Source organism: Ignavibacteriota bacterium, assembly GCA_016708125.1.
Classification (GTDB): domain Bacteria; phylum Bacteroidota; class Ignavibacteria; order Ignavibacteriales; family Melioribacteraceae.
Map to the genome: position 1 here is coordinate 3,636,587 of JADJGF010000001.1, position 230,686 is coordinate 3,867,272.

Sequence of the window (230,686 nt, forward strand, 5' to 3'; positions counted from 1 at the left end):
AACGAGCTGCTTCAATATTATAATTGTTTATAATTACTGCTCCGTCATGAAGCGGACTTCTTGGAAAAAATATTGAACGAAGCATATTTTTGCTAAGTTTAGCATTAAGAATTTCTCCGCTTTCAATTACGCTTCTAAGTCCCGTTGATTTTAGGTAAACGATTAAAGCGCCATGCTGATGTTGAGCTAATTCAAATGCAGCTTCGGTTATTATATCAGCGGCAGAATTGATTTCATCATTTTTTACAAAAACATTAAACAATGGATTTTTACCGAGAATAACTAATAGTCTTCTAATTTCAGGTTGGAATAAAACGATAAAAGCTATTACCCAAATATCCGTAATTAAATTTAACAACCAGCCTAAAGCCCGCAAATTTATTGCTTGAGCAACAAATGAAAGAAATAAAATTATTACTAATCCAATGAAAATTTGTGCTGCAATTGTTCCTCTAATTTTTGTATAAAGTTTATAAATTATAAAGGATACAAGAATGATATCTATAAAATCAAGTAAAGTGAAAGGCAAGAATCCTATTTTAAATAATTCAAACATTGGTTAATTGTTTTGGGTTTTCTAAATAGTTAAAAATAGTTTTAAGTTCTACAGCATTTTTTACATTATGAGTTCTAATAATTTTTGCACCTTTTATTACTGAAAATGTTTCTGAAATTATTGTTGAATTTTCTCTTGAATCAATATCAACATTTAAAGATTTTCCAAGAAACGATTTTTTTGAAATTCCAACTAAAATTGGTTTGTTTAAGTTTAAAAACTTATTTAAGTTTTTTAGAATATCAAAATTATCTTCAATTCTTTTTCCAAAACCAATACCGGGATCAATTATAATTTTTTTAATCCCTTTTGAATTTAATTCAATAATTTTTTCTTTTAGAAAATCATATACTTCTCCAACAACATTATTGTAAAAAGGTTCGTTCTGCATATTTTGCGGTTTCCCTTTCATATGCATAAGAACATAAGGAATTTCACTTTCCTTAACAACTTCAAAAATTCTTGGATCAAAACTTCCGGCACTAATATCATTAACTAAATTTACGCCGCAATTTATTGCTTCTTTTGCTACTTCCGATTTTGTTGTATCAATGGAAATAAAAATATTTTTATCAATTTTTCTTATTTCTTCAATTACTGGAATTGCCCTAATTAACTCTTCGTTTGTTGAAATTATTTTTGCTCCCGGTCGAGTTGATTCACCGCCAATATCAATAATATCTGCTCCCAATTCTATCAAATTTAAAGCATGATTTACAGCAGAATTTTTATCGAAATATTTTCCTCCATCTGAAAATGAATCTGGTGTAACATTTACAATTCCCATAACTAAAGGGATTTTCGAACTTAATAAATAATCGTAAAAATCAATCATTTGAAATCAATTTTCCGCGGTATATCTAATTTCGCCATTCATAATTGTCATTTCTACATTAAGATCTTTATCTAAAACAACAAAATCTGCTGGTTTACCGCTTGCAATAATTCCGCTGTCTAATTTTATTACTTTTGCGGGATTTACAGTCGCCATTCTTACGGCTTCCGTTAATTTTGCTCCTGTTGTTTCATGAATATTTTTAATAGCTTTATTTAACGTAAGCGTGCTCCCAGCAATTGTCCCGTCTTCCATAACTGCTTTATTTCCAGTAAGGGTCACATTTTGATCAGAAAATTGTGTTTTCTCTCCTTCATGCATTCCACCTACTCTAATAGAATCCGTAATAAGAATTATTCCTTTTGAAGTTTTAGATTTGAGTAAAAATTCCATAGTTGCGGGATGAACATGATATGTATCAGCAATAAGTTGTAATTTTAGTTCATCTCTTAAAAGTGCAGCAATTGCAACTCCAGGATTTCTGTGATTTATCGGTTTCATCGCATTAAACATGTGTGTTACATGAGCCGCACCGTGATCAATTGCCAAATCAACTTGTTCATAACTTGCAGTTGAATGACCGATTGAACAAACAACACCATTAAACGAAGCTTCTCTAATTACATCCAAAGCTCCATCAAGTTCTGGAGAAATTGTCATCATTTTAATTAATCCTTGTGAAGCTTCCCACATTTCTTTGAAAGATTCTATCGAAGGCTTCCAAAGATAATTTTCGTTCATTGCACCTTTTAATTCCGGATTCAAATATGGACCTTCCATATGAATTCCGACAATATTTGTTTTTGGATTGGTTTTAATAAAACGAGCAATTCTATCTAAATCATCCAGAACGGCTTGTTTCGGTTTTGCATGCAAACTTGCTAAAATTGAAGTTGAACCTTTTGTGATAAAATATTCACTTATTTTTTTTATACTTTCATCCGATTCATCTGAAAATCCATAGCCTCCAGCTCCGCCGTGAACTAATAAATCAATAAATCCCGGGAAAATATATTTATTACTTACATCATGAATTTCAACATTCTTTGGAAGATCGATTTTATTTTCCGGTCCAATATGATAAATTCTTCCTTCTTTTGTAGTTATTATACCTTTTTTTAAAATTCTAAACGGAGTTACAATATCTCCGCCAATAAATGCTAATTCCATTTTTTAATCCAATAATAAATTTTTTAATTCAACAGTTGCTACAGTAATATCTTCATTTTTAAAAATTGCAGTTCCCGTAACAATTATATTGCATCCGGCATCTTTAACTTTTTTGATATTTTCTTTAGTTATTCCGCCGTCAACTTCAATTAGGTAATTAAAGTTATTTTGTTTTTTAAGATTATCTAAAAATTTTATTTTTTCTAAAGTGTAATCAATAAAAGTTTGCCCTCCGAAACCGGGATTTACAGACATAATTAATACCAAATCTACATTATGAATAATTGGTAAAATTGTTTCTATAGCTGTTGCCGGATTTATTGAAATTCCAGCTTTAACATTATGTTCTTTGATCTGCTGAATTACACGATCTAAATGCAGATTATTTTCTTGATGTACCGTAATTATATTTGCTCCGGCTTCTGCAAATTTAGAAATCATATTCTCCGGATTATTTATCATTAAATGCACATCAAGAGGAAGTTTGGTGATTTTTTTAACTGCAGAAATAATTAGAGGTCCAAAAGTAATATTTGGCACAAATTGTCCATCCATAATATCGCAGTGAATAAAATCAGCATTTCCTAATTCAACTGCTCTAATTTGTTGTGGTAATTTTGTAAAATCTGCTGCAAGAATTGAGGGAGCTAAGTAAGCCATTTTTAATCTTGATTTTTAGTAATAAATAAGTCTATAGAATCCCCAACTTCAATCAAAGTATTTTTACTTGGATATTGAGAAATTATTGTATTCGGTAAAAGATTTCTGGAAGCTTCATATGTTAAAATTCCAATTTCCAAAGAATTTTCTTCCAAAGTTGAAGTTGCTTCTTTTAAAGACATTCCTAACAAATCCGGAACTCTAACCATTCCTTTATTTGGACCAATGCTAACCATCAATTTAATATTTGATCCTTTTGAAAGATTAATTCCAGCCGAAGGATATTGTTCGACTATTGTATTTGCCGGAAGTTCAGATTTCACTTCTTCAATTTCGGAAATTTCAAATCCCATTCTTTCAATAGTAATTTGTGCATCTCTAACGGATTTTTCAAATAAATCCGGCATTCTCTTTAACGGATTTCCGCCACTAACATGTAAAACAATTCTTCTATTCTTTTTAACAAAACTTCCGGCATAAGGTTTTTGAAAAATTACATGATCTCTTGGAATTTTTTCACTGTATCTTGTAGTTTCAAAAGATGCGACCAAATCATTATCATCCAAAATTTCAGAAGCTTCTTCTTTTGATAATCCGATAACTTCCGGAACTTGAATTTCCTCACTTTTAACATACAAAGGCATAATTATAACATCTAAAATAAATGCCAAAATTGCTAAAATAGCTGCCGCAATTGCGGTAAAGGTTAATATTTTATTAAATGTTGCTTTCATTTGTTCAAATATATTAAATGGCTTTTTTTATAACAACTTATAATTTTTTATTCTTGGTAAAATATTGTAATTTTACTTTAATACCGACTTAAAAAAAACATTTATTTTATTTTATAAAATTAGGGGTGTACATGTTTAAAAATCATCCGAAAGGACTTCCAATATTGTTTTTTACCGAAATGTGGGAAAGATTTGGCTTCTATACTATGATTGCAATATTTGTTTTTTATCTTCAAGAAAATTTTGGCTGGGATCAAGCAACTGTTACAAATATATATGGAATTTTTATGGCTGGAGTTTATTTTACTCCAATAATTGGCGGATGGGTTGCTGATAATGTTTTGGGTTATGGTAAAACTATTATAATTGGGGCTATTACAATGGGAATTGGTTATGCATTAATGTCAATTCCAACAAATAATCCTTATCTGGTTTTTGGCGGTTTAGCAGTAATTGCAATTGGTAACGGATTTTTTAAAGCAAATATTTCGGTAATGGTCGGAAATTTATATAAACATTCAGAATCATCTTTAAAAGATGCGGGATTTAATATCTTTTATATGGGAATAAATGTTGGTGCATTTTACGCTCCTTTTGCAGCTGCTGGAATAAAAAACTTTTTAATTGAAAATTTTGGAGCAACTTTGGCACAAGGATATAATGCCGGATTTGCAATTGCTTCAATCGGAATGATATTTTCACTTTTGATTTTCACAATATTTAGAAGTTATTACAAAGATGCGGATTACCAATCAAAAAATGTCTCAAATGCAAGTAAGGATTTAGTTCTTACAAAAAAACAAGAAAAAGATAGAATTATAGCACTTCTAACAATTTTTGGAATTGTTATTTTTTTCTGGATGGCGTTTCATCAAAATGGAGCTGCACTTTCTCTTTTTGCAAGAGATTACACACACCAAGTTGTAGGAAAGTTTACTTACTTATTATTTGATGTAATTAGTCTGCATGCAATTTTATTTGTGTTTTTTGGAATAAGTTCTTTGATGAAAAAAGATTCTACTTCAAAATCAAAAAGTATTGGTTTTGGCTTAACGGCGGTTGGTATTGCAACATTAATTTATAAAATTTCTACTGTTGAAGAAACCGGCACAATATCTCCAGAACAATTTCAAGCTTTCAATCCAATGTTTATTGTTTTGATTACGCCACTTATTGTAAAATACTTTTCCGATTTAAATAAAAAAGGTAAAGAACCGTCTTCTCCCGCAAAAATAGGAATTGGAATGTTAATTACCGCAATTGCTTATTTTGTAATGTTATTTGCAGCTTTAGGATTAGCTCCTGTTCATTCATTAAATGGAAGTACTTCGCCAATTACAGTAAGTCCATTTTATTTAATTTCAACATATTTTTTATTAACATTTGCGGAATTGCATTTAAGTCCAATGGGACTTTCATTTGTTTCTAAAGTTGCCCCTCCCAAAATGAAAGGATTGCTAATGGGCGGATGGTTTGGCGCAACTGCTGTTGGAAATTATCTTGCCGGATTTGTGGGAAGATTCTATCAAGAATGGGAATTATGGCAATTCTTCTTAATATTAATTGTCTGTGCTTTGTTAGCAGCGTTAATGATTGTCTTCACATTAAAAAAATTAAAACAAGCTACATCATAAATTTTAAGGAATAAATAAAATGTTAGTAATTATCAAAAATGATTATGAATTATTAAGCCAGGAAGCTGCAAAAGTAATTGCAGATAGATTGAAGAAGAAACCAAATTTAGTTCTTGGACTTGCGACTGGCAGCACACCATTAGGTCTGTACAAAGAATTAATAAGGATGCACAAATATGAAGGATTAGATTTTTCAAAAGTAGTTACTTTTAATTTGGATGAATATATTGGACTTCCGCCTTCTCACGATCAAAGTTATCATTATTTTATGCAAAAGAATTTTTTCTCAGAAATAAATTTGGATCCAAGATTTATTCATGTTCCGCAAGGAATGGCAAATGATGTAAAACAATTTTGCAATTGGTATGAAGAAAGAATTAAAAGCTTTGGCGGGATTGATATTCAAGTTTTAGGAATTGGTGCCAATGGGCATATTGCCTTCAATGAACCCGGTTCATCACTTGGATCAAGAACACGTATAAAAACACTAACTCCTACAACAAGAGATGACAATAAAAGATTTTTTGAAAAAGGTGAAGACGTTCCGAAATATGCAATAACTATGGGTGTTGGAACAATTATGGATGCAAAAGAATTATTATTAGTTGCATCAGGTCAATCAAAAGCTGAAGCAATTAGAGCTTCTGTAGAGGGACCAATTACCGCAATGTGTCCAGCTTCAATAATTCAAATGCATAAAGAAGCATTTGTAATTATTGATAAATCAGCAGCATCTCGTTTAAGCGGAACATATGTTGACACTTGGGAATCACTTATTCTTTAATAAACTCAAAGGTGAAATTTGAAAAGTATTTGCATTTTTGAAGACGAAGAATATAAACAACTTCAGCCGTTAACTTATTTTCGTCCGTCATATCATTTAAAATGCGGGATTCTATCTCTTCATAGAAAAATCAGAAGAAATTATCCAAACGTTCGGGTTGAGTTAAATACAAGAGGATATTTACGAAATGTTATTAAACAAAATCATCCTTCTGAAATTGTTAATCATGTGATGTCTGAAACGATGTTATTTCTAAATGGAAGAATTTTAGTTGATGATACTTTAGTAAATCAAATTCCGCTTGATGGAAAAGATGAAATCTTTTTCTCAAATAATAATTTTATTGGTGCGCGAGTTAGTGGAAAAAATTTAGAAAGTATAAGTAATTCACTAAAAGATGTTTTATCAAAAAATGATTTTCCAAATTTGCCAATAAAAGAAGTTGATGTAACAATTATAAATTATCCTTGGGATTTAATTACATATAATCATCAAGAATTAATTAAAGATTTTAAAAAAATAACCGGCGAAACAGAAAATAATTTAAAAGATTTTCCGGGAGTTATTTTTTTAAATCGTGAAGAAATTTTTTTAGGGAAAGATGTTAAGATTAAACCGGGAGTAGTTTTAGATGCAGAAGATGGTCCAATATTTATTGGCGATAATGTTCAAATTTTGCACAATGCTTCAATTCAAGGACCCGTTTTTATTGGCGAAGAAACAATAGTAAAAATGAGCGCTACAATTTATCATAATACAAGTGTTGGAAAAGTGAGTAAAATTGGCGGCGAAATTGAAAATACAATAATTCATAGTTATTCAAATAAACAGCATAATGGATTTTTAGGAAATTCATATTTGGGTTCTTGGGTAAATCTTGGCGCCGGAACTACAAACAGCGATTTAAAGAATAATTATGGAACAATCAAAGTAATAATCAATAATCAACAAATTGATAGTGGAAAACAGTTCGTCGGTTTAACAATGGGCGATCATTCAAAAGCTGCGATTAATACTTCGTTTAATACCGGTGCGGTTGTAGGAGTATCAAGTAATATTTTCGGAGGAACTTTCCCACCTCGTTATATTCCCTCTTTCAGCTGGGGCGGATCAGAAGCTTTAACGACTTATGATATTGATCGAAGTATTGAAGTTGCAGAAAGAGTTATGCAAAGAAGAAATGTTATTTTAACTGATATCGATAAAGAATTATTTAGAACAGTTTTTAAATTGACTGAAAAAGAACGCAGAGATAAAGGTTTCCCAAAATAGAATTGAAAATTATTTTTAATGTATAGAAATTATTTTTATTTACTTAGATCAATAAATGATTTAATTCCGTATTTAATAGACGCAACAATTACCGATATTTATTCGCAAGAAAAGGATAAACTTTTCCTAAAAATTCCAATTATTGATTTTCCGGAAAGACATTTAATAATTTCAACAAATCCAAACTCCACATATATTTTTGTTAAAAACTCACATTTTAAAGCGAAGAAAAATGTAATGCAGATTTTTAATTCAGCGCTTTGCGAAAAAATTAGAAATATTCAAATTGCAGAAAATGATAGAATTATTAAATTTGATTTAGATAACTCATCAATTTACTTTTTAGTAAGAGGAAATAAAACCAACATATTTTTGATGGATAAGAATGATGATTTTTTTTCTTTCAAAAAAACAAACGCTCTAAATATAAATTATGAACTTGAGCAAAATTATTTTAATGGATTTACAATTCCTCATTTAGAAAAAGATGAAAATATTATTCTAGATATTTCTGAATTAAAAAAAATATTCCCGATGATTTCAAATGAAATAAAGAATGAAATTGAGTTCAGAAAGTCAACTGAGAAAAAATCGATTTATTCCATTTTTCAAAATATTGTTCAAGAAATTCTAAATTCACCCATCAGAATTGGGTTTAATCAGCATCTTCAAAAAATTGTTTTTTTGCCAAGTTCTCTTAAATCAATAGAATTAGAAAATGATTTTAAAGATTTTAATAATTTCAATGATGCTTTACAATATTATATTTCGACGTATTTTAAATTGAACTCAAAAACGGATTTTACAAATGAACTTGAAAAATATTTTGACAATGAATTATCTAATTTTGCCTCAAAATTAAATAAACTAAAAATTAGAATTGAAAGTGGATCAAACGAAGAATTATATTACACCTATGGAAATATATTATTATCAAATTTGAATTTGCTAAAAAAAGGTTTGAGTGAAATAAAATTAAATTTTTTAGATAATCCAAAAGAATATAAAATTAAACTGGATCCAAAGTTAAATCCTAAAGAAAATATTGATAAATATTTTGAAAAAGCTAAAGACGAAAAAGTTAATTTTATCAAATCAGTCGAGATTTTTAATTTAACAAAAACCAAGTATGATAAGCTTCAAACTGAGTTTGATAATTTCAAATCAGCAAAAACGATAGAAGAAATAACTGAAATTTATAACAGAGCAATTCCTAAAAAAGAAAAAATTGTAAAAATGGATTCCGGAGAAAAATTCAAATACTGGCTTTACAAAATTGATGAAAAATATTCTGTGTTTATTGGTCGTGATAGTAAGAGTAATGATTATCTTTCAATCAAATTTGCGAACCAAAATGATTATTGGTTTCATGCAAGAGGTTTGCCGGGTTCTCATGTAGTTTTAAGAGTTGATAATTTAAAAGAAATAATGCCAAAAGAAATTATTAAGAAAGCAGCATCAATTGCGGCATTTTATAGTAAAGCCAAAACTGCCGGCTCAGCGCCGGTTTCATATACATTTGCAAAATTTGTTCACAAGAAAAAAGGCATGGAACCAGGAAAAGTTTTGCTTCAAAAAGAAAATACAATTTTAGTAAAACCGGAAATCCCCAAGAATTGTGAATTGATTAACGAATAATAGTTGTTTAACAAATAAAGATATTTTAATGAAACTAAAAACAAATTATAAAGCAATATTTTTAATTCTACTTTCCTCAATTTTATTGGGAATTATTTACAATACGTTTTCTTCAGATGGAATTGATTTTATTCGCAAAGAAATAAAAATTGATTTTGTGAAAATTGGAGAATCAAATAGTAAGGAAAATTTAAAAGGAATAAATATTTCTCAAGCTTTGGAATTGCATAATAAAAAATCTGCGATTTTTATTGATGCAAGAGATCAATGGGAATTTAGTGAATCTCACATTACCAGAGCTTTAAATATTCCGGAATTTAGTTTTAGCAATAACGATAAAACTTTATCTAATATTTCAAAAAAATCAACATTGGTAATTTATTGTGATGGCGACGATTGTGATACAAGCAAAAGATTAGCAAAACAAATTTCAGAATTGGGTTATGAAAATATTTATGTATTCCTTGGTGGAATGAAATTATGGATGGAAGCTGAACTTCCAACTTCAAAAGGTAATTAAATGAAAAAAGAAATTATTATAAAATATCTAATTGCGTTGACAAGAATTTATCTTGCTTTATTTTTTATACTAAGCGGATTAGCAAAAATCAATAACTTGGAAATATTTGCTAATTCAATTGAAAATTATAGATTATTCCCGACGCAAATAATAAATGTTTTGGCGATTACCATTCCATGGATTGAAGTAATTACCGGCGGACTTCTTTTGCTTGGATTTTTTATAAAAGAAAATGCTTTAATAATTGCTTCCTTACTTTTAGTTTTTACTTTAGCAGTAATTTCAGCAGTTGCAAGAAATCTTGATATTGATTGCGGATGTCAAGGAACTATTGATGGTCAAAAAGTTGGCATGTTAAAAATTGTTGAAAATATTTCATTGTTAATTGTTGGAATTCTCAGTATTAAAATTCCTAAACAAGTTCTAACATTTATAAAACAATTTTAATTTTTACATTAAAATAAATTGCATAAAATAAAAATATATTTAATTCATTTATTTATTCGTTTTTCGATAAAACTTTCTTCTAAAAAGAAATCTAATTCAAATATTTTGCTAAATAGTAATTCAAAAATTCTAATTATCATTTTAAAAAATAAGTCTGAATCACTTTTAATTACTCCGCTTATTAAATTGATTTATGAAAAAACCAATGCTGAGATTTCGTTAATTGTAAATATTGAAAACGAAATAATTTTTTCCAACAATCCTTATATAAACAAAATATTTATTGCTGAGAATGATGTATCAGCTAAAATTTTTCAAATAGGAAAATTGAATAAAATTAAATTTGATATAATTATAAATTCAAATGAAAATTATGAGGATAATGAAATATTTTATACATCATTAATTAAAGCAAATTTTAAAGTTGGATTTAAAAATATTTATGATAAAATTTTTACACATTTAGTTGATAAATTAAACCCAGCAACAAATCATTTTGTTGATAGAATTTTAAATATTTGTGAAGTGTTTGAATTTGAAATTGATAAATCAAAATTGAATTTATTATATCAGCCTTTAGATAATTCGTATGAAGAAGTTGATAGATTTTTGTTAACCGTTTTTAATTCAAGTAAAATGTTTGTTATTCTAAATGTTTCAGATGAAATACAAAATAATTTTTGGGGAATTGATAATTTCAAAAAGCTGATTAAGTATATTAAAAATTATGATACGAACATTATAATTACTTCGCTTCAAAAAGATATTGAAAACACTGATAAAATTTCCGAAGGAAAAGAAAAAATATTTTTCTCAGATGATTTTGATAAATATGCAGCTTTAATATCAAGATCGAATTTTATTTTTACATTGGATACTTTTACTTTACAATTGGCTTCTGCATTTAAGAAACCGGTTTTTTGTCTTTTCGGAAAATCAATTAATAATGAACTGATAAGAGTTCCATATATTTCAGATTTTGATTTTGTTAGAAGTGAAGAAAACGATTTGAGCGATTTACATTATGGAAAAGTTTTAAATAGTTTCATTCCATATTTTGATTATGTTTATGAAAATTTTCATCTTAATAAAAAAAATTTTTGAGTTAGATATTTTTTGAAAAAATTAGATAAAACATTTTGCGAATTTTCTAAATCTGAAATTGAAAAATATGAAATTGAAATTTGCAAATTAATTAAAAAACCAAAATTTTTTTGCAAAAAATGTCTGCGTGTTACAAACGATAAAATCTACATCTGCAAACCAGAAAAATTTAATAAAAGTTTAAAATAATTTATCAAATGAAAAATTTTACATACATAATATTAAGTATTAGTTTAGTTATAATTTCTTTAATACTTTTTATAAATTGTTCTGATAAAATTGTTGAACCAAAACAAGAACCGCTCAATGTTGATATAAGAATGGAAGTTCAAGTTTTAGATTCAACTTTTCAAATTTACAAACGACCGTTTACGCAAATATATTTTACGACTTACAAACTAACTTCCAACAAAGAAAAAGTTGAGATTCTTCAATCAGATACAACATCTTGCAGAAACGGCTGGGGCGTGAAATTATTAAATTATAAACTCACAAGTATTGATCAGAAAATCATTCTTGGTGCTTCTTGTGAAAATTATAATGGTCCAAATTACAGAGAAATTGAAATTGATTTTGCCGAAGCAGAAAGAAGAATTGACACTTTACGGCATTCAAATATTGTGAAAACTTTTGCAATTTATTATAAATAATTTATTAGCTAAGTTTCACTTAACAATTAGTCATCAATATGTTGAATCATCATTCACAAGTTAAAAAAATCTTATTTGATGGAACATGTACACTTTGCAATTTTGCTGTTTCAAATCTTCAAAGAAACTTAAAAGATAAAAACTATACATTTGTTCCGTCCGAATCGGAAGAAGGAATTTTATTAATTAAAAAATATAATCTTGGTGAAATTCCAGAAAATACAATTATATTATTTTCCAATGATAAAATTTATTTTAAGAGTGATGCTTTTATAGAATTATTAAATGATATGCCGGTAAATTACAAAATATTCAAAATCGTAAAATATTTACCAAAGAAAATTAGAGACTGGTTTTACGATATAATTTCAAAATACAGATATTTATTGTTTGGGAAAATGAAAATAATTTATGAAAAGTGAACGAATTAATATTTCATCAAATGCGGTTTGGGAAGATATTGTTGGATATTCTCGTGCTGTAAAAATTGGTCAGAATATTTATATCTCCGGGACAACTGCAACTGATGAAAATGGAAAAATTGTTGGAATTGATGATCCATATTTACAAACAATTAAATGTATTAAAAATATTGAAAATGCTTTGCTAAAAATTGGAGCAAATTTAACCAATATTGTAAGAACAAGAATATTTGTAACTAATATTGAAAATTGGGAGAAAATTGGTAAAGCGCATGGAGAATATTTTGATAAAATAAAACCGGCTACATCAATGATTGAAATTAAAAAATTGATACTTCCGGAAATGTTGGTGGAAATTGAAGCTGATGCAATTTTATTTGAATGATTTTTAATTTTACGGATATTTTATGATAAATCTAAAACTAATTTTACTAATTCTGCTTGTACTAATTTCTGTATTTTCTTGCAGAGAAAATGAAGACACAATTACCGGATCTTTAATAAATATTAATTTACCTGAATATGATAATATTCCAGTAATTGCAAACGTTGAAAATAGTTTTGTTTTTACCCTTAATGCAAAGAATTTCAATTACAATTATAATGATTACGTTGATTTCACAAATGATTCATTAGTTATTACTGTTACATCTAATAAGACCAGTTCTACAAATAGTCAATTTACGGTTTATGATAATTTAAATGAGGAAATATTTTCCACTGATTTAAATACTGATAAAGTTCTTGTTAAAGATAATTTGGGCGGCAAAATACCGTCTTATGTCAAAGTTAAGTTAGAAAATTATAACGGTATTTTAAATATTGTTGTTGCAGCAAAAAATTGAAAGAAAATATTCTATTCACAGATTTTGAGAAAACAATAATTTTAGATAAAGATTTTTTAAAAGCTAAAACTATTATTATTGATAAAATCCATATCCAGCTTGAAGAAACTCGAAAAAGAATTTCAGATATTATTAATCAAAGTAATTTCAAATTTGAAAAACTCATTGATAAAAAAATTGGAAAAATATTTAAAGGAGAAAATTATCTCTCACTTCCCTATGTAGTTTTGGATTATCCGAAATTATTTTCCAAAGAAAATACTTTTACGTTTAGAACTATGTTTTGGTGGGGAAATTATTTTAGTTCGACTTTACATCTTGAAGGATTTTATTTAGAAAAGTACAAAGAAATTATTTTTGATAGACAGCATTTATTAAAGAATAAAAATATTTATTTCTCTGTTGCCAAAACTCCATGGGAATACCATTTTAATAAATCAAATTATATTTTGATTGATAAAATAAATCTGGAAACTCAATCACAAAGGAAATTTATAAAACTTAGTAAAAGATTTGAATTTTCTGATTACGAAAATCTTCCGGAATTATCATCTCAATATTTTTCATTTTTGCTAAAAATACTTTCAAATGAATAAATTAGAGATAGCCACAGTTTTCAATCAATTGCAAAAACCGCTAATTCTCGATGGAGCAATGGGAAGTTTACTTCAACAAAGAGGTTTCAAATCGGATAAATATTTGTGGATGAGTTACCTAAATTTTAAATATCCAAATATTATAAAAGACATTCACAAAGAATATATAAATGCGGGATGTGATATAATTACGACAAATACTTTTAGGACAAATCCTTCGGTATTTAAAAAAACGATTACGGATTTTGATCAAAATAAAATTGTTGAATTAAGTCTAAATATTGCAAAAGATGCAGTTGGCGATTCGAATATTCTAATTGCCGGATCGAATCCACCGGCAGAAGATTCATATCAAAATGAAAGAAATATAACGTATAAAGATTTGATTGATAATCATCATCAACATATTGATTTATTATATAAATATGGAGCAGATTTTATATTAAATGAAACTCAAAGTCATTTTGATGAAATTGAAATTGTTTGTAAATATTGTTTTGAAAATAAAGTCCCATACATAATAAGTTTGCTGATTACGGATGAATTAAAAATCTTAAGCGGAGAAAATCTTTCAGATGTTTTAGATATGATAAATTTTTATTCTCCAATATTAATTTGTTTTAATTGCATATTTTCTGAAACATTTTTCAAATTGTTAAAATCAAGTTTTGTTATTGATAATTGGGGATTTTATTTAAACTGCGGAAGCAGCGATTACAATGATGGAAATATTAATTGCGGAATTTCTCCAATCCAGTATTTAGAAATTGTAAAATCTTCGTTACCTTTTAATCCAAAATTAATTGGAACTTGTTGCGGTTCAAATCCCCATCACACAAAAATTATTAGAGATTTTTTAGATGAAAAAACTAATTCTTAATTCTCCGGCAAAAATAAATTTTGGATTAAATATTATTAATAAACGAAATGACGGATTTCATAATTTGCAAACATTTTTTTATCCAATTTATGATTTATGTGATAAGATTACTTTTGAGCATTCAAATAATTTTATTTTTGATTCGAACAATATTGATTTAGTTAAAGATTCTTCAAATTTAATTCAGCGCGCAGTTTCTTCAATTGAAGAATTAATCAAAAGGAAACTTAACGTAAAAATATATTTGGAAAAAATAATCCCAATCGGTGCCGGCTTAGGCGGCGGAAGTTCAAACGCAGCTTCAACTTTAATGGGATTAAATGAAATGTTTGAATTAAAAATTAGTGATGAAAAACTTCATCAAATTGCGTTAGAGCTTGGTTCAGATGTACCTTTTTTCATTAATTCAAAACCGGCTGTTGGAAGTTCTCGCGGAGAAATTTTAGAGATTAGTCAAAATTATATTGACAAAGTAATTTTAATAATAAATCCCAAAATTCATATTTCTACAAAAGACGCTTTTTCCAACATCCAACCAAAGCCTTCAAATTTTGATTACAATTATTTTCTAAATAGTGAAGAAATTGATTTTAATTTTTTAAGAAATAATCTAATTAATGATTTTGAAAACTATGTTTTTAATAAATATTCAGAAATAAAAAATATTAAAAATGAAATGTATAATAACGGAGCCGTATTTTCATTAATGAGCGGAACTGGTTCAACGGTTTATGGAGTTTTTGAAAATATTGAGCAAGCAAAAATTGTATATAATTTATTTCCAAAAGAATATTTTAAATTTATTTCATCATTATAAAATTATCTTTTGAAATATTTATTATACTTATCTAACTTAAAATATAAGCTCCGATTAGAATTAGAATAATTCCAATTCCCTTTTTTAACAAATATTTTTCATTAAATAATTTTCCGCCGATAATTGATGCAAAGAAAACCGATGTTCTTTTTATAGTAAGAACTAACGCAACCGGCGCAATTTTTATTGCTTCAATTTGAGTATATCTATATCCGATTGTTAAAATAGAAATTAAAATAATCCAACCTAAATTATCTTTTGAAACTTTTCTTAGAATATTAATTGGATTTTTCAATTTAATTAAAATTATAATTGTAAAATTTATAGCTAAAAATATTTGTTGAAAGACAACAAAATTAAACGGTGATAAATTAAAATCCTTAATTATTAATTTATCAATAACGGATGAAACTGAAAGAAGTATTAAAGCATAAAAAATGTAACGATGATAATTTGTTTTTATCAATGTTTTTATTGGATCAATTAAATTATCCTTTTTGCGAAGTTCCAAAACATATGTACCAAATAATAAAATTATCATTCCCAAAAATTCAATACTTGAAATTGATTCGCCTAAAATGATGAAAGACAAAACCACAACTATTCCGGGAGTTAAAGTCATCAACGGCAAAGCATTGCTGATTTCCAAATTTTTAATTGCCAGCATAATATTTAAAAATGCTATTGCTCCAAGAATTGTTTTAAAATATAAAATTATTAATCCATCAAAAGATATTTTACTCATATCCATTTGAGGAAATAGCAAAAGTGCAACTATTAAATTAAATATGGAAAGGATAAACGAAAATTCCAACGCATCTAAATTGAATAAAACTTTCTTTTGAAAAATTGCAGCAAGTGCAGAAAATATTGCTGATGCGAGAGCAATAAAAAACCATTCGTTCATATTATTTTATTTCGATATTTATTTTGGCAAAAATATTTCTTCCCGGTTCTAATAAATTAATTCCTCTAAAAGTTGAAAGATGATTTCTATAAGCTTTATTAAAAATATTTTCTATTCCAGCAGATAATTTAATTAAAGATTTTAAAAATGATATTTGTTTAGTATGAATTGAAAAATCAAATGTAGTATAGCCGCCGGTTCTATTTTCGTCATTTGAAATTTTATCTTGATCTGTAAAAATATTTGCTGAAACATCACAATTAATTTCATTAATTATTTCAATTTTAGAACCTATAATAAAATTCATAGGTGGAATTTGCGGGAGATATTCATCTTTTGTTAAATCTTTTCCAATTACGTATGAAGCAATTCCGTAAAAAGAATTATTCGAATAAATATTATAATCAAAACTCATATCAAATCCATAAAGTCTAGCTTTTCCAACATTTTGTTTTTGAAATAAACTATCAACAAAGATTTCTTCATCAATAACTAAATTCGATAAACTATTTAAGAATGTATTGATTTTAAAATTTAAATTATTATTCCAAACTCTAAATCCAGCATCTAGTGAAATTCCTTTTTCCGGTTCAAGATTGGGGTTTCCAAAATATTTAATTCCGCCAAGATCAATATATTGATATCTTTCTTCAAGTGATGGCGATCTAAAAGTATAAGCTGAATTAAAAGTAAAATCTATTTCGTTATTTAATTTATATAAAATTCCAAAATTACCACTGAAGGATTTATTGTTTTCATCGTAAGCAGAATATGATGCATCATCGTTTCTAACATTTGTGTTAATAACACCATTGCTAATTATGTACAAAGGATTTTTTGTTTCATCATTTGTAATATTTATTAAGTCGTATCTTCCGCTAAATGTTAAAGAAATTTTATTTGAAATTAATTCAATTTCATCAGATGCAAAAATTCCTAAATTTCTAAATTTTGAATCCGGTACTGGTTTATCAACCGTAATAATATTTGTTTTATTATTTGTTGTTTTCCTTTCGCCTTCGTATTTTCTCTGCCAATAATCTATTCCCGCAATTAAAATATTGGAATTACTTAAAATCCAATCACTTTGAATTGTAAATCCATCCATTGTATGCTCTGCAAAAGGATTTGTTACGGCAATTGCATTTGGTCTTGTTTCAACACTTCTTTTTATTATTTGATGATAATACTTTATTTGCGTTTTTGTTAAATATTTTGAAATGTTATAAAAATAAATTTCACCATTTAACATTTCCCTTTTTGCAAAAATATATTTTGCTTTTGCTGTTTCGGGAAAAGGTTCGCCACCCGGCAAACCAACATCGTAGGCAGAATATTTATTGTATGAAAAATTTAATTCAACATTTTCAATTGGAGTAATTCTCAATTTTCCGTTTACACTTTCATCTTTAAAAGAACTATTCTCTAAAATTCCATTGGGAGTTTTTATATCATCTGCATTCCTATAGAATCCGCTAAATATCAAAGACCAAATTTTGCTTCCGGTTGATAAACTGAGATTATTACAAAAATTATTATTAACCGAATTATAGGAAGAAGTAAAACTCGGATGCAAGAAAAAGTTATTTACAAATTCTGGTTCTTTACTTTTAATATTAATAATTCCGCCGGTTGCGCCGCTGCCATAAAGTGAAGATATTCCACCCTTAACTAATTCAATATTTTCAATATCATTCAAATTTAACATTGATAAACCGGCTGAAAGATTTGTCGATGTTTCAATTCTATATCCATCAAGTAAATAAATAATGTTTTGTTTACTCAATCCTCTAATATTAATTGTTGTTCCCCATGGCGCATCTTTTATTAATGTGATCCCAGAATTATTACTTGCTAAATCTGAGAGTGTAATAAAGTTGGAATTATCAATTTTATCTTTAGTAATAAATTCAATTGGGATAACGGATTCTTTTAATATTTTATCATAACGCGAACTTTGAACTATTGCTTCTCCAAGCCCAATAATATTAGGTTCTAAAGAAATATTTAATTCATAATTTTCATTTGAGTTAACAAAAATATTTTTTGTTACGGAATTAAAACCAATATGAGAAAATACTAATGTATAATTACCGCTTGAGTTTAATTCAATTTTATAATTTCCGTTTTCATCGCTAAAATATTGGCTTCCCAACTCGTCAATTTTAATTTCAACATTTTTTAATAATGTTACATCGGATTTAATTTTACCTTCAACAAATGATTTTTGTGCAAACATAAAATTTGCAGAAATAATTATAATTAGGACAATATAAAATTTATGTTTCATAAAAATTGAGGTTTTGCATGAAAAATTATTGAATTATCGGAAACTTAATAATAACACTTGTACCGGGAAATTCACTGTTCCCAATTTTGGATGGACTTGTAATATTAATGCTGCCGTTTAATCTTTCAACAATTTCTTTTACAAGTGATAAACCCAAACCGCTTCCTTCAATATACTTACTTGGTAAATTAGTTGCTCTGTAAAATTGCTGAAATATTTTTTCGATTTCGTTCTTTGGAATTCCAATTCCGCTGTCTGAAGTTTCAATTGTAACAAACTTATAGTCTTCGTTTAAATCTATATGTACCGATTGATTTTCCTTTGTATACTTTACTGCGTTCCCAATTATATTTGATAAAACCAACTCCATCATTATTGGATCACAGTCTATTTCATTTTTTCTGCTTCTATAATCATTCACTTTTAGTTCAATATGTTTGTTTTTTATTATGTCACTTTTTTGAGATAAAACAATTTTCAAAGCTTTTAATAAATCAACTTTTGAGTAAGTAATATCATTCAATAATTTTAATTTCGAAATTCGCAAAATATTATTAATCAAACTAAGTGCTTCATCGGTTCTTGTTTTTGTTCGCTCAAGTTTTCTCTTCATTTGTTCATTAACTTCACCAACATAACCATTTTTAATTAATTCAATAATTGATTGAGCCGCCACAATAGGACTTTTAATTTCGTGCACAACAGCCATAATATATTTTTGTTTAGCTTCCTCTACGTTATTTAATTCTTCCAAAGTTTCTTTTAATTGCTGTTCGCGTTTATAAAGTCTTTTTGCAATTCTGCTTGTAATTCCAATTGTTGTATAAATTGTGAAAATGAAAATTCCGAGCGAGAAAATTATAAATTTTACATTGTGAACATTTTCGCTAAAGTAAATTTCATTTATATGATAGTGAGGAATATTTCCCAAATGCTCCAATGTTACAATACTTGAAAAAGTTGTAACTAATAAAGTTGCCATAATAAAAATAACATGTATAGGTAAAATTAAACTTCCTATTATCATATGAAAAATATAAAGCATGTAAAGCGGAGTTTCTATGCTGCCGGTAAAATAAACTAATAAAGTAAGTGCAATTAAATCCAAAACCATTTGTAGAAGTGAATAATGCAGAACATTAAATTTACCCGGGGTACATTTAATTTTATTACTGAAAGCAAAAAGAAAAGTGTTATAAATAGCAATACTTATCGAAATTAAAATAAACCAATTTTTCTGATATTCAGAAAATTTGATCCCAAATAATTGTTGAGCAATAAGAAACATAAATATCAGCATTACAACTGCACCAAACCTAAGTTGTATAAACCAAATATTTCTTGCTCTTATTGATTTCCAATATTCATCGTAATTATATGCCCATTTAGGAACGAGTTTAAACATATTTTTATAATATCAGACTCACAAAATAAATGTGAGTCTGAATAATTTTAGTTAAGAAATATATTTACCGCGCTTTACATAAGTTGTATGTAAAAGTTTATGCGATAAATGTCCGCAAGGTCCTTCTTTCAAAAAGTTTTCATAAATAAAATTGATATGGGGATTTTCATGAGACTTTCTAATTGGCAAACCTTCTTCTTCTTTATAAATTGCTTCCGCACGTTTTTTTCTTATTTCTTCGCTGGTGGGAATTGGCTGACCGCCGCCGCCCAAACATCCGCCGGGACATCCCATAAATTCAATGAAATGACATTCGCTAAATTTACCTCCGGCTTTTATATCTTCCATAACTTTTTTAGCATTTGCGGTTCCATGAGCAACAGCAACTTTTAGAGTTGCACCTTTTAACCAATTCCAATCATTAAAATATTTCTTATAAATTGCCGGTACTTCACCAACTTCAGTAATTGGAAATTCCACATATTTAATTCCTTCAAAACCTCTCATTGGTAAGATGTTTGCATTTTCAAAAATACTTTCTACTTTTTTACCGGTTACTAATTCGATAACTGTTCTTAAAGCAGCTTCCATAACTCCGCCGGTTGCCCCAAAGATTAATCCAGCACCGGAAGCATTTCCAAATGGATCATCAAAATCTGATTTTGGCATTTCTGGTAAAAATATTCCGGCTTCTTTAATCATTTGAGCAAGCTCACGCGTTGTCAATCCGTAATCAACATCTTTATATCCCGAATCAACCATTTCTGGTCTATTGCATTCAAATTTTTTAGCCGAGCATGGCATTAAAGCAACAGTTACAATATTTTTAGGATCGATTCCAGTAATATCTGAATAGAAAGTTTTAATTACTGAGCCAAACATTTGCTGAGGGGATTTTGCTGTACTTAAATTATCAATATAATCTGTATAAAAATGTTCTAAATATTTTACCCAGCCCGGTGAACAAGAAGTAAATTGAGGCAATACCGCATTTTCATCATTTTTAACCAATGCATTATAAAGTCTTAAAATTAATTCCGTACCTTCTTCCATAATTGTTAAATCTGCTGTAAAATCAGTATCAAATACTTTATCAAATCCAATTCTTCTTAAAGCGGTATTTAATTCACCAGTTAGAGAATGACCGGCTTCTAATCCAAATTCTTCGCCAATTGCAGCTCTTGGAGAAGGTGCAGTTTGAATAACAACATGTTTATTAGGATCATCAATTGCTGCCCAAATTTCATCTCTTGGATCATTTGCACGTAAAGCTCCGGTTGGACAACGATTTATACATTGTCCGCAATTAATGCAAATAACATCTGATAATTGTTTTTCAAAAAAAGTACCGATATGTGTTTCTGCGCCTCTATCAATTGCTTCCAAAACACCTACTTCTTGTAAATCGATACAAGTTCTAACACATCTTTTACACAGAACACATTTATCCATATCACGTACAACTGAATATGAAGAATTATCTATTTCAAATTTTGGTTCGGATTTATGTCCAAAATTATAATGATCTACGCCATATTCTTTTGCAAGTGCTTGAAGTTCACAATTATTATTTCTAAAACAAGAATAGCATTCGCCGTAATGTTCACTTAATAATAAATCAATAATATGCTTCCTTGCTTTGCGAACCATTGGTGTTGAAGTATGAATTTTGATTGGAGCAGTAATTGGAAAAGCGCATGATGCTTGTAAAGTTCTCATATTTTCTACTTCAACAACACATAGTCTACAAACGCCGGCGACACATAAATCCGGATGATGACAAAGTGTAGGTATATGAATATTATGTTGTCTGCAAGCTTCTAAAATTGTAGTTCCCATTGGCACAACAATTTGCTTTTCATTAATTTGAATTTTTACTGATCCGCCAATATATTCGGGATTTTTTGGTTTCTCAATAACATGTGATTTTTGACTTATCGGAGCTCTATCATGTTTATATTCTTCCATTATTGCCTCCGTTTGAATAATTCAAAACTTCATCTTTAAAGTTTTCTAAAATTGATATAAATGAATTTGGGCTTGATTGTCCTAATCCGCATTTTGAGGCAACTTGCATTGTTTTACCTAAATCTTTTAATTTATTCAGATATGTAAAAGTGTGTTCACCCTTTTCAATCATTTCAACTCCCTCAAGCAATTTAACATTTCCAATTCTACACGGCGTACATTGACCGCATGATTCTTCAACAAAAAATTCCATAAAATTTTTCAACACTTTTAACATGTTTCTTGATTCATTAAAAATAATTACGGAACCACCAGTTGAAACATCTTCATAAGAAAGCTTTCTATCAAACTGTGATTTTGGAATGCAGAAACCGGAAGCACCTCCAATCTGCACGGCTTTTGTGTTTTTTGCATCAACTAAATTTAATAATTCGTTTATTGTAGTTCCCCAAGGCAGTTCATAAACTCCGGGTTTTTCGCAATCACCGGAAACAGAAAACAATTTGGAACCGGCTGATTTATCAGTACCAACATTTAAGAACCAACTCGCACCTTTACAAATTATATGAGGAATTGCTGCTAAAGTTTCAACATTATTCACTGAAGTTGGTTTTCCGTTATAGCCCGTATTTACGGGATAAGGCGGTCTATTTCTTGCTTCACCTCTATTTCCTTCTAATGATTCTATCAAAGCGGTTTCTTCTCCGCAAACATAAGCCCCGGAGCCAAGAAATATTTCAATATCAAATTCAAATCCTTCTTTTCCTAGAATATCTTTACCTAATAAATTATCCTTTCTCATTTCTTGTAGATAATCTTGCAAAGATTTTAGAAGATATTCATACTCTCCGCGTAAATAAATAATTCCCTTTTTCGCGCCAATTGTATAACCGGCAATTACCATTCCATCCATTACTAATTCCGGATATTCTACTAAAAGTACTCGATCTTTAAAAGTCCCCGGTTCGCCTTCATCAGCATTACAAATAATATATTTTTCATCACTAATTGAAGCAGCAGTAAGCATCCATTTTGTTGAAGTTGGAAAACCGGCACCGCCTCTTCCTTTTAATTTTGATGTTTTTAATTCAAGTAAAATTTCTTCTCTCTTTAACGTCACAGTTTTTTTAATTCCGTCACCTCTTTTATATTGAGAGAAAATGACTTCACCTTTCCTATTTTTTTTTATTATTTCCATTTTCTCCTCACTTCACTTCGCTTAAAAGTTGAATTGCTTTTTCCGGAGTAAGCTTTGTATAAACTCGATCGTTTATAGACATTGCCGGCGATTCATCGCACAATCCTAAACAATTTGCATACTCAACTGTAAATTTATTATCCTTTGTTGTATCACCAATTTTAATCCCTAATTCTCGTTCGATAGCTCTTACAAGTACATCTTTCCCTTTCATATCACAAGAAATGGTTTGACAAATTCTTACAATATTTCTTCCTTTTGGTGTAGAATTTAAAAATGAATAGAAAGAAATTACGCTGTAAACTTCAACCGGATGAATGTTAAGATGTCTTGCAATTTCTTGTTGTGCGTAATCAGAAATGTAACGGTGTTTTTTTTGAATATCATGTAGTATGGTTAATAATGCTGATCGGTCGTTGCCATACTTGATAACTAAAAATTCGATTTCTTCGGCAAGCGAAGTTTTTTCTTCAATAAACATAATTTGCTCCCCAATTTTCTTAAAGTAAGTTTTGAACTTTCTTAATTAATTCTTCCGGTGATATTGGCTTTTCAACAAAGTCATCAACTGGAACTAAATCATTAGCTCCAAAATGCAAACCAATTGCTTTTGAAATGGAAGTGTACATTAAGATTGGGGTTTTAATTCCTTCTTTCCTAAATCTTTGAGCAAGAAAAAATCCATCATCAGCCTCGTCCATCATTACATCAAGAATTATTAAATCTGGTTTGTTATTTGAGACAATGTCAAAACCAGTTGTTGGATTTGATGCGGTAACAACCTTATAGCCATTCGCCTCTAGAATTAATGTACTCGCTTCAAGAATATCCGGATCATCATCAATCACAGCGATTAGTGCCATTTTGTTCTCCTAGTTAAGTGTTTATTTATTTAAATGGAAATTGTATTATAAAAGTACTGCCTTCATTATATACGCTTTCTACATTTACTTTTCCTTGGTTAGCATCAACTAATCTTTTAACAATTGATAAACCTAAACCTGTGCCACTTACTAATTTTGTATGTTTGTTTTTTGCTCTATAGAATTGTTGGAACAAATGCATTTTTTCATCTTCTTTTAAACCAATTCCGGTATCTGAAATTGAAACAACAATAAAATTTTTATTCAAGCTATAATTAATAATTACACTGCCATTTTCATAATTATATTTTATTGCATTGCTTAAAAGATTTGAAAATATTTTTATGATATCATTTTTATCAATTTTAATTTTTGGTAAGACTTCTGAAATATTATGCAAAATGTTAATATTTTTTTTCTTGATTTCAAGTTCTAAAATTTCAATACATGATTTGATAATTTCCGGAATTGAAACAATTTCAGTTTCTTTCACAATATGGTTAGTTTCAATTCTTGATATATCAAGCAAATCATTAACTAAATCCAGAGAACCTCTTAATCTCAAATGTGATCTTTGCATATATTGCTTTTGTTTTTCTTGAGGAACTACAATAGTACTATTTGTCAAAATATCAAGGTAACCTAAAACTGCGGCTAAAGGAGTTTTTAATTCGTGTGCAACCATAGAAACAAATTGTGATTTCAAAGTTTCAAGTTGTTTTAAGCGGGTAATATTTTTTAATACAACAACAACACCAGCGAAAGTTCCATCAGGATGAGGGACTCTTGAACAAGTTGCTTCAATGGTTAATTCATTATTTGGTAAAATTTCAACTTCTGTTGTGTAAGATTTTCCTCTTGGATTTTCCGATATAAGAATTTCATTAACAAGTTTCGCAATATTTGGAGGTAGCTTTTCAATAATTTCTTCTTCAAATATCAGTTCATCAAAATTTAATTTTTGCAGACACGCTTTATTATAATAAACAAGTTTTCTCTCTTTATTTATAAGCATAACTCCGCTGCTGATTGCTTCAATTATTGTATTTAGTCTGCTTTTTTCATGAGCAATTGTTGTAAGATTTTTTTCTCTTTCTTTTTTAAGTTCAAGAGATTCTATTAGTAATTTCCTATGCTTTAAACCTTTTTCAATTTGATGCAATAATTCGTGAGGAGTGAATGGTTTTAGAAAATAATTGTAAGCTCCTAATCTGGTTGCTTCAATTGCAGATTCGTAACTTCCATAAGCAGTTACAATAAAATAAACAGTATTTGGTTTTAAGGATATTAATTGCTTTAATACGGAAAGTCCGTTTATATCCGGCATATTAAGGTCGATTAAGACAACATCAAATTCAAACTGAGTTCCAAGCTGAATACCTTTTTCACCGTTTTCTGCGCAAACTACATCAAATCTTTTCTTCTTTAATAATTTTTCAGTTCCTAATCTTAATCCTTTTTCATCATCAATAAATAATATTTTTGGATATTCAATATCCATAAAAATCATTTTTCCAATTTCATTCGAAATATTTGTTAAGCTGAGTAATTAATTCATCAATAACAATTGGTTTATTTAAAATAGCATCACATTTAATCCATTTTTTTTCTTCAGGAGTGGCTGTACTAAATTTAAATCCGGTATCATAAGTTGCGGAAGTCAAAATAATTACGGGAATGTTTTTTCCAATATCATTTTTCTTTAATTTATGACAAAGTACAAATCCACTATCATGCTCTTCCATAATTAAATCTACAATTGCTGCATCTGGCTTTTCACTTAAATATTTTTGCAATCCTTCTTTTCCCGTTTCAGCCGTAATAACTTCTAAGCCTTTATTTTCAAGAATAAGTTTATTCTGTTCCAACAAATCTATATCATCATCAACAAGAAGGATTTTTTTTATTTTATTTGTAATTTCCATTTATAAATCTCCATCTCAAATTTCTTAATTTTTCAAAATATCTTTTCTATTTACATAAGTTGTATGTAAAATCTCATGTGCCTTATGACTATTAGGTTTTTCAAAATATTCATCATATAATTTTTTTACCGATTCATTCTCATGCGATCTTCGGTTTTGCATATTCTTATCAATTTGGTAAAGAGCTTTTACACGCTGAATTAATTTTTCTGTTTTTTGGTGAATTGGCTGACCTCCGCCATTTATACATCCGCCCGGGCAAGCCATTACTTCTATGAAATGATATTTTGAACTTCCATTTTCAATTTCATCCAATATTGGTTTTATATTTCCAATACCGTTTACTACTGCTACATTTATTACTAAATCATTTATCTTAATTGAACTTTCTTTAATTCCTTGCATTCCTCTAATATCTTGCAATTCAAGATTTTCCAATTCATTTCCGGTTAGATTGAAATACGCGGTTCTTAACGCAGCTTCCATAACACCGCCGGAAGTACCAAAAATTGCAGCGGCACCGGTTGATTCACCAAGCGGATTATCAAATTCAGATTCCGGTAATTCTTCAAATTCAATTCCGGCAATTTTGAAAAGTCGAACCAATTCTCTTGTTGTAAGAACTTCATCAACATCCATTAATTTATTTTCAGAAAGTTCCGGTCTCTCTGATTCAAACTTTTTAACCGTACATGGCATAATTGATACTACAAATAAATCTTCGGGTTTCAATCCGGCTTTATTTGCAAAATAGGTTTTTAAAACTGCACCTTCCATTTCGTGAGGTGATTTACAAGTTGAAACATGATTTAATAAATGAGGTCTATTTTGCTCAATATATTTTACCCAACCCGGACAACAGCTTGTAAACATAGGCATTGTTTTATTGTTTACAATTCTATTTTGAAGTTCTGCGGCTTCTTCGATGATTGTTAAATCTGCCGCGAAATTTGTGTCAAAAACATATTTAAATCCTAATCTTTTTAAAGCTGTAACTAATTGACCGGTAACATTTGTTCCTAACGGTAAATTATATTCTTCACCTAGCGAAGCTCTAACTGCGGGCGCAACTTGTACAATAGGAATTTTTGTTTTATTATTTAACGCATTTGTAACTTCTTTTAGTGAACTCTTTTCTCTGAGTGCTGCAGTGGGACAAACTAAAATACATTGACCGCAAAGAATACAATCACTAACATTCAATCCTCTATTGTATGGAGTTGTAACATTACTTTTAAATCCGCGATTTGTAAAATCTATGGCTCCAATTTTCTGAACCTCGTTACATGTTCTTACACATCTTCCACATAAAATACATTTTGCCGGATCTCTTTCCATTGATGCGCTTGAAATATCAATTGCATGACATTTGCTTTCGCCGGAAAATCTATGTTCTCTAATACTATATTGTTCGGAGAAATTTTGTAATTCACAATTTTTATTTCTTACACATACAAGACAATCTTGAGGGTGATTTTCAATAAGTAGTTCAACAATAGTTTTTCTTGCTTTTCTTACTCTCGGTGAATTTGTATCTACTATCATTCCGTTACTTACCGGATATGCACAACTTGGAATTAAGCCTCTTGTTCCGGTAACTTCAACAACACACATTCGGCAAGCACCAGTAGGCATCATATTACTTAAATGGCAAAGTGTAGGAATTTTTATACCCACCGATTTTGCCGCATCTAAAATTGTCATTCCTTCTTCGGCTTTAACATTTAGATTATTTATTTTTAATTCAACCATAATTTCTCCAAAACCATTTTAATTTGCTTCAATTGCTTCAAATCTGCAAGTCTCAATACACATACCGCATTTTATGCATTTTGATTCTACAATAGTATAGGGATGTTTTGCTTCACCAACAATTGCCTCTGTTGGACATTTTCTCGCACACAATCCGCAGCCATTACAAATATCAGTTATTACTTTATATGTTAATAATTCTTTGCAAACTCCGGCTTTACATTCTCTATCAAAAAGATGGCTTTCGTATTCCTCTTTAAAATATCTTAATCCGGATAAAACCGGGTTTGGCGCTGTTTGTCCTAATCCGCATAATGAAGTATCTTGAATAACTTCTGCTAATCTTTCAAGATGAATTATTCCTTTAAATCTTTGGAGCTGATCTAATTTATTTTTAGTATCTCTATAACTAACCGGAATTCTTTCAATAATTTCCAACATTCTTTTTGTTCCTTCACGACAAGGAACACATTTCCCGCAAGATTCATTTTGAATAAATGTTAAAAAGAATTTTGCAACATCAACCATACACGTTCCTTCATCCATAACAACAAATCCGCCGGAACCCATCATAGCGCCAACTTGTTTTAAAGATTCATAATCAACTTTTGTATCTAAAACACTTTCCGGCAAGCATCCACCGGATGGACCACCAATTTGAACTGCTTTAAACTTTTTACCATTTGGAATTCCACCGCCTATATCAAACACAACTTCACGCAAAGTTATACCCATAGGTACTTCAACCAAGCCGCTAAATTCTATCATTCCGCTAAGTGCAAAAACTTTTGTACCTTTGCTTGTTTCTGTACCAATGTTTGAGAACCATTCACTGCCGTTGTTTATTATTGAAGTAATATTTGCAAAAGTTTCAACATTGTTAATTACGGTTGGTTTTCCCCAAAGACCAGAAATTACTGGATAAGGTGGACGCGGCTTCGGCATTCCTCTTTTGCCTTCTATTGATGCAATTAATGCGGTTTCTTCACCGCAAACAAAAGCACCAGCTCCCTTTTTTATTTTTATTTTGAAACTAAAATTACTTCCTAAAATATTTTCGCCAAGCAATCCATATTCTTCACAAAGATTAATTGTATTTTCCAATCTTGCAATTGCAAGCGGATATTCCGCGCGGCAATATATGTATCCAAAGCAAGCTCCAATTGCGTATGCACCAATTATCATTCCTTCAACTAATTTAAATGGATCACTTTCTAAAACTGAACGATCCATAAATGCACCGGGATCTCCTTCATCTGCATTGCAAATTAAATATTTAATTTCCGAAATTTGATTATATGCAAACTCCCATTTTTTGCCGGTTGGAAATCCGCCGCCGCCTCTTCCTCTTAATCCACTTTTAATAATATCGTCAACAACATCTTTTCTGGAATATGATTTTAAAATTTTATTTAATGCGGTAAATCCACCGTTTGCAATATATTCATCAATAGATAAGGGAGAAATTATCCCACAATTTTCTAATACAATTTTTTTCTGTCTCCTAAAAAATGGTAAATCAGAAATATTTTTTATTCCTTCAATTCCATTACCAAAACTTCCTAAAACTTTTTCTCTAAAAATATCTTGTTCAACAATTGTTTTTCTAATGAATTTAGGAATATCATTTGGAGTTATTTCACCATAAGAAACTCTAAGATTTCCAGGTAATTTTACATCGACAATAACTTCTTTTGCACAATATCCAATGCATCCTGTTGGGATTATTTGAGCTTTAAGATTAAGTTTTTGTAATTCTTTTTCTATTGCAGTTTTAACTTTTTCTGCACCGGAAGCTAATCCGCAAGTTCCCATTCCAATAAATATTAGAGGATAACTATGAACTTCATATTTTAAACTTTTATTTAAATCAATTATTTCATTTTTAAGTTCATCTGAAATTGTATAATTTTTGGGATTTGTACATACGTTAATAAAATCTTCATTCTTAATTTCATTAGACTTAATTACATCTAAAAAGGAATTCATATTGAGCTCTCGACTAATTTTTCTTCGTCTAACTTTGAAATATTTTTATACTTTTTAATAATCTTAGGAATTTCTTTAATAGTAACTCTTCCAAAATATTCATCATTAACATTTATTACCGGAGCAATGCTGCAAGCGCCAATACATGCAACGGTTTCTAAAGTAAATTGTTTATCGCGAGTTGTTTGTCCGGCTTTTATGCAAAGTTCTGTTTCCAATGCAATTAAAATATTTGCAGAATTTTTTACATGACATGCTGTTCCTCTGCAAACTCTAATAACATTTTTACCTAACGGTTTTAATCGGAATTGATTATAAAAAGTAGCAACACCATATACACTTGCAAAAGGAATATTTATATGTTCGGCAACTTCCGATAAAATATTTTCCGGTAAATATCCATATTCGTGCTGAATATCTTGTAAGATTGGAATTAAATTACTTCTTTCATTTCGGGGATAATCTTCTAAAATTTTTTCCACAAAAAAATACTCCATAACTTTGAAATTAACGTACATTTACAATTTGTATGCCACGAAGTAAAATGTATAATAGTAAATTTTAACTGAAAATAAATTCAATTTATGATTATAAAATGAATCTGATTTCTTAAGCGTGGGAAATTAAAAAAGTCATTTTCTAATATTTGATATTTATAAATTATTTTTAAATTGATTCAAAAAATGAAAAATTAGGGTTTTTTACAATAAGTTTATAATTTTGGCTAAACTTTTTAAATAAATAATGGCAATCATAACTAATAACACAAAAATTAAAACCGCACAAATTTCGTTGTACGTCGGATTACTAATTTTTTTCATAAAGATTTCAGCGTTTATAATTACAAATTCAAGCGCAATATTTTCTGATGCTGCTGAATCTATTGTGCATATTCTTGCAACTGCAATGGTTTTATACAGCATTATTTTAAGTTCCAGACCACCCGATAAAACTCATTTATACGGACACGGAAATATTGAATATTTTTCTGCCGGAGTTGAAGGATTATTAATAATTGTTGCAGCACTTACAATTATTTACTTTGCAGTTAGTGATTTAATTTTAGGCGCCCGGCCAAATCAGCTTGATACGGGAACCATTTTAATTGGAATTGCCGGAATTACAAATACTTTTCTTGGTTATTGGATTGTAAGAAAAGGTAAGCAAACAAATTCGCTTGCACTTGTAGCTGATGGAAAACATATTTTAACAGATGCCTATACAAGTATTGGCGTTGTATTTGGTTTAATTTTAGTTTTGATTACTAATATTTTTATCATTGATCCTTTAATAGCAATTTTTGTCGCATTAAATATTATATTCACCGGTTATAAACTAATCAGAGAATCTGTTGGCGGATTGATGATGGAAACCGATAACGATTTGCTGAATCAAATTGGAAATTTACTTAATAGAATTAGAACAAATTATTTTATTGATGTTCACCAACTTAGATTTTGGAAATCTGCAAATAAAGTTTTTATCGACTTTCATTTAACACTTCCATATTTTTTTAACATAAAACAATCTCACGAAATTGAAGAAAACATTTTAGATAAATTTCAAAATACAATTCCAAATTCAGAGATAAGAATTCATCTTGATTTTTGTGTACCTAAACATTGTAAATATTGTAATTTTGATTCTTGTGAAGTTAGAGAAGAAAAATTTACTGAGCTAATTGAATGGAATAGTGGCAAACTGTTAGAACTGCCAATCATAAAAACATCTGAAAAAGATTAAGTATTATTTAAGTATTTAATTTCTCATTTTTCTTTAATGATTCCTCAGCCATTTTTTGTTTATATAAAATAAACTTCTGCTGTAAATTTTTGTCACTTGTAGCTAAAATTTGAACAGCTAAAAGTGCCGAATTTTTTGCTCCATCAATTGCAACAGTTGCAACGGGAATTCCCGGAGGCATTTGCACAATTGATAAAAGTGAATCAAGTCCATCTTGAAATTTAGATTTGATCGGAACTCCAATTACCGGTAAAATTGTATTTCCTGCAGTAACTCCCGGAAGATGCGCAGCCATTCCGGCGGCGGCAATAATAACTTTTAATCCTCTTTCAAACGCAGTTTTTGCATAATTTGCGTGTTCATCCGGAGTTCTATGAGCAGAAAGAATTTTAACTTCAAAAGGGATTTCAAATTCTTTACAAACTTCGAAAGCTTTTTCCATAATAGGAAGATCGGAATCGCTTCCCATAATAATTCCAATAAGTGGAGATTTATTCATAAAAATTCCAAAATGATATTTGTTTTCGGTTCGGAAATATAAAAATAAAAAGTGTTCTTTGGTATTTGAAAATTATTTTTAGGATTTTACTTTTATTTTCGATCTAATGATCCCACTCCGGAAATATCTGTTCTAACATCGTTTGCATCGCCGTAAAGTTCAATATTCCCCGCTCCGGAAATATCTGCATCAATTGAATTTGAAGCATAAACTTTAGCATTTGCGGCTCCGGAAACATCAATTTTAATATTTTCTGAAATAAAATCTTTTGCTATCAAATCGGCGGCACCCGAAAGATCGATATTTAAATAATTTGTTGCACCTTCAATTTCTACAGATCCAGCACCACTTAAATCAATTTCAAAATTATTTGATGTTACAGCTTTAGCTTGAACATTATTTGCTCCGGAACAATTAATTGCTCTAAGTTCCGGAATTGAAATGGAAATTAACATTTTTTTTGTAGGTCTTAAATTTTCTTTGGAATAAATATGAAGTGTATTATTCTTGACTTTTGTTTTAATAAAATCAATTAAGTTTGACTCAGAAAAAATTTCAATATTTTGATCTTTTCCTCCTTCTACCAAAACATCAAAGTTACCTGAAACATCAATCTTCTGAAATGAATCAACTTCGCGAATTTCAGTAATTTCTTCTCCATTTCCTTTAATTCCACCAATTTTGCAAGAAATAATAGTAATAGAAACAAATATTAAAAACATAATATTCTTTATCATTGTTATTCCATTTTTACAATTAAGACGTATATATATTAAATAGGTTCCCAAAAGAATTTTATTAAAGTGTGATAAAAACCAAACTACTTTTAAGCAAATTCATTATATTTTACACATTAAAAAATAAAATGGAATTAACATGTCATTTCCAACCCCCTTTTTTAAATGGCGCCCTCATCCATGGCACGGATTAGAACTTGGTAAAAATCCTCCTTTTGTTGTAAATGCTTATATTGAAATTACACCTTTCGATTTTGTAAAGTACGAAGTTGAAAAAATAACCGGTTATTTAAGAGTTGATAGACCGCATAGAACTTCTTCCCAGCCGCCGTCTTTGTATGGATTTATACCTAAAACTTATTGCGGAAACCGAGTTAGAGATCTTTCACCAAGTGCTAAAAAAGGTGACGGTGATCCTTTAGATATTTGTATAATTACAGAACGCCCTATTAATAAATCCGAAATTATTTTGGATGCAAAAGTTGTCGGTGGAATTCAAATGATTGACCACAAAGAAGCTGATGATAAAATTATTGCCGTGTTGCTTAATGATAACGTTTGGCAAAATGCCGAAAACATAAGTGATCTTCCAAAAGTTATGATAGATAGATTAAGACACTATTTTTTAACATACAAACTCATCCCCGGTGAAAAGCCGAATGTACAAATTGATAGCATTTATGATCGGGAGCATGCATTAAAAGTTGTTGAAGCCTCAATTCTTGATTATAAAGATGAGTACGACGGTTAATATTTGCAAGTCTAAAAAGGTAAAAATATAGAATGAATCATTATGAATCTGATGATGTTCATATTTTTGAACATCATAACAAAAACATTATTTTAATTGGAACCGCTCATATTTCAAAGAAATCTGCTGAAATAGTTAAAGAAGTAATTTTAACAGAAAAACCAGACACTGTTTGTATTGAACTTGACGAAAACCGATTAGATGCTTTATTAAATAAAAATAAATGGGATAATTTAGATCTTAAAACTATTATTAAGCAAAAGCAGTTAACTACTTTAATTATAAATATTTTACTTTCATCATATCAAAAAAAGCTTGGCAACAAAATTGGCGTTAATCCTGGGGTGGAATTATTAGAAGCATACAATATTGCTAAGGAAAATAATATAAATATTAATCTTTCTGACCGTGATGTAAAAATTACATTGAAAAGGGCTTGGCGTAAAATGAGTTTTTTTCAAAAAACAAAATTTATATCAATTACAATTGCAAGTATTTTTACGAATGAAGAAATATCTGAGAAACAACTAGAGAAATTAAAAAACAAAGATATTTTAACGGAGTTATTGACAGAACTTGGAAAAGAAATGCCGGCGTTAAAAAGTGTTTTAATTGATGAACGCGATTCATATTTAGCTGAAAAAATTAAAAATGCTCCCGGAAATAAAATTGTAGCTGTTGTTGGAGCTGGACATGTTCAAGGAATCATTAAAAAAATTCAGAATAATGAATTTGTTGATTTTAACAAAATTATTGAAATTCCTAAACCTTCCCCTTTTAATAAAATAGTTGGTTGGTCAATTCCAGTTTTAATAATTGGATCAATATTTTTTATTGGTTTTGAAAAAGGATTTGGTGAAGCCGGAAATACAGCTTTAATCTGGATTTTAGCCAGTGGAATTCCCGCTGCAATAGGGACAATTATCGCTTACGGCCATCCTTATTCTGTGATATCTGTTTTTTTTGCCGCACCAATTACAACATTATCACCTTTAATTGGAGCCGGTTATGTTGCCGCTTTTGTTCAAACTTATTTTAAACCTCCCAAAGTCTTTGAAATTCAAAATGTAAGTAATGATTTAAATAAAATCAGTAACTGGTGGAAAAATAAGCTTTTGCGAATTTTACTTGTATTTACTTTTTCAAGTTTAGGAAGTGCTTTAGGAGCTTATATTGGTGCTTATAAAATATTTACAAACCTATTCTAAATTTTAACTACTTGTTATAGATTCTTATATTATATCATTTCACTCATTAATTCTTTTCTTGGTTGAGCGATTACAACTTTATTAACAAGTAAACCTTTTTCGCTAATTAAATTTGCTCCGGCATCAACTGCAGCTTGAACTGCCGCTACTTCTCCAGTTAATGTACAAAATGCTTTTCCGCCTAAAGCCATTGCTAATCTAATTTCTATTATTCTAACGGATGCAGATTTAACAGCAGCATCTGCTCCTTCGATTAAAGATGATACAGAAAAAGATTCAATAATTCCTAATGCTTCCAAATTTTCTATACCAGAATGACCTGATAACGCCGGAAAAATATCTTTATGAACATTTGGAATTACAAAAGTATCAATTACTGCAAATTCAATTCGAGAAGCAGCTGTTTCAACTGCAGATTGAACTGCAGCAACATCTCCGCCAACTAAAACCATATATTTTCCGGAGCAAATTGTTCTAGATAATATTAGCTCTACTTCTGAAGTTTTTAACATAATATCGGCGGCTTGCATTCCGGCCGCAATGCTTGATAATTCTATTAATCCTATGGAGTTCATTTCCATTTTGTACTATCCTTTCAAATTTATTATTCAAATAATTTCAGAAATTATTTTTCTATTATTATAAAATCAGAAGTTACTTCTTTTACTTTACCACTAATTGAAGCATGAATAAGTGCTCCCAATTTTCCCTTTTCAATATTTGCAATTAATTCACCCGAATTAATTTTATCACCAATTTTTACAATTGAGATTGCCGGAAATCCAACATGTTGTTTTAGCATAATTTTTACTCTTTCAGGTTCTGGAAAATTACTTATATATGGAGTATGCTGATTATAATTTTCAATATTTAACCTTTTCATCAATTGCTTAATTGGAACGCGCCTTCCCTCTTTTATTGGATGAACCTTTAAAGGTTTTTGTTGGACAAATTTTATTGAATTTTCTTTTAAATAATTTTTCCCTTGATCGCAAGCCTCTCTTGGATATAAATCTTCAGGGCAAGCGTAAAGTGAACAAAGTCCGCAAGAACAGCATAAATCCGCATATTGATTCCAAACTTTTTCTCCAGATGTTGAAAATCCTAATGAGCGCATTACTTTGTGTGGTTGAACATCATATCCCAACAAATATCTCGGGCAAAATTCAGTACAATAACTACATTGATCGCATGCCGATTTTCCAATTCTATTCATACTTTCTTTTGGTCGGTTCATTCTATTTATCAAATAATGATCTTTAGGTAAAATTATTAATCCGGCAGTTGTTTTTGTAACAACTTCATCTAAATTAAATGATAGTTTTCCCATCATTATACCGGAAACGAAAATTCCAAATTCTCGAGTGGTAGCTCCTCCAACAAAATTAAGAATTTCTTTAAATGATGTTCCAATCGGAACAAAAAATGAAGATGGATTTTTTACAGCTCCAGTTACGCAAATAAATTTCTTTGTTACCGGAATATTGTTTGAAGCGTTGTAAATATTAAAATAAGTTTCAACATTATTAACAACGCAGCCAACGTCTAACGGCAAACCTTTCGGAGGAATTAACCTTTTTGTTGCATGATAAACCAATTCATATTCATCGCCGGAAGGATAAAAATCACCTAAAATACTCATTTCAATATTTGAATTTTTCAGAAGCGGTTCAATTTTAGAAATTGCGGCAGCATTTTTTGATTTTATACCAAAATAACCTTTTTTAGCATTTGTACTTTCGTACATTAATTTCATTCCGAAAACAATTTCCGGAGCATGATTTAACATAATTTCATAATCTTTATGTAGTAATGGTTCGCATTCTGCTCCGTTTGCTAAAATTATTTCAACATTGGATTTTGCTTTTAAGTGAGTTGGAAATCCGGCACCGCCAGCTCCAACAACTCCGGCATTAAATATTTTTTCTGATAAATCCAATTCTAATTCCTTTTTATTACAACAATAGTTTTATCATCTTGATATTTACTATCCGCAGTTGAAAATTTTTGTACATCTTCAATAATTAATGCGGCAATTTGTTTTGGTGTTTTTGATTTGTTCACAATAATCAAATTTGCTAATCGATTTTCTTCATAAAATTCAAATGCATTATTTGCAGCTTCGGTAATTCCATCAGAATAAATTACTAAAACATCACCCGAACTAAAATTTATACTATCTGTTTCATACTTTGAGTTTGGTGCCGGACCTAATAACGGTCCAGTTGGTTCAAGCATTAAAATTTTATTTGTTTTATTGTGATAAAACATTGGCGGATTGTGTCCGGCATTTGCATATAAAAATAAACCTTTTTTATCATCGGATAATTCACCGTAAAATAGTGAAGCAAATTTGTCATCGCTAAAAATTTTATTTACAAGTTTGTTCATTCTATTCATCATTGGCGAAATTTTCATCTGGAAATTTCCAGCCATTCTAATTGCGCCGGAAATGTACATTGCTTCTGCAGAAGCACTTAATCCTTTTGAGGCAGCATCACCAACAACAATTCCCAATCTTTCTTCATCATCACCGACTTTTATATAATCATAAAAATCTCCGCCAACAATTTCTGCCGGAATTGTAACTCCAAAAATATCATACCCATGAAATTTATATTCATGTTCGGGTAAAATACTTCTTTGTAATTGTTTAGCTTTATCAATATCAGCAATTAAATTTTTTCTTGAAAAAGATAATCTTCTTTCTCTTATTTTTGAAGTTAAAACTGTTGCAACAATATTTAGTATATAACGAAGTTCATCCTTAATTTCATTGCTGTTTACGGCTAATAAATATTCGTAATAGGAATTATCACCAATTTTTTTCTTTGATCCAATGCCGGATGCGGAATATTTAAATATTCCCTTTTTAAGTAAAACTTCATTTGTTTCATTTGCCAAAATTGTTCTGTATTTTGAAACAACATTTAGTATAGGATTTTCTTCAAGAGTAAGTTTAAAATCTTTTTTAATTCTTTGAACTTTCCCCATTTGGTGCATTAAGAAATATGATTTTTCTTCAACATTTAAAACCCAAATTCTACCGCCGGAAATATTAATATCTGAATTTTCAATTAGTTGTTTTAGAACATCATGCAGAAGTTCACTTTCAGATTCAAAATGTTTTGATGCAAGCGCATCAATTGTTTTATATAATCTTTTTTGTTCCATTAATACAAATGTATAATTTTAATTAATAAAATGTTTAATCACTTTTTCGATAGCTTTTTTACTAACAATGTTAAATTCATCAATATTAAAAGCTTTCATTATGCTGTTTGGTGTTGATCGATAAACTCCCTTTGCAACATAACCGCCGCCTTCATAAACTCCTAATTCCAAATCACTTTTACCATCAACACTTGTTGGAACTTGTGTTTTCCCGTTTAACAAATTTTTCCATTTAGATTCAAAATTAACAAGAGTTGTAATATTTGCTTCCCAAGGTTCAACATCAAGCGGATAAAAATCTTGATAAGAAACATCCGAAGTATAATATTCATCGGCTAATCCGGCTAATCCGTGACCAAATTCATGCACGAATATTTTTTTTGAAGCTTCATTATCAACTGCGGTTGTTGAATAATAATTATAAATTGCGCCGCCGCCATATTTATCAGTATTTACTAAAATATAAATTTGATCATAAGGAACATTTGATGCGAAATTTCTAACTGATTTATTATCCATCGTCATAATATATCTTTCACTATCAAAAGTATAAAAACTCGAATTTACCGATGTTGATTTCCATACTGTATCTCCTGGAATATCAATTCCGGAATCTTTAGAAATTGCTTTTACTACCCAAATATTAATTTCATTTTTATAATTTTTAAATGGTTCATATTCAAATAAATAATTTGCAAACCTTTCGGAATCTTTAACAAATTTTTCCATTTCATCTTTCGTATATCCATCTGGAATAAAAACTATATCTAATTTATCCGAATGATTTCCCGAATTAAGTATTTTAAAACTTTCGCATTCATTTAATTTTTCTTTTTTTACGAAATATGAATTTGGATCAACTATAAATTCATGTTTTTTTTGGAAATTATTTTTTTCGTCTCTGTCATGAATTTCAATTCTAACGGAATCTTTTGGAAATGGAAAAACCAAACTTTCTGAAAAAGTACGATCCATTTTTTTTGCTTCTTCAGTAGTTTGCCATTCTTGAAACAAAGTAGAATAACCGTGCGAATAAATTAATTTATTTGATTTTAGTTCGAAAACAAAAAACATGAAATTTCCAAAACCTATTGTATCAATCAATTTCCTTTTTGATCCGCTCCAGTAAGGTTCTTCAATCAATTCATCGAATGAATAATAGTCTTTTTCAGAATTTCCAGAATGGAAATAATCCAAACGTAATTGTTTGTCTAAAAAATATTCTTCAAAATTAACTTGAGAAAATATTGTTGTTGATAGAATTAATAAAAATAAAAAGATGTTTTTTTTCATAATTAAATTCTCTGATTCAAATTATAATTTTTGTATTTTATAAAAACTTTCGTTAATGTCGAATTTTATTTAATTTTTCTCGAACCTGGTTTTACAAGCGGAATATTTGTTTTGCAAATTGGACATTCTTCCGGTTGATAGGAAATAACTTCCAATTGTATTGTACTTTTTTGCGGAACACCAAAATTAACTTTTCCGTTGCTTCGGTCAACAATCATTCCCACGCCAACAACATTCGCTTTTGCATTTTTAACAATTTCAATAACTTCAAAAACGGAACCGCCGGTTGTTACAACATCTTCGCAAACTAAAATATTTTCGTTATCATTAATTTCAAAACCTCTGCGTAATGTTAAATTTTTATCTTCCCTTTCGGCAAAAATGAATTTCTTATTTAACTGACGAGCAACTTCTTGACCAACAACAATTCCGCCGATTGCCGGAGAAATTACCGTATCAATTTTAAAATCCTTAAAATAATCCGCAATAACTTTGCAAATCTTTTCTGTATAATTAGGATATTGTAAAACCTTTGCACATTGAAAATATCGATTGCTGTGTCTTCCGGAAGTTAATAAAAAATGCCCTTCTAAAAGGGCATTGCTATTATAAAACATTTGTAATAATTCTTGATTTGTCATAATTCAGTAATCCACTGTAATTTTTTTTGTTTTTTAAATTTACAAAACTAACTTGGATTATTCTCTTCCTTATGTTTATTTTCTTCTTTTTTTGGATTTGAAATTTCGGGGATAAAATAAAGTTCGTCTGAATTTTCTTTACGTTTAACTATTATTGTATCACCTTCTTTAAAAACTTCTCTTAAGATTTCTTCAGCTAACGGATCTTCAATATACTGTTGAATTGCCCTTCTTAAAGGTCGTGCTCCGTATTTTGGATCAAATCCTTTTTCAGATATGAAATCTTCGGCGGATTCATCCAATATAATTTTCATTTTGTTTTCTTTTAGATTATTAATCAAATCTTTCATTTCAACTGAAGCGATTTTCTTAATATCTTCTTTTTCCAAATTTCTAAAAACGATTGTTTCATCAATTCTATTTAGGAATTCTGGATTAAACAAATTTTTCATTGCATCTTGAACTGTACTTTTTAAATTAGAATAAGTATCTGAAGAGGATTCATTACCAAATCCATAACTTCCGGTAGCTTTAATATTTTTTGTACCTACATTTGATGTCATAATAATAATTGTATTTTTAAAATCAACTCGTCTTCCTAAACTATCGGTTAGTTGACCATCATCTAATACTTGAAGAAGAATGTTAAATACATCGGGATGCGCTTTTTCAATTTCATCAAATAGTACAACTGAATAAGGTTTACGTCTTACTCTTTCGGTAAGTTGACCGCCTTCTTCATAACCAACATATCCGGGAGGTGCTCCAACTAATCTTGATACAGCAAATTTTTCCATGTATTCGCTCATATCAATTCTGATTAATGAATCTTCAGAATCGAACAAATATTTTGCCAATTCTTTTGCCAATTGAGTTTTTCCAACACCGGTTGGACCTAAAAATATAAAACTACCAATTGGTTTGTTGGGATTTTTTAATCCAGCACGTGTTCTTCTTATTGCTTTTGAAAGTCGAGTAACAGCATCATCTTGACCAACAATTTTTCTTTTTATTACTTCTTCCATTCTCATAATTTTTTCAGATTCTGCCTGAACAACTCTTGTTACCGGAATTCCTGTCATCATTGAAACTACTGTTCCGATTACTTCTTCACTTACATCGTAAACTTCATTTTTAGTTTTTTCTTCCCAATCATTTTTTGCGGTTTCTAATTCAATTTGTAATTGTCTTTCTTGATCGCGTAATCTTGCAGCTTGTTCGTAATCCTGCTGTTTTACAACATCAATTTTTTCTTGTTTGATTTTTTCAACTTTTTGTTCAAGAATTAAAATATCTTCGGAAACTGTAAAATTTCCCATGTGAACTCGGGAACCAGCTTCGTCTAAAACATCAATTGCTTTATCAGGTAAATACCGATCAGTAATATATCTATCACTTAATTTTACAGCAGCTATTATTGCTTCATTAGAATATTTTACATGATGATGCTGTTCATATTTAAATTTGATGAAATCTAAAATTTTAATTGTTTCATCTACGGTTGGCGGTTCAACCATAACTTTCTGGAATCTTCGATCCAAAGCACCGTCTGTTTCAATATATTTTCTATATTCATCTAAAGTTGTTGCGCCAATACATTGAATATCTCCTCTTGCCAAAGCCGGTTTAAACATATTTGATGCATCAAGTGAACCAGATGCTCCGCCTGCTCCCACAATTGTATGAAGTTCATCAATAAAAAGAATTACATCATGAGCTTTTTCTAATTCATTCATCAATGCTTTCATTCTTTCTTCAAATTGACCGCGGTATTTTGTCCCCGCTACTAATCCAGCTAAATCAAGTGTAACAACTCTTTTATCCTGTAGAATTCTTGGAACCTTTCTTTGATCAATTCTTAAAGCTAACCCTTCTGCAATTGCTGTTTTTCCAACTCCAGGCTCACCAATTAAAACGGGATTATTCTTTTTTCTTCTGCTTAATACTTGCGCAACTCTTTCAATTTCCTTTTCTCGCCCAACAACCGGATCTAATTTATCTTCAGTAGCTAATTTTGTTAAATCTCTACCAAAATTATCCAAAACCGGAGTTTTTGTTTTCTCCGTTTTTTTACTTTGTGGAAAAGGCATTATCGGTTTATCTTGCGGAGAATAACTTTTTCCGCTTAGAATATTATTAAGTTCGGCTCTTGCAGTTTCGTAAGTTATATTAAACTGATTTAAGATTTGTGTGGCAACATTATCTTCATCTCTTAACAAAGATAAAAGAATATGCTCCGTACCAATTACATCTGATTTATAAATTTTTGATTCAATTTGAGTAATTTTTAAAACTTTTTCCGCTTGTTTAGTTAAAGGAATATTTCCGATTGTTAAAGTTCCGCCGGTAGATTTAACAGTTTCTTCAATTGTTTTTTTTAGATTTGCTAAATCCACGCCAAGATTTACCATAATTTTAACAGCAACTCCATGGCTTTCTCTTATTATTCCTAAAAGAAGATGCTCGGTACCGATATAATCATGACCAAGTCTTAATGCTTCTTCTCTACTTAATCTAATTACTTCTTGAACTCGTTCTGAGAAATTTCCTTCCATTTGGTATTCCAGTCTCTTTTAAATTTTATTAAAAATTATTAACTAATAATAAATATAAATATTGCAATCTGTGTAATCAAGGTAAACAAATTTATAAATAATTATCGCTCATTTTAAGAAAATGTTCATTTTAGTTTGATAATATCATTACAAAAGTATAATGATTTCATTTTTATCAGAAAATAAATTTTTTACTTTCATTTTTAGATAACGCCATATTTTGTTTACTAATTAGTTTGTATTTGCTAAATTATATATCAAATAAATAGATTAGATAATGAATATCAAGGAGTAAACATGGAAGCATTTACAGGTCTCTCAATTGTTGCAATAATTGGAATTATATTTCTGCTTATACTTTTCACGTATTTTGTTCCAATTGGACTTTTTATAACAGCATATTTTTCCGGTGTAAAATTAAAAATATTTAAAGATTTAGTTGGAATGCGATTGAGGAAAGTACCTCCATCCATCATTGTAAGAAATTTAATTTCTGCAACAAAGGCTGGAATTCATTTAGAAGCATCGGCATTAGAAGCTCATTACCTTGCTGGAGGAAATGTTACTAAAGTCGTAAATGCTTTAATTTCTGCAAACAAAGCGAATTTGGATTTATTATTTGAAAAAGCCGCTGCAATTGATCTTGCCGGAAGAGATGTTTTAGAAGCTGTTAAAATGTCTGTTGTACCAAAAGTTATTGAAACTCCGTTAGTTGCAGCAGTTGCAAAAGATGGAATTCAACTTAAGGCAATTGCAAGAGTTACAGTTCGTGCAAATATTGAAAGATTGGTCGGTGGTGCCGGTGAAGCAACAGTTCTTGCAAGAGTTGGAGAAGGAATTGTTTCAACTATTGGATCAAGTTTAACGCATAAAATGGTTTTAGAAAATCCAGATAACATATCAAAATCTGTTTTGGCAAAGGGCTTAGATGCGGGAACAGCTTTTGAAATTCTTTCAATTGATATTGCTGATGTAGATGTTGGTACAAACATTGGAGCAATTTTACAAACTGATCAGGCTGAAGCAGATTTAAAAGTTGCAAGAGCAAAAGCCGAAGAAAGACGTGCAGCTGCAGTTGCTCTTGAACAAGAAATGAGGGCTAAAGTTGTTGAAGCGGAAGCAGAAATTCCTTTAGCAATGGCGGAAGCTTTCAGAAACGGCAATATGGGAATTATGGATTATTATAATCTTAAGAATGTTCAATCAGATACAAGTATGCGAAATTCGATTGCCAAAGGCGATTCAGAAACTGAGAAAAAATAATGGAAGATTTTATACAAATAATTATTGTGATTATTTTTATTCTTAGCGCAATTTCTTCATCAAGAAAGAAAAGGGATAAAAGTAATATTCCTACTCTTGGAATTCCTAAATCTTCAAATAAGAATTCGGAAATTAAAAAAACCGGCACTCAAGTTTTAGAAGAAATTTTAGGTTTTAAATTGGAATTACCGGAATCTCAGAAAACTGAGATTCCGAATTATTCAGCTGATAATCTTCCTTCTTTGGAATCAAAAAATTTAGATTATGAAAATTATGATTCCGAAAAAAGTCTTGAAGAAATTAGTACCGGAAGTGAAGCAAATTTTTCAGAAAAATATTTTGCTCATAAATCTGAAATTACATCCTTAAAAGAAAAACATAGTTCATTTAAGGATAAAATAATTATTGGACAAGAGAAAAAGCAACCAAATCGGTTTGCAAAATTGTTAGAAGAAAAAAATAATCTGAAAAATTATATAATTATTCAAGAAATTTTAAGTAAGCCAAAAGCTCTCCGAAGATAATGCAGAAAAAATATCGTTTAATAAAAATCAATAAAATTGAAAATCAAATACCAAAATTTGATGAAAGCAATTTTGAGATTGATTATCAGAATGAATTAAATCCCGCACAATACGAAGCAGTATCATCTACCGATGGCGCTTATCTTGTAATTGCCGGAGCCGGTACTGGAAAAACCAGAACTTTAGTTTATCGCGTTGCGCGACTAATTGAAATGGGAATTGATCCAAAATCAATTTTACTTTTAACATTTACACGCAAATCTGCAAAAGAAATGATGAATCGCGCTGCAGTTTTATTAGATAACCGATGTTCAAAAATTAATGGCGGAACTTTTCATTCATTTGCAAATTTGACTTTAAGAAAATATTCAAAAATAATTGGATTAGATTCAGCATTTATAATTCTTGATCAAAGCGATAGCGAAGATGTAATTAATCTTATTCGCGCTCAACTTGATTTGGTGAAACTTAAAAAGAGATTTCCCAATAAACAAACAATTGCAAAAATTATAAGTTTAAGTGTTAACACCGGAAAAAAAATAGAAGAAATTCTTGTAGAAGAATATCCGCATTTTTCAGAAAATATAGAAAAGATAATTGAAATTTCTAATCTGTACAAAAATTATAAAAAGAAAAGTCTCCTTTTAGATTATGACGATTTATTGGTTTATCTACGAGATTTTTTAAATGATAAAATCAAATCGCAAATTCTGACAAACTCAATTAAATATGTAATGGTTGATGAATATCAAGACACAAATAAACTTCAAGCGGATATTGTTCTTGGTTTAGCTCAACACAATAATAACATTATGGTTGTTGGCGATGATTCACAATCTATATATTCTTTCCGCGGAGCTAATTTTAAAAATATTATGCAGTTTCCAAAATTATTTAAAGATGTAAAAGTTATTATGTTGGAAGAAAATTATAGAAGCACTCAAGAAATTTTAGATTTTGGAAATCATGTAATTGATGCAGCAATTGAAAAATATCCCAAACAACTTTTTACAAGAAAAACCGGCGGCGAACTTCCGGCAATAATTGCATCAACAACAGAAAATATGCAATCAAAATTTATTGTTGATAGAATTTTAGAATTGCGTGAAGAAAATATTCCGCTTAATGATATTGCTGTTTTATTCCGTTCTTCATTTAGTTCATTCGATTTGGAAATTGAATTAAACAAAGCAAACATTCCGTATTTAAAATTTGGCGGAATGAAATTTATTGAAACTGCACATGTAAAAGATGTTTTGGCATTTTTGCGAATTGCTGAAAATCCTAAAGATGTTGTAAGCTGGTACAGAGTTTTACTTTTACACGAAGGCGTTGGTCCAAAAAAAGCTCAAGAAATTATTGAAAAAATTTCTACGGGTGAATTAAATATTAAATCTCATCCGGAAAATATTTTGAGTAAAAATTACAAAGAAAATATTTTCAATTTATTTCTTGCACTTCATAGAATTCATACAAGCAGACAATTACCAACTGAATTAGCCGAAATTGTTTTAGATTATTACGAACCAATTTTCAAAACAAAATATGATGATTTTAACAAGCGGAAAAAAGATTTAGAAATTTTTATAAATATAACTGAAAATTATAAATCGCTAAATACACTTTTGGCTGATATGGCATTGGATCCGCCGACAGAAAGTGTTGCAGATATTAGCGAAGAGGATAAAGAAAAAGAAGTTCTAACGCTTTCAACAATTCATTCTGCAAAAGGTTTGGAATGGCATACGGTTTTTATTATTCATGCAGTCGAAGGATTTTTTCCATCAAGTATGAGTTACGATAAAATAGAAAGTTTGGAAGAAGAACGAAGGCTTATGTACGTTGCTTCAACGCGTGCAAAACAAAATTTATACATTTCATATCCCATGAATATTTTCGATAGACATAATGGAATGACACTTTCAAAACCTTCTCGATTTATTGCAGAAGTAAGTGAAGAACTTGCAGAGGAATGGCTTTTAGAAGAGGATTTCTAAATGATTTTCTTTTTAGTTTTTATATTCTTTCTGTATGTTGTAATCTTTTTTGAATTCAAATCTAACATAAACGAAAATACTATATCTGAATTAGACGAATTAAAATTCAGCATAATTGTTGCGGCAAAAAATGAAGAGAAAAATATTTCTGCTTTAATTAAACATTTAGCAAATCAAAATTTTCGAAAAGAAAATTATGAAGTTATAATTATTGATGATAACTCAATTGATTCAACATTTGAAAAAACAAAAATCGAAATAAATGATTTAATAAATTTTACAATTGTTAAGGCAGAAAATAAAAAATATGAAGGCAAGCGCGGTGCTTTGCAAATTGGTATTGAGAAAAGTAAATTCTCATATATTTTAATAACCGATGCAGATTGTGAACCATCTAAAAATTGGATAAAATCTTTTTCAAATAAATTTAATCAAGAATTTGATTTTGTAATTGGAAAAGCTCCGCTTATCCAAACGGAATCATTAATAAATAAAATTTCTTGTTTTGATAATTTGTGGACACACATTTTAACTTTTTCCTTTGCAAATATTGGATTTCCCTATTCTGCATCAGCGCGAAGTTTTGGTTTCAAAAAAGATTCATTCTTTAAAATTGAAGGATATAAAAATACAACTAAAACTTTAAGCGGCGATGATGATTTACTTTTGCAAGAAGCAATTAAATATAAAATGAAAATTGGAATTAATACAGAAAATGATTCCGAAGTATTTTCAAATACAAAAAAAACATCTTTAGATTTTATTAAACAAAAGTCACGGCATACTTCTTCATCAAATTATTATTCTGTAAAATTTAAAATCATTCTCGGAGTTTGGCATTTACTTAATTTATTATTTTTATTTTCACCTTTATTTTATTGGATAAATTCAAATTTCATTTATCTTTTCCTAATTAAAATTGTTACAGATATTTTTATAGTAAGTTCGTTCAAAAAAGATTTTTCTTATAAATTTAATGTTATTGAAATTTTATATCTTCAAATATTTTATGAAATATTTATCATACTTAATTTTATTGTAAGTTTTTTCAGAAAAGGTAAATGGTAATTGATAATTTTGATTTAAAATTGTTTAAAACTATTTTTAATAAATTATTTAATGTGAATTATGAACTACGCAGAACTTATTCAAATAGCAAATGATGCTAAATTAAAAGCTTACGCACCGTACTCAAAATTTAGAGTTGGTGCTGCACTACTATCAGAAAATGGAGAAATTTATACTGGAGTTAATGTTGAAAATTCTTCATATGGATTAACAAACTGTGCCGAAAGAACTGCTGTTTTTAAAGCAGTTTCAGAAGGCGAAACAAAATTTAGAACAATCGTTATTACAAGTGATGCCGAAGATTTTATTTCTCCTTGCGGCGCTTGCAGACAAGTAATGATGGAAATTTGCGGAAAAAATTTAGAAGTCGTTATGACAAATAGCGATAATGAAATTAGAATTTTAACTTTGGAAGAATTATTGCCAAACTCATTTAACAAGGAATCACTAAAAAAATGATGGAATTTATTCCCCACTCAACCCCAGTAAACACCGGCTGGATTGAAGTAATTGCCGGTTGTATGTTTAGCGGAAAAACTGAAGAATTAATAAGAAGACTTCGACGGGCTAAAATTGCAAAGCTAAATGTAATTGTTTTTAAACCTAAGATTGATATTCGATATTCAAAAGAAGAAATTGTATCTCATAGTGAGCAATCTCTTTCTTCACAAGTTGTTGAAACTCCGCAAGAAATATTAGAATTTTCTAAAAATGCACAAGTTGTTGGAATTGATGAAGCACAATTTTTCAGCGAGGATTTAGTAGAAGTTTGTAATAAACTTGCAGATTCAGGGAAAAGAGTTATAGTTGCCGGACTTGATCAAGATTATAGAGGAATTCCATTTGAACCAATTCCTCAACTTCTTGCGCAAGCTGAATATATTACAAAAACTTTGGCAATATGTGTAAAGTGTGGTAATCCGGCTGATAAAACACAAAGAACAATAAATACCAAAGAAAGAGTTGTTGTGGGTGCTTCGGATAGTTACGAAGCAAGATGCAGAAAATGTCATTATATCCCCAATGAGGAATAATTATGGATTTTATTTCCGTTTTGCGAGGAATATTTGGAATTGCTGTTATAATTTTAATTGCATTTCTTTTTTCAAATAATAAAAAGAAAATAAATTGGAAATTGGTTGCAACTGGTTTGATTATGCAAATTGTTTTCGCAATTTTCATTATTAAAGGAGATTATTTAGGAAATATATTTTCACCATTAGGATGGCCAAAATTATTCTTTAAATGGATTAGCAGTTTTTTTGTTTTGATTCTAAATTTTACTACGGACGGCGCAATTTTCATTTTTGGAGATTTAGCAAAATCCCCGGGAACTGAGGGTTCATTGGGCTTCTTTTTTGCATTCCAAGTTTTACCAACAATAATTTTTTTTGCTACACTCATGGGAGTTTTATATCACATAGGAGTTATGCAAAAAATTGTACAAGTTATGGCTTGGGTAATGGCAAAATTTTTAGGAACAAGCGGCGCCGAATCATTATCTGTTTCAGCAAATATTTTTGTCGGTCAAACTGAAGCTCCTTTGATGATAAAACCATATTTAAAAGGGCTTACTAAAAGTGAGTTATTAACAATTATGACCGGAGGAATGGCAACAATCGCTGGCGGAGTAATGGCGGCATATATACAAATGTTGAGTCAATCTTTTGGTGAATCAATGGGCTTATCAATTACTGAAGCTCAATTAATGTTTGCTTCACATTTACTTGGCGCAAGTATTATGGCAGCACCGGCATCATTATTACTTTCTAAAATAATTTTTCCAGAAACCGAAGAACCGGAAACAAAAGGTCAAGTTAAAGTTTCCGTAGAAAAAACAGCTTCAAATACAATTGAAGCAGCGGCAATGGGCGCTTCCGATGGACTTCAGCTTGCGTTAAATGTTGGTGGAATGTTATTAGCTTTCATTGCGTTAATTGCGTTAACAAATTATTTCCTCGAATTTATAGGCGGAATAACGGGATTAAATTCTATTCTAATGGAAAACTATAACAAACCTTTAAATCTTCAATTAATTTTTGGAATAATTCTGCAATATTTGGCTTTGGCTATTGGAGTTCCGAGTGAAAGTGCTTTGCAATTTGGAAGTTTAATTGGTTCAAAAGTAGTATTAAATGAGTTTGTTGCATATTTTGAATTGAGCAATTTAATTAAGATGAAAGAAATTGTTAATGAAAAAGCAATTATTATGGCAACTTATGCTTTATGCGGTTTTGCAAATTTCAGTTCAATTGCAATTCAAATTGGTGGAATTTCTCCAATTGCTCCAAACCAAAGAACAGCCTTAGCTAGCTTAGGGATGAAAGCAGTTCTTGCCGGTTCTCTTTCAACTTTAATGACTGCAACTTTAGCAGGAATTTTATTTTAGATGATTGATTTAGAATTTAAATACAAAAATCTTGTTGATTATTTAAAATCAGAAATTCCATTTACTCCGGAAATTTCTTTAATTCTTGGAAGCGGACTTGGAGATTTTGCGGAAAAAATTAATATTGAAAAATCGATATCTACAAAGGATATTCCCGATTATCCAATTTCAACAGTTGAAGGACATAAAGGATTTTTACATTTTGCAAAAATTTTCGATAAAAATGTTTTGATTTTTCAAGGTCGAATTCACTTTTACGAAGGTTATGAAATTGATAAATGTATAATTCCCTCTTTCATTTCTTCTCAATTAAATGTAAAGAAATTATTGGCAACTAATGCAGCGGGCGGAGTAAATCCCAATTTTTCTCCCGGTGATTTAATGCTTGTAACTGGATTTATTTCACAAAATATTTTAAAAGAAATATCAAATGTTTTAGCAATTCCAACAACTGAACAAAAAAATTTTATACATAATCTTCCTTCAAAAAAGTTTAATGAAATAATTAGGAATGCTTCACTTGAAGAAAAAGTTTTAATTAAAGAAGGAACGTATTGGTTTAACAAAGGTCCAACATATGAAACTCCCGCGGAAATAATTATGCAAAAGAAATTTGGAGCCGATGCAGTTGGAATGTCAACTGTTCACGAAGCAATTTTTGCTGCTTACCACGGAATTGAAGTTTCTGCAATTTCATTAATTACAAATTATGCTGCCGGACTTTCACCTCAAAAACTTTCACACAAAGAAGTTATGGAAACTGCAGATTTAGCTAAAGAAAAATTTGAAAGATTAGTTAAAAGAATTATTAAATTCATATAACCATAAAATTTTGCTTGGCAATTTTTTTGAAAAAATTTATTCCCATATTTCTAATCTTTATTTTATTCATACCTTTTTGGCTTTCATTTTCACTTTATCAAATTGAAAAACGAGCTATAAAAAAAAGTGTGAAGAAAATGTTGATTTCAAAAATTGACAAAAATGATTTGGCACATCTGAAATTTTCCAAAGATGAAATTAAAACAAAATTATACTGGGAACATTCCAAAGAATTTGAATATAATGGAATTATGTATGACGTTGTTGAATCGATTAATTTGCATGACTCAGTTGAATATATTTGCTGGCAAGATGATGAAGAAACTGAGTTAAATAAAAGATTTATAAATTTGCTTACATCTTCGTTAGAAAAAAATAATTCGGAAAGTAAAATTTTTCACAATCTTACTTCATTTAATTCCAATTACTATTTAATACAGATTTTTAATCCCAATATTTTGCAAACGCAAACTGATAACTATAAGTATTATCAATACAAACAAAATTATTTAAATATTTATAATTCGCCTAATTCCCCTCCGCCAAAAGTCTAAACTTATTTTCAAATTATTTTTTTTGAACTTAACTTTAGATAGGAAATGGCATGAAGTATTTTTTTCTAATTACTTTTACTACAATTTTATCATGCATAACAAATGCACAAATTGTAACTGTGAGAGATAGTGAAAGTAATTTAAAACTTGAATCAGTAATAATAAAAAGTGAAAAACCAAAAGCAATTACATCCACAAATTCTGTTGGAGAAGCAGATTTAGATTCTTTTAAAGAATCAAAGAAAATTATTTTCCAACATTTGGGTTATGAAACTTTGGAGAAATCATTTTCAGAACTTGAAAAAGAAAATTTTATTCTTTTTATGAAACCAACAAATATTTCACTTGATCAGATTGTTGTTTCTGCTACAAGATGGAATCAAGCAAAAAATGAAATAGCATCTAAAATTATAAATATTTCTCCAAAAGATATTGAATTACAAAATCCTCAAACAACTGCAGATTTATTAAACTCTACGGGACAAGTTTTTATTCAAAAAAGTCAACAAGGCGGCGGAAGTCCAATGATTAGAGGCTTTGCAACAAATCGCTTGTTAATTTCTGTTGATGGAATTAGAATGAACACTGCAATTTTTAGAAGTGGAAATCTGCAAAATGTAATTTCACTTGATAATTTTTCTTTGCAAAATGTTGAAGTAATGTTTGGCCCCGGCTCAGTAATTTACGGAAGCGATGCTATTGGCGGCGTAATGAGCTTTTATACTTTACAACCAAAATTCAGTTTAACAAATAATTTATTCTACAGCGGAAATTCAGCACTAAGATTTTCATCTGCAAATAATGAAAATACCGGACACATTGATTTTAATTTAGGATGGAATAAATTTGCGTCAATTACAAGTATTACATATTCCAAATTTGGTGATGTTAAAATGGGAGAATTCGGACCAAATAAATATTTAAGAAATGAATATGTGAAACGAATTAATTCTGTGGATATTGTTGTAACAAATTCAAATCCATTAATTCAAAAACCGGTTGATTATAATCAAATAAATATTTTGCAAAAATTAAGTTTCTTATTGAATGATGAAATTAAATTTGATTATGGATTTCATTATTCAACTACTTCAAACTATTCTCGTTATGATAGATTGTTAAGATACAGAAATGATTTGCCGCGAAGTGCCGAATGGTATTACGGTCCGCAAGTTTGGATGATGAATAATTTTAATATTTCTCTTAGCAAATCAAATATTTTCTATGATAATTTAATTTTTAGAACTGCACATCAAAAGTTTGAAGAAAGTCGTCATGATAGAGACTTAAATAATAATATTCGATTCGATAAATTTGAAGAAGTTGACGCTTATTCAATTAACTTAGATATGAACAAAAAACTTACGGAAAATTCAACTATTGTTTATGGAATTGAAGAAATTTATAATAATGTTAAATCATACGGAAAAGATACGGATATCAATAATAATCAATCTATAAAAGGTGCTTCGAGATATCCTCAAGCAGATTGGAATTCAATTTCAGCTTTCATAGATTATAAAAACTTCCTAACAAATAAAATAATTTTTGAAACCGGAATTCGTTATAGTTATTTTTCTTTGAATGCAGATTTTGATACAACTTTTTATCCTTTTCCTTTTACGTCAGCAAAATTGAACGAAGGATCATTTTCCGGAAGTTTCGGATTTGTTTACAATCCGAATAATTCTACAACAATGAATATTAATCTATCGACTGGTTTTCGATCTCCAAATGTTGATGATTTGGGAAAAGTATTTGATTCTGAACCGGGCGCAGTTATTGTTCCAAATCCAAATCTTATAGCTGAATATGCTTATAATATTGATTTGGGGATTGCAAAAGTTTTTAATGATTTTCTTAAACTTGATGCTACCGGATTTTATACATTTCTTGATAACGCAATGGTGAGAAGGGATTTTACAATTAACGGATTAGACAGCATAATTTATTCTGGTGAAATGAGTAAAGTACAAGCACTTCAAAATGCAGCAAATGCTTATGTGTGGGGAATCCAAGCCGGAATTGAGTTTAAACTTCCTAAGGGTTTTGGATTTTCGGCAAATGCAAATTATCAAAAAGGTGAAGAAGTTTTAGATGACGGAAGTAAAAGCCCATTACGTCATGCTGCGCCAATGTTTGGAAGTGCTCATCTAACTTATTCAATAAAAAAAATAAAAATGGATTTCTATGGAATTACAAACGGAGAAATTTCTTTTGAAAATTTGCCGGAAGAGGAAAAAGGAAAAGATTATATTTATGCAATCGATGAAAATGGAAATCCATATTCGCCAAGTTGGTACACTTTAAATCTAAAATTGGATTATAATATTTTAGATAATTTAAACATTACTGGCGGAATTGAGAATATTACTGATCAGAGATATCGTCCATACAGTTCGGGAATGGTTTCTGCCGGAAGAAATTTTATTTTTTCTATAAGATGTAAATTATAACAGATACTGATTCATTATTCTGAATTTATTTGGTAAACTTAATTTTAATTAGACTCTTTAAAAATCTATGTCATTACTTTTTGATATAATAACTTTATTATCGCTTGCAATTTTAATAATTCTTATTGCATCCAAATTTAATATTCCGGTTTTAATAGGATTTTTATTTACCGGAATTTTAATTGGACCTTCCGCTTTTAGTCTTGTAAGTAATATTTCAGATATTGAAATTTTAGCTGAAGTAGGAATTATTCTTTTAATGTTTACAATCGGTTTAGAATTTTCTCTTGAAAAAATAAATCAATTAAAAAAAGATTTTATACTTTTTGGCGGCTTGCAAGTTTTGTTAACTTGGATTGTGTTAGGAATAATTTGCTTTTCTTTTGGATTAAATATTTCCCAATCAATTTTTATTGGTTTCGCAATTTCACTTAGCAGCACTGCAATTTTATTAAAATATTTAAAAGATTCTGATAAATTAAATACTCCATCTGGAATTAAAATAATCGGAATTTTATTATTTCAAGATGCAGCTCTAATTCCCTTTTTAATATTATTGCCGGCACTTACAACTACTTCAGAATTTTCTACATCAATTATTTATAACATTTTAATTTCAATCGGAAGCATAACAATTTTATTGATTGCAAGTAAGTTTTTTATCCCAAAACTTTTTAATCTTATTTTAAATTTGAGATTAGCTGAACTTTTTATTGTTACAATTTTTGTAATAATTTTTGGAATTTCATTTGCAGCTTATAAACTTGGAGCTTCATTGGCAATGGGCGCTTTTATTGCCGGACTTTCAATTTCTGATACCGAACATGCACATCATGTTAATACTGAATTAATACCATCACGAAATTTATTCAATTCGATTTTTTTTATATCAATCGGAATGTTTGTTGACATTTCATTTTTCAAAAATAATTTTATTGAAATTATTGCATCAATGTCTGTTTTGATTTTAATTAAAGGAATAATTTTACTAGCAATTTTTTATTTCCTTAAAAACACAATCAGCAACGGAATTATCACAGCTTTAAGCTTGGCTCACATCGGTGAATTTTCTTTTATACTTTTAAGATTATCAAATCAGAATAATTTATTTTCGGATTATATTTATCAATTACTTATTTCTGCTTCAGTTTTAAGTATGTTTTTTATTCCTCTATTAATTAAAATTGGGGATAATTTATCTTCAAAAAGTAACTTAAAAACCAAGCTAAATGATTCGGATAAAACAGAAAATATTAAATTAAAAAATCATACAATTATTGCGGGATTTGGCGTAAACGGAAAAAATATTTCAAATGTTTTAAAATTAATTGGAATTCCATTTATTATAATTGAAGCAAATCCAAAAACAGTGCGCAAATATAGAAAATTAAATTACCCGATTTATTTTGGCGAGCTTGATAGAAAAGAAAATTTAGACTCAATGGGAATTATCAATGCAGCATTGCTTGTAATTGCAATCTCTGATATTGAAGCTACTCAACGCGCAATTAAAATTGCTAAATCTATTAATCCAAATATTAAATTAATTGTTCGCGCAAATTATGTAACACAAGTTGAAGAAATGTACAAACTTGGAGCCGATTTGGTAATTTCACAAGATTTGGAAACTTCGCTTGTTTTCTTAAATCATATTTTAGATTATTATAATTTGCCGAGAAATATTACACGACTTCAAACAAATCTTCTTAAGAAAGAACATTATAAATTTTTTACTTCGCACAATAAAAATTATGAATGGAATATTTTTGAATCCGATATTATCCAGAAAGACAATGAAATGTTTTTTATCAGCTCAAGTTCAAAATTAATTTCTAAAAATATTTTAGAATTTGAGCCGGTTAAAAATGATGTGATTAAAATTATTGGAATTGTTAGAGATAATAAAATTGTTGCCGATAATTTAGAATTTGAAAAAGTTCAAAAGTTTGATACACTAATTTTATCGGGAAATCACAGAAATCTTGAAACTGCTTTAAATTGGTTTGAAGCTAATAATTAGTAGCTTCTTGAAGCTTCGATTTTCTTCTATAAATTATTAGTTAGAATTGAAGCCGCAGAAATAATTGCAGTTTCAGATCGTAAACGATTTTTATTCATTTTTACAAAAATAGGATTTGGTATTTTATCAATATCAGCTTGGGTCAAACCGGCTTCGGGTCCAAAAAATAAATTAATTATTTTATTTCTATTTTCTTCATTTTTATAATTATTTAAATAACTCGTGAATTTATATTCTGCATTTTGATCAAAAATAATGTTAACTGAATTTTCTAAATCTTTAGAAATTATTTTTACAAATTCCATTTTAGGTAAATGAGATTGCAAGCTTTGCTTCATTGCAGAAATAAGAATTTTTTCCCATCTATCAATTTTAATTCCTCGTTTATGACTTTTAACAGATGAGAAAATTTTAAAATTTATAATTCCCAACTCAACACATTTTTCCAAAGCAAATTCAAATCTTTCTGTTGATTTTAGAATTGGAATATAAAACACAACGTTTTCATATTTTTTTTCGATATTAAAATTCGCAATTACGGAAAGCTTTATTTCACTTTTTTTTATTTCAATAATCTTTGATTTGTAAACATTTCCAGTTCCATTAGTTACAAAAATTTCATCATTAATTTTATGACGCATTACAGAAGAAATGTGTTTTGCTTCTTCATCAAAAATTGAAATTAAATTTTCTGTAATATTTTCCCGCTTAGTAAAATAAAATTCTGTGTTTGAAAAAATCATTTGAAATTATCCTTTCTTAAATCCAAAGATAAATCCAACCAATGCAGCAATGGCGAAAGGAACATTTCTAACAAATAATTCTTTTATCGAGTCGGTGGAAATATCTGCACCCTTAACCAAATCTGCCGCTTTGTTTCCCCAAGAGAGCCAATCGACTTCCAAATATCCGTTGTAAATTGCAACTTGAATTAGAATAAACGCAACAGCAATAAAAAAGACCAATATTTTTGAAACTTTTTTTGAAATAAATCCAACTGCAATTCCGGAGAGAAGACCAATTCCGCCGGATTTTAATGCAAAAATAATTTCTTCCATTTTTACCTCAAATAACTAAAATGAAAAACCAGATTCTAAAATAAATTCCCCTTTCCCAATTTCATCAAATGAATATTCAAATCTAAATGCATTGTACGGCAGAAATAAAAGTGTAAAACCAAAACCCCAACCGGAATCAAAAGAATTTAATTTTAAAGGTTCGCCATTATTGTAAGTTGTGCCGGTATCAAAAAAAATATTTGTATAAATTCCAATTCTTGCGGAAGTCAATCTCTTTGGTAAATACGGAAGTGATAATGAAAAATCCCAAGATTTTAGCAATGGATAATTCATTTCTAATGAGCTAAGTAAATAATTATTTCCTTCGCGTTTATCAAATTTATGTCCGCGTACAAATTCAAAATCTCCCAATACCGAAAGTTCATAGAAAGGAATTTTATCACCAAAAGTATGTCGATAATATCCGCGCCATTTTGCGGAAAGTTCACCTAAAATTTTTCTGTATTCTCTAAAATCAATTGAAAGAATATTGAAATTTATATCATTTATTCCGAATCCTTTTTTTGAAAAAATAGCTGTTGTAAAAAGTCCGTCATCAGAAAATTGTTTAAGATTTCTATTATCAAATTCGTATCGAAGAATTAAAGAATAAGTTCTATCAATATTTGTATTTGTTGCAGATAAATTTGAAACTTTGGTTGGGATTTCAATATATTCAAACGATGGAGAAAGTGATAAGTAATTGTACAAATTGAATCGATATCCTAAACTTAAATTTGAATAAATATATTTATATTCAAAATTTTCTCCATTAAGGTTTTGCGAAATTAAATTTCTGTTTAGAATATCCGTGTAACCTAATCCAATTCCGAAAGTTAAATTTTCTCCCGAAATTAAAACCGGATTAAAATAAGAAAGTGAATAACTAGGATTATAACCAAAGGTTGCCAATCCGGTTATAGTTTCATTTCTTCCGCGAAAATTTTTATAAAGTAAAATCAAACCATAAGATGCTCGCGAAATACGATTATCGCGTATGCTCAAGTACGGTAAGGGATAAATATACCAGCTTTCAAAAACTGTAATTTCTAAAATTTGAATGTCATTTTCCGGAACAATATTTAACTCAACTTTATTAAATAATCCTAAACTAAAAATTCTTTCTTCGTTAAATTTTAATTGTGTTTTTGAAATTATTTGTCCAACTGAAAAATCCAATTCGCGTAAAATAATTTCATCTTCTGTAATTTCATTTCCGGTAATTTTTATTGAATCAATTCGAAATAAGTTTTCTTCAGATTTTACATCTTCAAAACTTTGCGAAAAAATTAAAGAACTAACCAAAAAAAATAAAATGTATAAATCTGTTCTAACCAATATTCATCTCTTTCTAAATTAAAAACAAAAAGAATGTTCAACTTTTATACACGAATCTTGAACTACAATAATTCCCTTTTGCATTGAACTTTTTACTGCTTCGTCATTTCTAATTCCCAATTGAAGCCAAAGAACTTTTGGAGAAATTTCATTTACTTCATCAATGATTCCCGGAATATCTTCGGATTTTCTAAAAACATTTACGATATCAATTTTGTGCGGAATCTCTTTCAATGAATTATAAACTTTTATTCCGTCTGCATCAGTAAAATTTTTATTTGGATTTACGCCAACAACATTGTAACCATTTCGAATTAAATATTCAGCAATATTTCTGCTCGTTTTAAAACGACTGCTCGAAATACCAACAACCGCAATTGTTTTAGAAGTTTTAAGAATTTCGCAAGTATCCATTTTTATCTATTTATATTCTTCTATTGGAGCACAATTACAAACTAAATTCCTATCGCCGTAAGCGTTATCAATTCTGTTAACAGTTGGCCAAAATTTATTATGCGCAACCAAATTTGTTGGAGTAACTGCTTTTGATATTGTATAAGAATGATTCCATTCAGAAGTTATATCATTTAAAGTATGAGGTGCATTTTTCAAAACGTTATCTTCTTTTGAAAAAGTTCCTTTCTCAATTTCTAAAATTTCATCGTAAATCATTTCCATTGTATTACAGAATTTATCAAGTTCACGTTTTGATTCACTTTCAGTCGGCTCAACCATTAAAGTTCCGGCAACGGGAAAAGAAACAGTTGGAGCATGATAGCCATAATCCATAAGCCTTTTAGCAATATCTTCAACTTCAACATTTGCGCGAGTTTTAAATTCTCTTGTATCTAAAATCATTTCGTGAGCAACAAATCCGTTTCTGCCTTTATAAAGAGTTTTATAATGATTTTGCAATTTTGCCTTTATATAATTTGCATTTAGAATTGCAATTTCTGTAGCTCTTTTTAATCCTTCACTTCCCATCATTCTAATGTAAGCATAAGAAATAGTAAGAACACTTGCACTTCCAAATGGTGATGAAGAAACCGCATGAATTGATTTTCCATTTCCAATTTTTACAACGGAATGACCCGGCAAATATTTTTTTAATTTCTCGGAAACTGCGATTGGTCCAACTCCCGGACCGCCGCCGCCATGAGGAATTGCAAAAGTTTTATGTAGATTTAAATGACAAACATCTGCACCAATTTGTGCCGGATTAGTTAAACAAAGTTGAGCATTCAAATTTGCTCCATCCATGTAAACCAATCCCCCATTTTCATGAATTATTTTTGTAATATCAATAATATTTTCTTCAAAAACTCCATGAGTTGATGGATAAGTTACCATCAATCCGGCTAATTCATTTTTATTTTGTTCAGCTTTATTTTTCAAATCCTCAACATCAATATTTCCATTTTCATCACATTTTACAATTACAACTTTATTGCCGGCTAAAACAGCGCTTGCTGGATTTGTTCCATGCGCAGACGATGGAATTAGCATAACATTTCTGTATGAATTTCCTTTATCCAAATGATAAGCTCGGATTACTAAAAGTCCGGTATATTCTCCTTGCGCTCCGGAATTTGGTTGAAGTGAAACACCGGGCAATCCGGTTAATTCCGCAATTTGATTTTGTAATTTATCAATCATTTGAGAATAACCTTCAACTTGATCAAGCGGTGCAAACGGATGAATATTGCTAAAATTAGGATTTGATAAAGCGTATAATTCACTTGCTGCATTTAACTTCATTGTGCAAGATCCAAGTGGAATCATTGCTGAAGTCAGAGAAAGATCTTTTTTCTCCAAACTTTTAATATATCTCATCATTTCAGATTCAGAATGATAATCTTTAAATACCGAGTGAGTTAAAAATTCTGATGTTCTTTTTAATTCTTTTGGAAAACTATCAAAATTTTCTTCAGTTAAATTGATTTCATGATTTATAGATTTTGAAATTAGTTCAATCAAAATTTTAATATCATCAAAACTAATATCTTCACCGATTGAAATTCCAACTTGATTATTTTCAAGCCATCTCAAATTTATTTTGTTTTCTACAGTTATTGTTTTCAGATTTTTGTATTGATCAGAATTTAAAGAAAATGTAACCGTATCAAAAAATGATTCAGAAATAAATTCAATATTCATATTCTTTAAATTTGAATATAAATATTTTGTTAAGAAATTAATTCTTTCTGCAATTTTTATAATTCCATCTTTTCCATAATAAACTGAGTACATCCCCGACATAATTGCTAAAAGTACTTGAGCCGTACAAATATTGCTTGTTGCTCGTTCACGTTTAATGTGTTGTTCTCTTGTTTGAAGAGCCATTCTTAATGCTCTGTTACCTTTTGCATCAATTGAAACTCCAATTATTCTTCCGGGAATTGATCTTTTGAATTCCTCTTTTGTTGCAAAGAATGCAGCGTGTGGTCCACCAAAACCCATCGGAACTCCAAATCTTTGAGTTGAGCCAACTACAACATCGGCACCAAATTCACCCGGTGGTTTAAGTAAAGATAAACTTAATAAATCTGCAGCAACAATTTTATAAATTCCTTTTTCGTTTGCATCATTAAATAAATTTGAATAATCAACAATACTTCCATCTTCATTTGGATATTGAACAAATATTGCAAAAATATTTTCCTCTAATTTAAAATTCTCAATAGTTTCAATTTGAATTTTTATTCCCAAAGGAATTGCTCTAGTTTTTAAAACATCAATTGTTTGAATAAAAATTTTATCCGAAACTAAAATTGTATCGGCATTTTTCTTATTTCCCTTTCTTAAACTGAATAGCATATTCATCGCTTCGGCAGCGGATGTTCCTTCATCTAAAAGAGATGCATTCGCAATTGGCATTGAAGTTAAATCACAAACCATTGTTTGAAAATTTAAGAGAGCTTCCAATCTGCCTTGAGAAATTTCTGCTTGATATGGCGTATATTGTGTGTACCAACCCGGATTTTCCAAAATATTTCTTTTAATAACCGACGGAGTAATTGTATTATAGTAACCTTGTCCGATATAATTTTTAAATATTTTATTTTTTGATGCAAGGGATTGCATTTCATTTAAAAGTTCAAACTCAGTTAAGGGTTTATCAAGGTTTGGCAAATTATTTAATCTGATGGATTTTGGAATTGTTTTTTCAATTAATTCATCAACCGATGAAACTCCAATAGTTTGCAGCATTTCATTAATTTCAAAATCATTATGCGGAATATGTCTATTCACAAATTGATCATAATTTGAAGATAAATTCATAATTTTTCTCTTATTAAGTGGAAAAGATTTTAGTAAGGAAATTTAATTAATTGCGTGTTCAATTCGAATAAAATCTTAAAATTTATTTAAGATTATTCAATGTCATTCTTCTTTTTACTTTCATTGATTAATGAAAGAGCTAATTTTGCGGCTTCTTGCTCGGCAGTTTTTTTATTTGGACCAGTTCCAATTCCAAATATATTTTCATCAACTTCAACTTTGATTTTATAGATTTTATTATGCTGCGGTCCGGATTGATCTATAACTTTATAAACCGGTTGGTTTAATCTATTTGCGTGAGAATATTCTAATAATTGTCCCTTATAATTTTTATCGTCTTTTATATCACCATTTTTAATTTGTGGAATTACAATAAAATCTTCTACAAATTTTTTTGCAGCTTTTTCGCCAAACTCAAGATAGATTGCACCAATTAAAGCTTCAAGACAATCTGCAACAACATTTCCAATTTTCTTTTTTTCTGTTGTTAAATATTTAGTATTAAGGAAAATTAAATCTTGCAGATTAAGATTAAAGCCAATAATTTCAAGGGAATTTTTGTTTACGATTTGAGATCTCGTTTTTGTTAAGAATCCTTCGTCGGCATCCGGAAAATAATGGAAAAGATATTCTGCGGTAATTTTACCAAGTATTGAATCGCCTAAAAATTCCAATCTTTCGTTTGATTTAATGTTTTCGCGGGCTAATTCAAGAAATGAACGATGAGTAAATGCTTTTAAAAAATATTCCTCTTTTGATGGTTTTAAACCGGTGAAATCTTCAATTTTGGATATTATTTTTTCCTTTTTAATTTTATCAAAATCATCAGATTTGGAATGATTTATTTTCTTAAAAAGGTTGAAGAATTTTTTAAACATTACCCTTCATATTTTTTAAAAAGTAAAGAAGCATTATGTCCGCCAAATCCAAAAGTATTACTAATTGCATAATTTATATTTTTCTTAACAGCTACTTTTGGTGTATAATTTAAATCACATTCCGGACTTGGTTCATCATGATTTATAGTCGGAGGAATAATTCCTTCCTTTAATGCCAATAAAGTTGCAATACTTTCAATTGCTCCGGCGGCACCGAGTAAATGTCCGGTCATTGATTTTGTTGAACTTACTGAAAGTTTATAAGCATGTTCTCCGAATAAATTTTTAATTGCTTGGGTTTCATTTTTATCATTTAATTCGGTTGAAGTTCCATGTGCATTTATATAATCAATATCACTTAAAGTAATTTCTCCATCACGAACAGCTTCTCTCATTGATCTAAAAGCGCCTTCGCCTTCCGGCGGTGGAGCAGTTACATGATAAGCATCACCGGTTAATCCAACTCCAATAATTTCACCATAAATTTTAGCGCCTCTTTTCACTGCATGTTCATACTCCTCTAATACTAGAGAACCAGAACCTTCGCCCATTACAAATCCATTTCTATCTTTATCAAATGGTCTTGAAGCAACTTCCGGTTTATCATTCCATGTTGAAATTGCACGAGCTGAATTAAATCCGCCGATAGACATTGGAGTAATTGCAGCTTCAGATCCACCAGAAACCATTAAATCTGCAGAACCTCTTTGTATCAGCATAAATGCATCAGCAATTGCATGTGATGAAGTTGCACAAGCTGATGTTGTTGCATAATTTGGTCCTTTCAAACCATACTTAATTGAAATATGACCGGCAGCAATATCAGAAATCATCATCGGGATGAAAAACGGACTAATTTTTCTTGGACCACCTTCAATATAATTTGAATGCTGTGTTTCCCAAGTATCCATTCCGCCGATTCCGCTTCCGTAAATAACTCCAAATCTTTCTTTATTAACTTGATCTAAATTAAGACCGGAATCATTCATTGCCATTTCTGCGGTTACTAAAGCATAATGTGTAAAGGGATCCATTCTTTTTAAAGCTTTTATATCAATAAAATTAGAAGCATCAAAATTTTTAAGTTCACATGCAAATTTTGTTGCAAATTCAGTTGTATCAAATTTTGTAATTAAGGCTGCTCCGGATTTTCCGGTAAGCAATCCATTCCAAAATTCATTTAGATTATTACCAATTGGAGTTAATGCGCCCATTCCGGTAATTACAACTCTTCTTTTATTCATATAAAACCTTAAAATTATTTGAAATTATTATGAAGGACTACAAATAAATATATTCCGCAACAAATCAATTATAATGATTTGCGCGGAATTAATTTTATTTTTTGTAAAAATTATTTTGCAACTTTTTCCGATAAATATTTTGTAGCATCCCCAACAGTTGTAATTTTTTCAGCATCTTCATCAGGAATAGAAATATCAAATTCTGATTCGAATCCCATTACTAACTCAACAATATCCAAAGAATCAGCACCTAAATCATTTGTAAAAGAAGCTGCAGGTGTAATTTGTGATTCTTCAACACCTAACTTATCCATTATGATTTCTTTTACTTTTGCTTCAACATCCATATTATACTCCTTTAATTTATGAAATTGAATTTGTGGTTACATTACCATTCCGCCATCAACGGAAATTACTTGTCCAGTTATATAATCCGCTTTATCGCTGCACAGAAATTTTATAATATTTGCAACATCTTCTGCTTTTCCCATCCTTTTTAATGGAATATTCTGCAATAAAACTTCTCTCTGTTTTTCATTTAATTCAGCTGTCATTTCGGTTTCAATAAAACCCGGAGTAACAGCATTCACATTTATATTTCTTGATGCAAACTCTTTTGCAGTAGATTTTGTAAAACCAATAATTCCGGCTTTTGATGCTGCATAATTTGCTTGTCCCGCATTTCCAATTAAACCAACTACTGAACTAATATTTACAATTCTGCCAAATTTCTGTTTCATCATTGGTTTGAAAACTGCTTTTGTAAGATTAAATACACTTTTTAGATTTACATTAATTACATCATCAAAATCTTTTTCGCTCATACGCAGCAATAAATTATCTTTTGTTATTCCGGCATTATTTACAAGAAAATCTATTCTTCCAAATTTATTTAAAATTTCATCAACAACTTTTTGAGATTCTTCAAATGATGAAATATTAACTTTGTAACCAATTACACTTAAACCAGAATTTGAAAATTGATTTTCAATTTCTTTTGCAATTGTTTCACTGCTATTATAAATAAATGCAATATCAGTTTGAAATCCCAAATTAGAATTTTCCGCAAACGCATTTACAATTGCTTTCCCAATTCCTCGTGTTCCGCCCGTTACAACTGCTAATTTTCTATCTGACATAATTTCTGGTTAATTTTTAATCAATAATTTATAAATAAAAAATGATTTTATAAAATTTTATTTAAATCATCAAATTTATCAATTCCGGTTACTGTAAAACTTGAATTTATTCTTTTAACCAAACCTTGCAAAACTTTACCGGGACCAATTTCAATAAACTCTGTAATTCCGTCATTTATCATATTTGAAATTGATTCTTCCCATCTAACCGGAGATGTTAATTGATCAAGCAATTGTTTTCTAATAGTTTCACTTTCTGTAGATGGTTTTGCAGTTACATTTGAATAAACCGGAATTTGAGTTTGGGAAATTTCTATATTATTAAGACTTTCTTCCAATTCGTTTATTGCAGATTCCATTAACGGAGAATGAAATGCGCCGCTTACAACCAACTCTTTAACTATTTTTGCTCCGGCAATTTTTGATAATTCCATTGCTTTTTTCACACCGGTAATTGATCCGGAAATTACAATTTGTCCGGGTGAATTAAAATTTGCACATTGCACAATTCCTTCTACCGAAGCTACTGAACAAATTTCTACAAGTTTCTCGGAATTTAATCCTACAACGGCAGCCATTGTTCCGGGTGATTTAATTCCCGCCGATAACATTGCTTCGCCTCTTTTTCGCACAAGTTTGAATGCATCAATTGAATTCAAACTTTTATTTGCAACCAATGCAGAATATTCACCGAGAGAATGTCCGGCGACAGCATCAAAATTTAAATTTTTAATTTCATTCAATAATAAAATGCTATGAAGAAAAATTGCCGGCTGTGTAATATTTGTTAATTTTAATTCTTCTTCCGGTCCTTCAAACATTACTTTGGAAATATTGAAATTAATTGAATCTTCAGCTTCTTGAATAAAATTTTTGGCTTTCTCAGATTTTTCAAAAATATCTTTCGCCATACCAACGTATTGCGAACCCTGTCCGGGAAATATTAAAGCTCTTTTGCTCACTAATCCATTCCCCAAGTTAAATATATAGAACCCCAAGTAAAACCGGCACCAAAAGCAGCTAAAATTAAATTATCACCTTTTTTTAATTTTCCATCACGGTAATATTCTGTTAAACAAAGCGGAATTGTAGCCGCAGTTGTATTTCCATATTTGTGAATATTAACCATTGCTTTTTCTTTTGGAATTCCCATTCTATTAGCAGTTGCGTCAATAATTCTTAAATTTGCTTGATGTGGAACTAAGTATGAAATATCATCAGCGGTTAGATTATTTTTCTGCATAATTTCAACAGAAATATCCGCCATTCCTTTTACTGCTTCCTTAAACACAGTTTTACCGTCTTGATATAAAGTATGATATCCCAAATCTACAGTTTCATGAGTCGGAGGATTTAAACTTCCGCCGCCTTTCATATACAAGTATTCAGATCCGGCACCATCACAATGTAGAATTGAATCTTTAACTCCAATATTTAAATCTTCAGTCGGTTCCAATAATACTGCTGAAGCGGCATCTCCAAATAATAGACAAGTATTTCTATCTTTATAATTAATTATTGTGCTCATTTTATCGGCACCGATAACCAAAACTTTTTTGTATCTGCCACCTTCAACAAAACCAGCTCCAGTTTGAAGCGCAAATAAAAATCCGGAACATGCCGCGGATAAATCAAATCCCCACGCATTTTTTGCACCAATTTTATCTTGAACAAGACAAGCTGTCGCAGGGAAAAACATATCTGGAGTAACGGTTGCAACTATTATTACATCAATTTCTTCAGGCGATAGATTTTTAGATTTCAACAAATCCAGAGCAGCTTTTGCCGCCATATCGCTTGTTGCACCGTTTTCTTCTTTTCTTCTTTCCTTAATTCCGGTTCTTGACACAATCCACTCATCACTTGTTTCAACAATTTTTTCAAAGTAATGATTATCTAAAATCTTTTCCGGAAGATACATTCCTACTGCTGTAATTTGAGCATTTACAAATCTTTTTAATTTAGAGGTTTCCATAAAATTCCTTACCCTCCTTTAGTTTATTTAATAAATCTTTTTCAAACATTTCATTGGCTTTTAATATCATATTTTTAATTGCAATTGGGGAGCTTGATCCATGACCAATAATGCTAATTCCATCAATACCTAATAAGGGAACTCCGCCGTGAGTTTCATAATCCATATCTTTAAGTGAACTTTTAAAAACTTTTTTTGTAATCAGAGCTTTAATTTTGTTGAGGAATGATTCATCCGCATATGAACGAACACGACTTTTTAAGAAACTTATAAAACTTTCGCCAAATTTAAGAATTATATTCCCAATAAAACCATCAACTAAAACAATATCTACTTTCCCTTTTAAAATATCTCTTCCTTCAACATTTCCGATAAAATTAAGTTTTGATTTTTTGAGAAGTTCGAATGCTTCCAATGTTACAGAATTTCCTTTCGATTCTTCTTCGCCGACACTCAATAAACCAATAGTTGGATTTTTTATTCCATCAACTTCTTTAGCGAAAATAGTCCCCATAATTCCATATTCTAACAAATGATTTGGTTTGCAGTCAACACTTGCACCAACATCGTAAACCGTACAAATATTTTTATCGTTCGTTGGGAATTGAGCTCCAATTGTTGGTCTTCCAAAACCTTTTATTCTGCCAATAATTAGAGTTGATGCCGCCATCATTGCACCGGTATTTCCGGCACTTACAAAAGCATCTGCAAGTTTATCTCTAACTAATTCAGATCCTTTAACAATTGAAGAATCTTTTTTTTGCTTAAGTGAAATTGTCGGAGAATCACTCATTGTAATTACTTCACTTGAATGGATAATTTTGTATGAATCAAAATTTAAATTGTTTTCTTTCAAAACTTTTTCAATTTCTGATTTTATTCCAATCAAAGTAATATCAATATTTGAATTTTGCTGAATTGCTTGTATTGCACCAAGAATAGGATTGAGGGGAGCAAAATCTCCCCCCATTGCATCTACAATAATTTTACACTTTTTATTGATATTCGACATTTTAGATTATGATTCTGGAACAAACAAAGAACGTCCAGCATAATATCCACAACTTGGGCAAGCACGGTGACTTAATTTAATTTCACCACAATTTGAGCAGGTACTTAATGAAGAAGCAGCAGCTTTATAATGAGTTCTTCTTTTGTCTCTTCTACTCTTTGATATTTTTCTTTTCGGGTGCGGCATTTTCTTACTAACCTCTTAATTTAATTTATTTTTTAATTTTAGTAACGGTTCCCAAGTTGGGTCCGCAGTTTCACTCTTACAATTACATTTCTCTAAATTTAAATTTACTCCGCAAGAAAAACACAATCCTTTACAATCTTCATTACACAATTTTTTAAGAGGAATTGTAAGTTTTGCGTAATCAATAATATCATTAGTTATATCAATTTTATCTTCTTTAGATGAAATAAAAAAAACATTTGTATCATCAATATTTTCTTTATTATCAAAAATATAGACTAAAGAAAAATCTGAAATAAGTTTTGTTTTATATTCTGAATTACATCTATCGCAAATAAATTGCGCCGGAATTGTTAAATTGCAATTAAGAATTATTTGATGAATAGATTTATCCATCATGCAGATTAAATTCAATTTATCAATGAACGGTTCACCAAGTTGAAGTTCACTTATCGATTTTTCAAACTCTATTTTGTGAACACCAACCGGAAAATTGGTGATTTTAATTATCATACATATTCAAAAAAATATAGTTTTAAAATATATAAAGTGTATTTTTGATAAGCAAGATATGAAATTCTAACAGTTTATGAATATAATATGATAGTTTACTTCAATAAATTCAATTTTTATGCTCGAAATTAAAAATATTTCTAAATATTTTTCTACTAAAACTGTTGTTGATAATCTTTCTTTTGAAGTAAAAAGAAGTAGAATTTTTGGATTAATTGGTCCAAATGGAGCCGGTAAAACAACAACTTTAAGAATAATTCTGAATATTCTTTTACCTACTTCAGGCGAAATTATATTTGAAGGAATTAAACTTGATCAAAAATTTTTAAATCTTACTGGATATCTTCCCGAGGAAAGAGGTTTGTATCCAAAAAGTAGTGTTTTAAATACTCTTATTTATTTGGGTCAATTAAAAGGAAAAACACACACAGAATCTTCAAAACTTTGTAATTATTGGTTGGACAGATTAAAATTAGCGGAATTTAAAAATTACCATCTTGAAGAACTTTCTAAAGGGAATCAGCAAAAAGTTCAATTTATTGCCGCAATTCAACATAATCCGAAAGTTTTAATTTTAGATGAACCTTTTTCCGGATTTGATCCGCTCAATCAAACAATTTTTACTGAAATAATTAATGAAATAAAAAATGATAAATATATAATTCTCTCAACTCATTTAATGGATTTAGCCGAAAAATTGTGCGATGACTTTCTATTATTAAATAAAGGGAAAGAAGTTTTAAAAGGCGATTTAAATGAAATTTTAAATTCTTATCAAAAAAATATCTATGAAGTTGAAAGCAAAAATAACCTAAATACAGATTTTGTAAATAAATTTGGTGAAATAGATATTCTAATTCTGAATGAAAATAAGCTAGTTGTAGATTTAAAGAATAATAATCAAGATGAATTTTTGAAATATTTAATTTCCCAAAATTCAATTTCATCATTCAGAAAAGTTGTTCCTTCATTACACCAATTATTTGTTTCTCAAGTTGAAGGAAAACAAAATGACTAAATCATTAACAATTGCAAAATGGGAATTTATAGAAAAAATTAAACGAAAAAGTTTTATTATTTCCTTAATTCTAATGCCAATAATTGTTATGATTTTTAGCTTACTTCCCTCTTTTCTTGTAAATAAGGGAAATGATTTTCCTCTCCCAATTGGAGTTTTGGATTTTACAAATAAATATGGAAAGGATTTTTCAAATGAATTAATGCAAATTTCACTTCCAAATAATCAACCTGCATTTTTTGCATTTAGTTTGGCTCTTTTATCAAAAAATAAAAATGATTTGTTGAAATATGCCGATGAAAAAGTTCTTAACAATTTTATAATTGGTTATATAATTATTGAGGAAAATAATGGAATAAAATTAACATTCCGAACAAATGATTTATTTAATCAAGAGAAATTAAATTTGATTGAAAACTCATTTATTAAAACTATTATAGCCATTAATGGAAATGAACTTGGTATTAACAGAAGTAATATTGATTTTTTAATTTCGAAAATGCCGATTTTGGAAAAATCATATATTCATGCAAATTCCGAAGAAGAAATTTTCAAATCATTTATCAATTCTTATTTATTTATAATTCTTTTAGTAACAATGATTTTATTTTCCGGTGGAATGTTTGTAAGAAGTCTGGTTCTTGAAAAATCCAATAGAATAATTGAATTAATTTTATCAAGCTGCACAACAAGAGAATTATTATTCGGTAAGGTTTTAGGTTTAAGTTTTTTCGGAATTTTTCAATTTGCAGTTTGGCTACTTTTGGGATTAATACTTCATCAAACAAATACTTTAAATTTTAGCACAATAAATAATTTAGGTTTCCAATTTTTATTTTTTGTTTTAGGTTATGTCTTCTATTCATCAATTTTTATTGGAATTGGATCGGTAGTTTCGTTAGATCACGAAGCTCAACAATTAACCGGTTATTTAAGCATTTTTTTAATTTTCCCAATTTTACTTGCTGTTGAAATTATTAGAGCACCAAATTCAATTTTATCATTGTTATTATCATATTTTCCTTTAACTTCTGCACCGGTAATGCTTTTACGGTTGAATACAACAAATCCTTCATTTGAAGAAATTTTTTCGATTGTTCTTGTTTTAATCTTCAGCATTTATTTAGTCGTTTTTATTTCTTCAAAATTATTTAGAATCGGGATTTTAAATTCCGGTAAAAAACCTTCTCTAAAAGAAATAATCAGTTGGATTAAAATTAAATAATATGCCGATCACAACTTCCATATTGGCGGCTTTAATTCCAATGTTTCTTTACCTTATTTTACTCTGGCAATTAGATAAAAATGAACGCGAATCATTTAGTAAAATTTTTAAACATTTTTTATGGGGAGCTTTTGGAGCAATTTTTTTAGGAATTATTTTCTCACTTTCTATTGAATCAATAATAAAAATATTTGTTCGGAAAGAAAACCAAATGCAATTTATTGGAACAGTTTTAATTGCACCCTTTGTTGAAGAAATTACAAAAGGAATATTTCTTTTACGAAGTATTAATGGAAAACATTTTGATAATATTACAGACGGATTAGTTTACGGCGGCGCAATTGGTCTGGGTTTCGGAATGACTGAAAATATTATGTACTTTGTAAATTATGACGAAACTTTTATTCAGTGGGCATCTTTAGTTTTTACGAGAACTTTTTTTTCTGCCGTTATGCACGCAATAGCCACTGCAACTTTTGGAGCCTTTTTAGCAAAAACAAAATTTTCGATTTCTAATTTTAGATTTTTATTTCCGTTTATTGGAATTTCGCTTGCAATGTTTTTCCATTTTATGTGGAATTTTTCGCTAATGTTTGAATTTACTTTTGGGGTAGGAATTTTATTTATGTTTTTTTTGGTAATTAGTTTTTTAACAATTTTTAAACTCTCGATAAAATCCGAACAGAAAATTATCGAATATGAACTTTTAGAAGAATCAGATTTTTTAGGTTTACCGGAATTAAAGAAATTGAGTTTTTCTAAAAATGAAAATAAAATATTTCCTGAAAATAAAAAGAATAAATCCCTATTAAATTTTGCAACAAAACTCGCTTTTAGAAAATTCCAGATGAAAAATACTAACAAAAATTTGAAAGAAATTTATAATTTAGATATAGAATTATATCGTAAAAAAATACTAAATCTTTTTAATCAAGAAAACTCAGAAAAAATTTAGGATAAACTTTGGAAACAATTGGAATTTTTGGCGGAACTTTTGATCCGATACATTACGGACATCTAATAACAGCGCAAACTCTACTTGAAAAAAGAAATTTGTCAAAAATTATTTTTGTACCAAGTTACATTTCTCCACATAAATTAAATTTTAATTATTCTGATCCAATTCATCGATTGGAAATGACAAAATTGGCAACTGAAACCAATCCAAATTTTGAAGTTTCTGATTTTGAAATAAATCGAGACGAAATTTCATATTCATATAATACACTATTAGAATTTTCAGAAACCTATGAAAATATGGAATTGATAATTGGATTTGATAATTTGGTAACTTTTGATACTTGGCACAAACCGGATGAAATAATTAAGCTTGCAAAATTGGTAGTATTAAAAAGAATTTATGATAAGGAAATCAAATCTGCACATAAATATTTTGGAGAAGCTGAATATGAAAATACTCCCACAATAGAAATTTCATCAACGGAAATTAGGAATAGAATTTCAAAAAAATTAAATGTAGAATATCTTTTACCATGCTCAGTTTTTAATTATATAAAAAATAATAATTTGTATTCTCAAATATTATGAATCAATTCGATCAGCTCATTTCCGGAATTTTAAATCAGAATAAAAGATCAATTTCCAAGGGAATTTCTTTAATAGAAAATAATGAAACCGAATCCGAAAATTTTCTTAAAGAAATTTTTCATCATACAGGAAATGCTTACAAAATTGGAATTACAGGTCCTCCCGGCGCTGGAAAATCAACATTAACAAATGAGCTTACCAAATTGTTAACTAAAGAAAATTATTCAATTGGAATTATTGCTGTTGATCCTACAAGTCCATTTACCGGTGGAGCAGTTCTTGGTGATAGAATTAGAATGAATGAAATTGGACTTTTCAAAAATGTATTTATAAGAAGCATGGCAACCAGAGGAAGTTTAGGCGGATTAAGTAAAAAAGCAATTGATGCTTCCGATATTTTAGATTCCGCAAAATTTGATTTTATAATTTTTGAAACCGTTGGTGTTGGTCAATCCGAATTAGATATTGCAAAAACTGCCGATACGACAATTGTAGTTTTAGTTCCCGAATCCGGAGATTCAATTCAAGCAATGAAAGCCGGATTGATGGAAATTGCAGATTTTTTTGTAATGAATAAAAGTGATAGACCAGGATCAGAAAATGCAATTTTATCATTGCAAACAATTTTGGGATTGAAAGATCACAATGAATTTTCTTATCTACCGAAAATTATAAAATGTGTTGCAACGGAATCTTTTGGAATAAATGAAATTTTTGATGAAATAAAAAATCATAAAAGTCATATTCAAAAAATTGGAAAATTTCAAACAAACAGAGAACGTAATATTTATACAAGAATAAAAGAAATTACGGAATTAAACTTTTCTTCTAAAATTTGGAAGAATGAAAAAATTAATATTTTGATAGAATCACTAATAAAATCAAATGAATCGCCTTATTTAATTTCAGAAAAAATAATAACGGAATTTGAATCGGAATTTTGTAGGAATAAAATTATTAAAATTTAATTTGTAATTATTTGAATTAAAATATTATTTACATAAATACATATTTTTGAAAAAATATTCAAAAACTCAAAAAAGAAATATTATCTAATGGAGATTTTTTTTAGATTTTAATTGTCAATATTAAATTATGGAGTAAAAATTGTACGTACCTAAAGAAATTTTTTTTACCAAAGGAGTTGGTGTTCATAAAGAATATTTAGCTTCTTTTGAGCTTGCTTTACGCAGCGCACATATTGAAAAATATAATATTGTTACTGTTAGCAGTATTTATCCCGTTGGTGTTAAAAAAGTTACTATTGCAAATGGAATTAAAAAATTAAGTCCCGGACAAATAATTCACGCCGTTATGGCAAGAAACGCCACAAATGAACCAAATAGATTAATTGCTTCTTCTTTAGGAATTGCAATTCCTTCTGATCCATCAATGTATGGATATTTATCAGAACATCATCCTTTTGGTGAATCTGCAAAAAAGTCTGGTGATTATGCTGAAGACCTTGCTGCATCAATGCTTGCAACAACTTTGGGTATTGATTTCAATCCGGATACAGCTTGGAATGAAAGAGAACAAGTTTTTAAAATGTCGGGACAAATTGTTAACACAACAAATGTTACACAATCTGCCGAAGGAAATAAAGACGGTTTATGGACAACAGTAATTGCGTGTGCAATACTTATTCCGTAAATATTAAATTTTTATAAAACGCAGATTCTTTCTGCGTTTTTATTTTAGATTTGAATTTGTAAATAAACTTAATTTCTGATTTTTATAATTTTGTACTTTAAAAAACTATAAATTTGACACCACAAGAAGAAATAAGATATTTAATTCAATCCCACGGTATCAAGCAAAATTGGCTTGCAAAAAAACTTGCGTTAAAACCTCAAACATTATCTTACATTTTAAACGAAAGCTCAAAATTTGATAATCATCTTTATAAAACAATAAAAGATATTATTGAGAATAATGAAGATGAATTGGAAATGTTCAATGGTTTTGGCGAGACCAATTTTGATCTTTTTGCAGAAGAAAAATTAAGAATTGGAATTGGCGGAAGAATTAGACTTTTTGCAAAAAGAAAATACGGTACTTTAAAAAAATTAGCCGAAGCAATGGAAATTTCCCCTCAACAATTGCATCAATATATAAGCGGTAAAAGAGAACCCGGATCAAAAATTTTATTAAAACTTCTTAAACACGGCTGCGATATAAATTGGCTTTTAAGCGGCTCAGAATCTATGGAATCTTTCAAAATTGATAAATTAGAAAGAGAACTTACCAAGTTGCAAGAAAGCTTATTGCAAATTTCTTCAATAGTAAAATCGAAATACTAATTTCTTAAAAATTATCAAACAAATAAGAATTTACTTTTTTGATAAAAATTTCGATCAAAATTAATTTATCCCAAAAAACAACTTTTCAGATTTTTCAAAATAAATCTAAATTAAGATGAAAATCAGCATTAATATGCCAAATATTTTAACAAGTCAATTTGCTATTAAAAAAATAATGGCTCAAAAATTGATTAAATAGTATAAATAAAAATTTGATATAAATGATTGAAATAAATTCAAGGAGTTCAGAAATTGCTAAAAAATATTTTTTTAATCATAATTATAACTTTTTACTTTAGTGTAATAATGAAATCTCAAAACCAAAAATTATGTATTAACGATCTTGGATATTATGAATTGCCCAGCTTGAATATAATGGTGTTTCATGATTTTTATCCGGAAGGACATCAAGGCGGATTATCAATAATTCAGTTTGGAAATCGACTTGCTGCAAATGGCGATATTCGTCTTGAACCAACTCCAGGACAATGGGCCCCGGTTCCAAAATTATTAAATAGAACAGTCGAAAAAGAAAAAAATATTATAACAGCAAAACTTTCGTATCCCGATCAAACAAAGGATAGGAAAGGATTTAATCCAATTATTTATCCAGATTTGAAATTAAATTATTCAATAAAAACTGAAACAATAGATAATAAAATTAAATTAACAGTAAATTTTGAAAATCCAATTCCGGAAAATTGGAAAGATAAAATTGGATTTAATTTAGAATTTTTCCCTGGAGAATATTTTGGTGAATTTTATTTTATGGATGGAAAGTCCGGAAATTTTCCTCGCCAAGCAAATGGACCAATGTATTCGGATTCTGAGAATAATTTTCAAATAACTCCACTTGCAGTTGGAAACCAAATAATATTTTCACCAAATAAAAATCTGAAAAAAATAAAAATTTCAAGTGAAAAAAATGAATTACAGTTAATTGATGGTAGAGGTTTGCACAATAACGGTTGGTTTATTTTAAGATCAATTATTAATGATAATTCAGAAAACCAAATTGAGTGGATTATTGAACCAAGTTTTGATTACAATTGGATTTACAAACCTGTAATTCAAATTTCACAAGTTGGATATCATCCAAATCAGAATAAATTTGCTGTTATCGAATTAGATAAGTTAGAAAATAATTTTGCATCAGTTCAGATTATTAAGATAAATCAGAATTCTGAAAAAATAATTAAAAATTTTGAATCACCGGAAATTTGGGGAAATTTTTTGCGATATAAATATATCAAAATAGATTTTTCTGAAATTACTGAAGTAGGTTTGTACAAAATAAAATATGATGACGTAGAATCAAATTTATTTGAAATTAAAAAAAATATTTTTGAAAGACATGTTTGGCAACCGACTTTAGAATATTTTCTTCCAGTACAAATGTGTCACATGAGAATAAATGATAGATACAAAGTTTGGCATGGCTTATGTCATATGGATGATGCAGCAATGGCTCCGATAAATCATAATCACTTTGATGGCTATATTCAATTTGAATCAACTTTATCAAAATTCAAATCCGGTGAGCATGTTCCGGGATTGAATATTGGAGGTTGGCATGATGCCGGAGATTATGATTTACGCGTAGAATCTCAAGCAGGAACCGTTCAAAAATTAATTTTAAGTTATGAGTTTTTTAAAAATGATTATGACGAAACGACAATTAATCAAACTACACGAGTAGTTGAAATTCATAAACCGGATGGAATTTCCGATATTCTTCAACAAATTGAACATGGATTATTAAGTATTGTTGGATCTTACAATTCATTAGGAAGATTATATCGCGGAATTATTTGTCCAACTTTACAGCAATATGTTCATCTTGGGGATGCCGCCACGATGACAGATAATATTATTTTTGATGAAAATAGAAATGATCATATTTTAAATTTACCGCTTCCGAATGATGATAGATTAGTTTTTACGGAACAAAATCCTTACCGAGAACTTTATGTTGCTTCTGTTTTAGCGTCTGTTCCAAGAGTTTTAGATAAACATAATCCTTCCCTATCAAAAAATAGTTTAAAAGCTTCTAAAGAAATTTTGGATAATAACTCAAATGCTGATATTAAATTAAGATTAAACACAATTGCAGAATTATATTTAACAACTTCAGAAATTGAGTATAAAAATATTCTGTTAGAAAATGCAGATGTTTTTGCTTCAGATATTGAAAGATATTCTGAAATTATTGGAAGAATTACTGAAAAATTAAATGATAAAATTTTTAGAGAAAAAATTGAAACGGCCGTATCAAAATTTTATAATGAAATATCGGAACTACAAAAAGAAAATCCATTTGGAGTTCCTTATAAACCAAATATTTGGGGCGCCGGTTGGGATATTCAATCATTTGGAGTAAAACAGCTTTTCTTGCACCTAGGTTTTCCAAAAATATTTGGTTCCGAATATTTATTTAATGCACTTAATTTTGTTTTGGGTTGTCATCCCGGAGTAAATACATCTTCTTATGTTTCCGGAGTTGGAGTAAATTCTTTAACTGTTGCGTACGGTGTAAACCGAGATGAATGGTCGTATATTCCTGGAGGTTCCGGAAGTGGAACAGCATTAATTCAACCAGATTTTCCCGAATTAAAAATTTGGCCATATTTTTGGCAACAAACTGAATATATAATGGGCGGCGGAGCTACAAATTTTATGCTCTTGGGAATGGCGGCGGATTATTTATTTAACAAAAAATAAAAGAATTTTACCTTTTTATTTAGTTCGATTTGATTGATAAATCAATTAAAAATTGATGAAAAAAGTCGATAATCATAAAAGGATAAAAAATATCGATAAATTTTGAGGTAAAAATGTTTGAAACTTCCAACTGTAATTTAGTAACAAAAGTTGTAAAAGATCATGAGGGAATTGCCTACGAATTTAAATATTGCATTGAAATGAATTCTAATGAAAAGAAAAAATTAAAAGAATTCAGAGAAGAATATGCTAAAACAAGTCCAATACATTTTAATTTTGATGAGCAAAATTTCCTTTTCAGTCAAAAAAAATATTTCAAAAAAAGTCAATTTATTGTTGATCCTCCAAAACTCGAAGATATTGAATCAAAATTTCTAAATGATGTTAGACAAACATTATCTCAGTTTAATAATTTACTAAAATTTGAGAAAATTGAAAATTTAGAAAAAAACAAACAGTTTAATCTTTCGGAAATTCTTAAGGAAGTTAATTAGATAAAAAATAATTCTGAAGTAGATTGATATTAGTGGAGCTATGCGGGTTCGAACCGCAGACCTCTTGACTGCCAGTCAAGCGCTCTCCCAACTGAGCTATAGCCCCAAAAATTTTGTCTTGAAAATATTTATTGTACTGAAATTTGCTCACTAAATTCAAATTCTACTTGTCTTCCGCCAACTTTATTGCCATAAAATTTGAAAATCCAATCTCCTGTAATTTTCTCAGGATAAACCCAATCAATTTTACGTTCTTTAGGAATTAGCTGATTATTGTAATTTTGTGTTTGTAACGAACCATTCGGAAAAGTTATGTTAACTTTTTCCAATTTTATATCTTGGTTAAATACAAATGAAATTACTAACTGTTCATTTGCATTAATTAAATAATCTAAAATTACATCAACCGGCGGTACATTATCTCTTAAATAAACAGTTCCTAAATCAACTAAGTTATCTTTTACCAAATCAAACGTTATTGTTGTATCGGCAAAATCTTCCAATTTTAAAGTAACTATAATCTCTTGAACAAGTAATTTTTCAAAAGTTTGAGGGGTTAACAAACCCGAATTAATTCCGCCAATATAAATTTCCGCTCCAGCCGGATCAGAATTTATTTTAAAATCTCCAATTGCCGGAAGTGGTCTTAAATTAACAATCGGAATAGTTGAATTTAAGTCAGCATTTACATTAACTGAAAATGTTGAATCATAGTAACCCAATAATTTTAGAGTAATATCGTATTGTCCCGCTTCTAATTTTGTTAATTTATTGGGAGTTCTAAAACCTGTATTAACTCCATCCAAATAAATTGAAGCTCCGGACGGATTTGAAGTTAAAGAAATACTTCCTCTTGGTTCATAGACAGTTAAATTTACATTGGTAGTTTTTATTTGTCCTGAATTGACCAATACAGTAACAGATGTATCACGATATCCTGATAAAGATAAACCAACAATATGATTTCCGGATTGCAATGGTTTTATAGTATCAGGAGTAACTTTAAAAGTAATATTACCATCCAAAGAAACAGCAGCACCACTAGGTTGAGAAGTAATAATTAAAGTACTCGAAGTACTTGCAATATTCATAACCATACTTTTATTTACAGTTTGATCTTTAGCTAAAGAAATTTGGAAAACTGCATCGTCATACAAAGCTTTCTTTAAAGTTACTTCATAATTCCCTCTTGGTAAATTATCAAAATTATTTGGGGTAACTTTAGATGTAGTTATACCATTAAGATAAATTTGAGCACCTGATGGAGTTGATGTAATAGATATTTTGCCCTTGGGGTTTGACTCAGTTAAATAAACATCTTTATTTACAATTACACCGGAAGCTATATTTGTTGTTATTGTTGTGTCTCTAAAATCACTTAAAGTTAATTTTATATTATAAAATCCAGTTTGTAAAGGTTTAAGAGTATCGGGTGTTGTTTTACCAGTATTTTCTCCATTAAGTGAAATTGCAGCACCAGAAGGATCGGAAGTAACAATTAAAGTCCCAGAAGTTCCGGCAATCGCCATTTTTATATTTTTTGATACAGTTTCATCCTTCCCTAATGGAATAATAAGATTAAAATCGTCATACAAATCTAATTTTAAAGAAACACTGTAAGTTCCTCTTTGTAAGTTTATAAGAGTATCAGGTGTTGTATTTCCAGTATTTTTGCCATTAACAAATATTTGAGCTCCCGAAGGATTTGAATTTAATATTATTTTTCCTTTTGGATTTGATTCGAACAGATAAATATCTTCAGTAACATTTGAATTATCTGTAACATTTATATTAAATGTAGTATCCTTAAAATCGTTAAGTTTTAATGTAATTTTATATTCACCTTCAAGAAGATTATTCAATGAATCCGGAGTAACTTTACTTTGTTCTTCATCATCAATAAAAATTTTAGCCCCACTTGGATCAGATGTAATAAATACATTTCCCAATTTTGGCATAACATGATCTTCAACGCAAGAATTAATTGAAATAAAAATTATAAGTATGCTAATTAAAAATTTTATTAATGATAATTTCATATAACTAATTTGATAGCCTTTTAATAATAATTCGTTTGTTTTTCATTTTGCCATAAACAGTTGTATTGCTTGAAATTGGCGATGAATCTCCCATTCCAACAGATTGCAGATTTGCCGAAGAAACACCTTTTGAAACCAAGTAACTTAATATTGCACTTGCCTGCTGTTTTGTAATAGTTGATGCTTCAGTTATTGAATTTTGTTTATCAATATGAGCTTCAATCCGCCATCTTACAGTTGGATATTTTTTCATTTGTTCTGCAATATCATTTAATCTTCCAAAAGCTGATCCTTTAATCTGCGCTGAATTGGATGAGAAAGTTGTTTCACCCTGCAATGAAAATTGAGTTGGTGCCCCAGATATACTTGGAGTTTCTTTCTTTTCTTCTTTTGGTTTTTTAACTTTCTCTTTTACTACCGGTTCCGATTCTTTTTCAATAATTATTGGTTTTGGAGCTTCATCCGGGCATCCGTCTTCATCTAAATAACCGTTAAAAGTCTCCGAAACATTTGGACATCCGTCTGCTGCATCTAAAATTCCATCTTCATCATTATCTACTTCCGGGCAGCCGTCATCATCTTTAAATCCATCAAAATCTTCTTTATTATTTTGGCAAACATCATCAGCATCTTTTATTCCATCACCATCATTATCTTCATCCGGGCATCCGTCATCATCCTTAAATCCATCAAAATCTTCCTTAATATTCGTACATAAATCTTTATCATCCTTAATTCCATCTCCGTCATTATCTAAATCCGGACAACCATCTTCGTCAAAATATCCATCCAAATCTTCAGAAACTGTAGGACAAGGATCTTCGGAATCAATTATTCCGTCACCATCAGAATCAGGATCTTCGCTATACAAATTTATTACAAGTCCAATATTCCCAGAAACAAAAAAGTCTTCAAATTCACCAATTTTTATAGCATCAATATTATCATTTGCTACATAATGATAACCAACACCGGCAACTATTCCAATACCATTTGCAATATTAAATTTAACGCCTCCGTTAACATCATAAGCTAAAGAATTTTTTTCACCGCCGTTTGAATATTCAAAGAAATCACTTTGAACTCCTTCGGTTTCAAATTTATACCAATGATATGAAGCTCCGACCGAAATATATGGGCAGAAAACTTGACTAAACGAATGGGAATATATTAAACTAAGTCCTGCAGAATTAATATCTGAACTATATGTATTTGGTAAACCTAAAAAGTTTTCTTCGCCGGAAATATTTTGTTGAAAAACATTTAATTTTAATCCAAATGCATTTCTGGTATTAGTTGGTAAAAAATATTCAATTCCGCCAGAAAAGGATAAACCCAAATTTGATTTTTCATAGTCTGTCAAACCATAATTCGGGCCAACTTCTAATGTTAATAATAAATTATTAGAAAGTGGATGAACATCATTATTATTTTGCGCAAAAATTGAACTTGCAAAAAAGCTTAATACTAAAAATATTTTATAAGTTTTAATTCTTCTCATAAATCAAAAATATATAATTGAAAGCTAATTTAATAACACTAAATTATTATTTAAGTAAAATAAATTTACCGGTTTTTCTAAATTGTTTATCCGAAATATTTGAACTTACCGTTATAATATAGAAGTAAATTCCGCTTGCAAAATTACTTCCATTTATATGATTGACATAATTTCCGGCAGGTAAAAATATATCATCAATTACAGTTTGAACAATTCTTCCGGTAATATCTACAATAATTAAATTTACTGTTGATTGTTCCGGCAAACCAAATTTAAGATTTGTTTCAGGATTAAACGGATTTGGATATGCATTTGACAAATAATAATTCTCCGGAATATTCATTGACTCATCCATTTCAATACTGTTTATCAAGTCAAATTGAGCAACAATATTTCTACTTTTCTTTACAACAAATTCATATTCAATTTCAAAAGAAACAACAACTCCATTTTCAGTCCAATTTACAAATTCATATCCGTTATTAGGTTCAGCACTTATCATCATTGTTTGATTATATCTTGCAATTCCGCATCCGGAAGTAAACCCGGCTTCACTTGGTTCGCTTGAGCAGTTAATTAAATAATCGGCAAGTTTGAAATTAGCAAGAAGATTTTCTGAACTATTAACCGTAAAAATATAATTTGAATCTGTCGAAACTATTGTGCCATTTTTTGTCCAGTTTACAAAAGCCCAGCCGGGATTTGCAGCAGCAATTAAAGTGGCAATTTGTCCGTAATAAAAAGAACCGGTTCCTGAAATACTACCGCCTTCAATTGGTGAAGGAAATGCTGAAATTGAATATACATCTTTTGAAAAATTTGCTATTAGTGACCTATTATTATTTGCCACAAAACTGTAAGAAGAATTATTTGATACGTTAACATTATTTTCAGTCCAATTTACAAATAACCAACCGGAAGCAGGATTTGCTTGGACGGTAACAGTTTGACCATGCGTATAAGTATTTGTGCCTGTTACTGAACCGGAGTTAACCGGAAAAACCGTTAAACTAATGCTATAAGTTCTTAATCTAAAATTTGCAACTAAAGTTCTATTTTTATTAGCAATAAAAGTATAAGTCGAATTAGTTGAAACTTGCGTTCCGCTTTCAGTCCAGTTAACAAAATCATAACCACTATTTGTATTTGCGCTTGCTACAATTGTAACAGTGTCCCCGTGTGAATATGTAGAATCACCGTCAATATTTCCGCCAATTTCTGGCGATGCACTTAATACAATATCATATTTTTTCTTTTCATAATTTGCAATAAAATTTCGCGGCTTATCAATTACAAAAATATAAGTGCTATTTTCCGAAATTAATTGATCGTTTTCAGTCCAATTTTTAAATAACCAACCTTCATTTGCGATTGTAGAAATTGTAACAGTTGCACCATGCTGATAATTTCCCGCACCATTTAAAGTACCGCTTTCTTCTGGAATTATTGAAGTGGTAACAGAATATATTTTCTTCGTAAAATTTCCGGTGATTATTCTATCAAATTCAACACTAAAAGTATAAATTGAATCTGTTGACAAAATATTTCCATTTTCTGTCCAATTAACAAATCTCCATCCAGTTGAAGGTGTTGGGACTAACCTTGCGTTATCACCTTCATCATAATTTCCGCCTCCCGAAATAGTACCACTTAAAGTTGGGTTAACAATAGTTGTTACCGAATGAATTCTTCGTGAAAAATTTGCAGTTAATGTTCTGTTTGTATCAACAGTAAATTTATAAAGAGAATCAAATGAAACTGGAATATTATTTTGTGTCCAATTAGTAAAATTCCATCCCTTATTAGGTGTAGCAATTACAGATAATTCGGTGCCATAATTATAAGTCCCTTGTCCAATTACAGTTCCACCTTGTATTGGAGCTTTAGATAATGAAATAGAATAGGTTTTCAAAGTGAAATTAACATTAATATTTTTTACCGAAGTAACAAAAATATTTGTAGGATTAGTATTACCACTTAAATCACCGCTCCAAGAAGTAAAATTTGAGCCAATTGCTGCTGATGCTTCAATTGTGATTTGAGAATTATAATTAAATGTTTCATTATACGGTAAAGTTTGCGAAACACCATTTACTTTTATTTTTCCGTTACCGGTTCCACCTAACGAAAATTTAATTTCAAAATTATCAATTATTTCATTAAAATTTTGATTTACTTGATTTGCTGTTACATTTGAATAAGTTCTATTTGTCGGGACAAAAGTATAACCGGCTTTTGATGGTGTTACTGTTCCACTCCAATTATATGGAATTGTAATTGTATAACTTCCATCTGTATTTGATGTCATTGTTTTTGATGTTACATCAAACCAGCTTAATGTTACTTCCCCAACTCCGGTATTTCCGGTTATTGTGTAACTGTTTAATGTTCCTACATAATTTTGATTTACTTGATTTGATATTACGTTTGAATAAGTTCTATTTGTCGGGACAAAAGTATAACCGGCTTTTGATGGTGTTACTGTTCCACTCCAATTATATGGAATTGTAATTGTATAACTTCCATCTGTATTTGATGTCATTGTTTTTGATGTTACATCAAACCAGCTTAATGTTACTTCCCCAACTCCGGTATTTCCGGTTATTGTGTAACTGTTTAATGTTCCTACATAATTTTGATTTACTTGATTTGATATTACGTTTGAATAAGTTCTATTTGTCGGGACAAATGTATAACCGGCTTTTGATGGTGTTACTGTTCCACTCCAATTATATGGAATTGTAATTGTATAACTTCCATCTGTATTTGATGTCATTGTTTTTGATGTTACATCAAACCAGCTTAATGTTACTTCTCCAACTCCGGTATTTCCGGTTATTGTGTAACTGTTTAATGTTCCTACATAATTTTGATTTACTTGATTTGATATTACGTTTGAATAAGTTCTATTTGTCGGGACAAATGTATAACCGGCTTTTGATGGTGTTACTGTTCCACTCCAATTATATGGAATTGTAATTGTATAACTTCCATCTGTATTTGATGTCATTGTTTTTGATGTTACATCAAACCAGCTTAATGTTACTTCTCCAACTCCGGTATTTCCGGTTATTGTGTAACTGTTTAATGTTCCTACATAATTTTGATTTACTTGATTTGCTGTTACATTTGAATAAGTTCTATTTGTCGGGACAAATGTATAACCGGCTTTTGATGGTGTTACTGTTCCACTCCAATTATATGGAATTGTAATTGTGTAACTTCCATCTGTATTTGATGTCATTGTTTTTGATGTTACATCAAACCAGCTTAATGTTACTTCTCCAACTCCGGTATTTCCGGTTATTGTGTAACTGTTTAAAATTGCTGTATAATTTTGGAAAAATCTATTAGAAGTTACAGTGTTATAAGATCTAAAAATCGGATCAAAACTATAACCAATTTTTGTAGGCGTTACTAATCCACTCCAATTATACGGAACCGTAATGGAATAATTTCCATTTGAAGCTGAAGTTGTAGTCTGTTCAGTTCCATCGAACCAAGTCAGTGTTACATCACCAATATCTGTATTGCCATTTATGGTATAATTTATAGTAGAAAAATTTGCAACTAAATCTTTATCTGAATTTACGGTAAAATTATAAAGAGTATTATTTGATATTATTGAACTATTTTCTGTCCAATTATTAAATTCAAAACCGGAATTTGGACTTGCACTTACTATAGCTTCATCACCAAAATTATAAATTCCGTCGCCGGATAAATTTCCTCCCTCAACAGGATTTGAAGTTAAATTAATATTATATTGATTCAACTCAAAATTTACATATACAATTTTATCAGCATCCATTAAAATACTTTCATCGGAATTTGTAGAAACTAAATCTCCAGTCCATTCAATAAAATGACTTCCGATATTTGCACCTGCTGATAAATTAACGCTTGAATTTTCTGAGAATTGTGATGAATAATTTAGATTTTCTAAATTTCCATCAACAGTAATTGAACCAGATCCATTTCCTGCAGAAATAATTTGCAAAGTATATTGGCTTAAACTTTGTCCGTTAAGAACAAGTAAAAATAAAAACGCATTCAAAAAGTATTTTATCATTGTCTTTTTTAATTATTTAAGATTCAAGTTAGCAAAATATTTTACTTTAGGAAACTCTAAAAACTTTCCTAAAAAGAAATTTTCATTTAAAAAAAACATAATTATTATTATAATGATATATCCTAAATCACAAATTTATTTTACTTATGATAATTTATATAAAACATATCTTTTTTTTAACAATTTTTGGACTTTTATTAACTTCTTGTGATGGAACCGGTGAAGGTGATAATATTGATGATGTAATTATTCCTTCTCAAAATGTGAGCTATTCACAATATATTCAGCCGATTTTCAATTATAAATGTTCAAACAGCGGTTGTCATGATAGTGAATCAAGAGCAGCAAATTTAGATTTAACAACTTGGGCAGGCGCAACTTCCGATCCTTTGGTTGTTTCTCCCGGTTTCCCAAATAACAGCAAAATGATTTGGGCAGTTGAAGGAAATTCCGGAGTTTCAATTATGCCGCCGCCTTATGGTACAACACTTCCGCTCACAGAAAATCAAATTGAAGGTTTAAGAACATGGATTGAAGAAGGTGCAAAAGCAAATTAATAGAGGAATTTATGTTCTTGAAATCAAAATTTTGCGTAAATGTAATATTGAAGTAAGAAAATTCGGAAGGCTTAATTTTGAAAAAGGATTTTACTATTATGTTGGAAGTGCGCAGAAAAATTTAAAGCAAAGGATTTTACGACATATCAGCAAAACTAAAAAACTTCATTGGCACGTTGATTTTATTACTTCTAACGAAAATTCAATAATAAAAAATGTTTTTATTTTACCAAATAATTCAAAAAAAGAAGAATGTAATTTTGTAAATTTTTTAGAAACTGAATTTAAACTTTTACACAAAATAAAAAATTTCGGAAATTCTGATTGCAACAATTGTATTTCTCATTTATTGTTCAGCAAAAAAAAAATTGATCACAACCATTTATTTACTCTATACCAATCTACCGTACTTTTCATTCCTTCATCTAAAGAAATATTTTGAGTATAACCAAAATCTCTTTTTGCTTTGGAAATATCGCAAGTCCAGTTTTCTTGAACGAAATCTTTTGCTTTTTCCCAATTAAAAGTTGCCGGTTTTGAAACAAAAAAATTCACCAAATGAGAGATACCGCCAACAATAAAAATAATAAAATGAGGAATTCTAATTCTTAAAGCTTTTTTACCGATTGCTTTTTCCATTGCATCACTTACTTGATTCCAATCATAAATTTCATCCGAACTTATAAAATAAATTTCACTTTTTGCTTTATCAGAAATTGACGCTAAATAAATTCCATTTACAAAATCTCTTCCGTGAATTAAACTTAATTTTTTATTGTTAAATCCAACTAAAGTCATAATTCCCTTTTGAAATCCTTTGAACATTGCGTAAATATCTTCTTCTCGTTCACCATAAATTGCCGGAGCTCTGCAAATTGTAATCGGAAGTTTATCCATATAACTTTTTGCAAGTTCTTCTTCGGCTAATTTACTTTTTCCGTAAGTTGTAATTGGATGTGGATTTGTTTCTTCAGTGCACGGGTTTCCATTTTCCGCCGGACCACAAGCGGTTAAACTGCTAACAATTAATAATCTTTTTAAATTAGGATTTACTTCAATTAATGTATCTAAAATTGTGCGAGTAGTTTCTACATTTCCTTTAAAAAATCCTTCTTTATTTTTGGATCTTACAACTCCCGCAACATGATAAACATAATCTGCATCTTTAAATATTGGTTTTAATTTTTCTTTATCGTAAAGTCCGGTTTCAAAAATTTCAACATTTTTTCCTTTCAACCATCTTAAATTACTTGATTTTCTTACTATGCATCTTACACTAAAATTTTTATTAAGTAATAAATCAACAAGGTGACTTCCGACAAATCCAGTTCCGCCGGTTACAACAGCAATGTTATTTTTCATATTCGTTTTAATTTGATTTTAATTAGATATAATTATACTTTTTTGTGTTAGAATAAAAATTACTATATAAATATACAAAAACCGTAAATACAATTGGAGGTTTGATTTGGATCTTTTTAAAAAGTGTTATGACTTTACCAGAGCAGATGAAATTAAAGCTATGGGAGTTTATCCGTATTTTAGAGCAGTAGAAGAAAATGAAGGTCCTATTGTTTCTATTGAAGGAAGAAAAATTATTATGGCTGGCTCAAACAATTATTTGGGTTTAACCGGTCATCCAAAAGTTAGAGAAGCTGCAATTAACGCAATTCACAGATATGGAACTGGGTGCTCAGGATCAAGATATTTAACTGGAACGATAGATTTACATATTGAATTAGAAAACAGATTAGCAAAATTTTTAGGAAAAGAAGCGGTTTTATTATTCAGCACGGGATATCAAACTGCGCAAGGAATTATCCCAACTTTAGTTCAACGAGGTGATTATTTAATTTCTGATAAAGATAATCACGCATGTATAGTTGCCGGAAATTTAATTGCTCGCGGTGCAACTGTAGAACTTTTAAGATACAAACATAATGATATGAATGATCTTGAAAGAGTTTTAAGCAAATTACCAAAAGATGCAGCAAAATTAATTGTTAGTGATGGTGTTTTCAGCACTGGAGGAGAAATTGTTAATTTGCCAAGATTAGTTGAACTTGCAAAATCAAATAATGCAAAATTATTAATTGATGATGCTCACTCTGTTGGTGTTATTGGTGTTGGCGGAAGAGGAACTGCAAGTGAATTTAATTTAGTGAATGAAGTTGATATGACAATGGGAACTTTCAGTAAAACTTTTGCTTCTTTGGGCGGATTTGTGGCAAGTGAAGCTAAAGTAATTGATTATATAAAACATCATGCTCCTGCATTAATTTTTAGCGCATCTCCTACTCCGGCATCTGTTGCAGCAGCTTTGGAAGCATTAAATATTTTAGAAGCTGAACCTGAACGTGTCGGCAAATTAATTTACAATGCTCAATATATTAGAAAAGGGTTATTAGAATCCGGATTTAATGTAATTGAAGGTAGAACAGGTATAGTTCCAGTAATTGTTGGAAGCGATGAACTTGCTTTTACAATGTGGAGAATGTTATATGATGAAGGAATTTTTGTAAATGCTTTCATTTCTCCGGGAGTTCCTCCTGGAAGACAAATGATGAGAACAAGCTATATGGCAACTCACGAAGAAAGTCATTTAAATGAAATTATTGATAAATTTAAAATTATTGGCAAAAAATTAGGTTTAATTTAATTTTCTAATTTTCCATAAAAAGCATACTTCTAAAAAGTATGCTTTTTTTTTGAAGAGGGATTTATGGATGAAATAATTATCAAACAAATATCAGTAAATGAAATAAAAATATTTCTAAAACTTGCTTTCGATATTTATAAAGATGATCCCTATTGGGTTCCGCCTCTTTTTATGGATAAATTAAAAATTTTAAATAAACATAAAAATCCGTTTTTTATAAATACAAATAATGATATGGAATTATTTATAGCATACAAAAATGATGCTCCCGTTGGAAGAATTGCCGCAATAAAAAATGACACCCATAATAAAATTCACAATGAAAATGTTGGATTCTTCGGATTTTTTGAATCAATAAATGATCAAAATGTTGCAAATAAATTGTTAGATACGGCAAAAGATTGGCTTAAAAAACAAGGATTTTCCGCAATGCGCGGTCCCACAAATCCCACAAGTAATGATGAATACGGAGCTTTGCTTGAAGGATTTGATGATACTCCAAGATTGTTAATGTCATATAATCCCAAATACTATTTGAATTTATATGATAATTACGGAATGAAAAAAGCAAAAGATCTTTACGCATATGATATTCAAAATTCTGAAATGAAGAAAAATGAAAAAATCAAAAGAGTGAATGATTTGGTTATTCAAAGATATGGATTAAAAATTCGATCGGTTAATATGAAAAATTTTCATAAAGAATTAGATTTATTTAAAATGATCTGGAATAAAACTTGGGCACCAAATTGGGGCTTTATTCCAATGTCTGAAGCTGAAATTGATGCCGCTGCAAAAGACTTAAAACCGCTAATTAATCCAGATTTTGTATTTTTTGCTGAAATTAAAAATGAAGTAATCGGTATGGTTTTAGCAATGCCGGATTATAATCAAATATTTAAATCTATGAAAGGCCGTTTATTTCCTTTTCAATTTTTAAAATTATTTACACAAAAGAAAAAAATTACTTGGGCAAGAGTAATTGCATTAGGAGTTTTGCCTGAATATCAGAAAAAAGGTATTGACGGAGTTTTATATTACGAATGTTTGGTTAGAGCCGCAAAACACGGAATTACACAAGGCGAAGCAAGCTGGATTCTTGAAGATAATTTAATGATGAACCGCGGTGCAGAAACTATGAAAGGTCGCATTTATAAAAAATATAGGATTTACGAAAAAGAAATCTAATTTTCTAAACCTTGTTCATATGTAGAAACATGAGTCGGATCAATCTTTTTCAATAATTTCAAAATTGATTTATCTTGATAATCCTTTAAATTGCTGAAAATTTCTTTGTGCTTTGTATCAAAGAAAACTTTTAGCAATAAATTCATTCTACTAATTTGATCGTAAATTCCATCTAAATTACTTACTAATTTTGCAATATTTTTAACCGCTTCACCTTTATCATCTGTCATTAAATCCAATCCGTTGTAATGATAATCATAAAAATCAATTCTAAACTGCTGGAAATTTGATCTCAATAAATCATCAACTAATCCCCTTTTATTAAATGCCGAAGTTTCCAAAGCCCATCCTTTTGAAAATGAACTATTTGATCCAAGTATTGCAATATCAGAAGCTTTTGTAAAATATTCGTTCCCTGCAAGTGGCTGATAAGAATCCATATCCAAACCAATTATAACGAAAGCATAATAATCTAATAAACTTGTCAATGGATTAAATTCAGAAGGATTGAAATACATTGACTGACTTTTCTCATAAGTAAAACTTACATTATTATCCTGAACTTTAAGCATCAAAGATTTCGATTCCGAATTATAAATTGCTCGCTGACTTGTAATAACTGCTTGAGCACTATATGAATTGCCTTCAGAGGAAGTAAAAAATAATGAGAAATTGCAATCTATTTGTTCGCCTTGCCAATCTTCGCTTGTAAATTTATTATTGTTAAGATAATCTTCAACAATTTTATCAAAATTTTCTAAATTATCTCTTCCTAAAGTTTTAAGTTGTTCGGTATTAACTACAACTTTTGCATTAAGTTCTTGTGAATAAGAATATCCGCTTAAAATGAACAATAAAATCAAAGTCAACTTCTTCATTTTTTTCCCATTTTTTAAGAATCTTTCTATTGAAAATAAATATTTACTAATTCTATTTCAATATTATTATTCAAATTAAAATCTAAAAGTATTACCCAAAACAAGTAAAAAAGTTTCACAAAAGATTTTAATTTTTGAAATATTAATTATATCTTAAAATATAAAATTTAGAAGCTAATTATTTATTTATCTTTTACACTTTGATGAATAGAATTAAGATATTATTAATTATCGTAATAATTTTTCCATTCACTAAAATTATTTATGCACAATTACAACCGGGTGCAAAACAAATTTCTCTTTCTCATTCAGATGTGGCTAATGCAAACGATGTATTTTCACTGTTTTCAAATCCGGCTGGATTATCTCAAATCAACAAAACTCAAATTGGATTTTTCTATTCTCCTTCTCCATTTGGAATAAAAGAATTGGCAAACGGATTTTTATCGATTAATCAGCCAACAAATCTAGGTAGCTTTTCAATTGGCGCAATGAATTACGGTTTTGAACTTTTTAAAGAGAATAGAATTTATTTGGGATATTCAAACAATTTTGGAAATCAATTTCTATTTGGAATTAACGCATTTTACCAAATTTTGAAGATTCAGAACTATGGGAACACAAACTTTTTCAATTTTTCTCTTGGAAGTATTTTTTTAGTTGATGATAATTTTTCAATCGGATTTACACTTCATAATATTTTGAGAAATAAAAATTATTCTTCGCTTACAACAAATTTTAGAACCGGAATTACATACAAAATTTTAGATAATGCAAAAATTCATTTGTCCGCTTTCAAAGAAATAAATTTCCCAATTTCAGTAAGCTCTGGAATTGAGTACAACATTATTAAATATTTTTCAATTCGTTTAGGAATTCAAAATAATCCAAATAATTTTTCCGGCGGATTTGGAATAAATTATTCTTACTTCAATATTGATTACGCAATTAACAACCATCCGGATTTGGGTTTAACTCATCAAGTTGGAATAATTATAAATTATTCAGATGAAAATTAAATTTCGCATAACGATTTTTATACTTTTTAATCCAATAATTTTATTCTCACAAATTGATTCGTCCGAAATTTTAGATTTAAAAATATTTGAGTTATTTGAAGATTTTTCAAGCGAAGATGACGATTTTAATTATTATGATTTATTAGAAAATTTTATTGAAAATCCAATAGATATAAATTCTGCGGATAAAAATGAATTATTGAAAATTCCATTTTTAAAATTGAATGACGCTAAATCAATTTTGAAGACGAGAAAAATGCTCAATGAATTTACTTCAATTGAAGATTTGAATTTAGTAAAAGATATTCATCCGGATATTTTAATGCTTCTAAAATTATTAGTAATTGTGAAACCAAAAAATGATAAATCTGCTAAAACTTATTTTAATAATTTTTCTTTAAGATCAAGAATCAGCAATGATTTACAGGAACGTTCCGGATTTACCGAAAATAAATTTTCCGGAAATGGATTAAAAAATTATAATAGAATTAAATTTAATTATTCAGATTTTTCTTTAGGATTTTTAACTGAAAAAGATGTCGGCGAAAAATTATTTACTGATCACTATTCCGGGTTTTTATCATACAAAAATTTAGGAATTGTTAAAGAAATTTTAGTTGGTGATTTTAATATTGAGTTTGGACAAGGCTTAGCAATTTGGAGTCCTTATTCATTTTCAAAAAGCAGCGATGCGAATAATATTATTAAGCAAGAACGCAATTTAGTTCCGCATATTTCTTCCGAAGAAAATAAATTTTTACGTGGAATTGCAATTCATTCTAAACTAAATAATTTTGAAATAAAAACTTTTTTTTCCCAGAACTACAAAGATGCTTCTATTGATGATTTTGGAAATGTAACAAATTTTAATTTTACCGGATTTCATAGAACGGAAAATGAAATCAACAATTTTGAAAATTTAAAGGAAACAACTTTTGGAGGAATAATTAATTATTTCATAAACGAAAATTTGAGTTTAGGAATTTCTCACGTAAAAAATATTTTCAATCAAAATTTATTGTTTCAAAATAATTTTGGTTTACACGGAAATAAATTTTCATTTACTTCATTCAGCTACAATCTTAATTGGGAAAATTTAATCTTCACCGGAGAACTTTCTAATAATTCAAAAACAACTGCAATCATAAATAATTTATTTTTGGATTTATCAAAATCGTTTCAAGTTTCAGCTTCATATAGAAATTATCCAAAAGAATATTACAATATTTACAGTTTTGGATTTGGCGAAAGTTCAAATACACAAAATGAAAACGGATTTTATTTCGGTGTAAAATTTAATTCGGATTTTGGAAAAATAAATTTGTATTACGATATATTTAATTTTCCATATTCAAATTCGTTGAACGGTTTTTCAGCAAACGGAAATGATTTTTTATTTAATTATGAAAATAAAATTTTACCGAATATAAAAGTTGATTTAAAATTTAAAGATGAAGTTAAAGAAATATTTATCATAGAAAATTTAGAAGAAAAAATTGACGCACAAGAAAAATTGATTTTTAGATTTACGTTGGATTATAATTTATCAAAACTAATTTTTGGCAAATCCAGATTTGAATATGTTAAATTCATTGAAGTAAAAAATATCGAAGAAGGTTATTTACTTTTTCAAGATTTAAAATTAAAAATCAAAAATAATATTTCAGTTTCAACTCGATTTATTTTCTTCCAAACAAAATCTTATAATTCCAGAATTTACGAATTTGAAAATGATATTAAAGGAGTTTTAAATAATTTAGCTTTATTTGGCGAAGGAATGAGAATATATTTTTTGATTCAATATAACCCAATTGACAATTTAGAAATTTATTTTAAATATTCAGAAACTTATAAACCAAATGAAAAAACACTAAGCTCCGGTTATTCAGAAATCATTGGAAATATTGACAATAAAATTTCCGCACAAATTTATTTTAGATTCTAAAATAAATACTTCAATTTACTTTATCTTGCTTAATAATTTTTGTCTATCTAATTTTACCTAATAAACTTAACTATTTACAGAGGATATTGAATGAGAACAATTGTATCATTGCCTGGAGACGGCATAGGAAAAACAGTTTTACCGGAATCTATTAGATTATTGGATGCAGCGGGATTTAAAGCAAATTATGTTCATGGAGATATTGGCTGGGAATTTTGGCAGAAAGAAGGAAACGCACTTCCACAAAGAACTATAGATTTATTGCAAGAACATAAAATTGGTTTGTTTGGCGCAATTACAAGTAAAGCAAAAGATGCCGCCGATGCTGAACTTGATCCTTCTCTTAAAGGAAAAGGTTACGTTTATTTTAGTCCAATTGTAAGTTTACGCCAACATTTTGATTTGGATATTTGCATTCGTCCGTGTCATTCATTTAAAGGAAATCCCCTTAATTTTATTAGAAAAGATGGTAAAGGCGGATTTGAAGAACCCTTGGTAGATACAGTAATTTTCAGACAAAATACAGAAGGAATGTACGGCGGAATTGAATGGACAAATCCTCCAAAACAAGTAAGAGATGCTTTTGAAACTCATCCTAAAATGAAAACTTTTGCAAATATTCCAAGTGAAGAAATGGCAATTTCAACAAGAATTGTTTCAAAAAAATATACTGAAAGAATTATTCGCGCGGGATTTGAATATGCAAAAAAGTTTGGTTATAAAAATGTTACAATTTGCGAAAAGCCAAATGTGCTGCGGGAAACTTCCGGAATGTTTATGAAACTTGGAAAACAAATTGCCAAAGAATTTCCGGGAATTGATTTATGGGATACAAACATTGATGCACAAATGATGTGGTTAACAAAAAATCCGGAAAATTATGGAGTTATAGTTTCTGAAAATATGTTTGGTGATATTATTAGTGACGGTTTTGCCGGTTTAATTGGCGGATTAGGTTTTGCATGCTCAGCAAATATTGGTGAAGAAGTTGCTGTATTTGAACCAACTCATGGTTCAGCTCCAAAATATCAAGAATTAAATCCAAGTATTGTAAATCCAATTGCAATGTTTTTAAGCGCATGCATGATGCTTGATCATATTGGAGAAAAAGCATTGGCATTAAAAATTAAAAAAGCAATTGCAGATGTAATTGAAGAAGGTAAAGTTAAAACTTACGATATGATGAAATTACGCGGCGGCGCAGATGTATTTTCAAAAGGAGCTTGCACAACTCAAGAAATGACTGATGCGGTAATTAAAAAATTGTAAAACGTTAAAAAGTATAGACGTTTAGACAAGAAAAGTGAAAAGAAAAAATGTTGAATCTTAGCCATAAAAATCTTACCACTTGGGAAAAAAGTTTAGAACTAGTAAAAGAAATTTATCTTTTCTGTGATAAACTTCCCGATAAAGAAAAATATATAATTATTCCTCAATTGAAAAGAGCAGCAATTTCAGTTTCATCAAACATTGAAAATGATATTTTAGAATTGAGTGATTAGGTAAATCATAATTTTGCACTAATTTCAAATTTAATTAGTTCTACTAAATAAATTTCACGTTTCGACGTCTTTACGTCTTAACGTTTTCACGGAGAAAAATAATGCGACAAAAAATAGAACAAATCTGGCCAGAAATTGAATTAATAAAAGATGAAGATATTAAAGAGAAAACATATAAATGTTGGGAATATGCAATTGAAAATTCTCCTCTTCAACCGGAAGATTTAGAAAAAATTCCTTTTAGTTTGTTGATAGATAATTGTGATATTTCATTTATGAATCATAAAAGAACAGCGGTACATCTTTCGATAGATATTGCAAAAAGAATGGAAGAAAATTTCAAGATGAAAATTAATTGGGATTATTTAATTTCTGGCGCAATATTAATAGATGTTGGAAAATTATTAGAATATGAAATTAATGATGGAAAATTGGGAACGAGTCGTGATGGAAAATTATTGCGCCATCCATTCAGCGGAGTTTCAATTGCCAATCGATTCGATTTACCTTTCGATATTCAACACATTATTGCGTATCACTCGAAAGAAGGTGATTTGGGAAAGCGAACAATAGAATCAATAATTGTTCATCATGCTGATTTTGTTAGCTTTGAGCCGTTTCAAGAAGTGAAACGTTTAAATGTATAGAAGTTGAGAAGTTAAAACGTTTAGTGAAAAAAATGAAAATAAGCAATGTTAAATCTTAGTCATAAAAATCTTACAACTTGGGAGAGAAGTTTAGAACTTGTAAAAGAGATTTATCAATTTTGCGATAGACTTCCGGATAAAGAAAAGTATATTATTATCCCTCAATTAAAACGTGCAGCAATTTCAGTTTCATCAAACATTGCAAAAGGTTATGCAAGAAAATCAAAAATTGAAACAAAGAGATTTTCAGATATTGCAAGATCATCAATAGTTGAAATTGATACTCAAATTACAATTTGTTTAAAATTAAATTATGTTATAGAATCTGATATTACTGCACTATGCGATTTTATAAATCATAACTTTGCTCTAATTTCAAAATTAATTAGTTCCATTAAATAAATTTTACGTTTCAACGCCTCAACGTTTTAACGTCTAAACGGAGTAATCATGTCACAAAATCTTGTTGAAAAAATCGTACAAAAATTTGCAGTTGGATTAGAAGAAAATCAAATAGTTCAAAGTGGAGATATTCTATCCATAAAACCTGCTTATGTAATGACGCACGATAACACCGGCGCTGTTATTCCAAAATTTAAATCTATTGGTGCAACAAAATTAGCAAATCCCCGACAAGTTGTTCACACACTTGATCATAATATTCAAGATAAATCTGAATCAAATTTGGAGAAATATAAAAAGATTGAAGATTTTTCTAAATCTGTCGGTGCAGATTTTTATCCCGCTGGAAGAGGAATTGGTCACCAAATTATGTGTGAAGAAGGTTACGCTTGGCCCGGAAATGTTGTTGTTGCTTCGGATAGTCATTCAAATATGTATGGCGGACTTGGTGTTTTGGGAACTCCGGTTGTTCGTACAGATGCAGCCGGAATTTGGGCAACCGGTAAAACTTGGTGGGAAATTCCCCCAATTGCAAAAGTTGAATTGATTGGAAAACTTAGCAAAGGTGTTGTTGGAAAAGATTTAATTATTGCACTTTGCGGTTATTTCAATAACGATGAAGTTTTAAATTTTATCATAGAATTTTCCGGTGATGGAATTAAAGAATTAAATATTGATCAACGTTTAACAATTGCAAATATGACAACCGAATGGGGTGCACTTGGCGGAGTTTTCCCTATTGATGAAATTACAATTAAATGGCTTGAAGAAAGAACTGAATTTATTAAAAATCGTGGATTAGCCGGAGTGCCTTCTGATATTGATGGAAATGGTATTCATCCAAGATTGAATAAAAAAAGAATTGATGAATTGAAAAATGAATTACCAAATAAGCATCCCGATCAAGATGCTTATTATGCAAAAGAATTAACAATTGATTTAAGCACAATTCAGCCAATGGTTTCCGGACCAAATTCTGTAAAAGTAATGAACTCAACTTCAGAGTTGAGCAAAAAGGAAATCAAAATTCATAAAGCATATTTGGTTTCTTGCGTTAACAGCAGATTGGATGATATTTCCGAAGCAGCAGAAATTTTACGCAATAAAAAAATTGCAGAAAGTGTAAAATTCTATATCGCAGCTGCATCAAGCGAAGTTCAAGCGGAAAGTGAAAAACGCGGAGATTGGCAAGCTTTAATTGAAGCCGGAGCTATTCCACTTCCACCCGGATGCGGACCTTGCATTGGACTTGGAACCGGTCTGCTTGAAGATGGCGAAGTTGGAATTTCTGCGACAAATAGAAATTTTAAAGGAAGAATGGGTTCGCCCAATGCCCAAGCCTATTTGGCTTCATCGGCGGTTGTAGCTTATTCCGCTTTAAAAGGTAAAATTGATTTTGATTGGAATGAACAAAAAGAAATCAAAGCTGAAATTAAAACAAACAAACCAAAAATTCGCGAAGCAGTAAAAGTAAAAATTATTGATGGATTTACGGAAAAAATTAATGGCAATATAATTTTCTGTCATCAAGATAATTTGAATACAGATGGAATTTATCCCGGCAAATATACTTATGTAGATGATTTCAAACCGGAAGATCAAGCTAAAGTTGCAATGGAAAATTATGATCCCGACTTTCAACAAATTGCAAAAGTTGGTGATATACTTGTCGGCGGCTATAATTTTGGGACCGGAAGTTCGCGCGAACAAGCTGCAACAGCATTGAAATATAGAGGTATTAAATTAGTAATCGTCGGTTCTGCAAGTCAAACTTATAAACGAAATGCTCTCAATAATGGTTATTTGGTTATTGAAATTCCGGAATTAGTTGATGATCTCAAAAATAAATTTAGTAACAAAAACTTAACAGTAAATACTAATTCTATTGCATATCTTGATTTTGTAAATTCAGAATTAATTTTTGAAAATAAAAAATATAATTTTGCACCAATTGGAACTGCAGCCCAAGAATTAGTTGTAACCGGTGGATTGGAAAATTGGATTAAGAAAAATTTATAAAATTTTAATAGGAATTTGTTATGAAAAATATTTTAAGAAATTTTAAATCCTCATTAATCTTTTTGCAAATATTTGTTTTATCAATTTATGTAAATGCTCAAAATGAAGAATTTACTTTTGTTTTTGCAACAGATATTCACATTCAAAAAGAAAGAAATGCCGATAAAGGTTTTACAAAGGCAATTGAAGAAATAAATAAACTAAATCCAGATTTTGTAATAACCGGCGGCGACTTGGTTATGGATGCTCTTGGAGCAAATTTTAATCGAGCCGATAGCCAATATAATCTATACAACGAAACAATAAAATTATTAAATGCTCCTCTTTTCAACACAATTGGAAATCACGAAATTTTTGGTTGGTACAAAAAAAGTAATGTTGATAGATCTCATCCTGAATTCGGCAAAAAAATGTATCAAAACAGAATTGGTAAACTTTATTATTCTTTCATTCACAAAGGTGTAAAATTTATAATACTTGATTCAATTGAAGAAGTTGCTGAGGAAAATGGATATTATGGTTTTATAAATTCCGAACAAATTGAATGGCTAAAAAAAGAACTTTCAGAAACAGAAAAAACAATGCCGATTATCATTTCTACACATATTCCACTCTACACAATGTTTGCCCAAATGGCAAATGGATCAATGGCTGCATGTGATCGCGGACTTGTAATTGAAAACTCGAAAGAAGTTTTGGAATTATTAAAAGAACATAATTTGAAATTAATTTTACAAGGTCATTTACATGTTTTTGAAGATTTAAATATAATGAACAGATTTAGAATTATTACCGGCGGAGCAGTTAGTGCAAGATGGTGGCAAGGACCAAATCAAGGAATGGAAGAAGGATTTTTAATCGTAAAAGTTAAAAAAGACAAAATTGAATCCGAATATTTTGATTACGGCTGGCAAGTAGAATAATTATAATTCTTTAAAAGTCCACTCTTGAGAGGAGATTTAGGGCTGTGTAAAAATATAGAATTAACCTCTTATAACGTGAGTGTTAGGAAATATAAAACTGACGAAAATTTATTTGTTTTATTCGATAATTATTATGTAATTTTTCATCATATTTAACGCAAATTATTGATGTTAATTAAAATCGCAAAAAGCATATTTATTTATTTACCATATCTCAACATCCCAAAGTTGTACCAAACTTACTGGCGCAATAGTTAATTTTAAAATATAATAATAAGGAATTCTTGTTATGGGAAAATCCATTTCTCGTATATTATCCGAATTTTCTATCGGATTGAAATATGAAGATTTACCGGAAAATGTTATACATGAAGTCAAAAGATATTTATATGATTCTATTGGATGTGCATATGGCGCAAAGGAAACTAAAGATGTAAATATAATTCGTGATATATATAAAAATATTGCTGGAAAAGAAGAAGCAACCGTAATTGGTTTTGGCGATAAAATGCCAGCAGTTAATGCAACTTTAATAAATTCGTTAATGATAAGAGCTTTGGACTTCAATGACATTTATTGGAAAGATGATCCTTCGCATCCTTCTGATATAATTCCCGCAGCACTTGCTGTTGGAGAACTTGTAAATGCTTCAATGAAAGATGTAGTTGTAGCAATTGTTTTAGCTTACGAATTTGAACAAAGACTATGCTTATTTGCAAAGCCCGGTGTGCGTGAAAGGAAATGGCATCATGCAACTTTAACACAATTTGTTTCTCCTATTGTAGCCGGAAAATTATTAGGATTAACAGTTGATGAAATGGTAAATGCAATTGGAATTAATGGTTCACATAATCATACTATCGGCTGCCCCACTGCCGGGAAATTAACAATGATGAAAAATACAGTTGATCCAATGGCTGTTCAATCCGGAGTTTTTGCAGCTTTAATGGCACAAAAAGGTTTCAGCGGAACTGAAAAAGTTTTCGAAGGAAAAGAAGGATTTATGGATGCATTTATAGGTTGGAATGCAAAAGATGAAAATCTAAATCCAACCGAAATGAAAGGACGCGATGGAATTTCTAAATGGAGTTGGGATGTTGATGCTTTAATTGGAAATTTGGGAAAAGATTTTAAAATTTTAGATTGCGGAATGAAGGCATTTCCAACCGAAGCTTTAACGCACACTCATATATCTTGCGCTATAAAAGTTATGACAGAAAATAATTTGAGCTATTCAGATATTGATGAAGTTAGAGTTACGGCATTTGCTCAAGCTTATGATATACTTTTTGATCCGGCAAAATATAGACCAGAATCTCGAGAAACCGCAGATCATTCACTTCCCTATTGTTTAGCTGCTGCAATTGTTGATAAAAAAATCACGACAAATTCTTTCAGTGAAGAAAAATTAAAAGACCCTAGAATTTTTGAAGTAATTGATAAAATTAAAGGTGAACCTTCAATTGAATTTGAAAAAATGTTCCCTGCAAAACAGCCATCAAAAGTGGTGATAAAAACAAAAGACGGAAAAGAATATTCTGAATATTTGGAATATCCGAAAGGGAATCCAAAAGAACCAATGACGATGGAAGATTTAGAAAATAAATTTAGTGGATTAGCTTCACCTTGGTTAAATGAAGAAAAACAAAAAGAAATAAAAAGTGTAATTTTTAATTGCGAAAATTTATCTACAAGAGAATTTATGGAGAAATTAATTGTGTAATTGTTAAATTGATGCATTGCTAAATTGCTTAATTGTTAAATGGCTAAATGGTTGTTTTAAATTTTCTTCCCATAAAATTTAATCTTTCAACAATTTAGTTATATAACAATTCAATAATAATTTAGAGAATTATAATGGAAAATGAACAAAAAAAATTCTTAAAATTAAATGATATCGAAGCATATAAAATTGCTTTCAATTTAAGTAACTATATTTGGGATATTGTAATTACTTGGGATATTTTTGCAAAGAAAACAATTGAAGAACAATATGTCGATGCAGTTGATTCTATCTCTGCAAATATTGCTGAAGGTTTTGGAAGATATTCAAAAAAGGATAAAATCAGATTTTATCGAATAAGTTTTGGTTCGGTCTTTGAATCATTGGACTGGAATCAAAAATCAATAGTGAAGAATTTATTAACTAAGGATCACAACAATTATATTTTCAATGAACTCCAAAAATTACCCAAATCAATAAATTCTTTAATTAGTTTTACGAATAATAAATTACAAATTTGATTCAAATTGCTTTTAACAATTAAGCAATTTATCAGTTTAACAATTCAAGAGAGTTTTATGCAAAAATCATTCGCCGGTCAAAAAGGACCAAAAGTTAGATCTGATTGTTACATCGAAATTGAAGAAACAAATTCCGGTGGAATTAAAATTGATCTGAAAAGTAAAGTTGATGTAATGTACGGAAGCTCAATAAAATCAATGCTTTTGGAAATGTGCAAGTATTTCAAAATTAAAAATGCAAATATTTTGTGCGAAGATTCCGGAGCTTTGCCATTTACAATTTCTGCTCGATTTGAATCTGCAATTAAAAGATTACATCCGGAAATTACCGATGAATTTTTGTTGCCGATGAATAAAAATAATTTGTATTCAACTGTAAAAGATAAATTGCGAAGAAGCCGTTTGTATCTTCCCGGAAATGAACCAAAATTTTATCCAAATGCCGGACTTCATTCCCCGGATGGAATTATTCTTGATTTAGAAGATAGCGTTTCTCCAACCGAAAAAGATTCAGCACAATTTTTGGTTCGTAATGCATTAAGAAGTATAAATTTTTATGGCGCGGAACGAATGGTAAGAATCAACCAATTGCCAAAAGGTTTGGATGATTTAAAATTTGTAATTCCACATAATGTTAATCTTATTTTAATTCCAAAATGTGAATCAACAAATGAAGTTTTAGAAACCGTGGAAATTGTAAATGAATTAAAAAGTAAAAATAAAATTTCCAACGAAATAATTTTTATGCCGATTATAGAAAGTGCGCTTGGAGTTGAAAAAGCTTTCGAAATTGCTACTGCTTCTGAAAATATTTGTGCTTTGGCTGTTGGACTTGAAGATTACACCGCCGATATTGGTACTCAACGTACAGCAGAAGGAACTGAAAGTTTTTATGCAAGAAGTCAAATTATTAATGCTGCAAAAGCTGCAAAAATTCAAGCAATTGATACAGTTTTCTCAGATATAAATGATATGGAAGGTTTACGTAAAAGTGTTCTGGAGGCTAAACAATTGGGTTTTGAAGGAAAAGGTTGCATTCATCCTAGACAAATAAAAGTTATAAATGAAGCATTTCTTCCCGAAAAAAATGAAATTGACAAAGCAAAAAAAATTGTTATAGCTTTTGATGATGCTAAATCAAAAGGGTTAGGAGTTGTATCGTTAGGAAGTAAAATGATTGATGCGCCCATTGTAAAACGTGCAGAAAAAACAATCAAACTTGCAGTTGAAAATAGTTTGTTAGATAAAAATTGGAAATCAAATGAAATTAGTTAAAAATGCTGCTGGAAGATTTGTTCCAACTAGAATAAATAAACGTGATGAAATTCCATATAAAGGAATTGGCAAATTTAGACCAAAAGGAAACAAAGCAAAACCGCCAATTAGAACTTGTATTGATTATCCAACAGATGGAAATAAATTAGTTTCAAGTTTAGAAGAAGCATTAAAAAAAGCCGGATTGAAAGACGGAATGACAATTTCCACACATCATCATTTAAGAAATGGCGATGTTCTTACAAATCAACTTTTTGATACAATTAAAAAAATGGGAATCAAAAATATTCGATGGTTTCCAAGCGCATCATTTCCATGTCATCAACATTTAATTCAATATTTGGAAGATGGCACAATTCATCACATTGAAGGAAGCATGAACGGACCTTTAGGAAAATTTACAACTGATGGAAAAATGAAAGGAATTGGAGTTCTACGATCGCATGGCGGAAGATATCAATCAATTCAAGATGGTGAAGTTCATATTGATATTGCAGTAATTGCTGCTCCAACTGCTGATCCGTTTGGGAATGCAACTGGGGATCAAGGAAAATCTGCTTGCGGACTTTTAGGTTTCGCACTCGGCGATTCGGAATATGCAGATCGTGTTATTGTGGTAACAGATAATCTTGTTCCCTTCCCTTGCATTCCTTGGCAGATTCAAGGTAACAATGTTGATTTTGTTGTGCAGACAGATTCGCTTGGAGATTCATCAAAAATTGTTTCCGGAACTACTGAAGTTACAAAAAGTCCGGATAGATTATTAATTGCTGAATATGTTGCTCAATTTTTTGAAGATGCCGGAATATTAAAAGATGGATTTTCATTTCAAGCTGGTGCCGGAGGAACAAATTTAGCATTCGCACTTTTCCTCAAAGAAAAAATGAAAGCAAAAAATATTAAGGCAAGATTTATACGCGGCGGAAGCACAAAATATTTAGTAGAAATGTTGGAAGAAGGATTAACTGATTATATTTTAGACGGACAAACTTTTGATTTGGAAGGTGTACGATCCATGCACGAAAATGCAAATCACGTAAATACGTCTCCGTTCACAAGTTATAATTATCACGGTAAAGGAAATTTTGCATCAATTTTGGATGTAGTAGTTTTAGGGGCAACTGAAGTTGATCTTAATTTTAACGCAAATGTTGTTACTCATTCCGATGGATATTTGCTTCACGGAATTGGCGGATGGCAGAATTGCCTTTTTTCAAAATGTACAATTTTAGCAATTCCTTCTTTCAGAGATCGCATTCCCGTAATTGTTGATGAAGTTACAACTTTATGCGGACCTGGAGAATTAGTTGATGTAATTGTAACCGAGCGCGGAATTGCGATAAATCCCAAAAGAAAAGATTTGATTGAAGCTGTAAAGAATACTAAATTACCTATCAAAACTATAAAAGAAATTTACAACGAAGTAAATGAAATTTGCGGCGGTATTCCGTCAAAACCAAAAGTTAACAAGAATAAAGTCGTTGCTGTTGTTAAATGGGTTGATGGAACAATATTGGATTCTGTATTTCAAAAAGTTTAGGTAAGGAAATTATGTATGGAAATTTTAATTAGAAAAACTCGTAATCGCTCAATTACTGTTTTAATTATTGCTTTTCTTGCGCTCACTTGGCAGTTTATAAATTATATGGTTGTAAAAAATTTAATTGCAGAATCGATCACAATTGATGAATTTGAAAAAGCAATGATATACGCAAGTTATATAATTTTCATACTTTTAATCTTCGCTGTAATTTTACTTGTTTATTCTGTTTTTCGAGTAAGTATAAAATATTCCTCAATTCAAAAAAAGGAAGCAGCTAAAATTTCGCAAACCGATTCTGTTCAAATCCCTAAAAATTAATTTTTGAAAATGAAGAAAATTGGAATTGCGTTTGGTTCCGGCGGAGCAAGAGGTTTAGCTCATATCTTAATGATTCAAGCATTTGAGGAATTAGGAATAAAACCTTCCATAATTTCCGGATCAAGCATTGGAGCAATTGTTGGAGCAGCTTATTCTTCGGGATTAACTTCTCACGAAATGAACGAAATAGTTTTTGATATTCTTCGCCACAAAAACAGCAGATTTTGGGAAATCCATAAAAAATCTGATATTACCAAAATGTTTAACTTGATTGATCCCGGCATTGCAATTGGCGGAATGTTAAAAGGCGATAAATTTGTTAACATAATTTCTAAAGCAATAAAAATTAATAATTTCAAAGATTTAAAAATTCCATTAAAAATTGTTGCGACAGATTACTGGGAAAAGAAACAAGTTATTTTGAGAAGAGGTGAATTAATTCACGCTGTGCGTGCAAGTTATTCATTGCCCGGTTTATTTGCTCCGGTAAATTTTGGTGAAAAATTATTAATTGATGGCGGAATGGTAAATCCGTTGCCATATGATTTAATAAAAGATAAGTGCGATATTACAATCGCGATTGACGTTTCGGCAAATAAAATTAAAACCGGCAATTATTCCCCGCCCGCTTGGGAAATTCTTTTTTCAGCTTTTCAGATTATGCAGAATTCAATTGTTACAGAAAAGTTAAAACAATCACAGCCGGATATTTTAATTAAAATAGATATACAAAATGTACGTGTTCACGAATTTTATAAAGCCGAAAATATATTTCAACAAGCAATTCCTTATAAAGATGAGTTGAAATTCAAAATTGAAAATTTGCTAAATCAACCTAAAAATATTTAGCATAATAAAAACATTTCAATTATATTTTCAATCAAAAGTCGAAAATCCTTCACAAATATAAAATATCTAAGAAAGGAATTCATTCTTTGGCAAAATTCTAATATTCACCGAGAAAAATTTATCATTTACCGAATTCATCTGAAATAATTTAAGAGTACACAATATTTTTACAATAACTTAATTTGAACCTTTGAAAAAAGTTTAAGAAGTTTCATAAACAATAATCTAGAAAATTTTTTGAGAAAATGATGGAAACACAAAAAGCTGATTTATCTTCATTAAGAATTGACAGAACAAAGAAAAATGTTAATCCGGAATTGAAAGGAAGAAACGTAAGATTTATAATTTACTCTATTTTAATAATTGCAATTTTAACCGGACTTTATATTGGCTGGAAAAATTTAACTTCTCCGGAAGTTGAAGTAAAAGTCACAACCGCAGTTTTACAGTCAAATGCTCAAAGCAGTGCCGTGCTTACCGCAAGCGGTTATGTAGTTGCTCAACGTAAAGCTGCAATTGCATCGAAAGGAACCGGAAGATTAGTTTATCTTGGAGTTGTTGAAGGAGATCAAGTAAAGACAAATCAAATTATTGCAAGATTAGAGGATAATGATATTAGAGCTCAATATGAACAAGCAAAAGCAAATTTAAAACTTAACGAAGCATCATTAAAGGAAGCTGAAAATAATTTTAATCGTGAAAAAAAATTAAACGAATCAAAATTATCAAGTGAAATGGCTTTAGATTTAGCCGAATCTAATTATTATAAAGTCTTGGCATCTATTGATGTTGCAAAAGCTACATTGCTTGCAGCAGAAGTTGCAATGGAAAATACAATAATCCGCGCTCCATTTGATGGAACTGTTTTAAGTAAAAATGCAGATGTCGGAGAAATAGTTGCTCCTTTTGCTGCAAGTGTAAATTCAAAATCTGCTGTTGTAACAATTGCTGATATGACTTCACTTCAAGTAGAAGCAGATGTTAGTGAATCTAATATTGAAAAAATTGAACCAAACCAAGAATGTCAAATTACAATTGATGCCTATCCAAATTTTAATTATGCGGGATACGTTGCTAAAATTGTACCCACTGCAGATAGAGGAAAAGCAACTGTTATGGTTAAAGTTGGATTCAAAAATTATGATAGAAAAGTTCTACCGGAAATGAGTGCAAAAGTTTTATTCTTGCGTGAAGCAATGCAAAATGAAATTGTTGAAGAAAAACCAAGTTTGGTAATTCTTAAATCAGCAATGAGAAATGAGAATGATCAAAATGTAGTTTTTAAAATAAAAGATAATAAAGCATACAAGGTAAACGTTAATACTGGTAAGGATTTTAACGAATTTATAGAAATTTTAAGCGGTGTAGAAGTTGGTGAAGAAATCATTGATAATCTCAATGAAAATATTAAGGAAGGAATAAAAGTAAAAATTAATAAATAAGTTTGAGAGGAAATTATGTCAGATATCATTGAAGTAAAAAAATTATCTAAATCTTATTGGAGAAACAGTTTAGAAATTCCCGTGTTAAATGAACTTTCCTTAAATGTTAAAGAAGGAGAATTTTTAGCACTTATGGGTCCTTCCGGCTCCGGTAAAACTACTTTGTTAAATATAATTGCCGGAATTGATAGACCAACAAACGGAAGTGTAACTGTTGCGAATACTGATATTGCAAAACTAAGTGAATCGGCTTTGGCAAAATGGCGATCTTCAAATGTTGGATTTATTTTTCAATTCTATAATTTAATTCCTGTTTTAACAGCTTTTGAAAATGTTGAACTTCCATTGCTTCTAACAAAACTTTCCAAAGCGGAAAGAAAGAAACATGTGGAAACTGCTCTTACAATTGTGGGACTTGGCGATAGAATTCATCATTATCCAAAACAACTTTCCGGCGGTCAAGAACAGCGTGTTGCTATTGCACGTGCAATAGTTACGGATCCTTCACTTCTTGTTGCAGATGAACCAACTGGTGATCTTGATAAAAATTCCGCAAATGAAATTTTAATTTTGATGGATCGATTAAACAAAGAATTCAATAAAACAATTGTGATGGTAACACATGACCCGCATGCTGCAGAAAAAGCAAAAAGATTATTGCATCTTGAAAAAGGTGAATTATCCTCAAACGAAAAAAATTAGTGAGGGATTATGAAAGTATTAAAATTAATTTTCAAAAATGCATTAAGACATAAATTGCGATCAATTCTTACAATTTCCGGAATTGCAATAGCAATTATTGCTTTTGGATTATTGCGAACCGTTGTTACTATTTGGGATTCAAGCGTTGATGCAGCAAGCGCAAACAGATTAATTACACGGCAAGCAATTTCTTTTATCTATCCTTTACCCAATGCACATAAGGATAAAATCTTATCTGTTCCGGGAGTTACAAAAATTACCGGAGCAAATTGGTTTGGCGGAGTTTATAAGAATAAAGACAATTTCTTTGCACGAATGGCGGTTGATGATAATTATTTTGAACTCTTCCCGGAATTTATTATTTCCAAGAACGAACTGGATGATTACAAAAAAAATAGAAATTCATGTATTATCGGTTCTCAAATTGCAAATCAATATAAAATAAAAGTCGGCGATCAAATGGTTTTAGAGGGTGATATTTATCCCGGAAGATGGGAATTTGAAGTTAAGGGAATTTATAAACCACGAGATAAAAATACAGATGCAACGCAAATGTTATTTCACTCAACTTATTTAAATGAAAGAATGCTTGTTGAGAGTCCAACCAGAGCTAACGAAACCGGTTGGTATATTATTCAAGTTGATGATCCAAAAAATTCTGCAAATATTTCTGCAAAAATTGACGCACAATTTAAAAATTCAATTGCCGAAACTAAAACGGAAACCGAAAAAGCATTCACACAAGGATTTGTTTCAGCATCCGGAGCAATTATAAGTGCGATGAATATTATGTCATTTGCAATCATTGGAATCATAATGTTGGTTCTTGCAAACACAATGATAATGGCAGCAAGAGAAAGAACTCGAGAATATGCTGTTCTAAAAACTCTTGGATTTTCTGCAAAACATTTAGTTGGATTAATTCTTGGCGAATCTTTGCTCATTTCATTTATTGGCGGTGGCATTGGATTATTTCTAACATTTCCACTTGTTGCCGGATTTGAACAAGCAATGCCAAAGGGTTTTTTCCCGTTTTTCTATATCGAACCAATTACAATAATATTTGCAGTTATCGCAACATTATTAGTGGGAATTGTTTCAGCAATCTTCCCTATTCAAAAATCTTTAAGCACAAAAATTGTAGATGGATTTAGATATGTTGGATAAATTTTATTTAACTCGAAAATTGAATTTTCACAAAATTCTGAAAAATTTTTAGGAGTAAAAATGGCTGTTCCATTTAAATATATGATAAAAAATTTCAAGACTAGAAAACTTACAACAATTATAACTATTACCGGTATTGCGCTTGTGGTATTTGTATTTGCCGCAGTTTTGATGATGGCATTTGGTGTTGAAAAAACTTTAGTTGCAACCGGTGAAAAAGATAATGTTAAAGTTCAAAGAAAATCTTCACAAGGAGAAATTTCAAGTTTAATTGATGGTGATACGCAAAATATAATTAAATCACTTCCTCACGTTGCTAAAAACTCCGAAGGTAAATTGTTAATTTCTGAAGAACCGGTTTTAATAATAAATTTAGAAATTAAAGATGGCGGAATGAGCAATATTACTTTGCGAGGAGTTTCGCAAGTTGTTAAAGATTTGCGTCCTCAAGTAAAAATAATTGAAGGAAAAATGTTCAATCCAAATTTACGGGAATTAATTGTTGGGATATCTATTTCCAATAAATTTGACGGAGCACAAATTGGCAGTGAATTAAAAATTGCCGGAGCAATGTGGAAAATTGTGGGAACTTTTGAAGCAAACGGAAGCGGATTTGAATCAGAACTTTGGGGTGATGCATCACAACTTTTAAATGCTTTTAATAGAGGGAATACAGTTTCTACAATTACTTTAAAATTAGATAATGAAAATAATTTTGAAAAATTCAAACATTCATTTTTTACAGATAAAAGATTGCTACAATTTGAAGTTATGTCTGAGCAAAGATTTTTCGAAATGCAATCAGAAATTTTAGCAACATTTATTAGAATTCTCGGAACATTCATTACAATAATTTTCAGCTTTGGAGCAATTATTGGAGCAGCTATTACAATGTATGCAGCAGTTTCAAATCGTACAATAGAGATTGGAACAATGCGCTCATTAGGATTTAGCAGAAGAAGTATTTTAACAGTTTTCGTTACTGAATCATTATTGATTGCAATTATTAGCGCAACAATTGGATTATTCTTTGCATCATTTTTGCAATTTTTAACAATTTCAACTTTAAACTGGAATTCTTTTGCAGATTTATCATTCTCTTTTGCGTTAAATCCGCAAATAATTATTTCATGTTTTATTTTTGCAATTTCAATGGGATTTGTTGGCGGAATTTTCCCAGCGTTTAGAGCCGCAAAATTAAATATTGTAAGTGCTTTGAGAGGAAATTAGTTGAATAATTTTTATAATCCAGTTGCCTCAAAATAAAAGGTAACTATGGTAAAGAAAAAATGTTGAAAAAAGAGTTCATAAAAATTCCAAATAGATAATAAAAAGTAATAATAATTGTTTCTTTCTTTTTTTGCTACTTTTTTTCTTTCTTTGTTAATATGTTGATAACGTCAAATCAACTTCAAGATTTCATTTATTTTACGAGAGATTGAGTTTTGTAGCAAAAAGGGATTTAATTTTGTGTGTTTATTTGTCAAGAGGATTTTAGTTTTCTTAGAGACAACCGTAGAGTCTAAAATTCTTTGAAAAGGGGTTTTAGGCTGATCGTGTTTTTTGATAACTTGAGAGCCATCGCGAACTTTGGAAATAATTTTAGAAGAAGGAATAAAGAAGTTAAAAAACAAAGACCATTCATTAGTAAAAATATCATTCATCAGCTCAACAATTTTAATATTATCGAAGCGATGATAACCAAAATATTGCCTGATGTGAGTCCAATTTTTACCTTCAATATGTACATTATCGTTTTTCATATAAGCTCGTGAACGAGTATAGTCAACCGGTTGTTTACGTTTCGTGAAGTAAGCCAATAGATGCCAGTTAAGAAATTCACCACCGTTATCAGAATCAAAACCAAGAACTTTGAAAGGGAGAGAATTCTCAATAGATTCAATAGCCTTAAAAGTTCCTTGTTGTCCTTTGCCCCATATAGCACGTGCTTCAGTCCATCCGGAGGCAATATCAACAGTGTTAACTGTATAGACAAAACTACCAGTAATCGAGTCTCCACAATGAGCTACGGTATCTGCTTCAATAAATCCCGGGAACTCTCATCCCACTGGTTTGTTTTTATTGGAATTTGTTTTTTGATTAAAGAACCCGGTTTGGTTGTTGATAATCCTTTTTCTTAAATTTATTCCTAATCGGTTTTAAGAGTCGGTCTATTGTTGCTGGTGAAATTCTGAGAAGAAGTTTTCTATTTTCTTCTGTTAGTTCTCCCTCATAAAATGGAAGCCATAGTGGTATTGCATATTTTAATCTTTTTGAGCAAATAAGATTAGTTGATTTCCAAATATTCTTTAATGCTGCTATTATCTCATTGTGAGCAAATTTTTTCTTTCTGCCGGCTTTTTTCTTTGGGGTTCCTTTTATTTCTTCGTTTATTCAATACCCTTATTATATATTTTCTATTATATCCACAAGTAGTGCATATTTCATAAAGAAGTTTCTGTTTTTCTGCCTTATTTGAACTTAAATATCTTGCTCGTATAGCTGCAATATACTCTTGTTTCGACTTTTTGCTCATAATATTTCCGCTTTTTTCGGTTACTTATATTATGAGGCAACGTATTGTTTTCCTAATTAACTTCGGTTACTTTAATTGTGAGTCAATTCGTCATAAATATTAGATTTTTGTAATTCCGATATTATTTCATATATTTTCACTTTAAAATTTGAAATTCAGCTAATTGGAGAGGTGGGTGAGTGGCTGAAACCAACGGTTTGCTAAACCGTCGTAGGGGTTAAACTCTACCGCGGGTTCGAATCCCGCCCTCTCCGCCATTTATCAATAAAAGCAATAACTTACAGACACGCCACACAAATTAAGCACAAATATTTTTAATTTATCTAAAAAAATAGTTGTCTTAATATAATTTAAATAATAGTTTAAAACTTAAATTATGAATACTTATGTTATAGAAAAAACATGAGACAAATAACTGATTCAGATTTTAGCATACCAATAATATTTCCAGAAGTTATTCATAAGGAATTCCAATATTCACAAAACAAACCTATTTTAATCGAAGGTAGAAATTTAAAAGATGGTGTTAACAGAAGTTATGTTTTAAAACCTACCGGAGCTTCAAGAATGTATGGTGATGCAATAACAAAAGAATTAGTTGCCTCTCTTATAGCGATTGAATTATGCTATTTTACTCCTACTCCAGTACTTATAAGCATTGATAGTTCATCGTTATTACTATTCAAAGGTCTTATTTCTTATGAAACAATGACAAAAAGTATTGGACTTAATTTTGGAAACTTGTACTTTGAAGGTATGCCCGTTTGGAATCATGACGATTTTAATAAGAAAAGTTTGTTTAATCAAATTCAGTCAATTTTGTTTTTTGATTTATTTATTGAAAATCCGGATAGAACAATAAATAAACCAAATATGCTTACTAATGGTCTTGATATTTTAATTTTAGATCACGAACTTGCATTTAGTTTCACAGATTTAATTGGTTATAAAAATCCGACACCTTGGAAATTAACTCAACAAGATTTATTTTTGCTTGAAAATCATATTTTTTTCTCTTTTTTAAAAAAGAAAAAATTTTCATCTGAAATTTATGTTGAAAAGTTTAACAAAATAAATGATAATTTTTGGTATAAAGTTGAAAAATTAATTCCCGATGATTATTTACATGGTAAGTATATTGACCTAAAAAATTATGTACAGAATAGAGTTTCTAATTTAGAAATTTATTGTAAGGAAATTGAAAAGGTATTATCATGAAAACATACGAGTTTTCAATATTACGGTATTTACATGACCAAGTTACTGGTGAATTTATAAATGTTGGTGTAATTTTATATTCAAAAGAAGAAAAGTCATTACAAGCAAAGTTTATTGAAAATGCAAAACGACTTTCAGACTTTTTTCATGGTATAGATGGCCGCAGGATAAAAAATCTAATACAAGGTTTAAACACGACAATAATAAAAATTGATAAAAAATTAAAAAGTGAATTAAATTTAGATGGATTAGATAGTCTTGAAAAAATTTGTAATTATATTTTGCCAAAAGATGACTCAGCTCTTTATTTCAGTGAAACTAAATTTGGTAGATCGATAGAATTACAAAATGCATTGGAGAATTTATCTAATAAAATAATTCGAAAATATGAATTTAACAATGATAAAAAATCATTTTCAGATGAAGAAGTTTGGCAGCAAGTTTATAAAAAGTATTTTGATGAAAATCTCATTACAGAAAAATTAAATGAAGAATTTATCTCTACTGAAAATGATTCCTTTCATTTTAACCTTTGTTGGACCAATGGTAAATTAAATATTTACAAACCAATATCATTCGATTATGTTGAACAAGATAGATTAAAAAATAAAATTTATCGATGGGATGGAATTTTAAGAGAGCTTATTACTTCGGAAAAAATAATATCATTAAATTTTTTAACTAAATATCCATCAAATAAACTAGAGTATAATATTTCCAAACTGATAAAAGAAAAATTATTAATTGATGCTGATAAAATTCAAACAAAAATTATTTATGAAAGTGATATAAAAAATTTTATTTCAGATTTAAAAGAAGAAATTATCTCACATAAATAATTTTCCAGACTGTCATTTTTCTTTACCTTTCTCACTTCAGATCTCATATTTAAATCCTAACATTTTTAGGATGTTGACTAATCAAAAATAAAATACTTTTAAGACGCTCATTCTCTTGAATATTATTGAATTAACAATTACTTACAGAATTGTTGTACAAATTCAACACAAAACAATTTCATTGTACTTGCAACCGAGAATAGTGTTAGTTTTAATTCCTCGGTTCCTGAAATCTTTGAAATTCCTGCTTAATTAGTATATCAAAATATGTTTCAGACTGCCGCTCCTCTTTGACTTCAACCTCAGCTAATAATTCATCCATGAAATTAATTTCTGTTTCCACTATTACCTCCTTGAATATTATTGTTATTTACTTTGTTATTTAAATATTGCTCAACTGCTTCATTTATTAAAACAGTCATTGGTCTTTTCTCAACCTGCTTAAGTTGATATAGTTTTCTGATTAGCTCCTCTGTTAGAGCCGGTGTGTACATACGGATGCCTCCTTTAGTTTAGTGATTGTTAAATTGGATTGGTTTAAAAAGAAAAGCCCTTCTTTGTGGGAAGGGCTAATCTGGATTGAAAATATTTACAAAAGATTATTTTATTAGAAGCATCTTCTTTGTCGCAATAAATTCTCCGCCATGAATTTTATAAAAATATACTCAGCAAGTAAGATAATTGTATAGTAATTTCATTTTAAAGGTTCAAGCCGTTTGACTATAGTGATCTGAAAAATTAGGTCACTTCACTAAATTTAGTTGGAAATATAAGATACAAACTAATAAGTAGTTTTTTGTCAATATACTTTGATACTATACTTTAATAATTTTTTTGGTAAATGATCGTCAAGATTCGAAATGTCACTATCATTGAGTTCAATTAAATTAAAATCATATTTCTTGTAGATTTCTATTTTTGCTTTTTTCCTTTCAGCATATTTGGGATCTTCTTCCAATCCCCAGAACTCAATAAAAACTTTACCATTTGGTAAATAAAAGTCAGGGTATAATTCTTCTTCAATTGGTAATTTTCGCTCATATGCATGGGCTAAATTATAATCATACAAAGCGTTATCAATAATAACTTCAGCTCTTGAACGGACAAAATGACCGTCTTTAGTTCTAAATTTAGCTGGGAACTTCTCTCTAAAATTATCGTTATTTGATTCTGATAGTACTTTATTTGTTTGCACTGTCGTATGTTCAGGCAATGTAACTTCTTTAAAAACATTATTTAGATTTTTGTTGGATAAAATATTATCAGGCCATAATACATATGATCCACCCGATGATTCATGTTCACATTGTTTACCCCCTAAATCTTTACCAAGTCTTGTTATTCTCCATCCAGCAATATTTTTTTCTATCCAACCTAATTCTGATAATATCAGATTCAATCGTTGAGATGAAATGTCGAAGTGTTTGCCAATTGTTGTTGCATTCAAAAGTTTTGGTTTTTCAAATTCTTGTCCATTGTTGATGGATAAATTCTCAGGCCAAACTATGTATTCTCCAAACTTTGGATTATTTCGCATTTGACCGCCTTTTTGTCTCCCAAATTCAGTTAAAACCCACTTTTCGTCTTTTCTTTCCATAAAACCAAGACTTTTAAGTTTATCAAACAATTCACTTGATTTAATATCAAGTTCATTTGCAAGTGCAGTAGTTGAAAGATATTCCATATTATAATATCCTATTTTAATAATTTATTTTATAAATCATATTTAATATTCAAGCATTCAAACAAATTAAATGAATATTTTATCAGATGTCTATTGAAAATTGAATTAATAATTATAGGTTTTTTATAGTCAGTTTGAAATTATTAATATTTTTAAAACTATCGAAGTTTTATTTACATAATTTAATTATAAGACTATTTAAATTGTTTTTTTGGGAGAGTTGGATTTTAACACTTTCACAGATTTTACTTGAGGCTAAACCAGTTGATTTTATTTATTAAACTAGAAGTAAGTATTTACAGCAAATTTGAATTGGTTAATAAAGATTTCTTTATTACTCGAAATATTATTTTGTTCATAAAATAAAAGCATAGCCTTTTTATATTCAACAGAATCAACTGTTCTAAAAGAAATGGGACAATATTTATAATTCATCAAAACTGAATTACTAACAATTCTGGCAGTCCTTTTATTTCCATCAACAAATGGTTGGATGTAAGATATTAAAACTAAAACCAGCAAAGCTTTTTCAAAAACATTTTCTTTATTATTCACTAGTTCGCACATACTTAATAGAGCTTCAGAAATCTGGAATTCATTGTCTAACGGTCTATAATTTGTCCCGGAAATTCCAACACGTCTTTTTCGAATATTTTTATCAACACCAAGTTCTTTTATTAATATACTGTGAATATCTTCAATTTTAGAGACTGATATTGGAATTAAGTAATCAGGATTTTCAATAATAAAATCAATTGCATCTTTATGGTTTAGAAGCATTACTGCTTCTTCCTTAGATTTACCCGAAGCTGTTTCTTTTTCCTTGAGAAGTCTTTCTGTTTCTAAAAGTGAGTAAGTATTACCCTCTATTTGAGATGATTTCCAGCTTAAGTCAATTGCAAGCCTTTCAAGTTCTTTTTTATATTCTATTTTTGAAAGTTGAGCTATGTTTTGTTCGAACTTGTTTTGCAGCAATTCTAATTGTTTAAATTCATCAGTTGTTAATATGCAAGTATCTTTTAGAGTTTCCGGTATAAGACGTAAATTAAAACTTTCCTTTATATTCCTTTCATCAATATCTTTTTCATAATATTTCTCAATGTCTATTGGAAATAAAAGTTCATAGGTCGGTGATATTAAATATTTGGTAGATTTGCCTTTTCCCTCTTTTATTAAAAATTTTTCATCAATTAGTTTAGCAAGTATTCTTTTAACTGTTGCATAACTTATTTTTGTCTGAATTCCTTCAAAAATATCTTTAGAAGAAATTTCGATTCCATTTTTAATGTATTCAAGTATTTCTAATTCTTTTTTATCAGTCATTGAGTTTTATTTTATAGCTCATAATTGTATAGATTATAGCTAAAATAAGTACGAATATGAGCTTTATTTATATTCCGAATGAGCTACATTATTTTATTTACCTCAATAATACTAAAAAACTAAATATTTATAAATATATTAATTTGAAATTCATTCTCAACGAATTGACTCACAATTAAAGTAACCGAAGTTAATTAGGAAAACAATACGTTGCCTCATAATATAAGTAACCGAAAAAAGCGGAAATATTATGAGCAAAAAGTCGAAACAAGAGTATATTGCAGCTATACGAGCAAGATATTTAAGTTCAAATAAGGCAGAAAAACAGAAACTTCTTTATGAAATATGCACTACTTGTGGATATAATAGAAAATATATAATAAGGGTATTGAATAAAAAAGAAATAAAAGGAACCCCAAAGAAAAAAGCCGGCAGAAAGAAAAAATTTGCTCACAATGAGATAATAGCAGCATTAAAGAATATTTGGAAATCAACTAATCTTATTTGCTCAAAAAGATTAAAATATGCAATACCACTATGGCTTCCATTTTATGAGGGAGAACTAACAGAAGAAAATAGAAAACTTCTTCTCAGAATTTCACCAGCAACAATAGACCGACTCTTAAAACCGATTAGGAATAAATTTAAGAAAAAGGATTATCAACAACCAAACCGGGTTCTTTAATCAAAAACAAATTCCAATAAAAACAAACCAGTGGGATGAGAGTTCCCCGGGATTTATTGAAGCAGATACCGTAGCTCATTGTGGAGACTCGATTACTGGTAGTTTTGTCTATACAGTTAACACTGTTGATATTGCCTCCGGATGGACTGAAGCACGTGCTATATGGGGCAAAGGACAACAAGGAACTTTTAAGGCTATTGAATCTATTGAGAATTCTCTCCCTTTCAAAGTTCTTGGTTTTGATTCTGATAACGGTGGTGAATTTCTTAACTGGCATCTATTGGCTTACTTCACGAAACGTAAACAACCGGTTGACTATACTCGTTCACGAGCTTATATGAAAAACGATAATGTACATATTGAAGGTAAAAATTGGACTCACATCAGGCAATATTTTGGTTATCATCGCTTCGATAATATTAAAATTGTTGAGCTGATGAATGATATTTTTACTAATGAATGGTCTTTGTTTTTTAACTTCTTTATTCCTTCTTCTAAAATTATTTCCAAAGTTCGCGATGGCTCTCAAGTTATCAAAAAACACGATCAGCCTAAAACCCCTTTTCAAAGAATTTTAGACTCTACGGTTGTCTCTAAGAAAACTAAAATCCTCTTGACAAATAAACACACAAAATTAAATCCCTTTTTGCTACAAAACTCAATCTCTCGTAAAATAAATGAAATCTTGAAGTTGATTTGACGTTATCAACATATTAACAAAGAAAGAAAAAAAGTAGCAAAAAAAGAAAGAAACAATTATTATTACTTTTTATTATCTATTTGGAATTTTTATGAACTCTTTTTTCAACATTTTTTCTTTACCATAGTTACCTTTTATTTTGAGGCAACTGGGCATTTAATTAAACCTCTTTATTAACCATTTACACAAAACTTTTTACACTACCAATTAATTTCGGAGTTTTTTGTGTCAATTCTTGCTACTTTAAAAATATTAACTTTTTAGTATCTCTAAATTCACCTGCAGTTATTCTATAGAAATAAATTCCACTTGATAAATTTATTCCAGAATATTCGATAGTATAACCTCCAGCATTTTGATTCTTGTTAATTATTGTTTCTATTTCCTTACCAAGTTGATTATAAATTACAATTCTAACATTTGTTGATTTTGGCAAATCATATTTAATTGAAGTACTTGGATTAAATGGGTTCGGATAATTTTGATATAAATAAAAAGTCTTAGGTACAATTTTAGCCTCATTTGCTATCTGTTTTGCTAGTCCATTAATTAGATCGTTAAGTAAGTCAATGCTTTGTATTATTAAAGTATAAATTTGATTTTGACTCTCGCAGTCAGTAATCCAGTCATTTTTATCTGGAGTGCCGGAATTAGCACATCCATCAGTTTTTTTCAGTAGATCATTTGTAAGTTGATTTTCAGCATCAACATAATTGCCCTGATCAACTTTCAGCAGAATTGTATTTAATTTATTTGTTAGAGTATTTGCCATATTCGAATTCTTTAGACTTTCAAGTGGCAATTGATTAATGGTTTGTATTCCTTCCTGTAAAGTTTCACTTACTACTGTTAACCTTGATAAAACGGATACAGTAATACTAGAAGGATCACTTTCCAACTCACCATCGTTAACAATTAATGTAATTACATATTCTCCAACCATATCTGGTACAAAAGTTGGGTTAATAATATTTTGTGCATCGATTAAGCTTTCACTTCCCTCCGGTTTTGACGCAATAGACCAAATATAATTAAGGATATCATTATTCTCATCGGAGCTTGAACTCCCATCTAAATACACAATTTCAGTTGTTAAGTATGATTGGTTATTACCAGCATCGGCTAGTGGTTTCACATTATTAAAGCTTATTACAATTTGATCAGAATTACTGGAAGTCCATGAATCATTGACGATAAGTTCTATCTTATATTCGCCATACACATCAACAATAAATTCAGGAGTAGATATATTTTGATTATTAAGAACGGCATTGCTCCCAGCTGGTTTTTCTATAATATTCCAGTAATATGTTATTGGATCTCCATCATCATCCCAACTTTGAGTCCCATCTAACTGTATAATAGAACCAATGATCAGAACAGCTTGATCTGGGCCAGCATCAGAAACAGGTGGTGAATTAATAGTACTAATTTGTACTTGAGCAGGTTCACTACTCAAACCAAGATTATCTGCCACAACAAGTTCAATGATATAATTACCAGGTTGATCCACAGTAAAGGTAGGGCTAACTGTTGTAGGATCAGATAATATCGCTAAACTGGTTTGTGGTTTTGATACTATTTCCCATAAATAGGTTAACGGATAATTCCCGTCTGAATCTAAACTGTAACTTCCATCAAGATTTACAATACTTCCTGCATGTACTGTTTGAGCATCTCCTGCATTTGCTATTGGTGGATGATTTATAGGATTTTCAGTTATCCAAGGATCAAAATAAACTTCACCCATACTTCCTTCCTCATTATCATATATATGAGCATCAATTTCTAATGCTGTTTGATAATCCCAAATATTATTATATGCATTTACGGTGTATCCTGTATTATTATAAACTTGAAAATTGCCATTATCATTATTACGAATTGTGTTATTGCCTTGATCGGAGATATCATTTCTACCAAGATCTACCAAATTTCCATATTTTATATAAATTCCGTAACTTTTATTATTTTCAATTATGTTACCACGTAATTTAGTATTAATCGTCTGTGTTCCTCCTGTTTGAATTCCATTTTGATTTGCAGAACAAATATTATTTAAAACTTGATTATTTTTTGATCCACCCCAAAGTTGATATAGTTCTTTGTGTATTTTGAGAGTATTTTAATTTACATTCAAAACGCTGTAAGTTATTGATATTACTTATTTTAGAGTAGTTTTAGCATTGAAAGAGGTTTGGTTGCATTTTTACAAAAACTACTAAAAAATTACACTGTATTGCACCTCTTTTAACGGCAATTAAACACTCTTAAAATTGCGTTTTTATTTCATAATCTAAACATTTCTGTACGAAATAGTACAAAAAAGAAAATTTTTTAATTTTGTTTAAGTAGCCAAAAAAGTAGCTAATTTTTAAAAGTTGGCTACTTTTTATAACTTATTGAAATAAAACAATATACAGCGTTTTTAATTTGTGCATATATAAAAAAGTTGGCTACTTAGAAAACTATAATTTTAGCTACTTTTTGATGCAATTTGAACAATAAAATTTTCTATTTTTGAGATCATTTAACCAATTATGAAAATTATTCTTGAAAATTATGAGGATATTTCTTTTAACTTATTTTTTAAGATCTCAGCTAGTCTTTTTTCATTAAACTCTTCTATTATTTTTTCCCTTTGTGGATCTGTATCGTAACCTAATAAATATTCTATTTTGACATTAGCAATCTTACTTAAGATTACTAAATCTTCAGGTGTTAAATTATTTGTTAAAGACCAAGTATTTAATAAATGTAAAATTGTACTTTTTAACCAATAGTCCCCTATTTTTTCTTCATCTGCAAATTCATAGTAAAAATTTAATTTTTTAAGTTTTTCAATCTCATTATTTACTCTTTGGTAAATTTTACCAGTTTTTTGAAAAAATCGGTTTTCTTTTCCTGATATTAACCATTCAATATCGCATCCCCAAAAATATAATTTTGAAAGAAATTCAGTACCTGGTAAGGAACGTCCATTTATATAATTGCTACTTATATTTTTTCCTGTTGTTCCAAGTGCATCTGCCCCGGATTCAATAGTACCAAATCTAGTTTTTAAGAATAGTTTTAGCCTTTTTCCAAATTCTTTTTTGTTAATATCAAGCATATTCAAAATTATTATTGTGATTTTAAAGTAAAATAAATATTTTACTTGCTAAATACTGTGAATTCACATATATTGTGGACAATTGTATTATTTACTTTTATAAAATTATGTCATCTTTTATTAAATACAAAAAATTGCTAAACCAAGCTGAAATAGCTAGACAAATAGGCATTTCAAAATCTTATCTAAACCAAATCATACTTGGTACAAAAAAAAGTGAAAAGTATGAAAAAGAAATTGAAAAAATTATTAAAGAACTAGCAATGAAACAAAGTACGAAATAGTACACAAACAAATATAGTATTGAAATTATTTATTTGAAATAGAAAGAAAAAATGAATACAAAAAAGAATGAAAAATATTCAATTGATAACAAAACAAAAGAAGTTATCATTTTATCAATTGCTGAAAATTCAAAAGAAATAAATTCTATAAAAGAATTTAATGCTAAGAAAATATTCGTTGAAAAGCTATTAAACGACTGTTTATATAAGTTAAATAAAGTTGAAGAAACTGAAATATTAACTTACGAAAATGTTTTAAAGAAAAAATATTTACCTGATATTGAAACAATATTTTTATCCGCTAATAACCTTGAGACAGTAGATAAATTATGCAAATATGGAGTTTATAATTTTAGGTACAATTCGCATAATGAAAGGATTATTAAAACAACTTCCGTTTTAGAAAATTTAGATGAAAATCAAAAATTAAAATTAAGAAAAGAATTGTCACCAAGTGAATATAATGAAGAAAATATTTTTACAGATAAAAATATTATTGAAGTTTTAGATTCATTTCCAAATGCAACTGAAAAGCAAAAGATAAAATTCATCAATAGAATACAATGTCTAAAGGCATCAATTAAAATACGTGATACTGATTTATATGCATTTGCACCTAAATGGAATAAAACAAAACCTGATAAAAAAATGGCAGCTCAAACTATTATAAAATATAGAAATCTGTTAAAAAAAGTGAATAATCTCAAAGTCCTTATAGGGAAATATCCAACTATAAAAAATAGGAGTTAAAAATGCCAGGATTTGATTTAAATACAAAGATAGATTGGAAAAAAAAAATAAATAGTGCTTTAAAAAGAAGAGGATTAAAATCTTGGTCAGATGATTGGGAAGTGCATGGGAATTGTCATATTGGATATAATGAATTTGTTGGTATGGCACAATATATAGAACAAGATAATCAAGTTGAACAATCCCCAATTGAAGTTATGATAACAGCACACGCTGTTTATGAACGTCTTTTATCCGGTGGATTGGAAAAAATAGAAACAACTTAAAATAGAATTTTTGGAGTAAAATTTAGGTTTACGGCTTTTAGGGAGAATGAACTTGAAAAAGTTCTAATTGGCTTTGTTAGGAGTTCAATTTACATATTGTTTTAATAAAGAGTAAAACTTAAATGCAAAGTTTGAGAAAAACCGTACCTGAATTTTTTACTGAGGAACACTCAGCAAATTTACCAAATGAAAATCATTTTAATTCCAGTTTAATTAATAAAAACTGGGGTACAGTTAAAGAGTGTTCCAAATTTTTTGGCATACCTGAATCAACACTAAAATCAAGATGTATTGGTAATTCCAAAATAAAATATCTTACCAGAAAATCTACGGGAATTGGCGGCACAAAATATGAAATCAACATTAACTCAATTATTGAAAACTTAAAACCAAAAGAGAAAGAAATCTGGTTAAGAAAAATTGAGAAAGAAGCAATTAGTAAAGTTAAAACTGATAGTGAAATTGAGAATGATTTTATTCATGAATGTTATGCAGTAGCTCATAATTGTAACAAAATAAAATTTGATAAAAATAATTTTATATACACGTTTTTTGAGGGAATGAGAGACAAGGATGTAAGGAAAAAAATAACTGCTTTTAATTTACAATTTCCAGAATATAAAACTGCTATTCAAACAGTTAGGGAAATAAGAAAAATTGTGAAAGAAAGTGGTAAAATTGGTTTAATAGGTAAATATGGTAAGAATGCAGGTAAAACAACTGTTAAAGATGAATGGTTTGAAATTTATAAAGAACTTAGATTAACTCAAGGTCAAAAATCTGCAAAAAGTTGTTGGATAAAAGTAATTGGAAAAATTAAAGAACTCAATTCACAAATTGATATTTCTGAAATTCCTTCAGTTGATGCATTTGAAAGAAGGTTAAAAAATGAGATACCAGAATCCGCAAGGCATTTAGCTACAAAAGGTTTTAAATCCTACAATAAAAAATTCAATAACTATTTAAATAGAACATATGATAATTTAATTTCAGGTCAAGTTTGGGTAAGTGATCATAGGCAGTTAGATTTTGGAGTAATTGATAGTTTACCATATAGAGTTAAAGAAGAATTAAATGAATGGTTTGAAGAAAATCCAAATGCATTTTTAGAGAATGGTAAAAATAGTAAAGTACAATTTCCATGGATAACTGTTTGGATTGATTTTAAGAGTGGTAAATGGCTTGGATGGTTTTTACATGTTGAAGATCCAAATACAGATCATATTTTATATTCATTCGTATTAGCAGCACAAAAACATGGCATTCCGGAAGAAATTTATATTGATAATGGAAAAGATTATAGAGCCTTAGATTTTGCAGGCGGCAAAACGAATAAAAGAAAAACCATTGATACATTCAAAGTTACTTCCCTTTGTGCAACATTAAGAATCAAAGTCAATTTTTCACTCCCATATAATGCACAGGCAAAAACAATTGAAAGAAACTTCAAAACATTTAAAGAACATCTTGATAAAATTTATCCAACATATAGAGGCGGAAATATTGTTGAAAGGCCTGAAAGATTAAATACAGAAATTAAAAAAGGAAATATTCCTTTCCTAAGTGAAGTTTCTAAACAACTTGATTTTTTTATTGAAAATATCATGAATACGCAAATTGGTTATGGCAAAGTATTGAAAGGTAGAAGTAGAAATCAAGTTTGGAATGAAGATATGAAATTTATTGAAGAGAATGGATTAAAATCTCCATTGAGAAAAGTTGCGGATGATGATTTGAAAATGTTTATGATGCGAACTGCCAGACCACAAAAAATAGGAAGAAATGGAGTTTGCTTAAGTCAGAAACATGACTTGTATTATTGGAATGATGCAATGCATGGAATGAAGGGTACATTAGTTTATCTAAGAAGAAACAATAAAACATATCAAAAGGCATATGTATTCTTAGCAAAAAACGATTCGTTTATTTGTGAAGCTCAACTTAATGTTTGGGATGTTCCCGCAATTGCAAAAACCGATTTGGATAAAAAGCAGCTTACAGAATTACTAAGAAAGAAAAATGAGGAAGTAAAAATTGATAAACGTTTGGGTGAAACAACATCTTCAATTTCAGTTAATGAAGAATTAAGATTGCATGCACTTGGAATTAAAGATTTAGAAAATAGTACTGAAGAAATTGAAGATATACCTTCACCAAGAAATTCACAAATAATAATTAAGTCAAAACTTAGTGAAGCAAATAGAAAAATAAAGGCATTAAAAACCGGCACTGATGATTTTGAATTCACTGAAATAGAAATTGAAGAAAAACAAAATTGGGTTGATTTTTTTGATGAATAAAAAAAAGGAGTTAATTAAATGAGTTCATTTGTTATTGAAAATAATTCTACAGCTGAACTAAGTGATTTGAAAATTCTTTATTCAAAGGCTGTTAATGAAAACCTTTGGTTTTATACTAGAATAAACTCAATTGATATTTGGATGTCACCAAAAGAATTTGGAGAAAAGTATTTAAGAAATTCATTCTGGAATAAACAAGGATGGATATTAAGAAACCCAAAAGAAAGAATTCATGAAATAAAATTTACAATTAAAACTTTAAGTGATGAAGTAGAAAGTATTGAAAGAGAATTAAGAACTAATTAACTAAATAAAAAACCTCATTTTGGAGGAAGTCCTAATGAGGTTTTTAAAATATAACTAAAAGAAGTGAGGTGAGAAAATAATATGGAATTACTGAAAAGTCAAATGAACGTTTCAAAAACTGATTTAGTAGATCAGTTGGAAGATTATCAAGAAAGAAAAAATCTTTCTTGGAATGAAGTATCAAGAAAAATAGGAATCAGTCCATCAATTATTTCATCATGGAGAAAAAATTCCTATACAGGCAATAATGATGATGTTAATATTGCTGTAGATAGGTTTTTAAGAATTGAAAACAGCAAGTTAAAAGGTATTAAAAAGGATCTTGAATTTGTTGAAATAAACAATACAAAAAAGTTTTTGAGTGTATTAAAAACTTGCCATAGAGATGGAATTATTGCTGCTATAGTTGGCGATACCGGAACTAGTAAAACAACTTCCATTGAACTTTATGAAAGTGAAAATGATGTTGTTAAAATTTCAGCAAATAGAAGTTTCAAATTCCCGATTGAGTACATAAAAAGAATTCATACTCAAATTGGTAAAAATGGAATTGGAACAATGAATAAACTTTTTCAGGATGTTGTTAATGAACTGAAGGGAAAAAATATTCTTATAATTATTGATCAATGTGATTATTTGAACTTATCCGCAATAGATATTTTCAGATCATTAAATGATGAAAGCGGAGTTGGAATTGTGTTTGTTGGTTTACCTTCTTTCTTAGCAACATTAAGAGGAAATGAACCGGAAGTAAAGCAAGTAAAAGATCGTATTAGAATGAAATTGGAATTGAAAAAATTTTCACAAAATGATTGTGATGAAATACTTGATAAAAATTGGCCTGAATTAAACGGACTTAAAACTGAATTTTATAAACATTCAAACGGAAGTATTAGAATACTTTCAGCATTGATTTATCATTGCAGATTGATTTTAAGTCTACCAAAAAATAAAGATGTAAAAATTAGTGCAGAAACTATAAGCAAAGCCTCAATGTTTTTAGAAAGAGCAAATTTAGGTTAAAATTAAAAAGGAGTTAATAAAAATGGAAACAAATAATAATAGTAATGTCTACAGAATTATCAACGGAAAGAAAGTTCAATTTACTGAAAGAGTTAAAGTTAAGCATACAATTAAATTAAAAGAATTAGGATTTGATTTTAGCAATAATGAATTACTAAATAGAAGTAGATTATTAATGATTCAAGATCCAAAGGTTTTGAAAGATGTTTACAATTGCATTTTTGATCAAGATGCAAAAGACGAAGAAATATTAGAATGTGAAGGAACATTAATAAGAGATGCATTAGACGATTTTCTTAAAGTAAAATGTGGTATTGAATTTAAAGAAGTATAAATAATAAAACGGCTATAAAGGATAAAACAAATTCATTTAATATTAAAAGGAGTTCAAAATGATACAAGTAAATTTAGAATTTAGCGATACTTCAAATTTATTAGTGAATATTATGAGTTTAACCAGAAACGCAATTAAAGTTTCTGAAGATATTACTGAAGATCGTGATAACGATATTACTTATGAAGATCGTTATAGTTTGGGAATTCAACTTGACTTAATAAACAAATTAGAAAATAAACTATTTGAAGAATTAGAAAAAAAATAAAGAGTAACAATGAATAAAGATAAACCAGAATATTTATTTAGTGAAATAAATGAATTTTCAGAAAGCCATGTAAACAATTTTTATAATAATGAATTGGAATTAGTTAAAGATGGAATAAGATACAAACCGATTGGTAAGAAATTAACAAAAGGTGAAATATTAAAAATAAATGAAAGAAAATATTTTGCCGGAAAACCAATGATTGAACATAATGGTTTTGGATATATACCAGTTGGATATGCTAGTAAAAATAATAATCAGTTAAAAACAAATAAACCAGAAAATTTATTAAGTGAGGGAAAAATGAAAGATAATGAAAGATATACTGAGAAAGAAAAAAATTAGTTATTGCAGCTTTTCGGTCATTAATTAGGGCGAATAAAGCCGATGTGAAAATGATGTCAGGTTTTGCACAAATTGATAATGCTAGAGAATTAGCTGAAAAAAATCAAGATTTGAGTAAGGCAATAGAAGAATTATTAATTCAAAATAACTTACTTGCTTATGATATTTTCCACAAAGTAATTGATAAAATTAATGCGTATATCAAATACTATGCTACAAACAAATATGATCAATTTACTGATTATCCTTTAACTATTAATGCTCTATATGCATTGAAAAATGTGATTTCTGAAAAAACGAAAATGACAGATGAACAAATTGATGATATTCTTAAAGGAGACAGAATGGCAGAATCGATTCAACTTAGTGAAAGTGATAAAATATTAAATCTTACTCTTGAAATTGAAAATCATGAAGTTGCTCAAGGTGAAAGAATGGCAGCTTCATTGAATTTAAGATAAATCAATTAGAAGAGTTTTAAGGCATTGATTTACTTTTTTTAATAAAAGGATACTACAAAACGGTATTGATAAAAATTAAACAGTGATTAAACGTTAGTAAACGGTTGTTTTCAAGATAGTTGAAAGAACAGATAAAGAAAAATTAAAAAATATATCAAAATTCAGCATGATTTTAATTGAACATATAATTAGAGTATCAAGATTTGAGGAAATTCTTTCAATAATTGAGGTTACGGCGGTAAAATTATTGGAATTTGATTTAAGAGTAAATCCTCATAAAGAATTATCTGTATTTAGTTTTTTTCTAATTTCATTTTTCGGTTTAATAGGCAATGAAATTTATGATTATTTCTATAAAGAAATGGATGAAACTTATGTTCCAAATTATAGAGCAATCAATGAACACATTGCCTTTTTTTTATTGCATTTAATACTAATTAAAAAACGATTTAATCTTTCCGGAGAGATAGATTTTCTAATAACAAGTATTACATATTTAGGTTTGTTGATATTAGAAGAGGGATTATGAAAATTGCAAAAAATCAGTTAGCAAAAATTCATATTGCAAAAAAGGAATTAAAATTAAATGATGATAATTATAGAATTCTACTTTCAAATTTTAATGTAATATCTAGTAAAGATTTAAGTTTTAATGATGCTGAACAATTATTAAAAATATTTATTCAATTAGGATGGAAACCAAAAGAGAAAGAATTAAAGAAAGAAAAGGATTTAGAAAACAAAACTAAATATGATGAATTGAATCCAAGACCTTTTGGTTTTGCATCTCCCGGACAGTTAAGAAAAATTGAAGCTATGTATCATGATTTATCCAAGTCTAATTCTAATGAAGGATTGAATAAACTGATAAAAAGAATAGTAAAAATTGATCATATAACTTGGTTAAAGAAAAAAGATGTACCAAAAATTCTAAAGTGTTTAGATGAAATTAAATTGTCACAAAAAACAAAAAGAGAAAAAAGGAAGTTAGTTAATGAAAACTGATTGGATGAAAAATATTGATATTGAACCATTTCTGGACAGTCAGTTAAAACGAGTTTTAGAAATTGTAGGAAAAGAAAAGTTTCTAATTCTCTTTTCTGAATTTGGTAAAAGTTCAGTTTATTTTTCTACTAAATCATTATTAGAGTGCAAAAAAAAATATATCAAAATGAATAGAGATATTACTGTTAAGCAACTTGCAAATGATTTAGAAGTAAGTGAAAGATTTGTTTACAGTTTTCTAAAAGGTCAAAATAATGGATTGTTATATGAAGAATTCTAAATATGATTTTTTAAATAGTATAAAGTTTGTTGATGATTTACCAAATGGTCTAAAACAAATTTATGAAATTGTTGGATTGGAAAAATTTATTGAACTCTATAATAATTTTGAAAAAACCTATGTTCATTTTAGTACAAAACCATTTATCAATGGCATAAAAAAATTTATTCTTATTAATAAAGATCAATCTGCAAAGGAATTGGCTAAATCATTAAATGTGAGTGAATCATATATCTACAAAACAATTCAAGAACAAAATAAGAGTTATGAAGAATTAAATAATCTAAAAATCTAAAGGAGAGATCCATGAATACCGAAGTAACAAAATTAACATTTTCAAAACTTAATGAATATCCTGAAGTAAATGAAATTACTCAGAAAGTAAATAATCTTAAAAAAGAAATTAGCAGTTTAAAGAATGAACTTTCTGAAGGTCAAAATAATTCACCCGGAAAATTAAAAAAAGCTGAAGATGAATTAACAAATGTTTTAGTAAAATTCAATTTGGGTGAAGCAACACAAAAGGATGTTGATAAATGTGAACAAAAAATTAAAGATATTAAAACTGAAATTGAGAATGCTAGACTAAACTTAAATGCTAAAGAAAAAGCCCTTGAAATATTGAGTTCAAGAAAAGAAGATATTGAACGAGAAACTAAATTAAAAAGAGCTGAAGAAATAAATTCTCAATTGGAAAATATTAAAGTTGAAAACAATGAATTAATAAATAACTTTTTAGAATTATTTGAAACAATAACGGAACTTGAAAAACTAAAGTTAAATGATGAAGATTTTAATTTTGGAAATAATTCTAAAAGAATGTTTTCTGAAAAAGTTTTAACTGAAGTTGCAAATTTAGTTAAGAATTTGACTATTGATAAATTTGATTACAATGAACATTATGAAAAATTCATATTCAATATTTATCGTAACAATGATGTATTTAACAAATTTAGTCACAAAAGTTTATAAAGATAAAGGTTAAATAAAATGAGTACTGGCAATAATGATAGAGAATTACAAATTGTTTTAACTTTAGATGGAAAGCAATTTAATGCTGCAATACGAACGAGTGCAACAAGTGCAGAATACTTAATTGCTAAATCACAAAAACTTGCTGTAAGTAATGTAAAACTAAATGAATCATTTAGAAAAACTTCAACGGGCGGAAATGAAGCTTCGTATGCACTAATGAATTTAAATAGAGTTGTTAGTGATGCTCCATTTGGTTTTATTGCCATTTCAAATAATATTGAACCTGCAATTTATTCACTTCAATCATTAATAAAATCTTCCGGTGGAGTTAAAGCTGGACTATTAACTTTGGCTAGTTCATTTGCAGGGCCGATGGGAATTATGACTGCCGTTTCATTAGCAACTTCAGCTTTAACTTTTTTTTCATTACAATCAAGAACAACAAAAACAGATACAAAAGAATTAAAAGATGAAGTTGAAAACTTAAAAAATGAATATGAAAAATTAACTCGTTCTGGTTTACAAAACGAATTAACAAAAGAAAAACAAAATTTACTTGATTTCACAAGTGCATTACAAAAAGTTTATGGAGATAGAATTGCTTTTCTTAATGCAGCTCCTATGGGTATCGGTAAAATATTTAATAAACTTTGGGATGAGGGTACATTATCTAAAGAAGATGAAAAACAATACAATGCAATAAAAAATAAAATAAATGCATTGCAAGAACTTGCTGTAAATATGGGTTATATAATGGAGTTGGAAAAAGATCTTGCAAGTATTGAGGAAAAGAAAAGACATCTTCCAAAAGGTTTAGAACATATTTACGATACTGAGATTTCAAGATTAAAAAATTTAATGGAAGCAACTGAAATTGTAAAAAAGAAAAATGAATCCGGTAATAAACAAAAAAAAGATAGTTTAATTTTAACCGATGATCAAATTAGTAAAGAAATAACACTTCTAAAATTAGCATCTGAAAAAACTGATTCTATTAGAGAACAATATTTGTATTATAAAAAGATTAAGGCTCTCCAAAACGAACTTGATTCAGTTGCAATTAAAGCAAATGAAGTAAAACCAAAAGAAACTAAAACAGAAAATACAATTGGTGAAAATGGAGTTCCCAAAACATTAAGTTTAAGAACGCAAGCAAAAAAAAATCCGGGTATGGCATATGTAGAAAATAGTTTAAGTGAAATTGCTGAAGTTTCAAAACTTGCAACACAGGCAACTGATACTTTGATAACTACTATGGTAAACGGCTTTTTAGAAGCTAGGTTAAGTCTTAAGGGAGTTGTAACAGAATTAGGAACTACAATTGCCAAAATGGTTTTATTAGGAACTTTGCGATATGCAGTTGATTCATTTGTTCTTGGCCCTTTAGGTTTATTAGTTGGTCAACATCATACAGGCGGAATAGCAGGCAAACCAAGTAAATTAGTTTTAGCCGATCAACGATCTTTTGTTGGAGCTCCCAAATTCCATTCCGGCGGAGTTGTTGGCATACCTTCAATTTTACAAGCTGGTGAAATGGTTTTAACAGAAGCCATGCAAAAGAATATGTTAAGAATTTTATCAAGTAATCAATTACCAAACTTAAGTGGTTATAACAACAATAATCAAACAATAACTGTTGAAGTTAAAGGGAGAACACGAATGAGTGGACGTGAATTTGTTACTCAGTTTGAAAAGTCGCAAAGTAGTGTTCATAGAATGATTGGTGCTTTTAGTGCGCAAGGCAGAAAATGAAATTTTAAGATTTTATTTTTTTAATAGCATACAATTCAAAAAATTATATTTTATTTTTTTCTAATTATTGCTACTTTTCTTATTACAATATCCAACAAAAAATACAGCTTAGATTTTTTCACCGGGGGGTAAATTTCTTTGATTAAGGAATTACCATGAAAAAATTATTTGTTTTAGTATTCTCAATCCTTTCATTATTTAATTGCACATCTCAAAAAAAAGAAACTAAAATAATTGTAGGCATGACTTATGTAGAAGTTGAAAATATTCTAGGTAAACCACAATCAATAAATAGAGGCGCAACTGAATTAGATATTAACACTGATAATATTCCTTATGAAATTCTTCTTAACTATAACAGTGATACTATTTATCCAAATATAAAATATGAAAGATGGTATGTACCAAAAGAAATTAAAACAGTTGGTAATTTAATTTATGTAGCATGGATTTATAATGAGAATAAAATTGATACTGCATATGTTGTAATTAACAAATACAAAGATCAAAGGGATACAACTTATTCAACTAAAAGAATTTATTATTTAGATGATAAACCTGTAACAAAAGAAATGTATGATAGAAATGATGGATATTTATATCTCGGCCCCGATGGTGATATAATTAGTAAATCTCAATATCAATCTTACAAACTAGTAAAAACATCAGGTTTATTACCTCCTCGACGAACGATAAAAACTTATAAAGATGGAACAATTCCTAATATTTCCGGGAAAAAAGTTTTTGATAAAACAGAAAAAATCTTTTATGAAATAACAAACATTAAAACAATTTTATTTGATGCATCAAGTGGAAGAGTAACTAATGAAGGATATTTTCCGGTTTATGTGAGAAAGATTTATAGAAATAATAATGAAAAATTATAAGATTATTTTATAAGAATTGAATCCAAAATAATTTAATCTTAATTTTTATACAATGTTATTTTATAATCTGATTAATCCATCGATCTATATAACTAAAATCATGAATTTCAGCTAATTCATTTGCAATATCTAGACTTTTCTTTAGATTTGTAATAATTTTTTCCTTTGTAGAAAACTTGCAGTACTTATATTCATTTTGTTTAATATTTAGATAATGCCTTCTACTTTTATCCATTGCATTTGATGTAGGATAAGCTTTATTATTTTTGGTACTAATCTTTGTTTCACCAAAAACCTGGAAAGCTTCATATACATTAGAATTTTTATTATTTAATTCTTGACATGTTTCACAATTACAAACATTTTTGAAATAGACTTCTTTATTTAAAATCCAATTTTTCCTAATTAGGATACTTGTTGCATCTGGATAATAATTTATTCTTTTGTGAAATCTAGGAAAATAAAATTTAGCTAATGGAACTCCTCCCCCTACAGGTATTAAAGGCCTTTCCTCACCATATTCAACTCCATGCCCCACACCTGCCAATAAACTTATTTCGGGACTTGATAGACAGATTGAAAAGAAACTTCCATGTAAATTGATAATTGGTATCCCACTTTTTCCTAATTCACTTACAAAATATTTAAACTTACTAAGCAGATGAGAACTTGCATCAAACTCATTTAGACTATCAATCCAGATTACAAAACCACTAATTTTTAATGTATGATAAACTGAAATTATTTTATCAATTGCATCAGTATCAAATAAAACTTCTTTTTGAAACACAATTTCTGCAAATATTTCTTTTGATGATATTTCTTTTTTCTCAATTAAATCATTAGCAGCAATAATAAATTTTTTATTTATTTCTAATTCATTATCTAGATCATCTAAATCTAATAAAAGATATGGCGAAATTAAAAATTCCGGATGAAAATCAGTTGGATCCAAGAATTCAGAGGTATCTTGTTCTTTACTAACTTTTTCAAGAAATTCACACTGAAATTTTAACACTTTTTTTGTAATATCAAGCAGTTGAATATCATTAAAATCAGAAGCTGTTAGAGCTTTTTTGCCAGCATTATTATTAATAAAATCGCCATATTGTAATGCCAATTTCTCAATTGAAGTTTTTAATGTTGTTATACCATTCTTTTTATTTAAAACTGTTTCAATGGACTGCTGAAAAGCATAAAATTGTGGATCAATAAAATAACTTTTGTTTTTTAATCTTGCTAAAAAGGCTGCTATTCCGTCAGGTGCAAAGGCAACAAAATTTGCATTAAAACCAATTAAGTTATAACTATCTTGAAAAGAAGGATCAAGGAAATATTTACTTTCACTAAAAGTCCCAAATAATAATATTTCCAGACATTGTCCATTTTTAATTTCCAAAGTAATTTCCATTATTATTTAACAAATTCCGTATGTATTCTAAGTTTGGATACCATTTTTCACATGTTGAAGATGCTAAAATTTTATACTCTAGAAATTCTTTTTTATCATCATATAACATTAACCCAATGCCTGCTTCTTTAACTTTTTCGTAGAAATTATACTTAAAATTCTTTTGCGGAAGGCATATATAAAAATAATCAAAGGAGGATTTATTTTTCTTTGCTTGTTCTAATACTTTTTTACAGTTATTTAATTTAAATTCAATACCAAAAACATTGTCGTTTTTATCAATAGCTACAAAATCAATAACTCTATTAAATAAAGGAAATTGTCTTAAAAAAGTATTAGTATGATTTTGTAAAACAGCAATAACTTTATCTTCAAGCTCGTATTCATATTTGAATGCCATGTTCAACTCCAACATCAGCAATTAGTTTGTTTAGTAAGATTTTTTCGTATAGAAAAATAATCAATGCACTCAGATAAAAACTAAAAATTACCTCTAGCGTTTCATTTGAAATGTAAATTGTTTTAATAAACATTTGTGGAATTGGAATTATGCTTACTATAAGAAAAACAAAAAATATCATTCTATAAAAAAATATTCTTTGTCGAAAACCCTCTAATTTAATTTTTTGTTCAGTTGCTTTTATTAATTTATCAACGACTATATATTCAATTTTATTAGTTAGTTCTTTGATTTCAAAATCTTTAATACTTAAAGAATTTTTGTCAGTAACTGTAAGATTTCTAATAAATTCATTGAAAGTCAAATTAAGTAAATAAGTTATCTTTTCAGCAAATCTATTATTTTCGTTTTGTAAATATGAATAAATCGCCTTATTACAATTAACAATCGATCTAGCAATATTTCCATCTAGTGTATCAGATTTAACAACTGAAATTCCAACACCAATTAAAGAAATTATAGCTGGTAAAATTACCAAAAAATTAAAATCCAATAATTTTCTCTTTAATTTTTGATTGATCTGTATAATTTGGAAATTTTAAATATGTATATCTTAAAATTGCATCTAACGAAGCTTCATTGAGTCTTTTCTTAAATAGCTTTAAGATTTCAATTTGATTTTGTGATAATAAATGCCAAATATTTTTTTCTATCCAATCCTTACCTTTTTGACTCAATTGAAAAATTTCTTGATTGTATTTTTCTGATAAATTTACTACTTCATTTGACATATATTGATCTTCTAACCATCTTTCATATTCAAATAATTCAATTTCTTCTTTTTCTAAACTATTATTTCTAACAATAATTAAATTGTTATTAATAAAGAATTCGATGTCATTATAAATATCCTTTGAGAATGGCCCATAATCCCATGAATAAAATGTTATCGGTTCCATTTCAATATTGGCATCTTTTATAAAGTCTTTTTTAATTTCTTCATTAAAAAGAAATATCATTTTGACAATTCTTGTTCTTCCTTTAATTTCTTCACAAATTTCACTAGTTTTTCCTGAAGAATATAAAAGTAACAATAACAGTTTCTTACTATTTAATTTTATTTTGTTCATGATAGTATATAATATTTTATTTATTTAGAATGAAAAATAAATAGCTATTTGGGGATAGTTTTAATTATAATTTAACAAGATTTTATCATTTTTAAAAGCATATTTTCAATCCAAATAAGGTATTTAATATTTTATTTAAATTATTAAAAAAGTTTATTCTGAAATTTGCCACATAATCACAAACAAATCGCAAAAATTGCTGAAGGAAGATTCTAAATTAAAAAGGTCTTTTAATAGAATTTAAATTGCATTTTATTACCGCTTTAACAATTGTTTAATTACATCTTTTTCACTCCATTTTAACACTAAAAACTAAAAATAGTAGTTGAAAAATTATTTGTGACATTTAACCTTTTTTAGTATTAAATTTACTCTCAAACTAAACGCAAAAAATACTCAAACTAAACGCCGAATTATAGTTGAATACCTATTTCATCATTATAATTGCAAATATTATTTGATATAATATTATTAGAGGATGTGTATAAGTAAATGCCTTTCCAATTCTTATGATTAGGATCATACCCACTTCTATTATTTGATATTATACAATGATGTGTATTGTTACCTAGAAAGATTCCTGCTCCATCCCATACCTTGTTTGAGCCATAACATGTAAAACCGCTGATTGTCACATAATTAGCAGTTATTTCAAAAACTCGATCATTAGTATCTGATGCAATTACAATTGTCGAATTATAACCATTTTCAGATAGAATTATAATTTCTTTATTAACATCGACATTTTCAATATAAGTTCCATTCATTACGATTATTGTATCTCCATTAATAACAACTACATTATCAATTGCACCCTGAATTGTATGCCATGGATTTCCTTCACTTCCATCACCAGTTATATCATTCCCAGTTGGTGAAACATAATACTTGACAGCAAAAAGATTTTGTGCAGTAATAAGCAATATTAATAACACAAGACTAAATAAAACATTTGTTTTTAATTTCGTAAATTTCATAGTATTCTCCTCATTTAATAACTGATAAAAATTGTTAGCCATATTAAGTTAATTTATGCATTTGTATATATATCCATATTACGCAGAATTTGCATCTCATCTTGTAAGGAGCTAAACAAGAAATAACTTCTGTTTATAATTCACCAATATCAACTAAGCGTTTAGGCAGCTTATTAGATTAAACAAATTGTAAAATTATTTTTAGTATTTTAGTTAATCACCAATTGTTTCAAAGAAAAAACATAGTTTTTAATAATAATAATTTCGTGTTCATGCTGCTTTCTGTTTAATAAATTGGTTAAGATTTTCTTTAATTCTTCTTTCTTTTACTTTTTTTAATTCTATCGCTTATCGTAACACATGTGAAAGTTTAAGGAAATTGATATCGTTTTAACCTTCGTATATAGTAATTCAACAAAACTTGATTTTGATAAAATGATTCACATTATAAGTTATTATAAATTTTTATCTCCACCATATACAGAATTTTAGGCAGATATTGGCTTGCATATTAAACCCGTTCACTTTTATCAACATGCCAGTCTGTCGTCCAGTCACCTTCCCAATTTTCAGTCCAGAGTGTATCAGTATTTTGTGAATAAACTTGTGATACAATTAAGATTGAATAGATAAGAATAAGTTTAAGAATTGAATTTAAATTTTCGAACGGAAAAACAAAAAAATTAAACATTTTTAATCCCTCACATTATATATAAATTGAAAAATTACTTTCTTTCAATTCAGAGAAACAATTGACTACATTTAAATTTTATTACAACCTGAGTTGTATCTATATTAAAAAGTCAAACTATTATTTTATAAGTAAGGTTTAAAAAATGATTATGTTTTAATGAATTTATTGGAAATAAAAATATATAGTGGAATAATCAGATGGAACTATCCTTTAGGACAGTTTTTTGCAAAAGAATCAAAAGTTTGATTCGGAAAATGTTTTAATTTTTATTCTTTAGTTATTGGTTTTATAAAAGATTGTAATTTTCTGTCTACACCAATTTGATAAGGTGTTGTTATAAGTAAACAATTTACATCTTTTAAACTTTTTCTGAAATGTTTTAATCTTGTAGTTTTTGGTCTTGATTCTTGATACAAAATACTTGATTCTGCTCTTAAATAATTCCCTCATCTTTTGCTTTTGATATAGCATTAACCTTATTTTTCACATGAAGTTTTTGGTATATATTTCTTAGATGATATTTTACTGTCGTTTTACTTATAAACAGATCATCAGCAATTGCTTGATAATTTTTACCTTTGGAGAGCAGTTTAAGAATTGTAATCTGCTGTTTTGTAAGTTCAGTTTTTGCATTTGGTTTTTTAAAAGATTCAATTACTTTTCGCGCAATAGACATGCTCATAGGAGCACCGCCGTTTAATACTTCGTTTATCGCACAAATAATGTTTTCCGGATTATCATCTTTTAGAATGTAACCGCTTGCTCCATTTTCCAGAGCACTAAAAATTAGGTTACAATCATCAAAAATGGTAAGAATAATTATTGCTGTTTCCGGCGATAAGGAATTAATTATTTTTGTTGCTTCTATGCCTGATATTCCAGGTAATTTTATATCTACCAAAACAATATCTGGTTTGTCTTGTAAAATTCTTTTTTGTGCAGATTCAAAACATTCAAAAATTCCTTCGCAATTAAAATTCTCATGATTGTTAATGAGTTGGGCAATGGAATCTCTATAACTTGCCTGGTCTTCAATTAGGAATATTTTTACCATAATAAAAATTATGCTAATGAGATTTGTTAATCAACTGACCTTTAGGGTAGTTTTGCATTAAAGGAGATAGTTGTTCCAATTCCTTTCTTCGAGAATATATCCAGCTTTGAATTTAATTTTGATGCTCTGAAATTCATATTCTTCAAACCGTTACCATCATAATTAATGGATTTATCAAAACCATTTCCGTCATCACTTAATTGAATTGTGATTCTTTTACTTTTTGCTTCAACTTTTAGAATAACATTTTTACAATCAGAAGCATGTTTTATTATGTTATTTATACCTTCTTTAAATATTGCCAACAGATTCATTTTCCACTCCGATGGTAATATTATTTTATCATAATTATCTTCTAGTCCTTCAATCTGAAAAATTATTCCTCTGTTTTCAAAAAGTGAATCACTAAAATTTTTTATATAAATAACCAAATTTGTTAGTGAAGATTTATCAGGATCAATTTCAAATAACATATCCTTAATTGTTCTGGATAATTGAGTTGTCTGTTTGTTGATTTGCTGGAGCATAATTTGTTTATTCTGATTTTCAGATTTAAGCAAATTGTAACTATTTATTTTTAGACTGGCAATTATTCCTCCAGTATCATCATGAAAATTTCTTGCTAAATTGCTTTTAAGTTCTTCTCTAATTTTTATAGTTCTATATAAAATTGCCTTATGAATCATAAATAAAATTATCATTATTGCTAAAATATTAAGGAAATAAAACCACCAGGTTTTCCAGAAAGGCGAATTGATATTTACTTCCATGCTTAAAATTTTATTTGTCCAAATTCCATCGCTATTAGAGGCTTTTACTTTAAATTTATAATTGCCTGGTTCCATGTTCATAAATACTGCTTCTCTTTTGTCTCCTATGTTTATCCAATAATTATGAAATCCCTCCATTATATAAGCATATTGATTTTTAGTAGGGTTTTTAAACGAAAGTGCTGCAAATTCGAATGAGAAAAAATCATCGTTATGAGAAAGTTGAATTATTCCATTGTTTTTAAGGAATTGCTTATTTGCAGATTTTCCAAATATTTTAAATTCAGTTAATACAACATTTGGTGCTGCTATTTTACAATTTTCAACTGGTTTGAAATAATATATACCATCGCTTCCACCAAAGAATAAAATTCCATCATCTGACAAGGTTGCTCCAAGATTAAAGGCTTCCTTTGGTAAGCCCTCACTAGATGTATAATTGGTAAAAGATTCGGTTGCCATATTAAATTTTGAAATCCCGAAGTTTGTTGAAATCCATATATTACCAGTTTTATCTTTCAAAATTCCATAAACCATTTCATTATTTAATCCAAAATTAGTATCATATCTTTTATACTCTACAGAAGGCACACTTTCTTTAACTTCTGTTAAAATACATTTAATTAATCCACCACCATAAGTTCCCAGCCATATTACATTATTTTCATCTTCATATAAAGCAGTAATACAATTTTCATTAATGCTTTCCGAGTATTTTGAATTATTATGATAAAATTTAAAGGTTTTCTTTTGGGTATTAAATAGAATCAAACCGAAATTCCACTCGCCAATCCATAAACTATTTTGAATTAATTTTGATTTTTTTATTGTAGTAATAAAATGCTGTTCACTTTTTGTATTTGGCAAAGGATATTCTTTGAATTTATTAGAAATTAAATCTAAAGAAGTTAGTGATCCGTTATTTAGACCTAACCATAAAAATTTGTCATCATGTTCAATACAATAAATATTATTACTTGGTGGAAAGTAAGGATCATCTCTTTTAGCACTTAAAATTGTATATTCACCTGATTGAGGATTTAGTTTTATCATCCCCAAACCAATTGTTGCAAGCAACAGAGTATTGTCTTCATCTTCATAAATATCGCGTATTTGAAGATTGTTAAGATTTGCATTATTTGTTTTATTAAAAATAAATTCTGAAGTATTTATTAACCTATCTCCTTTTTTCTCAACTAATAATAATCCTTCATCAATACCTACCCAATACAAATTTTCTTTTCGACTTTTCTTAATTGACCAGGCATTAAATTTAACCCTATTAATAAATTTTCTATTATCAAATCTTGACTCAAAATATTTAAAACTTGGCGTGTCTTTAATAATTTTCACTATTCCATTATCCTTTGTTCCAGCCCAAAGAATCCCTTCTTTATCAAAAAACAAACAAGTTATTCTATTACTGCCTAACCTATTTTGTTTTGTAGGATCATCTTTGATGTAATTAATTTTGTTCGTCTCAGTGTCAATTTTCATTATACCGTTGCAATCAGTACTTACCCAAATAATACCCTCATCATCCTCAATAATTGAGTTTGAAATAAGGTTACATTCAACTTTATTTTTTAATTCTGCATCTGTATGGTAATAATCAAATTCCTTTACATTTAATTTACCAGCTGGTATTTTAATTAAACCAGCTCCATAACTACCAATCCAGATATTACTTTTTGAGTCTTCTAAAAATTTAAAAATACTGTAATAGGCAAAATCTTTGTCGGTATATTTTAGAATATCTGGAAAACTTTTAATTATTTTTTTTTCAGAAAGCGGATTTGTTATGCATGTTAATTTGTAATTTGCGGAAGTTAACCATATTCTCCCAAATTTATCTTCTAAAACGCTATACAGAAAATCTGTTCTAAAATAGGAAGAGTCATTTTCTTCAAGTAAAAATGTAGAAAAAGTTTTTCTTTTTTTATTAAATATTTTTAAACCATTTTTTGATGGTATCCAAATAATGCTATCCGGAAATATCTTAGATTGCTTAATAGACCAAATTGTTGGTTGGTTAAAATTTTCAAATTTCCCTAAAAATTTATTTTCTTTTGCAAGTAAGGAAAGTGTATTTCCAGTACTGATCCATAAATTACCAACATTATCTTCCTCTATATCTCTAATATTAAATCCGCCAATAGAATTTGAATCATTTGGATTATGGATAAATTGTGTGAAATTATAACCATCATATCTATTCAAACCATATTCCGTTCCAACCCATAAAAATCCTTGTCTATCTTGAAAAATACAATTAACGGAATTATTACTTAAACCATCTTTTACTTCTAATTTTTCAAATAAATAATTATTTTGCTGGCTTATTATTGTATTAAAAAGTAGTAATAAAAAAAATGTAATTCGGAATATTGCAGTTTGCATCTTTATGATTATTTGCAATTAAAATAAAGTTTTTTAAATATATAAATAATTATATAAAAAGATTACAATAACTGATTATTGCTTTATTAATTCTTATACAAATTTTAATTAAATCACTTTAAAAAAAATATTTTAGATTTTATTTTAGTTTGAAGTTGGAAATTCTGAATTGGAATAGAATTGTAGTAAGTCATAAATTAAAAAACTCCGAATTAATTTCGGAGTTTTTAGTTTTAAATAATAATTTAACTTATTATAGAGAAGTTCCTACTTTCAATCTCAAGTTTACAAAAATTGAAGTTACCCCAAATTTCCCATTATCTGTTTTTGAAAAAATTGCCGATGGTCCTAAAGCAAATGAGCTAAATCCCCAAGATTCCATAATTCTTTGAACTAAAATATCAATTAAATATTGCGGATTTCTAACTTCACTTTTGGGCATTGCATCTAATCTTAAATCAAATGTGCTTCCGGCAAGTGATAATTCCCTCCCGACAAATCCGAAATGCCATTCATCCAAAAACTTTGCCGCATAAAATTTACTTCTTGTTGATCCCATAAATCTTACAGGATATCGCAATTCATAGTTTAAATATGAACCTTTCATTATCAACGGTTTGTAATCAAATTTTGCGACAGAATCTTGCATCCTTAAATTATATGCTTCATCGCTTAATTCGTTGCTAACATTGTGATAACTTATTTCAAAAAAGTTACCAAACGGAACTACATAACCAACTTGAAATCCTTGAGTGCCATAAATATTATTATGATTATTTACATCTTTCAATTTCGAAAACGCTTCAATAATTCCAAACATTCCAAATCTGAAACCCAAAATATGAAAGTTTGCTTCAACCAAATCTGTTTCCATAGGACCGGAATATGGCGTTCCTAATCCCATCGAAATTCCGATATCTTTTTTAATCGGCACACCAAATCTTTCGCCGCCAAATAATTGCAAATATGGATTTACATAAGCCAGATCGGCACTTATTTGATATTTTGTTGGTGTATCAAAAATTTTATTGAATTTCATTTTGCTGAAAACATCAGTAAAAACTGTTGTATATGTAATGTTTTCTTGTAAATTAATTTTAAATGGATAAGTAATAATCCTTGCACGCAATTCTTCATTTAATGCCGCAAGCGGATAAATTCTACTTTTAATTTCTATCGTGTTATTTTTTGAATCGCGTAAATCAACAATTATTTCTGCTTTCGGATCCGGTGGATCAATAAATAAATTTTCTTGAATTTTAACAAATAAACTATCATCCAACGGTTCCATTTGGTAATACATTATTTGTTCTTCTTCATCTTGAGCAAAATTATAATTTACATTTACAAATGTTAAAATTAAAAGCAAAATTAGAGTAATTTTTTTCATGTCTATAATCTTAATTATTTAGAAAATTCAGTAAAGTAAAAAGCTTCGCCTACTTCTGTTTTTTGTTTTGATTTTGTATCAAAAGCTGTGAAAAAGAAATTAGTTTTATAACGACCTTCAGAATCGATAAGCTGTTCGTTTCTGTCTGTCCAACTATTAAATTTATCTTCAGTTGATGCAAGGTTTAGTGAAATATTATAAATCAAATTTCCCTTTTTATCTTTTTGCGGACCAGAAACAGTAATTGGTCCCGAATAAGTAACTTTTATTTGATCAATTTTTTCATCTTTAATTTCTACAGTATAACAAGTTGTTCTTTGCAATTCTTTTACGAAAATATCTCCCTTATCCATTTTGTTTGTAACTTTTTTAATATCAACTTCCGGCGGAAGATTATTTTTAACTTTTATTCTATCAGATTGATTCGCGAATTTTACAACAATTTCATTTTGATTAGTTAACTCAAATTCTTTTTTAGATTTTGGTTCAACTTTTACTAATTCCGAATTATTTTTCGGATCAATTAATGTAACTGTATAATCGCCTTTATTTTCTGCAATGTTAGTTGAATATTGTAGAAATTCCATGCTTTTTGAAAATGGCGATGGGACTGTTTCTTCTTTTTTATTTTCGATTGGTACAGTTGGTTCAGGCAAAGGAGTTTCTTTTACTTTTTGAGAAAGTGATGCAACTTGATTATTTAGATTATTCAATTTTTCTTTAAGTACTTTATTTTCAGAAACAACGTCTTCATCAATTTCAATGTTTAATTTCAAGCCAAGTTTGCTTAATGAATCAACTACATTTATCAATGAATCACGGACACTTTTTGAAACAACATTTTCTTTTTTTACAACTTCGCCCAAATTTATTTCTGCGCCTTTTAAAGCCAAAACCGTAATTACAAAAATGTAAAGTACTTGGTAGATTACAAATTTTGCATCTCTGCTTCTTCTTACCATTTTGTTTACCTTTTATTTACAATTAGTTCGAGACTATTTAATGATTGCAAAACTTTATCACTATTTAAATTTGATGCCATAGAATCGATGGTTTGGCTCATTTGATTAATTGCCGTTAAATGTTTTCCGTTATTTTCCAAACTTGAATTGAGTTGCGTTGTAAGTTTGTTTAGAATATTAAAATTCTGATATGATTCAAAACTTAATGTTTTAATTTTTTCTAATTCTTCACGAAGATTTTTTAGGTTTTCAATTGATAAATTATTTTCCGCAACTTTTGGTGAATTATTCTCTGATAATAATTTTATCAATTTATCAGTTTGCTTAACTTGTAGTTTTTGATAGAATTGTTCTTGAAAATCCGAAGCAACGTTAATTACTTTTTGAAATTTTACACCAATATAATCCAAAACCGGTTCAAAAAGTTTTGCAATTGCTAATACAATTAATGATTTTATTTCAAAAGGGACTGATAATCCTAAAAATATTTCCGGACCTAATTTTATACTTACTAATAAAAATGCAGCTCCAATTAATGGAAGCGCAGTTGCGTAACCGTCAATCAAACTAATTGATGAAGAAATTATTCTATCTATATTTTCCCGCGGAGTTGTTGATCTAACGTGACTGAACAATCCTCTATATTCTTTTACTGCAATTGTAATAAAAAATAAATAACTAACCAACGGAAGCCACCAAAATTGTATTGGCTCAATTGTTTTTTCTGCTTGCTGCCAATCGGGATATAGAGATTTGGCAATATCTATAGTAATATTTCCTAAAATCGGCACAGAAGAAAGATCAATAAACATCGAAACCAATAAAACTACAAAAGAAAAAACCGCTGGTTTTATTAAAATAATTGGCGAAATATTTTTTAGATGATTTTCTTTTATTTGATGTATTTTTTCAGCTAAATATTGATCATCAAGAATATTTACTTTTCCACTATTTACTTGTTGTTGAGTTTCTGTCATTTTATTTCCTATTTAAAAACTTAAACTTGTGATAATAAACACATATTGTGCCACAAAGAATATTTTTTAAGATTGAAAAACCAAGTGTTGGTAAATATTTATTAAACAATGTCTTTTGATTTAATTTATTGGATATTTTCACTTAAAAGGTAAAATGTAATTTGCTTAATTTTGATTTACATCACATTGTGGTTTTTTTTGAGACATGGTTTTATCCCAATTTTATAAATTATTCTTACTTTGTTACAAATGAATTTTCCAAAATAAAATTAATTTTTACTGTAAGAAGTAAAACTTACCTGTAAACATTTCTTTTAAATAATGTAGAAAACAGATTTTCATTTTGTAATTTTCACAATAATATTTTATAAAATATTTTAGAAATAAGGGAAATTATGAAACCAAATATTTTAATAATTATAATATTTTTTGTTTTAAATTCTTTATTGGCTCAGAAGAAAAATTTAACAATTGAAAATGTAGTTTTCGATTCATATTCAAAATTAGCTCCAAAAACTTTAAAACAATTGGAGTGGATTCCAAATACCAATAATGTAAGTTATATCGATGGAGATTCGGTTTTAGTTGAATTTAATACAAAAACAAATATTAAAAATAATTTGATTTATTTAAGTAAAATTAAAAAAATATTTAACAATTCTAAATTGGGTAATCAATTTTCAAAATTCCCAAATATTAAATGGATTGATTCAAAAACTTTTACATTTTGGAATAAAAATTATTTGGTTTCATTTAATTTGAAAAATAATTCGTTTAATATTTTGAATAAAATACCCGCTGAATCTGAAAATAGTGAAACAGCTCCAAATAATATTCTCACTGCTTTTACAATCGGAAATAATTTATTTGCTTCATTAGATTCTTCAAATTCAATTCAAATTACAAATGAAGAAAACAAAGAAATTGTAAGTGGACAAACTGTAAGCCGTTCCGAATTTGGAATTAACGATGGAATATTTTGGTCGCCAAAAAGTAATTATTTAGCTTTCTATCAAAAAGATGAATCGAATGTTTCGAATTATCCTTTGGTTGAAATTGGCGAAACTCCGGCAAAATTAAAAAATATTAAATATCCAATGGCTGGACAAAATACAGAAATTGTAAAAGTTGGCGTTTATAATTTTAATACACAAAATACAATATGGCTTAATACCGGCGAACCTTTTGATCAATATTTAACAAACATTTCTTGGGATCCAACAGAAAAATATATTTTTATTTCACATTTAAATAGAGATCAAAATCATTTAAGATTAATAAAGTATGATGCTTTAACTGGAAAACAATTATTAACATTATTTGAAGAAAAAGACAATGAATATGTTGAACCCGAAAATGAATTAACATTTTTACCAAATGATCCGACAAAATTTTTGTGGTTTTCCGAAAGAGATAATTGGCAGCATATTTATTTGTATGATATTAATGGAAAATTAATTAAACAAATCACTTCTGGAAATTGGGTTGTAAAAGAAATTTTAGGTTTTGATAAAAATTCCAATTCAGTATTTATTATTGCTACAAAAGATTCACCAATTGAAGATAACGCTTATAAAGTAAATTTAAAGAGTGGAAAAATTTCGCGAATCACAAAAGAAAATGCAAATCATAAAGTGAAATACAATTCATTCAATAATAATTTTATTGACACATTTACAAATCTTGAAATTCCATCAATTTCTAATATAATAAATGAAGATGGAGAAATTATTTCTCAATTAAATAAAAGTGAAAATCCGATTTCTGATTTTGAAATAAGTAAGCCAAAAATATTTGCTCTAAAAGATAAAAATAACATTGATCTTTATTGCAGAATAATTCTTCCAACTAATTTTGACGAAACAAAAAAATATCCCGTAATTGTTTACGTTTATGGCGGACCTCATGCACAATTGGTTACAAATAATTGGTATTATGGCCGTTATGACTTTTGGTTTCAATATATGGCGCAAAAAGGCTACATAGTTTTCACGCTTGATAATAAAGGCTCTGCGAACAGAGGTTTGGAATTTGAACAAGCGATATTTAGAAATTTAGGAACTGTTGAAATTGAAGATCAATTAGTTGGTATAAATTATTTGAAAAATCTAAATTATATTGATCAAGAAAGAATTGGAGTTTTTGGATGGAGTTACGGCGGATTTATGACAACCTCTTTAATTCTGAGAACAAATAATACGTTTAAAGTTGGAGTTGGCGGAGGCGCTGTAATTGATTGGAAATTTTATGAAATTATGTACGGTGAAAGATATATGGATACTCCGGAAGCAAATCCCGAAGGTTACAAAAATTCTAGTTTGTTAAATTATGTGGAAAATTTAAATGGTAAACTTTTATTGGTTCACGGAACTTCCGATCCGACTGTAGTTTTGGAAAATACTTTGGAATTTGCTAAGAAAGCTGCAAACCTAAATAAACCTTTGGATTTTTATCCATACGTTGGGCACGGACACGGAGTTGGCGGAAAAGATGCACTTCACCTTTATACAAAAATTTCAAACTACTTTTTTGATAATCTCTAAAGTTAGAAATTGGCTCCGCCCTAAAGCGGAGCTAATTCCCCCATTACCCTTTGTTAAAATTTATTTAGTATCAAAAATAATTTTAGAAAGTTTTTCATTTTCTATTTACACAAATTATTTTTAATTATAATTTTCATAAGGCAAATTTAACTTTCACGTTTTATGCCAAAACTTTTAAATAAAATTTATAAAATTAAATGTTGTTAAAATTTACGTTGAATATAATTTGTTATAATTTTTGTAAACTTTTTTTGCAACTAATTTTATTTACAAATGTTAAAAATATTCTCAAAAGGATATTTTTAAATTGATAGTTTCCAATTTTGAAACAATTTCAAAAACAAGCTTATTCAAATTATCGGACATTTTAACGAATATGAATTATAATTATAAAATTATTGCATTCACATGAATTCACCTTTAACTTTGTGTTAATAATTGATTGGAAAGCTGTAAATGATAAATGATACAAAATTAGTTTTATTTGAAAATTTAAATGTTCTCCAAAAATTTGCAAAACAAGGCAGCAAATCTTTTCCGGATGATTTATGTTTGTTTTTAAGTGATGAATTAAATCTCAAATCCGTTTATTTATTCGAAGAAAATTCGGAAAATAACTTTGTACAAATTGGAAAAACTACAACTTTTGATGAACAAATAATTCCAAATTTTGTTAGTGTTAAAGAATATTCAAATTTTAAAAATGAATTAAACTTCACCGGAAATATTTTTAAAGAATGTTTAATTACAGTAAATGTTCAAAATGAAAATCTTCAATCGATAATTTTTAATTTGAATGAAAATAAATTTGGTATTCTAATTTTAGTTCATAAAATTCAGCCGGCTTTAGAAGATAGAAAGAAATTTTTTAATGTTGCTCAATTTGTGCAAAATTGTTTTTCAACTTGGAAAAATTCCGAAAATATGAAATCTAACATTTTAAATTCAAATGATGATTTAATTCCAAAAACTATAAAAGGATTTCAGAAAGAACTAAAAACCATAAACGGTTTATTGACTTTAGCTAAAGAAGAAAATTCAACAAACAGCATAAATAAATATTTGGATCAAATAAAAAACTCACATCAATTTATTTCTTCTTCGCTTGAAGACTTAAACAATATTCTAAATTTATTAAACTCAAATGCTGATCAGTTAAAATCTAAATTCAACATTTCAAATTTCTTAGAAGATTTAATAAAATCTAAAAATGCAGAATTACCGGATTCAAGATTTATACTAAATAATGTTGATCAAAAAGAAATTCATTTTGATGAAAAAGTTTTAAAATCAATTTTAAATTCTGCTCTTAATTTTTCATTGGATTTATCACAAACAAATGAAGTTATATTAAATTCAGATTTCATTTCTGATAATAAAATTTATTTTAAAATAATTGGTAAAAATGCAAAACTTGAAAAAAGTGAATTAATTCAACTTCAAACACCGTTTGGAAAACGTGAAGTGTTAAAAAAAACAAGCGGGTTATCGTTAAACTTGTTAGCTCAAACTATTGATTTTGTTGATGGATCTCTCAAATTAAATATTGAAGAAAATAATTTTATAATAAATATAACATTGCCGTTCCAAGCAGAAATTCAAAAATCAATTCATGAAATCTTAATGGAAAATAATAAATCGAACAAAGATAAAATTCTTGTTATAGAAAGCGATCAAGCTTCATCAGCACTTTTAAATAATTATTTATCAAAATGGAATTATCAAACTGAAATTGTAAACTCCGGAGATTTTGCAATAAAACTTCTTCAGCAAAATAAATATGTTGCGGTAATTTTAAACATAGAGCAAGGAAATGAAAACAGTTTAGAAATTCTTCAAAAAATTAAGAACAATAAATTTACACGTAATACTCCGGTAATTGTTTTTTCAATGGAAGCAGAAAAAGAAAAAGTTTATTTAATGGGTGCAGTTGAATATTTAGTTAAACCAATAAATTATAATAATCTTGTAGAAATTTTAACGAGTTATAAATTGAGAAGAAACTCAACCGTACTTTGTGTTGATGATGATCAGCCGACTTTGAAATTGGTTCAGCAAGCTGTGCAAACCGCCGGATTTAATGTTATTGCAGAATATAGACCGGAATTAGTTCTCGATTTAATTATAGATAAAGATTTAGATTTAGCAATTGTTGATTTGGATATGCCGAAGTTAAACGGTTTTGATTTGATTAAACAAATTAAATCACACGGAAAATTTGATAAACTCCCAATAATTATTTATACCGGAAAAGAAGATTATCAGCAAGATTTACAAAAAATTGACGGAATGTTTGTCGATTTACTCGATAAAAAAAGTACAAGTTTGAATGAACTTGAAAATGCAATTTCTGCAATGATAAATAATATTGAAGAAACTAAATCAATTGAAGAAGTAAAAGAGAAAAGCGATTCACCAACAATTTTAATGGCTGAAGATTATAAACATTCTCAAATAATTGTAACCAGACTTTTGAAAAAAAGCGGATTTGAAAATGTAATTGTTGTTGAAAATGGCGAAGAAGCTTTAAATATTTGTAAAAAAGAAAAAATAGATTTAATCCTTATGGATATGCAAATGCCGGTAATGAATGGCTTTGAAGCAACTCAAAAAATTAGAGAAATTGAAGAATATGTAGATACTCCAATTATTGCATTAACGGCTTTTGCAATGAAAGGCGATCGCGAAAAATGTTTGGAAGCCGGCGCTACAGATTATATTCCAAAACCAATTGACAGCAAAGAATTTATTGAAAAAGTAAAGTATTATACTCAAATAAAAATTGAGAATTAATAAATTTTTAATTCGATAATTTTTAAAAACTTCTGGAAAATTAAAGGTACTTCTCATTCTCACGAAAGTGGGAATCCAGAGAATTCAATAGATTCCCGTTTTCACGGGAATGACATTTTGAATATTTCAGAAGACTCTTTTATAAACAATCCTTAATTTTTGCTGAAATTCAATTCAAAGAAATCCACAAAAAATTCTTATATTTCAATCCAAAATTTTATTAATTAAACAAATGAATAAAGAAATAAGAGTTAGATTTGCACCAAGTCCAACAGGATATTTACACGTTGGAGGATTAAGAACTGCACTTTACAATTATCTTTTTGCAAAAAAAAATAATGGAAAGTTTATTTTAAGAATTGAAGATACGGATCAATCTCGTTACGTTGAAGGAGCAGTTGAAAAATTAATAAATTCACTAAATTGGGTTGGATTAAATTATGATGAAGGTCCGGAAGTTGGCGGAAATTTTGGCCCATATTTTCAATCGCAGAGATTAGAAATTTATTCAGCGCAAGTTCAAAAATTGATTGATGAAAAAAAATCATATTATTGTTTTTGCACTCCGGAAAGACTTTCAGCATTAAAAGAAGAGCAGCAAAAGTTAAAACTTCCTCAAGCAAAATATGATCAACATTGTCTGCATTTATCTAAAGAAGAAATTAAACAAAAATTGGAAAGCGGAATTCCTAAAGTTATACGATTAAATGTTGAACCAAATCAATCCGTAAAATTTTCGGATATTGTTAGAGGAATTGTTGAGTTTAATTCTGATACAATTGATGATCAAATTTTAATAAAGAGTGACGGATTTCCAACATATCATTTGGCAAATGTTGTTGATGATCATTTGATGGAAATTTCTCATGTAATTCGCGGTGAGGAATGGCTTTCATCAACACCAAAACATGTTTTACTTTATCAACATTTTGGGTGGGAACTTCCGCAATTTGCTCATCTTCCCCTTTTGTTGAATCCGGATAAAAGTAAATTAAGTAAACGTCAAGGTGATGTTGCAGTTGAAGATTACAGAGATAAAGGTTACTTGAAAGAAGCATTAATTAATTTTGTTGCTTTGCTTGGCTGGAATTTTGGTGACGATAAAGAATTTTATTTAATCGATGAAATGATTGAAAAATTTTCTTTAGATCGAGTAAATAAATCCGGCGCAGTTTTTAATATTGAAAAACTAAATTGGCTTAACGGTCAACATTTGAGAAATAAAAGTAATGATGAATTGTTAGGTTTGTTTAAGATTGAATTGCAGAACTCAAATTTTGCAAATATTCAAATTTCCGATTTCAAACTTTTTGCAATTATTGACGCGATGAAAGAACGCGTAGAATTTGTTAAAGATTTTATAAACAGTTGCACTTATTTTTATGAATCGCCAAAAACTTATGATGAAGCAATAGTTAAAAAAAGATGGAAAGAAGATTCAGAAAAATTGTTGAAAGAATTTTCTGAAGAATTAGTAAAAATTGAAAATCCTAATAAACAAGATTATGAGAATATTTTACATAAAATTGCTGAACAAAATAATGTTGGTGCCGGGAAATTAATTCATCCAATTAGATTAGCGGTTTCCGGAGTTGGAATTGGTCCCGGAGTTTTTGATTTATTGTATATTATCGGCAAAGAAGAAGTTATAACCAGAATTGATAAAGGAATTTTAGAAATTCCTAAATATTTATAAATAATTTAATTTGTGATAATTATGGAAGATGAGAAAAAAGTACCGAGAAATTTTATTCAAGAAATAATTGATAATGATTTGAAGGAAAACAAAAATGGCGGAAAAGTTTTTACACGTTTTCCTCCGGAGCCAAATGGATATTTACATATTGGTCACGCAAAATCCATCTGTTTAAATTTTGGTTTGGGAAAAGAGTATAACGGAAAAACAAATTTACGTTTTGATGATACAAATCCGACTAAAGAAGATGTTGAATATGTTGAATCGATAAAAGAAGATATAAAATGGCTGGGTTTTCAATGGGAAGGAACTGAACTTTACGCATCAGATTATTTTGAGCAGCTTTACGAATTTGCGGTAAAATTGATTATAGATGGATTAGCTTATGTTGATTCTTCAACTTTGGAAGAAATAAAAGATGAACGCGGAACTCCAACTGAACCGGGAAAATTAAGCAAATTTAGAAATCGTCCAGTTGAAGAAAATTTGGATTTGTTTGAACGAATGAGAGTCGGAGAATTTAAAGATGGCGAACATATTTTGCGTGCAAAAATTGATATGAGTTCACCAAATATGAATATGCGGGATCCAATTATGTACAGAATTCGACACGCATATCATCACAGAACAGAAAATAAGTGGTGCATTTATCCAATGTACGATTGGGCTCACGGTCAATCTGATTCAATTGAAGGAATTACACATTCAATCTGTACTTTGGAATTTGAAAATCACCGACCATTATACGATTGGTTTATTGAGAAATTAGGAATTCATCATCCTCAACAAATTGAGTTTGCAAGATTAAATCTTAATTATACTGTAATGAGTAAACGAAAATTACTAAGATTAGTTCAAGAAAATTTAGTAAACGGTTGGGATGATCCAAGAATGCCAACTATTTCCGGTTTTAGAAGACGCGGTTTTACACCAAAATCCATAAGAAATTTTGCCGAAAGAGTTGGCATTGCAAAAAGAGACGGAGTAATTGATATTTCTTTGCTTGAATACAGTTTGCGTGAAGATTTAAACGAAACCGCACCAAGAGTTATGGCAGTTTTAAATCCTTTAAAAATTGTAATTACAAATTATAATGAAAATTTAGTTGAAGAATTAGATGCAGTTAATAATCCTCAAGATGAAAAAATGGGAACAAGAAAAGTTCCTTTTTCAAGAGAACTTTATATTGAGCAAGAAGATTTTCAAGAATTTCCGCATAAAAAGTTTCACAGACTTTCTCCCGGACAAGAAGTAAGGTTACGATATGCTTATATAATTAAATGTGAAAAAGTGATAAAAGATGAAAATGGTAATATTTTAGAAATTCATTGTACTTTTGATGAAGATACAAAAAGCGGAAGCGGAAAAAGTGAAAAAAAAGTGAAAGGTACAATTCATTGGGTTTCTGTTAAACATGCGATTGATGCAGAAGTACGACTTTATGACAGACTTTTTAGCGTTGAATTTCCCGAAGAAGATAAGGAAAAAGATTTTGTAGAATTTTTGAATCCAAATTCATTAACAATTTTGAAAAATTGTAAAATTGAACCAAGTTTAATTTCTGCCAAAGTTGGTGAAAATTATCAATTTGAAAGAAATGGTTATTTTTGTGTAGATAAATATTCCAAAAATGAAAATTTAGTTTTTAATAGAACAGTAACTTTAAAGGATACTTGGTCTAAAATAATTTCTAAATAAAAAGTATACTACTGCATTATAGCATTGCAACACAGTAGTTTCATTAACTTATTTATTTACAATCAGTTAGAAATTCTATCAAAAAATACAGTTTTTTTATACTAATTTTTAAAACGACATAGCCCCTACTGAAAATCCTTCAACGTCTGGTTTATCAATCATAAAATCATTAAACTTATCAATTTGAGCTTGATAATAACCGGATTTTTGATTTGCGAGAGCATGTTCAATATTATCCCAAATAGTTATTGCGACAAATTTCCCCGCATTGCTATTTGTTAGGAAAAATGCTCTTAAAAAGCCTGGTTGATTTTTTGCAGCCGGAATAATACTTTCTTGATATACTTTGGTTGCATGTTCCATAGATTTAACATGTAGGTAAAATGTTGTCATTCTTGCATACATATAATTTCCCCGCTTTTAGTTTAAAATAATTTATGGAGGTTTATATCTAAATAAAAATAACTATTATTTTATAAATTATTCAAGTTCTTTTTATTAAAGAAAAATTAAATTTATAAAAACTGTTGTTTGAGGAGTTCAACTTTATTAAATTTACACTTTATTTTACGCCGAAGTGGCGAAATTGGTAGACGCGCTAGACTCAAAATCTAGTCTATGCAAATAGGTGCCGGTTCGAGTCCGGCCTTCGGTACAAAAAGGGAATTTTTATTCCCTTTTTCTTTTTTAATATGAATTTATACCGGCAAAGTAACAATAATATTACTTCCCTTTCCTAAACTACTTTCAATTTCAAGATTTCCGTTGTACTGTTTGATAAAATGACGGCAAAGATTTAAACCCATCCCAGAACCCTTTTCTCCTATTGTTCCATCAAAACTAACTTGATAAATATTCTCATTTATTTCTTCAATTTTTTTGCGGTTCATTCCAATTCCATAATCTTTAACACTTAACTCAAAGAAATTATTTTTCCACTTATATGAAATTTCAATTTTACCATTAATGTTTGAAAATTTTATCGCATTAGAAAGTAAATTTCTGATAATAAAAATCATCATACTTTCATTTATTCTAATTTCCGCATTATTGTCCAAATCAAGGATAATAGAAAGTTTTTTCTGATTAATTTGAAACTTGTAAAATTCAATTATCTCTTTAATAATATTATTAATACTTATATTTTTTTTATCAGTTATAAAAATATCTGAATCCAAATTAGATAATTGTAAAAGTTTATCAAGTAAATCAAAACTTTTTGTAGAAGTAGATTGAATTAATAAAATCAGTTCACGAACATCCGGATCTTTAATAATATTATCTCGTAAAATTAGATTACTTATCCCATTAATAATGTTAAATGATCCTCTAATTTCGTGTGAAATAATTGATAATATTTTAGCGCTTGCTTCGTCAAAATGTTTAATTTCATCAATTATTTTTATATCACCAATCATTTTTATTTCCTATCTGCCAAAACTTTTTAGCATTTTTTTTTGAAATTAAGCTATGATTTTTATTAACGAAACAATTGTGCTTAAAAAATATAAAAGAATAATTAGTGCTAAATACTTAAGTGAACTTATAAAATCTTCCATAAAGGTATTTCCGTATTTTGAGTTTAAAGTCATAGGGAACTAGTTGCCTAATTCCCTACTTTGTGACATTCTAACTTTGAAGAAAAGGGGGAGTTCTCCAAATTTATTCAGTCACATTAAAACATCATTATTTATAAATATTTTCTATAATAAATCAATAACAATGCCAAATATTTTTATTTTAAAAACAGATTAAATGGTAGCATTTTGGTATTTTTTTGATGAGATGTAATTTATGATTTGGTCAAATAACCAATATCGGGAACAGAATTTGGTGAAATAACGAATGTTACTTTTGTTAGTTTTAATGAATGAAATTACAAATTACGAAATGTTATGTTTTTTAATTCTATATCGAAAAGTATCTAAAGAGAGTTTTAGCAATTTTGCTGCTTTTGATTGATTTCCTTCGGCTTTTTTTAATGCATTTTCCAAGTATTTTTTTTCTAAATCAATAAGTGAAATTCCTTCATTTGGAATATTGAAATCAAGTTTACTTTGCAAACTCTGCACGGTTTCAAATATGAAAACATCATCATAATCAATTGTTGGTTTTTCACAAAATATCATTGCCCTTTCAATAACATTTTTTAATTCTCTAATATTTCCTGGCCAAGTGTGATGTAAAATTTTTTCTTCGGCATTTTTTGTTAACGAAATATTTGCTTTACAGAATTCATTAGAAAAATGTCTAATAAAATATTGTGCTAAAATTAATATATCTTCATTTCTTTCGCGCAAAGCCGGAATTTCTAACGAGATTACATTTATTCTATAAAATAAATCTTCTCTAAATTCTTTTTCATTTACGGCTTTTTTCAAATCGCGATTTGTAGCTGTAATTATTCTTGTATTAACTTGATTTTCTTTCGTGGAACCAACCGGTCTGAATTTTTTTGTTTCCAAAAAAGTAAGAAGTTTTGGCTGAAGCGAGATCGGAAGTTCACCAATTTCATCCAAAAATAAAGTTCCGCCATTTGCTTCTTCTATTAGTCCTTTTTTATTTTCCACGGCGTTTGTAAATGCGCCTTTTACGTGACCAAAAATTTCAGATTCCAATAATGCGTCCGGAATTGTAGCACAATTTATTTCTACAAACGGAGCTTCATTATTAAATGATAAATTGTGAATTACTCTGGCAATTAAAGTTTTTCCGGTTCCGCTTTCTCCGGTTAACAAAATTGAAGTATCTTTTACGGTTGCAACTTTTTTAATAAATTTTTTAACAGAATTTATAACTTCGGATTTGCCAAGAATGTTATTTATTGAATCTTTTTTAAAGTTTGTTAAACTTTCTCTAAGAATTTTTATTTCGTTTTGCTGCTGTTTAATTTGCTGTTGAAGTGAAGATTCCGAGGTTGAATCTGATACAATTACAATAATATCATTTTTATTTTCTTTTGATGAAATTATTGTAAAATCTAAATATTTAATTTCACCATATTTATTAAATTTATTAACTTTTTCAATTGTAAGTTTTGTCTTTTTACCTGATTGAACCTCGTAAATTTCTTTTTCAGAGCCAAAAAATTCGGGGAAAATATCAAAAATTGATTGTTCTAAATTTATATTTTCAAATTGCAGAAGTGAGTGAAGGTTTTCACTTTTTTCAATAAGTTTTAGATTATTATCACAAATTGCAAAACCAATATTTTTTTCATTCAAAAGCTGGTTATAAAAATTTATCAAGATTATAATTCCTCTGATAATTTTTCACCAAGCATATTAAAAATCTCTTCTACATTTTCTCCGGTTTTTGCGCTTACAAATGAAAAATGCGTTTTGTAAAATTTAAAATTCGAGATATATTTTTCTTCATCTAAATGAATATTTTCTAATAAATCATATTTATTCCCAACAAAAATAATTTTTGCTTTGGAATTCAGCTCTAAAAAGATTTTAGCATAATTTAGTGATTGAGCTATTGTATTGGGTCGAGAAATATCTGTTACAATTACAGCTCCGTGAGCTCCGTTAATATAACTTTTTGTAACCGAATCAAACTTTTCAATATTTGCAATATCCCAAATAAAAAGATCTATTTCCTTTTCAAATTTATTAATTTCACTTTCGTTTAAGTGAACAGTTTTTCTGCTGATGTGAACGCCAATTGTGGAAAGATATTTTTCTTCATATTTATTGTAAACAAAACGGCGGACAAGAGATGTTTTTCCAACTCCGTAAGAACCTAATAAACAAATTTTCTTTTTTGTATTAACCCGAACCGGCAAAAATTACCTCGAATGATTAACTTTAAATTCAACACTTCTTACATATTTATCAGATTCGGAATTTTTCGTTATGAAAATATTTTTTGAAATTCCCTGCGAAGTTAAAAAGTTGATTACATTTTCAATTCTTTCATTCGATTTTTTAAGATTTATTTCTTTGTTTCCGGTTTTATCTAAAATTCCAATTACTTCAACTTTATAGTTTTGATATTTTCTCAAAAATGGAATTATCGGTTCTAATAATTTTGTGTGTGTTTTTGTAAGCCTAGTTTGATTAACACCAAAATTAATTACTGTTTGATTTAAATTATTTATTGCTTCGGATTCGCTCAAATTTAAATTTTCTAAAACTTCAAGATTATTTATTAAAATTCTTATTCCGGCAATTTGTGAAATTTCAAAACCTAATTTTAATTTTTCTTCAATTGTTAAAACTTCACCGGAAAGAGTTATTTCATCTTTATCAATAGCAAAATTTAAATTTCTATTTTCTGCATAATTTGATTTGGAAAGAATATTTTTAATTTTATCCGAAATTTCTTTTTGCGCAACAATCGGTAAAATTATTCCCAAATTATTATTTACTTTTTCTATTTCCGGAATTGAAGAAATTAAACTATCAATTTTATTTTTTACGGAAAAAGATGGAATTGTTCCGCCGATATTTAAATTTCTGTTTTCAACTTCCCAAGTTAAATTTTCTACATCAGTTTTGTTTAAAGTATTGAATTTCTCAGTCAACATATCAGAAATTGATTTTTCTCTAAAATATTTTGGTAAAGTGAAAATTCCAATAATCATTAAAATAAAAAGCAATAAAATTCCAAATGCATAAAGTACAAGCGGCTTTGGCTTTTCAATTTCTTTGGGAAGATTTTCATTTTGCACAGAAATTATTAATTCGCTTAGTGAATTATCAAATTCCTTAAATGGTTTAATATCTCCATCAAATTCTCTAAGATTTTTATGATACTTTTTATGAATTTCCGTATTTAATTCATTTAGTTTAGAATGAATAGAAACTGGTTCTTGTCCCAAAATAACCGCAGCTAAATATGAATATCTTCCTCTTTCCAAAATTATTTTTGAATCGCCGTACTGAATTTCATAAAGATTCTGATTTCCGGAATCGGATTTGAATGAATCAGCCACAAAATTTTTAATTGCCGTAAGCATTCCGCTGATTAAATCTGCATCTACACTTTTCTGAAATTTCAAAGAAGAAATGTGCGAAATTAAAATTCCCGAATTTTCATGAATTAGAAAAATTTCTTTTATTTCAAACGGAAAAACGTCTTGCAAAATTAAATCGGAAGTTGAAACGCCGGAAATTTTAGATTTTACAAATTTAGAAAAAATTCCTTTTTGTAAAGACGCTTCAATTTTCTGATTTAGTGCTTGATAAATTTCCTTAATTTTTTCGGAAATTGATTTTGTAATTGTTGAACCAATAATTGGATACAGAGCATCAATTATATCTTCTTTTGATTCGGTAACTTGCTTTTTAATTGCGGGACCAACAACCGGATAAAGCGATTGTACTAATTCACTTTTAGAAGCAATTATTTTTCTATCAATTAAATCATTAAGAATTGGGTACAAAGTAGAAATTTGATATTCTTTATCTTTTATAAGAAACCGAAAATCAGAAAATTCTTTTTCTAAATCTTCCAACTTTTTATTTTGTTCGGAAACGAAAATTTGTTTCAGAATTTCTAAAGATTTTTCTTCATCAAAAACCATTTTTAAATTACCTACTGTTCTTCTTGTTTAACTTTCATTCCCCACTCAATAAATACTTGACCAATTTGGTTTTTATCAATTTTGGATTGTTTCAAATCTTTAATTTTATTTTCGAGTTCAGTTTTAATTTTATCTAAATCATCGTTAGCTTTTTGAACAGATGTATCTGCAGTTTTACTTTTAGAAAATAAATCAGTTATTTGAGTTGAAGATTTTTCGATATTTTTATCGTGCTGAACTAATTGCTGTTTTAAGCTTTTATTTTCTTCGCGCAATTGATTAATTTGATTTTGAAGATTATCTAAATATTCGCCAAAAATTATTTCGCGAATTTGTTTTAATCCTCCAACTGAATTTGTTGGTTCATTTTTCTTTTCTTTCATTTTTTTTGCCTTTATCTATTTTTCTAAAATAATATATTAATATCTAATTAAATTAAACTTTGAAATTTAATAAATTTTTAACTGATACAAATTGTTAATTCTATAATTTGAAGTTTTTTATAATAATTCGTTTTTAGAAACTTCTTTTATTTATTTTCAAATATATTGTTGAATTTTCACATTTTGCAATTTTATAAAATGTTAGTTAACTTTAAGAAAAATTATTGGGATTTTTATGAACAAAAAAATGAAGCAAGTAATGGATTGGAAAGCTGCTCTTTGGGCTGGATTGGTTGCAAGTTTTATTTTTTTATTTTTGAATCTTTTTCTGGTCCCGTTTTTACTCGGTGGAAATATGTGGGTAATTGTTCGTTTGTTTGCTTCAATCTTTTTAGGTGAATCAATTTTAGCGCCTCCTGCAACCTTTGATTTAACTGCGTTAATTGTAAGTATTATTACAAATTTAATTTTATCGGAATTATTTACACTTTTAATTGCATTCGTATTTCATAAATATGGATTAGCAACCGGAATAATTGGCGGTGCCGTTTTTGGTTTGGCAATTTATTTAATAAATTTTTATTCACTTAGTTATTTTTTCCCATGGTTTTTTGTTTTAGGAAGCTGGCCTTTTGTCCTTACACATATTCTTTTTGGAGCAGTTTCCGGCGGAGTTTATGAACTTTTGGAAGTGGAAGAATTTGAACCAGCTGAATAAATTAATTTGGAGTTTATTATGATTGGCGGAACTGGAAATTCAAGAAGTTTTGGAAAATCAAGATTAATTATTGCGTTAGTTTTCATCGGATTTTCACTTATTTCATTTCTTAGTTCAAAAGAATATAATCCCGTTACCGGCGAAGAACAATATATTGGAATGACACCAAAACAAGAAATTGCGTTAGGTTTACAAGCCGCTCCGCAAATGATTGAACAATATGGCGGACTTTATCCAAATCAGCAGTATCAAGATATTGTGGATAGAATTGGAATGAGTTTAGTAAGAAATTCCAAAGCTGCTGAAACTGAGTATCAATATGAATTTCATTTATTAAATGATAGACAAACCGTAAATGCTTTTGCGCTTCCGGGCGGACAAATTTTTATTACTGCCGCACTTTTTGGAAGATTGGAAACTGAAGCACAATTAGCTGGAGTTTTAGGACATGAAATCGGTCATGTTGTAGCGCGTCATTCTGCACAACAAATGGCAAAATCTAATTTAACTCAAGGAATTTTAAACGGAGTTTTAATTGCCAGCGATCCATCAGGCAGTTCTGCGCAAGCCGCTGCGTATATTGCACAATTAGTAAATATGAAATATGGTAGAGAAGATGAACTTGAATCCGATAAAATTGGAGTAAACTTTATGTCGAATTCCGGTTATGATCCAACGGCGTTAATTGGTGTTATGAAAATTCTTGAAGAAGCTTCTGGCGGCTCAAGTCAAGCTGAATTTTTTAGTACACATCCAAATCCATCAAATAGAATTTCACAAATTAATACTGAAATTAATAAATTATTTCCAGATGGGATTCCGTCAGGATTAGTTAAATAGTTTTCTGAATTATTTAAGATTTGATCTTTTAAAAAGTCCGCATCTTTTTTGTTAAAATTAAATAGGATGATAAACCGTATTTGAGCCAATCCACGTTTGGTTTTTATTGAAATCAACTCCCATCATTTTACCTTTACTTGTACGAAGTAAATTGTTCACCAAGATTGGTTTTTCATTCCAAATGTACATCATTCTAATTTCTGCTTTTGCATTTCCTTCGGGAGTTTTAATTAACGGAAAATAATCTACTTTTTTCTGAAGAATAAAATTTTGTTTATCATTTATTGAATCTAAAATTTCTTTAGTTATATCAATTACAACTCCGGAACCGGCAAAAGAAAACAATGGTTTTAAAACATAATTTTCCAAATCACTTGGATAATTTTCTAATTCATTTAAATAAAAACTTTGCGGAGAATATTTGCTTTTAATTTCCGGCAAACTGAATTTACTAATTCTGTAAAACCAATTTGGGTGACCAACCCAAATAACATTTAATTCATCTCTAAAATCAAAATTAAAAATTAAATTCTTTTTTTCTAATTCATCAAAAATAACTCTGTTGTAAATTCGTTCAATCGGAATTTCAATTCCATTTTTTTTATAAAAAAGCTTACTTCCCTTTTTAATTATTTCTGTAATGCAAACCGATTCAACATCTGCATATTTTTCGGTTAAGTAAAAATCAATTCTCGTTTTTTGTTTATCGGGTTCAATCTCTAAAAGTATAACATTTTCCGGATTAGAATTTCCAATTAAAGTTTTTTTAAATAAATCTACATAAGAATTAAAATCAAATGAATTATAATAAGTTGTGAAATTTTTCGGTATGTAAAAATGTTCTCTTAATTTTTGATCGAGAAAAATTTGATACGCATAAAGTGATGGAAATCCTTGAAGCTCAATTAATTGCGGTATAAAATCACCATTTGAATTTTTTGTAATTCCGAAATCAATCTGTAAAAATATTGGATGATCATCTTCATTTGGGACAAAATATTTTTGCGGGACAGCATTTTTAGATTTTTCAAGAAATTCATTTTTCTGAATTTGATTTAAAATATCTTCACCGGCAAAAATTAATTTATCGCGTAAGTTTTCATCAATAAACAAAGGTGTTTCGGAGATTCTGAAATCCAATCTATTATTAGTTTCTTCATTAATTTTTTGAATAATTTTTTCATAAGTTTTATCATCAAATAACGAAATATATTTTTCTCTAATTTCTGCAATCATATTTTAATAACTCAATCCTTTGTAAGTTTCAGAAATTACTAAATCAACAACTGAATTTAAATTTTGCGTTTGATCCCATACAGCAATTTGTTTATCGGCTCCGGTTCCGTTTTTCAAAATTTCCCTTACATAGTTTACTTCTTCGCGACTATCTAAAACATCAACAACATCATCAATAAATTCCAAAAGTTCTTCAATTAACAACGGAGTTTCAATTTCAGCTTGTTTTCCAAAATCGATTAATTTTCCGCTAATACCGTATCTTGCGGCACGCCATTTATTTTCATTAATGTACAATCTTCTATAAAGTCTAAATCCTAAATTTTGTTTTATTAACTTGTACAATTTTGCAACAACAGCTTGACACAAAGCTGCAAGCGCAACGGTTTCGTCAACTGTCATCGGCAAATCGCAGACTCTAAATTCCAATGTTGGATATTTTGGATGTGGACGAATATCCCACCAAATTTTACTCGCATCTTCAACACATTTTGTTTTAATAAGCATATTTACAAATGATTGAAATTCCCCATGACTTGCAAAATAATCCGGAATCCCAGTGCGCGGAAATCTATCAAATATTTTTGCACGATATGATTTTAATCCGGTATTTCTACCTTTCCAAAATGGTGAGTTTGTTGATAAAGCAAAAATATGCGGTAGAAAATATCTCGCTGCATTCATTATATGAATAGCCAGTTCTTTATCATCAATACCGATATGAACATGAAGACCAAAAATTAAATTTGCTCTCGCAACTTGCTGCATATCTTGCACAACTCCGGCATATCTTGGCTGATCAGTAATTTCTTGATCTTCCCATCTTGAAAATGGATGTGTTCCAGAAGCGGCAATTTTTAATTTTTCTTTCTCTGCAAGCATTGCTAATTGCGAACGCAAATGAACAACTTCTTGTCGGGCTTCTTTAATATTTGTGCAGATTTTTGATCCCGTTTCAACAACCGATTGATGAAGTTCAGCTTTAATTTTTTCTCTAAGATGAATTGTTCCGCCGCTTAAAATTTGCTCAATTCTTGATCTTAATTCTCTGGTTTCCGGATCAACAATTTGAAATTCTTCTTCAATTCCTAATGTAAAAGTTTTATCAGAAAGCATAATTGCCTCAATTATTTTTTCTTCTTATTTGAAGTTAATTTTTCATTTGATGTAAACGCTGTAACGAAATCTCCCCAAGTTAAATTATTTTTTCCCTTTTTATGATTTTTCGCTTTTCTAATTGCCATATTTGCCGCAGCTTCAACTACCCATTCAAAATTTTCTTCACCAACAGAATTTATATCTGCATCCGGTGCGGGATTTCCAAAATCAATTGCATAAGGAATTCCATCTCTCACAGCAAATTCAACAGTGTTAAAATCATAACCTAATGCGTTATTAATTTTTAAAACATCCTCTTCAATTGTTTTTAATAATTTGCTTTCTATAGGTTTTGGATTTTGCACGTATCTCAAATGATGCGGCTGTTTAGGATCATACTGCATAATTCTTACATCTCTTCTATCCAAACAATAACATCTAAAATATTCAGTAAAATCAATTGCTTCTTGCAGCAACATTACTAAAGTTCCGGTTTCGTGATAATCTCTAAAAAACTCATTTATATCTTTGGGATTATAAACATTTTTCCATCCGCCGCCGGCAAATGGTTTAAAGAAAGCCGGAAATCCCACATAATCAAAAATGTAATTCCAATCTAATGGATAAGCTAAATTTCTCATTGAATTAGCATTTGTATCCGGTGGATGTTGATTGGAAGGAAGTATTACGGTTTTGGGAACATTAACTCCAATTTTTGTTGCAATTGCATTATTGAAAAATTTATCATCCGCGCTCCACCAAAACGGATTGTTAATTACGGCAGTTCCGGTTAATGCAGCATTTTTTAAATATGCTCTATAGAAAGGAATATCCTGCGAAATTCTATCAATTAGAACATCATATTGAGTTGGTTTACCTTGTTCAACAACATTAATTTTTGCTAATTCCGCAACAATTCCCTTCTCTTTTTTTGAATTTACTCTATCAACAAATGCTTGTGGAAAAGTATTTTCTTGGCCAAAAAGAATTCCAATTTTTTTCATATATCACCTAAAGAATTTAATGATTTGAGAATTTCAAATTTGAGTAAATATAATTAAGTATTTTCATAAAAACATAATTTAAAATAAAAAAGCTCTTCATTTTAGAAGAGCTTTTTAAAAGTGGTCAATAATATTTTATCTATTTTAGTAATATCATTTTTTTTGTATCAATAAAATCATCGGATTGCAATTTGTAGAAATACACTCCACTCGGTAAATTCCTTCCATCAAATTCAACTTCATAATTACCGGGTTTTTGGTTTGCGTTTACCAATGTTTTAACCTCTCTTCCAAGTATATCTAAAACTACTAATTTTACTTTTGACGTTTCACTTTTCATATACTTAGGAATTGTATATTTAATTTTTGTTGTTGGGTTAAACGGATTAGGATAGTTTTGTGATAGTTCTGATTTTAAAGGTAAAACTGAACTTTCTTCTGTTTTTATTGAAGTCGGATTATTCCAATCTAAAATATTTGCCCAAACATCACTATCATTATCATTTTGACTTTCAGTCCAAGTTGAATAAATTCTGCTATTTTTTATCTCAATATTAAACCCTCCAGCTGTTGTATTTTCATGATTAAGAAGTTTGAAATTTGAGTTAAGTTTATTTCCATCATTATCAAAACGTTGCGCATAGTAAATGTAATTATGTAAATCAATTTCTTGTAAATCTAAAATTATAAAATTCCCATTTTCATCAGTCGCATTTGGCTCAAAAATACTATCATCTACTTCTAAAGTTTTAACTGAGTCTTGAATATTTCCTTCATTTGTAAACTTTTGGAATTTAAGATACTTCTTCTTGTTTATTGCGTCTGATTCTACCCAATAAATTTTAAAACTTCCATCAGAGTTTACAGAAACTTTATTGCCGAAAATATATAAACTTTTGTCACTTCGTGAGATATTATACTTTTCACCAATTCGATTACAATCTGCAGAAAATATTTGAGCAAACAAAGTTTCAGTACTATCATTTTTGTCAAAAGCAAGCCAACTAATTATAAAATTATTATTAGGAAAAACAGAAATTGAAGGTACAATTTGATTTTCAAAATTAATATCATCATCCAATAATATTTTATCAGATTGTGCAATTCCACTATTTGAAAAAAGTTGAAAATAAATTTTTATATTATTTGTAGAATCGTCAGCTGTACTCCATGATATAATATAATTTTCCAAACCATTAGCAGAAATTACACCGATATCGTTTTGATAATTCAAAAGAAGTTCTGAAAGAATAATATTTGAATCAATTGCTTCACCTTTAGAATTATAAAATTGCCCGACAATTTGTGATTTGGGAAAATCATTTGGATTTTGTGAGAAATGATCTTGGATCCAAACTATTACAAAATTTTCATTAGGAGTAATTGATATTTTCGGAGAGGAATAATTATAAATTTGTTTATTACTTACTTTAAAATTACTCCCAATAAAACTTCCATCATTTAAAAATCTTTGTGCATAAATTTCGCATTTAGAATTATTTCTAAAATCAAGCCAACAAATAATAAAATTTCCATTTTGGCTCACTTCAATATCCGGCGAGAATTGTTCTGCAACTGGAATTCCATCATCATCATTTACTTTAATTTCTTCACATAGTTGTTTATTATTAACATCAAAACTTTTACAATAAACATCAAAATTATAATGTCCGCTTAAATTTTCTTCTTTAACCCAAGCTACAAAGCAATTTCCTAAACAATCAGATGTAATTGTAGGCATAATATCATGTGTGCTATCTTGGATGGAATTTACTTTAATATTATTTCCTATTAAATTTCCATTTTCATCTAAACGTTGATACCAAACATTTTTTTTAAAGTCTTCAGAATGTTGATACCAAGTAATTAAATATTCATTGAAATCTGAGTAATAAATTTCATTAGGATACGAACCATAAGAATCACTTGTATTTATCTTAAAGTTGTTTCCTATTTTTTCACCTTCTTTATTGAATCTTTGTGCATAAACATCAACTGAGTAAATAGAATTTCTGAAGTCAGACCAAGCTGTAATGAAATTACCGCTACTATCATTTGCAATGGTAACATCACATGGATTAGAATTAACTGCATTGTTATCAATTACATTAACTTCTATTCCAATCTTTTCACCTAATTCTGAAAATCTTTGAATTAATAATTTTGGTGTTCCACTTTTCCATTCTTTCCAAGCAAAAATAAAATTATTAAGATTATCTAATGAAATTGAAAAAGATTCAATGTATAGATTTTCTGTTTCATTTTTAAGAAGTATTCTTTTTCCAATAGCTGTAAAATCTGAAGAAAACATTTGAGCAAAAATACTTTTACTTTCATCTGCATTATATTCCATCCAAGCTATTAAGATTTTTCCCGATTCATTCATAAATATTTGAGACTCAGCACTATACAAATTACCAATTTCAAATTTTATTGTATTTCCAATTTGCTCAAGTTCTTTTGAATAATGATTAAAACAAATTTCATAATTTTGATAATTCGGTTGAAACCAAATTATTATAAAGCTACCATCGTTTAACATTATAACATTTGGAAATTTGCCTATAGTATAGGAGGAAGTATTATCTACAATTTTTATATTTTGTTTAATTGGAATAGCTGAATTAGAAAAATATTGAAAATAAATCTCCTTCACTGCATTTCTATCATCTTCCCAAACAACAACAAAGTTTCCTTCGCAATCGGACGCTATTTTAGGATCTGTTTGACTTGAATAATTGTAACCTCCATTTTCATTTACTTGAAAATCTTGGACAATAGTAATTGGTTTATTAAAATTCTGAAAATGAAATGAAGAAATGAGAAAAAGGTAAAAAACAATTGAATATTTATAGGAACCCACATTCATAATATTGATTCCTTAAAATTATTATTACATTAAATATAATTTAAATTATTTGATTAATAACATCTTTTTTGTTTCAATAAAATCACCAGATTGTAATTTGTAGAAATACACTCCACTCGGTAAATTGCTTCCATCAAATTCAACTTCATAATTTCTGGGTTTTTGGTTTTGGTTTACCAAAGTAGCAACTTCTTTGACAAGAATATCATAAATCACTTAACGTACAGCCGGGATATATCCCGTCTCTACAATTTTAATTCTATTTTTCACGTTTTACATTTCACTTTTCACATTTTTTGGAATTACTACTTTAAATTAAATAATTCATAATTTTGACAGTTATTTATAATTCCAATACTTACAAAGTAAAAAAAAGCCATCCTTTTGAGATGGCTTTTAATTCATAGAAAATTACGAAATTAAATAAGATTTGTTCTGTATGATTGCAGAGCTTTCATATAGTTAGCTCTTTCAAATGCGGCAGGTTCATTAACAGCTTTCTGACTCATACTTCCTTTCATCATATCGATTGAAGAATATTCGTTTTCTTCCATCCAAACTTTTAATTCGGAAAGAATATCAGTAATTCTACCAACTCCATTCATTAATAATTCAGAACACATCATCGATACATCGCCGCCCGCCATCATAACTTTTAATACATCTTTGTAATTATGAATTCCGGTTGTTGCAGCCATACTTGCTTTTATGTTGCTGTATAAAATTGCAATCCATCTTAGAGGAAGTCTCATTTCCCAATTTGTGCTTAATACAAGATTTGGAAATACTTCTAACTTTTCCAAATTAAAATCCGGCTGATAAAATCTGTTAAACATTACTAAAGCATCGGCTCCGGCATTATCTAATCTTCGCGCCATATTTGACATTGATGTAAAGAACGGACTTAATTTAATCGCTACAGGAATTTTAATTTGTTCTTTAACAGCTTTCAAAGTATCAACGTACATATTTTCAATTTCGGAACCGGTAAGATTAACATTTGTCGGAATATAATAAACATTTAATTCTAAGGCGTCAGCTCCGGCTTGCTCAATATTTTTAGCATACTTTACCCAGCCGCCACTGCTAACACCATTCAAACTTCCAATAATTGGAATATCTGTTGCTTTCTTTAAATTTGCAATATGATCTAAATATTCATAAGGTCCCATATTGTATTCTTCTTGCTCGGGATAATATGAAGTTGCCTCTGCATAACTTTCTGTTCCGTAGTTTAAATAATGATCTAATTCACCGGACTCATGCGTAATTTGTTCTTCAAAAAGTGAGTAAACTACAACTGCTGCTGCACCGGCGTCTTCCATTGCTTTAACTGAATCAACAGTTTGAGATAAAGGCGAAGCTGATGGTACAATAGGATTCTTTAATTTTAATCCCATATATTTTGTTGATAAATCCATTTTTTCTCCAAAATTTTATTAAACTTTTATTAAGCCGCTAAATAGCGGCATTATTTTATTCTTGTTTTGAATTTGAATAATCCATTGCAGCAAGTTGTTCGTAATGATTCCATTTTTTATTAACTTCTGCTTGAGCAAGTCCAAGTAAATACTTAGTTCTTTCCGGATCAATTTTTTGCAACATTTTATATCTAGTTTCAGTGTAAATAAAATCTTCCAGTTTAATTTTTGGAGCCTTTGAATCAAGTTTTAGTGGATTTTTGCCTTCTTTCACATTTTCTGGATTGTATCTGTATAATGGCCAATGTCCACTATCAACTGCTAATTGTTGATGTTCCATGCCTTTTGCTAAATCGTAACCGTGTGCAATACAGTGACTGTAAGCAATAATTAAAGATGGACCATCATATGCTTCAGCTTCAAGAATTGCTTTTAAAGTTTGTGTATCATTTGCTCCCATTGCAATTTGAGCTACATAAACATTTCCATAACCCATTGCCATCATTCCCAAATCTTTTTTAGGATTTGGTCTTCCGGCTGCTGCAAATTTTGCAACTGCACCTAATCCTGTAGCTTTCGACATTTGTCCGCCGGTATTAGAATAAACTTCCGTATCAAGAACTAAAATATTAACATTCTTTCCTTGTGCTAAAACGTGATCTAAACCACCATAACCAATATCATAAGCCCATCCGTCGCCGCCCATAATCCAAACTGATTTTTTAACTAAATAATCTGCAACCATTAGTAAATTTTGGGCTTCATCTGAATTATTATTTTTTAATTTTTCTTTTAATTCAGAAACTCTTTGTCTTTGTTCATAAATATCGGCTTCGGAATTTTGAACTGCATTAAGAATTGAATTTACTAATTCTTGACCAACTGCATTTTCCAAACCTTTTAACAATTCTTCGGCAAATTCTTTTTGTTTATCAATCGAAAGTCTCATACCAAATCCAAATTCAGCATTATCTTCAAAAAGAGAATTTGACCAAGCTGGACCTTTACCTTCATGATTTACTGCCCATGGAGTTGTTGGTAAATTTCCACCATATATTGATGAACATCCTGTTGCGTTTGCAATAATTGCTCTATCACCAAACAATTGTGAAACTAATTTAACGTATGGAGTTTCTCCACAACCGGAGCATGCGCCGGAATATTCAAACAATGGTTGCAATAATTGACTTCCTTTTATTGAACCAACATTTAATTTAGTTCTATCAAATTCCGGGATATTTAAGAAATAATCATAATTTGCTCTTTCTTTTTCTCGTAATGGAATTTGCGGAACCATGTTAATTGCTTTTTTACCGGTTTCTCTTTTATTTTTTGCTGGACAAACATCAACACAAAGTGAACAACCCGTACAATCTTCAACTGCAACTTGAATTGTGTAAGCTAAACCTTCATATTCTTTTCCTCTTGCTTCCGTCCATTTGAATGTCTCCGGAGCATTATTTGTGAGTTCTTTATCATATGCTTTAATTCTAATAGTTGCATGAGGACAAACCATTGCGCATTTTCCGCACTGAATACAAACTTCTGTATCCCATTCCGGAACTTCTAATGCAATATTTCTTTTTTCCCATTGAGTTGTTGCCGATGGGAAAGTTCCATCCAACGGCATTTGGCTAACCGGAATTAAATCGCCTTTTCCTTTCATCATCATTGCTAAAGTTTCTTTAACATAAGCCGGAGCTTTATCTGAAACTATTGGAGGTAAAATAATTTGGCTTGTAACTTCTGAAGGAATTTCAATTTTATGTAAATGAGCCAAAGTGCTATCAACAGCTTCGTAATTTTTATTTACAACTATTTCACCTTTTCCGCCGTATGTTTTTTTAATTGCATATTTAATTTGTGCAATAGCTTCATCTTTAGGTAGAACGCCGGAAATTGCGAAAAAGCATGTCTGCATAATTGTATTAATTCTTGCTCCCATTCCGGTTTGTTTTGCAACTGCATAACCATCAATTACATAAAAATTCAACTTTTTATCAATTATTTGTTGCTGCATTCTTTGAGGAAGCTTATCCCATGTTTCATCTTTTGAATAAGGACTATTTAACAAGAAAGTTCCACCGTCAACAATATTTTCCAAAACATCAAAATTTTCTAATAAATTGAATTGATGAACACCGATGAAATTTGCGGTTTGAATTAAATATGTTGAATGAATTTCTTTCTTCCCAAATCTTAAATGCGATACAGTTGTTGATCCGGATTTTTTCGAATCGTAAACAAAATATCCTTGTGCATAATTTTCTGTTTCTTCACCAATAATTTTGATGGAATTTTTGTTTGCACCAACTGTTCCATCTGCACCTAATCCGTAGAATAATGCTCTTACAACATCTTCGCCTTCAGTTACAAAATTTGGATCATATTCTAAACTTGTAAATGTTACATCATCATTAATTCCAACCGTAAAATGATTTTTCGGATTCTCTTTTTTCAATTCATCAAAAACTGCCTTAACCATTGCCGGAGTAAATTCTTTTGATGATAATCCATATCTTCCGCCGACAACTTTTGGTAATTTTTCAAATTTCGGATTTGCCGTATTCATATTTTCAATAAGTGCAGTAACAACATCAAGGTATAACGGTTCACCGATTGATCCCGGTTCTTTTGTTCTATCTAATACAGCAATTTTTTCTACAGTTTTTGGAAGAACATCAATAAATTTATCAATCGCAAAAGGTCTGTATAATCTAACTTTTAAAACACCTATTTTCTCTTCCATTCTCGTCGTCAAATAATCAATTGCTTCAAGAGCGGTTTCACTTCCGGAACCCATCATAACAATTACTCTTTTTGCATCGGGAGCACCATAATAATCAAATAAGTGATATTGACGTCCCGTCAATTCTGCAAACTTATCCATTGCACTTTGAACTTTATCCGGACAAACATCATAAAATTTATTTACAGCTTCTCTTCCTTGAAAATAAACATCCGGATTTTGAGCAGTTCCTCTGATAAACGGATTATCCGGAGTTAATGCTCTTTTTCTATGTTCTCTAACTAATTTATCGTCAATCATTGCTTTAATATCTGCAACGGTTAATTGTTCAATTTTATTTACTTCATGCGAAGATCTAAAACCATCAAAAAAGTGGATAAATGGAATTCGTGATTCCAAAGTAGCTCTGTGTGCAATTGCTGCAAAATCCATAATTTCTTGAATTGACGCAGAAGCTAACAACGCCCAGCCGGTTTGTCTTGTTGCCATAACATCGCTGTGATCACCAAAAATTGATAATGCAGATGCGGCAAGCGATCTTGCAGAAACATGAAATACTGTTGAAGTTAATTCGCCGGCAATTTTATACATATTTGGAATCATTAAAAGCAAACCTTGTGATGCCGTAAAAGTTGTGGTTAAAGCTCCACTTTGTAATGCCCCATGAACTGCTCCGGAAGCTCCACCTTCACTTTGTAATTCAGAAACAAGAGGAACTGTTCCCCAAATATTCTTTTTACCTTGTGCTGCCCAAGCATCAGACATTTCTCCCATTCCGGAAGATGGTGTAATTGGATATATAGCAATTACCTCACTGTTATGATATGCAACATAAGCAGCGGCTTCATTGCCGTCTATTGTTATTTTCTGTCTTTCCATTTTATCCCTTATCTCTTTTTATTTTAGATTATAAAACGATATAAGAGTTTTGTTTTCTAAAATTATGCCAATTTTTTGATTATCAATTTCGTCCAATTTCGTATCAATACTATGTAATTTCATAACTTATCTCTTAATTTTTAGAAATGGATTTAATATACTCTTATTTTTAAGAATTGTAATTTTTTATTCATGAATGAAATTAAAACTTCGTAAAACTTAAAATAAATTAGAAGTTTATAAATGATAGGATTTGTACAACAAATTTCTAAGATTTTATAGATTTAGAAAATATTTTCCGGTCAATTGGTAACTTCGTCCAATTCCATCAATTCCGCTTCCGTGTGTTCTGTAAGCTTCATCAAAAATATTATTTATTCCAAAACCGAAATTAAACTGTCCTAAATTACAATTTGAAAATAAATTAAGAATATACCAGCTTGGTGTTCCATTTTTATCAATTCTATGATCATCTAAATCTCCGGATGATAATCTATCTTGCTCCGAAGCAAAAATATATTCCATTTTTAATCCAAGTTTTTCAAAAACTAAATATGAAATTGATAGTGCCCCATTAAATGGAGGAATTCTTCGCATTGGTTCGTTTACCGAAATATTTTGACCGTAAGTGTATGTCAAATTATTTGTTAAAAATAAATTATCCGCTAAAATTAAATTTACATCAAATTCAAAACCTTGAATATATGCTTCACCAATATTTTCCTTTGTGTAAACCGTTTCGCCGTTATAAATTTCACTTCCGTTATAAGAAGATTTTACTCTTTCAATCAAATTGGAAAGATTATTTCTAAAAAGGAAAATTGAAGATTTAATTTTTGTGTGATTAAATTTAACTCCGATTTCATAATTTATTGATGTTTCCGGCGATAGATTATTATTAGGAACTTCAATTCCGAAATCAAATAAACCAAATGTGCTTACATCATTTATATTTGGTATTCTATATGCAGTATTAATTTTTGAAATAATTTTTATAAATTCATTAAAATTATATGAGATTGAGAAATGTCCGGTAATTGCATCGGGATTTATTTTAGGTTTTCCAAATTCTTCATCGTTAATTACCAAATAAGCAAAATTATATCTTCCGCCAAATCCAAAATCAAAATCATTTAATTTAAAATTTGCAAGAAGAAAAACAGATAAATTATGAAACTTGCTTCCATCCGAATATAAACCGCGTTTTTCTTCATTTGTATTATTTTCTAAATTGAAAATAGTTGCACTACTTTTAATATAATCGTAATAATATTCCACTCCGGAATTTATTTTCAATTTTTCAACCGGTTCTGAAAGTATTAGAAAATTAGCTCCCCAAGTATCAATAACATCTTTTTCATTTGTACTTTTAAGTTCAGATATTTTTTTTACTTTTCTTTCTTCATCGGATTTTTGCCAAGAAAATGTAAAACTCACATTTTTATACAAATTATTTTTTGAGAAAATTTCACTTTTCAAATATGCTAATTGTCTTATTTGCGGATCAAATTTATAATACTCATAACCTCTTTCATCAACTTGATCAAAACGATCAACGTCATTTTGTCGGAAATATTGATAACTATAAGTAAGCAAAATATTTTCATTTAATAGATGATTATTTTTCAGATTGAATGAATACTCATCATAAGAAGAAGGTGATTCTTTTCCAATTCCGTTACCGGCAATAATATCTTCAAAATTCTTAAACGAAAACATTGCTTGGTATCCGCTGTTTTCTGTCGAATAATTCAAAAAAGTATTTGTTGATTTTTCCATGTTGCCGGATAAATATTTAAACTGAATTCCGCCGTTTATTTTATTGGCTAATCCAATTTTAGGAGATTTAGTTAAAATGTGAACAACGCCTCCAAGTGCGTCACTTCCATATTGCACAGAACCGGAACCGCGTAAAATTTCAACTCTTTCAATTTCGTTCAAATTTATTGTGTTCAAATATTGATTAGGTCCATATCTGAAAGTAGAATTATTTAACCTTATTCCGTCAATCATAATTAAAGTTTGATTTCCGGTCATTCCGCGTACAAACGGCGAACCGGCTCCATGATTTGATTGCTGCATCCAAATTCCAGATGTTCCAACTAACGCACTCGCAAGGTTCATCGGATTGTTTGTATTTATTGAACTACTATGCAAAATTGAAATTGACTGATTTACCGAATCAATATTTTCTTCATATAGTGATGAAGAAACAACAATTTCATCAGTTGTAAAATCTAAATTTGATTGAGAATAATTTTTAGAAAATGACAAGAATATAATTAACAATATTTCAAATTTGAAAATTACTTTGGAAAATTTTTGCATAAGAATATTCTAGGATTTTTATTTGGAAATGAAATTTATCAATTTTATTTGACAGCTTAAAATGTAAGTGAATTATTTAACAATAAATTCATATTGACCAGACTCAATATTCAGTTTGGTGAATTTATTATTTTCTTCAATAATTTTTATTTCATCAAAATTATTTATGGGAAGATTACTTTCAAATATTTTGTTGTTAAATAAGTTTGGAATAATAATTTCAGCAGAAGAATTTATTGGAATTTCTAAATTTAATTTCAATGAATTATCTGATTTCTGCCAATTGACTTTTATTGTTCCGTTTATTGTTTCAACAGATGAATTTACGAAATTCAGATTCTCAGCAAAATATGGCTGAATAATTATTTTTTTGCAACCCGGAAAATTTTCATCAAAATTAATTCCGGCTAAAGTTTTATAAAAAAATGCATCAATGCTTCCGGTCATTACATGATTGTGCGATTGTTTCAATGTCCAGAATTCGCACATTGTAGTATATTTTTCAACCATATCACTCCAGCTTGGATAACCGGTTTGAGTTGCCAACAAAAAAGCTACATCTTCTCTATTATTTTTTGCTAACACATCAATCATATATTTTGAACCCAAAACACCGGTTGTAAGATGTCCGTTATTTTCTTCCACAATATTTTTAACAAGATTTTCCAATATAAAATTTCTATCATCTTTGGGAACAAGTTCAAGAAATAACGGAAATGAATTTGCCATTTGACTTCCATCGTTATAATTCTTTGTTTCTGATTTGTAGAACTTTTTGTTGAATGCCAATTTAATTTTATCAGATAAATTATTAAAATAAATTTCATCTTCCGTTTGATTCAAAACTTTTGCAATTTGAGAAAGGATTTTTGTATTCCAAAAATAAAATGCTGTTGGAACAGATTCCGGTTCACCTTCTTTCCAACCTTTTACCAAACTTCCCCAATCGCCAATCCATCCTTTTTTAATAATATAATTTTCCGCAATTGAGTTTAAGAATTCCAAATATTTTTTCATTGAAGAATAATGTTCAAGTAATATTTTTTCATCACCAAAGTATTGGTAAAATTTCCAGACAAGAATTAAATATGTACTGCTCCATTCAACTCCTTCATCCCAAATATATGGGCGAGGAGAAATTATTGGAATATCACCATCCGAATTTTGATTTGATCGAATTCCGCTCAGCCAATTCATATAAAATTGCGGAGTATCAAAATTAAACATTGCTTCTTCGATCGTAACTTGAACATCGCCAAACCAGCCAAGTCTTTCATCACGTTGTGGACAATCCATTGGATAACCAATCATATTACTTTTTTGAGACCAAACAGTTGCATTATGAATTTTGTTAATTGTTTCATTGCTGCATTCAAATTTTCCGGTATTTTCAATTGCTGTATGCAGAACATGACCTTCAATACTTTCTATTTCAAATTCTTGATCGCTTGAAACTTCAACATATTTAAAACCAAAATATGTAAACTTCGGCTGAAAAGTTTCTACCGAATCTCCTTTTAGAATAATGTTGTATTGAGCTTTTGCATTTTCATTACTGGTGATATTTATTGTTCCATCATCATTTATATCTTCTGCGAATTGTAATTTTATTTTTATATTCTTTTTTCCAGAAAGAGAAATTTTTACCCATCCAGCAAAATTTTGTCCAAAATCAAACACAATTTTTCTTTTAGAATTTATAAACTTTTTAACTGGTTGAAGTTTTTGAATAATTTTAACGGACGGCATTGTATGTGAAATTAATTTTCCTTTTGGAGAAGATACAATTTTTACATTTTGCCATTTTGAATCATCAAACCCAATTTTATTCCATTCACTAATTTCAAGATTTGAATCATAAGTTTCGCCATCATAAATACAATTGTACATTACCGGACCATATTCATATTTCCAATTTTCCGATGTTGTAATAATTTCAGTTTCACCATTTTCATATTCAATATGCAATTGCATCAACGCCCGCTTAGCTCCAAACCATTGCATTCTATATTGCTGCCACCATTTTTTATACGGATTAAACCAACCGTTTCCAAGATGAATTCCAATTGCATTATTCCCGGAAATTAATTCATTTGTAACATTGTATGTATCATATAAAATTTCTTTTCGATAATTTGTTTTTGCCGGTGCCAGAAAATGATCTCCGATTCTTTTTCCATTTAAATAAAACTCATAAAAACCTAATCCGGTTACAAATACTCTGGCATTTTTTATTTTGTTTTTAACATCAAATTCATTCCTCAAAAGTAAAGATCTGCCTTCGTGAATTATTGTATCCGGTAATTCATATTGTTCTTTTGGATCTTGATAAAAACCATTTTGTGGAAAAAATTCTTTCGAAGTATTTGCACCAATCCATTCAGCTTGCCATATTGTCGAATCTAAAATTGATGTCCAAAATTCTGCAATTTCACTTTTATATTCTTCGGAATTTTTATTCCAAACTTTTACATACCAGAAATAATGAGAATTACTCTTTAATTTTTTCCCAGCGTAAAATATTTGAGAATTTTCTGAGGAAATAATTTTGCCGGAATTCCAGAGTTCAGATTTTTTATCATCACTTGCTACAATTATTTGATATGCAGTTTGTTTATGACCACGTTCATTTGATTTTAGAACCCAGCTAAAACGGGGATTTGAAACATCGATGTTATTTGGTAAAGATAGGTATTCACATTTTAATTTTTCTATTATAATATTTGATCTAACTTCACAAAAAAATAAAAAATGAATACCTATTAAAAAGAAAATTATTTTAGCCAAATAAATTTTCCTATTACCTAAGCAATTCCAGGTGAATGAATTATTTTTTCAATATTAACTTTTCCAAGTTCATAAACATCCGGACCCAACTTAAGATCTGAATTCATAACTTCTTCCCAAGTAACTTCCTTTCCGGTATATGCTGATATTCTTCCCATTATTGCACACATTGTTGAAATGGCTGTGTTTTCAGCTTCAACGTAAGGTTTATTTTCTCTAATAGCTTTTACTAAATCAATATGTTCTTGTACGTATGGCGAAACTTTTACTGATTCGTTCTTTTCAACTCCTTCAATTTTCGGATACTGATATTCCCAAATTGCATTACCTTTCATATCAAATATTTTATTTCTGCAATTTGTATATCCGGTCGAACCAAAAACCAATTCGGAAACATTATCGGTACATCCATTTATTTGTCTGCACATACTATGAACATGCATTCCGTTTTCATATTCAAAATCAACACTGAAATTATCATACTGATCACCGGTTACTCTTCTTTGACGTGAACCAAAACCAACTGCTTTAATTGGATGTTTTTCTGTGAACCAATTAATTACATCAATATTATGAACATGTTGCTCTACAATATGATCACCGGAAAGCCAAGTCCAGTTTACCCAATCACGAATCATATATTCCATTTCAGTCCATTCCGGTTGAGGATTTCTAAACCATAATTGGCTTTGATTCCAATAACAATTTGCTGAAACGATATCGCCAATTTTTCCTTCAAAAATTTCTTTAAATGTTGCAACATAATCTCTTTGATGTCTTCGTTGAGTTCCGGTTCCAACTACCAATCCAAGAGCTTCTGCTTTTTTTGATGAAGCAATAACTGATCTTGCACCAACGGGATCAACGGCAACTGGTTTTTCCATAAATACATGTTTTCTTGCTTCAACCGCTGCTTCAAAATGCATTGGACGAAAATGAGGAGGTGTTGCTAATATTATTACATCAACTCCGGAATTAATAACTTTTTCATAAGCATCAAATCCGACAAAGCAATTTTCATCAGCTACTATTTCTTGTTTTTCATTTTTCAATTTTAATTTACATTCTTCAACTCTATCCTTAAACACATCACCAAGTGCATGAATTTTTAAATTTGGTCCGGCATTTAAAAAATCAATTGCAGCACCGCTTCCTCTGCCTCCGCAGCCAATTAAACCGGCTTTTAAAACTTTTCCATCCGGAGCTTGATCGAAAAACTTAACTTCTTCCATCGTTCTTTTTTTATCAGAAGCTACACTGCAGCCAACAATAATTCCCGTTGCAGCAACAGCGCCAATATTTAAAAAATCTCTACGGTTTAATTTTTCTGACATGACATTACCTCACATACTTTGTTCAAAATATTAATGAATTTATTTAGTAAATCTGAATAAACTATTCCGAATACTCACATACAACTCTAAATCCCACATCTTTACTATCCGAATACCACCACAAACTTTTTGGAATCTGCGGATCAGTTCTTAGCCAAGTTTTCTGATTCGTTTTATCACGAGCTGTAATTCTTAAATCAACTGCATCACTTAAATAAGATCCGCCGCGAATTACAAATTCTGTTCCATTTGATAGACCTTTTGGATTTTGCACTTCTTTCTGATTCTTATAAATATTATAAATATTTTCCGAATAATAATCTGAGCAAAATTCTTTTACATTTCCTAACATATTTAAGAGTCCAAAACTATTTGGTTTAACAGAATTTGGTGTATGTGTTTTATTCAAACTATTTTCTTTATAAATACAATATGAATTAATAATATTTGTATCTGCACCAAAAATAGATTTCCAAAATCCTTCGCTTGTATAATCAGATGGATTTCCATCAAAGAAATATTCACCTTTAGAATTAGCGCGTGCAGAATATTCCCATTCAGCTTCAGTTGGTAATCTATATTTTTTTCCGGTTTTTTTAGATAGCCATTCGCAATATTTTTTTGCAGCATAATGAGTCATTGTAATTGCGGGACGATCTTCTTTTCCCCAACCTTGTCCCGGATCACCGTAAGGCGGAGTTGGACCGGAAATTACATCTACATTATTCAATCTAGATTTTATTATTTGATCTTCTGTTCTTCCCTCGGTTCCGGTTTCTTTCATAAATGCATAATATTCATTCCAAGTAATTTCTGCTTTTCCCATCCAAAATTTACTTAACGAAACTTCAACAGCCGGACTTCCATCTAATTTTTTAGATTCATTATCATCAGCACTCCCAAATAAAAATTTTCCGGATGGAATTGCAATCATTTCAAAATTAATATTTGTTCCCGGAATTTGTTCAATAAAATTTTCAAATTTATCTACTTTGGCAGCTTCGTTATATATTATTCCGGATTTTGAATAATCAACTACAACTTCTTCAACTTTTTCATGATAATGACCGGTTTCGAGATGACAATTTATGCACATTACTTCTTCTTTATTTTGATCAAAATATAAATGAGCATCTTGACCTTTTTTAGAAAGCTTTGGAGGAAATAAATTTTTGTGACAATTTAAACATCCTTCTTGATAAACATGGTTCACCGCAAATTCTCGCTGAGACATTTTCTCCCAATTAAAATCTGACGAATCCTTAAAAACATATCCGTATAAATCTCTTAATCCGGTTGTTGCTTTTGCGTAAAATTTATTAATTCCGCTTGGAGGCAAATGACAATCGACACAATTTACTGTTACACCGCTTTCATTGTAAACATGAGCCCCAATTTTCCATGATTGTGTTGCTTGCGGATGAACGTGACAAGATTCGCAAAATTCATTTGTCGATGATTCTTCATAAGCATAGTTCAACAAAAAAAAGATTAACATTCCGAAGAATATTAGCAAAACATATAAGTTTTTAGATATTACTTTTATTTCTTTTTTATTCATTATTTTTAATTTAAGTGTTAACTAATATCACATTTCCTATAAGCTTCTATTACAGCTAATTCACCTTCTTTTCCTTTTTTACTATTTCCATGTTCCATTCCTAAAACACCTTTAAAACCTTTATTATGAATATGTGCAAAAACATTTTTATAATTAATTTCACCTGTTGTTGGTTCATTCCTTCCGGGATTATCACCCATTTGAAAATATGCAATTTCATCCCACGCCGCATCAATGTTAGGAATTAAATTTCCCTCAGTAATTTGCTGATGATACAAATCATCTAAAATTTTACATGCCGGGCTGTCAACTGCTTTACAAATTAAATACGCTTGTGAAACTTTTTTCAAAAATAATCCGGGATGATTAAAAAAGTTTAAAGGTTCAAGAACCATTGTTAATCCATGAGGTTCTAATATTGCGCTTGCTTGTTTTAAAGATTCAACAACATTTGCAGTTTGATAGTCCATCTCCAAACGTAAATCAACATGACCCGGAACAACTGTCATCCATTTCGCATTTACGCGTTTTGCAACTTCAACGGAATCTTTTATATCCTTTAGAAATTCATCTCGTAATTCTTTATTTCCGCTTGCTAAATTTGGCTTATCCCAATAAATATTGTGAGCAACAAAAACACCCATTGTTAAATTTAACTTTTCCATTTCCTTAGCAATTTTATTTTGCTCATCAATTGTCTTGGATTTCATTCCATTATCTTCAAGTGCAGTAAATCCATGTTCAGCAATGAAATTCAACTGATTTATATAATCTTTCCCGGCATTATTTTCGAACATTCCAAAATGCGGTGCAAATTTCATTTTAAATTTTTGATTTTTATCTGAATCATTTTTCTGAATATCAGCATTAATTTTACTCACTCCTAAAGTTAAAGCGGCTGCGGAAAGTGAAGCTGTTTTAATAAAGTTTCTTCTTCCTACATTATTTGAATTACGATAATTTTTATTTTTCATAATTTCCTCAGTTTAACATTGATTTCAAAAAGTAATTAAGATTGATATGAATTTTGATTTGAAGTAATTGCGAGTTTTAATTTTCATTTTAGTAATAGAAATTAATCTGAACTAATAGTAATTATAATGAAAACGTTTGTTTAAGACAAATATTAAAGAATCTAACAAGATTTTTTTTTAATTTAGATTCGTGATTATTAAAATAGCATTTTATACTTATAAAGTTTTTAAATTTTTCATTGATAATTCAAAAAGTTTTACTCAAATCTCGAAATGAATAAAAACTTATTTAAAAATATATTGTTAAGTTTTTCCACTTTATTTATCCTAATTTTTCTTTCAGAAATTCTATTACGTTTTTTTTACAAACCATTAAATTCCGGCTGGGGTTGGGATGATTCGCCAAGAAGAAATCTCTCAAATTTCAAAAATGATTTTCCTAATCAATTAGGTTTGCGCGGACAAAATATAAATTATACCAATGAAGATTTTGTAATTCTGATTCTTGGTGATAGTCAAGTTGAAGCTGCCACATCTTCGCCAAATAAAATGCCGGAGATTTTACTTGAGAATTATCTTAGTGAAATTTCAAAGAAATCAGTAAAAGTATTTTCACTTGCCGCAGCCGGCTGGGGACAAGATCAGCAACTTCTTACACTTGAAAAATATTTTGAAAATTTTCGTGCGGATCTTGTTTTAATTTGGTCAACTCCTAAAAATGATTTTTGGGAAAATACTTTCCCGGATAGAAATGTTGGCAAAATTGCCGGACATCTAAAACCAACTTTTAAATTAGTAAACAATAATTTGGATGGACCATTTTTTACATCAAATAGTTATTATAAAAATAGTGTGTTTTTACAGTTGGTCTATTCTGCAATTCAAAATTATAAAAACCAAACAATAGAACAATTAGTTTTAGATAATTGGAATTACGATTTACCGGAATCTCATAATTTATCAGAAATAAAAAAAATAAAATCATTTGAAGTTGATTTAAATGAATATTCGCAAAATATTTTGCAATACAAAGATTCTTCTCAAATTACAATTCTTACACATGAAAATTTTATTGAAGGACGAAGTCATTTTACACCTTACTTAATTCCAAAATCTAAGCGTGATATTTATTCAATTGATATAACAAAAAAACTTATTGAAAAAATTGATCAACTTTCTAATAAAAACCATGCTAAGCTACTTGTCATTTATCCTATTAGAGATGATTTTGATATTGTTAGTAAAAAATGTGTGAAGTTTGTAAAAAGTTATTATTTCCCGGAAAATTATTTTGAAGTTAATTTAAATTTTGCAGAAGTTTTAAAACAAAAAGTTCATTCAGAAAATTTATTTATGTTCAAAATAAATGGCGGAGATGAAATTTGTATTGATTTCAAAGATAGACATCTAAATGATTTGGGTAATGATCAAGTGATGAAAAATGTTGGTGAATACATTTCAAATAAATTTTTTAAATGAAATAAAATATTATAAAAAAAAATTAATCCTTATGGAGTTTTTATGAAACTAACATTACCAATGATGTTTGAAGAAAGTGTTAAAAAATATCCTAAAAATATTTTAATGTTAGAAAAAGTTGATGGAAAATATGTTGGAACAACTTACAAAGAAATGCAAAAATTAATTCATAATTTTAGTGCCGGTTTGCTGAAGTTAGGATTAAATAAGGGGCAAAGAGTTGCACTAATTTGCGAAGGAAGAAATGATTGGGTAATGAGTGAAATGGGAATTGTTTTTATCGGCGGAATAAACGTTCCAATTTCCGTTAAGATTGATGAGCTAAATGATTTAAAATTTCGTTTGGCCCATTCCGGATGTAAGTTTGCAATTGTTTCAAAAAATCAGCTTGATAAAATTAGAAGAATTGAAATTGACTTACCTGAATTAGAAAAAATAATTGTGCTTGATGAAACAAATTCAAAAAATTCTAATGAAATAACAAGAAATGAAGTTCTAAAATTAGGTGAAGATTTTTTAAAAAGTAATTCGGAAAATTTTAAAAAGATTTGGCAAAATATTAGTGGTGACGATTATGCAAATATTTGTTATACATCCGGTACAACAGCAGATCCAAAAGGAATTATTTTAACGCACAGAAATTATACTTCAAATGTTGAACAAGCGACAGCTATTTTTCCGATTCCGGAATATTATTCTTCACTATTAATTTTACCGTGGGATCACTCATTTGCACACACTGCTGGAATTTATTTATTGATGAAAAACGGCGCAAGTATGTCATCTGTTCAAGTTGGGAACACTCCTTTAGAAACTCTCAAAAATATTCCGGTAAATATTAAAGAAGCTAAGCCGGTATTTATTCTAAGCGTTCCGGCTCTTGCTAAGAATTTCAAAAAAAATATCGAAGCCGGTATAAAATCAAAAGGTACAAAAATTGAAGCGCTATTTAATAAGGCATTAAAATTAGGTTATGAATTAAACGGTGATGGATTTAGAAAAGCGAAAGGTCTGTTAAAACTCAAATTACCTATTTACAAATTTTATGATAAAATTATATTCAGTAAAATACGACAAAATTTTGGCGGTAAATTGGAATTCTTCATTGGCGGCGGCGCTTTGTTGGATATTGAATTACAACGATTTTTTTATGCAATAGGAATGCCAATGTTTCAAGGTTATGGATTAAGCGAAGCTGCACCAATTATTTCTGCAAACGTTCCAAATCTTCATAAAATGGGTTCATCGGGACAAATTGTAAAAGGACTCCAAGTTAAAATTGTTGATGAAGATGGTGTTGAACTTCCGCAAGGAGAAAAAGGTGAAATTATTTGCAAAGGTGAAAATGTTATGGCTGGATATTGGAAGAATGATCGGGCAACTGCTGAAACAATTAAAAATAGCTGGCTTTATACGGGTGATATGGGTTATTTAGACTCAGACGGATTTCTATATGTTTTGGGAAGATTTAAAAGTTTGTTGATTGCAAGTGATGGTGAAAAATTTAGCCCTGAAGGAATTGAAGAAGCATTGGTTGATCAATCCCCTTTTATTGAACAAGTGATGCTTTATAATAATCAATCACCTTACACAGTTGCATTATTGTATCCAAATAAAACTGCACTCTTGGAAGAAATAAAAAAGAATGGTTTATCAATTAATTCAGAAGAAGCAAAAAAAGAAATTGTAAAAATTCTTCAAAGTGAAATTGATAAATATAAAAAAGGAGGAATTTATGAAGGAATGTTTCCCGAAAGATGGCTTCCGGCTGCTATTGGAATTTTAGGAGAAGGATTTACTGAACAAAATAAATTCTTGAATAGTACACTCAAAATGGTTAGAGGAAAAATAACAGAATTTTACGGAAATAGAATTGAATATTTGTTTTCTTCCGCAGGTAAGAATATGGATAATCAGCAGAATAATCATATTTTATCTCATTGGTCATAACTTTTAATATTTGGGAAATAAACGAGGGATTTTAAAATGAATATAAAATCAGCAAATATAAAATATTTAATTCCATTACTTTTTATTGCAAATATTTTCTTCGCTCAAAAAATTTATAAGAATGAAAATCAACAATGGAAACCGGTTGAAGACAAAGTTTATTTGCAAGAAGTCTCAACAAAAATATTCACAGAAAATGAAATTACATCAATTGCAGCTTTTGAAGATAAATTTTATCTAGTGATGAATTCCGAAATCTATTTCTTAAATGAAGAAAATATTGAAAAAATTTCTTCATCACCAGTAAAAGTAAATAGAATTATCTCTATTGATAATTCACTTTGGGCACTTACAAAAAATGGACTTTTCCGATACTCAAAAAATTGGGAATTGATTGATAAAAATTTATTTGTTGATTTATGTATTCACAATAAAGAATTATATGCCGCTACTCAAAATGATGTTTATAAATTTATAAATAATAAACTGACAAATATAAAACCGGAAGGCGGATATTATTCAAGTAATATGACAATGTTAATGGAAGACGGAACGCAACTTCATGCTGATCCGGTGGAAATTGGTCCTGTTCAAAAAATTATTTCTTATAGCGGAACGTTATATATTCTGAGATATGGAGAGCTTGCGTTGTTTGATGGAAAAATTGTTAATCAAGATTTTATTGATTGGGGTAAACTGCCATCTAAGAATACAAATGATTTTTTAGCTTTTGGAAACCGAATTTATATTAGCACAGATAGAGGTTTGGGTGTTTTACGTGGTGCTGCTTTAACAGTATTGGATGGAAAAGATGGTTTGTCATATGAAAATACAACGTGTTTAGAAAAAGGATTTGAAGATGATCTTTGGATTGGAACAAAAAAAGGTGCAGTGAGAATGTTAAAAAATGATTGGCAATTTTTTGGCGCCGATCATTGGCTTCCCGGAAATATTGTAAATGATATTGCTGTCTATAAAAGCAAGGTAATGATTGCTACAGATAAAGGAATTGGAATTATAAATTATGAACCATTTACGTTACAAAAGAAAGTTGCACTTTATGAAAACCATTTGGAAAATTGGGGGCACAAAAGATTGGGTTTTATTCATATGTTATATAAACAAGGTAATGATTGGATAAGAGAAATTAGCGATAACGATGGCGGGCATACTGCTCCGTATCTTGCGGCAATGTGCTATAAATATTTAGTTACCGGTGATGAATCTGCTAAGCAAGAAGCAATTAATTCTTTTTATGCAATGATTTGGCTTGAAAAAATAACTCCAATCGATGGATTTATTGCACGTGCAATTTGGTCCGCAACCGGAGATGATGATGAAATGAGCACACAAGGCTCCGGAGGTTTACCGGCAAAATGGTATCCCACAAAAGATGGCAAATGGTATTGGAAAGGTGATACTTCAAGTGATGAAATTATGGCTCATTTTTATTCTGTTTCACTTTTTCATGATTTAATTGCAGAAGGAAAAGATAAAGAATTGGCAAAAGAACATATAGAAAAAATTGCTTCATATATTTCAGAAAATGGCTGGGTGTTGAAAGATATGGATGGAAAACCAACACGTTGGGGTCGTTGGGATGCAAAATATCTTCTCAATCCTTACGGCTGGGTTGATAAAGGTTTAAACGGACTTGAAGCTCAAGCAATTGCAAAATCTGCATTGGCAATTTCTAAAAATCCGAAATTCAATAAAGCATTTCAGCAGTTAGTTGATTGGGGATATTTAAATCATATAGTTCGTCAAAAAAATACTTTCCCTCCGGAAAATATTGCACCTTGGGATGATAATTTAGCTTTTTGGTCATATTTTACACTGCTCCGTTATGTTGATGATCCGAATTTGAGATCAATTTATTTGAGAAGTTTGGAAAGAACTTGGGAAGTAAAAAGATTAGAACATTTATCTTGGTTCAATTTTGCTTACGGAGTAATGACCGGAAATGATTGTGAAGCTTATCAAGCCGTAAATTATTTGCGAGAATGGACTTTGGATTGTGTTGAACATAATTTTACAAATTCTCATAGAGATGATTTATTTATTGAACCCGGATATGTTTCTTACGAAGGTGGAACAAAAATAATTTCTCCTCGCGAATCTTCCGGAAACAGAAATTCTTTTAATTTAGATGGTAGAGCAAATGGGAATAGAGTTATGGATCCGACTGATTTTATTCATGATTATTGGATGGGCAGATATTTTGGATTAATTACAGAACCAAAATCTAATGATAAAAATTTAACTACTTATAAGAATGAGTCAATAAATATTAAAGGTGCAAATCCTTATTCTGGAGATAAAAGACCGGAATTATAATTTGATTTTAGAAAATATTATTTATAAATCCATTTTCTTTTAAGTATTGAAATGTAATTTTTCGGACAGTTTTCAACTCGTAAAGAGTATGAGAATCACTATTTACATAAATTCTATCTGCATTTTTTAACATTTGTTTAAGCTTATTTAAATTTGTTCTATTTGTTGAAAGATTGGCTCCGTTAACTTCAAGAGCAATTTCATATTTGTTGCAAAGTTCTGTAACAGCAATTATATCAACATTATCTCCATGATAAACAGAACACGGATGACCAAGAAATTTTATTCTTTTATGAAATCTCTCAATTGCGTTTAAATAACCTTGAGTAATTGTGTTTGAATCTTCTTGATATGGCGGGTTTTGATGAGTTGATAAAATCATAATATCAGATTCTTCACCTTGAATGTCCATGCAGACATCACCATTGCTGTTTAGAATATCTGCTTCAATTCCGAATTGAACTTCAACATTATTGAAAACATTTTTCCAACGTTTTACAATTCCACGATATGATTTTCTTCCGAAATTTCTTGCATCAAGATAAGCTTGATTGTGGTCTGTTATTGCAATTTTGTTTAAGCCAATTTCACCGGCAAATTTTACAATTTCGTCAATAGTATTTAAACCATCGGAAAAATTTATTGAATGAATGTGATAATCTTCATTACCGGGATTTATTATTTCCATCTATTCCCTTTTCCAAAAACATTATTTTAGAATTTTTAATTTTCCTTCATCATCAAACCAATTTTTAGCAGCTTGTTCCAAACCAAACATTTCTTCCAAAGATAATTTTCTCGGATAACGTGTAAATGGTTTTATCGGAACTCCTCTTTTGCTAATTAAAAATTTAACACCCATTGGATGAACAGATCTTTGCACCATTTCCATTCCGCATAAAACTTGATTTAATACATCTGCTTTTGGATTTTTTGCTAATCCATTTTCATAAACTTCTACAACTAAATCGGGAAGCCAATTTGCAGCAATATTCATCGAACCAGGAGTACCATTCCTTACTGATTCAAGCATATATGGAACATTTGCCTGAAGATGAGCAAAATTTGTATTATTTGTTATTTCAGTTATTGAATTAATTTTTTGCAAATCGCAGCTAGTTTCTTTATAAGCAAAGTACCTTCCGGTATTTGCAATTTTCTTTATTAAATCAATTCCCAAATAATATCGTCGTGGAACCGGACATTCATAAATCCCCAATTTTATATTTGTTTTTTCAGCAATTGTTAAATAATATTTTTCTAACTCCTCGTCTGTATTTAAATATTCCGGTATAGTCAACATTACAATTTCAACACCGGTGTCAGAAACTTTTTTAATAAATTCAATATGCTCGTCAAGATTTTTTCCAAAATTTCCCGTACCCACAACCGGAATTTTCCCATTTACAACTTTTACAGCATCTGAAATTAATTTTAATCTTTCATCTTCTGTTAATTCGTACATTTCGCTTGATTGACAATTAGCATAAATTCCACCAAGTTTAAATCGTAAATACCATTCAATCATTTTTTGATAACCGGAAAAATCAATTGTCAAATCATCGTTAAAAGGCGTTATTAAAACCGGCCAAATTCCTTTGAATCTTCTATTTTCTATATTATTCATTTTTTCACTTCAAATTTAAATTCAATTTTTGATTGATAAAATATTTGTAAATATGCTAAACAATCGTTTGCCTAATTTATAACATGGACATATTATAATCAAGTTAAATAATTTGGAAAATTGATTTAAGATTTTGGTTCTGAAAAGATTCTAAGTTTTTTTGGTTTTTATTTCAGCAAAATGAATTTTTTCGACTCAGAGAAATTTTGTGTCTTTAATTGATAAAAATAAATTCCACTCGGTAAATTTTGTGCATCAAATATAACTTCATAATTTCCGGGATTTTGTTTCTGGTTTACTAAAGTTCTTACTTCACTTCCTAATATGTCGTAAATTTTTAAAGAAACATTATTATTGTCATTTCGATCAAAGGGAGAAATCTCCAAACCATTTGAATTTTGAGATCTCTCACCCTTTTGGGGATTCGAGATGACAGAATTGGCGGGAATTGAATATTTTATTTTCGTAGTCGGATTAAATGGATTGGGATAATTTTGTTCTAATTTAAATTCAGTTGGTAAATTTTCATCTTCGTTAATGGAAATTAAAAAATCAGATTCTATTGCTCCCATATCCGGAGCAATGCCTATATATTCATCAGTGGATAAATTAATTAATGTATCACCTTCCCAAACTAAAAAAGGTGTTCCGGTATTTACGCAAGGAGAATTTTCAGTTAAACTATAATCATAAGGTTCTCCGCCAACAAACATCGGATCAGAATCAGTATTACCGCTTAACCAATTTATTTTTACACTATCCAAATTATCTATATTATTTCTTCCTCCAAATAAATTTGAATTTGAAATAGTTAATTCCGAGTTTGATAAAATTCCTTTTCTTAATTTTATATTTTTTGGTTTATTATTGTAAATGATGCAATTAACTAATGATATTTTTTCCCCATTAATAAAAATTCCACCAGAACTAGTTTGGTTTTTTGAATTATTCTCCGTAACAGTAAGATTATTTAATTTAACATTTTCCGCCATACTTATATTCAATCCGGCGCCATCATTTTCAGAAATATTATTTTTAATTAACAGATTTTTTAGCAATATATTTTTACCGGAAACCGAAATTCCGCTTCCGCTTAAATCATATCCATTTTGAAGCGTTAATTTTTCAACACTTACATTTTTATTTTCATGATAAATTGTTACGAGACTATTTTTATTTTCTCCATCAAGAATTGTTTGATCAACTTTATTTCCAACCAAAGAAATGTTATCTCTCAAGTAAATCGGGAAGTTTTCATTATTTGTTGAATTTGAATAAACACCTTGCAGTAAATTTATTTTTCTCTGATTTGCAGAATCTGTTTTTGCAACTAATTTTGCGAAAGAAATTGTTCTCAATGGTGAAATTGGTAAAATTCCATTATTTGAATCTGATCCATTGGGTGAAACATATAAATCCGAATTTACTGATTTGAAAATTGCATGCTTAAAGTGAAAATTGATTTTATTAATAACATTAATATGATATTTTTCTGGTTCCGAAACTGTAACTGTATCTAAACTTAACATATATGGAATGTTAGAATTCAAAGAATCAAAATGAATATCCGTACTTCCAAAATTAGCTCTGTTTAGAAAAATACTGCAATTTGAAGAATCTGGAAAATTAAGAGCAATTTTAGAATGAATTCCACCACCTTTAGATTTAGATAAATTATTTCTTACAATAACACCATTGAATTTTATAATTTCGATTTCAGAATTAATATAAATTCCACCACCACCATTTTCACATTGATTATTTTCTAAAATTGAATTATTAATTTCAACTTGAGAACTGTCTATAAAAATTCCTCCACCAGAGTTTGATTTGTTATTAGAAATTTTTACATCAATTATTTTTGCTATTGAATTTTGCAGAAAAATTCCACCTCCGTTTCCATTTTTCGCTTCATTTTCAATTATATGCAAATTTTCTAAAAATATTTTTGAACTGTCTCTGCATAAAATTCCGGCACCGTTACAGTCTTCAACTGTATTTCTTGAAATAATTAAATTCTTCAAAGTTGTAGCAGACTTATTTTTAATTGTAATTCCACCTCCGTGTAAAGTATCAGAAAAGCTAATTCCATCTCTAATTGTAAAACCATTTAGTTCTGAGGTTGAATCCTCTCCGTTTTCAAAAGTTACTACGCAACCTTGCTGCATGCCACTAACGATTGTACTTTGAATGTATGATGAATCTTTCATTTCCAAAAAGTATGACATAACAACAATATTTTTTCCATTAAAATTTATATTTTCATAATAAATTCCGGGCGGAACTAAAACAGTATCGCCATTATTACTTCTATCTATTAACTCTTGAATTGTGGGAATGCTTTTTGTCGGCTTAAGTATTTCTGAAAATATATTACTAAAACAAATTATTGCAATTATAAAGATTTGAAAAATATATTTCACAGTTTTGCTCCAAAATCAAATTAATTACAAATAAATATAATTAGAATGTTAAGTAATTTTAAACAAAAATTTACAAATAATTAATGATATGATTTATATCAATTCGGTGAGATTTATAAAACTAATTACTATTATTTAAATATTGAATTAACATTTCCGGATTATCCGTTTGAATTCCTTCAACTCCTAATTCAATAATTTTCTGCCATTCTCTTTCATTGCCAATTTCTTCATCGACAAAAACTTTTGCATTATTCTTATGGCAAATTGCAACAAATTCAGAATCTAACTGACTCATATCTGTCGCAATAAATTTTGGATTTATTTCGTAAAATAGTTTTAATAAATTTTCTTTTGTTCCCGGATCCGGCATTGACAAACATTCTTCGCAAACTTCTTTAAGTTTTTTAATTTCGTTTAAATATGAAAAAGGAATATACCAAAGAACATTTTTCTCCATTTCATATTTTTTAATTATTGCTGAAATTTCTTCAACAAATGGGTCTTTCAAATCCAAATAAATTCCAATTTTACCTTTACATAATTCTAGTATTTCTTCCAAAGTTGGAATTTTTTCATCATCATTAATTTCAGCAAACTTTTTAGAAATATTCATTTTCTTCAATTCACAAAGTGTAAAATCATTTACTTTTCCAAAACTTCCATAAACATATTCATCAATTTTTGAATTATGAATACTTACAAATTTTCCGTCTTTAGTTTTTCGAACATCAATTTCAATAAAATCGCAATTTAATTCGATTGCTTTTTTATAAGCGGCAATTGTATTTTCCGGACAATAATTATGTGCTCCGCGATGAGCAATGACAAAAGTTTTACCATTTTTAGGTTTTGAAAGATCTAACATTTCAACATTGTCTTGAGCAGTTAGAAAATTAGAAATATTTAGAAAAAATATAATGAGAATTAAATTTTTTCTTTGTTGAAATATATTATTACTCAATTGGAGTTCCGTCTTTTGTCCAAATAGTTAAATTTGTTAAATCATTTTTATCTTTTTTTCTGAACACAAAAATTGAAGTTAATAATGAAGTTGCAAATAATAAAATATGACCGACCATTCCGGTATAATATAAATCAAACGGAATTATCATTGAATCCGGAACCAAGTTTCTTTCTGAAAGAATTACCCAGACAGAAAAAATAACCGTTACAAAAATTCCAACCCAGATTGATTTTGCATTAACTCTGGTTGTAACAAATCCCAATAAATACATTCCAAAAACTCCGCCCATTACAACTGAATTTAAAATCGTAATTGCATCTTGCAAAGTTTTGGTTTCGGTTTCGACTAATATTATTGCACCTAAAATCATAATAACAGAAGTTACGGATGCAATTATCCAAGCAACATTTAAGTAATGTTTATCTTCTCTATTTTTTACAAAATGTCGTCTGTAAATATCATTTACTCCAACTGTTGAAATTGAATTTATGCTTGAATCTAAAGATGACATTGCTGCGGCTAGAACGGCACTTAGAACAATTCCCGGAATTCCAACCGGTAAATAGTTTAGAATAAAATACGGCATAATCCCTTCAGCTTTTTTATCACCGGTTAACATTGCATGAGCTTCCGGTGTTGGGAAAACTTGGAAGAACGCATATAAAGCTGTTCCGATAAACATAAATAATGCCCAAATTGGAATGTTCATCAATCCGATTGTAACTAATCCTTTACGAGCTTCCTTCATACTTTTTGCTGCTGCATATTTTTGTATTACATTTTGATTTGTTCCAAACTCTTGAAGCCAAACTGTTAATCCGACTAATAACATCATCAACCCAGATTTATCAGATAAAGTTAGCTTCCACGGAACATGCTGTAAAGTTCCATTTGATAATTCGGCAACAGCAAATTTGTTATTTGCATTTGCAATTTCAAAAATTTGACTAAACCCTCCAGGAAGATCAATAACTATTACAGCTAAAATAAATATTCCGCCAAAAATTAATGTAATTGTTTGCATTACGTCTGTCCATAAAACAGCTTCAATTCCTCCCAAAACAGTATAAATTGAAACTACAATTCCCATGAGCAAAATACTTTCTAAAGCACCCAGTCCGGTTATTTCATACATTAAAAGTGAAACTAAAAAAAGTATTAATGCTAATCTTACACATTGCCCAATAATAAAAGTTACAGCTCCATAAACTCTTATTGAAGGGCTAAATCTATCTTCTAAATATTCATATGCGGAAATTGTTTTCTTTCTTCTATAAAACGGAAGGAAAAAATACATTGCAAGAATAACTCCAATTGGTAAAGCTAAATTTGGTAAAAATCTTAACCACGCAGTTTTAAACGAATCTGCCGGATATGCTAAAAATGTTATTGAACTTATTGAAGTTCCAACCATAGCCAAACCAATTACCCAGCCTTTATATGATCTTCCGCCAACGAAATAATCTTCGGTAGTTTTTGTTTTTTTTGAAAAATATATTCCAATGCCCAAAACAGCAAGTAAGTATGTTGTAAGAGTTATAATATCAACCCAGTGTAATTTCATTAATGCTCCAGTTAAGAATTTTTAATCTTTCTAAAATTTATTGAAACCGAAAATGTGAACCGGGTAAATCAATATTAATATTTATTGAAATAAATGAAATTAAAATCATAATCAGCAAAACGGCAATTGTAATTGATTTCCAGTTACCCAAATAATTTGAAATAGAATTATCTTCAACTATTTTTATTTCGTTATTTTTTTGAAAATATAATAAAATGAAGATCAACAATAAAATCGGGATGTATAAAGTATTCGAGTTTTCAAATCCAAATCCTTCGTAGAATAATCCGTTTCTAATCAAAAGAAAAAATGTATAATAAAGTGAATTTATAAAAAACAAAATAATAATTAAATTTTTACTCTGATATTTATTGGTATTTGAAAAACGTTTCCAAATAAAAATTGAAATAACAGAAAATATAAGCATAAATATCCAGCCGAAATAAATTTGTAAATTGGCAAAATCAGATGGAATCAACGAAGATTGCAGTTCGGAAAGTTTACTAAAATATTCTTTATCGAAAGATTGTTGAAAATTTACAATTGGAATAATTATAAAAAGAAAAATTAATGCAAAAAAATTAGTACTTTTTGAAAATTCAATTTCACCTTTCCAAGCCGTTGTTAAAATTGCATAAGCCAATGCAATTCCACCGGAAAATCCGAGAATGAATTCCATCACGTTCCACCAATTATAGGAAATTCCACTCGTGGCACCTATAACTTGAATGAAATTTCCAAAAGAAAATCCCAATCCGGCACCAAGTGAAGTATAAACTGCAATCCGAAAAGATTTCTTAAAATTTTCTCTCCATAAAAACCAACCAAGAGCTGCCGAAGCTCCAAAAGCTGCAGCCCAAAGTTCGGATCTTGGTGGAGTCATAAACCACTCCAATTGATAGATTAAAAATCCCCAAGTTAACATTGCTCCGGCAACCATTTGAGAAATTAAAATTGCCCAATTGGGTTTGTTACTTTTCTCTGATTCTAATCCAAGTCCTAAAAATCCACCGCCAATAAATCCATAAATTCCACCAATAATAAACAGCATGCTAAATCCGTAAAGAACATTCACAAAATCTGTAGTTCTGCAATATCCGATAACAATTCCATAGCTGCTCATTCCGCCCACTGCCCAGCCAATTGCACCAAGTGATGCTAAAACCGGAGTATTTTTTAACCAGTTTTTATTTCCCGAAACAACAATAATTGCAAATGCGCCCATTGCACCAGCCCAAGAAGCTCCCCACTCATGACCAAAACTTCCTCGAATTGCCCAGCCTAATCCTAAAGTTAATGCAACAATTATAATTGGAATAATTTTATTATTCATATTTATTGTCTCCATTTTCAAAAGTTAGAATTTATTGATTTACTTCCGAACATAGATGAATTTGAAACTTGAAATTAAATTTAGACAATCGTTTGTTCAATCTCAAATATAATATTAAGGATAATATTTTTTGAAAATATAAAATGAGGGTTTAATTAAATGATTTGATAATAATTCCAATATCCGTATTATCAATAAATTTTCCAAAGACTGGATCATCACCTTTTATTCTTTCAAGAAAATTTAAACTTCCGTTTCCTTTTGCATAAAATGGAACGAGAGAATTTGTGTGTCCTTTGCTGAACCATTCAACATTTGGCATATTTCCTTTACCATTCCCAGTTAGATGTTTCCATTTTTCGGAATTTTTATTTGATTTTACTTCATTTGAATTCGGTCCTAATAAATAACCGGTTTCGTGATCAGCTGTTACAATAATTAATGTTTCATCCCAACTGCTATTTTTTTCTACCCAATCACACGCGGCTTCAACTGCAAGATTAAAATCAATTTGTTCTTCTATAGTTCTATTTAAAACATTATCATGTGCTGCCCAATCGACCGCACCGCCTTCCGCCATAAGAAAAAATCCATTTTTATTTTCATCCAAAACATTAATTGACGATAAAGTCATTTCTTTTAAAGTTGGAATCGTCTGAATAAACGGAACTGAAAATGGTGTCCAATTTTCATTTGCCGTATCTCTTTCAACTTGAGATGCTTGACCACTTTTAAATATTCCAATTAATCTTTTTGGAACTTCACCTTTCATATATTTTTGAAATGATTCTCTATCTTGAATAAAATTCCACATATCATTTTTTCCATCACCATCTGCATCATTTCCGGCATTACCATCATTTAACATTTGCCAAACATTTTTTCCGCCAACATATCTGAATTCAGATTCTTCAACTAATTTTCCATCTTCATCATTTATTGGTTTTCCGCCATTATTCATATCCCAAATTTCTTTTTGACCAACATAACGTTCGGCTAATTTACCAACCAAAGTTCCATTGGGATTATAAAACGGATGTCCGCCTCCCATAATTACATCAGCTTTACTTTTAAGAATCATCTCTTCTGCAATTTCTCTATAATTCTGCCTGTTTTCATTATGTGCAACAAAGGCAGCCGGAGTTGCATTACTAAAAGGAACTGTTGAAATAACTCCAGTTGATTTTCCAAGTTTTTCAAATTTATCTACAATTGTTTCTAATGGTTGATTAAGTGTATCGCATGAAATTGATTTCTTAGTTGTTTTTGAACCGGTAGCCATTGCTGAAGCTGCTCCGGCAGATTCTGTAGGATTTTTTTTCACCCAATCAAAATTTGCCCAAGCTGAATCTGGATTATATTTATTTCCATGAAGATAATAAGTTGCCATTGCCAATTTTACCGGAAACTTTTCATAAACTTGTTCACCGGTTTTTCCATATTGATAATAACTTGCCGCATCAACATGATTAAATCCGCATCCATCACTAATAAATAAAATTACATTTTTGGGATTTGAATTTTTCTCTACAAATTTACTATTATCAATTGTCGAGCAGTTTTGAAACAGAAATAAAATTGCAGCGAAAAATAACGGAGAATTCTTTTTCAAAATTTTTTCCTTAAAATATCTTGAGCTAATCTCAATTAATTATTTATAAGAGAATTGAACTTTTCCATAATTTCCTTCCAATTTGTAAATACAATTCCCTCATCAAGAAAAAATTGCTTAACAATTGGATCTGAAAATAATTCAGCTTCCCAAACTCTTTGCTGCCAAGAATTTGTAATACTTTTTAAATTTTCAGATTCAACTGAAGGATGGAAAATTATTTCGGTTAAACCGGCGGGCAATTCCTTAATATGATTGAAAAAGTTTTCTCTTTTTTCTTCATAAGTATTTCCGTTTGGCACACTTGAAAAGAAATCTAACTTTGGCAGTTTATATTCATTTACTGATTGAATTACATTTTCATCAATCGGATAACCGGCACTTCTAAAATGTTCGGCAACTTCAGCTTTTGATAAATCAATTGCATTTGCCGGAATATTGTATTCTTCTGCAACTCTAAAAAATACATTCACAAATGCCGCAGAGCCATAAAGCGTTCCCATATGAGTATCAATGTGATTTGGTTTCATTCCCAAAGAAATTGCTTTATCTATTTGTGCTCTAATTTCTTTTTCTACTTCAGCCGGAGTTGCATTTGTTACAACTTCTTCAACACTTCTGTACATTTTATTTTCTTCATCAAGCAAACCTGGAACTAAACTGGATTCAGCAACAGTTCCCCATCTATAAGTTTTCCATTCACTTGTTAAAGTTAAATGCAAACCAATATCTTTATTTCTATTATTTGCCGCCCACAAAATTGCATTATTTGCATTCGGACAAGGAACCATAATTGCTGCACTTTGAATTTCACTTTTTTCAAGATATGCGATTGCTGCAGTATTTGCTTCTTCACACATTCCAACATCATCAGCATGAAAAATTAAAACTTTTTTCCCTTCCGGAAATCCTAATTTTTCTGCCCAATTATTTCCTTTTAATTCTTGAGCAATTAATGATTCACTATCTGAACAAGCTAATAAAGAAAAAATTGTAAATAACATAATTATTACAATATTGTTTTTATGAATTTTGAATTTAAAAATGTTTTTCATTTTATTCCAAAGAAAAATTTTTAATTATATAATTTTCTTATTTATCGGATCCCATTCCACTTTTCTATTTTCTACGTATGATTTGTGAACCATTAAAACAGAAACTGTATCGATAAATGCTTTTTCAATATCGCATCCGGTCTTACCGCCATTACGAATTACATCAATCCATTCTTTAACGTGTAAATGGGTAATGTCAATATTTTTACCATCGACATTTGTATCAATCAATCCTCGCTCGGCATAATATTTTTCTGTTGCAGAAGTTACTCCATCAATTTTTAATTTTGAAATTTCCGGGAAAGTATAAAATGGTTTGGAAGGATCAATAATTCCATTAGATATTTTATCTTTAAATTGTGTTGAATCATCATTAGCAATTAATTTTAAATCTCCGCCGACTTCCATACTTGCATCATGTCCCATGAAAACTCTACCACGAGATCTGCTGTTTGCAAGCGAAGCTGAATACAGCATTGTAAATTGACGATCCGGAAATTCTAAAACCGATTGAAATGTATCCGGCATATCACGATCTTCTTTGAAAAAATAAATTCCTCCGGAAGAAGTTACAGATTTAGGAATTCCAAATCCCATAATTTGATTTAGAGCATCAACTTCATGAGAAAACAATTGTCCGGCAAGTCCGGTATCATAAGCAAACCAACGAGCCCAACCGTAATATCTTTCCATACTAAATGGAATTTTTGGTGTATTCCCAAGCCATTGATCCCAATCAATTGTTTTTGGAGATCCCGGTTTTGGTTTTCCATTTGAATCAAGATGTCTAATCCAAGCGCCTTCTTTACTATTTCGGTTTGTTGTTGTTTCAATTAAAGTAACTTTGCCGAGAAGATTTTTATCAATAATTTCTTTCGCTTTTTTAAAAGTCTCATTCTTACTGTTTTGATGACCTAATTGAAAAACAATTTTACTATTCTTCACAGTTTCATAAACTTTATTAAGTTCATCTTCAGTTAAAGTCATTGCTTTTTCACAGTAAACATGTTTACCGGAATATACTGCGTCAATAGTCATTTGCGCATGATGAAAATCTGGTGTTGCAATAATTACCGCATCAATTTCCGAATTAGCTAACAAATCTTGATATCGCAAATATCTTTTAACATTTTTTAAATTTATCGGTTCGCCGTTTGGCTGAATTCCATTTGATGCAATTGTAATTGCTTTCTCAGCTCTCATATCAAAAACATCGCAAATTCCAATAATTTGAACATTTAATAATGTTTGATTTTGATAAGAAGCAATTCTTGATTTTGCACTTTCATCACCACTTTTTGCTTTTTTGCTTAAACTATTAAATTCACTAGGATCAACAAATCCGGCTGCTTTTAATAATGCAACTCCTCTTCCGCCAACTCCAATAATTCCAATTTTTATAACATCGCCTAAACTTTTTTCGTTATTATTTGAAATAACTTTAGGAGAATCTTTGCTTAATCCTAAATTAAGATGAACAGCTTTATCTTTTATTTTTTCAAACGATTTCTTTTTCCAATAATCATAAGCAAACACACCGAGAATTGGAACAGTCGAGAGTCCTTTTAATAAATCTCGTCTCGAAACTTTTTTATTTTCAGATGAATCATTTTCTAACATTTATTACTCATTTCGTTTTTTCAAAAATAAATCTATTCCAAAAATTGAGCTAGTTGGGAATAATGCAACTATTAAAAAACATAAAAATTCTATTACATTTTTATCAATTAACATTTGGTTATTTAGAAACGGCGGAACAGTTACGTAATACATAAATAAAAGAAAGGCTCCAAAATATGCAGCAACTTTTGAAAAAAGTCCTATAATTAAACTTATTCCTATAAGAATTTGACCCCAAATATTAAGTAAATCCGCAATTCTTAAATAAGTTTGGTCGTTGGCAAGCGAATGAAAGAAATCAGTATAAATCCAATTTGCTTGTAATAGAAATGGCGCAGATGTCCAAGTTTCATTTAATAATTTATCAATTCCTTCATACAAGAAATGATAGCCGAGCACTAATCGTAAAATCAGCAAAACTGTAGTTTGAATAATCGAGTATTTCATAAAAATAATTCTAAATAAAAAAATTAAAATGGAAATTTAATCAATTGCTCTCAATTAATTGCGGAAATTGAGTAGAAGTTCCCAAATCCATAATTCTAATATTTTTCCATTTTACTTTTACACCCGGAGTTTCCATTTGATGAACTTGCAATGCAATAAATCCATCTTTCGTTAATGAATCTTTTAAATTTGCACATGGAACTCCGTTAAGCCAAGTTTTGATAGAATTGCCGATTGCTTCAACGTGAAGTTTGTTCCAATCATTGTGAATAAATGCTTTGCGTGCAGCTTCATTATTTCTTAAATCGTAGAGCCAGCCGCGTCTTGCTTCATCATATATTCCGCCGCTCCAAGCTCGTTCCGATGGATCAATTTCAATTTGATACCCGTGAACTCTTCCATTCATATATGAATCCATACTATTACTTCTAATTTGAATTCCGGAATTCATTTTGTCATCAACTAGAAAATCCACTTCAAAAATAAAATTAGAATAATTTTGTTTGGTGCATAAAAAAGTGTTTGGAGTACTTTTTCCGGAAATTCCAACAATCATTTCATTTTCAATTTCATAAATTGCTTCACCGCCGCGCTTTTCCCAGCCATCTAAATTTTTACCGTTAAATAAATATTCCCATTCCATGTTTAATTTATTTCCCATAAAGCCAAATGAAAATAAACTTATAACAATTAAAAATTTTTTAAACATTTTAATATTCCTTGCTAATTATTTTTGGAAAATTTGTTGAAGCATTCCTCAATTTTATCTTTAGAAAGTTTTCCGTTTTGAATTAAAATTCTGTATTTGAATGTAACTGATTTTCCGGCTTCCAAATTAAAATTTAAAGTTTCTTTTCCATTACTAAAAATATTTTGTCCTAATGGATTTGCCGCAAAAAGTCCATACCCGCGTGCATGCCAATAAGTTGGAAATCCAACATTTTCCGGATTATCAAAAATTACAACCTTAACATCTTTTCCATCAATTGTTCCATCGAGAGAAACCCAGCGTGCTCGGGTTGACCAAACATCATCGCCTTCAATTCCTTCACTCGAAATATAATGACCGGTTACGCCGGTATTATCCAAAACCGGAACATCTGTTTTTTTACCATGTGCGTCACTCAACGTTACCGGATCTTTACTCGGATGTTCTAATTGCCGTGCAACACGAATTGCAATCATTCCCTCTTTATTATCTTTAAATAAAACTGGTTCATTTTGAGCAGTTAAAGTAACTTCTCTATCAATAATTCTTGAATCATTATTTGCCATAAAAGTAAAATTTGTTTTTTCCTTTAACAAAATTTCACCATTTGGTTTTAACCAATTTGTAGAAACAACTAATTCGCCTTTTCCATTTCCATTTTCCATATCTAAAATTTCATCATGGCGAATTGTTCCCATTTCCTTTTTTTTATCTTCGGAAATTGCATCGGAATTGTTCCAGTAATCCAATCCATTTACATCACCATAATTAAACCATGCACCAATATGATGAGGATGATCAACTCGTTCACTTGGTTTTGGATCAAGAGGAAACCCGCGAGTAATTGCAACACCGTTTGCAGAAATTAATGGGAATAAAACTGTTTTCTTTAATACTGAAATCTCATCATTATAAATGTATGATGTAAATAAATTTCCATTCACCAATACATCAACTTTTTTTTCTTTTGTATTATTGCTAAAACTAATTTCATTTAACGATTGCTTTTCACTTAAACATGAACATCCGATTAGGAAAATGAAATTAAGAATAACGAAAATGAATTTTTTATTTTTCATAGTTATGCGTCCAGAATTACTTGATTGACTTCATCAAACTTAACTTTTTTACCTCTGAGTAAGGATTCTGTTACCATCAAACTTGCAACAGAATGATTATATCCGGCTTCTATTGGAGCGTTCGGCTGTTTTCTGCTGCGCAAACATTCCATCCAGTTTCGCATGTGATTTACAGTGTCAGAATCGGTTCCGGTATTTGCACTTGTTACAACTTGTGATTGTGCAGAAGCAAGTTCATAATCAGCAAGTAAATTTTCCTTTAATCCAAATTGAGGATATCTTTCAGCATGACCTTTGCTTAATCCACCGTTAGATGTAACTTTATTTGTATCTAAATTTAATTCACCGCCGTTTGAATAATAAATTTCTTTAACTCCACCGGCTGAGTTTGAAAAACGCGAAGAATAAATTACAGAAAATCTTTTTGTAGGATCGGGATCATTTTTGGGACCGTATTCAAAAACTGCGGTTAATGTATCTGCATTTATTCTTCCGTCATTCCACATATAAACTCCGCCGTTTGCTACAACACTTAACGGATAATTCAATCCGGTAAACCAATGAACCGTATCTATTTGATGAACCATCCATTGACCCGGAATACCCGAAGAATAAGGCCAGAAAAGTCTATACTCGCAATATATTCTCGGATTAAATGCAATTTTTTCTCTGTTGATTAAAAATCTATTCCAATCTACATCTGATTCCTTCAATCCTGCAACAACATCGGGAAGTCGCCATCTATCCGGTTGATTAACATTCCAAGTCATTTCTACAACTTTAATTGGACCAAATTTTCCGGATTTTATATAATCGGCAGCAGTTTTATAATTATTTCCGCTTCTTCTTTGTGAACCGAGCTGAACAATTTTTCCGGTTTCTTTAACGGCTTTAAGTACCATAATGTTATCAGCCATTGATTCAGCTAATGGTTTTTCTACATAGGCATCTCTTCCAGAATTTACTGCTTCTGTTGCATGATATGCGTGTTGAAAATCTGCGGTACTTATAATAACTGCATCTGTTTCAGATTTCTCGTAAAGTTCTTCGTTATTTCTGAAACCAATAATTTTGTTGCCTTGTAACTCCGATAAATATTCAACGCCTTCTTCCCTTCTTTTATTCCAAATATCTGAGACTGCAACAAATTCCATATTTAAATCTTTTGAACTTGCCGCAAAAGCTTTGCTTAACGATCCTCTAAATCTTCCGGAAAATCCTATTACACCAACTCTTACTCGATCATTAGCTCCAATAATTCTATTGTAATGCATCGCATCTGAAACAATTACCTTTGATTCAGTTTTTGCTATTGATGCACATCCTTCAATTATTGATGAACCAACTGTTATAGCTGCTGTTCCCAATCCCACTTTTTTAATAAACTCTCTTCTGTTAGTATTCAATTTTTACCTCATTAATTTAATTATAAAATCATTTGAAATTTTGAATTTCTTTAACTTGCAATTATTTTATTTCTCTAATTTTAATATTTCTATACCAGCAATCACTTCCGTGATCTTGTAAAACAAGATGCGCAATTTTATGAGTTATAAAATCTTCATGTTTGGAATATTTGCTTTTCTTAAAAAACTCAATAAACTCTTGTGATGTAAGATCAAACTCAACTACTTTTTCACCGTTAAGCCAATGTTCACCATGATTTTTATTAAAAATTATTTTTGATGTATTAAATTCGCCAACCGGATTTAGAGTTTTTCCAGTTGCTTCAATCAAATCATATAATGATGCTGATCTATGTGAAGGAGTTAGATTATCATTATTTTTTTCATCGTCTAAAACTTGATATTCAAATCCGAGTGCGTTTGATGAACCATTTGTTATTGAATATTGTTCATCAACATTATATTTAATTCCGCTGTTTCCGGCTTCACTAATTTTCCAATCAAATGCTAATTCAAAATTATTGAATTTTTTATCTGTAATTAAATCTCCTCCTTTCAAAGGTTGTCCGTCAGCTCTTAAAGGAACATCACCGCTTTTTATTTTTCTAATGCAGCCATCTTCAATTTTCCAATGCCCGCTTGGTATAGAATCAATTCCAATTCCTCGCCAACCGTCAAAAGATTTTCCATCGAATAATAATTGCCATCCTTCATCAATTTCATTTTCTGTTAAAGTATTCATTTTCTTCATCATACTATTTTCAATTTCATTTTGAAATAAAGAGCATGAGACTAATCCAACTAAACATCCAAAACATAAAATTTTAAACCACATAAATTTCTCCTAAATACTTATTTTGTTATACTAAAATTATCAAGAATTTTTCCTTCATGATTTACAGCTTTAAAGGTTAGCTGATTATTATCAAGACTAATTAACTGATATAAATATTCTCCGCCAAATTGAACTTCAACATAATCTTCCATTTCACGAGGTCTATCATTATCATTTGTAGAAATTGAAATAACATAAATAGTACCTTCTGATGTTGAACTAACTGGTTTTTCGTTAAACATTGGCTTTGAACGCATATAATAATGTACATGTCCGCTAAAAACTATATCTACATGATATTTATCAAATAAACTGCACCACTCTTTTTTTATTACAGGATATTTTTCATCGTTTGAATACGGCGGAAAATGCATCATAACAAATTTCCATTTTGCTTTTGTTTCTTTTAGCTGAGTCTCAATCCATTTTGTATTCATCTGAAATGGTGCAGTTACGTCAATCATCAAGAATAGCGAATTTTGATATTCAAAACTATATGTCGTTTCCAATGGTAAATTGCTTGGACCGTTTTTTGGCAAATCAAATAATTCTTGATACATCCAAGAACCAAGTCCATCTTGACTATCATGATTCCCAAGAATCGGCATAAGCGGTCGATTTCTAAATACTTCTCTTGAATAATTAAATAATAAATCCCATTCATCTCTGTGTAAACCGGTACTTACCAAATCGCCGCCGATTGAAAAAAATGATGCATCTGGATTATCGTTAAATGCTAAATTTACAATTTTTCCAAAAGCGTTCGATTTATGTGTATCACCTAAATAAACAAATGAAAAAGGTTTTGCGGATTCTGAAGCAGTTTTAAATTCGTAAACTTCACTCCAAATATTTTTTTCAACATTTCCAACTTTATAATTATATATTGTTTCACTAAATAAATTCAATAGTACGGCTGTGTAGTGGTTTACATATCTATCATTTTGCAAAAGTCGATCTTCAATAATTTTTACTTCTGCTTTTTGCTCAAAATATTCTGTATTCGGATTTTTACCTTTCACCCAATATCTTACAACTCCATTATTGATTGAAGTATTTGTCCGCCATTGAATAGATTGTGAAGTTGATGGATTTCCGCTCCACGTTAAAATTATTTGATCCGGTTTTTCGGATGAAGCATATTCGGTTTTTCTAAAAGCATTTATAAGATGTGCTTCTCTTGCTCTTCCACGAATTGTTGTTAATAGTTTTCCACCTATTAAACTTTCCGGAACTTCAGTTAAAACAAGTTCATCCCAATCATGATAAGTAAATGAGCCAACATCTAAATTTGTTACATATTGATTCTCCGGATAAAAATTTGAAAATTCCAATTTATCATTTTTGTTTTGCGGCTTAACTGAAACAAAATAATGAGGTCTATGTTTATCAAATCCATTTATTCCTAAATGAATTGTTCCGGTTGGAAATTCTTTCTGCCAAACGTTGTAAGTCGAATATTCATTCTTTACAACTAAATCTGTTTTTACAAAATGATTTTCATTAAGCCAGAAAGGAACAGTTTGTTGACTTTGATCTTGCATAATAGAAACGATTACCGGAATATTTACATCAAAAATCCAATGCTGCGTTGCTAAAATCACTAATTCTTCTTTTGTAAAAAGACTTCTAACTTTTTCATCATCCAAATTTGATAATTCGTTTTCGGATAAATTTTTATATAATCTTGTTACAACATTATCTATTACATTTTTTACTTGTGGTTCGGATTGAGCAGTTACTAAAATTTGAAACAGAAATATGTGAAATATTAGAAACGAACTAATTTTAAATTTATGTTTAATCATTATTAATTATAAATCCAATCTTTTATTAGTGGAATTGAAATTATGAATATAAAAACTTATTATTTACGAAATCATTTTTTCCCAAATTAGCCTTTGTTCAATCATGGCTTTTACTTTATCAATTGGTTCAGTTCTGCATTCTAACAAAATCCAACCGTTATAATTTTCTTTTTTTAACATCTGCATTAATTTCTTATACGGATAATCTCCAACATTTAATTCTCTAACATGAACCGTATCACCTAAACGGTTTTTAACCAAATTAAAATTATAGTCAAGTCCTTCGCCAATTAAATCTTCCGGATTTGAATTCCAGCAAATTTTTACATTTGGATGTTCTGCAATATCCATCATTGCTTTTATATTCGGTAATTCTTGCGTTTCTTTTCCGTGAACTTCAAGTCTAATTTGTTGGTTATAATCTTCAGCAAATTTTCCTAATTCTAACAAAGAATTTCCAATTTGCACAACAGTTTTTTCTTTAGGAATTTCTTCATGAAATCCGTTTGGTTTTACCTTTACACCGCTTCCGCCAATATCATAACTTAGTTTTATAAATTCCTTTACAACCGCAACAGAATTCTTTAATTCATTTTGATCCGGATAATCAAATTGCTGATTTGTTCCTATTCCCAAAAGTTTAACTTTACTATCAACAAATTTTTTCTTTACTTCATTTCTTTCAGCGGCTGTCAATTTTATATCAACTTTATGAGCATGTTCAACTCTTAATTCAACGCCGTAAATTTCGGCAAGTTCACAATTTTTTATAAGAGTTGGAATATCCCAATCCTTGCCCCACTGATAAGTTACAAGTCCCAGTTTCATTAAATTTTCTGATTCACTTTTAGAAAATAATTCACTGCCGGAAAAGTAAATTGCTCCGGAAAAAAATGTTAAATACTTGATAAATTCTTTTCGTGTAATTTTGTTTTCCATCGAATTTCTAATTTGTGAAATATTTTTTCAGATCTATATAAACATATGGTCTGCTGCTTGCAACTTCATTTCCATTTGCATACGCAACCCACATTTCAAGATTTGTAGCATCATAAACAACATTTTCCAAATTACCATCTTCATCTGCAACCAAACGCGAAAGTTCAATCATTTTATCTGAATTAAATTTCCCATGGTTTTTGGTTAAAAATTCATACGCTGCATCATTATCCATTGTATAGTAGCATGTATTTCCCATTACTTTTGGAGCAACTTCATCAGTTGGATCATTATCTTTCCAAATTTTAAGTTTAACAGAATCCGGTGAAGAAACTAATATTTTAGCTGCACCTTTGCTTCCCGCTTTTCCATCACCAATATAAAGATGATATCTTTTTATAAGTTTTGCGGAAGTAACAATTTCAAGTGCTTCGTTAAGTGTATTTGCATCATAAAGTAAATCTCTGAATAAAGTAGAAAAGTGTGTTCCATCCAAATCAAATGGATATTCTTTGTTCGGCGATGAGCCTTTTTCACTTAGTACAATTCCTTCAGCATTTATTCCGGTATGTGCTCCAATATAACCGGCAAATGTCGCAGAAGCATGAGGAATTCCATCACTCGGTAAATATATTACAATTGTAGGAAAATCTTGTAAACCTCCGCCCATAGTGAAATCTAAATTTCTGATCTGATATAAATTGCCGTTTTCAGATGCCGGACCCCAAACGGAAACGCCGGAACAAGCATAATTTCCCACTACAGGAATCATATGTGCTCTTTTTAATTCATCCCAAGGAACTTGTGAACCATCGGCTAAACCTTGGAGCTCTTCTTTAAATCTATTTTTTAAGTATGGTTCGATAGAAATCCATGCATTATCTAACACTTCATTATTATATCTTGCCGGATCACCCATTGCAGCATACTTTAAAAAATTAGACATACAAATTTTTACATCATCCTTTAACGCTTTCCCTAATTGAAAACCCATTTCAGAAGGAGTTCCACTTACAACAACGACTTTTATTTCATCGACACCACTACCAATTGTAAATACTTTTGCTTCATTATTTTCTGCAAATAGAGTATTACCAAATAATAATACAGCAAAAATTGTGAATCTAAATGTCTTCATTTTTTCTCCTAAAATAATTTGGTAGAGTTGTTCAAACTCTACCAAATATTTTCTAAAAATGGGATGATATTTTACTTAATTAAAAACATTTTTTTTGCGGAAATATTTACGCCATTCGATAATTCGTAAATGTACATTCCACTTGTTAAATCACGACCCATATCGTTTTTACCATTAAATATAAAATTGTGTAATCCGGCATTTAATTCTTTATCAACCAAGGTTCTAACCAATTCACCGGTTATTGAATAAATTTTTAAAGATGTATTCCCAGATTTGGCTAAATTAAATTCAATATTGGTAGTTGGATTAAATGGATTTGGATAATTATTTTTTAGTTCAAAAGTAAGTGGGATATTAACATTATCTTCAACTCCTACCGGATCACCAACAATTCTTACAACAACATCATCAATTTCAACTTGATCTGTAACTGCGGGATCGGAAGATATTATACTGAACATTGAAAAAGAACCGGTAACTCTTGGATTTGGATCTGTACCTTCCAAAAACCATGTTGCTTCTTCGTCCGTAAGTTCACCTTCCCAAATTTTCATTTTTAAATCACCGTTATAAGTATAAAATTTAACCCAATAATTTACGTTTAATTCTAAATCAAAATCTGTTGATGCTGCAAAATGCTGCCACTGAGCCGGATTTAAAAAATCATATTGTGCTCCGCCTTCATCGCCGCCTTCAACATCTCCCAAAACTCTGGAAAGAGTAATTTGATCGGTTAATGGACTAAAAAAGCAAACATATGAACCTTCATGAGTTGGATCAGAATCAGGTAAAGATTCTGCCGTATCTCTCTGAACTAAACGTGTACTTAATGCAAAGAAAGAGTTGGTAATATTTTTAAAATTTACATTAAATGTAACTTCTTGATTTGGCTGACCATAATTTTCTTCCAATAGAGCTTTGTGCGTTGCTTCTTCATTATCTTCATCTAAAAAAGAAACACCATTTGTTGATGCAACAACTGCTCCAACAAAATTGGAAAAATTTCCGGTTTGCAAAAAAGCTTTCCCATCTACTTGTGTAACAATTGCCCCGGCTAAGCCGTCATTTTCATTGTAGTAGAACCAACCAACATCAAGATGCATTGCTGTATCTGCCGCATCATCAAAATGATCTTCCCACAAAATATCGCCAACTTCTTGAGAGAATGTGTAATTATTTAAAACTAATAACAATAAAAACAGTAGTTTGGAAATTCGGTTAAACATGTTCATGCTGCCTCCTATTAACTTGGTTTTTATTTAAATGATATATTACAAATTAAAATTAATACTGAAACGATTTATGCTTTCAAAAAATTGTGCGTGTGTGTAACCGTAATCAAAACTTCCTTTATATCCTTGAAAATTAAATTTAATTCCAAGTCCAAAACTAAAATCTTCAACATCATAATTGAATTTATAACCGGAACGCAATGCAAATATTTCTTTGTAAATAATTTCGGTTCCGATGTGAATTCTTTCAGTATAATCAATGGGATGAAGAACATCAACCGCTGTATTGATTTTAAAATCACTTTGATCACTCATTATTAGTTGAGCCAAATCCATAGTCAATCCCATTCTTAAAACTAACGGAAGCTGAAAGACTTCTGTCCAATATTTCATATCAGTAGAAAAGTTTTGAAACGCTACTCCAATCGCCAAATCTTTGTAGCCAACTTCATAATAACCGCCAAAATCAAATCCCCAATGATTAATTTGCCATTCTTTTGTTTCATATTCATATATACCGTTTTCTTTATCAATTTCCTTTACTGCAATTGCAGCATCTCCCAAATTTTCGTGAATAAATTTATACTTTACTCCAAAAGAAAAAACATCGTTCACCGGATATGCATAAGCTAACCCAACTGCATAATCTGAGATTGATAAATCACCGGTGATTATAAATCCTCTCTCATCAACACTTTTATCAACTCTTTGTGTGCCAATAATTTTACCATAATCCATATATACTAAATCAACGCCAAATGCTCCATAATCTTCAAGATCATAAGCTGCACCAAATCCATAAATTCTTGTATCTGCTATCCAGCTAACATGATTCAAAGAAAAACCAAATCCATTAATATTTGTTAGAACTGCCGGATTATAGAATAATCCTTGTGTTCCATTAACGCTGGCAACACTTGCATTCCCCATTCCGCTTTCTCTTGCACCAAGACTAATAGCTAAATATGTCATGCCGCTTTGTCCGGCTTTCTTTTTCTGCGAAAAAATAATCTGATTTGATAACAGAAAAAGTATTATTAAAATTGAAAATTTTAATTTCATAATTACTCCAAAAGATTTACATCATCTAATTATGACAAATTTACCTTTGGTTGATCCTACAGATTTACCTTCTAAATCCCAGCCTTCAACATAATAAACATAAACACCGCTTTTAATTGTTTGCCAATAATCTGTAATTTGAAACCATTCTTCATCTGCTGATTCCGGCACTGAATTTGGATTATCCGGATTTGGATGCGGAATTGTAGCAAGTAAATCACCATGCATCGAAAAAATTCTAATAATTGCTTTTGCAGGCAAACCTACGAAACCTAATTTATCTTCAAGTCTTGGAACATCTGTATAATCTTCAACAACACTTCCGCCATAAGTTAACCCTTGAACATGATATGGATTCGGAACAACATATACAGAATCTAAAGTTGGCTGAGCACCAATAAATGGCGAAGCTGCAACACCAAAATTCCTATTATAATATTTACTTGATTCTAAAGATTCTCCTGGCTTTACTCCGGTAGTATTTTGTGAGCCATCATCAAATGCAGTAACTGCATAATAATATTTCTTTCCGCGTTCAACATTTCTATCTGTATATTTTGTAGTATCTCCATAAAATGTTGCAATATTTTGATATACATTTGTATATGATCCTTCTGTTCTATAAAGTCTATAACCGGCAAAATCATAGTTACCGGTCTGCCAATCTGCAATATCGGCAACCGATCCCCATTCCAATTCTATTTTTCCGGGACCGGAAGCTATATTAAAATCATCCGGAGCTGGAGGAGGAGTTGGCAAATTTTGCAAGCCAATTTCCCAAGCATATTCAACATTTTTTGCATACCTAAGTAAAGAATCTAAACCCGTAGATACCAATGTATTTTTTGCTTCACCCCCGGTTTTTCCATTAAAAGATAAAGTTCCATTTAACCACTCTGAACCGGCTGATATTGCAAGTTTTTGAGAAATTGAACCAACAGCTTCATAAAGAACTATTGTTACACTTTCTCCAAAATTTAAATTATATGAACCAAATGACATCAATAATATTGGAGCTTGAACAAGCGGATCATAAGATGTTGAGGCTTTCCCTACTGTTCCTTGAGATTGTTCTCCCGAACTCATTTCAAGGTACATTTCATTTTCTGTATTTCCTTTTGTATAAGATTTCATAATTCTTCTTGGAACAATATTTACCGTAGAAGGCTGTGATCTATTATCATTTTTGTCTGTCGGTGAAGTATCGGCATGTAGTACGCCAAAACCAGGATATTGAGGAGATAGAAATTCTCCGGTTGTTGGATCCGGATCGCCTATATCATCATAATCAGAATGATTATCATCAGCGTTTCCGTCATATACATAATACAATCCGCGCAAAGTATCATTCGGCTGATTTCCATAATAAACAGCCCACTCATCATTTTGATTTACAATTTGATGTCCACGATCTCCACCAGGCAAAAGTGCATATTGAAAACCAAAATAAACGTCTGTTAAGTTTTGATTTGCTAATTCAATCGTATTTTCAGTTCCATCGGCATTGCCGTCATTTGTAAATGTATATTCTCTAATTATATAACTATTATGATTATGATTTGCCAGTGCATAACTTGACATTTTAACACTAACGCCAACGTTTGTTGAATATTTAGAATCTATAACTTCATCTGCAATTATTGTAGAAGATTTAGTACTTGATGAGCGAGTATCTAAAAATCGCTCTTCAACAATTCCATTAACAGTTACATTTGGCAATCTATTTCTAACTCTTTTTCTAATTGAAATTGGATAATTAAATTCAAATGCTTCATCATTTTCAAAACCACCTTCAGAAACATAAGTTGAGTGAAATATATTTTGTTTATCTGTCCAATTTTTTGTCCCAATCCAAATTCCCAAACCTTCAAGATTTTTTCTTGTCATGGTTCTAAAATCACCGCCGGGATAAGTCATTTGATTTTGCAAAGGAGCATAACTTGGAATTGATCCGCTTGAAAACATTGTTTCCCAAAGTGGACCAATTTCATGACTTTTAGTAGATTGCGCAAAAACAACATTTAAAAAAATTATTGAAAGAAAAATCAAAAAGAATAATAGTTTTCTCATTTCAACAAACATAAATTCCTCCGAAATAACTCAATTTTGATTTTCTTAATTCTAAGTTCATTTTATAAATTTACTCTAATTCCAAAAATGTAAGTTCTATGCTGCCCTTGATAAAGAACTTGGCTTTCAGTTCTAAGAATATTTTTATCAGAAACATCTTCACTTCCAACTTTGTCGGTTTTTCCATTTGCATAAAGATCATCAAAATAATCTTTGGAGTTTGGAATTGCTGTTCTATATGTGCTGACAATCAAATTGCTAATATCCATATATAACTCCAAATCGAAAATATTTTGTACATCAAAATTTCTGCTGATTCTTAAATTAGAATTGAAATATGGAATTGTATAAAATTTCACATCCGGATTTTGAACTCTAAAATCTTCATCAGGGTGTTCAACAAGCTGCTGACCTTGATAGAACAAACTAATACTTGCTTTGGTTTTATGCAAAATTGGATAATCAAGAATTCGAGGTCCCCAATCTTCTGGAGCACTTAAAACAATTACGCCTCTTCCATAAGGTGTAATTTCTTCTTGCAATGCGCGGGGAACGCCTTTTAATTCTCCATCAATTCCAATTGCCGGATTATCTGTAATTACCGGAATTTGACTTATATTAGGTACTTCTAAATCACTCACACTTTTTTGTGTAATATTAAAATTGAAAAATCCGGTTAAAAATCTTCCAACGGATTTTCTAATTTCTAAATCAACACCTCTAACTTCTCTATATTCCCTTTGAACCGCAGATTCAAGAACTATACTTTGATCAGAATGGGCAAACACAATTCCACTTTCAACATCAGAGTAATCTTTATAGAATGCTCCAATATGCAATTGAAACCAGTCATAAACATTTTGATCGTAACCAAGTTCAAAATTAATCGATTTTTGGAAACCGAGATTTGAATTTCCTAACCATTGCAATCTGAAATTATAATGAGCTGTTGTTGAATAAAGAGCTTCCGTTTTGGGCATTTGAACAAAATGTCCGTAGTTAAAATAGACTTTACTATTAGTGGTAATTGGAAAAGAAATACCAATTCTTGGGCTTACATAAAATTTTCCAGAAGGCGTACTTGTTGGAAAAGTTCCATCTAAAAATGCATTAAGTACATCAAGATTTGTTGCATAATCTAAAGTTTGTGTAACATCCGGTAACTCGCCGTTTGCACCGTAATAATCAAAACGCAAACCTACATTTGCAACCATTCCATAAAATTCAATTTTATCCTGAACAAAACCACTTAACTCAATTGGAGAAACATCATATCCCCAAACAAAAAGCTGGGAAGGATCATCATCATGCATATGAACTCTATCTTCGACTAAATGATTTAATTTAAATTCAATTCCGGTTTTTAATTCATGGGCTGGATGAAACTGATTTATCAACGATAACTTAATTAAAAATCTATCACTGTATGAATTATCATCGGTATTTGCTCTTCCATACATTCTATTTCCGGTTACATCATCCGTAACACCTAATTCTAAAGGAATGAAGCCAGACTGCGGATCATAGTATAATCTATCATGGAAATATCTACCATCTTCAACTGAAGAATTTGGAAATCGTTCGGTATTCCATTTTGCGCTGTAATAACTCGCATCCAATTCTGTATATAAAGTTGATGAGAAAACTTGAATTAAATTAGCCCCGATAAGTGTTGTATTATACATAACTCTTGGTTTATTAAAAAAGTAAAACGGATCGAAGTTGCCTCCATCATAAGATAGCTTTACTTCATTGCTCCATTTACTATTTGCGTCATCGCTTGAAACTGTATTTACAAAAGAATTTATGGCGGAAATTGTTAAATGTGTGTTCTCACCAATTCTATTGATTAATTTTAATGAAAACCCATTTTCTTCATAACTATCTTTTGCCTGAGGATATGTATATGGACGATTAATGTATTTTAAACCAGCTAAAACGTTTAAATGCCACGGAAGAAAATCTGTTCCTCCGCTTAATGTTAAATCCAAGTTGTGACCGGGAATATTTCCATATTCAACTGGTCTGTGCCGCCATTTCCACAATTCTCTTGCTTCCTGCGGAGTTAAGTCATTATCCGGATTATTATCACTTAACAATCTATCGGAATAAGCTTTCCAACCTTCCCATTTAATAGTATCCGGCGTAATACCTTCATATCTTACTAAGTAAGATGATGAATCAGCATTTGGTCCGTCGTATAATCGATAAGGCCAGTAAACCGAGGGATCATAGTAATTTGGTCCGTCATGCCTTAAGTCGGAAGGTTCAAATTGATAATCCAAAGCTAAATGTAATTCGTCACCCGGAGATTTTGTTACAATATTTATAACACCGGAGCGGGCTTCACCATATTCGGCATTATATCCTCCTCTTAAAACTTTTATTTCTTGGATACTTCCTTTATTAATTGGAAATGAAACCTTTGCCATTTTTGAATCGACTGTTGAATAACCATCGACAAGTACATTAACTTCTGATGCATCCCCTGCTCTTATTTGAAGATCGCCCTCAACTAAACTTCCTTGAATACCCGCTTGCATTCCAATAATATCTTCAACTCTGCTTGCAAAAGGCAATTCCGCAATTTCAGTAGCTTGAATATTTGTTTCAGAAGCTGATACATCTAATTTTACTAACTCCCTATTTGCAGTAATTACAATTTCATCACTTTCAATAACTTCCAGCTGAAGTTTAAAATCTAGATTAATTGTTCTATCAACTTCAACATTAACTCTAGTGAACATAGCAGATTTATAACCAATCATACTTGCTTCAACGTCATATAAACCGGGTGGAACTCGAAGAATTATAAAAACTCCATTAATATTTGTAGCTGCTCCAAGTGTAGTACCTTTTAAGATAATATTAACTCCCACAAGCGGTTCACCGGTTTGAGAATCAACTACAGTTCCTCTAATTTTTCCAGTCGTTGATGAAAATATAGATGTGGTTAATGCGAAAAGTAGAAAAAGTATTGTAACTATTCTCTTCATATGATCTTCTCCATACAAATGGAAACATCAACAAAAAATGAATTTATGTGAAATAAGTTTTTAAGCTTGAGACAATGCAATCGTTTGTCTTATTTCAATTCAAATTATAATTTTTATTTTCAATAAGCAAATTAAATTATTATAAACCTTACACTTCATTTTTATTGGTTAAAATCCTTATAACTTTTGTTGATTTTGAATTTTACTTAATCAACTCTAAGCCAAGAAAAAGATCTGTATTATTTACCAATGCGTGAACTAATGCCGCATAAAAAACATTTTTTGTTTTAAGATAAGTATAACCGTATGCCCAGCCCGCAAGTGATGCTAAAGCAACAAAAACTATTGAACCAGCATGAAAATGAACTATTCCGAAGATGATACTTGTTATTGCCAAAGATGTATAACTTCCAATTTTATCAAATTTTTTATTTTCAAAATAAAATGAAGTTGAGAATAAAATTATTGTGACTGCTAAAATTATCCATCCGTATTTTCCTTTCATTAAAAATCCGGTTAATGCAGAAAGTACAGCAAGAATTATAAATCCCCATTTCCAAAATGTTAACCACTTTTGCGATTGGTAAATTCTTTTGGAAAGTAAATTTTGCAGCAAACCTCTAAAAAATAATTCTTCAAAAATTGCCGTGTGAAGAAAAACTGCAAGAACTTCTCTTGTTCCAATTAATGTTTGATTAACTGAAACTTCTTTGTATCCGACAAATTTTATAAATTCAAAATTTAATCCTATTATTAACGCTGCAACATAAAATGAAATCCATGAAACAATTGCAATCTTTAGGAATTTAAGACTAAATATTGGATAAAATCCAACATCGTTTAATTTTCTAATTATGGAAAAACTATAAACAATAATTATCATAATTGTGATTCTAAAGAGAGAATCAAATCCGCCGCCGCTAAATGGCAAATTAGTATTTGGCTCAAATTTGATAAGCGTTGTTGGCAATAAAAATAATGTGAAAGTAAAAAAATCTATCCAATCAATTTTGTAGATATTTTCATTCTTAGAAAGAAATATCAATGTTGGAAATAAAATAAAAAACGGAAATAAAAAAGTAGTTCCTTGTAACGGGTTTTCTCCATTTACAAAAATATATGAATAATAAATTGTGACTAACAATAGCGGGAAAAATATTGCTTTGCGTAAATTGTAATTTATAAGGTTTGATAAATTTTTAGAAATTTTGTCGGAACCAATTGAGAAAAATATGAAATAACAAATAAGAAAATATGGAACTGAGATTAAGAAATCTTCAAGTTCTGTTTTCTCCCAAATAAAAAAAGTATAGAACAAGAATAAAAATACGGTTATGAACAAACTTCTTAAAAATTCATTTTTCCCAAATCTATAAATTTCTAAATAGTTCATTTTCTAAAAAAATATTAATTTAATTGATTTAACAATTCTCTGAAATTGTAATGTGCATAAGGCTCATTTGCTGCGGGGGTATTTACGCCGGCATTGGAAACCCAAAGTTCTAAAGTCTGCGGAGCAAATAAAACATTATGTAGATTACTTTTCATCGCAACGGGTCTATCCATTAAATGAATGGCTTTATCAGTATCTATTTTCCCGTGATTTTCTTTTATTCTTGCAACTAAATCTTTATATCGATTTCCGGCAGACATAATAACTGCATTTTCAACTGGCTCAATTAATTTTTCATGATATGAATTCGGATTTATAATTTCAAATTTTGATGGTGTTGTGGATAAGCCTTTTGCATCCGGAATTTTTCCATCTGCAATTACATAATAATATTCGCATGTACGCGGAGTTTCTTGAAATAATTTAACAGCTTCATCGAGTGTATTAGTATTTTCAAGTCCGTTTCTCATTAAAAATGCCATCGGCATTCCATCCCATTCACCTTCACCGCCGCCGCCCATTTCACCAAAGCTGACTTGTTTTTCATTCATACCGGTTACCGAACCGATAAATCCGGCATATCCAACATTCACAAATGCATTAAAATCATTTGGTTTAAGTATGAAAACAACTGCATTAAATTGAAGTCCAATTTCTGTCATATAATCTAAAACTCTTCCATGAAATAATTTCCCACCAATTGTGGAAGTATTAAAAACTGCAAATCCTGAACAATGAAAAAGTTCCGGGAACACGTTTGTTAAATGAATTTCATCCAGCGAAATTCCGGAAGTCTCTGAAATCCCTATCATTTCGTCTTCATATTTTTGCGGAATGAAAGGTTTCAATCTTTTGTATGCTTCTCTAAAATCATTTATAAACCACGATTTTCTTTCAATTGTATAAACCCAGCACATAGTGTAAAGAGTTGCATCAACCATATCTCTTATTTCATCTTTTAAAAGAGCGCCGTGAATTTCTCCTATTTCTTTATGTGTTCCTTTTGCGAGAAGAATTCGGTTGTTATCCTTGAAAATTAATTTCCCATTTCCATATGATTTTTCAATCGCATTTATTTTTGGTGCTTCAATTCTTGAAAGCAATAATCCGCCGGTTCTTAATGCACCTCTATAAATTGCTGTATTAAGTTCTTTTCTATCGATATTGATAATTTTGGTTTCACTATTTGTTCTAAATGTGGATTTATTATTTTTTTCATTCAAACTAAAATGAATATTTGTTTTTGATTTTGAAGATTCAATTGTTAAGAATAAATTATTAAAATTTTCTTCGCTCATCCACATATTAATTTTGGTAGAATCGACAACTTTACCAACTAATGAATAACTGATTTTATTTTTTTCAGCTTCATCAAAACTGCAATTAAATAATACCCATATTGCGAATCCTATTTTTTTAGTGAAGGAAGATTCTAAAATTAATTTTGATTGCGGATATTTTTTTAAAATATCTCCAAGTAATTTTATTATATCAAAATTCCCTTGATCTTTTCCGCCGGCTGCTACAATTACGTTTGATGGATTCATCAAAACTTTTGTAGAATCAAAATCACTTTTTATAAGATATTCGTTTTGATTATAATTTACATCCGCATAAAAATAATTTTGATCTTTTTTATAATATATTTTGGCATTTAAAGTATCTGATTTTTTTTCTTTATCAATTTCTGCAATTAGGTTGAAATTATAATTCTCATTTCCATTCTGTAAATAGTAAGTAACATTTTCAATTAAAGAATAAATTCGGTAGGAATTGTAAATTCGATTCCAGAAAATAATTATGGTGATTAAAATTATTCCCCAAAAAATTATTAGACTTTTTTTAAGAAGATTTTTCATTTTTATAATCCTCATATAAAGTTAAATTTTTCAACATTAACCATATTTGAATTTATAAACAAGAATCAATAATCCCAATGGCAGCACAAAAATTTGTGAAAGAATTATTGCAATATCCGAAGTTAAAATTCCGTAAGTCATCCATAGAAAATTATTAAGTGAAATTAAAATAAAAGTGGGAAGCGACAGTGCTTTGGTATTTTTAGTCTTTATTGTTTGAACTGCTTGCGGAATAAATATTAAGGAGCCAATTGCTGCAGCAAAGTAACCTATAATTTCTGAAATACCCATAAAAACCTTTTTACTCAATAATTGTGAAAGTTTAATAATTGAAAATCTTTGCGGCAACTTTAATTAACAAAATATTTTGGCGAGAAAAATTAATACTTTCAAATAAAATTATAACTTATACCCATTTGCCATGATTCTTTCATTTGTGCAATAATTGATTCTGACTTTTTAAAAATAAAATTGTAAGTAAAACTTACGTTTAACCAACTATTAACTTTTGCAACCATTTTATTATCCCATCTAACATCCCAAACATCAATTTCTTCAAATCTTGTAAACAAAATCAAATTTGATTCTGCAATAATATTATCATCTAAATTAATTTTTGCGTTAGTTACACTTTCAAATCCAGTTTCAAATTTATACGATTCTTCTTTGTTCAGTGTTTCAACATCATTTGTATATTTTCTGTAAATATCGGTTGTTGTATGCTGAAGAGCAATTCCAAGTCGTGTCTGCAAAGCAGTTAATTTGTCATAAGTAAATCCGACACTTTGCGTTATAATTGCCGGATCGAAAAAATCTGAAACTTTAACTGGCTTTGGTGCGGAATGGTCGTATCCGGTTGTTAACTGAGTTCTAAAAGAATTGCTGAAAAACGGGTCAACTTTCCAATCAACGTGATAAGAAAGAATTTGATCTAAATAAATTTCGTTTTCGTTAGTTCTATAATCGTTACCATCAAATTTTGTTCTGCCGTAAAGTGATCTAAATTTTGTTTTGAACCCCAAATTCTCATTTTCAAAATTAAGATTAAAATCAACATTTAATGTCCAAGTAAGTGAGTTTTCACCGCCTTTAGTCCAATTACTAAATGCAATCTGACTAAAATTTAATCCGCCAACTAAACTTGGAACCCATTTATAATTTGTTGTATCGTTTGTTTGTGATAATATTTCCGAAAAGGTAATACAAACAATAATAAAAATATTAGTTATAATTTTACAAGTTTTTTTCATCATAAAAATAATTCTAAAATGCAATCGTTTGTTTAATTATGTTAAAGATAAACAATCAAAAATATAATGTCAATTTAAGAGTGTTACACAGAATTTTTCATATTAATTTTTTCGAATAAATCTAAAATTTCAATCTCATTAGCAGTTCCGGTTTGAAATAATTTTTGCACTGTTACGGCTGCGGCTAAATTTGCTAACTCAATAGTTTCCTGAAGTGAACATCTTGATCCTAATGCGCATGCAATTGCTGAAAAAACAGTATCTCCTGCGCCAACAATGTCTAATTCACAATCCAATTTTATTCCGGGAGTTTCACAAAATCCATTGCTGTCTAATGCAAGAATTCCGTTTTCTCCTCTCGTAATAAAAACCGGTTTATTCGTTTTTGTAAATAATTTTTCGGCGATTAATTCTAATTCATTTTCATTTGGATTTTTTTTATCAATTGAATCTTGATTTGCTAAAATAAGCGCTTCTTTATTGTTTACTTTATAACTAACATTTTTAAACTTTGAAGCAAAATGTCTTGAATCCAAAAGGAAAATTTTATTCGAATTTTCCGAAATAATTTCATTCAATCCTTCAATAAATTTTTCATTTGTAATGCTTCCTGGAACTTGCTGATTTATTACAAAAATGTCTAAATCGTTTATTGAGTTTTTAATATTTTCTAATAATTTTTCGTCTGTTTCATTCGATCTAATATTATAAGTTCCGAAATCAATTCTTGGCTGTTCTTTGCCATTTAAAATTAATTTTGAAAATGTATATGTATCAAAATTTTCTTTCTGCAAAACAAATCCATCAATATTAACATTTAGTAATTTTAGCTGAGAAATCATTTCCGAACCAAAAACATCGCTTCCATAAATTCCAAAAGTCTTTAATTCTTTTGGCTTTAACGCTGCAATATTTGCCGCAACATTTGAAGCTCCTCCTAATGAATAATTTTGTTTTTTCACAGCTTGAGCTTGTAATCCGGTTTCCAATGAAATTTCAGAACCTCTCGGATCTAAAACCCAATATACATCGAGACAAAAATCACCGTATAAACCAATTTTTGTTTCATTAATTTTTTTAAATATTTGTTTTAATTTATCATAATTTGTCTGCATTTCACTTTCCCAAATTTATGCTTTTAATAACTTATAGTTTTGAATTTATAAACCGTTTTTGATGAATAAACTTCGCCCGGTTTTAACAAAGTAGATGGAAAATTTAGATTATTCGGTGAATCCGGAAAATGTTCGGTTTCCAAACAAACTCCGGTTCTTTTTTTATATGCAATTCCATTTTTTCCAATAAAACTTTCGTCAAGATGATTGCCAGTATAAAGCTGAACTGCCGGTTCGGTTGTAAACATTTCAATAAATCTTCCGCTATTTTCTTCAAAAAGATTTGCTTGAGGTTTTAAATTTCCATCAAAATTTTTAAATGCAAAACAATGATCATAGCCAAATCCATTTATTAATTGCGTATTATGTTCATCAATTCTTTTTCCGATTTTTGTACTTTTTGTAAAATCAAAAGGAGTTTCTATAACTGAATTAATTTCGCCGGAAGGAATTGCAAGATTATCAATCGGAATATATTTATCCGCATCAATCCACAATTGGTGATCCAAAATTGAATTATTTAAATTTCCCGATAGATTAAAATATGTGTGATTTGTCAAACACACATGAGTTGATTTATCAGTCGTTGCAGAATATTCAATTATAAGTTCATTTTCATTTGTAAAGAAATATTTTACAGTTGCATTTAAATTTCCCGGAAAACCTTCTTCGCCATCACCGCTTAAATAATTAAGTTCAACTCCAACTTCATTTTCATTCTGAATTTCCTTAGCATTCCAAACGACTTTATCAAAACCAATAAATCCGCCGTGCAAATGGTTATCACCTTCGTTTGCTGATAAATTATATTTTGTTCCATCAATTATAAAACTCGATTTATTTATTCTGTTACTGTATCTTCCGCAAATGCAGCCGAAATATGGAGTCTTATCTAAATAACTTTCTAAATTATCATATCCCAAAACAATATCTTCAAATTTTCCATTTTTATTTTGAGTGAATAAAGATTGAATTATTCCGCCGTAGTTTGAAATTTTAATTTTCGTTCCGTTTTTATTTGTTAAGGTAAATAAATCAACACTTTCAGATTTTTTTGTATATCCCCAAAATTCTTTTTCAATTTTCATAATTTTCCATAAAAGTTAAATTAGTTTTTTATCCAATCTTCATTAAAACAAACATGTTTTATTGAATTGTTATTATTTGGCAAATGATAAGAATAAGTTAAATGAATCTTTCCATCTTTAGCTTGTATAACGGATGGATATGCATATGAGCCTTTTCCCTTTTCGGATTTTTCTATATATTTTTTCCACTTCCAAGTTTTTCCTTCATCATCAGAAAGTGAGGCGGCAAAACTATATCTTCCATCTTCAACATCATTAAAAATCATAAACCAATTACCGTTTTTTAGTTTTATAACTTCAAGACTTGAACCGGGATTTGGAATTTCTGTTTTTTTTGAGAAGCTCCAATTATTACCGTTATCATCAGAAATACTTGTCATTATTTTTCCTGGAAAATCTCCATCGTTTCGCATAAAAGCCATTAACATTCCATCCTTCTTTTGAACAATACTAGGTTGACTATTTCCCCTTCCCACAATTGGTAAACTGTTTGTCCATGTTTTACATTTATCATCCGAAATTGCAATCATTGAAAGATTAAAACCATCAGAATAAAGCGGCAGTAAAATTCGTCCATTTTCTAAAATTGTAGGATGAGTCCTTGTCATCCAACCAATTGTTCTTTTCTTAGTATCTTTCGAAGCTTCGATTATCATTGATTCATATGTCGGAGCATATTCTGCCCAAACTAATTCGGTCCCTTCATTTTCTTTAAATTGTTTTTCAATTGTATTTGAAAATTTTTCATCTGGTGTAAATAATATTATATCCTGCCAATCCCAAATTGGAGCGTCGTTATTAGAATAATCAGATGAAGTTTTAAATTTTAAAATTGAGGTTTCCCATTTATTGGCTTGAATAACAATCCAAAATAAAAATAATTTATTTTCTTGATTAAGAAAAAGCATTGGATTACAATCCGGATGATTTGGAGTATCCGCCATTAAAAAAGGCTTGCTCCAATTTGTTTCACCTTTTTTAAGCCGAGCTCCGTTAACTACTACATCATTAGCCCATCGTTCACCGCTTCCTTGAAACCAGCAAACTAGTAAATCGCCATTTGTCAATTCAACAATACTGCTTGAATGTACATGCTGTTCTTGCAATGGAAAAATTATTTCTCCACTTATCTGTGTCTGAGCTTTTATTAAAATACTAGTAATTATAAAAATTTTGAAAATATGTTTTGTTTTCATTTAGTTATCCAAAAATAAATTTTTAAAATTGTTTTATAAAATAAATTATTTTGCATTTATAATTTGTTTATGGAAAGCTTCTAAATGGGGCTTGCCGTCTTCTGCAAAATGTGTTATTCCCTCTCTATCAACAATTTCTTTAAATCTTTCATAAGTTCCATCATATTTTGAGTTTAGTGGATCTCTCGAACATTTTAAATACATAAGTGGTAATCGTGCCAATTCAACTCTTTCTTTTATTTCTTTATTCTCTGCGACAATTTCCGCATTGTTAAAAATTTCATCCGATTTTTCTATAAATTCATTTGAAAATATCACATCATCAGTTTTTAATCCTAAGTGAATATGAGTATCCGACGTTATTTGCGAATGAAGCAAATCAAAATATTCTCTAATATATTGACCGCTTCTTCCGTAATAACCAAACATAAAATCATCAATTATTTTTTCAACATTTGCATCGGAATTCCATAACAATTTTGAAATTAAATAAGCACGCAACTCAGCGAATTCACCGCCACGGCTTTGATATGCGGCTTGCTCCATAATTCCAATTGAATTATTTTCATGAAAAGTTTTAATGTTCGGCTGCAATACATAAAAATTAGGATACGGCAAAATGTAATGACTAAAATTTACGATATAATCCCAAATATAAAGATGTGGTGATATTTTTGCCCAATCATTTAAATCAGTTAGAAATTCTTGATTTTCCGGACAACTCGTGAAATCATGTGAAAAACAGCATTCAATACTGCACAATCTTATTACAACATTTTCATTTGGCTTAATATTTTTTGGAGCATTTCTTGTATATTGATAAGCAAGAGTTCCAACATATTTATCTGGAAATTCTTTTTTAATTTTCTCCGCAACTTGATTTACAAACCAAACCACAACTCCGGATTCAGATTCTTCCCTTTTAACAATTGCTTGACAATTCTCACACTGACATGGATTTCTCCAATCATTTTGTGAAACTGAGTAAATTAAATTCGATGGCTCCTCAATCATAACTTTTTTTAATCTTTCAGTTACGATTTCTAAAACTTCCGGATTTGTTAAACAGAGTTGTGCGTTTTCATGAATTCTTTCTCCATCAATTAAGCTATAATATTCCGGATGTTTATCGTAAAATTCTGAGGGCGGCATAAATCTATAAAAAGTATGCACCGACCAATAGCCTTCAATTCTGCCATGCTGTTCGCGGAAGCCCATTGCACCGTTGATTTTATTATGTGCCGCCCATATTGGATTGAAAGCTTCATAATAAAAATCATTTCTAACTTGAACAAAAGGCTTTTCTTGATGATTGAAATATTCAAAAGTATATTTATTTTTTTTAGGAATAACAGAAACTTTTGGAGTGTACCATCGAACGCCAAATTCATTTTCTAGAAATGAAAATACTGAGTACATTGTTCCGCGCTGGGCTCCGCCAAACAAAATTAAACTCGAGCTTACATTTACATAATTAATAATTTCATTATTAAATTCCAGCTTAGGATAATTATTTCCTAATAGTTTTTCCGAGTGTTTATTGATGCCCACAACAATTTCATTTTTAGATATTTCAGAATCATCATATTCTAAGGGAAAATTAGCTCCACTTATTTCATGTAAAATATTTTGTAATTCACTCGCTGCCCATATCTCGGATTCAAATGCATCTTTGCCAACAACTATTTTATATGCAGTTTTTTTGTTTTCGAAAAGCACGTATTTTGATCTTACGCCTGAATTAAATTGAATAGTTTTATTCCAAAATTTATTATCATTTCTTTCAGCCGATATTTTTAGTAAATATTTTTTGAAAACATTTTCATTTATACTTAATTCCATTATATTTTTTTGATTCCAAATACCCGACCAAATTAATTTATTATTAAATTCATCAGAAAATATTTCGAGTTTTACTTCCTTAAATAAATTTTTAACAATTTCTTTATTTAATGAAAATCTTAACTCTGCTTTTCCATTTGGGAACGAGACAACATTAAAAATATTATTTTGTTCTAAATATTTATCAATTTTAAAATTTATAAATCTTGCACAAAAACCCCAATAATTTCCACGTTCTTCAATTTTAAGTAAAATTTTATTTTTACCTTTTTTCATTAATACCGGAATTAAATTCTCATCCGGTTTTAGTCCGCGCCCGCTTGAGTAATCCCATACTTCAATATCATTAATCCACAATTTCCCGCCGTCATTTGTCCCGAGCGAAAAAATATACGTGCCGTCATTTTCAAAATTAATTTCCTTATATGCATAAGCTGTTATATAAGATTTCTTTGATATTGCTTCATCAAGATTAATAATTGAGTCTTTACTATAAATTTTTGTCCATTTTAATTTTTCTTCATTTACTTGTATAATTTTTTCATAATTAAATGTGAAATTATTTTCACCTCCAAATTCTATTAAATAATCTTTCTCAAACTTTTGCAAGTGATTTATATTATCAATACTTTCCTCAAGTTGAAAAGGTCCGATTAAATTCCATTCTGTAATCCATTCATTAATTCTTACATAATTATTTTGTGAAAAGACAATATTTATTTTTAGAAAAAGTAAAAAAATAAATTTAATTAAGATTTTTGCTTTCATAAAACTCTCACAAGTTATGATTTTATTAAAGTTTACTTTTTAGTTTGACTCAATTCATTTAATATAAAATTTGGATAAAGAACGTCATGAACTTCTTCAACAATAATATCGTTTTGTAAATTAAAAGATGATTTAAGTCTAATATCTTTTGATGAGGCACCAATACAAACTTCATAATCGCCTTTATCAGCAACCCAAGAACTAATTCCACTCCAGAAAGAAGCTAATGAACGTTGATCTAATTCAAAAGTAATTTGTTGACTTTCACCAGGTTTCAATAATTTTGTCTTGGCGAAATTTTTTAATTCATATTTTGGTTTTTCAATTTTTGTTTGAGGACTTTTTAAGTAAAGCTGTACTACTTCCTTTCCCGCAACTTTACCAATATTTTTTATTTTAACTTTAACTATTATTTTGGATTCAAAATTTGTATCACTCAAATGTAATTCAGAATAATTAAAAGTTGTATAAGACATTCCGAAACCAAATTCATATGCAGTTGGAACATTAAAAGTTTCATAGTAACGATAGCCAACGTAAATTCCTTCATTATAGAAAGAATTTATTGGTTCATCTTCAGGCAAACCAGGGAAGTAATTTGCAGAAGGTACATCTTCATATTTTAACGGAAAAGAATCTGGTAATTTCCCGGAAGGATTAACAGCACCTTTTATAATATCTGCTACGGCATGCCCGCCTTCTTGACCGGGCTGCCAGATTAAAAGAATAGCATCGGCATATTCTCTCCAGCTTTCTGTTTCCCATACTCCACCCACATTTAAAACAACTATTACTTTTTTCCCGGCTGCATGATAAACTTCATAAATATTTCTTAACAGACCTAATTCAGTTTCAGTAATTGGAAGATAACCATTTTCATAATTTTCACCGGCACTTCTGCCAAGTGTTATAATAGCAATTTGAGATTTTGGTTCATACTTTTTTATTTCATCAATTGACATATTTTTTTCATTGCTAAATGCTACGAGTCTTTTTTTGAAATGAACCGGAGCCTTATTGTCTTTTATTCCGTTATCAGCACGCATTTTAGGATTATTAAAATAATCCGGCACTAGATTTTCTTTCCTAATTTTTTCAATATAGTCGATATAAGTTTTTTCAAGGTTATCTAAAATTTTAAATCCGGCTGCTTTCAAACCATCATTAACCGTAATTGCATATTTATTACTTCTAATTCCTCCGCTGCCGGTTCCAGCTTCAATTAAGTGATAAGATATTTTACCAAATACGGCTACAGTTATTTTGTTATTAATAGGAAGTGTATTGTTATTATTCTTTAGCATAACAATTCCTTCGCTTGCAGCATCTCTTGCTAATTTTGCATGAGCTTTCAAATCAGGTTTGTAAGATGGTTTATAATTATTCATACTTGGTGAACTCAATTTTAGCTTCATATTGTAAATTAAATTTTCATCCAATTTGCTTTCAGAAAGAGTCTTATTCTTCACAGCATTTTTTAATTCATTGAGTTCATCCATACTTCCACTCATCAGCATATTATTTCCTGCGCGAACTTTTGCAACCGCATCACCATAATAGCCGTCAAAATCTGTCATGAATAATCCTGTAAATCCCCATTCTTTTCTAACAATATCTTGAAGCAGTTCCGGAATTTCAGCGGTATAAAAACCATTTAATTTATTATACGAAGTCATTATTGCTTTTGGCTGGCTTTCTTTTACTGCAATTTCAAAACCTCGCAAATAAATTTCACGTAGAGCTCTTTGACTAATGACAGCATTATATTTTCTTCGATTTGTTTCCTGGTTATTTGCTAAAAAATGTTTTAATGTTGCTCCAACTCCATTTGATTGAATGCCTTTAACAATTGAAGCTGCCATCTTACCCGAAAGTAACGGATCTTCCGAATAGTACTCAAAATTGCGACCGCATTTTGGATTTCGATGCAGATTTAATGCAGGCATAAGCACCACATCGTAATCGTATTCTAATAATTCATTTCCAAATGCTTCACCAATTTGTTCAGCAATTTCGGTATTCCAAGTTGCAGCTAAACTTGTTGAAGTTGGAAAAGCAGTTGTATATGTGTATTCTTTCGCTCCTTGCGGAGCTTCGTCTTTATTAATTCCGGATGGTCCGTCAGTAAGTGCAGTTGATTTAAGAGAAAGACGCGGAATAACAATTTTTGAATTTCGGTTTGCGATATAAACATCATTTATATTTTCCATTTTAGAATCAGCCGAAGGCAGAAATCTTCCATCCCCAACTATCATTCCTATTTTTTCTTCAACAGTCATTTGTGAAATTAATTCTTTCGCTTTTTCTTCAATTGAAGTGTTATTTTGAGCTGATAATTCTATGCTAAAAATGGATAAAATTATTATCACAATATAAATTTTGATAAAAGTTATTAATAAATTCATTTATTCTTCCTTTTAAAATTTTAATTATTTTATTCTTTTTTATACACTTTCATATAATCAATTATAAAGACATCCGGAAATTTTGAATTAACCAATTCTTCCAATTTATTTGGGAGTTCCATACTTAAAACAATATATTCATCAATGTGCGATATGGCTTTATTCACTTCGTAATATTTCAATCCATCGACAAAAAAAACATATTTCTCAGGAGTCCATTCAAGGGAAAATGTATGAAAGCCTTCATTTACGCCTTCGACAAAACTTTGCAATCCGCCAATAGTTTGTTGATTTGGTCCGTAAGCCCAATGCAGATTATGTGAAACAAAATTATCACCGTTCTTTTTGAAGTATTCCATAATATCTATTTCGGTACCAAATTTTGCAGGATCTTCACCTTTGGAAATTCCTGGTGACTGTATCCAAAATGCTGCCCAATTTCCTTCTGATTTTTGTAACTGCGCATGGCACTCAAAATAACCGTATTTCGTCATGAAAAGATTTTGTGTTCCTACTGCACAGACTAAAATTGAATCACCTTTTTTTAATGCGGATAATTCCAAAAATCCATTATTCACTTTTACAGCTTCAGATGAAACAAATCCGGCTGCTCTTGGTCCAACGCCACGTACTTGCCATTTATTTTTATCCAAAATAATTCCATTAAATTCATCTTCCCAAAAAAGTTTATAACCCATTTCTTCCGGAATAAAAGGTTTTGATGAAATAGGTTTAAATAAATTCTTTGTTTCATTTTCGTCAGTTGTAATAAAAATTGGAAGCTGCCAAAGTCCGCCGCTGTTTCCAAAATCATTTACTTGAACTGAAATAAGATTTTCTTTACCGCAAAATATATTTTTGGTAATATTTGTGAATGATGCCTTACCAGCAAAACTAATATTTGCTTCTCCAACAGAGCTAACATATTCACCATTAACAAATAACTTATACGCATCATTAACACCACTAAACTTTATCCATATCTCTTTTTCATTCCAATAATTTGGAATATAAACTTTTTTGCGATACCAACCAATTCCATCTAAATTAGGATAACCTTGATTTTCCCATCTTTCTCCGGCATCAATTGAAACCCATTTGGAATCATCAAAATCAATTGCATACCATTTCGCAGATATTCCAACATTATTTTCATCAGGTAAAAATCGCCAGTTTTTTTCTAAATATATTTTTAATGTTTCATTAAAGTAAATACCGTTATAAGGTTTATCGTGACAATTATCCAAAAGATCATTATCGCCTTCATTGCCATAATCTGTTGGTAAAGACCAAGCCCATAAACCAACTCTTAAATCAACAATTAAGTTTTCATTGAGATATTTAATTCTTTCTAAATCACTTTTATTTTTCTGGGAATAAACTTCTTTTAAGAAAATAATATTTGCTAAAATAGAAATGAGTAATACTTGCTGGAAGAATGATAAATTTTTTATATTAAAAATTATTTTCACAAAACTGCCCTTAAAATAAAAGTTGAAAATAAAAATATATATTATAGATTTTATTAGGCAATCGATTGTATTGAGACATATAAAGATAATTAAAGTAAAATCATAAGCAAAGAATTTTATTGTTAATAGATTTCTTTACTCAAATTTTCAATTTATCAATTCTTTGTTATATCTTAAAAAATCATTTGTCATGAATAAGAAATTTAAACAAAAGCTTTTGTTTTATGTTTGGATTATATGAAATGGAAACGAAATAAAAAACATCATAAAATGTATTCTACAAAATCAGCAAAATACTATTTGTAAAACTAACCATAAAACTTAGTTATACAGATTTATTCCAAAGTAAATTCTAAATACCGTTCTGTGATTTCCGATTTTACAAATTTTCGTAAATGTTCGGGATAACCTAATTCCCAAGGAGATGGACCCACATATTCAGATTTTTTTCCAACAATTTTAATAAATCCTTCGGAAGATATTTCAACAATCGTAAAAAGCGGATCTTTATAAGGCGCAGTATATTTTATCCATTTAAATTTTTTATCAATTTCTTCACTATATCTAATAAATTCATATTCTTCACCAAGCCATTTATACGCCATAGAATTTATTGTAACGTACCAAATTCCATTTATTTCTTCTGCAAAATCGTGATGAGTATGCCCATTAAAACAGCAGATTATTTTACTTATTTTATTTGAAATATTATGATGTTCAAACAAGGCTCTAATATCTTTGGAATTTTCAACAGAATATCTTTCATTTGGATTGTTCGGATCTGTTCCAATTCCCTGATGTGAAAAAATTATTATTGGTTCATCTGCATTTATTAATTGTTCTTGCAGCCAAATAATTTGTTCTTTGCCGATAAAAGTGCTGTAACCTTTTTGATTTACATCTTTTTTATCATTTCCATTAAGTATAATAAATTTAAATCCATTTTGCGAGAAGGAATAATATGAACTTTCCATTTTTCTATATGCCAATGCTTGTTCTAATGTTGTTCCTCCGTCCATTTCATGATTTCCAATTACATGATATTTTTTTCCTTTGAACGAATTCCAAATTGCATACATAGAATCAAATTGTAATTTGGGAATAACAAAATCTCCAAGCTCAATAATAAAATCCGGCTTCGCAGTATTCATACTATCAATAAACTTTGTAATTCTTTCTTTTGAATCATGCATTGTTGGAAGATGTACATCTGAACACATTCCAATTTTTATATTATTAATTTCTTTAAATGGAGAACAATTCGTAAATAAAAACAAAAGAAGATAAAAAAAATTATAAGTTATTGTTTTCATATTATTTACAATTATATATTACTTAGCCAAACATCTATATATTTGAGAATATAATTTCATTCTGACATAACCTTCATTGCACCAGTCAAAATCTACTTCCGGGATTTTCTGATATTCTCATAATTTCTAATCTTTCTTCTTTTAAAATTTATCCAATTTCACTTAAATTGATAACGAAGAATTTATTTTTTCCCAATTGATATCCATAATAAAAATTTGCGTGAAATCATTTCCAACAGAGTCTTTAACTAATTTGGTTTCTTCATCGCGTGTCTGGATTGGAATTGTATAAGCCAATCTTTTTCCGTCTTGAGAAACTACCAATTGAGTTCTTTCCAATTTATCATTTGTAAATTTGAATAACTTATTTTCCATATCTGAAAAAATTGTAACAGAATAAATATTTCCATCACTTATAAAAAATAAATATTTACTATTTGGATGCCAGCGGATAAAGCTGCAATCATAATTTAATTGCGTAATTTTTTTAGGATTTTTTTGTGAACCATCAGCTGCAATTATATAAATTTGTTTTAAATTGTTTCCATCCAAAGCTGTAAAAGCAATTATTTTTCCATCTAAAGAGCCGCGGACAATCCCGCTTGCTTTAAATCCATTTGTTAATCTTCTTATTTTTATTCCTTTTGGCGGCATAGGAAATTCCGTTTCATTTCCTGAGAAAGATGTTGTAATATCAACATACAATGGAATATCTGCGACAAACAAATCTGTGTCATAATCAATGCCATTTTCATTTCTGACTTTTCCAATAAATGCCCGCATAGTTCCCATGGAATCAATCCACGAATCATCATTTGCTTTTTCAATTTCTCCCAGTTTTGATTTATCTTTTTCTGCCGGTTTTAGAATTACCGAAAAATAATGTGTTGACTTTTCTGGTGAATTTGGATTTACTTCAATATAGCCGATCGTTCTATCAAAGTTCTGCAAAATATAATCATCATAAGTAAA

198 protein-coding genes, 3 tRNA genes and 2 pseudogenes (2 of these 203 cut by a window edge) are annotated in these 230,686 nt (G+C 29.3%); 90 read left to right on the forward strand and 113 right to left on the reverse strand.

From position 1 onward, the window contains the following. The 5 genes in view from IPH62_15785 to IPH62_15805 are tightly spaced (at most 6 nt apart) and all read right to left on the reverse strand, a layout consistent with a single transcriptional unit that may run on beyond the window. Nucleotides 1-556, reverse strand: partial view of a TIGR00159 family protein gene (locus tag IPH62_15785; protein ID MBK7106735.1) — the 5' portion only. Its footprint begins 266 nt before the window's first position; the window shows 556 of its 822 coding nt (coding positions 1-556); its start codon is at nt 554-556; its stop codon lies off the left edge, out of view. Further along, nucleotides 549-1,391: a dihydropteroate synthase gene (gene folP / locus IPH62_15790; GenBank protein MBK7106736.1), complete on the reverse strand. Its 843-nt coding sequence runs from the start codon at nt 1,389-1,391 to the stop codon at nt 549-551. The genes IPH62_15785 and folP overlap by 8 nt, the downstream gene beginning before the upstream one ends. Before the next feature lie 6 nt (nt 1,392-1,397). After that, nucleotides 1,398-2,561, reverse strand: a complete 1,164-nt coding sequence (gene nagA / locus IPH62_15795) for an N-acetylglucosamine-6-phosphate deacetylase (GenBank protein MBK7106737.1) — start codon at nt 2,559-2,561, stop codon at nt 1,398-1,400. A 3-nt stretch (nt 2,562-2,564) separates the two neighbouring features. Then, complete coding sequence (locus IPH62_15800) at nt 2,565-3,221, reverse strand: ribulose-phosphate 3-epimerase (GenBank protein MBK7106738.1); 657 nt, start codon at nt 3,219-3,221, stop codon at nt 2,565-2,567. 2 nt (nt 3,222-3,223) lie between these two features. Beyond that, the gene (locus IPH62_15805) at nt 3,224-3,955 is read right to left on the reverse strand and encodes a PASTA domain-containing protein (protein ID MBK7106739.1); all 732 of its coding nucleotides are present in this window, start codon (nt 3,953-3,955) and stop codon (nt 3,224-3,226) included. A gap of 131 nt (nt 3,956-4,086) precedes the next feature. Between IPH62_15805 and IPH62_15810 the strand changes: the two genes are divergently transcribed. The 14 genes from IPH62_15810 (at nt 4,087) to ispE (ending at nt 15,564) form a co-directional block, all read left to right on the forward strand. Beyond that, the gene (locus IPH62_15810) at nt 4,087-5,589 is read left to right on the forward strand and encodes a peptide MFS transporter (protein ID MBK7106740.1); all 1,503 of its coding nucleotides are present in this window, start codon (nt 4,087-4,089) and stop codon (nt 5,587-5,589) included. Between the two features lie 19 nt (nt 5,590-5,608). Next, a complete protein-coding gene (gene nagB, locus IPH62_15815) occupies nt 5,609-6,373 on the forward strand; it encodes a glucosamine-6-phosphate deaminase (protein ID MBK7106741.1) in 765 nt (254 codons plus the stop codon). An 18-nt stretch (nt 6,374-6,391) separates the two neighbouring features. Then, the gene (locus IPH62_15820) at nt 6,392-7,645 is read left to right on the forward strand and encodes a glucose-1-phosphate thymidylyltransferase (GenBank protein ID MBK7106742.1); all 1,254 of its coding nucleotides are present in this window, start codon (nt 6,392-6,394) and stop codon (nt 7,643-7,645) included. A gap of 18 nt (nt 7,646-7,663) precedes the next feature. Next, entirely contained in the window at nt 7,664-9,283 is a 1,620-nt protein-coding gene (locus tag IPH62_15825; GenBank protein MBK7106743.1) for a DUF814 domain-containing protein, read from the forward strand. Between the two features lie 28 nt (nt 9,284-9,311). Further along, a complete protein-coding gene (locus IPH62_15830) occupies nt 9,312-9,803 on the forward strand; it encodes a rhodanese-like domain-containing protein (protein ID MBK7106744.1) in 492 nt (163 codons plus the stop codon). Further along, nucleotides 9,804-10,250 (forward strand): DoxX family membrane protein, encoded by a 447-nt coding sequence (locus tag IPH62_15835; protein ID MBK7106745.1) that lies wholly within the window; start codon nt 9,804-9,806, stop codon nt 10,248-10,250. Nucleotides 10,251-10,268: 18 nt separating this feature from the next. After that, on the forward strand, nt 10,269-11,354 hold the full coding sequence (locus IPH62_15840; protein ID MBK7106746.1) for a hypothetical protein: 1,086 nt from the start codon (nt 10,269-10,271) through the stop codon (nt 11,352-11,354). A gap of 197 nt (nt 11,355-11,551) precedes the next feature. Continuing rightward, on the forward strand, nt 11,552-12,004 hold the full coding sequence (locus IPH62_15845) for a hypothetical protein (GenBank protein ID MBK7106747.1): 453 nt from the start codon (nt 11,552-11,554) through the stop codon (nt 12,002-12,004). 38 nt (nt 12,005-12,042) lie between these two features. After that, nucleotides 12,043-12,426 carry a DUF393 domain-containing protein gene (locus IPH62_15850; GenBank protein MBK7106748.1) on the forward strand — a complete coding sequence of 128 codons (384 nt, stop codon included), beginning with the start codon at nt 12,043-12,045 and terminating at the stop codon, nt 12,424-12,426. Continuing rightward, the gene (locus tag IPH62_15855; GenBank protein MBK7106749.1) at nt 12,416-12,811 is read left to right on the forward strand and encodes a RidA family protein; all 396 of its coding nucleotides are present in this window, start codon (nt 12,416-12,418) and stop codon (nt 12,809-12,811) included. Before IPH62_15850 ends, IPH62_15855 begins: the two co-directional genes overlap by 11 nt. A 22-nt stretch (nt 12,812-12,833) precedes the next feature. After that, nucleotides 12,834-13,271, forward strand: a complete 438-nt coding sequence (locus IPH62_15860; GenBank protein ID MBK7106750.1) for a hypothetical protein — start codon at nt 12,834-12,836, stop codon at nt 13,269-13,271. Beyond that, entirely contained in the window at nt 13,268-13,867 is a 600-nt protein-coding gene (locus IPH62_15865) for a hypothetical protein (protein ID MBK7106751.1), read from the forward strand. The genes IPH62_15860 and IPH62_15865 overlap by 4 nt, the downstream gene beginning before the upstream one ends. Beyond that, complete coding sequence (locus IPH62_15870; GenBank protein MBK7106752.1) at nt 13,860-14,747, forward strand: homocysteine S-methyltransferase family protein; 888 nt, start codon at nt 13,860-13,862, stop codon at nt 14,745-14,747. The genes IPH62_15865 and IPH62_15870 overlap by 8 nt, the downstream gene beginning before the upstream one ends. Then, nucleotides 14,728-15,564 carry a 4-(cytidine 5'-diphospho)-2-C-methyl-D-erythritol kinase gene (gene ispE / locus IPH62_15875; protein MBK7106753.1) on the forward strand — a complete coding sequence of 279 codons (837 nt, stop codon included), beginning with the start codon at nt 14,728-14,730 and terminating at the stop codon, nt 15,562-15,564. The genes IPH62_15870 and ispE overlap by 20 nt, the downstream gene beginning before the upstream one ends. A gap of 31 nt (nt 15,565-15,595) precedes the next feature. On the opposite strand, the gene IPH62_15880 is transcribed toward ispE, so the two are convergent. Genes IPH62_15880 through nuoE (IPH62_15935) form a run of 12 tightly spaced genes read right to left on the reverse strand, consistent with a single transcriptional unit; the run spans nt 15,596 to nt 30,379 of the window. Further along, nucleotides 15,596-16,471 carry an EamA family transporter gene (locus tag IPH62_15880; protein ID MBK7106754.1) on the reverse strand — a complete coding sequence of 292 codons (876 nt, stop codon included), beginning with the start codon at nt 16,469-16,471 and terminating at the stop codon, nt 15,596-15,598. A 1-nt stretch (nt 16,472) separates the two neighbouring features. Continuing rightward, the gene (locus IPH62_15885) at nt 16,473-18,761 is read right to left on the reverse strand and encodes a TonB-dependent receptor (GenBank protein ID MBK7106755.1); all 2,289 of its coding nucleotides are present in this window, start codon (nt 18,759-18,761) and stop codon (nt 16,473-16,475) included. A gap of 25 nt (nt 18,762-18,786) precedes the next feature. Further along, nucleotides 18,787-20,166 carry a HAMP domain-containing histidine kinase gene (locus IPH62_15890; GenBank protein MBK7106756.1) on the reverse strand — a complete coding sequence of 460 codons (1,380 nt, stop codon included), beginning with the start codon at nt 20,164-20,166 and terminating at the stop codon, nt 18,787-18,789. Between the two features lie 51 nt (nt 20,167-20,217). After that, entirely contained in the window at nt 20,218-22,134 is a 1,917-nt protein-coding gene (locus tag IPH62_15895; GenBank protein ID MBK7106757.1) for an iron hydrogenase small subunit, read from the reverse strand. Further along, nucleotides 22,121-23,332, reverse strand: a complete 1,212-nt coding sequence (locus IPH62_15900) for an iron hydrogenase (GenBank protein ID MBK7106758.1) — start codon at nt 23,330-23,332, stop codon at nt 22,121-22,123. Before IPH62_15900 ends, IPH62_15895 begins: the two co-directional genes overlap by 14 nt. Nucleotides 23,333-23,339: 7 nt before the next feature. Continuing rightward, nucleotides 23,340-23,813, reverse strand: coding sequence for an NADH-quinone oxidoreductase subunit NuoE (nuoE, locus tag IPH62_15905; protein ID MBK7106759.1), 474 nt, complete (start codon nt 23,811-23,813; stop codon nt 23,340-23,342). Nucleotides 23,814-23,832: 19 nt separating this feature from the next. Next, on the reverse strand, nt 23,833-24,195 hold the full coding sequence (locus tag IPH62_15910) for a response regulator (GenBank protein MBK7106760.1): 363 nt from the start codon (nt 24,193-24,195) through the stop codon (nt 23,833-23,835). A gap of 25 nt (nt 24,196-24,220) precedes the next feature. Continuing rightward, a complete protein-coding gene (locus IPH62_15915) occupies nt 24,221-25,696 on the reverse strand; it encodes a response regulator (protein ID MBK7106761.1) in 1,476 nt (491 codons plus the stop codon). A gap of 19 nt (nt 25,697-25,715) precedes the next feature. Continuing rightward, nucleotides 25,716-26,120: a response regulator gene (locus IPH62_15920; protein MBK7106762.1), complete on the reverse strand. Its 405-nt coding sequence runs from the start codon at nt 26,118-26,120 to the stop codon at nt 25,716-25,718. 24 nt (nt 26,121-26,144) lie between these two features. Beyond that, nucleotides 26,145-27,872: an iron hydrogenase small subunit gene (locus IPH62_15925; protein MBK7106763.1), complete on the reverse strand. Its 1,728-nt coding sequence runs from the start codon at nt 27,870-27,872 to the stop codon at nt 26,145-26,147. A gap of 18 nt (nt 27,873-27,890) precedes the next feature. Then, the gene (locus IPH62_15930) at nt 27,891-29,861 is read right to left on the reverse strand and encodes an NADH-quinone oxidoreductase subunit NuoF (protein ID MBK7106764.1); all 1,971 of its coding nucleotides are present in this window, start codon (nt 29,859-29,861) and stop codon (nt 27,891-27,893) included. Next, on the reverse strand, nt 29,858-30,379 hold the full coding sequence (nuoE, locus tag IPH62_15935) for an NADH-quinone oxidoreductase subunit NuoE (GenBank protein ID MBK7106765.1): 522 nt from the start codon (nt 30,377-30,379) through the stop codon (nt 29,858-29,860). Before nuoE (IPH62_15935) ends, IPH62_15930 begins: the two co-directional genes overlap by 4 nt. Before the next feature lie 226 nt (nt 30,380-30,605). Between nuoE (IPH62_15935) and IPH62_15940 the strand changes: the two genes are divergently transcribed. Beyond that, on the forward strand, nt 30,606-31,604 hold the full coding sequence (locus IPH62_15940; protein MBK7106766.1) for a cation transporter: 999 nt from the start codon (nt 30,606-30,608) through the stop codon (nt 31,602-31,604). A 7-nt stretch (nt 31,605-31,611) separates the two neighbouring features. Here IPH62_15940 and purE read toward each other — a convergent pair whose 3' ends face one another. Both purE and IPH62_15950 read right to left on the reverse strand, forming a co-directional pair. Further along, nucleotides 31,612-32,103 carry a 5-(carboxyamino)imidazole ribonucleotide mutase gene (gene purE, locus IPH62_15945; protein ID MBK7106767.1) on the reverse strand — a complete coding sequence of 164 codons (492 nt, stop codon included), beginning with the start codon at nt 32,101-32,103 and terminating at the stop codon, nt 31,612-31,614. A 92-nt stretch (nt 32,104-32,195) separates the two neighbouring features. Beyond that, nucleotides 32,196-32,840 carry a DUF2807 domain-containing protein gene (locus IPH62_15950; GenBank protein ID MBK7106768.1) on the reverse strand — a complete coding sequence of 215 codons (645 nt, stop codon included), beginning with the start codon at nt 32,838-32,840 and terminating at the stop codon, nt 32,196-32,198. A 139-nt stretch (nt 32,841-32,979) separates the two neighbouring features. Here IPH62_15950 and IPH62_15955 point away from each other — a divergent pair, with 139 nt between their 5' ends. Both IPH62_15955 and IPH62_15960 read left to right on the forward strand, forming a co-directional pair. Continuing rightward, nucleotides 32,980-33,591 (forward strand): inorganic pyrophosphatase, encoded by a 612-nt coding sequence (locus IPH62_15955; protein MBK7106769.1) that lies wholly within the window; start codon nt 32,980-32,982, stop codon nt 33,589-33,591. Nucleotides 33,592-33,623: 32 nt separating this feature from the next. Further along, on the forward strand, nt 33,624-34,799 hold the full coding sequence (locus IPH62_15960) for a TraB/GumN family protein (GenBank protein MBK7106770.1): 1,176 nt from the start codon (nt 33,624-33,626) through the stop codon (nt 34,797-34,799). A 29-nt stretch (nt 34,800-34,828) separates the two neighbouring features. Here the strand turns inward: IPH62_15960 and IPH62_15965 are convergent, their stop codons facing one another. From IPH62_15965 to IPH62_15990, 6 genes are all read right to left on the reverse strand, one after another. Beyond that, nucleotides 34,829-35,374, reverse strand: coding sequence for a BMC domain-containing protein (locus IPH62_15965; GenBank protein ID MBK7106771.1), 546 nt, complete (start codon nt 35,372-35,374; stop codon nt 34,829-34,831). A gap of 50 nt (nt 35,375-35,424) precedes the next feature. Continuing rightward, nucleotides 35,425-36,738, reverse strand: coding sequence for a 4Fe-4S dicluster domain-containing protein (locus tag IPH62_15970; protein ID MBK7106772.1), 1,314 nt, complete (start codon nt 36,736-36,738; stop codon nt 35,425-35,427). 2 nt (nt 36,739-36,740) lie between these two features. Beyond that, the gene (locus IPH62_15975; GenBank protein ID MBK7106773.1) at nt 36,741-37,973 is read right to left on the reverse strand and encodes a serine/threonine-protein phosphatase; all 1,233 of its coding nucleotides are present in this window, start codon (nt 37,971-37,973) and stop codon (nt 36,741-36,743) included. Between the two features lie 18 nt (nt 37,974-37,991). Further along, complete coding sequence (locus IPH62_15980) at nt 37,992-39,266, reverse strand: peptidase M64 (GenBank protein ID MBK7106774.1); 1,275 nt, start codon at nt 39,264-39,266, stop codon at nt 37,992-37,994. A gap of 65 nt (nt 39,267-39,331) precedes the next feature. After that, nucleotides 39,332-39,907: an orotate phosphoribosyltransferase gene (locus tag IPH62_15985; protein ID MBK7106775.1), complete on the reverse strand. Its 576-nt coding sequence runs from the start codon at nt 39,905-39,907 to the stop codon at nt 39,332-39,334. 47 nt (nt 39,908-39,954) lie between these two features. Then, nucleotides 39,955-42,462, reverse strand: a complete 2,508-nt coding sequence (locus IPH62_15990) for an ATP-dependent Clp protease ATP-binding subunit (GenBank protein MBK7106776.1) — start codon at nt 42,460-42,462, stop codon at nt 39,955-39,957. A gap of 297 nt (nt 42,463-42,759) precedes the next feature. Between IPH62_15990 and floA the strand changes: the two genes are divergently transcribed. From floA to IPH62_16045, 11 genes are all read left to right on the forward strand, one after another. Then, a complete protein-coding gene (gene floA, locus IPH62_15995) occupies nt 42,760-43,725 on the forward strand; it encodes a flotillin-like protein FloA (GenBank protein MBK7106777.1) in 966 nt (321 codons plus the stop codon). Beyond that, nucleotides 43,725-44,249 (forward strand): hypothetical protein, encoded by a 525-nt coding sequence (locus IPH62_16000; GenBank protein MBK7106778.1) that lies wholly within the window; start codon nt 43,725-43,727, stop codon nt 44,247-44,249. Before floA ends, IPH62_16000 begins: the two co-directional genes overlap by 1 nt. Further along, the gene (locus IPH62_16005; protein MBK7106779.1) at nt 44,249-46,246 is read left to right on the forward strand and encodes an ATP-dependent helicase; all 1,998 of its coding nucleotides are present in this window, start codon (nt 44,249-44,251) and stop codon (nt 46,244-46,246) included. Before IPH62_16000 ends, IPH62_16005 begins: the two co-directional genes overlap by 1 nt. Continuing rightward, entirely contained in the window at nt 46,247-47,314 is a 1,068-nt protein-coding gene (locus tag IPH62_16010; GenBank protein ID MBK7106780.1) for a glycosyltransferase, read from the forward strand. It begins immediately after the preceding gene. Between the two features lie 60 nt (nt 47,315-47,374). Beyond that, nucleotides 47,375-47,773, forward strand: a complete 399-nt coding sequence (cdd, locus tag IPH62_16015; GenBank protein MBK7106781.1) for a cytidine deaminase — start codon at nt 47,375-47,377, stop codon at nt 47,771-47,773. Further along, nucleotides 47,773-48,348: a thymidine kinase gene (locus IPH62_16020; GenBank protein MBK7106782.1), complete on the forward strand. Its 576-nt coding sequence runs from the start codon at nt 47,773-47,775 to the stop codon at nt 48,346-48,348. The genes cdd and IPH62_16020 overlap by 1 nt, the downstream gene beginning before the upstream one ends. Before the next feature lie 2 nt (nt 48,349-48,350). After that, nucleotides 48,351-49,703, forward strand: coding sequence for a NupC/NupG family nucleoside CNT transporter (locus tag IPH62_16025; GenBank protein ID MBK7106783.1), 1,353 nt, complete (start codon nt 48,351-48,353; stop codon nt 49,701-49,703). Next, the gene (locus tag IPH62_16030) at nt 49,704-50,525 is read left to right on the forward strand and encodes a purine-nucleoside phosphorylase (protein MBK7106784.1); all 822 of its coding nucleotides are present in this window, start codon (nt 49,704-49,706) and stop codon (nt 50,523-50,525) included. 137 nt (nt 50,526-50,662) lie between these two features. After that, on the forward strand, nt 50,663-51,079 hold the full coding sequence (locus IPH62_16035) for a hypothetical protein (protein ID MBK7106785.1): 417 nt from the start codon (nt 50,663-50,665) through the stop codon (nt 51,077-51,079). Nucleotides 51,080-51,129: 50 nt separating this feature from the next. Continuing rightward, nucleotides 51,130-53,535 (forward strand): TonB-dependent receptor, encoded by a 2,406-nt coding sequence (locus IPH62_16040; GenBank protein MBK7106786.1) that lies wholly within the window; start codon nt 51,130-51,132, stop codon nt 53,533-53,535. 67 nt (nt 53,536-53,602) lie between these two features. Next, nucleotides 53,603-55,555: a cation:proton antiporter gene (locus IPH62_16045; GenBank protein ID MBK7106787.1), complete on the forward strand. Its 1,953-nt coding sequence runs from the start codon at nt 53,603-53,605 to the stop codon at nt 55,553-55,555. A gap of 26 nt (nt 55,556-55,581) precedes the next feature. On the opposite strand, the gene IPH62_16050 is transcribed toward IPH62_16045, so the two are convergent. The 14 genes from IPH62_16050 to IPH62_16115 all read right to left on the reverse strand — a co-directional run bounded on the left by IPH62_16050 (nt 55,582) and on the right by IPH62_16115 (nt 68,180). Beyond that, nucleotides 55,582-56,298, reverse strand: coding sequence for a 16S rRNA (uracil(1498)-N(3))-methyltransferase (locus IPH62_16050; GenBank protein ID MBK7106788.1), 717 nt, complete (start codon nt 56,296-56,298; stop codon nt 55,582-55,584). A gap of 6 nt (nt 56,299-56,304) precedes the next feature. Next, nucleotides 56,305-56,613: an FUN14 domain-containing protein gene (locus IPH62_16055; protein ID MBK7106789.1), complete on the reverse strand. Its 309-nt coding sequence runs from the start codon at nt 56,611-56,613 to the stop codon at nt 56,305-56,307. Between the two features lie 15 nt (nt 56,614-56,628). Continuing rightward, nucleotides 56,629-57,951: a hypothetical protein gene (locus IPH62_16060; protein ID MBK7106790.1), complete on the reverse strand. Its 1,323-nt coding sequence runs from the start codon at nt 57,949-57,951 to the stop codon at nt 56,629-56,631. 18 nt (nt 57,952-57,969) lie between these two features. Then, nucleotides 57,970-58,365 (reverse strand): CoA-binding protein, encoded by a 396-nt coding sequence (locus IPH62_16065; GenBank protein MBK7106791.1) that lies wholly within the window; start codon nt 58,363-58,365, stop codon nt 57,970-57,972. A 6-nt stretch (nt 58,366-58,371) separates the two neighbouring features. Continuing rightward, nucleotides 58,372-61,233, reverse strand: a complete 2,862-nt coding sequence (gene gcvP / locus IPH62_16070) for an aminomethyl-transferring glycine dehydrogenase (protein ID MBK7106792.1) — start codon at nt 61,231-61,233, stop codon at nt 58,372-58,374. 92 nt (nt 61,234-61,325) lie between these two features. Further along, a complete protein-coding gene (gene rnc / locus IPH62_16075) occupies nt 61,326-62,111 on the reverse strand; it encodes a ribonuclease III (GenBank protein ID MBK7106793.1) in 786 nt (261 codons plus the stop codon). Continuing rightward, complete coding sequence (fabF, locus tag IPH62_16080) at nt 62,111-63,355, reverse strand: beta-ketoacyl-ACP synthase II (GenBank protein MBK7106794.1); 1,245 nt, start codon at nt 63,353-63,355, stop codon at nt 62,111-62,113. Before fabF ends, rnc begins: the two co-directional genes overlap by 1 nt. 110 nt (nt 63,356-63,465) lie before the next feature. Further along, entirely contained in the window at nt 63,466-63,702 is a 237-nt protein-coding gene (locus IPH62_16085) for an acyl carrier protein (protein MBK7106795.1), read from the reverse strand. A 36-nt stretch (nt 63,703-63,738) separates the two neighbouring features. Beyond that, the gene (fabG, locus tag IPH62_16090) at nt 63,739-64,494 is read right to left on the reverse strand and encodes a 3-oxoacyl-[acyl-carrier-protein] reductase (GenBank protein MBK7106796.1); all 756 of its coding nucleotides are present in this window, start codon (nt 64,492-64,494) and stop codon (nt 63,739-63,741) included. Between the two features lie 47 nt (nt 64,495-64,541). Beyond that, nucleotides 64,542-65,456 (reverse strand): ACP S-malonyltransferase, encoded by a 915-nt coding sequence (fabD, locus tag IPH62_16095; protein MBK7106797.1) that lies wholly within the window; start codon nt 65,454-65,456, stop codon nt 64,542-64,544. Then, nucleotides 65,456-66,469: a ketoacyl-ACP synthase III gene (locus IPH62_16100; GenBank protein MBK7106798.1), complete on the reverse strand. Its 1,014-nt coding sequence runs from the start codon at nt 66,467-66,469 to the stop codon at nt 65,456-65,458. Before IPH62_16100 ends, fabD begins: the two co-directional genes overlap by 1 nt. Further along, complete coding sequence (gene plsX, locus IPH62_16105; protein MBK7106799.1) at nt 66,456-67,481, reverse strand: phosphate acyltransferase PlsX; 1,026 nt, start codon at nt 67,479-67,481, stop codon at nt 66,456-66,458. The genes IPH62_16100 and plsX overlap by 14 nt, the downstream gene beginning before the upstream one ends. A gap of 6 nt (nt 67,482-67,487) precedes the next feature. Next, on the reverse strand, nt 67,488-67,667 hold the full coding sequence (gene rpmF, locus IPH62_16110) for a 50S ribosomal protein L32 (GenBank protein ID MBK7106800.1): 180 nt from the start codon (nt 67,665-67,667) through the stop codon (nt 67,488-67,490). 15 nt (nt 67,668-67,682) lie between these two features. Further along, the gene (locus IPH62_16115; protein MBK7106801.1) at nt 67,683-68,180 is read right to left on the reverse strand and encodes a DUF177 domain-containing protein; all 498 of its coding nucleotides are present in this window, start codon (nt 68,178-68,180) and stop codon (nt 67,683-67,685) included. Between the two features lie 118 nt (nt 68,181-68,298). On the opposite strand from IPH62_16115, the gene IPH62_16120 reads away from it, so the two are divergent. The 9 genes from IPH62_16120 to IPH62_16160 all read left to right on the forward strand — a co-directional run bounded on the left by IPH62_16120 (nt 68,299) and on the right by IPH62_16160 (nt 77,489). Continuing rightward, the gene (locus IPH62_16120; GenBank protein ID MBK7106802.1) at nt 68,299-69,198 is read left to right on the forward strand and encodes an ATP-binding cassette domain-containing protein; all 900 of its coding nucleotides are present in this window, start codon (nt 68,299-68,301) and stop codon (nt 69,196-69,198) included. After that, nucleotides 69,191-70,423 carry an ABC transporter permease gene (locus IPH62_16125; GenBank protein MBK7106803.1) on the forward strand — a complete coding sequence of 411 codons (1,233 nt, stop codon included), beginning with the start codon at nt 69,191-69,193 and terminating at the stop codon, nt 70,421-70,423. Before IPH62_16120 ends, IPH62_16125 begins: the two co-directional genes overlap by 8 nt. A gap of 1 nt (nt 70,424) precedes the next feature. Then, nucleotides 70,425-71,378, forward strand: a complete 954-nt coding sequence (locus IPH62_16130; GenBank protein MBK7106804.1) for a PrsW family intramembrane metalloprotease — start codon at nt 70,425-70,427, stop codon at nt 71,376-71,378. A gap of 8 nt (nt 71,379-71,386) precedes the next feature. After that, nucleotides 71,387-71,971: a nicotinate (nicotinamide) nucleotide adenylyltransferase gene (gene nadD / locus IPH62_16135; protein ID MBK7106805.1), complete on the forward strand. Its 585-nt coding sequence runs from the start codon at nt 71,387-71,389 to the stop codon at nt 71,969-71,971. Continuing rightward, nucleotides 71,968-72,939, forward strand: a complete 972-nt coding sequence (meaB, locus tag IPH62_16140; protein ID MBK7106806.1) for a methylmalonyl Co-A mutase-associated GTPase MeaB — start codon at nt 71,968-71,970, stop codon at nt 72,937-72,939. The genes nadD and meaB overlap by 4 nt, the downstream gene beginning before the upstream one ends. Before the next feature lie 139 nt (nt 72,940-73,078). Continuing rightward, nucleotides 73,079-73,624 (forward strand): arginine decarboxylase, pyruvoyl-dependent, encoded by a 546-nt coding sequence (locus IPH62_16145; protein MBK7106807.1) that lies wholly within the window; start codon nt 73,079-73,081, stop codon nt 73,622-73,624. Between the two features lie 113 nt (nt 73,625-73,737). Then, nucleotides 73,738-74,274, forward strand: coding sequence for a helix-turn-helix transcriptional regulator (locus IPH62_16150; GenBank protein ID MBK7106808.1), 537 nt, complete (start codon nt 73,738-73,740; stop codon nt 74,272-74,274). Nucleotides 74,275-74,580: 306 nt separating this feature from the next. Further along, nucleotides 74,581-76,995 (forward strand): glycoside hydrolase family 9 protein, encoded by a 2,415-nt coding sequence (locus IPH62_16155; protein ID MBK7106809.1) that lies wholly within the window; start codon nt 74,581-74,583, stop codon nt 76,993-76,995. Nucleotides 76,996-77,108: 113 nt separating this feature from the next. Then, entirely contained in the window at nt 77,109-77,489 is a 381-nt protein-coding gene (locus tag IPH62_16160; GenBank protein ID MBK7106810.1) for a hypothetical protein, read from the forward strand. Nucleotides 77,490-77,522: 33 nt separating this feature from the next. Here IPH62_16160 and IPH62_16165 read toward each other — a convergent pair. The 4 genes from IPH62_16165 to IPH62_16180 form a co-directional block, all read right to left on the reverse strand. Continuing rightward, a tRNA-Ala gene (locus IPH62_16165) sits at nt 77,523-77,595 on the reverse strand. A 22-nt stretch (nt 77,596-77,617) separates the two neighbouring features. Next, complete coding sequence (locus IPH62_16170; protein ID MBK7106811.1) at nt 77,618-79,528, reverse strand: PEGA domain-containing protein; 1,911 nt, start codon at nt 79,526-79,528, stop codon at nt 77,618-77,620. Between the two features lie 4 nt (nt 79,529-79,532). After that, nucleotides 79,533-81,029, reverse strand: coding sequence for an OmpA family protein (locus tag IPH62_16175; protein MBK7106812.1), 1,497 nt, complete (start codon nt 81,027-81,029; stop codon nt 79,533-79,535). A 46-nt stretch (nt 81,030-81,075) separates the two neighbouring features. Further along, nucleotides 81,076-85,101 (reverse strand): T9SS type A sorting domain-containing protein, encoded by a 4,026-nt coding sequence (locus IPH62_16180; GenBank protein MBK7106813.1) that lies wholly within the window; start codon nt 85,099-85,101, stop codon nt 81,076-81,078. 146 nt (nt 85,102-85,247) lie between these two features. On the opposite strand from IPH62_16180, the gene IPH62_16185 reads away from it, so the two are divergent. Continuing rightward, nucleotides 85,248-85,658 (forward strand): hypothetical protein, encoded by a 411-nt coding sequence (locus IPH62_16185; GenBank protein ID MBK7106814.1) that lies wholly within the window; start codon nt 85,248-85,250, stop codon nt 85,656-85,658. Nucleotides 85,659-85,665: 7 nt separating this feature from the next. Next, nucleotides 85,666-86,100, forward strand: coding sequence for a GIY-YIG nuclease family protein (locus IPH62_16190; GenBank protein MBK7106815.1), 435 nt, complete (start codon nt 85,666-85,668; stop codon nt 86,098-86,100). Here the strand turns inward: IPH62_16190 and IPH62_16195 are convergent. Continuing rightward, nucleotides 86,031-87,020 carry an NAD(P)-dependent oxidoreductase gene (locus tag IPH62_16195; GenBank protein MBK7106816.1) on the reverse strand — a complete coding sequence of 330 codons (990 nt, stop codon included), beginning with the start codon at nt 87,018-87,020 and terminating at the stop codon, nt 86,031-86,033. The two genes, IPH62_16190 and IPH62_16195, sit on opposite strands and share 70 nt — an antisense overlap. Before the next feature lie 160 nt (nt 87,021-87,180). Between IPH62_16195 and IPH62_16200 the strand changes: the two genes are divergently transcribed. Together IPH62_16200 and IPH62_16205 are read left to right on the forward strand one after the other, a co-directional pair. Continuing rightward, nucleotides 87,181-88,317, forward strand: a complete 1,137-nt coding sequence (locus tag IPH62_16200) for an aminotransferase class I/II-fold pyridoxal phosphate-dependent enzyme (GenBank protein ID MBK7106817.1) — start codon at nt 87,181-87,183, stop codon at nt 88,315-88,317. 63 nt (nt 88,318-88,380) lie between these two features. Next, nucleotides 88,381-89,505 carry a GNAT family N-acetyltransferase gene (locus tag IPH62_16205; GenBank protein MBK7106818.1) on the forward strand — a complete coding sequence of 375 codons (1,125 nt, stop codon included), beginning with the start codon at nt 88,381-88,383 and terminating at the stop codon, nt 89,503-89,505. Here the strand turns inward: IPH62_16205 and IPH62_16210 are convergent. Continuing rightward, nucleotides 89,502-90,383 (reverse strand): DUF4835 family protein, encoded by an 882-nt coding sequence (locus IPH62_16210; protein ID MBK7106819.1) that lies wholly within the window; start codon nt 90,381-90,383, stop codon nt 89,502-89,504. The genes IPH62_16205 and IPH62_16210 overlap by 4 nt on opposite strands. A gap of 203 nt (nt 90,384-90,586) precedes the next feature. Between IPH62_16210 and IPH62_16215 the strand changes: the two genes are divergently transcribed. The 18 genes from IPH62_16215 to IPH62_16300 all read left to right on the forward strand — a co-directional run bounded on the left by IPH62_16215 (nt 90,587) and on the right by IPH62_16300 (nt 109,610). After that, nucleotides 90,587-91,402, forward strand: coding sequence for a hypothetical protein (locus IPH62_16215; GenBank protein MBK7106820.1), 816 nt, complete (start codon nt 90,587-90,589; stop codon nt 91,400-91,402). Beyond that, nucleotides 91,392-93,347 (forward strand): helix-hairpin-helix domain-containing protein, encoded by a 1,956-nt coding sequence (locus IPH62_16220; GenBank protein MBK7106821.1) that lies wholly within the window; start codon nt 91,392-91,394, stop codon nt 93,345-93,347. The genes IPH62_16215 and IPH62_16220 overlap by 11 nt, the downstream gene beginning before the upstream one ends. Nucleotides 93,348-93,437: 90 nt before the next feature. Beyond that, on the forward strand, nt 93,438-94,616 hold the full coding sequence (locus IPH62_16225; protein ID MBK7106822.1) for an isocitrate/isopropylmalate dehydrogenase family protein: 1,179 nt from the start codon (nt 93,438-93,440) through the stop codon (nt 94,614-94,616). 47 nt (nt 94,617-94,663) lie between these two features. Further along, nucleotides 94,664-94,849, forward strand: a complete 186-nt coding sequence (locus IPH62_16230) for a four helix bundle protein (GenBank protein MBK7106823.1) — start codon at nt 94,664-94,666, stop codon at nt 94,847-94,849. A gap of 101 nt (nt 94,850-94,950) precedes the next feature. Next, nucleotides 94,951-95,496: a phosphohydrolase gene (locus tag IPH62_16235; protein MBK7106824.1), complete on the forward strand. Its 546-nt coding sequence runs from the start codon at nt 94,951-94,953 to the stop codon at nt 95,494-95,496. A gap of 45 nt (nt 95,497-95,541) precedes the next feature. Beyond that, nucleotides 95,542-95,898 (forward strand): four helix bundle protein, encoded by a 357-nt coding sequence (locus IPH62_16240; protein MBK7106825.1) that lies wholly within the window; start codon nt 95,542-95,544, stop codon nt 95,896-95,898. A gap of 48 nt (nt 95,899-95,946) precedes the next feature. Beyond that, complete coding sequence (gene lysF / locus IPH62_16245) at nt 95,947-97,917, forward strand: homoaconitase (GenBank protein ID MBK7106826.1); 1,971 nt, start codon at nt 95,947-95,949, stop codon at nt 97,915-97,917. Nucleotides 97,918-97,937: 20 nt separating this feature from the next. Continuing rightward, complete coding sequence (locus IPH62_16250; GenBank protein ID MBK7106827.1) at nt 97,938-98,840, forward strand: metallophosphoesterase; 903 nt, start codon at nt 97,938-97,940, stop codon at nt 98,838-98,840. A 289-nt stretch (nt 98,841-99,129) separates the two neighbouring features. Beyond that, nucleotides 99,130-100,563, forward strand: coding sequence for an MmgE/PrpD family protein (locus tag IPH62_16255; protein MBK7106828.1), 1,434 nt, complete (start codon nt 99,130-99,132; stop codon nt 100,561-100,563). Nucleotides 100,564-100,697: 134 nt separating this feature from the next. After that, nucleotides 100,698-101,084, forward strand: a complete 387-nt coding sequence (locus IPH62_16260; protein MBK7106829.1) for a four helix bundle protein — start codon at nt 100,698-100,700, stop codon at nt 101,082-101,084. A gap of 57 nt (nt 101,085-101,141) precedes the next feature. After that, complete coding sequence (locus IPH62_16265; GenBank protein ID MBK7106830.1) at nt 101,142-102,359, forward strand: HpcH/HpaI aldolase/citrate lyase family protein; 1,218 nt, start codon at nt 101,142-101,144, stop codon at nt 102,357-102,359. Continuing rightward, the gene (gene citF, locus IPH62_16270; GenBank protein MBK7106831.1) at nt 102,346-103,899 is read left to right on the forward strand and encodes a citrate lyase subunit alpha; all 1,554 of its coding nucleotides are present in this window, start codon (nt 102,346-102,348) and stop codon (nt 103,897-103,899) included. The genes IPH62_16265 and citF overlap by 14 nt, the downstream gene beginning before the upstream one ends. A gap of 15 nt (nt 103,900-103,914) precedes the next feature. Next, a complete protein-coding gene (locus IPH62_16275; GenBank protein ID MBK7106832.1) occupies nt 103,915-104,220 on the forward strand; it encodes a hypothetical protein in 306 nt (101 codons plus the stop codon). 9 nt (nt 104,221-104,229) lie between these two features. Continuing rightward, nucleotides 104,230-105,069: a patatin-like phospholipase family protein gene (locus tag IPH62_16280; protein MBK7106833.1), complete on the forward strand. Its 840-nt coding sequence runs from the start codon at nt 104,230-104,232 to the stop codon at nt 105,067-105,069. A gap of 248 nt (nt 105,070-105,317) precedes the next feature. Continuing rightward, on the forward strand, nt 105,318-106,511 hold the full coding sequence (locus tag IPH62_16285) for an efflux RND transporter periplasmic adaptor subunit (protein MBK7106834.1): 1,194 nt from the start codon (nt 105,318-105,320) through the stop codon (nt 106,509-106,511). Between the two features lie 15 nt (nt 106,512-106,526). Next, nucleotides 106,527-107,213 carry an ABC transporter ATP-binding protein gene (locus tag IPH62_16290; GenBank protein MBK7106835.1) on the forward strand — a complete coding sequence of 229 codons (687 nt, stop codon included), beginning with the start codon at nt 106,527-106,529 and terminating at the stop codon, nt 107,211-107,213. 9 nt (nt 107,214-107,222) lie between these two features. Beyond that, nucleotides 107,223-108,380, forward strand: a complete 1,158-nt coding sequence (locus tag IPH62_16295) for an ABC transporter permease (GenBank protein MBK7106836.1) — start codon at nt 107,223-107,225, stop codon at nt 108,378-108,380. Nucleotides 108,381-108,440: 60 nt separating this feature from the next. Next, on the forward strand, nt 108,441-109,610 hold the full coding sequence (locus IPH62_16300) for an FtsX-like permease family protein (protein MBK7106837.1): 1,170 nt from the start codon (nt 108,441-108,443) through the stop codon (nt 109,608-109,610). A 170-nt stretch (nt 109,611-109,780) separates the two neighbouring features. Here the strand turns inward: IPH62_16300 and IPH62_16305 are convergent. Further along, a pseudogene (locus IPH62_16305) lies at nt 109,781-110,916 on the reverse strand (integrase). Nucleotides 110,917-111,081: 165 nt separating this feature from the next. Between IPH62_16305 and IPH62_16310 the strand changes: the two are divergent. The 3 genes from IPH62_16310 to IPH62_16320 all read left to right on the forward strand — a co-directional run bounded on the left by IPH62_16310 (nt 111,082) and on the right by IPH62_16320 (nt 112,973). Further along, a tRNA-Ser gene (locus tag IPH62_16310) sits at nt 111,082-111,173 on the forward strand. Between the two features lie 145 nt (nt 111,174-111,318). After that, nucleotides 111,319-112,134 (forward strand): hypothetical protein, encoded by an 816-nt coding sequence (locus IPH62_16315; protein ID MBK7106838.1) that lies wholly within the window; start codon nt 111,319-111,321, stop codon nt 112,132-112,134. Then, nucleotides 112,131-112,973 carry a DUF3037 domain-containing protein gene (locus IPH62_16320; protein ID MBK7106839.1) on the forward strand — a complete coding sequence of 281 codons (843 nt, stop codon included), beginning with the start codon at nt 112,131-112,133 and terminating at the stop codon, nt 112,971-112,973. The genes IPH62_16315 and IPH62_16320 overlap by 4 nt, the downstream gene beginning before the upstream one ends. Nucleotides 112,974-113,299: 326 nt before the next feature. Here the strand turns inward: IPH62_16320 and IPH62_16325 are convergent, their stop codons facing one another. From IPH62_16325 to IPH62_16335, 3 genes are all read right to left on the reverse strand, one after another. After that, a complete protein-coding gene (locus IPH62_16325; protein ID MBK7106840.1) occupies nt 113,300-113,467 on the reverse strand; it encodes a hypothetical protein in 168 nt (55 codons plus the stop codon). Between the two features lie 305 nt (nt 113,468-113,772). Beyond that, entirely contained in the window at nt 113,773-114,657 is an 885-nt protein-coding gene (locus tag IPH62_16330) for a glycerol kinase (protein ID MBK7106841.1), read from the reverse strand. Between the two features lie 282 nt (nt 114,658-114,939). Further along, complete coding sequence (locus IPH62_16335; protein ID MBK7106842.1) at nt 114,940-115,980, reverse strand: Fic family protein; 1,041 nt, start codon at nt 115,978-115,980, stop codon at nt 114,940-114,942. A 250-nt stretch (nt 115,981-116,230) separates the two neighbouring features. Between IPH62_16335 and IPH62_16340 the strand changes: the two are divergent. Further along, a pseudogene (locus IPH62_16340) lies at nt 116,231-117,365 on the forward strand (integrase). A gap of 238 nt (nt 117,366-117,603) precedes the next feature. Here the strand turns inward: IPH62_16340 and IPH62_16345 are convergent. Both IPH62_16345 and IPH62_16350 read right to left on the reverse strand, forming a co-directional pair. Next, nucleotides 117,604-119,298: a T9SS type A sorting domain-containing protein gene (locus tag IPH62_16345; GenBank protein ID MBK7106843.1), complete on the reverse strand. Its 1,695-nt coding sequence runs from the start codon at nt 119,296-119,298 to the stop codon at nt 117,604-117,606. Between the two features lie 627 nt (nt 119,299-119,925). Beyond that, nucleotides 119,926-120,477: a hypothetical protein gene (locus IPH62_16350; protein ID MBK7106844.1), complete on the reverse strand. Its 552-nt coding sequence runs from the start codon at nt 120,475-120,477 to the stop codon at nt 119,926-119,928. 107 nt (nt 120,478-120,584) lie between these two features. On the opposite strand from IPH62_16350, the gene IPH62_16355 reads away from it, so the two are divergent. The 17 genes from IPH62_16355 (at nt 120,585) to IPH62_16435 (ending at nt 131,713) form a co-directional block, all read left to right on the forward strand. Next, nucleotides 120,585-120,761 (forward strand): helix-turn-helix domain-containing protein, encoded by a 177-nt coding sequence (locus IPH62_16355; protein ID MBK7106845.1) that lies wholly within the window; start codon nt 120,585-120,587, stop codon nt 120,759-120,761. Nucleotides 120,762-120,812: 51 nt separating this feature from the next. After that, on the forward strand, nt 120,813-121,511 hold the full coding sequence (locus tag IPH62_16360) for a hypothetical protein (protein ID MBK7106846.1): 699 nt from the start codon (nt 120,813-120,815) through the stop codon (nt 121,509-121,511). 2 nt (nt 121,512-121,513) lie between these two features. After that, entirely contained in the window at nt 121,514-121,777 is a 264-nt protein-coding gene (locus IPH62_16365; GenBank protein ID MBK7106847.1) for a hypothetical protein, read from the forward strand. Nucleotides 121,778-121,899: 122 nt separating this feature from the next. Then, entirely contained in the window at nt 121,900-124,077 is a 2,178-nt protein-coding gene (locus tag IPH62_16370; protein ID MBK7106848.1) for a DDE-type integrase/transposase/recombinase, read from the forward strand. 18 nt (nt 124,078-124,095) lie between these two features. Further along, nucleotides 124,096-124,383, forward strand: coding sequence for a hypothetical protein (locus IPH62_16375; protein ID MBK7106849.1), 288 nt, complete (start codon nt 124,096-124,098; stop codon nt 124,381-124,383). A gap of 102 nt (nt 124,384-124,485) precedes the next feature. Then, entirely contained in the window at nt 124,486-125,406 is a 921-nt protein-coding gene (locus IPH62_16380; protein MBK7106850.1) for an AAA family ATPase, read from the forward strand. A gap of 22 nt (nt 125,407-125,428) precedes the next feature. Further along, the gene (locus IPH62_16385; GenBank protein MBK7106851.1) at nt 125,429-125,740 is read left to right on the forward strand and encodes a hypothetical protein; all 312 of its coding nucleotides are present in this window, start codon (nt 125,429-125,431) and stop codon (nt 125,738-125,740) included. 58 nt (nt 125,741-125,798) lie between these two features. After that, nucleotides 125,799-126,008, forward strand: a complete 210-nt coding sequence (locus IPH62_16390; GenBank protein ID MBK7106852.1) for a hypothetical protein — start codon at nt 125,799-125,801, stop codon at nt 126,006-126,008. Between the two features lie 9 nt (nt 126,009-126,017). After that, complete coding sequence (locus IPH62_16395; protein ID MBK7106853.1) at nt 126,018-126,353, forward strand: hypothetical protein; 336 nt, start codon at nt 126,018-126,020, stop codon at nt 126,351-126,353. A 44-nt stretch (nt 126,354-126,397) separates the two neighbouring features. Continuing rightward, complete coding sequence (locus IPH62_16400) at nt 126,398-126,814, forward strand: hypothetical protein (GenBank protein MBK7106854.1); 417 nt, start codon at nt 126,398-126,400, stop codon at nt 126,812-126,814. Between the two features lie 166 nt (nt 126,815-126,980). Then, nucleotides 126,981-127,343: a hypothetical protein gene (locus IPH62_16405; protein ID MBK7106855.1), complete on the forward strand. Its 363-nt coding sequence runs from the start codon at nt 126,981-126,983 to the stop codon at nt 127,341-127,343. Beyond that, on the forward strand, nt 127,340-127,819 hold the full coding sequence (locus IPH62_16410; protein ID MBK7106856.1) for a DUF1018 domain-containing protein: 480 nt from the start codon (nt 127,340-127,342) through the stop codon (nt 127,817-127,819). Before IPH62_16405 ends, IPH62_16410 begins: the two co-directional genes overlap by 4 nt. Beyond that, nucleotides 127,809-128,099 carry a hypothetical protein gene (locus IPH62_16415; GenBank protein MBK7106857.1) on the forward strand — a complete coding sequence of 97 codons (291 nt, stop codon included), beginning with the start codon at nt 127,809-127,811 and terminating at the stop codon, nt 128,097-128,099. Before IPH62_16410 ends, IPH62_16415 begins: the two co-directional genes overlap by 11 nt. 19 nt (nt 128,100-128,118) lie before the next feature. Next, complete coding sequence (locus IPH62_16420; GenBank protein MBK7106858.1) at nt 128,119-128,394, forward strand: HTH domain-containing protein; 276 nt, start codon at nt 128,119-128,121, stop codon at nt 128,392-128,394. A gap of 11 nt (nt 128,395-128,405) precedes the next feature. Beyond that, nucleotides 128,406-129,071, forward strand: a complete 666-nt coding sequence (locus IPH62_16425) for a hypothetical protein (GenBank protein MBK7106859.1) — start codon at nt 128,406-128,408, stop codon at nt 129,069-129,071. Nucleotides 129,072-129,089: 18 nt separating this feature from the next. Next, nucleotides 129,090-130,826: a hypothetical protein gene (locus IPH62_16430; GenBank protein ID MBK7106860.1), complete on the forward strand. Its 1,737-nt coding sequence runs from the start codon at nt 129,090-129,092 to the stop codon at nt 130,824-130,826. Between the two features lie 155 nt (nt 130,827-130,981). Then, entirely contained in the window at nt 130,982-131,713 is a 732-nt protein-coding gene (locus IPH62_16435) for a hypothetical protein (protein ID MBK7106861.1), read from the forward strand. Nucleotides 131,714-131,768: 55 nt separating this feature from the next. Here IPH62_16435 and IPH62_16440 read toward each other — a convergent pair whose 3' ends face one another. The 11 genes from IPH62_16440 to IPH62_16490 all read right to left on the reverse strand — a co-directional run bounded on the left by IPH62_16440 (nt 131,769) and on the right by IPH62_16490 (nt 143,878). Then, the gene (locus IPH62_16440) at nt 131,769-133,124 is read right to left on the reverse strand and encodes a hypothetical protein (GenBank protein MBK7106862.1); all 1,356 of its coding nucleotides are present in this window, start codon (nt 133,122-133,124) and stop codon (nt 131,769-131,771) included. Next, on the reverse strand, nt 133,102-133,524 hold the full coding sequence (locus IPH62_16445) for a hypothetical protein (GenBank protein ID MBK7106863.1): 423 nt from the start codon (nt 133,522-133,524) through the stop codon (nt 133,102-133,104). Before IPH62_16445 ends, IPH62_16440 begins: the two co-directional genes overlap by 23 nt. Next, on the reverse strand, nt 133,508-134,077 hold the full coding sequence (locus IPH62_16450) for a hypothetical protein (GenBank protein MBK7106864.1): 570 nt from the start codon (nt 134,075-134,077) through the stop codon (nt 133,508-133,510). Before IPH62_16450 ends, IPH62_16445 begins: the two co-directional genes overlap by 17 nt. After that, nucleotides 134,067-134,654, reverse strand: a complete 588-nt coding sequence (locus IPH62_16455) for a DUF4065 domain-containing protein (GenBank protein MBK7106865.1) — start codon at nt 134,652-134,654, stop codon at nt 134,067-134,069. The genes IPH62_16450 and IPH62_16455 overlap by 11 nt, the downstream gene beginning before the upstream one ends. A 413-nt stretch (nt 134,655-135,067) precedes the next feature. Continuing rightward, nucleotides 135,068-135,631: a hypothetical protein gene (locus IPH62_16460; protein ID MBK7106866.1), complete on the reverse strand. Its 564-nt coding sequence runs from the start codon at nt 135,629-135,631 to the stop codon at nt 135,068-135,070. A 511-nt stretch (nt 135,632-136,142) separates the two neighbouring features. Continuing rightward, nucleotides 136,143-136,322: a hypothetical protein gene (locus IPH62_16465; protein ID MBK7106867.1), complete on the reverse strand. Its 180-nt coding sequence runs from the start codon at nt 136,320-136,322 to the stop codon at nt 136,143-136,145. Nucleotides 136,323-136,758: 436 nt separating this feature from the next. Beyond that, on the reverse strand, nt 136,759-137,379 hold the full coding sequence (locus tag IPH62_16470; protein MBK7106868.1) for a response regulator transcription factor: 621 nt from the start codon (nt 137,377-137,379) through the stop codon (nt 136,759-136,761). A 41-nt stretch (nt 137,380-137,420) separates the two neighbouring features. Continuing rightward, the gene (locus tag IPH62_16475; protein ID MBK7106869.1) at nt 137,421-140,549 is read right to left on the reverse strand and encodes a hypothetical protein; all 3,129 of its coding nucleotides are present in this window, start codon (nt 140,547-140,549) and stop codon (nt 137,421-137,423) included. Between the two features lie 253 nt (nt 140,550-140,802). Then, a complete protein-coding gene (locus IPH62_16480; protein ID MBK7106870.1) occupies nt 140,803-141,939 on the reverse strand; it encodes a hypothetical protein in 1,137 nt (378 codons plus the stop codon). A 14-nt stretch (nt 141,940-141,953) separates the two neighbouring features. Then, entirely contained in the window at nt 141,954-142,901 is a 948-nt protein-coding gene (locus IPH62_16485) for a hypothetical protein (protein ID MBK7106871.1), read from the reverse strand. 5 nt (nt 142,902-142,906) lie between these two features. Further along, the gene (locus tag IPH62_16490) at nt 142,907-143,878 is read right to left on the reverse strand and encodes a hypothetical protein (GenBank protein MBK7106872.1); all 972 of its coding nucleotides are present in this window, start codon (nt 143,876-143,878) and stop codon (nt 142,907-142,909) included. Nucleotides 143,879-144,273: 395 nt separating this feature from the next. Between IPH62_16490 and IPH62_16495 the strand changes: the two genes are divergently transcribed. The 4 genes from IPH62_16495 to IPH62_16510 all read left to right on the forward strand — a co-directional run bounded on the left by IPH62_16495 (nt 144,274) and on the right by IPH62_16510 (nt 152,608). After that, complete coding sequence (locus IPH62_16495) at nt 144,274-146,421, forward strand: DPP IV N-terminal domain-containing protein (protein ID MBK7106873.1); 2,148 nt, start codon at nt 144,274-144,276, stop codon at nt 146,419-146,421. A 456-nt stretch (nt 146,422-146,877) separates the two neighbouring features. Next, complete coding sequence (locus IPH62_16500; protein ID MBK7106874.1) at nt 146,878-149,214, forward strand: response regulator; 2,337 nt, start codon at nt 146,878-146,880, stop codon at nt 149,212-149,214. Between the two features lie 232 nt (nt 149,215-149,446). Then, the gene (locus IPH62_16505) at nt 149,447-150,910 is read left to right on the forward strand and encodes a glutamate--tRNA ligase (GenBank protein MBK7106875.1); all 1,464 of its coding nucleotides are present in this window, start codon (nt 149,447-149,449) and stop codon (nt 150,908-150,910) included. Nucleotides 150,911-150,931: 21 nt separating this feature from the next. Beyond that, the gene (locus IPH62_16510; protein MBK7106876.1) at nt 150,932-152,608 is read left to right on the forward strand and encodes a glutamine--tRNA ligase/YqeY domain fusion protein; all 1,677 of its coding nucleotides are present in this window, start codon (nt 150,932-150,934) and stop codon (nt 152,606-152,608) included. A gap of 108 nt (nt 152,609-152,716) precedes the next feature. Here IPH62_16510 and IPH62_16515 read toward each other — a convergent pair whose 3' ends face one another. Beyond that, nucleotides 152,717-153,013 carry an antibiotic biosynthesis monooxygenase gene (locus IPH62_16515; protein ID MBK7106877.1) on the reverse strand — a complete coding sequence of 99 codons (297 nt, stop codon included), beginning with the start codon at nt 153,011-153,013 and terminating at the stop codon, nt 152,717-152,719. Between the two features lie 166 nt (nt 153,014-153,179). On the opposite strand from IPH62_16515, the gene IPH62_16520 reads away from it, so the two are divergent. Beyond that, nucleotides 153,180-153,263 (forward strand) — tRNA-Leu (locus IPH62_16520). A gap of 43 nt (nt 153,264-153,306) precedes the next feature. On the opposite strand, the gene IPH62_16525 is transcribed toward IPH62_16520, so the two are convergent. The 5 genes from IPH62_16525 to IPH62_16545 form a co-directional block, all read right to left on the reverse strand. After that, a complete protein-coding gene (locus IPH62_16525) occupies nt 153,307-154,026 on the reverse strand; it encodes a HAMP domain-containing histidine kinase (GenBank protein ID MBK7106878.1) in 720 nt (239 codons plus the stop codon). Between the two features lie 465 nt (nt 154,027-154,491). After that, nucleotides 154,492-155,856: a sigma-54-dependent Fis family transcriptional regulator gene (locus IPH62_16530; protein ID MBK7106879.1), complete on the reverse strand. Its 1,365-nt coding sequence runs from the start codon at nt 155,854-155,856 to the stop codon at nt 154,492-154,494. A gap of 2 nt (nt 155,857-155,858) precedes the next feature. Further along, a complete protein-coding gene (locus tag IPH62_16535; protein ID MBK7106880.1) occupies nt 155,859-156,398 on the reverse strand; it encodes a GTP-binding protein in 540 nt (179 codons plus the stop codon). Nucleotides 156,399-156,401: 3 nt separating this feature from the next. Next, nucleotides 156,402-158,141: an OmpA family protein gene (locus IPH62_16540; GenBank protein MBK7106881.1), complete on the reverse strand. Its 1,740-nt coding sequence runs from the start codon at nt 158,139-158,141 to the stop codon at nt 156,402-156,404. 11 nt (nt 158,142-158,152) lie between these two features. After that, on the reverse strand, nt 158,153-158,524 hold the full coding sequence (locus IPH62_16545) for a hypothetical protein (protein ID MBK7106882.1): 372 nt from the start codon (nt 158,522-158,524) through the stop codon (nt 158,153-158,155). Nucleotides 158,525-158,759: 235 nt separating this feature from the next. Between IPH62_16545 and IPH62_16550 the strand changes: the two genes are divergently transcribed. Together IPH62_16550 and IPH62_16555 are read left to right on the forward strand one after the other, a co-directional pair. Beyond that, the gene (locus tag IPH62_16550) at nt 158,760-159,242 is read left to right on the forward strand and encodes a hypothetical protein (protein MBK7106883.1); all 483 of its coding nucleotides are present in this window, start codon (nt 158,760-158,762) and stop codon (nt 159,240-159,242) included. Between the two features lie 18 nt (nt 159,243-159,260). Then, complete coding sequence (locus IPH62_16555) at nt 159,261-160,082, forward strand: M48 family metalloprotease (protein MBK7106884.1); 822 nt, start codon at nt 159,261-159,263, stop codon at nt 160,080-160,082. 57 nt (nt 160,083-160,139) lie between these two features. On the opposite strand, the gene IPH62_16560 is transcribed toward IPH62_16555, so the two are convergent. The 12 genes from IPH62_16560 to IPH62_16615 all read right to left on the reverse strand — a co-directional run bounded on the left by IPH62_16560 (nt 160,140) and on the right by IPH62_16615 (nt 180,322). Further along, nucleotides 160,140-161,318, reverse strand: a complete 1,179-nt coding sequence (locus IPH62_16560; protein MBK7106885.1) for a hypothetical protein — start codon at nt 161,316-161,318, stop codon at nt 160,140-160,142. A 3-nt stretch (nt 161,319-161,321) separates the two neighbouring features. Beyond that, on the reverse strand, nt 161,322-162,434 hold the full coding sequence (locus IPH62_16565; GenBank protein MBK7106886.1) for a carboxylate-amine ligase: 1,113 nt from the start codon (nt 162,432-162,434) through the stop codon (nt 161,322-161,324). 11 nt (nt 162,435-162,445) lie between these two features. Then, the gene (locus tag IPH62_16570) at nt 162,446-163,420 is read right to left on the reverse strand and encodes a hypothetical protein (GenBank protein ID MBK7106887.1); all 975 of its coding nucleotides are present in this window, start codon (nt 163,418-163,420) and stop codon (nt 162,446-162,448) included. 139 nt (nt 163,421-163,559) lie between these two features. Beyond that, nucleotides 163,560-165,161 (reverse strand): T9SS type A sorting domain-containing protein, encoded by a 1,602-nt coding sequence (locus IPH62_16575; GenBank protein ID MBK7106888.1) that lies wholly within the window; start codon nt 165,159-165,161, stop codon nt 163,560-163,562. 1,173 nt (nt 165,162-166,334) lie between these two features. Beyond that, nucleotides 166,335-166,505 carry a T9SS type A sorting domain-containing protein gene (locus IPH62_16580; protein ID MBK7106889.1) on the reverse strand — a complete coding sequence of 57 codons (171 nt, stop codon included), beginning with the start codon at nt 166,503-166,505 and terminating at the stop codon, nt 166,335-166,337. Nucleotides 166,506-166,708: 203 nt separating this feature from the next. Beyond that, nucleotides 166,709-167,710 carry a dihydroorotate dehydrogenase-like protein gene (locus IPH62_16585; GenBank protein MBK7106890.1) on the reverse strand — a complete coding sequence of 334 codons (1,002 nt, stop codon included), beginning with the start codon at nt 167,708-167,710 and terminating at the stop codon, nt 166,709-166,711. A gap of 55 nt (nt 167,711-167,765) precedes the next feature. Further along, on the reverse strand, nt 167,766-171,338 hold the full coding sequence (gene nifJ, locus IPH62_16590; GenBank protein ID MBK7106891.1) for a pyruvate:ferredoxin (flavodoxin) oxidoreductase: 3,573 nt from the start codon (nt 171,336-171,338) through the stop codon (nt 167,766-167,768). Nucleotides 171,339-171,614: 276 nt separating this feature from the next. After that, entirely contained in the window at nt 171,615-173,666 is a 2,052-nt protein-coding gene (locus IPH62_16595; GenBank protein MBK7106892.1) for a TonB-dependent receptor, read from the reverse strand. Nucleotides 173,667-173,738: 72 nt separating this feature from the next. Continuing rightward, nucleotides 173,739-176,453 (reverse strand): family 78 glycoside hydrolase catalytic domain, encoded by a 2,715-nt coding sequence (locus IPH62_16600; protein ID MBK7106893.1) that lies wholly within the window; start codon nt 176,451-176,453, stop codon nt 173,739-173,741. A 17-nt stretch (nt 176,454-176,470) separates the two neighbouring features. Beyond that, nucleotides 176,471-177,787 (reverse strand): Gfo/Idh/MocA family oxidoreductase, encoded by a 1,317-nt coding sequence (locus IPH62_16605; protein MBK7106894.1) that lies wholly within the window; start codon nt 177,785-177,787, stop codon nt 176,471-176,473. Nucleotides 177,788-177,848: 61 nt separating this feature from the next. Continuing rightward, nucleotides 177,849-179,348 (reverse strand): SUMF1/EgtB/PvdO family nonheme iron enzyme, encoded by a 1,500-nt coding sequence (locus tag IPH62_16610; GenBank protein ID MBK7106895.1) that lies wholly within the window; start codon nt 179,346-179,348, stop codon nt 177,849-177,851. A 17-nt stretch (nt 179,349-179,365) separates the two neighbouring features. Then, a complete protein-coding gene (locus tag IPH62_16615; GenBank protein MBK7106896.1) occupies nt 179,366-180,322 on the reverse strand; it encodes a TIM barrel protein in 957 nt (318 codons plus the stop codon). Between the two features lie 273 nt (nt 180,323-180,595). On the opposite strand from IPH62_16615, the gene IPH62_16620 reads away from it, so the two are divergent. The 3 genes from IPH62_16620 (at nt 180,596) to IPH62_16630 (ending at nt 186,088) form a co-directional block, all read left to right on the forward strand. Beyond that, nucleotides 180,596-181,801, forward strand: a complete 1,206-nt coding sequence (locus IPH62_16620; GenBank protein ID MBK7106897.1) for a hypothetical protein — start codon at nt 180,596-180,598, stop codon at nt 181,799-181,801. Nucleotides 181,802-181,843: 42 nt separating this feature from the next. Beyond that, the gene (locus IPH62_16625; GenBank protein MBK7106898.1) at nt 181,844-183,751 is read left to right on the forward strand and encodes an AMP-binding protein; all 1,908 of its coding nucleotides are present in this window, start codon (nt 181,844-181,846) and stop codon (nt 183,749-183,751) included. Between the two features lie 111 nt (nt 183,752-183,862). Continuing rightward, nucleotides 183,863-186,088, forward strand: a complete 2,226-nt coding sequence (locus IPH62_16630; protein MBK7106899.1) for a hypothetical protein — start codon at nt 183,863-183,865, stop codon at nt 186,086-186,088. Nucleotides 186,089-186,095: 7 nt separating this feature from the next. Here IPH62_16630 and IPH62_16635 read toward each other — a convergent pair whose 3' ends face one another. The 33 genes from IPH62_16635 to IPH62_16795 form a co-directional block, all read right to left on the reverse strand. Continuing rightward, complete coding sequence (locus tag IPH62_16635; GenBank protein MBK7106900.1) at nt 186,096-186,776, reverse strand: PHP domain-containing protein; 681 nt, start codon at nt 186,774-186,776, stop codon at nt 186,096-186,098. A 21-nt stretch (nt 186,777-186,797) separates the two neighbouring features. Further along, a complete protein-coding gene (locus IPH62_16640) occupies nt 186,798-187,715 on the reverse strand; it encodes a dihydrodipicolinate synthase family protein (GenBank protein ID MBK7106901.1) in 918 nt (305 codons plus the stop codon). Nucleotides 187,716-187,882: 167 nt separating this feature from the next. Beyond that, the gene (locus IPH62_16645) at nt 187,883-190,138 is read right to left on the reverse strand and encodes a T9SS type A sorting domain-containing protein (GenBank protein ID MBK7106902.1); all 2,256 of its coding nucleotides are present in this window, start codon (nt 190,136-190,138) and stop codon (nt 187,883-187,885) included. A gap of 121 nt (nt 190,139-190,259) precedes the next feature. Continuing rightward, a complete protein-coding gene (locus IPH62_16650) occupies nt 190,260-191,102 on the reverse strand; it encodes a glycerophosphodiester phosphodiesterase family protein (GenBank protein ID MBK7106903.1) in 843 nt (280 codons plus the stop codon). Next, nucleotides 191,095-192,669, reverse strand: a complete 1,575-nt coding sequence (locus tag IPH62_16655) for a sodium:solute symporter (GenBank protein ID MBK7106904.1) — start codon at nt 192,667-192,669, stop codon at nt 191,095-191,097. Before IPH62_16655 ends, IPH62_16650 begins: the two co-directional genes overlap by 8 nt. A 37-nt stretch (nt 192,670-192,706) precedes the next feature. Continuing rightward, entirely contained in the window at nt 192,707-194,002 is a 1,296-nt protein-coding gene (locus tag IPH62_16660; protein MBK7106905.1) for a hypothetical protein, read from the reverse strand. A gap of 151 nt (nt 194,003-194,153) precedes the next feature. Beyond that, nucleotides 194,154-195,614, reverse strand: coding sequence for an alkaline phosphatase (locus IPH62_16665; protein ID MBK7106906.1), 1,461 nt, complete (start codon nt 195,612-195,614; stop codon nt 194,154-194,156). A 35-nt stretch (nt 195,615-195,649) separates the two neighbouring features. Continuing rightward, nucleotides 195,650-196,669 carry a polysaccharide deacetylase family protein gene (locus tag IPH62_16670; protein ID MBK7106907.1) on the reverse strand — a complete coding sequence of 340 codons (1,020 nt, stop codon included), beginning with the start codon at nt 196,667-196,669 and terminating at the stop codon, nt 195,650-195,652. Between the two features lie 24 nt (nt 196,670-196,693). Then, entirely contained in the window at nt 196,694-198,289 is a 1,596-nt protein-coding gene (locus IPH62_16675; protein MBK7106908.1) for a Gfo/Idh/MocA family oxidoreductase, read from the reverse strand. Nucleotides 198,290-198,292: 3 nt separating this feature from the next. After that, nucleotides 198,293-198,736 carry a DoxX family membrane protein gene (locus IPH62_16680; protein MBK7106909.1) on the reverse strand — a complete coding sequence of 148 codons (444 nt, stop codon included), beginning with the start codon at nt 198,734-198,736 and terminating at the stop codon, nt 198,293-198,295. Nucleotides 198,737-198,776: 40 nt separating this feature from the next. After that, nucleotides 198,777-199,397 (reverse strand): DUF1080 domain-containing protein, encoded by a 621-nt coding sequence (locus IPH62_16685; protein ID MBK7106910.1) that lies wholly within the window; start codon nt 199,395-199,397, stop codon nt 198,777-198,779. Nucleotides 199,398-199,459: 62 nt separating this feature from the next. After that, on the reverse strand, nt 199,460-200,524 hold the full coding sequence (locus tag IPH62_16690; protein ID MBK7106911.1) for a PmoA family protein: 1,065 nt from the start codon (nt 200,522-200,524) through the stop codon (nt 199,460-199,462). Nucleotides 200,525-200,526: 2 nt separating this feature from the next. Further along, nucleotides 200,527-201,930: a Gfo/Idh/MocA family oxidoreductase gene (locus IPH62_16695; GenBank protein ID MBK7106912.1), complete on the reverse strand. Its 1,404-nt coding sequence runs from the start codon at nt 201,928-201,930 to the stop codon at nt 200,527-200,529. 61 nt (nt 201,931-201,991) lie between these two features. Next, nucleotides 201,992-202,765, reverse strand: coding sequence for a DUF1080 domain-containing protein (locus IPH62_16700; GenBank protein MBK7106913.1), 774 nt, complete (start codon nt 202,763-202,765; stop codon nt 201,992-201,994). A gap of 17 nt (nt 202,766-202,782) precedes the next feature. Further along, a complete protein-coding gene (locus IPH62_16705) occupies nt 202,783-204,573 on the reverse strand; it encodes a metallophosphoesterase family protein (protein ID MBK7106914.1) in 1,791 nt (596 codons plus the stop codon). A gap of 63 nt (nt 204,574-204,636) precedes the next feature. After that, on the reverse strand, nt 204,637-205,512 hold the full coding sequence (locus IPH62_16710; protein ID MBK7106915.1) for a TIM barrel protein: 876 nt from the start codon (nt 205,510-205,512) through the stop codon (nt 204,637-204,639). Between the two features lie 7 nt (nt 205,513-205,519). After that, nucleotides 205,520-206,650: a hypothetical protein gene (locus tag IPH62_16715; GenBank protein MBK7106916.1), complete on the reverse strand. Its 1,131-nt coding sequence runs from the start codon at nt 206,648-206,650 to the stop codon at nt 205,520-205,522. Nucleotides 206,651-206,721: 71 nt separating this feature from the next. Continuing rightward, a complete protein-coding gene (locus IPH62_16720) occupies nt 206,722-207,885 on the reverse strand; it encodes a T9SS type A sorting domain-containing protein (protein ID MBK7106917.1) in 1,164 nt (387 codons plus the stop codon). Nucleotides 207,886-207,924: 39 nt separating this feature from the next. Continuing rightward, nucleotides 207,925-208,947 (reverse strand): PorV/PorQ family protein, encoded by a 1,023-nt coding sequence (locus tag IPH62_16725; GenBank protein MBK7106918.1) that lies wholly within the window; start codon nt 208,945-208,947, stop codon nt 207,925-207,927. A 21-nt stretch (nt 208,948-208,968) separates the two neighbouring features. Next, the gene (locus tag IPH62_16730) at nt 208,969-211,029 is read right to left on the reverse strand and encodes a hypothetical protein (protein MBK7106919.1); all 2,061 of its coding nucleotides are present in this window, start codon (nt 211,027-211,029) and stop codon (nt 208,969-208,971) included. A gap of 50 nt (nt 211,030-211,079) precedes the next feature. Then, the gene (locus tag IPH62_16735; protein MBK7106920.1) at nt 211,080-214,013 is read right to left on the reverse strand and encodes a TonB-dependent receptor; all 2,934 of its coding nucleotides are present in this window, start codon (nt 214,011-214,013) and stop codon (nt 211,080-211,082) included. 202 nt (nt 214,014-214,215) lie between these two features. Beyond that, on the reverse strand, nt 214,216-215,406 hold the full coding sequence (locus IPH62_16740; protein MBK7106921.1) for a CPBP family intramembrane metalloprotease: 1,191 nt from the start codon (nt 215,404-215,406) through the stop codon (nt 214,216-214,218). A 14-nt stretch (nt 215,407-215,420) separates the two neighbouring features. Further along, a complete protein-coding gene (locus IPH62_16745; GenBank protein ID MBK7106922.1) occupies nt 215,421-217,265 on the reverse strand; it encodes a hypothetical protein in 1,845 nt (614 codons plus the stop codon). 36 nt (nt 217,266-217,301) lie between these two features. Further along, a complete protein-coding gene (locus IPH62_16750; protein ID MBK7106923.1) occupies nt 217,302-217,556 on the reverse strand; it encodes a hypothetical protein in 255 nt (84 codons plus the stop codon). 98 nt (nt 217,557-217,654) lie between these two features. Next, nucleotides 217,655-218,518, reverse strand: coding sequence for a DUF3078 domain-containing protein (locus IPH62_16755; protein ID MBK7106924.1), 864 nt, complete (start codon nt 218,516-218,518; stop codon nt 217,655-217,657). A gap of 80 nt (nt 218,519-218,598) precedes the next feature. Continuing rightward, nucleotides 218,599-219,630: a hypothetical protein gene (locus IPH62_16760; GenBank protein MBK7106925.1), complete on the reverse strand. Its 1,032-nt coding sequence runs from the start codon at nt 219,628-219,630 to the stop codon at nt 218,599-218,601. Nucleotides 219,631-219,653: 23 nt separating this feature from the next. Further along, nucleotides 219,654-220,718, reverse strand: coding sequence for a galactose mutarotase (locus IPH62_16765; protein MBK7106926.1), 1,065 nt, complete (start codon nt 220,716-220,718; stop codon nt 219,654-219,656). A gap of 20 nt (nt 220,719-220,738) precedes the next feature. Beyond that, the gene (locus IPH62_16770) at nt 220,739-221,914 is read right to left on the reverse strand and encodes an exo-alpha-sialidase (protein MBK7106927.1); all 1,176 of its coding nucleotides are present in this window, start codon (nt 221,912-221,914) and stop codon (nt 220,739-220,741) included. A 45-nt stretch (nt 221,915-221,959) separates the two neighbouring features. Further along, on the reverse strand, nt 221,960-224,524 hold the full coding sequence (locus tag IPH62_16775) for a DUF4838 domain-containing protein (GenBank protein MBK7106928.1): 2,565 nt from the start codon (nt 224,522-224,524) through the stop codon (nt 221,960-221,962). Between the two features lie 32 nt (nt 224,525-224,556). Beyond that, nucleotides 224,557-226,929 (reverse strand): glycoside hydrolase family 3 C-terminal domain-containing protein, encoded by a 2,373-nt coding sequence (locus IPH62_16780; protein ID MBK7106929.1) that lies wholly within the window; start codon nt 226,927-226,929, stop codon nt 224,557-224,559. A gap of 29 nt (nt 226,930-226,958) precedes the next feature. Continuing rightward, nucleotides 226,959-228,401, reverse strand: a complete 1,443-nt coding sequence (locus IPH62_16785) for a family 16 glycosylhydrolase (GenBank protein ID MBK7106930.1) — start codon at nt 228,399-228,401, stop codon at nt 226,959-226,961. Between the two features lie 335 nt (nt 228,402-228,736). Next, the gene (locus IPH62_16790) at nt 228,737-229,714 is read right to left on the reverse strand and encodes a metallophosphoesterase (protein ID MBK7106931.1); all 978 of its coding nucleotides are present in this window, start codon (nt 229,712-229,714) and stop codon (nt 228,737-228,739) included. Nucleotides 229,715-229,876: 162 nt separating this feature from the next. Then, on the reverse strand, nt 229,877-230,686 hold the 3' portion of the coding sequence (locus tag IPH62_16795; protein ID MBK7106932.1) for a DUF3748 domain-containing protein. 504 nt of this gene lie beyond the right edge of the window; only the last 810 of its 1,314 coding nucleotides appear in the window; the start codon falls outside the window, past its right edge; it ends in the stop codon at nt 229,877-229,879.

Coding starts and splice junctions, on each gene's coding strand:
- folP (MBK7106736.1), bottom strand. CDS start 1,391: ATGATTGATTTTTACGATTATTTATTAAGTTCGAAAATCCCTTTAGTT.
- nagA (MBK7106737.1), bottom strand. CDS start 2,561: ATGGAATTAGCATTTATTGGCGGAGATATTGTAACTCCGTTTAGAATT.
- IPH62_15800 (MBK7106738.1), bottom strand. CDS start 3,221: ATGGCTTACTTAGCTCCCTCAATTCTTGCAGCAGATTTTACAAAATTA.
- IPH62_15805 (MBK7106739.1), bottom strand. CDS start 3,955: ATGAAAGCAACATTTAATAAAATATTAACCTTTACCGCAATTGCGGCA.
- IPH62_15810 (MBK7106740.1), top strand. CDS start 4,087: ATGTTTAAAAATCATCCGAAAGGACTTCCAATATTGTTTTTTACCGAA.
- nagB (MBK7106741.1), top strand. CDS start 5,609: ATGTTAGTAATTATCAAAAATGATTATGAATTATTAAGCCAGGAAGCT.
- IPH62_15825 (MBK7106743.1), top strand. CDS start 7,664: ATGTATAGAAATTATTTTTATTTACTTAGATCAATAAATGATTTAATT.
- IPH62_15830 (MBK7106744.1), top strand. CDS start 9,312: ATGAAACTAAAAACAAATTATAAAGCAATATTTTTAATTCTACTTTCC.
- IPH62_15835 (MBK7106745.1), top strand. CDS start 9,804: ATGAAAAAAGAAATTATTATAAAATATCTAATTGCGTTGACAAGAATT.
- IPH62_15845 (MBK7106747.1), top strand. CDS start 11,552: ATGAAAAATTTTACATACATAATATTAAGTATTAGTTTAGTTATAATT.
- IPH62_15850 (MBK7106748.1), top strand. CDS start 12,043: ATGTTGAATCATCATTCACAAGTTAAAAAAATCTTATTTGATGGAACA.
- IPH62_15855 (MBK7106749.1), top strand. CDS start 12,416: ATGAAAAGTGAACGAATTAATATTTCATCAAATGCGGTTTGGGAAGAT.
- IPH62_15860 (MBK7106750.1), top strand. CDS start 12,834: ATGATAAATCTAAAACTAATTTTACTAATTCTGCTTGTACTAATTTCT.
- IPH62_15870 (MBK7106752.1), top strand. CDS start 13,860: ATGAATAAATTAGAGATAGCCACAGTTTTCAATCAATTGCAAAAACCG.
- ispE (MBK7106753.1), top strand. CDS start 14,728: ATGAAAAAACTAATTCTTAATTCTCCGGCAAAAATAAATTTTGGATTA.
- IPH62_15880 (MBK7106754.1), bottom strand. CDS start 16,471: ATGAACGAATGGTTTTTTATTGCTCTCGCATCAGCAATATTTTCTGCA.
- IPH62_15885 (MBK7106755.1), bottom strand. CDS start 18,761: ATGAAACATAAATTTTATATTGTCCTAATTATAATTATTTCTGCAAAT.
- IPH62_15890 (MBK7106756.1), bottom strand. CDS start 20,166: ATGTTTAAACTCGTTCCTAAATGGGCATATAATTACGATGAATATTGG.
- IPH62_15895 (MBK7106757.1), bottom strand. CDS start 22,134: ATGGAAGAATATAAACATGATAGAGCTCCGATAAGTCAAAAATCACAT.
- IPH62_15900 (MBK7106758.1), bottom strand. CDS start 23,332: ATGGAAATAATAAAAAAAAATAGGAAAGGTGAAGTCATTTTCTCTCAA.
- nuoE (MBK7106759.1), bottom strand. CDS start 23,813: ATGTTTATTGAAGAAAAAACTTCGCTTGCCGAAGAAATCGAATTTTTA.
- IPH62_15910 (MBK7106760.1), bottom strand. CDS start 24,195: ATGGCACTAATCGCTGTGATTGATGATGATCCGGATATTCTTGAAGCG.
- IPH62_15915 (MBK7106761.1), bottom strand. CDS start 25,696: ATGGATATTGAATATCCAAAAATATTATTTATTGATGATGAAAAAGGA.
- IPH62_15920 (MBK7106762.1), bottom strand. CDS start 26,120: ATGGAAATTACAAATAAAATAAAAAAAATCCTTCTTGTTGATGATGAT.
- IPH62_15925 (MBK7106763.1), bottom strand. CDS start 27,872: ATGGTTGAATTAAAAATAAATAATCTAAATGTTAAAGCCGAAGAAGGA.
- IPH62_15930 (MBK7106764.1), bottom strand. CDS start 29,861: ATGAATTCCTTTTTAGATGTAATTAAGTCTAATGAAATTAAGAATGAA.
- nuoE (MBK7106765.1), bottom strand. CDS start 30,379: ATGTACGTTAATTTCAAAGTTATGGAGTATTTTTTTGTGGAAAAAATT.
- IPH62_15940 (MBK7106766.1), top strand. CDS start 30,606: ATGGCAATCATAACTAATAACACAAAAATTAAAACCGCACAAATTTCG.
- purE (MBK7106767.1), bottom strand. CDS start 32,103: ATGAATAAATCTCCACTTATTGGAATTATTATGGGAAGCGATTCCGAT.
- IPH62_15950 (MBK7106768.1), bottom strand. CDS start 32,840: ATGATAAAGAATATTATGTTTTTAATATTTGTTTCTATTACTATTATT.
- IPH62_15955 (MBK7106769.1), top strand. CDS start 32,980: ATGTCATTTCCAACCCCCTTTTTTAAATGGCGCCCTCATCCATGGCAC.
- IPH62_15960 (MBK7106770.1), top strand. CDS start 33,624: ATGAATCATTATGAATCTGATGATGTTCATATTTTTGAACATCATAAC.
- IPH62_15965 (MBK7106771.1), bottom strand. CDS start 35,374: ATGAACTCCATAGGATTAATAGAATTATCAAGCATTGCGGCCGGAATG.
- IPH62_15975 (MBK7106773.1), bottom strand. CDS start 37,973: ATGGAACAAAAAAGATTATATAAAACAATTGATGCGCTTGCATCAAAA.
- IPH62_15980 (MBK7106774.1), bottom strand. CDS start 39,266: ATGAAAAAAAACATCTTTTTATTTTTATTAATTCTATCAACAACAATA.
- IPH62_15985 (MBK7106775.1), bottom strand. CDS start 39,907: ATGACAAATCAAGAATTATTACAAATGTTTTATAATAGCAATGCCCTT.
- IPH62_15990 (MBK7106776.1), bottom strand. CDS start 42,462: ATGGAAGGAAATTTCTCAGAACGAGTTCAAGAAGTAATTAGATTAAGT.
- floA (MBK7106777.1), top strand. CDS start 42,760: ATGGAAGCATTTACAGGTCTCTCAATTGTTGCAATAATTGGAATTATA.
- IPH62_16000 (MBK7106778.1), top strand. CDS start 43,725: ATGGAAGATTTTATACAAATAATTATTGTGATTATTTTTATTCTTAGC.
- IPH62_16005 (MBK7106779.1), top strand. CDS start 44,249: ATGCAGAAAAAATATCGTTTAATAAAAATCAATAAAATTGAAAATCAA.
- IPH62_16010 (MBK7106780.1), top strand. CDS start 46,247: ATGATTTTCTTTTTAGTTTTTATATTCTTTCTGTATGTTGTAATCTTT.
- cdd (MBK7106781.1), top strand. CDS start 47,375: ATGAACTACGCAGAACTTATTCAAATAGCAAATGATGCTAAATTAAAA.
- IPH62_16020 (MBK7106782.1), top strand. CDS start 47,773: ATGGAATTTATTCCCCACTCAACCCCAGTAAACACCGGCTGGATTGAA.
- IPH62_16025 (MBK7106783.1), top strand. CDS start 48,351: ATGGATTTTATTTCCGTTTTGCGAGGAATATTTGGAATTGCTGTTATA.
- IPH62_16030 (MBK7106784.1), top strand. CDS start 49,704: ATGATTGATTTAGAATTTAAATACAAAAATCTTGTTGATTATTTAAAA.
- IPH62_16035 (MBK7106785.1), top strand. CDS start 50,663: ATGTTGATTTCAAAAATTGACAAAAATGATTTGGCACATCTGAAATTT.
- IPH62_16040 (MBK7106786.1), top strand. CDS start 51,130: ATGAAGTATTTTTTTCTAATTACTTTTACTACAATTTTATCATGCATA.
- IPH62_16045 (MBK7106787.1), top strand. CDS start 53,603: ATGTCATTACTTTTTGATATAATAACTTTATTATCGCTTGCAATTTTA.
- IPH62_16050 (MBK7106788.1), bottom strand. CDS start 56,298: ATGATTTTTTCAAACACAGAATTTTATTTTACTAAGCGGGAAAATATT.
- IPH62_16055 (MBK7106789.1), bottom strand. CDS start 56,613: ATGGAAGAAATTATTTTTGCATTAAAATCCGGCGGAATTGGTCTTCTC.
- IPH62_16065 (MBK7106791.1), bottom strand. CDS start 58,365: ATGGATACTTGCGAAATTCTTAAAACTTCTAAAACAATTGCGGTTGTT.
- gcvP (MBK7106792.1), bottom strand. CDS start 61,233: ATGAATTTATCTTCAAATTATGATCAATTTGTGAATAGACATATTCCG.
- rnc (MBK7106793.1), bottom strand. CDS start 62,111: ATGTTTAAAAAATTCTTCAACCTTTTTAAGAAAATAAATCATTCCAAA.
- fabF (MBK7106794.1), bottom strand. CDS start 63,355: ATGAATAAAAGAAGAGTTGTAATTACCGGAATGGGCGCATTAACTCCA.
- IPH62_16085 (MBK7106795.1), bottom strand. CDS start 63,702: ATGGATGTTGAAGCAAAAGTAAAAGAAATCATAATGGATAAGTTAGGT.
- fabG (MBK7106796.1), bottom strand. CDS start 64,494: ATGTCAGATAGAAAATTAGCAGTTGTAACGGGCGGAACACGAGGAATT.
- IPH62_16100 (MBK7106798.1), bottom strand. CDS start 66,469: ATGGAAACCTCTAAATTAAAAAGATTTGTAAATGCTCAAATTACAGCA.
- plsX (MBK7106799.1), bottom strand. CDS start 67,481: ATGTCGAATATCAATAAAAAGTGTAAAATTATTGTAGATGCAATGGGG.
- rpmF (MBK7106800.1), bottom strand. CDS start 67,667: ATGCCGCACCCGAAAAGAAAAATATCAAAGAGTAGAAGAGACAAAAGA.
- IPH62_16115 (MBK7106801.1), bottom strand. CDS start 68,180: ATGATAATTAAAATCACCAATTTTCCGGTTGGTGTTCACAAAATAGAG.
- IPH62_16120 (MBK7106802.1), top strand. CDS start 68,299: ATGCTCGAAATTAAAAATATTTCTAAATATTTTTCTACTAAAACTGTT.
- IPH62_16125 (MBK7106803.1), top strand. CDS start 69,191: ATGACTAAATCATTAACAATTGCAAAATGGGAATTTATAGAAAAAATT.
- IPH62_16130 (MBK7106804.1), top strand. CDS start 70,425: ATGCCGATCACAACTTCCATATTGGCGGCTTTAATTCCAATGTTTCTT.
- meaB (MBK7106806.1), top strand. CDS start 71,968: ATGAATCAATTCGATCAGCTCATTTCCGGAATTTTAAATCAGAATAAA.
- IPH62_16155 (MBK7106809.1), top strand. CDS start 74,581: ATGAAATCTCAAAACCAAAAATTATGTATTAACGATCTTGGATATTAT.
- IPH62_16160 (MBK7106810.1), top strand. CDS start 77,109: ATGTTTGAAACTTCCAACTGTAATTTAGTAACAAAAGTTGTAAAAGAT.
- IPH62_16170 (MBK7106811.1), bottom strand. CDS start 79,528: ATGAAATTATCATTAATAAAATTTTTAATTAGCATACTTATAATTTTT.
- IPH62_16175 (MBK7106812.1), bottom strand. CDS start 81,029: ATGAGAAGAATTAAAACTTATAAAATATTTTTAGTATTAAGCTTTTTT.
- IPH62_16180 (MBK7106813.1), bottom strand. CDS start 85,101: ATGATAAAATACTTTTTGAATGCGTTTTTATTTTTACTTGTTCTTAAC.
- IPH62_16185 (MBK7106814.1), top strand. CDS start 85,248: ATGATAATTTATATAAAACATATCTTTTTTTTAACAATTTTTGGACTT.
- IPH62_16195 (MBK7106816.1), bottom strand. CDS start 87,020: ATGAAAAATAACATTGCTGTTGTAACCGGCGGAACTGGATTTGTCGGA.
- IPH62_16200 (MBK7106817.1), top strand. CDS start 87,181: ATGGGAGTTTATCCGTATTTTAGAGCAGTAGAAGAAAATGAAGGTCCT.
- IPH62_16205 (MBK7106818.1), top strand. CDS start 88,381: ATGGATGAAATAATTATCAAACAAATATCAGTAAATGAAATAAAAATA.
- IPH62_16210 (MBK7106819.1), bottom strand. CDS start 90,383: ATGAAGAAGTTGACTTTGATTTTATTGTTCATTTTAAGCGGATATTCT.
- IPH62_16215 (MBK7106820.1), top strand. CDS start 90,587: ATGAATAGAATTAAGATATTATTAATTATCGTAATAATTTTTCCATTC.
- IPH62_16220 (MBK7106821.1), top strand. CDS start 91,392: ATGAAAATTAAATTTCGCATAACGATTTTTATACTTTTTAATCCAATA.
- IPH62_16225 (MBK7106822.1), top strand. CDS start 93,438: ATGAGAACAATTGTATCATTGCCTGGAGACGGCATAGGAAAAACAGTT.
- IPH62_16230 (MBK7106823.1), top strand. CDS start 94,664: ATGTTGAATCTTAGCCATAAAAATCTTACCACTTGGGAAAAAAGTTTA.
- IPH62_16235 (MBK7106824.1), top strand. CDS start 94,951: ATGCGACAAAAAATAGAACAAATCTGGCCAGAAATTGAATTAATAAAA.
- IPH62_16240 (MBK7106825.1), top strand. CDS start 95,542: ATGTTAAATCTTAGTCATAAAAATCTTACAACTTGGGAGAGAAGTTTA.
- lysF (MBK7106826.1), top strand. CDS start 95,947: ATGTCACAAAATCTTGTTGAAAAAATCGTACAAAAATTTGCAGTTGGA.
- IPH62_16250 (MBK7106827.1), top strand. CDS start 97,938: ATGAAAAATATTTTAAGAAATTTTAAATCCTCATTAATCTTTTTGCAA.
- IPH62_16255 (MBK7106828.1), top strand. CDS start 99,130: ATGGGAAAATCCATTTCTCGTATATTATCCGAATTTTCTATCGGATTG.
- IPH62_16260 (MBK7106829.1), top strand. CDS start 100,698: ATGGAAAATGAACAAAAAAAATTCTTAAAATTAAATGATATCGAAGCA.
- IPH62_16265 (MBK7106830.1), top strand. CDS start 101,142: ATGCAAAAATCATTCGCCGGTCAAAAAGGACCAAAAGTTAGATCTGAT.
- citF (MBK7106831.1), top strand. CDS start 102,346: ATGAAATTAGTTAAAAATGCTGCTGGAAGATTTGTTCCAACTAGAATA.
- IPH62_16275 (MBK7106832.1), top strand. CDS start 103,915: ATGGAAATTTTAATTAGAAAAACTCGTAATCGCTCAATTACTGTTTTA.
- IPH62_16280 (MBK7106833.1), top strand. CDS start 104,230: ATGAAGAAAATTGGAATTGCGTTTGGTTCCGGCGGAGCAAGAGGTTTA.
- IPH62_16285 (MBK7106834.1), top strand. CDS start 105,318: ATGGAAACACAAAAAGCTGATTTATCTTCATTAAGAATTGACAGAACA.
- IPH62_16290 (MBK7106835.1), top strand. CDS start 106,527: ATGTCAGATATCATTGAAGTAAAAAAATTATCTAAATCTTATTGGAGA.
- IPH62_16295 (MBK7106836.1), top strand. CDS start 107,223: ATGAAAGTATTAAAATTAATTTTCAAAAATGCATTAAGACATAAATTG.
- IPH62_16300 (MBK7106837.1), top strand. CDS start 108,441: ATGGCTGTTCCATTTAAATATATGATAAAAAATTTCAAGACTAGAAAA.
- IPH62_16315 (MBK7106838.1), top strand. CDS start 111,319: ATGAGACAAATAACTGATTCAGATTTTAGCATACCAATAATATTTCCA.
- IPH62_16320 (MBK7106839.1), top strand. CDS start 112,131: ATGAAAACATACGAGTTTTCAATATTACGGTATTTACATGACCAAGTT.
- IPH62_16325 (MBK7106840.1), bottom strand. CDS start 113,467: ATGTACACACCGGCTCTAACAGAGGAGCTAATCAGAAAACTATATCAA.
- IPH62_16330 (MBK7106841.1), bottom strand. CDS start 114,657: ATGGAATATCTTTCAACTACTGCACTTGCAAATGAACTTGATATTAAA.
- IPH62_16335 (MBK7106842.1), bottom strand. CDS start 115,980: ATGACTGATAAAAAAGAATTAGAAATACTTGAATACATTAAAAATGGA.
- IPH62_16350 (MBK7106844.1), bottom strand. CDS start 120,477: ATGCTTGATATTAACAAAAAAGAATTTGGAAAAAGGCTAAAACTATTC.
- IPH62_16355 (MBK7106845.1), top strand. CDS start 120,585: ATGTCATCTTTTATTAAATACAAAAAATTGCTAAACCAAGCTGAAATA.
- IPH62_16360 (MBK7106846.1), top strand. CDS start 120,813: ATGAATACAAAAAAGAATGAAAAATATTCAATTGATAACAAAACAAAA.
- IPH62_16365 (MBK7106847.1), top strand. CDS start 121,514: ATGCCAGGATTTGATTTAAATACAAAGATAGATTGGAAAAAAAAAATA.
- IPH62_16370 (MBK7106848.1), top strand. CDS start 121,900: ATGCAAAGTTTGAGAAAAACCGTACCTGAATTTTTTACTGAGGAACAC.
- IPH62_16375 (MBK7106849.1), top strand. CDS start 124,096: ATGAGTTCATTTGTTATTGAAAATAATTCTACAGCTGAACTAAGTGAT.
- IPH62_16380 (MBK7106850.1), top strand. CDS start 124,486: ATGAACGTTTCAAAAACTGATTTAGTAGATCAGTTGGAAGATTATCAA.
- IPH62_16385 (MBK7106851.1), top strand. CDS start 125,429: ATGGAAACAAATAATAATAGTAATGTCTACAGAATTATCAACGGAAAG.
- IPH62_16390 (MBK7106852.1), top strand. CDS start 125,799: ATGATACAAGTAAATTTAGAATTTAGCGATACTTCAAATTTATTAGTG.
- IPH62_16395 (MBK7106853.1), top strand. CDS start 126,018: ATGAATAAAGATAAACCAGAATATTTATTTAGTGAAATAAATGAATTT.
- IPH62_16405 (MBK7106855.1), top strand. CDS start 126,981: ATGATTTTAATTGAACATATAATTAGAGTATCAAGATTTGAGGAAATT.
- IPH62_16410 (MBK7106856.1), top strand. CDS start 127,340: ATGAAAATTGCAAAAAATCAGTTAGCAAAAATTCATATTGCAAAAAAG.
- IPH62_16415 (MBK7106857.1), top strand. CDS start 127,809: ATGAAAACTGATTGGATGAAAAATATTGATATTGAACCATTTCTGGAC.
- IPH62_16425 (MBK7106859.1), top strand. CDS start 128,406: ATGAATACCGAAGTAACAAAATTAACATTTTCAAAACTTAATGAATAT.
- IPH62_16430 (MBK7106860.1), top strand. CDS start 129,090: ATGAGTACTGGCAATAATGATAGAGAATTACAAATTGTTTTAACTTTA.
- IPH62_16435 (MBK7106861.1), top strand. CDS start 130,982: ATGAAAAAATTATTTGTTTTAGTATTCTCAATCCTTTCATTATTTAAT.
- IPH62_16440 (MBK7106862.1), bottom strand. CDS start 133,124: ATGGAAATTACTTTGGAAATTAAAAATGGACAATGTCTGGAAATATTA.
- IPH62_16445 (MBK7106863.1), bottom strand. CDS start 133,524: ATGGCATTCAAATATGAATACGAGCTTGAAGATAAAGTTATTGCTGTT.
- IPH62_16455 (MBK7106865.1), bottom strand. CDS start 134,654: ATGAACAAAATAAAATTAAATAGTAAGAAACTGTTATTGTTACTTTTA.
- IPH62_16460 (MBK7106866.1), bottom strand. CDS start 135,631: ATGAAATTTACGAAATTAAAAACAAATGTTTTATTTAGTCTTGTGTTA.
- IPH62_16465 (MBK7106867.1), bottom strand. CDS start 136,322: ATGTTTAATTTTTTTGTTTTTCCGTTCGAAAATTTAAATTCAATTCTT.
- IPH62_16470 (MBK7106868.1), bottom strand. CDS start 137,379: ATGGTAAAAATATTCCTAATTGAAGACCAGGCAAGTTATAGAGATTCC.
- IPH62_16475 (MBK7106869.1), bottom strand. CDS start 140,549: ATGCAAACTGCAATATTCCGAATTACATTTTTTTTATTACTACTTTTT.
- IPH62_16480 (MBK7106870.1), bottom strand. CDS start 141,939: ATGAAAAAAATTACTCTAATTTTGCTTTTAATTTTAACATTTGTAAAT.
- IPH62_16485 (MBK7106871.1), bottom strand. CDS start 142,901: ATGGTAAGAAGAAGCAGAGATGCAAAATTTGTAATCTACCAAGTACTT.
- IPH62_16490 (MBK7106872.1), bottom strand. CDS start 143,878: ATGACAGAAACTCAACAACAAGTAAATAGTGGAAAAGTAAATATTCTT.
- IPH62_16495 (MBK7106873.1), top strand. CDS start 144,274: ATGAAACCAAATATTTTAATAATTATAATATTTTTTGTTTTAAATTCT.
- IPH62_16500 (MBK7106874.1), top strand. CDS start 146,878: ATGATAAATGATACAAAATTAGTTTTATTTGAAAATTTAAATGTTCTC.
- IPH62_16505 (MBK7106875.1), top strand. CDS start 149,447: ATGAATAAAGAAATAAGAGTTAGATTTGCACCAAGTCCAACAGGATAT.
- IPH62_16510 (MBK7106876.1), top strand. CDS start 150,932: ATGGAAGATGAGAAAAAAGTACCGAGAAATTTTATTCAAGAAATAATT.
- IPH62_16515 (MBK7106877.1), bottom strand. CDS start 153,013: ATGTATGCAAGAATGACAACATTTTACCTACATGTTAAATCTATGGAA.
- IPH62_16525 (MBK7106878.1), bottom strand. CDS start 154,026: ATGATTGGTGATATAAAAATAATTGATGAAATTAAACATTTTGACGAA.
- IPH62_16540 (MBK7106881.1), bottom strand. CDS start 158,141: ATGGTTTTTGATGAAGAAAAATCTTTAGAAATTCTGAAACAAATTTTC.
- IPH62_16545 (MBK7106882.1), bottom strand. CDS start 158,524: ATGAAAGAAAAGAAAAATGAACCAACAAATTCAGTTGGAGGATTAAAA.
- IPH62_16550 (MBK7106883.1), top strand. CDS start 158,760: ATGAACAAAAAAATGAAGCAAGTAATGGATTGGAAAGCTGCTCTTTGG.
- IPH62_16555 (MBK7106884.1), top strand. CDS start 159,261: ATGATTGGCGGAACTGGAAATTCAAGAAGTTTTGGAAAATCAAGATTA.
- IPH62_16560 (MBK7106885.1), bottom strand. CDS start 161,318: ATGATTGCAGAAATTAGAGAAAAATATATTTCGTTATTTGATGATAAA.
- IPH62_16565 (MBK7106886.1), bottom strand. CDS start 162,434: ATGCTTTCTGATAAAACTTTTACATTAGGAATTGAAGAAGAATTTCAA.
- IPH62_16570 (MBK7106887.1), bottom strand. CDS start 163,420: ATGAAAAAAATTGGAATTCTTTTTGGCCAAGAAAATACTTTTCCACAA.
- IPH62_16575 (MBK7106888.1), bottom strand. CDS start 165,161: ATGCCTACAATTACATCTGATTGTTTAGGAAATTGCTTTGTAGCTTGG.
- IPH62_16585 (MBK7106890.1), bottom strand. CDS start 167,710: ATGGATTTATCAACAAAATATATGGGATTAAAATTAAAGAATCCTATT.
- nifJ (MBK7106891.1), bottom strand. CDS start 171,338: ATGGAAAGACAGAAAATAACAATAGACGGCAATGAAGCCGCTGCTTAT.
- IPH62_16595 (MBK7106892.1), bottom strand. CDS start 173,666: ATGCAAAAATTTTCCAAAGTAATTTTCAAATTTGAAATATTGTTAATT.
- IPH62_16605 (MBK7106894.1), bottom strand. CDS start 177,787: ATGTCAGAAAAATTAAACCGTAGAGATTTTTTAAATATTGGCGCTGTT.
- IPH62_16610 (MBK7106895.1), bottom strand. CDS start 179,348: ATGAATAAAAAAGAAATAAAAGTAATATCTAAAAACTTATATGTTTTG.
- IPH62_16615 (MBK7106896.1), bottom strand. CDS start 180,322: ATGAAAAATAAAAATTATCGTAATTCAAATAATGTAGGAAGAAGAAAC.
- IPH62_16620 (MBK7106897.1), top strand. CDS start 180,596: ATGAATAAAAACTTATTTAAAAATATATTGTTAAGTTTTTCCACTTTA.
- IPH62_16625 (MBK7106898.1), top strand. CDS start 181,844: ATGAAACTAACATTACCAATGATGTTTGAAGAAAGTGTTAAAAAATAT.
- IPH62_16635 (MBK7106900.1), bottom strand. CDS start 186,776: ATGGAAATAATAAATCCCGGTAATGAAGATTATCACATTCATTCAATA.
- IPH62_16640 (MBK7106901.1), bottom strand. CDS start 187,715: ATGAATAATATAGAAAATAGAAGATTCAAAGGAATTTGGCCGGTTTTA.
- IPH62_16655 (MBK7106904.1), bottom strand. CDS start 192,669: ATGAAATTACACTGGGTTGATATTATAACTCTTACAACATACTTACTT.
- IPH62_16660 (MBK7106905.1), bottom strand. CDS start 194,002: ATGAATAATAAAATTATTCCAATTATAATTGTTGCATTAACTTTAGGA.
- IPH62_16670 (MBK7106907.1), bottom strand. CDS start 196,669: ATGAAAAACATTTTTAAATTCAAAATTCATAAAAACAATATTGTAATA.
- IPH62_16675 (MBK7106908.1), bottom strand. CDS start 198,289: ATGTTAGAAAATGATTCATCTGAAAATAAAAAAGTTTCGAGACGAGAT.
- IPH62_16680 (MBK7106909.1), bottom strand. CDS start 198,736: ATGAAATACTCGATTATTCAAACTACAGTTTTGCTGATTTTACGATTA.
- IPH62_16685 (MBK7106910.1), bottom strand. CDS start 199,397: ATGGGAAATAAATTAAACATGGAATGGGAATATTTATTTAACGGTAAA.
- IPH62_16690 (MBK7106911.1), bottom strand. CDS start 200,524: ATGAAAAATAAAAAATTCATTTTCGTTATTCTTAATTTCATTTTCCTA.
- IPH62_16700 (MBK7106913.1), bottom strand. CDS start 202,765: ATGTGGTTTAAAATTTTATGTTTTGGATGTTTAGTTGGATTAGTCTCA.
- IPH62_16705 (MBK7106914.1), bottom strand. CDS start 204,573: ATGATTAAACATAAATTTAAAATTAGTTCGTTTCTAATATTTCACATA.
- IPH62_16710 (MBK7106915.1), bottom strand. CDS start 205,512: ATGGAAAACAAAATTACACGAAAAGAATTTATCAAGTATTTAACATTT.
- IPH62_16715 (MBK7106916.1), bottom strand. CDS start 206,650: ATGAAGACATTTAGATTCACAATTTTTGCTGTATTATTATTTGGTAAT.
- IPH62_16720 (MBK7106917.1), bottom strand. CDS start 207,885: ATGAACATGTTTAACCGAATTTCCAAACTACTGTTTTTATTGTTATTA.
- IPH62_16725 (MBK7106918.1), bottom strand. CDS start 208,947: ATGAAATTAAAATTTTCAATTTTAATAATACTTTTTCTGTTATCAAAT.
- IPH62_16730 (MBK7106919.1), bottom strand. CDS start 211,029: ATGTTTGTTGAAATGAGAAAACTATTATTCTTTTTGATTTTTCTTTCA.
- IPH62_16735 (MBK7106920.1), bottom strand. CDS start 214,013: ATGAAGAGAATAGTTACAATACTTTTTCTACTTTTCGCATTAACCACA.
- IPH62_16740 (MBK7106921.1), bottom strand. CDS start 215,406: ATGAACTATTTAGAAATTTATAGATTTGGGAAAAATGAATTTTTAAGA.
- IPH62_16745 (MBK7106922.1), bottom strand. CDS start 217,265: ATGAAAAATCTTCTTAAAAAAAGTCTAATAATTTTTTGGGGAATAATT.
- IPH62_16750 (MBK7106923.1), bottom strand. CDS start 217,556: ATGGGTATTTCAGAAATTATAGGTTACTTTGCTGCAGCAATTGGCTCC.
- IPH62_16755 (MBK7106924.1), bottom strand. CDS start 218,518: ATGATGAAAAAAACTTGTAAAATTATAACTAATATTTTTATTATTGTT.
- IPH62_16760 (MBK7106925.1), bottom strand. CDS start 219,630: ATGCAGACAAATTATGATAAATTAAAACAAATATTTAAAAAAATTAAT.
- IPH62_16765 (MBK7106926.1), bottom strand. CDS start 220,718: ATGAAAATTGAAAAAGAATTTTGGGGATATACAAAAAAATCTGAAAGT.
- IPH62_16770 (MBK7106927.1), bottom strand. CDS start 221,914: ATGAAAACAAAACATATTTTCAAAATTTTTATAATTACTAGTATTTTA.
- IPH62_16775 (MBK7106928.1), bottom strand. CDS start 224,524: ATGAAAGCAAAAATCTTAATTAAATTTATTTTTTTACTTTTTCTAAAA.
- IPH62_16780 (MBK7106929.1), bottom strand. CDS start 226,929: ATGAATTTATTAATAACTTTTATCAAAATTTATATTGTGATAATAATT.
- IPH62_16790 (MBK7106931.1), bottom strand. CDS start 229,714: ATGAAAACAATAACTTATAATTTTTTTTATCTTCTTTTGTTTTTATTT.